Raw genomic sequence first — 230166 nt, forward strand, 5'->3', positions numbered from 1 at the left:
TTTGCCCATCGCCCGGTGCGGGTGCTGGTGGTCGGCGCCGGGGCGCGCGGTGAGATCTACTCGCGCTATGCGCTGGCGCATCCCGATTTGATGCAGGTGGTGGCGGTAGCGGAACCGCGCGACGCCTACCGCGAGCCGTTCGTGGCGCAGCATGCCATCGCGCCGGAAAACGTCTTCACCGACTGGCGTCAGGCCGCCGACGCCGGCAAGCTGGCCGACGCGGTGCTGATCTGCACCCAGGATCAGATGCACCTCGAACCGGCGCTGGCCTTCGCCCGCCAGGGCTACGCCATGCTGCTGGAAAAACCGCTGTCGCCGGACGCCGACGAGTGCCGCGCCATCGTCGCCGAGGTGACGCGCCAAAAGCTGATCTTCTCGGTCGGCCACGTGCTGCGTTACACCCGCTATACCCAAAAGCTCAAGCAGCTGCTGCGCGACGGCGCGATCGGCGATATCGTCAGCCTGCAACATTTGGAACCGGTCGGCTACTGGCATCAGGCCCACTCCTTCGTGCGCGGCAACTGGCGCAACGATCGGCAGGCTGCCTTTATGCTGCTGCAGAAATCCTGCCACGACATCGACTGGATCCGCTACGTGATGGAGCAGCCCTGCGAGCAGATCAGCTCCTTCGGCAACCTGCGCCACTTCCGCCAGGAAAACCAACCGGCCGGCGCGGCGGACAACTGCCTGGATTGCGCAGTAGAGGCAAATTGCCCCTATTCCGCCAAACGCATCTATCTGGGCGACAATCACAAGGCCACGCCCGGTTTTCTGCGGGTGCTGACGCCAGAGCCCGACCAGACGACGCTGCGGGCGGCGCTGCGCGACGGGCCTTACGGCCGCTGCGTCTACCGCTGCGACAATAACGTGGTCGACCATCAGGTGGTCAATATGCAGTTCGCCGGCGGCCGCACCGCGTCGTTCACCATGACAGCCTTTACCCGCCACGAAGATCGGCACACCCGCATCTTCGGCAGCCGCGGCTGCCTGGAAGGCGACGGCCGCCATATCCGCATCACCTCGTTCCTCGACGACGGTGAAACGCATTACGACACCGATGCCGGCCAGGATCTGCACGCCATGGCCGGCCACGGCGGCGGCGACTACTACCTGATGCAGCACTTTATCGCGGCCATTCGCGCCAACGATCCGAGCCAGGTGCTGGCCGGCCCGGCGGAAGCGCTGGAGAGCCACCTGATGGTGTTCGCCGCCGAACGCGCACGCCGCGAGGCGGCGGTGATCGCCCTGAGCGGAGCCTAAAGCATGGCGATGAGAGAGATGCGTTACGGCTTCGACATCGGCGGCACCAAAATTGAAATGGCCGCTTACGATCGCCGGCTCAATCAGGTGCTGCTCCAGCGGGTGCGCACCCCAACCGGCGATTACGGCGAGTTCGTGGCCTGCATCGCCGGGCTGGCCGAGCAGGCGGATCGCGAACTGCACACGCGCGGCAGCATCGGCATCGGTTTACCGGGGATCACCGATCCCGTCAGCCGCCGCCAGTTAGCGGTCAACGTGCCCTGCCTGACCGGCCATTGCCTGGCGGATGATCTGACGCAGGCGTTGGCGCGACCTATCGCCATCGAGAACGACTGCCGCTGCTTCGCGCTGTCGGAAGCCAGCACGCCGCAAACCGCGCACCTGCCGCTGGTGTTCGGCGCCATCATCGGCACCGGGGCCGGCGGCGGCCTGGTGGTGAACCGGCAACTGCACAAAGGGCGCAGCGGCGTGGCGGGCGAATGGGGCCATATGCCGATATCGGCCCAGCTGGCGCAGCGTTACGATCTGCCGCTGTTCAGCTGCAACTGCGGGCTGACCGGCTGCTTTGAACGCTACGTCTCCGGCAGCGGGCTGCTGGCGCTGAGCCGCCATTTCTCCCATCCGGCCGCCGACGTGCCGGCGCTGGTCGCCTGCTATCGTGCCGGTGATGCGCTCGCACAACGGCTGATGACCATGTACGTCGACATCCTGGCCAGCGCGCTGGCCGGCTTACAGCTGCTGTTGGACGTCGATGCTTTCGTGCTGGGCGGCGGGTTGTCGAACGTCGGCGAGCTGTACCGGCTGTTGCCGCCGGCGATGCGGCGCTGGCTGCTGCCGGGCGTGGAACCGGCGGCGGTGTTCCCGCCGGTGCACGGTGACAGCAGCGGCGTGCGCGGCGCAGCGCTTTTAAGCGCGCCGGCATAAAAAAAACAGTGAAAGCCCGGCGGTTGTCGAGCGATCGCTGCGGCTTTCGGCATCGATGGACTGAATGAATAAGCGCTGGAAATTGGCGACTGAAAAATAACGAATTTGCCGTTTTCACTTTGCGTTAACACCGCTTTCGGTTGCTGCTCAACCGAAAGCAAAATCAAATATAACCAACTGATAGATATAGATATTTTAAAATTAATCGATTGCATTTCAGTGTTTCGTTTGCTGTAATTCGCCACGAACAACTGAAAGCGCTCCGGTCGGTATCGCTGCGGCTTATTAAGCCGCGGTCGGGCACGGCTACAGGTAAATCAGGAGTCTGCATTAATGATCAATACCGCAAAACGCCGGGAATTAATTATCGACCAGCTGTGCCGCGAGGGCACGGTGCGCGTGGAGCAGCTTAGCCAGCAGTTTTCGGTGTCCAGCGTCACCATCCGCAGCGATCTGCGCCAGCTGGAAAAACACGGCTGCGCGGTGCGTGCCTACGGCGGCGCCATGTTGAACAAACAGTTCGCCTTCGACCGCCCGCTGCAGGACAAGGGCCGCATCAATCGCGACGTAAAACACGCCATCGCCTGCGCGGCGGCGGCGCTGATTGAAGACGGCGACGCCGTCATCCTCGACTCCGGCTCCACCACCAGCCAAATGGCGCCGCAGCTGGCGGGGAAAAAGGATCTGGTGGTGATGACCAACGCGCTCAACATCGCTTTCGAACTGGCCAACAACGAGCAGATCGACCTGATGGTGGTCGGCGGCAGCGTGCGCCGCAAAGCCTGGTCGCTGTACGGCCCCGCCGCCGAACAACAGCTGCGCCAGTATCGGTTCGACAAACTGTTTCTCGGCGTCGACGGCTTCGATCTCGCGAGCGGCATCACCACGCCGGATCCGGGCGAAGCGCAGCTGAACCGGGTGATGTGCGAGGTGGCGCGCGAAGTGATCGCCATCGCCGACGCCAGCAAATTCGGCCGCACCAGCTTTTGCATGATCCGCGACATCGGCCAGATCCACCGCCTGGTCACCGACAGCCGCATTCCTGAACACTATCTGCAGGCGCTGCACCATTTAGGGATCGACGTGATTATCGCCGACCGTTAACCGAGGCTTTTTAAGGAGCTGTCATCATGAACGCGTATTTCTCTTACGAGACGAATTGGCTGAAGCAGCGCAACGCCTGGCATACCGCTGCAGAAATTTGGCAACAGCCGGATTTGTGGGCGACGCTGCATCGCCAACTGCAGGATCAACAGGCGCAGTGGCAGCCGTTCCTGGCGCCGCTGCTGGCCAATCCGCGCCTGCAGATCGTGCTGTGCGGCGCCGGCAGCTCGGCGTTCGCCGGCCGCGCCCTGGCCCCCTGGCTGCGCGAACGCACCGGCCGCGACGTGGTGGCCTACGGCACTACCGATATCGTCGCCAACCCGCTGCAGTATCTCGACCCTGACCGGCCGACGCTGCTGGTCTCCTTCGCCCGCTCGGGCAACAGCCCGGAAAGCGTGGCGACGGTGGAGCTGGCCGATCAATTGCTGCCGGAAAGCTATCATCTGATGCTGGTGTGCAACCCGGACAGCCGGCTGGCGCAGTACGCGCATCAGCGTGGCAACGTCTGCTCGCTGGTAATGCCGCAGGGCGCCAACGATCAGAGCTTCGCCATGACCTCCAGCTTCAGCTGCATGATGCTGAGCGCCGCGCTGCTGCTTGGCCCGGCTTCACTCGAGGCCGCCCAGGCACCGTTGAACGCCATGGTGCAGCGCTGCCGCACACTGCGCGAAACGCTGCAGCCGCAGGTGAAGGCGCTGGCCGCCAGCGGTTTCCGCCGTTATATCACCCTCGGCGGCAGCTGCTTTACCGGCCTCGCCGAAGAGGCTTCGCTCAAGATGCTGGAGCTGACCGCCGGCCGCATCGTTACGCGCTACGACTCGCCGCTCGGCCTGCGCCATGGCCCGAAATTTATGGTCGACGGCCAGACATTGGTGGTGCTGATGTTCTCCCACCACGACTACGCCCGTCAGTATGACCGCGACCTGTGGAACGAACTGCAGCGCGACGGACTGGCAATGCAGCTGGTCGGATTGACCGGCGAACGCCAACCTCTCGCCGATGCCCTGCTGCATATGCACGATGCCGCTGACGATATCTGGCTGCTGTTCCCGTACCTGCTGTTCAGCCAAATGCTGGCCTTCGAGAGTTCGCTGGCGCTGGGGCTGCCCCCGGACAACCCTTGCCCGACCGGCGAGGTTAACCGGGTGGTGAAAGGCGTGACGATTTACCGTTTTCCTTCCCTCGAGCTGTAAGGAGATCCCATGTATCTGATAGCCAACCGAGACATGCTGCTCAAGGCGCAGCGCCAGGGTTACGCCGTGCCGGCGTTTAACGTCCACAATCTGGAAACCGTGCAGGTGGTGGCGGAGACCGCCGCCGAGCTGCGCTCGCCGGTGATCATGGCCGGCACGCCCGGCACCTTCAGCTATGCCGGCACCGACTACCTGATCGGCATCTGCCAGGCGGCCGCGCACCGCTACGATCTGCCGCTGGCGCTGCATCTCGATCATCACGAAGAGCTCGATGACATCGAGCACAAGGTAAAAAGCGGCATCCGCTCGGTGATGATCGACGGCTCCCATTTGCCGTTCGAGCAGAATATCGCCAAGGTGGCCGCCGCAGTGGCCCTGTGCCACCGCTACGGCGCCAGCGTGGAGGCGGAGCTGGGCCGCCTGGGCGGGCAGGAAGACGATTTGATCGTCGATACGGCGGACAGCTTCTATACCGACCCGGTGGCGGCACGCGAGTTCGTCGCCGCCACCGGCATCGATTCGCTGGCGGTGGCGATCGGTTCCGCCCACGGCCTGTACCACGGCGAACCGAAGCTGGACTTCGAGCGCCTGGCGCTGATCCGCGAGCAGGTGGACGTCCCCCTGGTACTGCACGGCGCTTCCGGCATTCCGGAAGCGATGGTCAAGCGCGCGATCTCGCTCGGCGTTTGCAAGGTCAACGTCGCCACCGAATTGAAAATCGCCTTCGCCGATGCGGTAAAAAGCTACTTTTCACAGCACCCGGATGCCAACGATCCGCGCAAATACATCGTCCCCGGCAAGCTGGCGATGAAAGAAGTGGTGGCGGAAAAGATCCGCATCTGCGGCAGCAGCGGCATGCTGTAACCCCGCTCTCGCCCCCGTTGCTGCCGCCGCGCAACGGGGACGAAACAGCCCGCCCTTGTCCGACTTTCCTGAGAGAACGATCACAGCCTGTTATCCCGCCTGCGCCTGAAATCATTAACCGGTCTTCACTATGATCCAAATCATGGTTTTACTCATCCTACCTCCCTATTATCAAATTCATTGAATGCGGGCAGTAGGATTTTTGCCCATTCGTTTTTATTTCTCCAAGCGAAATAGCTTATTTGATGAAAACAAGCGCGCTTGTTTTTTAATTGGCAGTGTTTTTACTCTGAAAGGAACAGCATATGAACCATTACTTAGCCGTATTAAGCGCATTGGTCATTCTGCCCTTCGCTCTGCAAGCAAAACCGCTTTCCGGCAGCCAGGTCGCCTCCGGCGTCGTGCGCTTCACCGGCGCCATTACCATGCCGGCCTGCACCGTCAAACATCAGGATGAAAAGCTTATCTCCAGCTGCTTCGGTAAAGTGACGGAATATCAGAACGGGTATATATCCTCTTCGTTAAAAGAGATGCCAAAAGAATTAGTTTCTGCCGTCAGCAGTGAGTTGGTGAATAACGATCCCCATTTAAAGCGCGTGACTATCAGCTATAAGTAAGCACAAAGCGTTACTGCCTGCTTAAATAATAAACAAGACACAACTTGTCTTGATGACTTATAAATTTATTTTATAAATTTATCGCACAATAACTCCCCGCCTTACCGTAAGCCGGCTATTCGGGCAACCCTGCGGTTGCCCATCAGCATGTCCGAAATCCGCCATCGCACCCTCCCATTTCATGCGATAATCGCCACACTAAACTGAGGAGTGAGCCAGATGCAGACTTTTTTGATTGATCGTACCGCCACGCCGGTGGGAGAACTGGTGCTGATTGCCGATGAACAGGGGCGCCTGCGGGCGATCGACTGGACCGATCACGAAGCGCGCCTGATGAAGCTGCTGAACACCCACTACCGCGCCGATCGGTTCACCCTGCGCGAGCAGCGCGATCCCAGCGGGCTGACCGACGCCATGCAGCGCTATTTCGCCGGGGAACTGAGCATTATCGATCGGTTGCCGGTGATGACCGCCGGCACCGAGTTCCAGCGCACCGTCTGGCAACAGCTGCGCCAAATCCCCTGTGGCGAGATCCTGACCTACGGCCAGCTGGCGCAACGCATCGGCCGTCCGACCGCCTCGCGCGCCGTCGGCATGGCCAACGGTTCAAATCCGATCAGCATCGTGGTGCCCTGCCATCGAGTGATCGGTTCGCAGGGCGCGCTGACCGGCTATGCCGGCGGCGTACAGCGCAAGCAGTGGCTGCTGCAGCATGAAGGCTACCTGCCGAAAAGTTTGCTGTAGCCGCTGCGATCGGCTTATCCAGCGCCATTGTTTGGCGCTGCTTAATAAAGCACAGTGCCCAACGCCGCGCTCGTGCCCGCAGGGCACTATTAATAACTTGTGTGAATAGAACACATAAGTCACAAATAATACTCATAACTTCAGTCCGATACAGAATAATCGGCGGCATGTGTGCGCAAAATTCGCACACAATACCCCTATTCATGCTAATGCCACCCTTATCAGCTGCAGCAAAAGATGTTAAAATTGACTCATATCAATTATTGAATGAGCGTAATCTATGATCCCGGAAAAACGCGTGATTCGTCGTATCCAGTCTGGTGGTTGTGCGATCCATTGCCAGGACTGCAGCATCAGCCAACTGTGCATTCCTTTCACCCTCAATGCTCACGAGCTGGACCAGCTCGACAACATTATCGAGAGGAAGAAGCCCATCCAGAAAGGCCAGACCTTGTTCAAGGCCGGCGACGAGCTGAAATCGCTGTACGCGATCCGTTCCGGGACCATCAAAAGCTACACCATCACCGAGCAAGGTGATGAGCAGATCACCGGCTTCCACCTGGCGGGCGACCTGGTAGGCTTCGACGCCATCGGCGGCCTGAAGCACCCGAGCTTCGCTCAGGCGCTGGAAACTTCGATGGTGTGCGAGATCCCGTTCGAGACCCTCGACGATCTGTCCGGCAAAATGCCGAACCTGCGTCAGCAAATCATGCGGTTGATGAGCGGCGAGATCAAAGGCGACCAGGACATGATCCTGCTGCTGTCGAAGAAAAACGCCGAAGAGCGCCTGGCGGCGTTCGTTTACAACCTGTCGCGCCGCTTTGCGGAGCGCGGCTTCTCACCGCGTGAGTTCCGGTTGACCATGACCCGCGGCGACATCGGCAACTACCTTGGGCTGACGGTGGAAACCATCAGCCGCCTGCTGGGGCGCTTCCAGAAAAGCGAAATCCTCAGCGTGAAAGGCAAATACATCACCATCGAAAACGCCGACGCGCTGTCGGTGCTGGCCGGTACGCCGCGCATCAACGTGACCGTCAACGCCTGATCCCCCCGCCGGATCAACATTTCACCGAAATTGTTGATCCGGCACGCTTCCGTTGTTGTTCTGTTTTTCAATGTTGGGTTACTCTGTAAATTAACAGACTGTTGATTTCAGCTGTAAGGAGGCCCTATGGCGAAGTATCAGAATCTTCTGGTGGCTATTGACCCCAATCAGGACGATCAGCCGGCATTGCGCCGCGCCGTGTACCTGGTAAAACGGAACGGCGGGCGCATCAAGGCCTTCCTGCCCATCTATGACTTCTCTTACGAAATGACGACCCTGCTCTCCCCGGATGAAAGAACGGCGATGCGGCAAGGTGTGATCAGCCAACGCGCCGCCTGGATCAACGAGCAGTGCCGCTTCTATCTCAACGACGGCGTGCCGATCGAAATCAAAGTGGTTTGGCATAACCGCCCCTTCGAAGCCATCATTCAGGAAGTGCTTTCCGGTCAACATGACCTGCTGTTGAAAATGGCACACCAGCACGACCGGTTGGAGTCGGTGATCTTTACCCCCACCGACTGGCACCTGCTGCGCAAATGCCCTTGCCCGGTGTGGATGGTGAAAGACCAGCCCTGGCCGGAAGGCGGCAAGGCGCTGGTGGCGGTCAATCTGGCCAGCGAAGAACCCTATCACGACCCGCTCAATATCAAACTGGTGCAAGAAACCGTCGAACTGGCGCAAAACGTCAACCAGACCGAGGTTCATCTGGTCGGCGCCTATCCCGTAACCCCGATCAACATCGCCATCGAATTGCCCGACTTCGACCCGAGCGTCTACAACGACGCCATTCGCGGCCAGCATCTGATCGCCATGAAGGCGCTGCGGCAGAAATTCTGCATTAAGGAAGAGTTCACCCACGTGGAAAAAGGCCTGCCGGAAGAGGTCATCCCCGATCTGGCCGAACATCTGCAGGCCGGCGTGGTGGTGCTGGGCACCCTGGGCCGCACAGGCATTTCAGCCGCCTTTATCGGCAACACCGCGGAACATGTGATCGATCATCTGAAATGCGACCTGCTGGTGATTAAACCGGAAGACTTCAACTGCCCGATCGAGGCGGATGAAGATGACGAGCATGACGACGAAGATTAACCTTCGTGCATAAAAAACGGGCCGCTAAGCGGCCCGTTTTTTTGGTTGCCCAATTCTACTTCTGCAGCGCCCGCAGAATCGCTTCCACGCTGTCTTTGGCGTCGCCGAACAGCATCTGGGTGTTCTCCTTGAAGAACAGCGGGTTCTGCACGCCGGCGTAGCCGGTGTTCATCGAGCGTTTGAACGCGATCACGTTCTGCGCTTTCCACACTTCCAATACCGGCATGCCGGCGATCGGGCTGCGCGGATCCTCCAGCGCCGCCGGGTTCACCGTGTCGTTGGCGCCAATTACCAGCACGGTATCGGTATCCGGGAAATCGTCGTTGATTTCATCCATCTCCAGCACCACGTCGTACGGCACCTTCGCTTCCGCCAGCAGCACGTTCATGTGGCCCGGCAAGCGCCCCGCGACCGGGTGAATGCCGAAACGCACCTTCACGCCGCGCGCCCGCAGTTTTTCGGTGATTTCCGCCACCGGATACTGCGCCTGCGCCACCGCCATGCCGTAGCCCGGGGTGATGATCACCGAGGTGGAGTTCTTCAGCTGCTCGGCCACCTCTTCCGCCGTGGTTTCACGGTATTCGCCCATCTCTTCGGCGTCGCCGGTGGATGAACCGTCACTGCCGAAACCGCCGGCGATCACGCTGATAAACGAACGGTTCATCGCCTTGCACATGATGTAAGACAGGATGGCCCCCGAAGAGCCCACCAGCGCGCCGGTGACGATCAGCAGATCGTTACTCAGCATGAAGCCCGCAGCGGCCGCCGCCCACCCCGAGTAAGAGTTGAGCATCGACACCACCACCGGCATGTCGGCGCCGCCGATCGAGGCGACCAGATGCCAGCCGAACGCCAGCGCGATCGCCGTCATCAGCAGCAGCGCTATCACCTGCCAGCCCACGCTGTCGGTGCGCACGAACGCCACCAGCAACAGGAACGAGATCACCAGCGCCGCCAGGTTCAGCTTGTGGCGATTCGGCAGCATCAGCGGTTTGGAAGAAATGATGCCGCGCAGCTTGCCGAAAGCGACGATCGACCCGGTGAAGGTCACTGCACCGATAAAGATGCCGAGGAACACTTCGGTCAGATGGATATTCGCCATCACCGGCTCCATCGGCGCGCCGTGATCCAGGTAGCTGTTGAAGCCAACCAGCACCGCCGCCAGGCCAACGAAGCTGTGCAGCACCGCCACCAGCTCCGGCATTTCGGTCATCTCGACCTTCTTGGCCAGATAGACGCCGATCGAGCCGCCGATGATCATGGCGATGATGATCCAGCCGACGTTGCCGGAATCCGGCCCCAAGATGGTGGCAATCAGCGCGATCGCCATGCCGGCGACGCCGAACAGGTTGCCCTGCTTCGACGTTTCATGACGCGACAGGCCCGCCAGGCTGAAAATAAACAAAATAGCGGCAACAATGTATGCAGCTGTAACCAATCCTCCAGACATTTGTTACCCCTTAGTTCTTGCGGAACATCTTCAGCATGCGCTGAGTGACGGTGAACCCACCGAAAATATTGATGCTGGCGATCAGCACGGCGATAAAGGAGAGGAAACTCACCCAGCCGCCGTGGCCAATTTGCAGCAGCGCACCGACCACGATAATCCCTGAGATCGCGTTGGTAACCGACATCAGCGGGGTATGCAGCGCGTGGCTGACGTTCCAGACCACGTAGTAACCGACCACGCAGGCCAGCGCGAACACGGTAAAGTGCGACAGGAACTCTTTCGGCGCCGCGTCCGCCAGCCAGCCGAACAGCAGGATCGCCAGGGCCATCAGGCCATACTTCAGCCACGGCGAGGTCGGTTTGGCTTCGGGTTTGGCGGCCGGTGCGGCGGCGGGCGCCGCTTTCGGTTGGGCCGAGACCTGGATCGGCGGCGCCGGCCAGGTGATTTCACCGCTGCGTACCACGGTAACGCCGCGGATCACCGTATCGTCGAAATCGATATCGATCTCACCGTTTTTCTCTTTCGACAGCAGCTTCAGCAGGTTGACCAGGTTGGTGCCGTACAGCTGCGAAGATTGGGTCGGCAAGCGGCTCGGCAGATCGGTATAGCCGATGATTTTCACGCCGTTGTCGGTCACGGTAATGGTGTCGGCCACGGTCAGTTCGCAGTTGCCGCCGGTTTGCGCCGCCAAATCGACGATCACGCTGCCCGGCTTCATCGACGCCACCATCTCTTTGGTGATCAGCTTCGGCGCCGGTTTACCCGGGATCAGCGCGGTGGTGACGATGATGTCAACCTCCGCCGCCTGCGCGGCGAACAGCGCCATCTCGGCCTTGATAAAGGCTTCGGACATCACTTTGGCGTAGCCGTCGCCGCTGCCCGCTTCCTCTTCAAAATCCAGCTCGAGGAACTCCGCCCCCATGCTCTGCACCTGCTCTTTCACTTCCGGGCGGGTGTCGAAGGCGCGCACGATGGCGCCGAGGCTGCCCGCAGCGCCGATCGCCGCCAGGCCGGCCACGCCGGCGCCGATGATCATCACCTTGGCCGGCGGCACTTTGCCGGCGGCGGTGATCTGGCCGGTGAAGAAACGGCCGAACTCATGCGCCGCTTCGACGATCGCGCGGTAGCCGGCGATGTTGGCCATCGAGCTCAGCGCGTCCATCGACTGGGCGCGCGAGATGCGCGGCACCGAGTCCATCGCCAGCGCGGTGACGTTGCGCGCCGCCAGCTTGGCCATCAATTCGGGGTTTTGCGCCGGCCAGATAAAGCTGACCAGCGTGCTGCCTTCGCGCATCAAGGCGATCTCGTCGTCTTGCGGCGCGTTGACTTTCAGGATCAGATCCGACTGCCACACTTCGCTTTCGTCCACCAGCGCCGCGCCGGCGGCTTCGTAAGCGACGTCTTCAAAACTGGCCAGTTTGCCCGCCCCGCGTTCAATCGCGACGGTAAAACCCAGCTTCAGCAGTTGTTCCACCGTTTTCGGCGTGGCTGCGACCCGGGCTTCATTGGCCAACCGCTCTCTTGGTACACCAATACGCATAATGTTCCCTTCTCACCTGTCTTGGATGATGTTTATTATTTTCCTGCCCATAGCACGGCGCCGTCGGCGAGCGTTGCGTTAACTTGCCCGCACTGATTTCAGGCGCCAACTATAACCTACTGAAAATAAGGTCGATGATCCATAATTGCTTACGCATTCATCCCTGTTTTTACATAAAAACGCCGCGCGCGATATGACAAATCGCAATTTACAGTGAAAAAATCCATACAGAACAGCATATTCTGCGTGACAAGAGGTTTACGCCTGGCGTAACGATTTATGGCCGCGCGCGACGTAAAAGCATAAAAGTTATCATTTTGTGAATAATTAACATTAATGACACCAAAGCCGTTATTATGGAAACTTATGACGGCGGTGCCATCCGTGCGCCCCGCGTCGCCATCGGCGATTTGTCGCACGGGATAACATAAAATGCTGAGACAGTTTTCAGAATTACATGTAATAATCGACGGCTGAATTACACTTAAACAGTTCAGTACGTTATAAACGTTAATGCGCTAGGCGAAAGGATTTTTTATGAAGCTGAAGACCACGATCATCGCGTCAGCCTTGTTATCACTCACCGCGCTGTCTGCTCATGCGGCGCAAGAGTTAACTCCTGAGAAAGCAGCGGCGCTGAAGCCGTTTGATCGCATCACGATTACCGGCCGCTTCAATGCCATCAATGAAGCCGTCGACGCCGTATCCCGCCGTGCAGACAAACTGGGTGCCGATTCCTTCTATATCCAGGACAGCAACAACAGCAACAACGGCGGCAACTGGCGCGTCACCGCAGACCTTTATCATAAAGATGCGCCAGAAGTGAGCAAAACACCAAAATACCGCGTATTTAACGGCGTGAACGAACTGCCTAAAGAGGAAGCCTACCTGCTGGAGCCTTACGATACCGTGAGCGTCAGCGGCTTCTACCGCAGCCAGCCGGACATCAACGACGCCATCTCCAAAGAAGCGAAGAAAAAAGGCGCCGCTTCGTTCTTCATCGTACGCCAGGTTGACGCCAACTCCGGCGGCAACCAGTTCGTCACCGCCTACATCTATAAGGCCGATGCGCCGAAACGCCGCGTGCAGAGCCCGGACGCCATTCCGGCCGATTCTGACGCCGGCCGCGCCGCCCTGGCCGCCGGCGGCGCCGCAGCCGCGAAAGTCGAAATTCCTGGCGTCGCGTCTTCCGGTTCGCCAAGCCGCGAAGTGGGCCGTTTCTTCGAAACCCAGTCCTCTACCGGCCAACGCTATACCGTCACGCTGCCTAACGGCACCAAGATCCAGGAAGTGAACAACGTGACCGCTGCGCAGATGGTGCCGTTCGATTCCGTCACCTTCACCGGCCACTTCAACAGCATGACCGATGTCTCCACCGAAGTGGCGAAACGCGCGGCCGAGAAAGGCGCCAAGTACTACCACGTCACCCGCCAGTGGCAGAACAAGAGCGGCGGCAACCTGACCGTCAGCGCCGATCTGTTCAAATAAAACCCGTTTTTAGGTTTACCATCGGGCAGCCCTTGAGCTGCCCGTTTTTATTGCCGCTTTTTCCATCGCGTGTTGAATAGTTTTTTGTAAATTCCGCATATTCAATCATTGCATCTCTAATCATCCCTCCGTAGAATTTGCGCCAATTTTTAGGGCTATTGTCTATTCGCGCAGTGGTTGTTAATACATTGTTGCCGCCAAGCAGTTCCCTTCCAGTTGTTTATTCTGCGTTCAGGATCCGTCATTGGAAAAAAAACTCGGTCTTACCGCGCTAACCGCTTTGGTGCTCAGCTCGATGCTGGGCGCCGGCGTGTTCAGTCTGCCGCAAAACATGGCGCAGGTCGCCAGCCCCGCCGCGCTGTTGCTGGGTTGGGGGATCACCGGCGTCGGCATTCTGTTTTTGGCATTCGCCATGCTGTTGCTTACGCGTTTGCGTCCGGATCTGGACGGCGGCATCTTCACCTACGCCAAAGAAGGATTCGGCGAACTGGTGGGCTTCTGCTCCGCCTGGGGTTACTGGCTGTGCGCCGTGATCGCCAACGTCTCGTATCTGGTGATCGTGTTCGCGGCGCTGAGCATTTTTACCGATCGCGGTGGCAACGTTATCCTCGGTGACGGCAATACCTGGCAGGCGCTGATCGCCGAATCCGCCCTGCTGTGGATCGTGCACGCGCTGGTGCTGCGCGGCGTGCAAACCGCCGCCAGCATCAATCTGGCGGCCACCCTCGCCAAGCTGTTGCCGCTGGGGATGTTCGCCGTTCTGGCGGCGATCGCCTTTAAAATGGACGTGTTCACACTGGATTTCAACGGCATCGCCCTCGGCAAACCGGTGTGGGAACAGGTCAAGGACACCATGCTGATCACCCTGTGGGTGTTTATCGGCGTGGAGGGCGCGGTGGTGGTTTCCGCCCGCGCCCGCAATAAGAAAGACGTGGGCCGCGCCACTATGCTGGCGGTGCTGTCGGCGCTGGCGGTGTATCTGATGGTCACGCTGCTGTCGCTGGGCGTGGTGCCGCGCAGCGAATTGGCAGAGATGCGCAATCCGTCGATGGCAGTGCTGATGGTAGAACTGATCGGCCCGTGGGGAGACGTGCTCATCGCCGCCGGCCTGATCGTTTCCGTGTGCGGCGCCTACCTGAGCTGGACCATCATGGCGGCGGAAGTGCCGCTGCTGGCCGCGCAGCACGGCGCGTTTCCGCGCGTGTTCGGCAAGCAGAACCGCCATCACGCCCCGTCCTCTTCGCTGTGGCTGACCAACATCGCGGTGCAACTGGCGCTGGTGCTGATTTGGCTGACCGGCAGCAACTACAACTCGCTGTTGACCATCGCGTCAGAGATGATCCTGGTGCCTTACTTCCTGGTTGGCGCGTTTCTGTTCAAGGTGGCTTACCGCCGCCGCGACAAACGCCTGATCTTCGCCGCCACCGGCGCCTGCGTCTATGGCCTGTGGCTGCTGTATGCTTCCGGGCTGATGCACTTGCTGATGTCGGTGCTGCTGTATGCGCCTGGGCTGTTGGTGTTCATGTATGCCCGCCGCGGCCATCGAGATATCAATCTGCTCAATCGCCTGGAAAAAAGCAGCATCTTCTTGCTGCTGGTGGCCACGCTGCCTGCCGGCTGGTTTATGTTGCACTAAAATCGCCTGCCCATGCGGCTGCCCGTCAGCCGCATTTCATTTGCTCGTCCTTCCTCTTACCCCGCTCCCCGTGATTAAGCCGTCAGTGGCTCCTCTTGCGATCTCAAATGCAATTAATTATCATTATCAATTGTGATTGACGGTATGGCTCGAGCGCCCCCTGCCGAGAGGCGTCAGGCGGCGGGTTTAGACAGGCTGAAAATGGAAGGCATTTCATGGCTGAGAAACTGCTGCACGCATTACCTTTGTTTACCGCCTGGGAGGCGCTGATCGCTGAGGGCAACACGGCATTCAATCAGCGGCGCGATCGCCTGGCGATGGCGCGCTATCAACAGGCGCTGGAGGGGGCTCAGGCGATCATCGCCGAGAAGCCCTGGCTGAATGCGGAATATACCGCCAGATTTGAAGCGCTGAATATTTTCGAGTCTGCCCTGGCCGCGCTGATCGTCACGTTCAACAACATTACCCATCTGCGCCTGCGGCAGAAGCCTCTTCGCGGCGTCGAGCTGCATGTTCATCAGGCCCGAGTCGCTATCGAGCAACTGTTGGACGATACGTCGCTGTGCGAACAGATGCAGCAGATCGCCGAACGGCACCTGCTGCGTTTCAGGATTGAAACCCTGCACTTGCTGCGCGAACACCGGCTGCCGGAAACCAGCGTCGGCGCGCCGGCGGCCAACGCTTCCGCTACCTTGCATTAAAAGTGACACACCAATCTGAGGGTCATCTGTAATGAATGAATTGAATAACGAGATGAAGAAGATGCTGGCTAAACAGCTGCCTGTGCAGGCGACCAGCAGCCCGAACGGCGTTCCCGATATCGGCCCCAAGCGCTCTTTGCGCCTCTATGATGACCGTACGCTGATTTACAACGAAAATACCGGTGGCCAAACGCTGAAAAACATCAAGGCCGGCTCGAAAATGGCCGTGGTGATCATCGATCGCGAGGCGCTGGACGGTTACCGCTTCGTTGGCACGCCCGAACTGTTTCTGGCGGGCAAGCCGTTTGACGATGCGTTGACGTTTGCGGAAAAAAATGGGATGAAGCCGCCGAAGTACGCGGTGTTAATTCATATAGACAGTATTTATACCCTGCGCTCCGGCCCGAATGCCGGGACCCAGCTCTAGACGCCGGCCGTCATGCGGCTTGAGGCATCACGTTCATGGTTAGGCCATCGCGGTAAGTCAATTGCCTAACCATGAACGGGCGGCCGGGTCGGTACACCCGGTCAGCTTTTAGGGGGAATGGTGATGGTCATACGCTCACCTACCAGGGCGATCGCAATGCCTTCCTCGCACTCTTTTTGAATGGCCGCCAGCTGTTGCGCTTCCAGCGCATAGGGCAACTGAATATCAAACACCGTCAGGCCCTGCTGCTGCGCCAGGTCAATCAGGCGCACGATATTGGTTTCATCGCTGACCTGTGTCGACACCACTTGCAGCGCCAGCTCTTTCAACTGCTCTTTGCGCGTTTGTGACGTGGTCACGCGCGATTTCAACACCATGCCGAAGATCGGCATCACACCATAAATAGCATCAACAAAGCGCCAGTGCTTCCTGCACGATGCGGACAGAAAATCCATATAGTCGAAACAGATTTTCTCACTGCGCGCGATGGATGCAAGGTGATTGCTGTTCATCCCCTCATTCCTCTCATGGCCAGTGTTAACCCGTGGTCTTTCAAGCCGCCGCCGGGCGGCAACCTGAAACGCATTGGGGATCTTACATCCAGAAATGGATAATCATGCGAAGCTTTAACGACTTTCCGCCGTATGATGGCATAATTCCCCTATTGTTTGCCAGTCTGTCCAGGAGCTTTAATCAATGGAACACCCCAACTCTGCCCCGGTGCTGATTACCGGCGGTGCGCGGCGCATCGGGCTGGCGCTCGCCAGAGCGTTTCTCCAGCGCGGCGTTCCGGTCATCATCGCCTATCGCAGCGAATATCCGGCGATGACCGAGTTGAAAGCCTTGGGCGCCAGTTGTATTCAAGGCGATTTTTCCACGCACGAAGGTATCTACCGTTTCGCCGACCAGGTGCGGCAGGTGGCGCCCAAATTGCGCGCGGTGATCCACAACGCCAGCGCCTGGCAGGCCGAGTCGGCAGAAGTGCCGCCGGAGCAAGTGATGGCGGCGATGCTGCAAATTCACGTCTATACGCCCTATTTGCTCAACCAACTGCTCGAATCTTGCCTGACCGGCCAGGGCCAGGCAGGCGCTGACATTATCCATCTGACCGACTACGTGGTGGAAAAAGGCAGCGACAAACATATCGCCTACGCCGCCAGCAAGGCCGCGCTGGACAATATGACCCGATCGTTCGCCCGCAAGCTGGCGCCGGAGGTGAAAGTCAACGCCATCGCGCCGGCGCTGATCATCTTCAATCCGGGCGACGATGAAGCCTACCGCCAACAAGCGCTGGCGAAATCGCTGATGAAGGTCGCGCCGGGCGAGAGCGAAGTGGTCAATCTGGTGAACTACCTGCTGGAGAGCCGTTACGTGACCGGCCGCACCCACGGCGTCGACGGCGGGCGGCCGCTGCGCTGAGGCAAAGATCCGCATGGCGCATCGCTGTAGGCCGCGCTATGCTGAAATCCGCTTTTCTTATTAAAACACGGGCATATGCATAAAATTGTTTTTGTGGAAGACGATCCTGAAGTCGGCAAGCTGATCGCCGCCTATCTGGGCAAACACGACATCGAGGTGCTGATCGAACCGCGCGGCGACAGCGCGCAGGCGCGCATTGAGCGCGAGCAACCCGATTTGGTGCTGCTGGACATCATGCTGCCCGGCAAAGACGGCATGACGCTGTGCCGCGATCTGCGCCCTACCTTCCCCGGCCCGATCGTGCTGCTCACCTCGCTCGACAGCGACATGAACCATATTCTGTCGCTGGAGATGGGCGCCAACGACTATATCCTGAAAACCACGCCGCCGGCGGTGTTGCTGGCCCGCCTGCGTTTGCACCTGCGCCAACACAGCCAGCAGCCGAAAGAAGAGTCGGTTCAGCCGCTCACCCAGCACAACGCGCTGCATTTCGGGCTGTTGTGCATCGATCCGGTCAACCGGCAGGTCACGCTGGGCGAAGAAACGATCACCCTGTCCACCTCGGATTTCGATTTGTTGTGGGAATTGGCGACCCACGCCGGGCAGATCATGGATCGTGAGGCGTTGCTGCAAAACCTGCGCGGCGTAAGCTATGACGGCATGGATCGCAGCATCGACGTGGCGATCTCCCGCCTGCGCCGCAAGCTGTACGATAACGCGCTGGAACCGTTCCGCATCAAGACCGTGCGCAATAAAGGCTATCTGTTCGCCCCTAACGCCTGGGCATCGGTGCAACAATGAGAAAACTTTTCGTCCAGTTCTTCCTGTTGCTGTTCGTCTGTTTTCTGGTGATGGCGATGCTGGTTGGCCTGGTGTACAAGGTGACCGCCGAGCGCGCCGGCCGCCAGTCGATGGACGATCTGATGAAAAGTTCGCTGTACCTGATGCGCAGCGAGCTGCGTGAAATCCCGTTGAAGGACTGGAACAAGACCATCGCCACGCTGGATCTCAATCTGTCGTTCAAACTGCATATCGAACCGCTCGGCAAACAGGCGCTGAGCGAGGATCTGAAAAAACGGCTGCGGCTGGGGGAAATCATCGCCCTCGACGATCAGTACACCTTTATGCAGCGCATTCCGCGCAGCCACTACGTGTTAGTGGTCGGCCCCATTCCTTATCTGTTCTACCTGCACCAGATGCGCCTGCTGGATCTGGTATTGCTGGTGTTTATCGGCATGTCGCTGGCGCTGCCGGTGTTTCTGTGGATGCGGCCGCACTGGCAAGACCTGCTCAAATTGGAAAACGCCGCCCAGCGGCTCGGCGCCGGGCATCTGGATGAGCGCACCCACTTCGATCCCACCTCCAGCCTGAGCCGGCTCGGCGTGGCGTTCAACCAGATGGCCGACAGCGTCAACACCCTGATCGCCAGCAAGAAACAGCTGATCGACGGCATCGCGCACGAGCTGCGAACGCCGCTGGTGCGCCTGCGTTACCGGCTTGAAATGAGCGATAATCTGTCCGAAAGCGAGCAGCAGGCGCTGAACCGCGATATCGGCCAGCTGGAGTCGCTGATCGACGAGCTGCTGACCTATGCCCGTTTGGACCGCCCGCAGGTTGCGTTAAACATTGAACCCATCGATCTGCCAAAATGGCTTGAGGACAAGGTCGATGATATCCGTCTTATTCATCAGGAACGTGACATCCAGCTCGATATCCCACACGTCGGCGACTTCGGCGGCGTCGATCTGCGCCTGATGGAGCGCGTTCTCGACAACCTGGTCAACAACGCGCTGCGCTATTCCGAACAGCGTCTGCGCGTCGGCCTGTGGTTTGACGGCGACCTCGCCTGCTTGCAGGTCGAGGATGACGGGCCGGGTATACCGCCGGAAGAGCGTGAACGGGTGTTTGAACCTTTCGTCCGTCTCGACCCCAGCCGCGATCGCGCTACCGGCGGCTGCGGGTTGGGACTGGCCATCGTCCATTCCATCGCCGTCGCCTACCAGGGGCAGGTGTTCGTCGAAGGCAGTTCGCTCGGCGGCGCCAGTTTCCGTTTCTGCTGGCCGGTAAAGCCGACATTCAGTTTAAAAGCCGATCTGGCATAATGCCGCCAGACCTTCTCATTGGAGCCGAATAATAATGACATCTGCACATTCCAACACGTCTGCTTACGATCACCTGCGCGCCCTGTTCAGCCGGTTGTCGCGTTTCGGCCACCTGTCCGCCATCGCCGGTTGGGACATGCAAACCATGATGCCACCAGGCGGCAGCAAGGCGCGCTCCGAAGCGCTGGCCGAGCTGAGCGTACTGCAGCACCAGATTTTAACCGCACAAAGCACCGGCGCGCTGTTGGATCGCGCGCAGCAAGAGACGCTGGACGAACTCGACCGCGCCAACCTGCGCGAAATGCGCCGCCAATATGAGGACGCCGTGCTGCTGCCGGCGTCGCTGGTCGAGGCCAAGTCGCTCGCGGGTGCGCGCTGCGAACACGCCTGGCGCGCCCAGCGCCCGGCCAACGATTGGGACGGCTTCGCCGACAACCTGCGCGAGGTGGTCAAGCTCAGCCGGGAAGAGGCGCAGATCCGCGCGCAGGCGGCAGGCACAAGCCGTTATGATGCCCTGCTCAACCTGTATGAGCCGGGCATGCGCAGCAGCGATCTCGACCGCATCTTCGGCGATCTGAAAACCTGGCTGCCGGATCTGCTGCAACGCGTGGTGGCCAAACAAGCTAATGAGCCCTGCCAGGCGCCACAAGGCCCGTTCAATGTGGACACCCAACGCCAGCTGAGCCTGAGCGTGATGAAACTGCTCGGTTTCAACTTCGACAATGGCCGCGTCGACGTCAGCGCCCACCCGTTCTGCGGCGGCGTGCCGGAAGATGTACGCATCACCACGCGTTACAACGAGAAAGAGTTTCTGACCGCGCTGCTCGGCATCGTGCACGAGACCGGTCACGCCCGTTACGAGCAAAACCTGCCGCGCGATCTGCTTGGCCAGCCGGTCGCCCTGGCCCGTTCTACCGCTATCCACGAATCGCAGAGCCTGCTGTTCGAAATGCAGCTGGCGCGCGGCAATGAATTCCTGAAAATCTTGCGTCCGTTGGTCACCGCGCAGTTTGGCGAGCAGCCGGCGCTGGAAGAGGCCAACTTCATTCGCCTCAATCAGCGCGTTAAACCGGGCCTGATCCGCGTCGACGCCGACGAGGTGAGCTATCCCGCTCACGTCATCCTGCGCTACGAAATTGAAAAGGCGCTGATCGAAGGCGACATTGAAGTGGAAGACATTCCGGCGCTGTGGAATGAGAAGATGAGTGCTTACCTCGGCCTCGACACCATCGGCAACTACCGCAACGGCTGCATGCAGGATATTCACTGGACCGACGGTGCCTTCGGCTACTTCCCGACTTACACCCTCGGCGCGATGTACGCCGCGCAGCTGTTCCACAGCGTGCGTCAGGCCCTGCCTTCGCTGAACGAAGATATCGCCGCCGGCAACCTGCAGCCGCTGTTCCACTGGTTGCAGCACAACATCTGGCGCCACGGCAGCCGTTTCCCGACCGAGACGCTGATCGCCAACGCAACCGGCGAAGCGCTCAACCCACGCTATTTCCGTCAGCATTTGGAAAACCGCTACCTGTAATCTCCCCTGGCGCGGCCCTGCCGCGCCCTTTTCCCGCCTGCAAGACCGGATAATGCTTCATAACGCACGTTCTGTGCCGACATCGCCTTGGCTACAGAGTGGCGGGTGGCCACCCACCATTAGTATGTTGTAACTAAAATAGCAAGAAACGCCGACATTCCGGCCTCTCATCCCAGTGCATGACGGGCGATCATCGCCGCCAGCTGCGGCCTCAACGAGGCCGGCAGGTCATGCCCCATGCCTGGCATGATATGCAATTTGGCGTTGACGACGGCCCGAGCGATCGCCACCCCACCCGCCTTGCGTACCAGCCGATCGCGATCGCCGTGAATGACCAGCGTCGGCGCGGCTATGCGCCGGCTGTAGCGACGCAGATCGCCGCTGCCGAGCAACGCGGAAAGTTGCCGCTGCACGCCTTCGGGATCCACGCCCCGCTTCAACAACCGATTCACCAATGCATCCAGCTCCGCCTCCTCCGGCGGATAAAACCGGGTACCGAGCGCGCGCAGGAAGGCCTTCATTCCCTCGTGGCGCTGCTGCAGCGTCAAATCGGCCGCCGGCCGGCGCACCAACAGCCACAGCAGCGAAGGCGCCGGCGGTGGCAACAGCGGCTGATTGGTGCTGGAGAACAAGATGCATAACGAGGCGACGCGCTGCGGGTATTCGGCGGCCAGCACCTGGGCGATCATCCCCCCCATCGAAGCGCCCAGTACGTGAGCCTGCGGGATGCGTAAATGATCGAGCAGATGCGCCGCGTCCGTCGCCATGTCCGCCAGGGTATAAGGCACCGGCGTTTGCCAACCGAGCTGGGCGCGCAGCATCAGCAGCCACAACGGCTGCGTGCGTTGCGCCTGCGTTTTGCCGGAAAGGCCGACGTCGCGGTTGTCATAACGGATCACCCGAAACCCCTGAGCCACCAGGGCGCGGCAGAAGTCGTCAGGCCACAGCAACAGCTGCGCGCCGATGCCCATGATGAGCAGCAGCGGCGGATGCGCCTCATCGCCCCAGTCCTCATAGGCCAGCGGCACCTCGCCCTGTTCGGTTACGCCACAACGAATCACTATCTCGTTCATTTTAAATCCCTTTTATCGCGCCTGGCGGTCATTATAGCAGCAATCCCCTCGCCGCCGTCGCCCTGTACATTAGGTTACATGCCGAAACCAATCACTCACGGAAAGCCGGGCGCCGTTTGCCTACTATCATTTCAACGGCCCCGCAGTGGGGTTGATACCCAAAAGTCATGTTGAGGATTCTACGATGAAAAAAGTATTAGCTCTGGTTGTTGCCGCTGCAATGGGTCTGTCTTCCGTGGCTTTCGCTGCTGAGGCTGCCACCACCGCACCTGCGGCTACCGCAACCACCGCCACCGCTGCGCCGGCTAAAGCTCAGGTGAAACACCACGGCAAGAAAGCGCCGGTACAGAAAGCGCAGGCGGCCAAGAAGCATCACAAAAAAGCCGTGAAGAAAGCCCCGGCGCAAAAAGCCCAGGCGGCTAAAAAGCACCACAAGAAAACCAGCCACAAAAAAGCGTAATGACGTGAGGGTCCCCTCACCGCTTCAGGCTTGACGTGTACGACACCCGGTTCGCCGGGTGTTTTTTCATCGGGGGGTTCTCATTGATGCTGCGCCGCTACCTGTTCGAGATCGTTCTGACCGCCCTGATCCTTTGCGGACTGATCGCCGTCTTTTTTTACCTGTAGCCTGCCGCGTTGCCGGCGGGAAATTATTGAAAAATCAATTATTGCCCATCCACATGGCTGCTAAATCAGTCTATAGTTAGCATTCAGTGTGTTTATGGATGATCCGTATTTGTCAGGCAAGAGATCTATGCGCATATCCGTTTTACTGTTGCTGTGCTCACTCCCGCTCATCGCTGCTCAGGCGGCACGCGCCGACGGCCCGTCCAAGGCCGAGCAAACGCGTCTGTTTTTCGGCAAAGATGAACGAATCAAGGTCACGGATACCGCCGCCCAGCCGTGGCAAGCCATCGGCCAGGTCGAAACCGCCAGCGGCAATCTGTGTACCGCCACGCTGATCTCCCCGCACCTGGCGCTGACCGCCGGCCACTGCGTGCTGGCGCCGCCCGGGCAACTGGATAAAGCCATCGCTCTGCGCTTTGTGGCGGGCGATAAATCCTGGCAGTATCAAACCGGCAATATCGAGACCCTGGTCGACAGCAAGCTGGGCAAAAAGCTGAAGCCGGACGGCGATGGCTGGATCGTCCCGCCCGCTGCGGCCGCTTATGATTTTGCGCTGATCCGTCTGAAAGACAAAAAGCCGCTGCCGATCGCACCGTTGCCGCTGTGGCAAGGCGACAGCAAGGCGCTGACCCAGGCCCTGAAACAGGCCAAACGGCTGATCACTCAGGCGGGTTACCCGGAGGATCATCTGGATGACCTCTACAGCCACCAAAACTGCAAGGTCACCGGCTGGGCCCAGCAAGGCGTACTGTCGCACCAGTGTGATACCCTGCCCGGCGACAGCGGCTCACCGTTGCTGTTGAAAACCGCCGACGGCTGGCAGCTGATCGCCATCCAAAGCTCGGCACCGGCGGCGAAAGATCGCTATCGCGCCGATAACCGCGCCCTGGCGGTGCCCGGCATCCGCGACGCGCTGGACGCCCTGGCGGCGGGCAACTAACCCTCTCACAACGGCGCATAATGCGCCGTTGTGCTTTTTCAGCCCCCTTGCATATAGCGCCGCGGCGTGGTGCCGGTGAACTGGCGGAAAAAAGCGATAAACGCGCTGTCGCTGGAAAACCCCAACCGCTGTGCCACCGCGCTGACCGACGGCAACGACGCCAGCAGTTCGATCGCGCGCATCAGCCGCCACTGCTGGCACCACTGCTGATAGCTCAGACCGGTTTCCCGCTGAAACAGCCGCGTCAGCGTTTTGGCGTGCAGATGCAAACGCTGCGCCAACGCCGCCAACGCCGGCAACTCGTCGCTCTCCGGCAGCGTCGCCAGCCAGGCGGCAAGACGCTTATCCTGCGGCAGCCGCAACTGGGTATTCTCGCGCTGCGCCTCGCCCAACTCATTGATCAGCACCGCCAGCAAATCGCGCGCCTGGGGCTGCGCCAACGCATAGTCCAGCGGCCAGTGCGCGATGCGCTCAACGATCGCCGCCAACAGCGGGTTTACCGCCAGCACCGCTGCCTGTGGCGGCATGGCGGTCGTCAGCGCCGGATCGAAATACAGCGAGCGATACGCGACACGGCCACGCAACTGCACCCGATGCGCAATGCCGCCCGGTATCCAGACGCTGCGCGTCGGCGGCAGAATCAGCCACTGCTGCGCCAACGTGACCGTCATGCACCCCTGCGGCGCATACAGCAGCTGCGAACGCTGATGCCAATGCAGCCCGGAGTCGTGCTCCACCAGTTCCGCCGCGATGCCGAGAGCCGGTGCCGGCAGCCGATCCGGGTCGAACGGATGATGCTGTTGAATCAGCGCCATCAGATTGTCCTATACCTGTTGTTTTTTGTCCGGATGATTGTAATCGAACAAAACGCGACTCCCTATACTGACGCCTTAACATTTAGGGAGCCCCTGCATCATGCAACGCTTATCTTTACCGCTGCTCGTCACCGTCATCATGACGCCGCAGATCCTGGAAACGCTGTACAGCCCGGCGCTCACCGCCATCCGCAGCGACTTCGGCATCAGCGCCGCGCAGGCCGGGCAGACGTTATCCATCTATTTCTTCGCCTTCGCCCTCGGCGTCGCCTTTTGGGGAGCCTTCTGCGATCGGTTCGGCCGCCGTCCGGCGATGCTGGCCGGCCTGGCGCTCTATCTGGTCGGCGCCGGCCTCGCCCTGCTGAGCGGCAGTTTCACGCTGTTGCTGGCCGCCCGTGCGCTGATCGCCTTCGGCGCCGCGGTCGGCTCAATCGTCACGCAAACCATGCTGCGTGATGTCTATCAAGGCCCGGCGCTGGGGCGCATGTTCGCGCTGGTCGGCATCGCGCTCTCCATCAGCCCGCTGCTGGGAATGTTTGCCGGCGGCGCGCTGGTCGCCTGGGGCGGCAGCGCGGCGATTTTCACCGCGCAGGCGGCCTGGGCGCTGGTGCTGCTGCTGTGGAGTTACGGCACATTGCCGGAAACGCGGCCGTGGCAAACCGCAACGGCCGCCGCGCCGGGCATTACGCTGGCGACGATGTTGCGCGATCGGCACATCTGGTGTTCGGCGCTGCTGGTCGCCAGCTTCAATATTATGGTGTTCAGCTACTTCAGCCTGGCGCCGTTCATGTTCGAAAGGCTGGGGTTGAACAGCCAACAGTTTGGCTACTCGGGTGTGATGCTGGCGCTCGGCAGCCTGGCGGGGGCGCTGTTGAACCGCCACCTGCTGGCGCGCGGCGTCAGCGCCAAACGTCAGATCCTGCTGGGCGGTTTGCTGGCGGTGGCCAGCGGTGTGGCACTGTTCGGGTGGCAACACAGCCTGTGGATGCTGCTTCCCTGTGCGCTGGTGATGCTGGCGTTCGGGTTGGCTATCCCGAATGTGCTGAGCCAGGCGCTGAGCCGCTACCGACAGCAACTCGGCACCGCCGGCGCGTTATTCGGGCTGCTGTACTATCTGTTGATCGGCCTGGGGCTGACGATTGCGGCGCGCGGGCAGGATTTGGCCGCCACGCTGCTGCTGTGCGGCCTGTTGAGCCTGTGGTGCGCCGGCCGCTTGCCGGCCGGTGCGCCCGAGCTTAACCCGAAAGCTGCTCGATAGTTTGCAAAATGCGCTTGTCGGAGATCGGGTAAGGCGTGCCCAACTGCTGCGCGAACAGGCTGACGCGCAGCTCTTCGATCATCCAGCGCACCGCCTTCACCTCTTCCTCCTGCTGTCGCTTCGACGGCAGCTTGTTCAACCACTGCTGCCACGCCTGCTGTACCTGCTCCACCCGCAGCATCTGCGCCCGATCCCGGTGCGGATCGATAGCCAGTTTTTCCAACCGCCGCTCGATCGCCTGCAGGTAGCGCAGCGTGTCCGGCAGGCGTTTCCATCCGTTGCCGGTGACGAAACCGCGGTAGACCAGGCCGCTGAGCTGGGTCTTGATATCCGACAGCGCCAGCGCCAACGACATGTCCACCCGCCCCTTCAGCCGTTTGTTGATGTTGAAGACTGCCGTCAGGATCTGCTCAACCTGTTTGGCCACCTCGACCACCGTGTCGTTCAACTCGGCGCGGATCTGCTCCTGCAGGCGCGCAAAGCCTTCCTCTTGCCAGACCGGGCCGCCGTGTTCGGCGATCAGCTTGTCGATGCCGCACGAAATGCAGTCGTCGATCAGCTCCAGCACCTTGCCGTACGGGTTGAAATAGAGCCCCAGTTTGGCCTTGTTCGGCAGCTTTTCATGCAGATATTTGATCGGCGAAGGAATATTCAGCAACAGCAGGCGGCGCGTGCCCTGCCACATCGCCTGTTGCTGCTCGATTTCGCTGTCGAACAGGCGGATCGCCACGCTGTCCTTTTCATCTACCAGCGCCGGGTAAGCCTTCATCGAATAGCCGCCGCGCTTCTGCTCGTAAAAGGCAGGCAGTTGACCAAAGCTCCAGACATGCAGATTGCTCTGCTCCAGCCCATCGTCGGCCACCGCCGACAGCGTCTCCTGCACCTTCTCTTTCAGCTGCAGGCGCAACGCGGCCAGGTCTTTGCCTTCGCGCAGCGTCTGGTTTTTCTCGCCCACCACGCGGAAAGTCATCTTCAGGTGATCGGGCACCTGATCCCACTGCCAATCATCACGTGACACGGTCACGCCAGTCATGCGCCGCAGTTCACGCTCCAGCGCGTCCAGCAGCGGCAACTCCAGCGCCGTTACGCGGCCGAGGAACGCTTCGGCGTAGTTCGGCGCCGGCACAAAGTTGCGACGCACCGGTTTCGGCAGCGACTTGATCAGCGCGATCACCAGCTCACGGCGAATACCGGGGATCTGCCACTCGAAGCCCTGCTCCTCCACCTGATTGAGGATCGGCAGCGGGATGTGCACCGTCACGCCATCGGCGTCGGTGCCCGGTTCAAACTGGTAGCTCAGCCGCAGCTTGAGATTGCCCTGATGCCAGAAGTTCGGGTAGTCCAGCGCGCTGATCTTGTTGGCGCCGTCTTTGATCAGCATCTCTTTTTCGAAGTTCAGCAGATCCGGCTGCTGCTTGGCGGCATTCTTCCACCAGCTGTCGAAATGACGGCCGGAAACCACGTCGTTGGGAATGCGGCGATCGTAGAAGCCGAACAGCGTTTCGTCGTCCACCAGAATGTCGCGGCGGCGCGATTTATGCTCCAGCTCTTCCACTTCGGCGCGCAGCTTCTGGTTGTCGCGGAAGAAGGCGTGGCGCGTCTGCCAGTCCCCCTCCACCAGCGCATGGCGGATAAACAGCTCACGGCACAGCAATGGATCGATGGCGCCGTAATTGACCTGGCGCGCCGCGACGATCGGCAAACCGAACAGCGTGACCTTTTCGCTGGCCATCACCGCCCCTTGCGACTTCGACCAGTGCGGCTCGCTGTAGCTGTGTTTCACCAGATGCTGAGCCAGCGGCTCGATCCATTCCGGTTCGATGCGCGCGGCGATGCGCCCCCACAGGCGGCTGGTTTCCACCAGTTCGGCCACCATGGTCCACTTCGGCGGCTTCTTGAACAGGCCGGAGCCGGGGAAGATCGAGAAGCGGGCATTGCGCGCGCCGGTGTATTCCTGCTTGTCCGCATCCTTCTGGCCAATGTGCGACAGCAAGCCGGTCAGCAGCGCGGTGTGCACGCTGCGGTAGTCGGAAGGCGTGCTGTTGATCGGCAGCCCCAGCTCTTTCACCACCTGGCGCAGCTGGGTATAGATATCCTGCCACTCGCGCACCCGCAGGTAGTTGAGGAAATCGTTGCGGCACAGCCGGCGGAACTGGCTGGAAGAATTCGCCTTTTGCTGCTCCTGCAGATAATCCCACAGGTTGACGAACGCCAGGAAATCGGAGTCTTTGTCGGCGAAGCGGCGGTGTTTTTCGTCCGAGGCCTGCTGCTTGTCCATCGGGCGCTCACGCGGATCCTGAATCGACAGCGCGGCGGTGATGATCATCACCTCGCGCACGCTGCCGCTCTTCTGCGCTTCCAGCACCATGCGCGCCAGACGCGGGTCAATCGGCAACTGCGCCAGCTGACGGCCCTGCGGCGTCAGCTGATAGTGGCCGTTGTCGGCGGTGGCGATCGCCCCCAGCTCTTCCAGCAGGCGCACGCCATCTTGAATGTTGCGCTTGTCCGGCGCTTCGACGAACGGAAACGCGGCGATGTCGCCCAGCCCCAGCGAGGTCATCTGCAGAATGACCGACGCCAGGTTGGTGCGCAGGATCTCTGGATCGGTAAACGCCGGCCGCGACAGGAAGTCCTGTTCGGAATATAAACGGATGCACACCCCTTCCGACACGCGGCCGCAGCGCCCTTTACGCTGGTTGGCGGAAGCCTGGGACACCGGCTCGATCGGCAGGCGCTGCACCTTGGTGCGGAAGCTGTAGCGGCTGATGCGCGCGGTGCCCGGATCGATGACGTATTTGATGCCCGGCACCGTCAGCGAGGTTTCCGCCACGTTGGTGGCCAGCACGATGCGGCGACCGTGGTGCGACTGGAACACCCGGTTCTGCTCGCTGTTCGACAGGCGCGCATACAGCGGCAGCACTTCAGTGTGCGGCAAATTGAGGCGGTTCAGAGCGTCGGCGGTGTCGCGGATCTCGCGCTCGCCGCTCATGAAGATCAGAATGTCGCCCGGCCCTTCGTGCCCAAGCTCGTCCACCGCATCGAAAATCGCCTGCAGCTGGTCGCGGTCGGTATCGTCGCCGTCGTCGACCACCGGGCGGTAACGCACCTCCACCGGGTAAGTGCGGCCGGAAACCTCGATGATCGGCGCATTGTTGAAATGGCGCGAGAAGCGCTGCGGATCGATGGTCGCCGAGGTGATGATCACCTTGAGATCCGGGCGCTTCGGCAACAGTTCGCGCAGGTAGCCGAGAATAAAGTCGATGTTGAGGCTGCGCTCGTGCGCTTCATCGATGATCAGCGTGTCGTACTGCATCAGCAGGCGATCCTGCTGAATTTCCGCCAGCAAGATGCCGTCGGTCATCAGCTTGACCAGGGTGTTTTCCCCGACCTGATCGTTGAAGCGCACCTTGTAGCCCACGCTGCCGCCGAGCGGGGTTTCCAGCTCGTCGGCGATGCGGTTGGCGACGGTGCGCGCCGCCAGGCGGCGCGGCTGGGTGTGGCCGATCAGCCCTTTCACCCCACGCCCCAGCTCCAGACAGATCTTAGGCAACTGGGTGGTTTTCCCCGAACCGGTCTCCCCGGCAACGATCACCACCTGGTGATCGCGGACAGCGTTTAAAATGTCCTGCTTTTTCTGACTGACCGGCAGGCTTTCCGGATAGGTAATGCGCGGGCAAGACGCGGCCCGCGCCAGCACTTTTTGCCGCGCCGCCGCAATGTCGCTTTCCACTTCGGCGGCAACCGCCAGCTGGGCATCGGGATTTTTGATTTTTCGTGCGCCCTGCAGGCGACGACGCAGGCGTTGTTGATCGCGGAGCATCAGCTCGCCCAGTTGGGCCGGCAGTGCCTCGAGCGGAGATTTCACGTTCGGTGTTCCTTGTTTCTTCGGCGCCAAGACCAGGCTTAGCAACGGTTTAATGTTTTTTTAGCGATTTTTTTGCTTTAGCCGCACAGCCTATCACAAACGGCTTTTTCGCCCTACTTCCGCGAGCAAAACCTCGGCATGTCATTCAATAAAATCGAACGAAGATCTCGAAATATTGCGCTATCACTGTTGGAGGAATGTGAATAGCATGTACTTCATGCAAGGGACGCTGAGTCCTGATGTCACTGTCACAACGTAAGGAATTATCGATGAGCAACGTATTGGTTCTGAAATCAAGCATCCTGGCGACCTACTCTCAGTCTAACCAACTGGCCGATTTCTTCGTAGAGCAATGGAGCAACGCCCATAGCGGCGACACCATCACCGTACGCGATCTGGCCGCACAGCCAATCCCGGTGCTGGACGGCGAACTGGTTGGCGCGCTGCGTCCTTCCGATGCGCCGTTGACCCCGCGTCAACAAGAAGCGCTGGCGCTGTCGGACGAGCTGATCGCCGAGCTGCAGGCCAATGACGTCATCGTGATTGCCGCACCGATGTACAACTTCAACATCCCGACCCAGCTGAAAAACTATTTCGATCTGGTTGCTCGCGCCGGCGTGACCTTCCGCTACACCGAAAACGGTCCGGAAGGCCTGGTGAAAAACAAACGCGCCGTGATCCTGACCAGCCGCGGCGGCATCCATAAAGGCACCCCAACCGACCTGGTAGAACCTTACCTGCGTCTGTTCCTGGGCTTCATCGGCATTACCGACGTGGAGTTCGTCTTCGCGGAAGGCATCGCCTACGGCCCGGAAGTGGCCACCAAAGCACAGGAAGACGCCAAAGCGGCCCTGTCTCAGGTGGTTGCTGCCTAAGACCCTGCGCAGGGGCGCCGTGCCCCTGCCGAACAAAAGGCAAGTCCTGTCAAACCTGCACTACCCTCATAATAATCATCTATCCGTATCATTTAGCGCGCCAGACGGCGCGCTTTTTTTTATTTCTTCAGCCACTGGCCGTTGATGCCGCGCACATACTCGCCGCTCTGCGCACGCGTCACCAGCTTCTGCCCCGCCATGCGCGCCACTTCGTCGACGGCGATATGGTTGCCGTCCGCCACTTCCTGATACTTCTCGGCGCGGCCGGCGTTGATGCGCTTCACCAGCGCCAGCGTTTCCGCATCCTGTTTCACCGGCGCAATATAGCCGCTCAGGGTTTCGCCCACCCGCCCTTGCTGCTTCGCCTCATCCAGCGTCAGCGCCATCGCCACGCCGCTGAACAGCCAGACGGCGCCGGCCAGCCACACATAACGTTTTTTCATGTCGGCTCCTAGAACAGACCGCTTTGGGTTTTCAGCAGGTTTTCGACGTCCTTATCCACCTTGATATGAATCTCATGCTCGATCTTGACGTTCATATTGATGGTGATCGGATCCTTCGGCGTCGCCACCTCGATGCGCGGCACGCAGCCGCTCAGCAGCGAAACGCACAGCACCGCTGCCAGCGCCGACACACTCATGATTTTCATTGTTGCTCCCCAGGTTGTGAGAGGGCCTGCTCCAGCCACTCCTGTAAATTGTCGCCGAAGCGCAAACTGCGCCACAGCTGAAACACGTTTTCCTGATGGCGATAGTTCAGGATCACCTCGCGCTTGGCGCTCTTCTGCGGGTTGATGCCGTCGATGCGCGCGCTCAGCGTCAGCTCGCCCAGGTTGTCGAGATCGACCCGGGCGTGCGAACGGTTGATTTCCATGTAGCGCAGCCAGTCGATCGCCGCGCCGGTCGCCAGGTTATTGCTGCCGATGGCGTCGGCCATGTCTTTGTCCAGCCGCAGCGTCAACGTGCCGGCGTTGGCGATCCAGCCGTTTTGCACCAGCCATTTCGGGTGATTCAGGAACAGCGGCAGTTCGCCGTCGACCCGGCCGGACATGGCGAACTGCTTCGGTTTCAGAGCGGTGAACAGCGCGCTGAGATCGACCTTGTCCAGCTTCAGCACCGCGGCGTCATGCTGCGGCAACCGCAGCGCCGACAGGCTGATATGCCCGTTGAGCATGTCCACGCCGACGTTGCTCAACGTCAGCGGCTGCCTTTCGCTATAAGGATAGGTGCCCTGCAGATCGGCGGAAATATTCTGCATCTCGAACAGGTTGGTGAAAGACTTAATGCGCAGCGACACTGGCTGTTTGGCCCCCAATTGCCACTGATGCTGCTTGAACCGGTACGACAGGATGAAATCCAGGCCGCTCATCTCGCCGTCCTTCAGCCACATGCCGCCGTTTTTCACCACCCAGTGGCCCCCGGCCTCGAACCCCTGTTCGCGAGCGGCGGAAAACGCCGACTGCGCGTAAAACTCGCCGTCGCGCAGCGTGAGATTGAGATCCGGCGCCAGCAGCGGTTGGAACACCTTCAGCGACTGTTTCGGCCACCAGGCTTCGCCGCGCAGACGTTCGCCGTCCCAACGGCCGCGCAGCGCGATCGGCCCAATCTGTTGCGCCTGCAGTTTGCCCTGCAGCTGGAAACTGTCCGGTGAACGGCCGTTTACCTGCAGCGCCAGCACCGGCGCCGGCAGATAGCCGCCGTCGCTGAAGCTGACCTTATCCGCCGCCAGCTGCAACTCGCCGTTGAACTGCGGACTTTGTTCATCACGCCGCCAGCGCAGCGGCTGATTGAGGCTCAGGCGCGGCGCGGCGACCGTCACCAGACCGTACTTCAACTTATCGAAGCCGGTGGAAAGTTTGTCGAGCACCAACTCACTGTCGCGCCAACGGCCGCTGCCGGCGACGTCCCAGGCGGCCTGCAGCGGCGGCAAGCGGCCATTGCCCCAGTAACGCCATTGCCAGTTGCCCTTGTCCGGCCAGAAATCCTGTGCCTGGCCGTCCAGGTGCAGCTTGAAGCGGCCCCAGTAACTGTCGCTGGCGCTCAAAATCGCCTGCAGGCGGCCGGTGATCCCGGCTGCGGTCACCTTCACGCCCGCCAGCGGCAAACGCGCCTCTTCCAGCGTCATTTCCGGCGTCACCTTGCCCCACAGGCGCAGCAGCGAACCGGGCTGTAGCACCAGCGTCGGGTTGAGAATACTGCCGCCGATCACACCCGGGATCGACGCGGTAGTGGAAAAGTCGGCCAGATTGGCCTGGCCGGTCAGTTGGAAGCGCAGATCGCTGTCGGTCAACCCCACCTTGCCCGGCCCGAGGGTGAGCACCGCATTGCCCTTGCCGTTGTGACCCGCGGTGATCACGTTCAGCCGCGCGCTGATCTCCGTTTCATCCAGCCCTTTGCTCCAATCGTGCAACGCGATGCTGAGCCCGCCGTTCAACGGCTGCTCGCTGTACGGCCAACGCCACTCGCCCTGCTTGATGCTGACCCGCTGCGGCGAGACTTCCCACGGCAACACCGCCAGCGGGCGATCGTCGCCTTTCTCGCTCACCGTCAATACGCCCTGCTGCTGTTGCCAGCGCATGTCCAGCAATACCGGTTTTTCCAGATAGGCGGTCTGCATTTCCCCCTGCAACGCGCCCTGCGTCGGCAGGCTGGCCAGATCCAACGGAATGGTTATCTTGCCGGCGAGGTGCAGCGGTTGTGCGCTGTTGGGCGGAACCACGGTCAGGCTCTGCAACGTCAGCTGCTGTTTTTCATCCAGCTGCGCCTCGGCGCTGAGATTCGGGCCCCGATAATGCAGACGTTGCCCGTCGGGGCCGGAGGAAAGCTGCAGCTTGCCGGCATAGCGCTGCCAGGGAATGAGCGTCAGGTCATTAATGGTGAAATCCAGCGGCGGCAGCTGTTGCTGCAGCTGATCGAGCGCCAGCGGCGCGCTGTTGGCGTCGCCGCTCGGCAGTTTTGACAAACAGGCGCTATCGATGCTGACCTTATCGCTCGACAGCTGCCAGCGGCCCTGGCGGTAAGCCAGCCGCGTCGGCCCGACGTTGGCCAACAGGCAATCTTGCGCAGTGAAACGCGCCCCCGCCAACGCCAGACCGCCTTGGCGCCAGTGCAATTTGCCCTGCAATTCCAGGCGGCTCCCCGCCGGCAACCAATGCGATAACACCCCCGGCAGCCAGCGCGGCAAGGTTTGCCACAACGTCAGCACCAGGATTGCGCAGCCCGCCACCGTCCCTATGAATACTTTCAATCGCCTGGTCATTAAATGATTGCTTCGTTCCTGAGTTAGGCATTGGTTAAGTCTATGCCTGAATTGACAATAATGATGGCACGAATTTGACATAGGGTGAAGCCGAGCGGGCTCGCAGAAGCGATTTGCACCTTTTTGGCGCAAACGTGTGCGGGGTTGTAGATTTTCGTTACATATACATCACATAAACAGGACAGTTTTCAGACTTTTGTTATTGTTGTTACCATTGATGATTAATAGTCTTGCAACCATTCTAATAAAAGTTTAGCTGCTAGCTAACTGTGTACTAGAGAAGCCATTCCCCACACCCCCGTGGGGATTTTTTTGCCGCCTGTCGCCACCGTCGCCTTCCCTTCACCGTACCAAGCCCCCAGCGCAGCCCGATAGCGGCGATTTTGACCATGTCGGAAATGGCTAACCAATTGTCGAATTTACTAAAATCTGTTAAATTGATCACAAAATCACGGTGGAGAAACCACGATGAAATTGGCGATATACAGTACCAAACAGTATGACCGTAAATACCTCGAATTGGTGAATCAGCAGTTTGGCTATGAGCTGGAATTCTTCGACTTTTTACTCAGTAAAAAAACCGCCAAAACGGCCGCCGGTTGCAAGGCGGTGTGTATCTTCGTCAACGACGACGGCAGCCGTGAAGTGCTCGAAGAACTGGCGGCGCTGGGCGTCGAAATTCTCGCCCTGCGCTGCGCCGGTTTCAATAACGTCGATCTGGACGCCGCCAAAGAACTGGGCATCAAGGTGGTGCGCGTGCCGGCCTACTCGCCGGAGGCCGTGGCAGAACACGCGGTCGGCATGATGATGTGCCTGAACCGCCGTATTCACCGCGCTTATCAGCGTACCCGCGACGCCAACTTCTCGCTGGAAGGGCTGATCGGTTTTAACATGCACAATCGCACCGCCGGCGTGATCGGCACCGGTAAAATCGGCGTGGCGACGATGCGCATTCTGAAAGGCTTCGGCATGAAACTGCTGGCCTACGATCCGTTCCCGAGCGAACAGGCGCTGGAACTGGGCGCGGAGTATGTCGATCTGAAGACGCTGTACGCGCAATCCGACGTGATCACCCTGCACTGCCCGCTGACGCCGGAGAACCACCACCTGCTGAATGCCGACGCCTTCACGATGATGAAAAACGGCGTAATGGTGATCAACACCAGCCGCGGCGCGCTGATCGATTCCACCGCCGCCATCGATGCGCTGAAGCAGCAAAAAATCGGCGCCCTCGGGATGGACGTCTACGAGAACGAACGCGATCTGTTCTTTGAGGACAAGTCTAACGATGTGATTCAGGACGACGTGTTCCGCCGCCTCTCGGCCTGCCACAACGTGCTGTTTACCGGCCATCAGGCTTTCCTGACCGAAGAGGCGCTGACCAGCATTTCGCAAACCACGCTGCAGAACATCAGCCAGTTGGATCGCGGCGAAACCTGCCCGAACCAGTTGAACGCCTGAGCGTAACCTCGGGGCACCCTTGCGGCGCCCTGTTTATTTGAGAGAACGCGATGAGAAAAACCACGGTAGCCGCCCTTGCGGCGCTGGCCTTAGCGGGGTGCAGCATGAAACCACACACGGCCGTCACGCCAGGCGATCTGTTGCATCACAACTTCGTGTTGCAAAGCGTGGATGGCGAGACGGCAAAATCACCGGCGGGCGGCGGCCTGCTCAATCTGGAGTTCGGCGAGAACCTGCATGTCTCCGGCACGATGTGCAACCGCTTTTTCGGCCAGGGGCAATTACGCGACGGCGTGCTGACGGTGAAATCGCTGGCCACCACGCGCAAGCTGTGCCCTGATGAGCCGCGCAACCGCTGGGATCGGGTGATTGGCACCGTGCTGGAAAACGGCGCCGAAGTGACGCTAAACGCACAGCAGCTGACGCTCACCGGCAGCGGCCACACGCTTATTTATACCCTGCGCGATTGGGTGTATTGATCCTGCAGGCCAGGCACCGCGGGCTTATCCGGCGCAGCTGCCCAGGGCCAGCGTACGTTCTTCGCACTGTTTGCCGTTCGGCATCTGGCACATGCGCAGCGCTTCACCGTTCAAGTTGTGCGCGATGGTGGTAACGCCGCCGACCGCCGCGCAACCGGCGCTGGTCTGCAACGTATTGATTCTGGCACTGTTGCCCTGCTGTACTGGCTCTTCGTTATTGCTGCTGCAGGCGGCTAAAAGCAGCACGGCGCTGGCAAGCAGCCATTTTGATGTCGTCATTATCCCACTCCTGAACCCGGAACTGCGCTGTGTAAAATCGCCATTGCTGATAACGCGCGTCACTTGGCGGACACGTTTCGCTATCTTTGATGCAAACTTGTTTAATCTAGCTCGATATATAAATAATGAAAATATATTCCAGCCATTATTTGTCGTTTTTTTGCGCCGGCCGAACATTTATTTTGTTTGCAGAATATTTCCGTGACGGCGCCACTCGCTGTCAGGCGCTGGCCGCACGCAAAAAAGTGATAACGTCACCGCGGCCATCGAGGAAGTTTTTCCCGCGACAGCGGTATTAATTATCTTCGTGTGCTTTCATTGCAGCGGCGCATTTTTTGCTACCGGAGAGAACGATATTTGTGTCTATGCTGGCGGCGCTAAGTAATTAGCATTCCACTATTTTCAGTGAATGATGACTGAATTCTTCAACCGGCGCGACTTGCTGTCACGCCGGCTTTTTTTACATCAAAATAACATTCAGTGCACCGAGGCTTTCGACAGTAAATTAATCACCAGCACGCCGGCAATAATTAACCCCATGCCGACGATCGCCGGCCAATCCAATTTTTGCTGATAAACGAACACCGCGGCGACCGACACCAGCACAATTCCCATGCCCGACCAAATCGCATACACGATGCCCAGCGGCATGCTCTTGACCACCATCGACAGCCCCCAAAACGCCACGCCGTAGCCCAGCACCACCAGCAGCGACGGCCACAGGCGGGTAAAGCCCTCAGAGGCTTTCAACATGGTGGTGGCGATCACTTCCGCGACTATCGCCATCGTCAAATACATAAATGCGCTCATGGTTTTCTTCTGTCAATTTGCCGATGCGCAATTATGACGCGCCGGAAATAAATTGTCTTTAAACGGTGAAAACAATTTATTGCCGCCGGCCGCTAATCGGCGAGGAAATATGCCTTTGACGATTTATCACCCGCCACACAAACGCGATAAAGCCACGTTCGCCCCCTCTGTTAGACTTTTTTCCATTACTGCGAAAGTGCGCTTTCGCGGCTTTGTGAGCAATGAAAAGGTAACGCCGATGATAACTACAGATGGTAATAATGCAGTCGCTTCCGTGGCCTATCGCACCAACGAAGTGATTGCCATCTACCCTATCACGCCAAGCTCCACCATGGCGGAGCAGGCTGATGCCTGGTCCGGCGATGGCCGGCAAAACATCTGGGGCGATATTCCGCGGGTGGTGGAAATGCAGTCGGAAGGCGGCGCGATCGCCACCGTACACGGCGCCTTGCAAACCGGCGCGCTGTCGACCTCGTTCACTTCATCGCAGGGTCTGCTGCTGATGATCCCCACGCTGTACAAACTGGCCGGCGAGCTGACGCCGTTCGTGCTGCACGTCGCCGCGCGCACCGTGGCCACGCACGCGCTGTCCATCTTCGGCGACCATTCGGACGTGATGGCGGTGCGCCAAACCGGCTGCGCCATGCTGTGTGCCGGCAACGTGCAGGAGGCGCAGGACTTCGCGCTGATCTCGCAGACCGCCACCCTCAACGCGCGCGTGCCGTTTATCCATTTCTTCGACGGTTTCCGCACCTCGCACGAGATCAACAAGATTGTGCCGCTGAGCGACGATACGCTGCGGCAGATGCTGCCGCAGGCGGCGATCGACGCGCACCGCAGCCGGGCGCTGTCGCCGGATCATCCGGTGGTGCGCGGCACTTCCGCCAACCCGGACACCTATTTCCAGTCGCGCGAAGCCACCAACCCGTGGTATGACGCCACCGGCCAACACGTGATCGACGCCATGGAAGCCTTCGCCGCCCTCACCGGCCGCCGCTATCGGCCGTTCGACTATTACGGCCACCCGCAGGCCGAACGCGTGGTGGTGGTGATGGGTTCCGCCGCCGGCACCTGCGAAGAAGTGATCGACACCCTGCTGACCCGCAGCGAGAAAGTCGGCGTGCTGAAGGTGCGGCTGTTCCGGCCGTTCTCCGCCCAGCATCTGCTCGGCGCGCTGCCGGACAGCGTGCGCAGCGTCGCGGTGCTCGATCGCACCAAAGAGCCGGGCGCGCTGGCCGAGCCGCTGTATCTGGACGTGATGACCGCGCTGGCGGAAGCCTACAGCCGGGGGGAGCGCGCCACGCTGCCGCGGGTGATCGGCGGCCGCTACGGCCTGTCGTCGAAAGAGTTCGGCCCGGACTGCGCGCTGGCGGTATTCCGCGAGCTGGCCCTGCCGCAGCCGCGACCACGCTTTACCGTCGGCATCTTCGATGACGTCACCGGCCTTTCGCTGCCGCTGAGCGACGAAATCCTGCCGCAGCGCGCCTCGCTGGAAGCGCTGTTCTACGGTTTGGGCAGCGACGGCTCGGTCTCGGCCACCAAGAACAACATCAAAATCATCGGCAACGCCACGCCGCTGTATGCCCAGGGCTATTTCGTCTATGACTCCAAAAAGGCCGGCGGCCTGACGGTGTCGCACCTGCGCGTCAGCGAACAGCCGATCAATTCGGCCTACCTGGTCAGCCACGCGGACTTCGTCGGCTGCCACCAACTGCAGTTTATCGATAAGTACCAGATGGTCGAACGCCTGAAGCCCGGCGGCACCTTCCTGCTCAATACCCCTTACGGCGCCGATGAGGTCTGGTCGCGCCTGCCGCAGGAGGTTCAGGCGCTGTTGCACCAACGCCAGGCGCGTTTCTATATCATCAACGCCGCCAAGCTGGCGCGTGAATGCCGGCTCGGCGCGCGCATCAACACCGTAATGCAGATGGCGTTCTTCCACCTGACGCAGATCCTGCCGAGCGACGTGGCGCTGCAACAGCTGCAGGACGCCATCGCGCGCAGCTACAGCAGCAAGGGCCAGGAGATCGTCGAGCGCAACTGGCAGGCGCTGGGCGCCACCCGCGCCGCGCTGACCGAGATCCCGCTGCAGCCGGTCGACGCCAGCAGCCCGATGCGCCCGCCGGTGGTGTCGGACGCCGCGCCGGACTTCGTCAAAACCGTTACCGCCGCGATGCTGGCCGGGCTGGGCGATGCGCTGCCGGTTTCCGCCTTCCCGCCGGACGGCACCTGGCCGGTGGGCACCACCCAGTGGGAAAAGCGCAACATCGCCGAAGCGATCCCGATCTGGCAGCCCGACCTGTGCACCCAGTGCAACCACTGCGTCGCCGCCTGCCCGCACTCCGCCATTCGCGCCAAGGTGGTGCAGCCGGCGGAGATGGAACACGCCCCCGCCTCTCTGCAGTCTCTGGATGTGAAAGCGCGCGATATGCGCGGCCAGAAATACGTGCTGCAGGTAGCGCCGGAAGATTGCACCGGCTGTAACCTGTGCGTCGAGGTCTGCCCGGCGAAAGATCGCCAGAACCCGGAAATCAAGGCCATCAACATGGCGTCACGCCTCGATAATCTGGTGGCGGAGAAAGACAACTATGACTTCTTCCTGCAGCTGCCGGAAATCGATCCGGCGCAGCTGGAGCGCATCGACATTCGCACCTCGCAGCTGATCACGCCGCTGTTCGAGTACTCCGGCGCCTGTTCCGGCTGCGGCGAAACGCCGTACATCAAGCTGTTGACCCAGCTCTATGGTGACCGCTTGCTGATCGCCAACGCCACCGGCTGTTCGTCGATCTATGGCGGCAACCTGCCGACCACGCCGTACACTACCAACGCCGAAGGGCGCGGGCCGGCGTGGGCCAACTCGCTGTTCGAAGACAACGCCGAATTCGGCCTGGGCTTCCGCCTGACGGTCGATCAACATCGCGCGCGAGTGCTGCGTCTGCTGAACGCACTGGCGCCGCAGCTACCGGAGCAATTGGTCAACGCCCTGCAGATGGCCGACGTGGCGCCGGAGCCGCGCCGTAAGCAAATCGCCGAACTGCGCACGCAACTTGCGAGTATTGAAGGCGCAGACGCGCGCCAGCTGGCGGCGGACGCCGACTACCTGGTGGATAAATCGATCTGGCTGATCGGCGGTGACGGCTGGGCCTACGACATCGGCTTTGGCGGTTTGGATCACGTGCTCAGCCTGACGGAGAACGTCAACGTGCTGGTGCTCGACACCCAGTGCTACTCCAACACCGGCGGCCAGCAGTCGAAAGCCACGCCGCTGGGCGCGGTGACCAAGTTCGGCGAGCACGGTAAGCGCAAGGCGCGCAAGGATTTAGGCGTCAGCATGATGATGTACGGCCATGTCTACGTCGCGCAGATCTCGCTGGGAGCGCAGCTTAACCAGACGGTGAAAGCGATTCAGGAGGCCGAGGCCTATCCGGGGCCGTCGCTGATCATCGCCTACAGCCCGTGCGAAGAGCACGGCTACGATCTGGCGCTCAGCCACGATCAGATGAAACAGCTGACCGCCACCGGTTTCTGGCCGCTGTACCGCTTCGATCCGCGCCGCAGCGCCGAGGGCAAGGCCGCATTGGCGCTGGACTCACGGCCGCCGAACAGCAGCCTGGCTGAAACACTGCTGAACGAGCAGCGTTTCCGCCGCCTGAACGCGCAGCAGCCGGAGGTGGCCAGCGCGCTGTATCAGGCCGCCGAGAAAGAGCTGAAGGAGAAGTACGATTTCCTCAGCCTGCTGGCCGGCAAGGCGGAAAAGTCCGCCGCTGAGTAACCTCCCTCAGGGCGCGAGCGATTCGCGCCCTGTTCTTTTACCGCCGACGTAAATCGCAGCAACAAAACCTGCTGGCATTCCGGCGCGCAATCCGTACCATACAGGCCTCGCGTCGGGTGCGTGGCGGCTGGATGATGAATAATGATCAAAATCGGCCGGTTGAATGGTAAACTCGCGGTCTATAACGCCATGCCCCTAGTGCCCCCCATTGAGAATGAGCACGATTTAAATGTCAGAAAAGCAATCCGTTAGCCAAAAAGAGCAGTACAACCTGAACAAATTGCAAAAGCGCCTGCGCCGCAACGTGGGCGAAGCGATCGCCGATTTCAATATGATTGAAGAAGGCGACCGCATCATGGTCTGCCTGTCCGGCGGCAAAGACAGCTACACCATGCTGGAGATCCTGCGCAATCTGCAGCAAAGCGCGCCGGTCAACTTCTCGCTGGTGGCGGTGAACCTCGATCAGAAACAGCCCGGCTTCCCGGAGCACATTCTGCCCGCCTATCTGGAAAGCCTGGGGGTGGAGTACAAGATCGTCGAAGAAAACACCTACAGCATCGTTAAAGACAAGATCCCGGAAGGGAAAACCACGTGTTCGCTGTGTTCGCGCCTGCGCCGTGGCATTCTGTACCGCACTGCCACCGAACTGGGCGCCACCAAGATCGCTCTGGGCCACCACCGCGACGACATTCTGCAGACGCTGTTCCTCAACATGTTCTACGGCGGCAAGATGAAAGGCATGCCGCCCAAGCTGATGAGCGACGACGGCAAACACGTGGTCATCCGCCCGCTGGCCTATTGCCGCGAGAAAGACATCGAGCGTTTCTCGATCGCCAAAGCGTTCCCGATCATTCCATGCAATCTGTGTGGCTCGCAGCCTAATCTGCAGCGCCAGGTGATCGGCGACATGCTGCGCGACTGGGACAAGCGTTACCCAGGCCGGTTGGAAACCATGTTCAGCGCCATGCAGAACGTGGTGCCTTCGCACCTGAGCGATATCAACCTGTTCGATTTCAAAGGCATTCACCACGGCAGCGCCGTGGTGGACGGTGGCGATTTGGCCTTCGATCGCGAAGACATCCCGATGCAGCCGGTCGGCTGGCAGCCGGAAGACTCGGACGACGCGGCGCCTGCGCCAGAGCGTTTGAACGTGCTGGAAATCAAATAAGCCCCCTCGCCGCTTGCCATCCTGCGAGCGGCGACATTTCCCTTTCCCGACGATCTCGATCCTGTTCACAGTTTGCGCAAAATTTACTGGGCAGTGCCGTTTTTACCCTATACTGTTTATCCATACAGTCATATGGAGATCGCGCAATGAATATCACCCCCTGCCTGTCCCACGTCTCGCTGGGCTCCAACGATTTCGAGGCCGCCGCCGCCTTTTACGATCGTGCGCTGGCCGCTTTGGGTTGCCGACGCGTGCTGGAGCATCCCGGCGCCATTGGCTACGGCCGCGACTACCCGGAGTTTTGGCTGCAGGTGCCGATCGACGGCCGGCCGGCCTCGCCCGGCAACGGCACGCACGTCGGTTTTTTCGCGACCAGCAAGCAACAGGTGGATGAATTCCATCGCCAGGCGCTGCTGGCCGGCGCCGTCGATGAAGGCGCGCCCGGTTCGCGGCCGCATTACGGTGAGGCTTACTACGGCTGCTTTGTCCGTGATTTGGATGGGCATAAGATTGAAGCCAGCTTCTGGGATGAAAGCGCGGCCTGAGGAAGAGAGAAATCGAATAAAAAAATGCCGGTGATTAAACCGGCATTGTACGAATCAAATGTGCTATGCAGTAATTCAAAAATAAGAAAGTAAGACAATTATGGAGCGCAACGCCCATCGCTTGACGTTGCATTCACCTGCGAGAGAGATCATGCCCCATTTACCCCGGCTAAATGTTGATATTGCTCAATGTTAACCGGGTTTTCGTCATTTTTGCCTACAGCCAGCGGCTGCGCTTCAGCCACCAGGCGACGCCAAGCACCAATCCGACCAGCATCAGGCAAAATGCCGCGAAACCGAAAGGATTACCGCCGCCCGGAATACCGCCAAGGTTGACCCCGAACAACCCGGTCAGGAAAGTGGTGGGCAGAAATACCATCGCCAACAATGACATGGTGTAAGTGCGGCGGTTCATCGCGTCGGCCATCACCGTGGTGATTTCGTCGGACAAGATGGCGGTGCGCGCGATGCTGCCGTCCAGATCGTCCAATCCCCGTCCCAGGCGATCGGCGATATCCTGCATGCGCCGACGATCGTCATCGCTCATCCACGGCAGGCGGTCGCTGGCCAGCCGCGCGAAGACGTCGCGCTGCGGCGCCATGTAACGGCGCAGCACGATCAGCTGTTTACGGATCAGCGCCAGCTGGCCGCGCTCCGGCACCTGCTGCTCCAGCAACGCGTCCTCCAGATCGATAATCTTGTCGTGCAGATCCTCGATAAATTCGCTGGTGTGATCGGTCAACGCATCGGAAATTTCCACCAGCCAGCTGCCGCTGTTGGTCGGCCCGGCGCCGCTTTGCAGATCGTTCACCACCTGATCGATGGAATACACCTTGCGGTGCCGGGTGGAGATAATCAGCTTATCGGTGATATATACGCGGATGGTGACCAGCTGATCCGGCCGGGAATTAGCGTTAAAGTTGATGCTGCGCAGGGTGATCATGGTGCCTTCGCCCTGGCGGCTGACGCGCGGCCGCGAGCTTTCGCCGGAGAGCGCTTCACGCACCGAGTCCGGCAGCAGCGGCGTTGTGCTCAGCCATTCGGCGCTGGCCGGGTGCGCGTAATCAAGATGCAGCCAGCACGGCGCATCGCAGGTGATCTTGTCATCCCGCTCGATCGGCGTGACGCCCCCCTTGCCGTCGAGCTGGTAGGCGTAAACCGCATCGGCGACCTGCAGCTCACTCCCCTCAATCACATCCATTCATTTATCCCCTCAGTCTTGCTTATGTTGCTGAGTCTAGCGTTAACGCCTTGGAGATCAAAGGCCAAGCTGTAACGCCAGTTTTCATGTTGTCCCATAAGCGTGGTCTATACTTCTGCTGCCAGGAACGCAAGACAGCCCGAGAGGAAACTCGCATGTTACAAATCAGCACCGCAGATATCTTGAAAATCGTCCTACCGACCGTCATTACGCTGTTTATCGCCGTGGTCAAAACGCCCTTCCGCATTCGGCGGGAAAACCACGATAAGCTGTTAAACCTGCTCGAATCCGTCGAGAAGCCCCAAAGCGCCCCCATACGCCTGTTGCGCTTTCGCGACTATATCGGCAACAGCAGCGCCAGCCTCACTACGCTGCAGTTGCTGTTGGCGTTACCGGACAGCGTAGCGGCGCTTGAACGCTATCGTTTCACCGGTGGCCGCCAGCAAATCTTGCGCGCCACGCCCGCAGGCTTCGTGTTGCGGCCAAGCGCCAATAACGCTTTCAAACGTTTCTTGCTTTCCTGCCGCTATTTTTTGCTGTATTTGGTGTTCGTTACGCTGCTGGTGCTGTTCCCCGCTTTGACTCAATGGGGACTGCAGCAGTTAGGGGTATTGATTACGCCCTATTCACTCCGCTATCTGCCTAATGCGCGCATCACCGACGGCTGGCAGCTGCTGTTCCCCGGCCTATTATTTATTATGATTATGTTCAGCCTGGCCTTCCTGACCTTCAGGCAGCTGGCACGCGCGGGTAACCTCAGTTCGGAACGTGCCTTTTATCGCTACTATCAACGCGCGCGTGAGGAACAACGATGCCGGGAAGTCCTGAGACAAATGCGCACGGTGCTGCGCCGAACCTGACGAGGCTGCGCCGCCTGCGCGGCATCGCCATGGCCACCCTGCTGCTGTTCGGCCAATCGGTTCGCGCAGAACCGGTGTTAGAACGTCTCGCCACGCCCTACCACGCGCCGACGGCGGCGGGTTCCCTGCCTTATTTTGTCGCTCGCGCTCGATCCCCCCAGCCGCGTACCGCGCTGGTGGTGATGCACGGGCATCCACGCGACGCCGCCAAGACATTGCAAGCGGCGATCGATGCCGCGCAGGGAGCGGGAGACAACAGCTTGCTGGTCGCCCCGTTGTTCCAGGTGCCGGAGACGCTCGCCGCACGCTGCCGTTCCGCCGGTCAGCCCCAGCCGCAAGACGGTGACGCTCTCTGGCGCTGCGGCTCGTGGATCGCAGGCGGTTTGGATAATGGCGGGAAAACCGGCTCGTTCAACGCCATGGATAACCTGCTGGCCGATCTGAAACGGCGTTGGCCTTCGCTGCAGTCGATCACCGTGGCCGGTTTTTCCGCCGGCGCCCAATTCGTGCAGCATTATGTCGGCTTTGCTCATCCGCCGAGCGGAGTGCGTCTGCGCTATGTGGTGGCCGATCCCGGCAGCTGGCTCTATTTTGATCGCCTGCGCCCTCTGCCCACAAGCTGGGGAAGCTGCGGCAGTGAAACAACCTGCCGCTTCCGCTGGCAAACGCTGGACGCCGGCCAGTGCCCACAGGCTAACCAGTGGAAATACGGTCCGGAAGCGCTTCCCGCTCACCTGCAACGCACCGCCGACGCAGCCCGCCAGCGCTATACGGCGGCCGATATCACCTATCTGGCCGCCGCCGATGATACCGGCACCGCGCCGGGCGCCTACTATCGGATACTCGACAAATCCTGCGCCGCCCAGCTACAGGGTCCCTATCGGCTGCAGCGCGCCCTGGCCTATGCCGACTATGACCGGCGCTATCTGGCGCCGGATAAGCCGCATCGGTTAACGATCGTACCCGGCTGTGGGCACAACGTCGCCTGCGTCTTTCCGGCTCCGGCGGCCAGGCACGCGCTGTTTCCCATTAATGCAGACTAATAATAACGGCAATGAAATAAACCCTTGCCGATAAATCAGACAATATCACCGATAAAGCGCTGGTAATGCCGTTATTATTATGACTTAACATATTGCTATCAATTTTAATTCAAAATGATAATAATAAATCAACACAAAGCTGTTTCAGCGCAAATTTTAGGGGCATATACTTTTCTCACTACGAGGAGGTAGTTATGTTACGCGACCATTTAAAAATAAACGCCAGCGATACGCTGGAAAAAATCAGCAATATTCATTTGCAAAACCAGGGCCAGGAAGAGATCAGTGAGTTCGTGGTGAAAAACGCCGCCGGCCTGCAGATTGGCAAGGTCTCCGTCCACGATCGTTTCAGTACCCGCCGTTCTTATCCCACCAGCTACCGCATTACTCAGACCGATATGAGCGGCCGCGTAGTGGTGGACGCCATGCGGGACTGTCTGTAAGCGTAACCGCGCTCTGAAATAGACAATATTAATGTGATGATGGCAACCCTGTTTATTATTAAACGGGGTTTATCGCGTGGGAAAATTAATTATCCTCGCGATTTAGCCGCCGAAAAAAAATAACGCCCCCGCATTGCGCGGGGGCGGTAAATAAACCCACTCAGTGTTTGATGATATACATCGTTTGGCTATAGGCCACGTCTTCCGGATTGGTGATCGGGTAGCCTTTTACCCACGGTTTGATCAGGCGGCCATTGGTGTATTGGTATATCGGCGCGATTGGCGCCTGATCGGCAATGATCTGTTCCATCTTGTTGTAATCGGCGGTCACCGCCGCCGGGTTGGTTTCCCGCCCCGCCTGCGCCAGCAGCTTGTCGTAGTCCGCATTCTTGAACTTGGCGATATTGCCGCTGTGGGTGGAGGTCAGCAGCGACAGGAAGGTCGACGCCTCGTTATAGTCACCCACCCAGGAGGCGCGGATCACATCGAAATTGCCGGTATTGCGGCTGTCGATGTAAGTTTTCCACTCCTGATTCTGCAGCTTGACGTCAATACCGAGCTTTTTCTTCCACATCGAGGCCACGGCGATGGCGATCTTCTGGTGGCTTTCCGAGGTGTTATACAGCAGCGTCAGCTTCAGCGGGTTGTTCGGACCGTAACCGGCCGCCTGCAGCAACGCCTTGGCCTGCGCGTCCAGCTCCGCCTGCGATTGCTGTTGCAGCAAGCTCGCTTCCGGTTTGAACCCGGCGGTCACGTCCGGCGTAAAGTGGTAGGCCGGTTTTTCGCCGGTGCCCAACACTTTTTCCGCGATAATCTTGCGATCGATGGCGTAGGACAAGGCCTGACGCACCCGCACGTCGTTGGTTGGCGCGCGCTGGGTGTTGAACGCGTAGTAATAGGTGCCAAGCTGATCCGGGGTGTACACCTGCCCCGGAATGTCTTTTAGCAGCTTCTGATACATGTTTTTCGGGAAGGATTCGGTGATGTCGATGTCACCCGCCAGGTAACGCTTGGTGGCGTTAGATTCCTGGTTGATCGGCACGAAGGTCACTTTGGTCAGCACGGTGCGCGCATGATCCCAGTAATGGTCGTTAGGCGTCAGCACCAGCTTCTCATTCACCACCCGTTCCTGCAGTTTGAACGCGCCGTTGCCCACCAAATTGCCGACCTTGGTCCAGTCGTTGCCGTATTTTTCCACCACCGCCTTGTTCACCGGGAACAGGCTGAAGTTGGCCGTCAGGCTGACGAAGTACGGCACCGGCTTGTCCAGCTGCACCTTGAGCGTGTAGTCATCCGGCGCCGATACGCCCAAGCGATCGGCAGGCAGTTTGCCGCTGATGATCTGCTCGGCGTTCTGGATCCCCGCCAGCTGCGCGAACCAGGCGAACGGCGACAAATTTTTCGGTTCTACCAGCCGCTGCCAGCTGTAGACGAAGTCTTTTGCCGTGACAGGGTCACCGTTTGACCAGCGCGCGTCTTTACGCAGATGGAAGATATAAGTCTGGTTGTCGCTGGTCTGCCAGCGGGTGGCGACGCCGGGGATCACTTTGCCGCTGGCGTCCTGATTGACCAGCCCTTCGAACAGATCGCGCGCCAGCTGAGCCTCCGGCAAGCCCACCGCTTTGATCGGATCGAGCGAGGCCGGTTCGTCTTTAATGTGGCGCACGATTTCCTGTTTGTCCGCCAGCGCGGTGCCCGGGGGAACCTGCGCCGCCATGGCGCTGCTCATACAGGCGCCGATCGCCGCCGCGCAAAGCGCCAAACGAAAACCCCGTTGCATTTTTTTTCCCGTCATTATGATTTGTCCCCCGTTAACCATCTGAATTTTTTATCATATAGCACAAGATCCATCCGGCCTAGCGCTCACGGGCGAGAAGTTGCAAAAAGTGCGATTCAGGCGATAAAAAACCCGTGCGGCGCAGGGCGGCACGGGTGGGATTGCAGCGGCGACCGTCAGTCGTACAGGTGGATGCTGTTGATGCGGTAGCTGAACTCTTCGCCCTCTTCTTCATCGAACACGGTGAAAAAGCCTTTCTCAGCCAGCGGACGTGCCGAGATATCGGTTTTTTGCAGCTGGCGCGCATCCGCGTCGTCGTAACCGTAGTCGAGGTAGAAGGCATCTTTCTGGTAATCGATATGCAGGGTGAACGGATAGTTCGATTCGTCCCCGCGCCCGTCGTCATTTTTCACCACGCCGAACCATTCCCCCTGGCGGATCTGGTTTTCAGCGTCTACGCCGCACAGCAGCGTGATGGTGTCATTTTCATTTTCGCTATAGCTGGCGATGATTCTGGCTACTGGCATGTTAAATCCTCTTGCGGGTGATTGGCTTAGCTCTGCCGTTAGTATAACAACAGCCTCAGGTCAGGTGCGGTTTAATTGGCGTTTTCGCCGCTACCGCATCACAGATCGCGCAAACGCCGCACAATTGCGATGGGAAAGATGTCTCAAAGCGTAATACACTGAATAAAATGACAATGACTCTCGGCCTTTAACTCAGGGACAACACCATGACCGAACATCGACCACGCAGTGAACGTGGCCAGTTGGCCATCGCAGGAGAGAACTACGGCAGCTCGCTGCTGGGCGCACCGCTGCTCTATTTCCCGGCGGCGGTCAGCGGCCCGCAGACCGGGCTGATCATCGCCGGCACCCACGGCGATGAGAGCGCCGCCATCGTAACCCTGTCCTGCGCGCTGCGCAGCATCGCCCCCGAACAGTTGCGACACCACGTGGTGCTGGCGGTCAACCCCGACGGCTGCCAGCTGGGGCTGCGCGCCAATGCCAACGGCGTCGATCTGAACCGCAATTTCCCGGCCGCCAACTGGCGCTCCGGCGACACCGTCTACCGCTGGAACAGCGCGGCGCCAGTGCGCGACGTCAGGCTCTCCACCGGCGGGCGTCCCGGCTCCGAACCGGAAACCCAGGCGCTGTGTCATCTGATCCATCGCCTGAAGCCGCATTGGGTGGTGTCGTTCCATGAGCCGCTGGCCTGCATCGAAGATCCCGCCAGCTCGCGGCTCGGCGTTTGGCTGTCGCACAAGTTCGAACTCCCGCTGGTGACCAGCGTCGGCTATGAAACGCCCGGTTCGTTCGGCAGTTGGTGCGCGGATCTGTCGCTGCCCTGCATCACCGCCGAATTCCCGCCGATCTCCGCCGATGCCGCCAGCGAGCGTTACATCGACGCGATGACCGAGCTGTTGACCTACCCGGATTAATCCCTACGGGGCGATATCGACGATCGCCCCGCATTCGAACGCCAGACCCGGTTCGACGTCTCGCGCCAGCCAGGTCGGGCCGTCCAGATCGACGAAGCGCGCCGCCGGCGCCAGCGGCAAGGCGGCGGATATCGCCCGCGACGTACACAACATGCAGCCGAGCATGATGGCGAACCCTTGTTCGCGCGCGGCCTGCGCCAGCGCCAACGCCTCGGTCAAGCCGCCGGTTTTGTCCAGTTTGATGTTGACCATCTGATAGCGCTGCGCCAGCTGCGGCAGATCGGCACGGGTGTGGCAGCTCTCATCGGCGCAGATCGGCAGCGGATGGATAAAGTGCTCCAGCGCGGCGTCGTCACCGGCCGGCAGCGGCTGCTCCAGCATCGCCACGCCAAGATCGGCCAGCAGCTGGCAGCGCGCCGCCAGCCCTTCCGCCTGCCAGGATTCATTGGCGTCGACGATCAGCGTCGCCTGCGGCACCGCGGCGCGGATCGCCACCAGCCGCTCGCTGATATAGTGATCGTCGAGTTTGATCTTCAGCAGCGTGGCGCCCTGCCGCTCCAGCTCACGCGCGGCGAAGGCCATCGCTTCCGGCGTGCCGATGCTGACGGTCTGCGCCATGCGGATCTGCGCCGGCGCCGTCACGCCGCTGCGCTGCCACAGGCTCTGCCCGTGCAGACGACACTCCAGATCCCACAGCGCCGAGTCCAACGCGTTGCGGGCCGCGCCCGCCGGCATCTGCGTCAGCAGCTGCTCGCGGGTGATGCCCTGCGCGATCGCCGGCGCCATCTCAGCCAGCTGCGCCATCACCGATTCCTCGCTCTCGCCATAGCGCGGATACGGCGTGCATTCGCCGACGCCGCGCATGCCCTGCTGTTCGATTTCGACCACCACCACCTTGGCTTCGGTGCGGCTGCCGCGCGCGATCACGAAGGCGGTGTGCAGCGGCCAGGCTTCCGGGTAAAAACGCATGTCTCTCATAACGGCTCCTGAGCGAAAACTGCGCATCCAGGCAGGCTGATGCGCCGGTGATGTTTTATAGAACAGCCTAATATATACAACTATTTAGCAAACTTTGATATCCAATCCGCCCCGCTTGTCATAAACTGGCGCCAGGGTGTGAACCTGATGTTAACAGCCGTCGCCGGCGCGCCGTTCCATCAGGTTCATACCCTTTGTATAAACACCTGTAAAAGGAATCTAGCAATGACTCAGACAGTACATTTTCAAGGCAATCCGGTCAGCGTAGCGGGCAAACTGCCACAGCAGGGCGAACAGGCCAAGGCCTTCTCGCTGGTTGCCAAAGACCTGTCAGACGTAGCGCTGAGCAGCTTCGCGGGTAAACGCAAAGTCCTGAACATCTTCCCAAGCATCGATACCGGCGTCTGCGCGACGTCGGTGCGTAAATTCAACCAGTTGGCCAGCGGCCTGGATAACACCGTGGTGCTGTGCATCTCCGCCGATCTGCCGTTCGCGCAGTCGCGTTTCTGCGGCGCGGAAGGCCTGAGCAACGTGGTTACCCTGTCTACCCTGCGCGGCGCCGAGTTCAAGCAGGCGTACGGCGTTGAAATCGCCGAAGGTCCATTGGCAGGCCTGACCGCGCGTGCGGTCGTGGTGCTGGATGGCCAGGACAACGTGCTGTACAGCGAGCTGGTGAACGAAATCACCACCGAGCCGGATTACGACGCGGCGCTGGCAGCGCTGAAATAACAAAGCCGGCGTTCGCCGGCTTTGGAAACACGCTAAAGGCGCCGCAAGGCGCCTTTCTTATTCTTCGCCCTCGGCGCCGCCTTTGCGGCTGCTCAGGCCATACTCGCGCAGCTTGTTGGCGATGGCGGTATGGGAAACGCCCAGGCGCTTCGCCAGCTTGCGGGTGCTGGGATAGGTGCGATACAGGCGCGTCAGCACCGAGCGCTCGAAACGCTTGCTGATGTCGTCCAGCGAGCCGTCCAGCACCTCGTCGCCCAACGACATTTCCACCTCGAACTCCGGCAACACGATATCCTGCGGCCGCAGCTCGTAGCCTTCGGTTTGCGTCAGCGCGCGGTAGATGGCGTTTTTCAGCTGGCGCACGTTGCCCGGCCAGCCGTATTTGCTGAGGAAGCCGCCCAGATCGTTCGCTAGCTTAGGCCGCGCCACGCCCTGCTCATCGGCGAAACGCGCCACGAACAGTTCGGTCAGCGGCATGATGTCCTGCGGACGTTCGCGCAGCGGCGGGATGGTGATGGTCAGCACGTTGAGGCGATAATAGAGGTCTTCACGGAATTCGCCGCGCTGCACCAGCTCGGTGAGGTTTTTCTGGGTGGCGCAGATCACGCGCACGTCGACGTGCACCTCATGCTCCTCGCCGACGCGGCGGAACGTGCCGTCGTTGAGGAAACGCAGCAGTTTGGTCTGCATGCGCGGCGACATTTCGCCAATCTCGTCCAGCAGCACCGAACCGCCGTTGGCCTGCTCGAAGAAGCCTTTTTTGCCTTCCAGCGCGTTGGGATAAGCGCCCGGCGCATGGCCGAACAGCTCGCTCTCCACCACGTCATCCGGCAGCGCGGCGCAGTTCAGCGCCAGGAACGGCTGCTTGCCGCGCGGGCTGCGCAGGTGGCAGGCGCGGGCCAGAATATCCTTGCCGGTGCCGGTATCGCCGACGATCAGCAGCGGCGCATCGAGCATCGCCAGCTTGCGCGCCTGCTCCAGCACGTGACGCATCTTGGCGCTCGCCGCGACGATGTGGTCGAATTCGGTATCGTCGTTCACCGACAGATTTTGCAGTTGGCGGCCCATGCGCGCGGTGGACTTCAACATCACCACCGCGCCGACCGCAGCCGGCTGTTGCTGTTCGTCCTCCAGATAGATAGGCGTAATGTCCATCAGGAAGTCCTGGCTGCGGATCACCACCCGTTCTGAGTGCGGCGCCGTATGCTCGCTCTCCAGCCAGCGGCTGAAGTTATAGCCGCCGATCAGCGCCCCGGCGGTCTGGTTGCGGATCTTGTCTTCGCTCAGGCTGAACAGCGCCTGCGCCGCCGGGTTGGCCAGCTCGACCTTGCCCTTCATATCGATAGAGAACACCGGCTCCGGCATCGACTCCAGCAGCGCACGCAGCGCGCGATGCTCGCGTTCAGAAGGCATAAAGCTGACGGTGCGCACGTCGGTTACGCCGGCGATGCGGCGGATCTCCGCCATCAGCGCGCGGAAAGTATCGAAGTCCAGCTGGGAGAAATTGAGGTAAATGCGGCCGATGGGATCGATCTCGATGCCACGTAAGTCAATGCTGCGCGATACCAAAAGATCGAGTAATTCTCGAGTGAGACCGAGGCGGTCTTCGCAAAATACTTCCAAACGCATCAGTGTTGGCCTTATCTCTGCAAGTGCGGGGATCGTTGACGATGATGATACTCCCTCGCACCGGGCGGTAGAAGCGATCTGTCAGCAAAAGTTGACAGAACTCTGATTTATTGCCGTGGTTGCTGATTTTAAACGCAAGTGAATAACAGCATCGGCGTCATTTTAGCCTACAAACAGAGAGTTATCACAATCATAATTAATTTCGCAGAGATTTATCACGCAAGCACAGGGGGATCGACTGTCGTCAAGTCTCGATTACGTCCGACGTTGGCGCCGGTGAAATAACGGCGCTGCCAGGAGCGCCGTCGCGGGGTTATTTGGCCTTGCCGTCGCTCTTTTTCAGCGTATCTTTCAACTGGCCGATCAGCTGGCTGCGGAAATCGCCAAGCTTCGGTTTTTCCCCTTCCAGCCACGGCAGCGGGCGGCACAGTTCCATCGCCTTGATGCCCAGCCGCGCGGTCAACAGCCCGGCGCCAATGCCCTGCGCCGCGCGCGCCGACAGCCGCGCCGCCAGATCCTGCGACATCCAGTCCATCCCCACTTCGCGCACCAGCTCGGAAGCGCCGGCGAAGGCGATATTGAGCAGTACCAGCCGGAACAGACGAATGCGGCTGAAGTAGCCCAGTTCGATGCCGTACAGCGCGGCGATGCGGTTAATCAAACGGATGTTGCGCCAGGCGATAAACGCCATATCCACCAGCGCCAACGGGCTGACGGCAATCATCAGCGTCGATTCGGCGGCGGAGCGGCTGATTTCGCGCCGCGCCTGATTGTCGAGCACCGGCTGCACCAGTTTGGCGTACAGCTCCACCACTTCACGATCGTTTTGCGTTTCATGCAGCGAGGCCTGCCAGCGCTGCAGCGCCGGATGCCCCTGATCCAGCCCGGCCTGGCGCGCCAGCTTCTCGCAGAATTCGCGCCCTTGCCCCAGCCCGTGGCTGTGCAACAGCTCGCGCGCCACGTCACGCTCTTCTGCGCGCTGGCGCAGCCGATACAAACGCCGCCACTCGGTGACCACCGAACCGACGCCAGCAAACACGATCAGGCCGCCGGCCACGCCGCCGCCCATGGCGATCCAGTCCTGCTGCACCCAGGCGGTATGCACCCACTGCACGCCCTGCGCCACCACGCTGACGCCGAACAGCGCCAGCCCGGCGGTCACCATTTTGCGCCACAGGCTGCGTTTAGGTTTCAGCGCGGCGTTAATGATGCCTTCGGCGCGCCCTTCTTCCTCCTCCTGCTGCAGCTCCGGCGCCGCCGGAAAGAAGCTTTCCGCCTGCTCGGCGTCGAAAGCGACGCCGGCGCGCAACGCCGGTTCCTGCGGCGGCTGCAGCGGCTCGTCAAAATCGATACGCGGTTTGATCGGCTCGCTCATCGCAATTTGTCTCCCAGTAAAAATTCCATCACCGCATCCAGACGGATATGCGGCAACGGGCTGTCCACGCTCATGGCGCGCGGGCGAAACTCATCGAAGTGGAATCCCTGGCTCTGCCAGAACGCCGGCCCCGGCAGGCGGGCGGGCACTTCGCCGGGGAACACCGTCAGCGGCGCGCCGTCGCTGAGGCGGTTGCCCTTCAGCGCCGGGATACGCTGCCCCTGATGATCGACGATGCCGCTCTCGGTCGCCTGCACCGAGGCCAGGCCGACGCAATCCATGCTGATGCCTTCGAACGCCGCATTCTGCCACGCCTCTTGCACCAGCTGTTGCAGCAAGGACACCAGATTGGCGTGCTGATCGGCGGTGATATGGTCCGCTTTGGTGGCGGCGAACATCAGTTTGTCGATGGTCGGCGAGAACAAGCGGCGAAACAGCGTGCGCTTGCCGTAATGGAAGCTCTGCATCAGTTGGGTCAACGCCAGACGCATGTCGTTGAACGCCTGCGGGCCGCTGTTGAGCGGCTGCAGGCAGTCGACCAGCACGATTTGCCGATCGAAACGGACGAAATGTTCTTTGTAGAAGTTTTTGACGATCGACTGGCAGTAGTAATTGAAGCGAGCGCGCAACATGCCGATGTTGGTGTGTTTGTCGGCCTGCGCCAGCTTCGACTCGCCGATCGCGGCCACGTCAGGCCACGGGAAAAACTGCAGCGCCGGCGCGCCGGCCATGTCGCCCGGCAGTACGAAACGCCCCGGCTGAATGAAGTGCAGCCCTTCGCTTTTGCAGCGCAGCAGATAATCGGTGTAGGCCTGGGCGATCGCCGCCAGCCGGTTTTCGTCGGCCGGCGCCAGCGGATCGCAGGTTTTGCATAGCTCAAGCCAGGGCTTAGCCCATTCGGCGCGTTCGCCCTGCAGCAGCCCGGTCATCTGGCGCGACCAGGCCAGGTAATCCTGTTCGAGCATCGGCAGATCCAGCAACCATTCGCCGGGATAATCGACGATCTCCAGGTACAGCGTGGAAGTGTCTTTGAAATGGCGCAGCAGCGAGTCGTTGGAGCGGTAGCGCAACGCCAGACGAATTTCGCTGACGCCGCGCGTCGGCGTCGGCCAGGCCGGCGGCGCACCGTACAGCTGCGCCAGCCCTTCGTCATAGGTGAAACGCTGGATGCCGAGATCGCGCTGCGGGATGCGTTTGACGCCCAGCAGGCGCTCTTCGCGCACCGGTGAAAACAGCGGCATGCGCGCGCCGCTGTGCACATGCAGCAGTTGGTTGACGAAGGCGGTGATAAAGGCGGTTTTGCCGCTGCGGCTCAGGCCGGTCACCGCCAGGCGCAGATGGCGATCCATTCCGCGGTTGACCAGCGAGGTTAACTCATTTTGCAGTCGTTTCATTGCTCTCCTTGACGTAACGCCCGAATGCCTTGTTCAGGCCTTTACGGAACAGCGGTTCCAGCACCAGCGCCAGCACGAAGCGCACCGGTTTGCGGCCAACGGTCTTCAACAGCCAGCCGGCGGCGCCCGCCGGGCCATAGTTCAATAACGCTATGATGATGACTTTAGCCAATGTCTTCAACATTGCCGCCGCTCCTCGTTTAAATCCACCCGTTCTGGCGGTGTTTGCGACATCGATTTTATTCATGACAATGCCCTCCGGCACTAGATGATTAAGGTTACATTCACGGGATAACGGCGGCGAAGATACCCGGCCTGTGCAGGCCGGGTATCGCAAGAAGGGTTACAGCTTGCGGAAACGGCTCTGTACGCCGAAGGTATCGGACGTCACGTAGCGCTCGACCTGACGCAGCTGCTGCTCGCCGCTGCCCAGCTCATACTCCAGCTGATCGAGCAGCTGGCGCGGCGTCTTCTGATGCTCGCCTTCGAAACGGCTGGCCGGCGCTTCGTCCAACACGAACACCAGCGCGATATAGGCCACCAGCGTGAAGAAGAACAGCCCGAAGAACAGCGACAGCACCACCATCACGCGGATCAGGCGAACCGGCACGTCGAAATAGTGGGCCAAACCGGCGCAGACGCCTTTCACCATGCCTTCTTCGGGAACGCGATAAAGCTTTTTACTGCCCAGCGTTGTGCTCATCAGGACTGTCTCCAGTTCGGGTGTTCCGCATCAAGGATCTCTTCCAGCGCCTGAATGCGTTCACGCATGCGTTTGGCGTCTTCCGCCAGCTGCGCCAGGCGCTGCATTTCTTGCTGACTCAGCTGGATGCCGGTCTGTTGCCGATTGCTGTAATGCAGCCAAAGCCAAATCGGCGCGACAAACAGCACGAAAATTGTCAGCGGAATGGCAAGTAATAAAGCACTCATTGTTATTCCTTCTTATCGGGTCCTGGATGGGCGGCCACCTCCGGCGTGTGGCCGCGGTTCGCCTTACTCTGAGCGGTTCATCTTGGCTTTCAGCGCCGCCAGTTGCTCACTGATGGCGTCGTCGGCTTTCAGCTCGGCAAACTCTTGGTCCAGCGACTTCTTTTTACCGATGCTGATGCTTTCCGCTTCGGCTTCCATGTGGTCGATGCGGCGCTCGAACTGTTCGAAACGCGCCATCGCCTCATCCAGCTTGCCGCTGTCGAGCTGACGGCGTACCTCGCGCGAGGAAGAGGCGGCCTGATGGCGCAGCGCCAGCGCCTGCTGCCGCGCGCGGGTTTCGGTCAGCTTGTTTTCCAGCTCACCGATTTCGCTCTTCATGCGCGCCAGCGTTTCTTCTACGGTCGCCACTTCCTGCGTCAGCGTGGCGATCAGGTCGGCAACCTTTTGTTTTTCGATCAGCGCCGCGCGGGCCAAGTCTTCTTTATCTTTGCGCAGCGCCAGTTCGGCTTTTTCCTGCCAGTCGCTGACCTGGTTTTCACCCTGCTCGATGCGACGCAGCAGCTGCTTTTTCTCCGCCAGCGCGCGCGCCGACGTAGAGCGGACTTCAACCAGCGTGTCTTCCATCTCTTGGATCATCAACCGCACCAGCTTCTGCGGATCTTCCGCCTTGTCCAGCAGGGTGTTGATGTTGGCGTTCACGATGTCGGCAAAACGAGAAAAAATACCCATAATTCACTTCCTCTTGGTTCTGATGGCGTCTGAAGCGCCGCGTTAAGTCGTACAGCTTGCCCAAAGATATAATCAAAACCCGTGCCAACTTTTATATCATTGAAAAACAACAACTCTTTATTTTTGACTCTCCGAGCACTTGCTGTAGAGTGATTATTTTCACCAAACATTGGCGAATTTCATCATGAACGAACAGCCAGAGAATTTGTTGGGCGAAGCAAACGCCTTCGTCGAAGTCTTGGAGCAAGTCTCCCAGGTGGCAAAGCTGAACAAACCGGTGCTGGTGATCGGCGAGCGCGGCACCGGCAAGGAGCTGATCGCCCACCGTCTGCACTACCTCTCCAACCGTTGGCAAGGGCCGTTCATCTCGCTCAACTGCGCGGCGCTGAATGAAAACCTGCTGGACTCCGAGCTGTTCGGCCACGAGGCCGGCGCCTTTACCGGCGCGCAGAAACGCCATCTGGGCCGCTTCGAGCGCGCCGACGGCGGCACGCTGTTCCTCGATGAGCTGGCGACTGCGCCGATGCTGGTGCAGGAGAAATTGCTGCGGGTGATCGAATACGGTCAGCTGGAACGCGTGGGCGGCAGCCAGCCGCTGCGGGTGGATGTGCGGTTGGTGTGCGCCACCAACGACGATCTGCCGGCGCTGGCAGCCGCGGGCAAGTTTCGCGCCGATCTGCTGGACCGGCTGGCGTTTGACGTGGTGCAGCTGCCGCCGCTGCGCCAACGCCGGCCCGATATCATGTTGCTGGCCGAGCACTTCGCCATTCAAATGTGCCGCGAGCTAGGGCTGCCGCTGTTTCCCGGCTTTACCGAACGCGCCAGGCAGACGTTGCTCGAGTATGGCTGGCCAGGCAACGTGCGCGAACTGAAAAACGTGGTGGAACGTTCGGTCTATCGTCACGGCGACAGCGACAGCCCGCTTGACAACATCGTCATCAACCCGTTTGCGCCGCGCGAGGCCACGCCGCTTGCGCCCGCACCTGAAAGCGCCGGCGCGTTGCCGGCGCTGCCGCTGGAGCTAAAACAATGGCAGATCGAGCAGGAGAAGGCGCTGATCGAGGCGGCGCTGCAGCAAGGCCGGTTCAATCAGCGCAAGGCGGCGCAGCTGCTGGGGCTCACTTACCATCAGCTACGCGGCATGCTGAAGAAACATGCGCTGCTGCAAAACGGCGAAACGGACGAGGAATAGCGGGCAAAAAAAAGCCAGCACCCGAGCTGGCTTAAAAAACACTGGAAGCAATGTGAGCAATGTCGTGCCTTCCACATCAGAGCCGCAAACTGTGGCCTTCCGTGAACTGCCAGGCGATGATAATAGTTATCAGTATCGTCTGTAAAGCACTTTGTTGAGAATTTTTCTCATTACCACACGAAGATTGCGCAATTACCACTCAGGGAACGGGTCCGCCATGTCCAGCCAATAGTCCACGCCGGCGGCCATTTCGTCGTCGTTCAGCAGGCAGTCGTCCAGCAGACGCACGATCGCCGCCTGTTGCAAGTGCTGGCCGATAAACACCAACTCCTGGCGCATGTCGCCGAACGGCTCCACCCATTTCTCCTGAATATGCGCCCGCGTTTGCGGATCCTGCGGCCAATTATCTTGCGGGATCGCGCGCCAAAAGGTGCCCGCCAGGCCGTAATGGGCGATGCCGCCGGCCTGACTCCACTGCCCGGCCTGCCGCGGCCGCGTCGCCAGCCAAAAGAAGCCTTTCGAGCGCAGCAGCTTGCCGCCGCCCCAATCGCCGTTGATCACGCGGTAGAACTTGTCCGGCGCAAACGGCCGCCGCGCCTGATAGACAAAGCTGCTGATGCCGTAGCTTTCCGTTTCCGGCACGTGTTCGCCGCGCAGCTCTTTCAGCCAGCCGGGCGCCTGCTGCGCCTTTTCAAAGCTGAAGCTGCCGGTATTCAGCACCGCTTCCAGCGGCAGTTTGCCCGGCGCGATCGGCACGATGCGGGCGTCGGGATTCAGGCTGGCCAGCAGCGCCATCACTTCGCCCTGCTGCGTTGGCGTCAACAGATCGGTCTTGCTGACCAGGATCACGTCGCAAAATTCAATTTGCTCAATCAACAGGTCCGCCACGCTGCGCAGATCGTCCTCACCCAGGCTTTGGCCGGCCTCCTGCAGGCTTTGCGCCTGCTGGTATTGCTGAATGAAATTCACCCCGTCGACCACCGTCACCAGCGTATCCAGCCGGGCGAATTGGGACAGGCTTTCGCCCGTTTCATCCTCAAAGGTAAAAGTTTCCGCCACCGGCAGCGGCTCCGAGATGCCGCTCGATTCGATCAACAGGTAATCGAAACGCCCCTCCTGCGCCAGTTCGCGCACCGACACCAGCAGGTCTTCGCGCAGCGTGCAGCAGATGCACCCGTTGCTCATCTCCACCAGCTTCTCTTCCTGGCGATCGAGATGCACTTCATTCTCCACCAGCGCGGCGTCAATGTTCACTTCGCTCATGTCGTTGACAATCACCGCCACGCGCATGCCCTGCCGGTTGTTCAGGATATGGTTCAGCACCGTGGTCTTGCCAGCGCCGAGAAAGCCGGAAAGCACGGTCACGGGAAGTTGTTTCATGGAAACCTCATTAAAATTCATTGCGTAATGCCTGATAACCGCGCACCAGTTCGACGTTGGTGGCGGCCACTTCTTCCGAAAACTGCAGCGCGCCGCGATCGACCTGGCGATAGCGCGACAGATCGCTGTCCGGCCCCACGCGTTCGGTCGAGGGGATATAGCGGTTTTCCGGCAGCGTCACGCCGTCCACCACCGCGTTGTAGCGCACCACGCAGCCGGACTGAACGTGGCAGTTGAACAGCACGCTGTTGAACCCGATAAACACCCGATCGCCGATGCGACACGGGCCATGGACGATGGCGCGGTGGGCGATAGAGCTGTAACGGCCGATGGTGACCGCCGCCCCGCTTTTGGAGTGGATCACCACGCCATCCTGAATATTGGAGTGCGAGCCGATGACGATCGGCTCCATGTCGCCGGCGGCGTTCAACTCGTCGGCGCGGATCACCGCATACGGGCCGACGTAAACGAAATCTTCAACGATCACCCGGCCGCAAATAATGGCGGTGGGATCGATGTAGGCCAGCGGCGAGACCTGCGGCAGATGGCCGCTGGGATTTTTACGCAGCATGGTGTTCTCCCCGCCAGCTCAGCTCCGCCACCGCATTGTGGGCATGCAGGCTCTCCTGATGTTCGACGCGCAGCGAGAAGGCGCGGTAGTCGCACTGGCTGCGCAGCATGCGATACAGGCGCCGCGCCGCATCCTCGCAAAACATCAGGTTCTGACCGTTGGCCAATGCGAAGGCCTGTTCGTCGCGGCGTTTCACCAGCGTTTGTACCGGCGTGCCCAGCGCGTGTTCGATGCGGTCAACCAGTTTCACCGGCTCAAACGCCCGTTCATTCTCGGGCGTTACGGTGATCCAGGCCCAGCTGCGCTGGCTGTGTGGCGTGGCCGGCATGCCCTGCTCCAGCAGCCACTCGCTCACCTGCCGTTGGCTGACCCGCTCCGCCGCCTGTTCAAAATCAAACTGGAACTGTTGCTGCGCCAGCTGGCGGCTGAGCGCCGCCGAACTCGGGCAGGTGGAGGAATAAGGCACGCCGACGGTCAGCGCCAGCGTCAGCGTATCCGTCAGAGTGGCCTCGATACGCAGCGGATAGGCTTTCCAGCCGCGCTGCGGCGACAGCAGCGCCGGGCGTGACAGCAACAGCTCGCCACTGATCGACAAGCTGGCGCGATCGCTGTGTTCCGGCTGCGAAGCCAAAAAGGCCTGCAGCGTTCGGCCGATGCGCTGCGGCGTCAGCTCGCCCTGCGTCAACTCGTCCAGCGCCAGATACAGCCGCGACATGTGAATGCCGCGCTCGCCCGCCGCTTCGGCGCGCAGGTTGATACCGGCGTCGACCTTCGCCATCAATGGCTTGCCGGCCAGCTCCAGCGGCAGCGCGATCCCTTGCATCCCGACCCAATCGAGCCCGACATCACTCATTTCGCCGCGCCATGCCTGAGCATCCGGCAGCGAACGGCGTGGTGGAAGTGCAACTTCGTTCATACATCCCCTTGCGTTATTGTGACTTTGCCGGGGAACGGTAACATGATTTTGTTATATTATAACATAACACAAAAAACTTTTTTCTTGCCGCTGAACGGGCTGATTAATCAAGTCGCAGAAAACTCAGCGATTTTGCTCAATGGATTGGGCTGCTGGTCAGAGTGCGATACACTAACGCTATTGCTGATTAACCCATGAGCCTCTATGCGTGGTTTACCCTTTTGGATACTGTCGTTGTGCCTGACGGGCTCTGCCCTGGCCGCGACAACACCGCCCGCGCCCGCCGCGGCGCCGCTGCCGGACATTCGCCAAAGCGGCTTTGTTTATTGCGTCAGCGGCATACTGAATACCTTCAACCCGCAAATGGCCAGCAGCGGCCTGACGGTGGATACCCTGGCCGCCCAGCTGTACGATCGCCTGCTGGACGTCGACCCGTACACCTATCGTCTGATCCCCGAGCTGGCGCAAAGCTGGGAAGTGCTGGACAACGGCGCCACCTACCGCTTCCATCTGCGTAAAGACGTGCCGTTTCAGACCACCGCCTGGTTCACGCCCACTCGCAAGATGAACGCCGACGACGTGGTGTTCAGCTTCGCGCGCGTATTTGACCAGAAACACCCGTATCACGACGTGAACGGCGGCGAATACCCCTATTTCGACAGCCTGCAGTTCGGCGATTCGGTACAGAGCGTGAGAAAGCTCGACGACTATACGGTGGAAATTCGCCTGCAGTCGCCCGACGCCTCGTTCCTGTGGCACCTGGCCACCCACTACGCGCCTGTGTTGTCCGCCGAATACGCCGACACGCTGACGCGCGAAGGCCATCAGGAGCTGATCGATCGCGAGCCGGTCGGCAGCGGCCCGTTCCTGCTCAACGAATACCGCTCTGGGCAATATATTCGCCTGGCGCGCAACGCCGCCTACTGGAAAGGCCTGCCGCGCATGCCGCAGGTGGTGATCGACCTGGGCGCCGGCGGCACCGGCCGCCTCTCCAAGCTGCTGACCGGCGAGTGCGACGTACTGGCCTATCCGGCGGCCAGCCAGCTGTCGATTCTGCGCGACGATCCGCGCCTGCGCCTGACGCTGCGCCCGGGGATGAACATCGCCTATCTGGCGTTCAACACCCGTAAACCGCCGCTCGACAACCTCAACGTGCGCCAGGCGATCTCCCTGGCGATCAACAACCAGCGGTTGATGCAGTCGATCTATTACGGCACGGCGGAAACCGCCGCCTCGATCCTGCCGCGCGCCTCCTGGGCCTACGACAACGATGCGCACGTCACCGAATACGATCCGGCCAAATCGCGCGAGATGCTGCGGCAGGCCGGCGTCAGCCAGCTGAACCTGAAGCTGTGGGTGCCGACCGCCTCGCAGTCTTACAACCCGAGCCCGCTGAAAACCGCCGAACTGATCCAGGCCGATCTCGGCCAGGTGGGCATCAACGTCACCATCGTGCCGGTGGAGGGCCGCTTCCAGGAAGCGCGCCTGATGGAGATGAACCACGATCTGACCTTGACCGGCTGGGCCACCGACAGCAACGATCCGGACAGCTTCTTCCGGCCGCTGCTGAGCTGCGCGGCAATCCGGTCGCAAACCAACTATGCTCACTGGTGTGATCCGGGCTTTGACGAAGTGCTGCAGAACGCGCTGCTGTCGCAGCAGCTGTCTCAGCGCATCGACAACTACCGCAAGGCGCAGAAAATCCTCGAGCAGCAACTGCCGGTGCTGCCGCTGGCGTCTTCCCTGCGCCTGCAGGCCTATCGTTACGACATCAAGGGATTGGTGCTGAGCCCGTTCGGCAACGCCTCGTTCGCCGGGGTGTACCGTGAATCCGCGCCGGAGGTGAAAAAGTGATTATCTTTACCCTGCGCCGCATTCTGCTGCTGCTGATCACGCTGTTCTTCCTGACGCTGGTCAGCTTCAGCCTGAGCTATTTCACGCCGCGCGCGCCGCTGAACGGCGCCGCCCTGCTGGACGCCTATCAGTTCTACTTCGTCAGCCTGCTGCACTGGGACTTCGGCGTCTCCAGCATCAACGGCCAGGCGATCAGCGAACAGCTGCGCGAAGTGTTCCCGGCCACCATGGAACTGTGCCTGCTGGCCTTCGCTCTGGCGCTGTTTATCGGCATTCCGCTGGGCATCATCGCCGGCGTGCTGCGCGGCAAGTGGCAGGACACCGCCATCAGCACCTTCGCGCTGCTGGGCTTTTCGATGCCGGTGTTCTGGCTGGCGCTGCTGCTGATGCTGTTCTTCTCGCTGCATCTCGGCTGGCTGCCGGTTTCCGGCCGTTTCGATCTGCTGTATCAGGTGAAGCCCATCACCGGTTTCGCGCTGATCGACGCCTGGCTGTCGGACTCGCCGTATCGCGCCGAGATGATTGGCAGCGCGCTGCGCCACATGATCCTGCCGATCGCCGCGCTGGCGGTGGCGCCCACCACCGAAGTGGTGCGGCTGATGCGCATCAGCACCGACGACGTGCTGAGCCAAAACTACATCAAGGCCGCCGCCACCCGCGGCCTGTCGCGCTTCACCATCATTCGTCGCCACGTGTTGCACAACGCGCTGCCGCCGATCGTGCCCAAGCTGGGGCTGCAGTTCTCCACCATGCTTACGCTGGCGATGATCACCGAAGTGGTCTTCAGCTGGCCGGGCCTCGGCCGGTGGCTGATCAACGCCATTCGCCAGCAGGACTATGCGGCGATCTCCGCCGGCGTGATGGTGGTCGGCACGCTGGTGATCACCATTAACGTTCTGGCCGACATTCTGGGTGCGGCAACCAACCCGCTGAAACATAAGGAATGGTATGCCCTTCGATAACGTATACCGCGAAAAAAAGATGCCGAGCCCGCTGCGCTACACCTGGCGGATTTTCTACGGCGACGCGCTGGCGATGATCGGTTTTTACGGCGTGATCGCCCTGCTGCTGCTGTCGCTGTTCGGCAGCCTGTTGGCGCCCTACGCGCTGGATCAGCAGTTCCTCGGCTATCAACTGCTGCCGCCGTCCTGGTCGCGCTACGGCAACGTGTCGTTCTTTCTCGGCACCGACGATCTCGGGCGCGACATCCTCAGCCGCCTGTTGACCGGCACTGCCGCTACCTTCGGTTCCGCGCTGGTGGTGACGCTGGCCGCGGCGTTCTGCGGGGTGATCCTCGGCGTGTTCGCCGGCGTCACCCACGGGCTGCGCTCGGCGGTGCTCAACCATATCCTCGATACCCTGCTGTCGATTCCGTCGCTGCTGCTGGCGATCGTGGTGGTGGCGTTTATCGGCCCCAAACTTGAACACGCCATGCTGGCAGTGTGGCTGGCTCTGCTGCCGCGCATGGTGCGCACCATCTACAGCGCGGTGCACGACGAACTGGAGAAAGAGTACGTGGTGGCGGCGCGGCTTGACGGCGCTTCCACGCTGCAGATCCTGTGGTATGCAGTCATGCCGAACATCGCGGCGGTGCTGGTGACCGAGTTCACCCGCGCGCTGTCGATGGCTATTTTGGATATCGCCGCACTCGGCTTCCTCGATCTCGGCGCGCAGTTGCCTTCGCCTGAATGGGGAGCGATGCTCGGCGATTCGCTCGAGCTGGTGTACGTCGCGCCCTGGACGGTGATGCTGCCCGGCGCGGCCATCCTCGTCAGCGTGCTGCTGGTTAACCTGTTGGGCGACGGTATGCGCCGCGCAATCAATGCCGGGGTGGAATAATGCCGTTACTCGATATCCGCAATCTGACGATTGAATTTATGACCGCCGAAGGGCCGGTCAAGGCGGTCGATCGCGTCAGCATGACGCTGACCGAAGGCGAGGTGCGCGGCCTGGTGGGCGAATCGGGCTCCGGCAAGAGCCTGATCGCCAAAGCCATCTGCGGCGTGACCAAAGACAACTGGCGCGTCACCGCCGATCGCTTTCGTTTCGACGACATCGATCTGCTGCAGCTGAGCCCGCGCGAGCGGCGCAAGCTGGTGGGCCACAACGTCTCAATGATCTTCCAGGAGCCGCAGTCCTGTCTCGACCCTTCCGAGAGCATCGGCCGTCAGCTGGCGCAGGCCATCCCGGGCTGGACCTACAAGGGCCACTGGTGGCAGCGCTTCAACTGGCGCAAACGCCGCGCCATCGAATTGCTGCACCGCGTCGGTATCAAGGATCATGACGACATCATGGGCAGCTTCCCGTACGAGCTGACGGAAGGCGAGTGCCAGAAAGTAATGATCGCCATCGCGCTGGCCAACCAACCGCGCCTGCTGATCGCCGATGAGCCGACCAACGCCATGGAACCGACCACGCAGGCGCAGATTTTCCGCCTGTTGGCGCGTCTCAACCAGAACAACAACACCACCATTCTGCTGATCAGTCACGACCTGCAGATGATGAGCAAGTGGGCCGATCGGGTGAACGTCTTGTACTGCGGGCAAACGGTGGAAAGCGCCCAGTGCGAAGAGTTGCTGGCGGCACCGCACCACCCTTACACCCAGGCGCTGATCCGCGCCATGCCGGACTTCGGCCGCTCGCTGCCGCACAAAAGCCGGTTGAATACGCTGCCGGGTGCCATTCCTTCGCTGGAACACCTGCCGATCGGCTGCCGCCTGGGGCCGCGTTGCCCTTACGCGCAGAAGAAGTGCATCGAAACGCCGCGCCTGCGCCCAGTCAAAAACCACTTCTTCGCCTGCCACTTCCCGCTGAACATGGAGGAGCAATAACATGGAAACGCTGTTGGAAGTGCGCAACCTGAGCAAAACCTACCGCTATCGCACCGGGCTGTTCCGCCGCCAGCACGTCGAGGCGGTGAAATCGGTCAGCTTTACCCTGCGCGAAGGCCAGACGCTGGCGGTAATCGGCGAGAACGGCTCCGGCAAATCCACGCTGGCGAAGATGCTCTCCGGCATGGTAGAGCCGACCGCCGGCGAACTGTTGATCGACGATCATCCGCTGGCGTTCGGCGACTATCGCTACCGCAGCCAGCGCATTCGCATGATTTTTCAGGATCCGAGCACCTCGCTCAACCCGCGCCAGCGCATCGGCCAGCTGCTGGACGCGCCGCTGCGGCTGAACACCGATCTTGAGCCTGCCGAGCGCGAGCAGCGTATCAACCAGACGCTGCGCCAGGTCGGCATGCTGCCGGATCACGCCTACTACTATCCGCACATGCTGGCCTCCGGGCAAAAACAGCGCGTCGCGCTGGCCCGTGCGCTGATCCTGCAACCGAAGGTGATCGTCGCCGATGAGGCGCTGGCCTCGCTGGACATGTCGATGCGCTCGCAAATCATCAACCTGATGCTGGAGCTGCAGGAAAAACACGGTATTTCCTATATCTACGTCACCCAGCACCTCGGCATGATGAAGCATATCAGCGACCAGGTGCTGGTGATGCACGAAGGGGAAATCGTCGAACGCGGCAGCACCGCGGAGGTGTTGGCGGCGCCGCTGCACGAATTGACCAAGCGCCTTATCGCCAGCCACTTCGGCGAGGCGCTGACCGCCGATGCCTGGCGGCGCGACGGCGGCCGCTTCTGAGTCACACCTTCACCTACAAACCCGCTGCGGCGGGTTTTTTATCACCTTGCGCGCCTGCCGCTTAGCGAGAAAGCGCACATGCAAATTACATTCTTGTTATATATCCTTATATTTTATTCCTTTCAGTTATTGATTAGTCCGTAACATTATTTTATCTCGCCAGGGCGATCGGTGAGGATATCCCCTACGTTGCACTTCTCATACGACAGGATATCGCACTGATGAACAGCATTCGCCATCGCCGCCTTACGCAGTTTCTGCTCACGCTGGCAGCCGGTTTTTCTGTTTACGGCCACGCCCTCTGCTGTGATGAGCTGCGCTAAAACCGCCTTTCGCCCCGCCTGCGGGCATGTTGCCTCTTTGTCCAGCCGACGCTGCCGCGCGCAGCGGCGGCTGTTGATCATGATTAAGGATTGACCCTATGGAACGACTCCGTCGACAACATAATGCCCAGTGGTATCACGAAACCCAAAGCAGCGTGCGGGGCGATGCGCCGCTGGAACCGCAGGCGGCCACCCTTCGCGATCGCTTTCTGCTGGGGCTGGGCGCCTTCGCCGATGAAGCCTTAAACAATGCGCTCAGCGCTCGCGCCGGCGTGTTCCGCGCCTCGTTGGCCGGCTACCACGCGCTGTTTCCCGACCAGGTTTCGCTGTCACGATACGTGACATTGTCACCCTATGATCGCCTCAGCACCGCGCTGACCGTCGCTCAGGTGACGGGCGTGCAGTCGCTTTGTAGCCACTATGCCGCCCGCCTCGCCCCGCTGCACAGCCCGGACGCCTCCCGGGAAAGCAATATCCGCCTTGCTCAGATCACCCAATATGCCCGCCAGCTTGCCAGCCAGCCCACGCTGATTTGCCGCAAGGCGCTGCAACAGCTCGCCGACGTCGGGCTGAGCCCGGCGGATATCGTCACCTTTTCGCAGGTGATCGGTTTTGTCAGCTATCAGGCGCGCGTGGTCGCGGGTGTCGCGGCGTTGGCCGGCCGGCCGGCGGTGGTGGTGCCCGGCTTCCCTAACGTCGAAGACGCCGATGGCGTCGCGTTCAGTGCCGAAGAGTTAAGCTGGACCGCGCGTCTGCCGCCAATCGACACGGAAGCCGCCGCCGCCGAACAGCTTGATGTGCTGGATCAGAGCCACCCGCAGGCGCGCGCCGAATCTTATTATCTGCTGTTGGCGCACGATGCCGCCGCACTGCGCGAGCGTAACGGGGTGTTCAACGGCATCAATGCCGAAGGATATGGGTTATCGAGCCGCCTGAAGGCGCTGGCGACGCTGGCGGTCTCGCGCATCAACGGCAGCCATTACTGCGCGGCCACCGTCGCGCAAGAATTGCAGGATGAGGGATTGGTTCAGGCGCTGTTCGCCGGGCTGCCTCAGGGACTGGCGTATACCGAAGACTCGGTAAAACTCGCGGTGATGCGCACTGCCGCCGAGCTGACGCGCGCACCGGAGAAGTTCACCCCGCAGAGCGTGCAGCCGTTGTTCAACAGCGGCCTGAATCAGGCGCAGGCGCTGGAAGTGATCCTCACCGCCGCGCTCTACGCCTGGGAAAATCGCCTGCGCCAAACGCTGGGCGATGCGGAACCGGCACAACCGGCGCCGTGATCTGTCATCACTGAGTTGACGGCTAGCGTCCTTCGCCGTTAACTCACCCTTCTCTGTTTCGGCGAAAAACTTCACCAAAATATAAATTGATAAAGCAAAAATCCAAACACACTTCATTTATCAGGATTATGATTCGTTTTGTTCTAGCATCGGCGAAAAACAGGGTTCGTCAAAATTATGTCTGCAAACAAAGCAATAGGCAGATTGCGCCATCGCTCAATTCTGTAACCGTTCTCATCGCATAAGCAGTAAAACAAGGTTTTAACCCTGCTAATTAATAGATGAACTCATTAACACTCCTAACCTTTCAGCAGTGGTCGTCTTGCTATTTCGTTTCTATGATTAAGCCGATAGCGGCGTTGTGATGCCCCCTTTTAAATATTCAACAAAGATAAACGCTCGCCGTTATTCCCATTATTTTAATTTTCTATCACAGCAAAAAAATATTGTGAGGTAACCCTATGTCTGAACAAGAACTTAAATCCAGCAACAGTATCGTTAACGTGATTGTCGTCATCGATACCGATGCCCTGATAGAAGCATTCGAGAATAACAACCCCAGCCAGGACGCCGGCAACCCGACGGGCATTGGCCATCAATACGCCTATATGGTCGTCACCTCCGAACAGGTGATCGGCGGCTCCGGTACGGCGGACCTGAATTTTAAAGCCAATGTCGGCGACGTCATTCGCTGGACCGGCACCTCGGAATCCGCCAATTTCGACGCCAGCGTGTTGATCTACGGGCTGCCGCAGTTCGGCAGCGGCACCCAGGTTTTCTCCAACCCGACCTTCAAAATGTATACCCGCAGCTCGATGATGCCGGCGCAAAATACCGTATTCCCCGTCAGCTTCACCAACCAAACCTATTGGTTTATACAGGCGGACATTACCAATACCGGCACGGAAAACTATTGCATCCAATTTGGCCTTTATTATCGGCCAAACGGCGGCGATCAGAAATTACTGGGTTATTTCTATTGGGATCCGACCATTACCATCAGTAATTAACATGATTTCATCGGCCGTTAGAGAAAACATGATTATGGCCCCGTGGGGCCATAATCATGGGGGAACATCGGATAAACTTAAACGTCTCTATTCCTTTTGCCGACGCAGCCACTCGCTGGCGGCATCGAAGAATTTTTGCGCCAACGGCGTGGCGCGCTCCGCCATATCAACCACCACCGCCGCATGGCGCGGCATGGCGGCGATGGCCACCGGCCGCCGCTGCAGTTCCGGCATCAGCGGCGATTGCAACTGGCCGCGCGGGAACAACCCGCAACCCAGGCCGACGAAAATCCCTTCCAGCAGTTGGAAGATCGAAGCGGTTTCCAGCCGCGGGTGCAGCGTCAACCCGGCGTCGCGGAAATGCTGATCGAGATAGCGGCGAAAATACCGCGTCGGCTCGGCCAGGCACAGCGGCAAGGCGGCCACCGCCTCCAGCGGCAACGGTGTGTCGCCCACCAGCTTAGGGAAGTGTTGCGGATGAAATACCAGCTCAACGCCGGTTTCCACCAGCGGTTGTGATTGAAAATGCAGTTCCTTCAGCGTCGACAGCTCGAAAAAGCCGATGCCGATGTCGACGGTATGCGCCGTCAACGCCTCCAGCAGTTGATCGGCGCTCAGCACCGCCAGCCGGTAATCAAGATGCGGATAACGCTCGCTGACCGCCTTGAGCATTTCCGCCACCGAGATGCTGCACTGCGGCACCACGCCAAGGCGTAACGTACCGTGCAAACCGTGCTTGAGCGACTCCACCTCCAGCTTCAGCCCTTGGTAAACCGAGACGATCTCACGCGCCCACGCCAGCACCCGCTCGCCTTCGGCGGTAAAACCGCCGAAATGGTTGCCGCGGTTAATCAGCGAAACGCCCAGCTCTTTTTCCAGGTTTTTCAATCGCATGGACAACGTCGGCTGGCTGACGAAGCTGGCCTCCGCCGCCCGGCCGAAGTGGCGTTCCCGTTCTAAATTACACAAATAAATCAGTTGTTTAATATCCATAGCGCGGCTCAATGATCGGCATTCGCGCTCAGTATACCACCGGGCGTCGTCGCTCGCCCGGTGAGTCAGAGCTTCAGCTTCATGTAATCCATCAGGCGTGAGAACACGCCGCCCTGCGGCACCGCCTGCAGCGCCACCAGCGGCAGGGTTTTCACCACCTGGCCATTATCGCTGATGCGGATCTCGCCAACGGTTTGTCCTTTGTTGACCGGCGCTTCCAGCCGCGCAGCATTGATCACGTACTGCGCCTTCAGTTTGTCCGCCTCGCTTTTCGGCAGGCTGAGCGACTGGTCCTGCGCACTGCCGACCGGCAAGCGGTGGCTTTCGCCGTACCAGACCGGTTCTTCCCCCAGGCTCTGGCCGGCGCTGAACAGGTGCACCGTGGTAAAGTCGCGCAGCCCCCACGTCAACAGCTTACGCGCCTGTTCCTCGCGGCCTTTGGAACTTTTGCCGCCCATCACCACGGCGATCAGGCGGCGATCTCCTTCGGTGGCGGAGGCGATGATGTTGAAGCCGGCCGAGGCGGTGTGCCCGGTTTTCAGGCCGTCGACGTGCAGAGTCTTATCCCACAGCAGGCCGTTGCGGTTCTGCTGCGTGATGCCGTTCCAGGTCAGCGATTTCTCGCTGTACATGTGGTATTCCGCCGGCTCGCTCATGATGATGGCGCGCGCGATCACCGCCAGATCGCCGGCGGTGGTGAACTGCCCTGGCGCATCCAGCCCGTGCACCGTCTCAAAATGGGTGTTCTGCAATCCCAGCTGGGCGCTCTTTTCGTTCATCAGCTTGACGAAGTTGGCCTGGCTGCCCGCCACATAGTCCGCCATCGCCACGCAGGCGTCGTTGCCGGAATCAATGATGATGCCGCGGCTGAGATCGCGAACCGTGACCCTGTCACCGGGTTTCAGAAACATCAGCGAGGATCCTTTGAACACCGGGTTGCCCTGCGCCCAGGCGTCTTTCCCCACGGTGACGACATCGTCGAGGCCAATCTTATGCTGGTCGAGCGCGTGGTCGATCACCAACCCGGTCATCAGTTTGGTCAGGCTGGCCGGATTGCGCCGCTCGTCGGCATTGCCGGCGGCCAACACCTGGCCAGTGGTGTAATCCATCAAAACGTAAGAGGCGGCGTCTATCGCCGGCGGAGTCATGGCGGGAAAATGGGACGCCGTTTCCGCCGCCTGCGCCGCCAAAGGCAGTAACATACCGCCAATCACTACTGATACTGAACGCTTCACGCTGTGTTCCTCAGGCCCGCAGGCTAAATAAAATGCCAATATAATCCGCGAGATAGACTGCATGAATTCACTTTCAGGCGAAACCATTACTCTTTTGCAGCGGGTGTCTTTATGCAACCATTTGTTTAGGTCAACATCCATCTGCGATAGATATGCTCTATGCCGCCATTGCACCATTCGATTAGACGCCCGCCTGCCACGCTCCTAAACTTGTGACATAAATACGCAAAACGCATAAAAAAGCGTTTACTTTTTAGCTACAACCACCTGCGAAGTGTCACCATGAAATTCAAACCGTCAATCAAGCCTTATACCGGCCCGGCGGGCGGCTGGGGTTCGCTTGAAGCCACCACCCGCTTTGTCCTCGACAGTAAACAAACGCTAAAAAACATGCGCAACCTGATGCGCGTCAACAAGGCGCGCGGCTTCGACTGCCCCGGTTGCGCCTGGGGCGACGACAACCACAGCACCTTCAGCTTTTGCGAAAACGGCGCCAAAGCGGTCAGTTGGGAAGCGACGCGCAGCGCCGTGGAGCCCGAATTCTTCGCCGCCCACAGCGTCAGCACCCTGCAGCAGCAGAGCGACTATTTCCTCGAGTATCAGGGGCGCCTCACCCATCCGATGCGCTACAACGCCGAAACCGACCACTATGAGCCTATCCATTGGCCGGACGCGCTGGCGCTGATCGCCAAACACATCAACGGCATGGACAACCCGAACCAAATCGAGCTGTATACCTCGGGCCGCGCCAGCAACGAAGCGTCGTACCTTTATCAGCTGTTTGGCCGCATGCTCGGCACCAGCAACTTCCCCGACTGTTCCAATATGTGCCACGAGGCGAGCGGCGTTGGGCTGAAGCAGAGCATCGGCGTCGGCAAAGGCACCATCCGCATCGATGACTTCGAAAAGGCCGATGCCATCTTCGTGTTCGGTCAAAACCCCGGCACCAACCACCCGCGCATGCTGCACAGCCTGAAAAACGCTGCCCGACGCGGCGCGCGCATCGTCAGCTTTAACACTCTGCGCGAACGTGGGCTGGAAAGGTTCGCCGATCCGCAGGATCCGGTGCAGATGCTGACGCCAAAATCCTCGCCGATCAGCTCCTCCTATTACCAGCCGAATCTGGGCGGCGATATGGCGGCGGTGCGCGGCATGGTGAAAGCGCTGCTGGAAACCCACCGTCAGCGCCTCGCCGCCGGTGAGCCCCCCCTGTTTGACCTGGCGTTTATCGAACGGCACAGCGTCGGCGTAGAGGCTTATCTGGCGCAGGTGGACGCCACCGAGTGGCAGACCATCACCGCGCAATCGGGCCTGAGCGAAGCGCAATTGCGCCAGGCGGCGGCCACCTACCAGGGTGCTGAACGGGTGATCTGCACCTGGGCGATGGGCGTGACTCAGCATAAGCACTCTATTGCAACGGTGCGTGAAATCACCAACCTGCAGCTGCTGTTCGGGCAACTGGGCAAACCGGGCGCCGGTCTGTGCCCGGTACGCGGCCACAGCAACGTCCAGGGCAACCGCACCATGGGGATCGATGAGAAGTCGCCGAAGGCGCTGCTCGACAGCCTGGAACGCCACTTTAACTTCACCGCCAATCGCGCGCTGGGCCACAACACGGTGGAAGCGATCGAAGCGATGCTGCGCGGCGAAGTGAAAGTGCTGATCGCGCTGGGCGGCAATCTGGCCGCCGCGGCGCCGGACACCGAGCGCACCGCCCGCGCCCTGCGCAACTGCGATTTGACGGTGCACATCAGCACCAAACTTAACCGCAGCCACCTGGTGACCGGCAAAGACGCGTTGATCCTGCCGACGCTCGGCCGCACCGAACTGGACATGCAGGCCAGCGGCTCACAGTACATCACGGTCGAGGATTCGTTCAGCATGGTGCACGCCTCGGAAGGCATCGGCAAACCGCTGGCGGATACTCAACGTTCGGAGACGGCGATCGTCTGCGGCATCGCCGACGCCGTGCTGGGTACGCAGCAGCTGGACTGGCTGGAACTGGCCGATGACTACTCGCTGATCCGCGATCACATCGCCGCCACCATTCCCGGCTTCGAGGATTTCAACCGGCGCTGCGAGCAGCCCGGCGGTTTCTACCTGGGCAATGCCGCCGCCGAACTGCGTTTCGCCACGCCGAGCGGCAAGGCGGAATTCAGCGACGCCGCGCTGCCGACCACCCTGTTCCCGCAGCTGGGCGGCGAGCAAGCGCCGTTTACCCTGCAGACGCTGCGCTCGCACGATCAGTACAACACCACCATCTATGGTCTGGATGACCGCTACCGCGGCGTTTACGGTCAGCGCGAAGTGCTGTTCATCCATCCGGAAGATCTGGCGGCGCTGGGCCTGCAGGATGGCGAACGGGTAGAGATAGAAACCCTGTGGAACGACGGCGTGGTGCGTAAGGTAGATGGATTCAAGCTGGTGAGTTACGACATCCCGCGTGGCAATCTGGCGGCCTACTACCCGGAAACCAACCCGCTGGTGCCGCTGGCGAGCTTCGGCGACGGTACCGGCACCCCGACCTCGAAGTCGATTCCGGTGGCAATTCGCCGCAGCGAGCAGCAACCGTCGCTGCGCATCGCCTGAAAACGCGCGCCCGGTTCACGCCGGGCGCGCCAATATTTCCAGGATAGTCTGCAATTCCTCGGACAGCTGATGCCGCCGCCAGACGAAATAGAGATCGCTCACGCCCTCCTCGCCCATTTCCACCACCTTCAGCCCCGGCGCCGGCAAGATCAGCGGCAGCAACGAACCCGGCACGCAGGCGACACCGCAACCGGCCTGCACGCAGGCTGCCATCGCGGCATAAGATTCCATTTCCAGCGTCATGCGCGGTTTCAGCCCGCGCGATGCCAGCCAGTGATCGACCTTCAGCCGGAACGAGCACTCGCGGCTGAACGTGTAAAACTCCAGCGGCGCCAGCGTGGCGGCGTCGGGCTGCCCGACATCCGCCGGCATCAGCAGCACCAGCCGTTCGTCAAACGCCTTTTGGCTGGCCAGCAGCGGATGTTCAATTGGGCCGTCGGTGATCGCCAGATCGAGATCGCTGTCGATCAGCATGCGTTCCAGCACCAGCGAGTCGCGGCTCAGCACGTTGATGTGCAAATGAGGCTGTAAACGGCGCAGCCGGGCAATGCGCGCCGGCAAGTGACTGACCAGCGAAAAATCCAGCGCGCCGAGGTTTAACAGCCCATGCTGTTGCTCGCCGGCGAACAGCTGCTTGCTGCGCTCGGCCTGCGCCACGATGTCGCGCGCCTGCTGATAGAACAGTCGTCCTTTGGGATTCACGTACAGCCGGTTCTTGTCGCGGAAAAACAGCTCGCCGCCCAGCGACTCCTCCAGCTCGCGCAGCCGCAGCGTGACGTTGGAAGGCACGCAGTGCAGCTCGCGGGCGGCGGCGGCAATGGTTTTGTGTTCCACCACGGTGCAGAAAAACTTCAGCTGACTCAGCTTCATTAATCATTCACTTTTAGTTAGTGTTTTAGTTAAAAACAATCACTTTAGATTAGCATCGATTTCATCTACAGTCTGCCGACACCCTGAGGAGGATCTCTGATGCCACTGAATGACCTACTGACGCTGCCCGGCGTGGCGGCCCAACCGGACGCGGTAACCGACGGTTACGTGTTCAACCACACCATGATCCGCGTGAAAGACCTGACCAAGGCGCTGGATTTCTATACCCGCGTACTGGGCTTTACCCCGGTCTATCTGGAAACGTTCGAAGAAGCCGCTTTCACCATCTGCTACCTGACGCGCAGCCCGCGCGAGCAGATCCCGCAGGATGACGACGAACGCAAACGCTGGGCGCTGAGCCAACCGGGCATTCTCGAACTGACCCATAACCACGGCACCGAAAATCAGGCGGATTTCCACTACCACAACGGCAACGGCGAGCCGCGCGGCTTTGGCCACCTGTGCGTCACGGTGCCGGACGTACGCGCCGCCTGTGAGCGTTTTGAGCGCCTGGGCGTCACCTTCCAGAAACGCCTGCACGAAGGCCGCATGAACTACGTGGCGTTCATTCGCGATCCGGACGATTACTGGATAGAAATTCTGCAGCCGACGCCGCTGCAGGACTGATTGCCCCCCTCCTTCACCCCGGCCCTCACGCCGGGGTTTTTCATCTATCGCACTTCGATTGACCATTCTTGCGCAAAATCGCGCGGCAACGCGGGGTTCCGTGACGTTAGGCTTGCTCGCAGCGGGTGATTCGCGTAAAACTGTCAGCCGCAAATCTTGCCACTCACAACCCATTCACTGGACGATATGTTTCAAGATAACCCGCTGCTGGCGCAGCTTAAACAGCAACTTCACTCTCAGACCCCGCGCGTTGAAGGCGTCGTGAAAGGGACTGAGAAAGGCTTTGGCTTTCTTGAAGTAGACGGTCAAAAAAGTTACTTCATTCCACCGCCGTACATGAAGAAAGTCATGCACGGGGATCGCATTATCGCCACCCTGCACACCGAGAAAGAGCGCGAAATCGCCGAGCCGGAAACCCTGGTCGAGCCATTCCTGTCGCGCTTTGTCGGCCGCGTGCAAAAGCGCGACGATCGTCTGTCCATCGTTCCCGATCATCCGTTGCTGAAAGAGGCGATTCCGTGCCGCCCGGTGCGTGAATTGACCCACAACTTCCAGGCAGGCGACTGGGCGGTGGCGGAAATGCGCCGCCATCCGCTGAAAGGCGATCGCGGCTTCAACGCCGATCTGACCCAGTTTATCACCAACGGTGAAGACCATTTCGCCCCGTGGTGGGTGACGCTGGCACGCCACAATCTGGAAAAAGAGGCGCCGGAGATGCAGGCCCTCAGCGAGCCGGACGCCGCGCTGACGCGTGAAGACCTGACCGCGCTTGAATTCGTCACCATCGACAGCGCCAGCACCGAAGACATGGACGATGCGCTGTATGTGACCGACAACGCTGACGGTTCGCTGCAGTTGACCATCGCCATCGCCGATCCGACCGCCTACGTCGAACAAGGCAGCAAGCTGGACGATATCGCCCGCGTGCGCGCCTTCACCAACTACCTGCCGGGCTTCAATATCCCGATGCTGCCGCGCGATCTGTCGGACAACCTGTGCTCGCTGCGCCCTAACGAGCGCCGCCAGGTGCTGGCCTGCCGCGTGACCATCGCCGCCGACGGCGCGCTGGGCGACGATATTCAGTTCTTCGCCGCCGAGATCGAATCCAAAGCCAAACTGGTGTACGACGAAGTTTCCGACTGGCTGGAAGGCATTGCCGGCTGGCAGCCGCCGCGCGACGCCATCGCACAACAGATCACCCTGTTGAAACGCGTTTGCGACGCGCGCAACGCCTGGCGCCACCAGCATGCGCTGGTATTCAAAGATCGCCCGGACTACCGCTTCGTGCTGGGTGAAAAAGGCGACGTGCTGGAGATCGTCACCGAGCAGCGCCGCAGCGCCAACCGCATCGTTGAAGAGTGCATGATCGCCGCCAACGTCTGCGCCGCCATCGTGCTGCGCGATCGCCTGGGCTTCGGCGTGTACAACGTGCACACCGGTTTCGATCCTGCGCTGGTTGAGCAAGCGGTCACCGTATTGCAGGCTAACGGCGTGGAAGCCGAAGCCGAAAAACTGCTGACCCTTGACGGTTTCTGCGAACTGCGCCGCCATCTGGATGCGCAGCCGACTCAGTTCCTTGACAGTCGCATCCGCCGCTTCCAGACCTTCGCGGAGATCAGCACCACGCCGGGGCCGCACTTCGGTCTGGGGCTGGAGGCTTACGCCACCTGGACATCGCCGATCCGTAAATACGGCGACATGGTCAACCATCGCCTGCTGAAGGCAATCATCAACCAGCAATCGGCGGAAAAACCGCAGGATGACGTGACGGTGCAGCTGGCGGAGCGCCGCCGCCTGAACCGCATGGCGGAACGCGACGTCGGCGACTGGCTGTACGCCCGCTTCCTGCAGGACAAGGCCGGTACCGATACCCGCTTCAACGCCGAGATTATCGACGTGACACGCGGCGGCCTGCGCGTGCGCCTGCTGGACAACGGCGCGGTTGCCTTCATCCCGGCACCGTTCATTCACGCGGTGCGTGACGAGATGCAGTGCAGCCAGGAAACCGGCACCGTGCAGATCAAAGGTGAAGTGGTTTACCGCCAGAGCGACACCTTGCAGGTCACCATCGCTGAAGTGCGCATGGAAACCCGCAGCGTGATCGCCCGCCCTGTGGCCTGAACGCCAACCTGAAACGGTCGTAACGCAAAACGCCGGCGGTGAGAACCGCCGGCGTTTTTTTCGCCCCGCGTCTGCTAGCGCAGCGGATCGCCGCCGGTTTCACGCAACAGCGGCAGCGCGGCCAGCGAGATCAGCGTCGCCAACATCAGATAGCCGGCGGGCGCCAGCAGCGAACCGCTGAGTGCGATCGACTGTGAAGCGATGTATTGGGCAAAGCCGCCGAAGATTGCGACGCCAAGGCTATAAACCAACGCAAACCCCAGCGCGCGCACCCGCTGCGGAAACAGCTCGGAAATCACCAACAGCGTAGGAACAGACCCCAACGTCGTTAGCCCAACCATCAGCGCAACCACGCTCAGCAACACCGCCGGATACGGCGCCACCGTCAGCAGCCAGAAAACCGGCAACGCCAGCAACAAAATGGCGATCCGCGCCCAGCGGATCAGCGGCAGACGGCCATAGCGATCGCACCAGCTCCCAACCAGCAAACTGCCGCCGAAAGTGATGATCCCGGCCAGCAGCATCGCGGCATAGCCGTAAGTCTGCGCCATGCCCAGATACTTCACCGCAAAGGTACCGAAATAATACATAGAGATGTAAGTGGCGACCGTGGCGCCGATGGTCAACATCACGCCGAGTACCACCGCACGCGAGTGCCGGCGCAGCTGCACAGGCGGCTCCTGAGTGCGCGGCATCGGCGGACGGTCGCTTTCCAGCCCGAGGCGCAGCCAGCAACCGAGCGGAGCAAGCGCCACGCCGATAAAGAAAGGAATGCGCCAGCCCCATTCAGCCATCGCGTTCGGCTCGCCGGAGATCGCCGGCAACGCTGCGCTGAGCGCCAGCGCGGTGACGCCGCCAACCACGGTGGCGATGCCCTGCGTCGCCAGCGACCAGCTGGAATAGAAGCCGCGCCGGTTAGGTGGCGCCGACTCCACCAGCAACGACATCGATGCGCCCACCTCGCCGCCCGCCGCCACGCCCTGGATCAAACGCGCCACCACCAGCGTGATGGTTCCCCAATAGCCGGCGCTGGCGTAGGTCGGCGCAAAACCGATCATCGCCGTACCCAGGCTCATCAGTGAAATCGTCAGGATCATCGCCGGTTTGCGCCCGCGGCGATCGGCATAGGCGCCGATCAAAATACCGCCCAGAGGCCGCATAATAAAACTGACGCCGAACGTGGCGAACGCCAGCAGCAACGCCAGATTGGAATCGCTCGACGGCGGAAAGAACAGCACACTAATATAAATGACGAAGAAGTTATAAATGCCGAAGTCGAAAAATTCCAACGCATTACCGAAGGAGGCGGCAAATATCACTTTCTTGCCGCCCGTCTTCGACGGCGCGTTTATTTCTGATTGCGTCACCGCCGTATTTTCACTCATTATTATCTTCCCTGTTATTATTTTTCTGACTTATTTTAAATACGCTTCCGCCAGCGCGCCCCAATAATGGCTGCCCGCCGCCAGGCATTCATCGTTAAAGTCATATCCCGGGTTATGCACCATACAGCTGCCTTCACCGTCGCCATTGCCGATCAGCAGATAGCAGCCCCGCGGCTGCGCCTCAAGCATGAAGGTGAAATCTTCGCTGCCCATCAGCGGCTTAGCGCCGTAGTGCGCGCGCGCGGCACCAAACTGCTGTTCCGCCACCTGATGCGCGAAACGCGTCATGGCTTCGTCGTTGACCAATACCGGAGCACTGTTGACATGAGTCACGACCGCGCTGGCACCGAAACTTTGCGCCTGCGCCTGAATCAGCGCGGGAATGCGCGATAACAGCGTTGTTCGCCATTCGCGCCCCAGCGATCGCACGCTGAGCTTCATTTCCGCACTATCAGGGATCACATTGGCCGCCTCACCGGCTTTAATGCTGCCGACGGTGATCACCGCCGCTTCAAGCGGATTGGTATTGCGCGATACGATGCTCTGCAGCGCAATGACAATGTGCGACGCCACCAGCACCGGATCGACCGTCAAATGCGGCATGGCGCCGTGGCCGCCACGCCCCTGTATCGTGACCACAATCTGATCCGAAGAGGCCATAAAGGGACCGTGCTGGAAAAAGAACTCGCCGGCGGGTAACCCAGGCATATTGTGCATGGCGAAAATGGCGTCGCAGGGGAAGCGTTCGAACAGCCCCTGTTCCACCATGCGCGCACCGCCGTCCAGCGTCTCTTCCGCCGGCTGGAAAATCACATGCAACGTGCCGTTGAAATTGTGCGTTTGCGCCAGATAGCGTGCGGCGCCAAGCAACATGGTGGTATGCCCGTCGTGGCCGCAGCCATGCATACGGTTGGCTACGCTGCTGCTCCAGGGTTTGCCGTTGTTTTCCTCGAGCGGCAAGGCGTCCATATCGGCGCGCAGCCCGAGGCTTTTCACGCCGTCACCCACCCGCAGCGTCCCCACCACGCCGGTGCCGGCCAAACCGCGGTGCACCTCATAGCCCCACGAACTCAAATAGTCCGCCACCAAATCGCTGGTGCGGAACTCTTCAAATCCCAGCTCCGGGTGCTGGTGAATATCGTGCCGAATCGCCGTGAGCTGCGGTAAATACCCTGCAATAACTTTATTTATCATAATTAAATCCCTTTCCTTTCCATATTATTTATTTAATGAATGAATAAACGGGCGGATGAAAATAAAGGTATAACACGACGCGTGCCATTTTATTCCGGCACACCTCTACAGGTGAAATAATAAGCCGGCAAACGCCGCGCCCAGATAAAAAACGGCGATGATTCGCTGCATGCGCAGTAAAAGTGCAGAATGAAAGTCTGTTCGGAAATGCGTAGGCGGCAGCCTGCGCCAACGGCGTTTCATCGCCTTGTTTTTACACTAAAACCCCACCTGCTTCACATTTCTCATCCGACCTGCCGCGGTTCAGCGGCAAAACTTCTACTGTTAAAACGTCACCCCTAATAACAACGTCAATTTCTACCTCTGTACGCCAAGGAGTTATTTCATGAGAAACATCAGGTCCGGACTTATCTGGCTGCTGGTGGCGTTGGTCGGCGCTTTCGCCTTCGCCATGCTGGCGCTCAGCCGCGGCGAACACGTCAACGCCGTCTGGCTGGTGGTCGCCGCCGTCGCCTGCTACAGCATCGCCTACCGCTTCTACAGCCGGTTCATCGCCGACAAGGTTTTTGAACTGGATGACCGCCGTCTGACCCCGGCCGAACGCCATAACGACGGCCTGGATTACGTGCCCACCAACAAATGGGTGCTGTTCGGCCACCACTTCGCCGCCATCGCCGGCGCCGGGCCGCTGGTGGGGCCGATCCTGGCCGCACAAATGGGATTCCTGCCGGGGACCATCTGGATCCTGGTCGGCGTCATGCTGGCCGGCGCGGTGCAGGACTTCCTGGTGTTGTTCATTTCCACCCGCCGCGACGGGCGTTCGCTGGGGGAGATGGCCAAACAGGAACTGGGGGCGTTTGCCGGGGTGATCACCATGCTCGGCGCGCTGGGGGTGATGATCATCATCCTGTCGGCACTGGCGCTGGTGGTGGTGAAGGCGCTGGCCGACAGCCCGTGGGGGCTGTTCACTATCGCCGCCACCATCCCGATCGCGCTGTTAATGGGCATCTACATGCGCTTTATCCGGCCGGGCAAAATCGCTGAAATCTCAGTGATCGGCTTCGTGCTGATGCTGCTGGCGATCGTTTACGGCGGCAACGTGGCGCAAGATCCCTACTGGGGGCCGTTCTTCACGCTACACGGCACCACCCTGACCTGGGTGCTGGTGATCTACGGCTTCGTCGCCTCGGTGCTGCCGGTGTGGCTGCTGCTGGCGCCGCGCGACTACCTTTCGACCTTTATGAAGATCGGCGTCATCATCGGCCTGGCCATCGGCATCGTTTTCGCCATGCCGGAGATGAAAATGCCGGCGGTTTCGCGCTTTATCGACGGCAGCGGCCCAGTGTTCGCCGGCGCCCTGTTCCCGTTCCTGTTCATCACCATCGCCTGCGGCGCCATTTCCGGCTTCCACGCGCTGGTCTCCAGCGGCACCACGCCCAAACTGGTGGAGCGCGAAAGCCACATTCGCTTTATCGGTTACGGCGCCATGCTGATGGAGTCTTTCGTCGCCATCATGGCGTTGATCTGTGCCTCGGTGCTGGATCCGGGCGTTTACTTCGCCATGAACTCACCGGCGGCGCTGATCGGCACCACGGTGGAAAATGCTTCGCAGGTGATTAACAGCTGGGGCTTTATCGTCACGCCGGAGACGCTGGCGCTGATCGCCAAAGAGGTGGGCGAGAACTCCATCCTGTCGCGCGCCGGCGGCGCCCCGACCTTCGCCGTGGGCATGGCGCACATCATCAGCGAGGTGTTCAACAGCCGGGCGATGATGGCGTTCTGGTATCACTTCGCCATTCTGTTCGAAGCGCTGTTCATCCTGACCGCCGTCGACGCCGGTACCCGCGCCTGCCGCTTTATGGTGCAGGATCTGGTGGGCGTGGCGGTGCCGCAGCTGGCCAACAACCGCTCCTGGTTCGGCAACCTGGCGGGCACCACGGTGGCGGTGGCCGGCTGGGGCTTCTTCGTGTATCAGGGGGTGGTCGATCCGCTCGGCGGCATCAATACCCTGTGGCCGCTGTTCGGCATCGGCAACCAGATGCTGGCGTCGATGGCGCTGATCCTCGGCACCGTGGTGCTGTTCAAGATGAAAAAGCAGCGCTATGCCTGGGTCACCATTCTGCCGACCGCCTGGCTGTTCGTGACCTCCATGACCGCCGGCTGGCAGAAGATCTTCCATGAGAAACCGAGTATCGGTTTCCTGGCGCAGGCGAAGAAGTTCTCCACCGGCATCGAGCAAGGCACGATCATTGCGCCGGCCAAGTCGCTGAAGGACATGGAGACCATCGTGTTCAGCAACCAGATCAACGCCGCGCTGTGCGGGTTCTTTATGCTGGTGGCGGTGACCATGCTGATCGCCGCCTTCTTCGCGATCCGCCGGGCGCTGCGTTCCGAACAACCGACGGCGCACGAGGTCAGCGCCGCGCTTAGGGAAGAGGCCGGCCGCAGCTAAACGAACCGAGCATCAAGCAAGGGCGCCGCGGCGCCCTTTTTACTGGCTTTAGCCTAACAGCGTCGAGCCGAACGCACCCTGCCAATCCTGTTCGAATTTCTCGACCGCGGCCTGCACTGCCGGCGCGTTCAGGAACTGCTCCGCGACGTCCACCGGCAGCGTGATGGCCTGACAGCCCGCGAGCAGACACTCCAGCGCCTGGCGCGGCGTTTTGAAGCTGGCGGCCAGCACCTGCGCCGACGGCGCATGCAGGCTCAACAGCTGCTGCAGCTCGTGCACCATTTCGATGCCGTCGCCGCCCTGCGCGTCCACCCGGTTGACGTAAGGCGCCACATATTCCGCCCCGGCCAAGGCCGCCAACAGCCCTTGCCCGGCGCCGTACACTGCGGTGCCCAGTGTCGGGATGGACATCGTTTTAAGCTTCTTGATCGCCGCCAACCCTTCGGCGGTCGCCGGGATCTTCACTACCAGCCCCGGTACCCGCTGGCTGAGCAGCGCCGCCTCCGCCACCATACGTTCCGCATCGGTCGCCATCACCTGCGCAAACAGCTTGCCGGTGCCGCCGAGGGCGTCGCGCAGCGCGGGCAGCACTTCCCAGATCGGCTTGCCTTCCTTCGCCACGATGCTCGGGTTGGTGGTGACGCCGTGCAGCGGCAGAATGCGCGCCAGGCGTTTTACCGCGGTCACATCGGCGGTATCGAGATAAAGCTCCATCACGGACTCCTGTGTCATGCTCTGTGGGCGGATTCAAACTCTGATCATGATAGGGCAAAAAAACCGCCAACCTTTGATCAAAATCAACTCAACTTTCATTCGAAACACCTTTAATGGCGAAAGATTCAGCAACGCCAAACGGGTGACTCATGTTCTTCAATCTGCAGCGCTACTCGACCCATGACGGCCCCGGCATCCGCAGCGTGGTCTTTTTAAAAGGCTGCCCGCTGAGCTGCCGCTGGTGTCAGAACCCGGAAAGCCGTTCGCGCCACGCAGACCTGCTGTTTGACGAGCGCCTGTGCCTGAGCGGCTGCACGCTGTGCGCCGAGCGTTGTCCACAAGGGCTGCAGCGCACCGACGGGCCGCTGACGCTGCAACGCGAGCTGATTAGCGCAGACGATTATGCCGCCCTCGCCGCCACCTGCCCGACCGGCGCGCTCAGCCTGTGCGGCAGCCCGGTCAACCCCGACGATATCATGGCCGAGGTGATGCGGGATAAGCCTTTCTACCTGCGCAGCGGCGGCGGTTTAACGCTGTCCGGCGGCGAGCCCTTTATGCAGCCGGAGGTCGCAGCGGAACTGCTGCGGCGCGGCCGCGAGGCCGGTATCCACACCGCCGTCGAATCCTGCCTGCACGTTCCCTGGCGTTACATCGCGCCTTCATTGCCGTGGCTGGATCTGCTGTTGGCCGATCTCAAGCACACCGACGAAGCGCGCTTCAGAGCCTGGACCGGCGGCTCCGCACGCCGGGTGATGAACAATTTCCGCCGGCTGGCGGCGCATAGCGTGCCAATGACCGTGCGCGTGCCGCTGATCCCCGATTTCAACGCCGATCGCCGCTCTGTCCGCGCGATCGTCGACTTCGCCGCCGACGAGATCGGCGTATCGGAGATCCACTTTCTGCCTTACCACACGCTGGGCATCAACAAGTATCACCTGCTCGGCGAGCCCTACCGCGCCGCCCGCACGCCGCTGGACGCGCCGGATTTACTGGCCTTCGCCGAAGCCTATGCCGGCGCCAAAGGCCTGACCGCCATTTTGCGAGGATAACGCCATGACCACATTGGATTTGACCACCCTAAGCGCCCGCATCCAGGCGCACAAGAACGCGCTGATCCACATCGTCAAACCGCCGGTGTGCACCGAACGCGCACAGCACTATACCGAAGCCTATCAACAGCATCAGGACAAGCCGCTGCCGGTGCGCCGCGCGCTGGCGCTGGCTAACCACCTGGCGAAACGCAGCATCTGGATCGCCAACGACGAGCTGATCGTCGGCAACCAGGCCAGCGAACTGCGCGCCGCGCCGATCTTCCCCGAATACACCGTCGGCTGGATAGAAAACGAAATAGACCAGCTAGCCGACCGGCCGGGCGCCGGTTTTTCGGTCAGCGAAGAGAACAAGGCGATTTTGCATCGCCTGTGCCCCTGGTGGCGTGGCCAAACGGTGCAGGATCGCTGCTACGGCATGTTCACCGACGAGCAAAAAGCGCTGCTGGCCACCGGCATCATCAAGGCCGAGGGCAACATGACCTCCGGCGATGCTCACCTGGCGGTCAACTTCCCGCTGTTGCTGGAGCTAGGTCTCGACGGCCTGCGTGAAAAAGTGAACGCGCGCCGCAGTCGCCTGCGCCTGACCGAGTGGGAAGACCTGCACAAAGCGCAGTTTCTCAACGCTATCGACATCGTGCTGGCGGCGCTGAGCGAACACATCCTGCGCTTCGCCCGCCTGGCGCGCGACATGGCGCAAAACGTAGCCCGCGACTGGCGGCGCGCCGAGCTGCTGGCCATCGCGGACAACTGCGACCGGATCGCCCATCGCCCGCCGCAAACCTTCTGGCAGGCGCTGCAGCTGTGCTATTTCATCCAGCTGACGTTACAGATCGAATCCAACGGCCATTCGGTTTCCTTTGGCCGCCTCGATCAATACCTCTATCCTTGGTATCGGCGTGACGTGGAGCTGGAGCAAAAGCTGGCGCGGGAAGACGCCATCGAGCTGTTGCACAGTTGCTGGCTGAAGCTGCTGGAGGTCAACAAGATCCGCTCCGGCTCGCATTCCAAGGCTTCCGCCGGCAGCCCGCTGTACCAGAACGTCACCATCGGCGGACAGAAGCTGATCGACGGCCAGCCGGTCGATGCGGTCAACCCGCTGTCCTACGCCATTCTTGAGTCCTGCGGCCGCCTGCGCTCCACTCAGCCCAACCTCAGCGTGCGTTACCATGCCGGGATGAGCGCCGACTTCCTCGACGCCTGCGTGCAGGTGATCCGCTGCGGTTTCGGCATGCCGGCATTCAACAACGACGAAATCGTCATTCCCGAGTTCATCAAGCTGGGGGTTGAGCCGCAAGACGCCTACGACTACGCCGCCATCGGCTGCATCGAGACCGCCGTCGGCGGCAAATGGGGCTATCGCTGCACCGGCATGAGCTTCATCAACTTCGCCCGCGTGCTGCTGGCAGCGCTGGAACAGGGCCGCGACGCGACCTCCGGGCAGATCTTCCTGCCGCAGGAACAGGCGCTATCCAAAGGAAACTTCGCCGATTTCGAGCAGGTCTTAGCCGCCTGGGATCGGCAAATCCGCTACTACACGCGCAAGTCGATCGAGATCGAATGCGTGGTGGACAGCGTGCTGGAAGAGAATGCCCACGATATCCTTTGTTCCGCGCTGGTGGATGACTGCATCGAACGCGGTAAAAGCATCAAGCAAGGCGGCGCCAAATACGATTGGGTTTCCGGCCTGCAGGTCGGCATCGCCAACCTGGGCAACAGCCTCGCGGCGGTACGCAAACTGGTGTTTGACCAGGGGGCGATCGGCCAGCAGCAGTTGGCGACGGCGCTGGCCGAAGACTTCGCCGGACTGGATGGCGAGCAGCTGCGCCAGCGGCTGCTCAACGCCGCGCCCAAATACGGCAACGACGTGGACGAGGTCGATCGGCTACTGGTGCGCGCCTACCAAACCTATATCGAAGAACTGAAGCAGTATCGCAACACCCGCTTCGGCCGCGGGCCGATCGGCGGCGGTTACTACGCCGGCACCTCATCGATTTCGGCCAACGTGCCCTTCGGCGCCGCCACTCTGGCCACGCCCGATGGTCGTAAGGCGCACGTCCCCCTTGCGGAAGGCGCCAGCCCGGCGTCCGGCACCGACCATCTGGGGCCGACGGCGGTGTTCAATTCGCTCGCCAAGTTGCCGACCGAGGCGATCCTCGGCGGCGTGCTGCTCAACCAAAAGCTGAACCCGGCGACGCTGGACAACCCGCGCGATCGGGAAAAGCTGATGCTGATGTTGCGCACCTTCTTCGAGAGCTACCGCGGCTGGCATGTGCAGTACAACATCGTGTCGCGCGAAACGCTGCTGGCGGCGAAGCAACACCCTGACCAATATCGTGATTTAGTGGTTCGCGTAGCTGGCTATTCCGCCTTCTTTACCGCATTATCCCCTGAGGCGCAGGATGATATTATTGCGCGCACAGAACATACTCTTTAAACCTTTGACTCTTAGCGGCCGCGCCTTGGCGGCCGCATCATCAGGCCGATATGAATTTACGACAACAGACCATATTGCAGTTGGTTAACGATCGCCGGCGGATCAGCGTCAATGAGCTGGCGCGCGCCTCGGGCGTCTCGGAAGTCACTATCCGGCAGGATCTCAACCTGCTGGAAAAGCGCAGTTATCTGAAGCGGGTGCACGGTTCCGCCGTGGCGTTGGAGAGCGACGACGTCGACGCCCGCATGATGTCCAATTTCACCCTCAAGCAGCGGCTGGCGCAATACGCCGCCGCGCAGGTCAACGACGGCGAGACGATCTTTATCGAGAGCGGCAGCGCCAACGCCCTGCTGGCGCGCTACATCGCCGAACGCAAGCGCATTACGCTGATCACCGTCAGCCACTACATCGCCAACCTGCTGAAAGAAACCGACTGCGACGTGATTGTGCTGGGTGGCATGTACCAGAAGAAAAGCGAGACCGTGGTCGGCCCGCTGACGCGGCTGTGCATTCAGCAGGTGCATTTCAATAAGGCGTTTATCGGCATTGACGGCTTTCAGGCCGAAACCGGCTTTACCGGCCGCGACATGATGCGCGCCGATGTGGTCAGCGCGGTACTGGCCAAGGGCGTGGAGAATATCGTGCTGACGGACTCCAGCAAATTCGGCCAGATCCAGCCCAATCCGCTGGCGCAGCCGGGGCAAATCAGCCGGGTGATCACCGATTCGCGTTTGGCGCTGGAGTATCAGCATCAGCTGAAACGCCAGGGCGTACAGGTGGAATTGGTCAACGAATAACGCAGACCACCGCCGCACCGCGCGGGCCACGCCGCGCGTCTTTCCCCTTGCACCGCAGGATTTTAAGACTATTTACCTGTTTATCCTTCCCGAGAAACCTATACTCAGTTTCGGCGACTTTTGGGCCGTAACCTGCTAATTATTCGGCCGTTAACAAAAAATGCCATTTTTTATATCGATATCGCATGGGAATCAACAGCAGGCCTGATTTATGGTTAACGCCTATACTTATAGGGCACTTCCATATAGCCAATGCTAAGGAGAAGTCATTATGATGATTATCAATAAACGTTTCGCCACCGCCGCTCTGGCTCTAACTCTGGCGTTTTCACTGAGCGCCTGTTCCAACATGTCCAAACGCGATCGCAACACCGCTATCGGCGCCGGCGCCGGTGCAGTCGGCGGCGCAGTGCTGACCAACGGCAGCGCTTTGGGCACGCTGGGTGGGGCTGCGGTGGGCGGCATTATCGGTCACCAGGTAGGTAAATAATCTGACCGAGAGCCCTCCGCCGACAGGCGGGCAAAAGCGCCTTGGCGCTTTGACGTATTAACCAATAACGATGATTTCAGGTCTGTTTTACGTTAAGTCTATAGTTCTTTCGCCGTTAACGGGTTAACCCCCGGCAGCAACAACCTCTAGCCATGCCGCAGCATTGCACCGCGGCATGGCGATTCACCTCAACCGCCCGCCAGTTTGACCTTCATGCCTTTGGCTTCCAGCAGCTGTTTGAGCAGATCGCGTTTATCGCCCTGGATCTCGATGACCCCGTCTTTCACCGAGCCGCCGCAGCCGCATTTCTTTTTCAGCTCGGCCGCCAGTTTGTCGAGCGCGGCATCATCCAGATCGACGCCGGTAATCAGGCACACGCCCTTCCCCTTACGGCCGCTGGTCTGGCGCTGGATGCGCACGACGCCATCGCCCTTGGCGCGTTGCGGTTTAACCTCTTCCTGCTTGATGCGACCGGTGTCCGTGGAATACACCAGACGGCTGTTATCGTCATTCATCATCGCTTCCTCAGGCCAAAGAGGCGCGGATCGCGCGCAGCGTCGCGGCCGGATCGGCAGATTGGGTGATCGGACGCCCAATCACCATATAGTCCACGCCGGCGGCCTGCGCTTGCACCGGCGTCATGATACGACGCTGATCGCCCGCCGCGCTGCCTTCAGGGCGGATCCCCGGCGTCACCAGTTGGAAAGCCTGCCCGCAGGCCGCCTTCAGCCGCTGCGCTTCGTGTGCCGAACACACCACACCGTCCAGCCCGCAGTCGCGGGTCAGGCGCGCCAGGCGCTCGGCGTGTTCCGCCGGGCTGGCCTCGATGCCGATGCCGCGCAGGTCTTCCGCTTCCATGCTGGTCAGCACGGTTACGGCGATCAACAGCGGCGCATCCGTCCCGAATGACGCCAGCGCTTCTTTAGCGGCAGTCATCATGCGCGCGCCGCCGCTGGCGTGGACGTTAACCATCCAAACGCCCAGTTCGGCCGCCGCCGCTACCGCATGCGCAGTGGTATTGGGAATATCGTGGAATTTCAGGTCGAGAAACACGTCGAAACCGCGCCCATGCAGATCGCGCACCAGTTGCGGCCCAAACAGCGTGAACATTTCTTTGCCCACTTTCAGCCGGCAGTCTTGCGGATCGATACGGTCGGCGAACGCCAGCGCAGCGTTCTTATCGGCGTAATCTAACGCCACAACGATTGGAGATGATTTTAAGTCATTGTTATTAGCGTTATTTTCAGACTTCATTTCTTCTACCTTTTGTAAAATGGAGATAATCAGGGACTCACCCGCGAAACTGACCGCCGCATTCTACATGTCGGGGGCCCGAAATCCCAGCCGCAGCGCGCACCTACGCTCTGTCATGTTACCTCCCGCCTTTGTCATGGCGCGTCAATGAACGCCCGTCAGCAATAAACCACGCAGCGTAAAACGCCGTAAAGATGCGTAAATTGTTAATCAGATATTTTGAATTACTTGCTCAGCATTATCAGATTTTCAATCGGCACGGATGCTTTATTATTCACCCCATCGGAAGCGAATGGCTTCCTTCCTAAATAAACAGACTGGAGTCACCCATGAAAACCATCAAATATTTTGCAGCCGCAGCCGCTATCGCACTGACCTCTTTCGCCACCTTCGCCGCTGAACCGATCAGCAGCCAGCAGGCCGATAACCTGACCGCCGCCGGCATCGTTTCCGCAGGCCACGCGACCACCCTCAGCAGCCTGGAGAAAAAGCTGGCCGCTAAAGCGGATGCCCAGGGCGCCAGCAGCTACCGCATCATCTCCGCCGGCGGTAACAACATGCTGAGCGGCACCGCGATCATCTACAAATAATGTTTCCGGTACAGGGCCCGAACGTTCGGGCCCTGCCTCTGTTTGCCGCCTGAAAAAACCGCATTTGCCCCGCCCTGCTTTGTTACAAAAATATTAAATTTTTATTACACACTAGACACCCGATCGCCAGTGGCTTAGCTTGAAGGCATCTTCCTGCAGAAAGGCTTTCAAAATGAGCGAGATATCGACACTTACCATTAAAATTCCTCTGGAACTGAAGGAAAAAATCCGCGCCGCCGCCGCTGAAAACGAATTTTCGTTGAGCGTAGAAGTGTGCCAACGCCTGGAAAGCAGCTTCAGCGCGCCCGCCGCCAAGGCTGAAAAACCCATCAAGAAAGCGGATGAGCTGCACCACGGCGAAATCGACAATCAAAGCACCGAAGAAGAAATTGAACAGCCGCTGAGCCAGAAAGAGCTGAAGAAACTCCGCCAGCTGTTAAAAACCGGCGCCAAAGGCGGCAAGAAAAAGTAAGTATGAACATAAAAAAACGGGGCGATAAATCGCCCCGTTTTATTTTGTCGCTCCGCCGCGTTATTGCCCGTCCAGACCGCGGATCGGTTTGACCGATGACCAGGCGCGGCACGACGGGCAATGCCAATAGAGCGAGTGCGCGGTGAAGCCACATTTGTGGCAGCGGTATCGCGGCTTGGTGCGAATTTGCTCGCCGACCATATCGCGCAACAGCAGCAGACTCTCTTTCGCCCGGCCGTCTTCAGCGTCCGCCAGGTGATAATCCATCAGCCGATAAAACACCCGCATGGTGGGATGACGCTGCAGCTGACGGTTGATATAGACCTGCACCACGTCGCGCCCTTCGTGCTGCTCGATGATCTCGGCCAGCATCAGATCGGCGGTAGCGCCGGTGTTCTCTTCCACGCAGCGCTTAAGAAAATCGACCCAGTTGTGCTGTTGTTCCGGCAGATGCGTGTAGCATTCCTGCAGCATCGGCAGCGTTTCGCTGACCAACTCTTTATCCTGGCTCAGTACGCGTTGCAGCGACTCTGCCGCTTTGGCGTAGTCGTTTTGCGCCATGTAGATGCGCCCGAACATGATGGACACGCGCGCACACTGTTTATCGGCGGCGTCCGCCCGCTTGAGCAGGTTCATCGCCCGATCGAGATCGTCGCTGCCCATTGCCTGCAGCGCCAACTCACAGTAAAAGTGCGCGATCTCGACGCGTTGCTTCTCTTTGCCCAGCTTGACCAGCTTTTCCGCCACGTCGATCGCTTTCTGCCAGTCGCTGGTCGCCTGATGGATCACCAGCAGCTGCTGCAGCGCCGAGACGCGAAAATCCGCTTCGTCAGTCAACTGGCTGAACATGTCTTCCGCGCGGTCATACAGCCCGGCCGCCATATAGTCGCGGCCCAGCTGCTGCACCGCCAGCAGGCGCTGTTCGAAGGTCAGGGAGGCGCTTTCCATCAAGGCCTGATGGATGCGGATGGCGCGGTCGACTTCACCGCGCGAACGGAACAGGTTACCCAGCGTCAGGTGGGCTTCAACGGTGTTACTGTCCTCTTTCAACATGTCGAGGAACAGATCGACCGCCTTGTCCTGCTGGTTGGAGAGCAGAAAGTTCACCCCTGCCACGTATTCGCGCGACAGGCGGTTGGCTTCTTGCTGTTTATCCTGCTGAGCGCTTCTGCGCCCCATGTACCAACCGTACGCGGCAGCCACGGGCAGCAACAGAAACAGCAGTTCTAACATAGAGGATTATTCCTTGCTGACAACAGGCTGAGCCGCCGGTTCAGCGGGCTGCTCAAGCTGCAGCTCCAGCCTTTTGATCTTGCGCTCGGCGCGGCCCAGCGCAATACGCGTGCGCAGGTAGAACAGGCCGCAAATGATCCAGCCGAGAACGAAACCGGCACCAAACAGCGTGGCCAACAGGGTCGATACGCGATAGTCGCCCTGCGCAACCAGATAGTTAAAATTGACCACCTGATCGTTATGCGCACCCAAGGTGACGGAAATCACGAAGATCACCAGAACCAACAAAAAAATCAGCAAATATTTCACATTCTTTCCCGCGATGCCGAGTGAATCGGATGAACGATGCCAAAATGTGGCGTCCCTAACCCTTAAGTTAGCATTTCCCGCTGCGGCAGGGAAACCCTGCCGCACGATAAAACCACATATCTGCTGGCATATTCGGCAGTAAACGGTCTTAGCGAACAAATTGATGAGAAAGCTTCTCAAAACGTCGAATTTATAAGGATATGGGGGCAACCGGGCGAATTGCAATGGCGGGAAAATGTAAGCGGTTAATGCGGCACCGATCCGATGCCGCCTATTTTGTGACATAGTCACGTCAGGACATGATTAACCCACCATCCACATTGATGGTTTGGCCGGTGATATAGTCGGCATCGTCTGAGGCAAGGAAGGTCACCAGACCCGCCACATCTTCGGGTTGACCGGCACGCTTGAGCGGAATGCCCGCCACCCACTCGGCCATCAACTCCCCTTTGCCGTAAGTTTTTTTCGGGCCGCTGAGAATTTCTCCCCAAACGCGGTCGTTATATTCCCACATCTCGCTTTCAATGATGCCGGGGCAGAATGCATTGACGGTGATGCCATGTGGCGCCAGCTCAAGCGCTAAACTCTGCGTAATGCCGATCACCCCCATTTTGCTGGCGGCGTAATGCGGTGTGTAAATGAACCCGTTACGTCCTTGGCCAGAAGACGTGTTGATCAACCTCCCTCGGCGTTGGCCAACCATATATTTGGCCGCCTCCCGGCAGCAGAGCCAGACCGCCGTGGTATTTACCGCCAACACTTTCTCAAAATCGCTTTTGGGCATCTGGTCAAAACGATCGATAGTGATCACCCCGGCGTTCTGAATGGAAACGTCGATCGCACCAAATCGCTCCCAGACCTGACGATAAAAATCAACCACCTGTGTTTCATCGGTGACGTCGAGGATGACCGACAGCACCTCCGCCCGATAACGCTGGCGCAGCGTTTCCGCCGTGGTCAGGATGCGATCCGCATTCGACGCGATCACTAAATTGGCGCCCAAACTGGCGAAACGTTCGGCGATACCGGCCCCAATGCCGCGGCATGCGCCGGTAATCACCACGGTTTTCCCCGTGAAGTCACGATTCATGATTGTTCTCCTGTCATCAATGAGGCCGTCTGCGGCCGCCACAAGGTGCGCTGTACCGCCTGCCGCCACGCGCTGTAGTTTTCCTGCAACTGCCGGTGGCGCTGCATATCGGGTTTAAACTCATCATGTTGAGGCAACAGTGCCGCCAGTTGCCGATCGGTAGCTCCCCACAGGCTGCGCATCGCCATCAAAGCCGTCCCCAGGGCCGACAGTTCCGCCGTGTTGCTGCGCCACACCGGGCAACCCAGCAGATCGGCCTGAAACTGCATCAGCCAGTCATTGCGGCTGGGGCCGCCGTCAGCCATCAGCCCCTGCAGCGCAAAACCCGGTTGTTGCCGCAGTACGCCGATCACATCGGCGATTTGATAAGCCACCGATTCAAAAGCGGCCCGCACCAAATGTTCTCGCCGCGTGCCGCGGCTGAGCCCGCAAATCACGCCGCGCGCCTGCTCATCCCACCAGGGTGCGCCGGCACCGGTCAGCGCCGGTACAAAATAGACGCCACCGCTGTCGGGCACGCGAACGGGCAGTTCACTCAACGGCGCTTCACCCTCCGACGGCATGGCGGCGATATCCAGCATCCAGGCAATAGCGTCGCCGGTGTGGGGAATATTGCCCTCCAGTGCGTACTGCATGCGTCCACCGTCATGCCAGGCGATGGTCGTTGCCAGAGCGCTCGTGTCGCATTGCGCTTTGACGATTGGCGCCATTACCGATGAGCCGGTGCCATAGGTGGCTTTAACCTGCCCAGCCTGACCCAGCGCATGGCCATAAAGCGCCGCATGTGAATCCCCCACCATCGCAGCAATTGGAATGCCGTCGGCAATGCCTTCCAATCCCAACGTTGTGCCGAACAGATGGCTGGAAGGATGGATCGTCGGCAGCGCCTGACGGGGAATATTGAACAGCGCCAGCATCTGCTCGTCCCACTCCCCGGATGCGAGATTCAGCAGTTGAGTTCGGGCGGCATTGGAAACATCACAGCCGAATGCCCGCCCCCCGCTCAACTGCCACAGCAGCCAGGCATCGATGGTGCCCAGGCACAGCTCGCCGTTCTCCGCCAACCGTTGTCCCTCTTCGCAGTGATCGAGCAACCAGCGCATTTTCGACGCCGAGAACAACGGTGAAAGCGGCAAGCCGGTAGCGCGGCGCACCGCTTCCTCCTGCCGATCGCGCCTCAGCCGTTCGCAGAAATCGGCGGAACGCGCGCATTGCCAAGTTAAGGCTGGCCCGATAGGCTGGCCGTTGGAACGCCGCCAGCCGATGGCGGTTTCACGCTGGTTGCTGATGGCGATACCGGCAATGCGGGATGATCCGGCCAGCGCAATAGCCTCCCGCAATACCGCCAGAGAGGCGGCCAGCAAGGCCTCGCCCCGTTGCTCCACCCAACCGGGCTTTGGCGTCTGCAGCGTCAGTGGTCTGCTGGCTTTGGCGACGATCGTACCCCGCGCATCCACCACCACGGCCTTGGCGTTGCTGGTGCCCTCGTCCAACGCGACAATGCAATCCGCTTTAACCATGGCTCACCTCTGCCAGCGGCTGCACCGCTTTTTTTTCCAGGCGCTGCATCAGAATGACCTTGCTCTGCAAACGCTGCTGAAACTGGTCAATCACCACGGCGGTGACGATCACCAGCCCTTTAATCACCATTTGCCAGAACTCGCTGACGCCCAACATCACCAAGCCGTCCGCCAGAAAAACGATCACAAAGGCGCCGATGATCGAACCGAATACCCTGCCGCGGCCACCGCTGAGCGCCGTACCGCCCAGCACCGTCGCGCCGATGGCGTCCATCTCGAACATATTGCCGGTCATCGGGTGCGCAGTTTGCAATTGAGAAGCGATGACCAGCCCCACCAGCGCCGCACACAGCCCGGAAAACGCATAGACGAACATTTTTACGCTGGCAATCGGCACCCCCGACAGCCGCGCCGCCGGCTCATTGCCGCCAATCGCATAGATATAACGACCCAGCGGCGTTTTCTTGGTGAGATAGATCCCTAACAACACGATGGCCAACATCAGCCAAATCGGGTTGTAAATCCCCAGAAAGGTGCCGGATCCCAGGGCCGCGAAACCGGTGTTGCCCAGCGCTTCCAGGCCCACCAGATTGGGATAGGTTTTGCCGTCCGCCGTCAGCAACGCCGCCCCACGCGCCACGTACATTGCACCCAGGGTGCAAATGAACGGCGCAACGCCGAGCCGTGTAATCAGCGTGCCGTTGATCAAACCCAACAGCACGCCCAACAACGCCACCGCGCCGATCACTTCAAAGACGTTGAGAAACAGCCGATTGCCATCCCACAGCGGGATACCGACGGTCAACAGCGCACCGGCAACCATCCCGCACAACCCCGCCACCGCGCCGACCGACAAGTCGATGCCGCCGGTAAGGATCACCAGCGTCATGCCAACCGCCAGCAGCCCGGTGATCGCTACGTGCTGCGTCATGATCAGCAAATTGGAGACGGTCAGAAAATTCGGCACCATGCTGCTGAAGAACAGCACCACCAGCAACAGGGCGATAAAGGTACGCGCCTGCAGCAAATACATATACAACCGATACTTGGTTTGCATTGCCTTATCCTTATGCGTGAGGGGTGGAGGCGCGGATCAGCGTTTCACGATCGGCCCGTTCGCGTGGCAGATCGGCCGTCAACTGCCCGTCCGCCATCACCATCACCCGGTCGGCCAGCGAGACCACCTCATCCAGCTCCGACGAAGAGAACATCACCGCCAACCCCTGACGCGCCAGCGCGCCGATCAGGTGGTAAACGTCCGTTTTGGCACCGACGTCGATTCCGCGCGTCGGCTCATCGAGAAACACCACCTGCGGCCCGGTCAGCAGCGCCTTGCCCAACACCACTTTCTGCTGATTGCCGCCGCTCAGGCTGGTGATTGGCAGCTCCCGGTCACTCACCTTGATCGCCAGTTTTTCGATCATGCCATCGACCAACGCGCACTCCCCGGCCGACGCCAACGGCCGTAGCGCATTACGCCCCAGGCTGGCCAGGGTCATGTTGGCCTTAATCGACATCATCTGCACCAGCCCCTCCGCCTGCCTGTCTTCCGGCACCAGCGCCATGCCCAACGCCATGCGTTGACGGAATCCCAGCCGCTCCACGCTTTTGCCGTTGAGCAAAATGCGGCCTGCAGTCTGGCGCATCACGCCGTTGAGCACTTTGAACAGTTCGGTACGGCCGGCACCCAACAGGCCATAAATGCCGATCACTTCCCCTTTGCGCAGTGAAAAACTGACGTCGTTAAGGCAATAGCCGCCGTTTTCACGCGGCAGCGTCAGCTGTTCGACCTTCAGCACTTCATCCCCTTGCTCTGCCGCGCAATAATCAAAGTGCTTGCTCTTTTCCCCCACCATCTTTTCGATGATCCACGGAATGCTGACGTTACTGACCGGCTCGGCGGCGACAAAACGCCCGTCGCGAAACACCGTGATGCGATCGCCAATCTCCATCAGCTCTTCCAGTCGGTGAGAAATGTAGATGAGTGTGACGCCGCGTTTCTTCAGATCGGCGATCACCCGAAACAGCGTGCGCACTTCGGCCTGACTCAGCGCCGACGTCGGCTCATCCATGATCAGCACCCGGGTGTCCTTCGCCAGGGCACGGGCAATTTCAACCAGTTGCTGATGACCGATACCGAGGCTGCCCAACGGCGTATGCGGATCGATATCCAACTCCAGCCGCTGCAGCAAGGACTTGGCCAGCTGATACTGATAGTCCACATTGATACGGCCGCGCTGGAAGAACTCGTTGGCCATAAAAATGTTGTCCATGACCGACATGTTGGGGAACAGATTGAGCTCCTGAAAAATAATGCTGATCCCGAGCCGCTCCGCCTGCTGCGTGGAGGTTAACGTCACCGCTTTCCCCTCCAGCTCGATGGTGCCCGAAGACGGGGTTTCCACCCCCGCCAACAGCTTCATCATGGTCGACTTGCCGGCGCCGTTTTCGCCGATCAGCACGTTGACCTGATTGCGAAACACTTGATAACTCACGCTATCCAACGCGGTGACGCCAGGATAGAGACGCGAAACGTTGCGCGTTTGAATAATGATCGAATCGCTCATCACGCCCCCTTAAGGTTGAATGCGCACCGGCGTGATCAACAGCGGCTCGGCAGGCGCCTGCCAGCTGCTGAATACGCCATACACGGTAATGTGGTCACCCACCTTGGGTTGGAAGCCGGTCAGTTCGTCGATCGAAGCCTGGTTAATTGCCCTGGCAAAATCGCCGAACAGCGCCTGGTCATTGAAATCGCTGTAACTCAGGCCGCGATAGCTGTCGCGCAACGCCGTGCCGCGATAAACCGGCCCGATCTGCACCTCTACGCTGCTGAGCGGCTCATCGGTCAGTTTGAGCGTTACTTTTCCGCTGCGTGAACGGGTGTTGACCGCCGCAATTTCACCGCTGACCTTAACGTTGAAATAACAAGGAAACTCCGGTTGAGCGCGGTACCCCAGCTGGCCGCAGGCGCTGTCAAAATCCTTGGCCTGGGCGATCCGGGCGATCAGCTCGCCCAGCGGCTGCGCCGTTTTGACCACTTGCGGGGCGATTTGGCTGCGGTAAATCTCCGCCGCCTGCGCCACATGGGGATTCACCGGGGAGTGAAGCTCCGCCAGCTTTTTCTCCGAGACGATACGACAACCGCTCAACGCCAGGACGACGATGACGGTCAACGCAATGCGCATCGACATAACAACACCTCCGATCGCACCCCGCCGCCAAGACGGGGTGGTGAAAGACGCCGCTCAGCACGGGTTACGGTTTGAAGTTGAAGTCACTGACTCGTTGTGCATTGTCTTTGCCGATCAGGATGCCGCGGAACATCACGCGCTCCTTGCCGGTATAGTTGCCGGATTGGAAATAGCCGTCCAGGATCTCAACACCCTGCGCGGCGATCGCCTGCGCCTGCAGCATCACGCTGGCGTAGAGGTTGCCGTTGAGAATGGCGTCGCGTTCATCGTTGCTGCCGTCGATGCCCACCACGGTGACATCCTGCCGGCCGGCGGCCTTCAGCGCCGCCACTGCGCCCAGCGCCACCGGGCCGTTGCCGCAAATCACGCCTTTGATGTCCGGATGCGCCTGCAAGATGCTGTCCATAATGCGTTTCCCCTCCAGCAGATTGCCCTTGGCATCCTGACGCGCCACGCTGACCATCTCGGGATATTGGTCGATCACGTTGTGGAACGACTGCGAACGCGTAACGCAGTTATTGTCCGCCAGATTGCAGGTCAGCTCGGCGTACTTGCCGGTTTCCCCCATTTTTTCCACAAACTGGTTGGCGACGTCCGAGCCGGCCTGGAAATTGTTATGGGTGATCTGTGCCAACGCCACGCCATCGACCGGGATCTCGCGGTTGATCAGCACCACCGGAATACCGGCGTTTTTCGCCTGCTGCACGGCGGCGACGCTGGCTTGGGAATCGGCGTTATCCAAAATGATGCCCTGAACCTTGCGGCCGATAACCAGGCTGATGAGCTCCCCCTGGCGCTTGACGTCTTCACCGTGCGACAGCACCAGCGTCTGGTAGCCGAGAGACTTGGCTTTGGCCTCGGCCCCCTTGGCTTCCGCGGAGTAATAAGGATTGTCCAACGAGTTGACGAGGATGGCGATCGTGCCCTTTTCCGCCGCCATGGCAGAGGTGCAGGCAAAACCGGTGAGCAGGGTAAGGTAAGTGGCTATTTTTCTCATGATGGTGTTCTCTTATCGTTGTGTTGAACATCGTCTGGTGTTGGCGATCGCTGCGGTTGCCGCTTACCAAATGGTAAAACCGCCGTCGATCATCAGATCCGCGCCGGTGATCATGTCGCTGCCGTTGCTGGCAAAAAACAGGATCGCCGCTGCGATTTCATCGGTATAGGCAAAGCGCCCCAGCGGGATCAGCTTTTTCATCGCCTCGCCCTTCTCGCCGCGCCAGGCTTTCTCTCCCATAGGCGTCAGCACTACGGTGGGCGATAAGGTGTTGACGGTGATGCCGTGTGGCGCCCACTCTTTGGCCATCACCTTGGTCATGCCCAGCAGCCCCGCCTTGGCAGAGGTATAGGCACAGTGATCGTCAATGGCGATAGAGGCCGCCTGCGACGCGATGTTGATGATTTTCCCGCCGTGGCCGGCGGTTATCGCGCGGCGCGCCAATTCTTGCGAGCACAGGAAAGGCCCGGTGAGGTTGACCGCCAGATGGCGCTGCCACTCCTCGAGCGTGACCTCCGTCGCTGGCTGCAAATTAACGTAGCCGGCGCAGTTGACCAGGATATCGAGCCGGCCAAAGCGCCGCTCAGCCGCGTTGAAGGCGGCAACTACCGAGTCGGGGTCGGTCACGTCACACACCTGACAGAACACCTGTTCTTCGCCCAACTCTCGTAGCGCCGCCGCGGCCTTGTCCTGTTCAAAGGGCGGATACATCAACACCAGGCGCGCGCCCTTTTCCAACAGCAGGCGATTGGCGGCCATCGCGATGCCGCCCAAACCGCCGGTGATGACCGCAACCTTCCCTGCCAGCGACATCCGGCTATCGACACCGTAGCGTAAATTAACGTCGTATTCGTTCCGCTCCATCGCATTCCCCCTATTGCGTTAACTGAGCGTGCAATCCTGCCGCATCGATGGCGTATTGCCGCCGCAGCGCCGCCCGGCTGCTGCTGTGGGTAAACTCGTAAGCCGGCATGCCCAGTGCAGTAAACGGCTGCGGCAGCTGGTGCCGCAGCAACAATTCACCGATGATGGTGCCTAAACCACCGCTGAGCGCATGTTCCTCCATGGTCAACACCCGGCGGTGCGAGCGTATCAACGCCACTACCGCCGCTTCATTGAGTGGCCAGAGCGAAGGGAGAGAAACGATGGTCGGGTTGTCGCCCAATGCCAGTACCTTCATCGCCTCATGCGCCACCGTCCCCAGACAAAACACCAGGCTGTCGCCCCCCTGATGCAACACCTCCGGTTCTCCGGGACGGAAGTGATAGTCCGCGTTCAATACCGGCAACTTGTCGCTGTCCATGCGGATATAGGCTGGGCCAGGTTGTGCGATAACATAACGGACAATCTCTGCCGCTTGCCGCGCATCCGCCGGCGCATAGATGCAGAGATTGCCCAGCGTGCGGGCGATGGCGATATCGTTCATGCAGTGGTGCGTCGCCCCCAGCGGCCCATAGCCGAATCCGGCATTCAGGCCGAGCATTTTCACGTTGGTCCCCGTGTAGCAAACATCATTTTTCATCTGTTCGTTAGAGCGAGCGAACAGGAAGGGTGCCGCGTTGGCGGTAAAGACCGTGCGGCCACTGAGCGCCATGCCGGCGGCCATGCCCACCATATTTTGTTCGGCAATACCGACGTTCACCACCCGCTCCGGATAAGCCTGTTCAAAAGGCGCGATTTTCGACGTGGACGTGGAATCCGCCACCATCACGCTCAGATCTGCCCCCGCTCGTTGCTGTTCGATCAACGCCGTCACCACGGCATCGCGTAAATCCTGCATATTTACCCCTCCAGTTCCGCCAGCGCCTGCGCCAACTGTTGCTCGTCCGGTACCGCGTGATGCCAGGCGGCAACGTTAGCCATAAACGACACACCGTGCCCCTTTTCCGTATTGGCCAAGATCACTCGCGGCTTGTCCTGGCTCGGACGTTGGATCGCCGCCACCAGCGCCGCCGGATCGTGGCCGTCGCACTCCAGAGTTTCAAAACCGAAAGCGCGCCATTTTTCCGCCAGCGGTTCCAGCGGCATGATGGCCTCCGTCTTGCCAGCCAGCTGCAGCCGGTTGCGATCGACGATGGCGATCAGGTTGTCCAGTTTGAATTTACTGGCCGCCATCGCCGCCTCCCAATTGGACCCCTCCGCCAGTTCGCCGTCGCCCAGCAACACAAAAGCGCGGCGATGCGCACGCCCCGCCAGCTTGTTGCCCAGCGCCAGCCCCACGGCGATCGGCAGCCCATGCCCCAAACCGCCGGAGTTAATCTCCACCAGCTCCGGCAGCTTTTGCCGCACCGGATGCCCGGCCAACAGGGTGTCGTCGCCCATGAACTGATCGAGCACCGCCGGATCGAGCAAGCCCATTGCCGCACAACTGCAGTAAAAACCGCCGGCGCCATGCCCTTTAGACAAAATGAACCGATCCTGATCGGGCCGGGCATTGCTGCGATCCATCACCGCCATATACAAGGTGCAGATGATGTCGATTTCCGACAGATCGGCGCCGGTATGGCCCTTGCCTGCCTTATGGTTCATGGTCACCACATATCGGCGCGCCTGGCGTGCCGTGTTTTTAATCGCCTGAAAGTCCATCGTCACCTCTGCATAAACGCCTTGATTATCGTTATCGCATCGAAAGCGATCCGTTAACTCGCTGTTGGTTTTCGAATGGAAATCATATGCAGCAAAAACGATAATTAATGTGGGCAAGATCAAATTTCAAACAAAAGCGCTTAACAGACAACACCAAAACTCACATAAATCCATATATAACAATAAAATAAAAACAACCAAGCTGCTTTTTCTTAGTTTTTATCGTTGAGAATCGCCGACGAAAAAGACTTTCGAATAAAAATTAATAGGGATTGGCCGGGTTTATCCATAGCTTTATCAATAATCGCAAGCTAAAATTCAGCGCATCAATAAGGAGTTGCCGTGGCAAGCCGCGCGGCGGAAACTGACAGGTGCAGGAGTCTTTCGATTGAAAAGCAAAAGCGAACAGCTGGCGGAAATGCAGCAACGGCGCGAAAAGATCCTCGACATGATCCGCGAAGACGGCTCGGCGACGGTCAAAATGCTTACCGATACCTTCAAGCTAACCGAGGCGACCATTCGTACCGACCTGCGGATCCTGCAGCAACAAGGCTATGTGCAGCGTTTCCACGGTGGCGCCACCCTGGTTGATGGCAAGCAAAATACCCACGCCATGCTGCTGGAACGCCAGGTTAACCTGACCGCCAAAGATCGCATCGGCAAGCTCGCCGCCGGTTTTATCGAACCGGGCGACACCATCATTCTTGATTCGGGCACCACCACCACGGCTATCGCCAATCACCTGAATCACATAAAGAAATTGTCCGTTATCACCACCGGCGTCAATATTGCGCTGCAGCTGGGTGGCGAACCGGGCGTGAATATTTTGCTGACCGGGGGCTCATTCAAATTTCCCACGCTCTCCACTTCCGGGGACAAGGCCGCCAGCTTCTTCGAAAACGTGCTGGCGCAGAAACTGTTCCTCGCGACGGCCTGCATCTCGCCCCGTCACGGCCTCAGTTTCCCAAGCGAAACCGACATCAAACTGAAAATGGCGATGATCAATGCGGCCAACACGGTGTATGTGGTGGCCGACTCCAGCAAGATCGATAAGGTTTCAATGTTTGCGCTGCCTTGTGACTGGCAACATATCGACTATTTGATTACCGATAACGGAATTGGCGATGCCGCCAGGCAGGCATTTGAACAAGTAGGCGTTAAGGTGTTGGTGGCAGACGCCTGACTGGCGCCTGCGAGAAGAATGCTTATTCCGGCTTGCGCGCCGCGATTTCCTGCTGCTCTTGTGGCGGCGGCGTCAGCGGGCCGAGCCAGCGCTGCGCCAGCCAGCAGGTGACCACCACCAGCAGCCAACTGATCAGCGTAGCCATCGCCAGATCGCGCGGCCAGTGCATGCCCAGCAGCAGACGGCTGCCCATCACCCCCGTTGCCCACACCATCAGCAGCGCAACGGTTTTATAATGGCGGCGCGGCCATAGCAGCCCTACGCCCAACAGTGCCCAGGTGGCGGCGAACATCGTATGCCCCGACGGGAAAGCGAAGCCGGTTTCAAACTGCCAGTGCTTGCGCAGCCAGTTCGGCACCAGCGTCTGGTCTTGCAGTTGCTCGCGCACCAGCGCGCTGCGCTCTTTGCGATGCAGCGAATAGAAATATTTTCCGTCCACGCCGTGGGTTTGCTCGAGCCATACCACAAACGGCCGCGGTTCTTGCACCCGATCCTTGATCAACGACTTGACCCCCTGCCCAATCACCAACGCGGCGGAAAGCAGGATCGCCAGACCGATGGCCGCCTTCAGCCGAAAGCGCAGGCACCACAAAAACCAACCGCAAAGGACAGCGCTGGTCAGAATGCCCCACGGCGAGGTAACGGTTTCGGTCACCCAGAACAGCGCTTTGAGCAGCCGATCATTGCCGCCGGGCTGCCAATGCCAGCCGGATGCCCATACGACCAGCGGCATCAACAGCAGCAGCAGCGCGCCGCCCGCCGTACGTTTTGCTATCTCATACATTCCCGTTTTCCTCTGCGTGAATCAGGCTGCAGTGTAACAAGAGTGCAATATTGATAACACGCGAAAAATTAAACAGATAGAAAACCTATCGCAATAATAGGTGGCCAGAAAACGCCATCTGCTGGTTTGCTGAGCACCGCCCGGCAAGAAGTTGTGGCAAAATAGCCGATAATTAACGAAATAGAGATCGGCGTAGCACGTTTTAGTCTTGGTCAATTTACTGAACCGGACTTAGGATGCGCGACAATGATTGAATCGTAGGTTTTTGTGGAGAGTGACATGCAGCTGAAACGGGTGGCAGAGGCTAAACTGCCGACACCTTGGGGCGATTTCCTGATGGTAGGATTCGAAGAACTGGCGACCGGACATGACCATCTGGCACTGGTATTCGGTGATATTTCCGGCGAAGCGCCGGTGCTCGCACGCGTGCATTCCGAATGCCTGACCGGCGACGCGTTGTTCAGCCTGCGCTGCGACTGTGGTTTTCAACTGGAAGCCGCACTGGAGCAGATTGCGGAAGAAGGCCGCGGCATCCTGCTTTATCATCGCCAGGAGGGCCGCAATATCGGCCTGTTGAACAAGATCCGCGCCTACGCCCTGCAGGATAAGGGCGCAGACACCGTGGAAGCCAATCACCAGCTCGGCTTCGCCGCCGACGAGCGCGACTTCACCCTGTGTGCCGACATGTTCAAACTGCTGGGCGTCGACGCGGTGCGTTTGCTGACCAACAACCCGAAAAAGGTCGAGATCCTGACCGAAGCCGGTATCAACATCAGCGAACGCGTGCCGTTGATCGTCGGCCGCAACCCGAAGAACGAACGCTATCTGGCCACCAAGGCCGCCAAAATGGGCCATTTGCTCGACCAGAAGTGATCGCCACCGCCGCGGAAACAATCAGGGCGCCTTACGGCGCCCTTTTTATTGATTAATTACAGCATTTTCCTGATCACATAGTGCAGGATGCCGTCGTTTTCGTAGTAAGTCAGCTCATTGCCGGTATCGATGCGGCAACGGGTGTCGACCACTTCCTTGCGCCCGTCGGCATAGGTGATGTGCACCGGCACCGTCTGGCCCGGCTGCAGCTGTTGCAGGCCGCCAACGCTGATTTGCTCATCCCCGGTCAGCCCCAGCGTTTTACGCGTCACCCCTTGCGGGAACTCCAGCGGCAAAATCCCCATGCCGATCAGGTTAGAGCGGTGAATACGCTCGAAGGATTCGGCAATCACCACCCGCACGCCCAGCAGGCGCGGCCCCTTCGCCGCCCAGTCGCGGCTGGAGCCGGAACCGTACTCTTTACCGGCGATCACCGCCAGCGGCACCTTCTCCTGCTGATACTGCATGGCGGCGTCGTAGATAGACAGCTGCTGTTGCGAAGGAATATGGCGGGTATAGCCGCCTTCCACGCCCGGCACCATTTCGTTGCGGATGCGAATGTTGGCGAAGGTGCCGCGCATCATCACTTCGTGGTTGCCACGGCGTGAACCGTAGGAGTTGAAATCCTGCGGCGCTACGCCATGCTCGCTCAGGTAACGCCCCGCCGGGCTGTCGCGCTTGATGTTACCCGCCGGCGAGATGTGATCGGTGGTCACCGAGTCGGCCAGAATCGCCAGAATGCGCGCCTCTTTGATGTCCTGCACCGGATCCGGCTTCACCTTCATGGTGCTGAAGAACGGCGGATGGCGGATATAGGTAGAATCCTCCTGCCACTGATAGGTCGCCGAACCGGTCACCTGGATCGCCTGCCAGTTGGCATCACCGTCGAACACTTCGCCGTACTCCTTGTGGAACATCTCGGTGCGCACTTCTTCCACCGCCTGAGCGATGTCCCGGCTGCTCGGCCAGATGTCCTTCAGGTAGACCGGCTGGCCATCGTTGCCCTCGCCCAGCGGCTCTTTGGTCAGATCGATCTTCATGCTGCCCGCCAGCGCATAAGCCACCACCAGCGGCGGCGAGGCCAGCCAGTTGGTTTTCACCAGCGGGTGGATGCGCCCTTCGAAGTTACGGTTGCCCGACAGCACCGCGCCCACGGTCAGATCGCCCTCTTTGATCGCCTGCTCGATCGGATCCGGCAGCGGGCCGGAGTTACCGATGCAGGTGGTACAGCCATACCCCACCAGGTTGAACCCCAACTCTTCCAGATAAGCGGTGAGTTTGGCGCTGTCGAAGTAGTCGGTCACCACTTTGGAACCCGGCGCCAGCGAGGTTTTTACCCAGGGTTTGCTGCGCAGCCCTTTCTTGACGGCGTTTTTCGCCAGCAGGCCGGCCGCCATCATCACGCTCGGGTTGGAGGTGTTGGTGCAGGAGGTGATCGCCGCGATCACCACTGCGCCGTCGCGCAGTTCGTGCTGCTGCCCGTCCAGCGTAAAGGTTTTGCTGTCTGTTTTGGCCTTGTGACCGCCGATATCCAGCTCGGTAGCAGCCTTGAATGCCTGCGGCACATTCGGCAGCGCCACGCGATCCTGCGGGCGTTTCGGCCCGGCGAGGCTCGCCTCCACCGTCGACATATCCAGCGCCAGCGAGCTGGTGAATACCGGCTCATCCCCCGGGTTGCGCCACATGCCCTGCGCCTTGGCGTAGGCTTCCACCAGCGCGATTTGTTCGGCGCTGCGGCCGCTGAGTTTCATGTAGCCGAGCGTAACGTCATCCACCGGGAAGAAGCCGCAGGTGGCGCCGAACTCCGGCGACATGTTGGCGATGGTCGCCCGATCGGCCAGCGGCAGATCGGCCAGGCCGTCGCCGTAAAACTCGACGAACTTGCCGACAACGCCGTGTTTGCGCAGCATTTGGGTGACGGTCAGCACCAGATCGGTGGCGGTAATGCCCTCGCGGAGCTTGCCGGTCAGCTTGAAGCCGACCACGTCCGGGATCAGCATCGACACCGGCTGGCCCAGCATCGCGGCTTCCGCTTCGATGCCGCCCACGCCCCAGCCCAGGATGCCCAGGCCGTTAATCATGGTGGTGTGGGAATCGGTGCCCACCAGCGTATCCGGATAGGCCACGCGGCGGCCGCTTTCGTCGCTGTGCCACACCGTTTGGCCAAGGTATTCGAGGTTAACCTGGTGACAAATGCCGGTGCCCGGCGGCACCACGCGGAAACGGTTGAAGGCTTTCTGCCCCCAGCGCAGGAAGGTGTAGCGCTCGTGGTTGCGCTGCATTTCGATACGCACGTTGTCTTCGAAGGCGTTGTCATCGCCAAATTCATCGACGGTGACCGAGTGGTCAATCACCAGATCCACCGGCGACAGCGGGTTCACCTGGTCGACATTGCCGCCCAGTCGCCGTACCGCTTCGCGCATCGCCGCCAGATCCACCACCGCCGGCACGCCGGTAAAGTCCTGCATCAGCACGCGCGCCGGACGGTAGGCGATCTCACGGTCAGCATGGCCGGTTTGCAACCAGGCGACGATGGCCTTGAGGTCGTCAACCTGCACGGTATCGCCATCCACATGGCGCAGCAGGTTCTCCAACAGCACTTTCATTGATTTCGGCAACCGGTCGATATCACCCAGTTGCTTCGCCGCCAGCGGCAGACTGTAGTAGTAATATTCGCTATTCAGCGCAACCAGCTTATCCAGACTTGTTTCACGAAGATCGGACGACATAGCTCCTCCATTTCTTATTGTGATTAAAACAGGGTAATCAGTGAGGTCTTGTTTAAAGATACCACAAAGATAAGTTAACGTTTTGATAACAACACGATTTGATCACAACGATAGGCGGGAACAATCAAGAGGAAGGAAGTGCGAGCGCAGCCAAGGGGTTAGGCCACACGTCAACGAAAACGCCGCAACGAGGCGGCGTTTTTGCAGGGAAAATCTCGCGGCTTTAGCGGGATTTGCGCACCAGGCGGCGACAGACTGTGAGCACAACTGCAGCAATGATGGCAGAGACACCCAATTTAATGGCAATGACAGCCGAGTCGAAATTATTCATCCCTATTTCACCATCACCGCTAATTTCTATGTTGTTGGAAACGAAGCTGTCGAAAATGCCGTCTGGCAGGTAGCGCAACAACAAAAGGGTTAGCAACAAGAACAGAACAATCCAGAGGCTTTTTTTCATTGTGATACCACGCATTTACTGTAATCAGGCTTGCCTTGAACATCTATACGACCGTACGCCATCAGCCCTCGACCTCCAGGCACTCTCACCTTTCTACGCCTTTGCAGCGCATCCCGAAGGATCTGAAAGTCAGATGCCTGATAAAGAGTAATGCATCCCCAAGAAACACCAGTACCATCTGTGTTGAGTGGATGCAGTCTAAAACTGTTTCGAATGGCGCCATTTACGACGAGGTAGTCACTCATCGTTTCATTGCTGAAGAGACCAAACCACTCAGAGTGGCGATTCTTGTAGAGATGATACAGGTCAACCAACTCAGAGCGAATTTGATTTGCGATACTGCCCTTTGGTCTGTCGACGATCCAGTATGTTCCTGGAGGAATGGCAGCCTTCTCACGATCCGAACAGTTTGGGTTGTTAATGTAATGCTCGATACCCGATAACACGTCGAATGTCCCCACTCCATAGCACCGCAATTTCACTATCTTGCCATCACTTGATAAATCAGCGTAGTTAAGCCTGCATATCTGCATAACGTTGAATTTCCTTATTCAATTATCTGAACGTTTTGCAGTCTACTTAGAGGCTAACGGGTTGAAAAGAGGACGGCGGCTTTTCAGGATGATCCTGAGAAACAAGGAAGGTGCGGGTTTCCGGGCTAAAAAAACCGGTTAGGCAGGCACCTAACCGGGTTTGATTTGATATCGTCAACGATTACTTAATCGGCAGCTTGATGTCCTTGAACATCGCCTCGATCTCTTCGTTGGAGCGCAGCGCCACCGCGCTGTCGACCACGTCGCGCGTCAGGTGCGGCGCGAAGCGCTGAATGAAGTCGTACATGTAGCTGCGCAGGAAAGTGCTGCGGCGGAAGCCGATTTTGGTGGTGCTGTAGGTGAAGATATCGCGCGCATCCACCGTCACCAGATCCGGATCCTGCACCGGATCCACCGCCATGCTGGCGATCACCCCCACCCCCAATCCCAGACGCACATAGGTTTTGATGACGTCAGCGTCGGTGGCGGTGAAGACGATGCGCGGCGTCAGGCCGGCGCGGTTGAAGGCGGTGTCCAGCTCCGACCGGCCGGTAAAGCCGAAGGTGTAAGTGACGATGGGGTAAGCCGCCAGCTCTTCAATGCTGATGCTGCTTTTGCCCGCCAAAGGATGATCGGGCTTCACCACCACCGCACGGTTCCAGTGGTAGCACGGCAACATGATGAGATCGTCGTACAGGTGCAGCGCCTCGGTGGCGATGGCAAAATCGGCGGTGCCCTTGGAGACCGCTTCGGCGATCTGCGTCGGCGAGCCCTGATGCATGTGCAGCGAGACGCGCGGGTAACGCTCGATAAAGCCCTTGATCACGTTTGGCAAGGCGTAGCGAGCCTGGGTATGCGTGGTGGCGACGTACAGCGAGCCTTTGTCCGGGTAGGTGTGTTCACCGGCAACGGCTTTGATGGCGTCTACTTTGGACAACACTTCACGCGCGATGCGAATGATTTCCTGGCCGGCGGGGGTGACCTGGGTCAGGTGCTTGCCGCTGCGGGCGAAAATCTGGATGCCCAGCTCATCTTCGAGCATGCGCACCTGTTTGCTGATGCCGGGTTGAGAGGTATAGAGCCCTTCTGCCGTCGAGGAGACATTCAGGTTGTGGTTAACCACTTCCACAATGTAACGAAGCTGCTGCAATTTCATATCTTATACCATCCTAGGTTAAACACTGCGGCTTACCCGCAGCCAGGTATATCGGTGTCGCCCCGGTATGCTGAAACTCACAAGCCATAAACCCCGTGTTCTACCCTGATGGTGAAGAAAACGCCGTTGTTAATAAGCTTTAATAATAAAAAAACTTTTTATATAACCACTATACCACGATGCAGCTTCAAGTATAGATCCGCGTCACACTATGATAACGATTATTTTGCATGGGTATCAATGTGAAACGGCGATGTCGGAGGGATAAAAACAGCAAAGGATAGATCCGTTTGCCCCTTTTCACCAATAAAAAAACCAGCCGCAGGGGCTGGTTTTTCATCTTGCAGGCAGGGCATCGCCCTTACTTCTTGCCTTCGACCCACTTGCCGTCCACGTAGAACGCAGACCAACCGGTCGCCTTGCCGTCTTTTTCAGAGGAGACGTACTGCTGCTTGGTTTTGCGGCTGAAACGCACCAGCGTTTTGTTGCCTTCGGCATCCGCCACCGGCGCATCGGCCAGATAGCGCAGTTTCTCCGGCAGACGATCCTTGAAGCGAGCCAGCTCTTCCACCAGCGGCGCGCGGGTCTCGCGCGATTTAGGGAAGGTGTTGGCCGCCAGGAACACGCCGGCAGCGCCGTCACGCAGCACGAAATAGGCGTCGGACTTCTCGCACGGCAGCTCCGGCAACGGCACCGGATCTTCCTTCGGCGGCGCGACATCGCCGTTACGCAGGATCTTGCGGGTGTTTTTGCAGTTCTCGTTGGTGCAGCCCATGTACTTGCCGAAACGCCCCATTTTCAGGTGCATTTCCGAACCGCACTTGTCGCACTCCACCACCGGGCCGTCATAGCCTTTCAGGCGGAACTCGCCCTCTTCGATCTCATAGCCGTCACACGCCGGGTTGTTACCGCAGACGTGCAGCTTACGCTGGTTGTCGATCAGATAGCTGTCCATCGCCGTACCGCATTTCTGGCAGCGGCGGCGGGCGCGCAACGCGTTGGTTTCCGCGTCGTCGCCTTCGAGGATGTTGAGCACTTCCGCTTCCGGCACCAGGTTGATGGTGGTTTTGCAACGTTCCTTCGGCGGCAGCGCGTAGCCGGAACAGCCGAGGAACACGCCGGTGCTGGCGGTACGGATGCCCATCTTGCGGCCGCAGGTCGGGCAGTCGATGCTGGTCATCACCATCTGGTTAGGCCGCATGCCGCCTTCTTCCGGATCCTTCTCCGCCGTTTCCAGCTGCTCGCTGAAATCGACAAAGAACTCGTCCAGTACCGCTTTCCACTCGGCCTGGTTGTTGGCGACCTCATCGAGGCCGTCTTCCATGCGCGCGGTGAAATCATAGTTCATCAGCTCGCGGAAATTTTCTTCCAGACGATCGGTGACGATCTCACCCATTTTCTCGGCATAGAAGCGGCGGCTTTCCACCCGCACGTAACCGCGATCCTGAATGGTCGAGATGATGGAGGCGTAGGTGGACGGGCGGCCGATGCCGCGTTTTTCCAGCTCTTTCACCAGCGAGGCTTCGCTGTAGCGCGCCGGCGGCTTTGTGAAGTGCTGGCTCGGGATCAGTTTCTGCAGATCCAGCTCGCTGCCGATTTCGACGTATGGCAGGGTGCGATCTTCATCGCCCTTGCGTAACGCCGGCATCACCTTGGTCCAGCCATCAAAGCGCAGCGTACGGCCCTTGGCGCGCAGCTGATAATCGCCGGCTTTCACCGTCAGCGTAGTGGAATCGTATTGCGCCGGCGTCATCTGACAGGCAACGAACTGACGCCAGATCAACTGATACAGCTTCTGCGCGTCCGCTTCCATGTCTTTGAGCTGCTCGGCGAGCACGTTCACGTCCGAAGGACGGATCGCTTCGTGCGCTTCCTGCGAATTCTCTTTGCTGCTGTACTGATTCGGCGCCTTCGGCAGGTATTTATCGCCGAAGTTGTCGCCGATATAGCCACGCACCATGTTGAGCGCATCCTGGCTCAGGTTGGTGGAATCGGTACGCATATAGGTGATGTGGCCGGCTTCATACAGCCGTTGCGCCATCATCATGGTTTTCTTCACGCCGAAGCTCAGGCGGGTGCTGGCGGCCTGTTGCAGCGTGGAGGTAATGAAAGGCGCGCCCGGCTTGCTGCTGGTCGGTTTGTCTTCGCGATCCAGCACCGTGTAGCGGGCTTTTTCCAGCAACTTGACCGCGGCGTGCGTCTGCTCGCGGTTGACCGGCTTGAACGGTTTATCGTGCGCGTGGGTCACTTCCATCTGCAGCGCGGTTTCACCCTTCGCCAGCAGATCGGCATGCAGCTCCCAGTACTCTTCCGGCACGAACGCCTTGATGTCGCGTTCGCGCTCAACCACCAGACGCACCGCCACCGACTGCACACGGCCGGCGGACAGGCCGCGGGCGATTTTCTTCCACAGCAGCGGCGAGACCATATAACCCACCACGCGGTCCATAAACCGGCGCGCCTGCTGCGCGTTGACGCGATCAATGTTCAGCTCGCCCGGCTGTTTGAACGCCTGTTGGATCGCGTTTTTGGTGATTTCGTTAAACACCACGCGGCTAAAGCGTTTGTCATCGCCACCGATCACTTCCCGCAGGTGCCAGGCGATGGCCTCCCCTTCGCGGTCAAGGTCGGTTGCGAGATAAATGTGGTCGGCGTTTTCCGCCAACGATTTTAACTCGGCGACCACTTTTTCTTTACCCGGCAGGATTTCATAATGCGCTTTCCAGCCGTGGTAAGGGTCGACGCCCATGCGATTTACCAGCGCCGCCTTCTCATCTTTTTTAACTTTTTTCTTGGCTTTGTCTTCGGTTGAGTCAGCGCTCTTTTTGCTGGCTGAGCCACTGGTCGGCAAATCACGGATGTGACCGACGCTGGACTTCACCACGTAGTCACTTCCTAAATATTTATTAATAGTTTTGGCTTTTGCCGGGGACTCAACTATTACGAGAGCTTTACCCATATTTACCTTTACCTAATTTATTTCTTCTAAAAAGAAGTCTTTTATCTCGCCGTGCCGCGGCAATTCGTGTCTCTTTTTTTATATTGCGGCAGTCTGGCAAGAGATCAACAGATTTTTTTCTTTTGGTTGCCCAACTGCTCAACCTGAACGCAAGTTGTTGATCCTGCCTGCTATTCACCCATGCCCCAGAAGTATGGCTGTGTGAGTTTTATTCATGGCGTAAACAAAACCTTCCACCCGACGCCGCAAAATCCCACACTGTACCTGATAAAAAGCGTCACGCAACCTAATTAGCATGGAAAGTCCGATTTCGCCAACCGGCGGCCGCCCATGGCCATCCAGACGGCAAATAAACCTTAGTCGGTTTGCGGATAAAAGCGAACCGGCGTTAGAATATGCGCAGAGTTTTTAGTTTGGAGTCTAATAAATGCGCACGAATACTGCACCTATCGGCCGCGAGGCCCTGCTGGCGGAAGCAAATAACATCATCCGCCAACACGAAGATTATCTGCACGGCATGATCGCCACCGACGTTGAACAAAAAAGCGGCGTTTTAGTTTTTCGCGGCGAATACTTTTTGGATGCCGATGGATTGCCCACCGCCAAAACCACCGCGGTATTTAATATGTTTAAACATTTGGCTCACCTGCTTTCGGAAAAATACCACCTGGTCGATTAAGACAAGAAAACGGGGGCGCCTGGCCCCCGTTGATTCTCGCTCTCGTTGCCGTTACAACAACGGCTTTTCCCCACGCTGCCACCAGCGCAGCAGCAAACGATCGACGCTTTCCGCCGCGCTGCCGGTGAAGCGATCCATCAGGCGTTTGCGGCGCGTATAGCGCACGGCGATCACTTCGTGGTTATCCAGCTCGGCGATCAGCAAATCATCGCTGGTGCCGATGGCGTCGATCAGGCCCTTCTCTTTCGCCTGTGAACCGAACCAGTGCTCACCGGTGGCGACGCTGTCGATGTCGAGCGACGGGCGCTGCTCATGCACAAAGCGCTTGAACAGCTCGTGCGTTTCGTTCAGATCTTCTCGGAACTTCTCGCGCCCTTGTTCGGTGTTTTCGCCAAACAGCGTCAGCGTGCGTTTAAATTGCCCGGCGGTGTGCAACTCCACGTCGATATCGTTCTTTTTCAACAGACGGTGGAAGTTCGGGATCTGCGCCACCACGCCGATGGAACCGATAATGGCGAACGGCGCCGCCACGATGCGATCCGCAACGCAAGCCATCATGTAGCCGCCGCTGGCCGCCACTTTATCCACCGCGACCGTCAGACGAATGCCGCCTTTGCGCAGGCGCTCCAACTGCGAAGCCGCCAGGCCGTAGCCGTGCACCACCCCGCCTGGGCTTTCCAGGCGCAACAGAACTTCATCCTGCGCCGACGCCACCGCCAACACCGCCGAGATCTCTTCGCGCAGCGAGGTGACCTCGTGCGCGTCCATGCTGCCCTTGAAGTCCAGCACATACAGGCACGGCTTGGCCACTTCCACCGCGCCGGACTTGGCGCGCTGTTTCTTCAATTTGTCATCAGATTTGGTCTGCTTTTTGAACTGTTTCAGCCAAACCTTCTGCTCGGCGGCATCCATGCGTGCCAGGCGCATATCGCGCTGCATCTCGCGATACTGTTCGCCGAGATCGGTCAGCTGCAGCTCCCCTTTCTGGCGGCTCTTGCGTTGCCCCAAACTGACCGCCAGGATGGCCAACGCGGCGATGGCGAGCACCACCGTGGCGACCTTGGCCAGAAACAGGCCATAAACAGATATAAACTCCACAGATTCCGCCTTTATTTACAGGTTGTTAGTATGCTTATTTCCATTTTAGCCAACCGCAGCGGCTGCTGTCGCGGCTAAATGAAAATTCATTGCGCACAGAGCATCACTATGGGGACGATTTACGGCCGAACCAAGCCGCCACCGCCGCGCTTTTGTTACAAAAGAATGCCATTTCAGCCTGCTACGCATTGAAAATGCCCGCGGATTAAGGCATATAACACCCATTATTCATCAATATGATGAGACGGATTCGCTGCGCGGCCCGCAGACGGTCGAGCCTTCGCTCCCGCCCCGGCCGCGCGTTTCACCCTTGCTCCCCGATATCTGCGGGAGAACAGCCACCCAGGCGAGGATTTATCGTGCATTACCAACCCAAACAAGATCTGCTCGAACAACGTATCATTTTGGTCACCGGCGCCGGCGACGGCATCGGCCGTGAAGCGGCGCTGACCTACGCGCGCTTCGGCGCCCAGTTGGTGCTGCTGGGGCGCACCGAGAGCAAACTGCTGGCGGTACAACAAGAGATCGCAGCCCAGGGCGGTGCCCCGGCCCTTGTGGTCACGCTCGACTTGCTGCACGCCACTCAGGAGCAATGCCGGCAGATAGCCGACGATCTGGCGCGCCAGATCCCCCGCCTTGACGGCGTGCTGCACAACGCCGGCCTGCTCGGCGACATCGCGCCGATGGCCGACCTGTCGATGACCATGTGGCAAGAAGTGATGCAGGTTAACGTCAACGCCACCTTTATGCTGACTCAGGCGCTGCTGCCGCTGCTGCTGAAATCCCACGCCGGGTCGCTGGTGTTCACCAGCTCCAGCGTCGGGCGGACCGGCCGCGCAGACTGGGGTGCCTATGCGGTGTCGAAGTTCGCCACCGAGGGCATGATGCAGGTGTTGGCCGACGAGTACAAAAACCGCAATCTGCGGGTGAACTGCATCAATCCGGGCGGCACTCGCACCAAAATGCGCGCATCTGCCTTCCCGCACGAAGACAAGAACAAGCTGAAAACCCCGGCCGATATCATGCCGCTGTATCTGTATTTGATGGGCGAAGACAGCCGCCGCAAAACCGGCATGAGCTTCGACGCGCAGCCGAACCGCAAACCCGGCGCAGCCGAATAATCAGGAGCGTTTCATGGCGGAAGATCGTCATCAACAGCGCCAGCAGCGCCTGAAAGAACAGGTCGATGCGCGCATCGCCGCGGCGCAGGACACCCGCGGCTTGCTGCTGGTGTTTACCGGCAACGGCAAAGGCAAGACCACCGCCGCCTTCGGCACCGTCACCCGCGCGGTCGGCCACGGCATGCGCGCCGGGGTGATCCAGTTCATCAAGGGCGAATGGCCCAATGGCGAAAAGAATCTGCTGCAGCAACACGGCGTTGAATTTCAGGTGATGGCCACCGGTTTCACCTGGGAAACGCAGAACAAGGCCGGCGACACCGTCGCCTGCCAGGCGGTGTGGCAGCACGGCAAACGCATGCTGGCCGACAGCAGCCTGGATCTGGTGCTGCTGGACGAAGTGACCTACATGCTGACCTACGGCTATCTGGAACTGGAAGAGCTGAAGGAAGCGCTCCTGCAACGCCCTGCGCATCAAACGGTGATCCTGACCGGGCGCGGCTGCCATCGCGATCTGTTGGAACTGGCGGATACGGTCACGGAGATGCGGCCGGTGAAACACGCGTTCGACGCGGGCGTGAAGGCGCAACAAGGGATCGATTGGTAACAAAACGTTCTGGCCCCGAACGGGGCCAGAACGGCGGGATTAGCTGCGTTTGCTTGGCTTGCCTGGTTTGCTGCCTGGCGCACTGCGGCGGCCGCTGCCGGCCACCTGCGAGTGGCGCTTGACCGCCCGGCGGATCTGGTTGGCCTTCACGCGGCGGCGCTCACGCTCCACCGGCATTTTGCTGACCGTTTCCGGTTTCAACTCCACCAGCTCGCGCAGGTAGTTGATCGCCGGCAGATCCAGTTCGGCCCAACCGCCGCGCGGCAGGCCTTTCGGCAGATCGATGTCGCCGTAACGCACGCGGATCAGTCGGCTCACCTGCACGCCCACCGCTTCCCACAGGCGACGCACTTCACGGTTGCGGCCTTCGGTCAGGGTCACGTTGTACCACTGATTGAGGCCTTCACCGCCCTGGAAGCTGATGGTACGGAAGGCGGCCGGGCCGTCTTCCAATTGCACGCCTTTGCTCAGTTGCTTCACTTTCGCATCGTCGACCTGGCCGAACACGCGCACCGCGTATTCGCGCTCCACTTCACGGCTCGGGTGCATCAGACGGTTGGCCAGTTCACCATCGGTAGTGAACAGCAGCAGACCAGAGGTGTTGACGTCCAGGCGCCCTACCGCCACCCAGCGCGAACCACGCAGCTTCGGCAGGCGATCGAACACCGTCGGGCGGCCTTCAGGATCGCTGCGGGTACACAGCTCGCCTTCCGGTTTGTAGTAAGCCAGTACCCGGCAAACCACCTCTTCGGACTCTTTGATCGACAGGACATGACCGTCCAGACGAATTTTCATCGCCGGGGTCACTTCAACGCGATCGCCCAGCTTGGCGACCTTGCCGTCGACGCTGACGCGCCCGGCTTCAATCATGGTTTCGATTTCACGACGCGAGCCATGCCCGGCGCGCGCTAAAACTTTCTGTAACTTTTCGCTCATTGAGCAACCTCTAATGTCGCCTTCACAGGCGTCGGGGGGATACCGCCGCGGCCAACCGCCGCCACGGTCATAATACGTTTATCAGGATCGAACCGCGTATTATACAGGCTTTCTAAGGTGTTGAAACCCACTTTATCGGCGGTGGCCCCCACAGGCGGCGTTCACGGCGCCAAAAAATCCTCCACCGCCCACAGCACCGCGTCAGGCCGTTCCAGAATACCGAGGTGAGTGCGGGCCTCCCCTAGACGCACCACGGAGAAGAACGGCTGCTCGGCGGCAAATGCCTGCTGTTGCCGCAGGTAGTCGTCGCGGCGATCCAACGAGTAGATGTGCCGGCACGGCGGCGGCGCGCTCATGCCCGCCAGGCGTTGCAGCGGCGAGCCGAATTGCCGGTAGGCCTCTTCGATGGCCACCCCGGCGGCACGCCAAAGCCGGTAATCCTCCTGCGCCATCTCGACCTCCAGATGGCGTTTGACCCGATCGTGGCGGATGCCGCCCTGCCAAAAGTCGAACAAGGCGTCGCGTGCCGCCAGCCACTGCTGCGGCTGCTGCATGCGGCTCACCGCCGTAAAGAACGCCGGCTCCGGCTGCGTCATGATCCAGTCGAGAAACACCATGCCCCGTACCCGTTGCGGCAACGCTTCGGCCAACGCTACCGCCAGCCAGCTGGCGTGCGCCACCGACAGAGTGACCGCGTTATCCAAACGCAGCGCCGTCAGAAATTGGCGCACATCCTCCAGCAAGTCGTCCGCCGTCAGCGACATCTCCGTGGCTTTTGACGACAGGCCATGGCCGCGCCAGTCGATGCTGATCACCCGATAGCGTTCGGCCGCCAGAGCGATGAACGGCTCAAACACGGTTTTCGGTTCGCACCAGCCGGGCAGCAACACCAACGTGAGCGGCCCTGAGCCGACATCCTGATAGTCGAGTATCATGTTGGCACTGTGAAATGCGGTCATATTACCTCCTGCGCGTCTCTCCCCGACCCGTTCGGGGAATACCGACGGGGATAAGGTGACAGCGCAGCAGGTATTGATCTATTGAAGTTCGTGCGGAAAGCCCCCTGGGCGCACCTTATGAAAAAATGCGCACTAATTGGAATGGGAACTTAATGGCGCACGCAGGGATAGGCGGCGCTTAACGCCAGCATGATCACCGAGGGTGCGGAATAATGCAGTTGCTCAGGATGCTCGTTCAAATACTGCATCACCGCGTCGGCGGCTACGCCGATGCTCATCCCGGCTTCCGGGCAGATATTGCGATTGCCCTGCATGGAATAAGTATCGAATACGCCGGCGACGTATCCCATGAACATGCCGCCATTCAGCGCTTCGGCCACGGTGGCTTCACCGCTTTTATTTTTTACGTAACCGCTGGACTCCGCCAGCAGACCACTGCCCGAATAAAACCCCGCATTTGCCATTGAGGAAAATAATAAGGCCGCTAAAAAAGAAACCTGTTTAATCATTGCTGCGCATCCTGCCCATTATCAATTCTGAAGTCTTCAAGAATAGCGGCTTTCACGCGAAATAGCGTCGCTTCAGCCGACTTTCAGACAATGGGCAAGGTGGCAACAATTGACATCAACGGAAAGGCGCCGCGTCGCCCGCCCCCTCACGCACCACTTCCGGCGAGGATTCGGTCAGATCGATCACCGTGGTCGGCTGTTGGCCGAGGAAGCCGCCGTGGATCACCAGATCGACCACCTTGCCCAAATGATCGTTGATCTCTTCCGGATCGGACTCGGCAAAATCATTGCCCGGCAGCATCAGGGTGGTGGACATCATCGGTTCGTTCAGCGCCTCCAGCAGCGCCAATGCGATCGGGTTCGACGGCACGCGCAGGCCGATGGTTTTGCGCTTTTCATTCATCAGGCGGCGCGGCACTTCTTTGGTCGCTTTCAGAATGAAGGTGTAGTTGCCCGGCGTATTGTTTTTAATCAGGCGGAACGCCGTATTATCGACGTGCGCATAAGTCGACAACTCGGACAGATCGCGGCACATCAGGGTGAAATTGTGGTTGCCGTCCAACTGACGGATGCGGCAAATGCGTTCCATCGCCGCCTTTTCTTCCAGCATGCAACCCAGCGCATAGCCGGAATCGGTGGGATAAACGATCACCCCGCCCTTGCGCAGCACCTCAACCGCCTGGTTAATCAAACGCGGCTGTGGGTTGTCCGGGTGAATATAAAAAAGCTGACTCATGACTTGCTCCTAAAATGATGCCCGCGCGCGTTGCCACGCGCGAAAAATCAGACCGCCTCGCCAGGCTGCGGCCAATCGCGCCACACCGGCTCGACCCCGCCCGGCAGCCACAGTTTGCGGCCCAGTTCGATCCACGAACAAGGCTGATGAAAATCAGATCCTTGCGAGGCCAACAGGCGGTAGTCCTGGGCGTATTTCGCCAACTGCGAGCGCTCATGCGGCGCCTGCTGACACTGCGCCACTTCCATGGCGTCGCCGCCGTGTTCGGCGAAATGCGCCAGCAAACGTTTCAACCACTTCGCGGTCAGATCGTAACGGCCGGGATGCGCTATCACCGCCTGGCCGCCCGATTGATGAATCGCATCAATGGCTTGTTCTATTGTACACCACTGCGGCGGCACGTAGCCGGTTTTGCCTTTGGCCAGATATTTCTTGAACACCTGCGCAATGTTGTCCGCCACGCCAATCTCCACCAGGTAACGGGCGAAATGGCCGCGGGTCACCGCACCGGCCCCCGCCAACCGCTGGGCGCCGGCATAGGCGTCGGGAATGCGCGCTTTACCCAGACGCGCGCCGATCTCCTGTGCCCGCCGGTTGCGACGTTCGGTTTGTTCCGCCAATAGCGCCACCAGCGCCGGGTGCGCGACGTCCATGCCCAACCCAACGATATGAATTTCATGGTTTTCCCACAGCGTCGAGATTTCCACCCCGTTGACCAGCCGCAGCGGCAACGCCTGCTCCGCAATGGCGGCGGCGGCCTCGGCCAGCCCGGCGGTGGTATCGTGATCGGTGATAGCCAGCACGCCCACGCGCATCTCTACCGCCCGCAGCACCAGCTGCGTCGGCGTCAGGTAGCCATCGGAGGCGGTCGTGTGGCTGTGGAGATCGTACAGAGTAAAAGCGGTGGATGGGGGGTTACTGTCTGTCAAAACGGCTATCCGGCAATGGCTTGGCTTTCTATCATACCCGCGATCGGCGGCCGGACGGAAATCTATTCTGCGCCAGGCAGACGATGAATAGAATTCACGCTGATCGCTAAAACATTGTGCAAAAAGAGGGTTGACTTTGCCTTCGCGAACCAGTTAACTAGTACACAAGTTCACGGCAACAGCCGTGTCGGATGAGAGTTAACAAAGAGAGTCTGCAAATGAACACATACATTTCTCTTCACGGTTGGTGGCGTACCTCCCTCTTGCGGGCGGTGTAATCGCGCATAGCTGTCATCTGACAATGCAGATTTCCTGAGCCCGCACCTGATGCGGGCTTTTTTATGGACAGAATTCACTGGAACCACCGATGATGAACACCAAACCACAATTGACACTACTGAAGGCGCAAGCCAGCTACCGGGGCGATCCCACCACCCTTTTCCACCAGCTGTGCGGCACCCGTCCGGCCACCCTGCTGCTGGAGTCGGCGGAAATCAACAGCAAACAGAATCTGCAGAGCCTGCTGGTGATCGACAGCGCGCTGCGCATTACCGCACTGGGCCACACCGTCAGCGTGCAGGCGCTGACCGCCAACGGCGCGGCGCTGCTGCCGCTGCTGGACGAAGCGCTGCCGCCCGAGGTGCGCAATCAGGCACGCCCTAACGGCCGCGAACTGACCTTCCCGGCGATCGACGCGGTGCAGGACGAAGACGCCCGCCTGCGTTCACTGTCGGTGTTCGACGCGCTGCGCACGCTGCTGACGCTGGTCGACTCTCCGGCGGACGAGCGCGAAGCCGTGATGCTGGGCGGCCTGTTCGCCTATGATTTGGTCGCCGGTTTTGAAAACCTGCCGGCGCTGCGCCAGGATCAACGCTGCCCGGACTTCTGCTTCTATCTGGCGGAAACCCTGCTGGTGCTCGATCACCAACGCGGCTCGGCCCGTCTGCAGGCCAGCGTCTTCAGTGAGCAGGCGAGTGAAGCGCAGCGTTTGCAGCATCGCCTGGAACAGCTGCAGGCTGAGTTGCAACAACCCCCGCAGCCAATCCCGCACCAAAAGCTGGAAAACATGCAGCTGAGCTGTAACCAGAGTGACGAAGAGTACGGCGCGGTGGTCAGCGAGCTGCAGGAAGCGATCCGCCAGGGCGAAATCTTCCAGGTGGTGCCGTCGCGCCGCTTCACCCTGCCGTGCCCGGCGCCGCTGGCGGCCTACCAAACCTTAAAAGACAACAACCCCAGCCCGTACATGTTCTTCATGCAGGATGATGACTTCACCCTGTTCGGCGCTTCGCCGGAGAGCGCGTTGAAATACGACGCGGGCAATCGCCAAATCGAAATCTACCCGATCGCCGGCACCCGCCCGCGCGGCCGCCGTGCCGATGGGTCGCTGGATTTGGATCTCGACAGCCGCATCGAGCTGGAAATGCGCACCGACCACAAAGAGCTGGCCGAGCACCTGATGTTGGTCGATCTGGCGCGCAACGATCTGGCGCGCATCTGCCAGGCCGGCAGCCGCTACGTGGCCGACCTGACCAAAGTAGACCGCTATTCGTTCGTCATGCATCTGGTTTCCCGGGTGGTGGGCACCCTGCGCGCCGATCTCGACGTGCTGCACGCCTACCAGGCCTGCATGAACATGGGCACCCTCAGCGGCGCGCCGAAAGTGCGGGCGATGCAGCTGATCGCCGCCTCCGAAGGCACGCGCCGCGGCAGCTACGGCGGCGCAGTGGGCTACTTCACCGCCACCGGCGATCTGGATACCTGCATCGTCATTCGCTCCGCCTACGTTGAAGACGGCATCGCCACCGTGCAGGCCGGCGCCGGCGTGGTGCTGGACTCCATCCCGCAGGCGGAAGCCGACGAGACCCGTAATAAAGCCCGTGCCGTGCTGCGCGCCATCGCCACTGCGCACCATGCCAAGGAGGTGTTCTGATGGCCGATATCCTGCTGCTCGACAACGTCGACTCCTTTACCTACAACCTGGTCGATCAGCTGCGCGCCAGCGGCCACCAGGTGGTGATTTACCGTAATCAGATCGCCGCCGAGGTGATCATCGAGCGTCTGCAACAGATGGAACAGCCGGTGCTGATGCTGTCGCCCGGCCCTGGCGCCCCTTCCGAAGCGGGCTGTATGCCGGAACTGCTGCAGCGTCTGCGCGGCCAACTGCCGATCATCGGCATCTGCCTCGGCCACCAGGCGATCGTCGAAGCCTATGGCGGCCAGGTCGGCCAGGCGGGCGAGATCCTGCACGGCAAAGCCTCGGCGATCGCTCACGATGGCGAAGGCATGTTCGCCGGCATGGCCAATCCGCTGCCGGTGGCGCGCTACCACTCGCTGGTCGGCAGCAATATCCCGGCCGATCTCACCGTCAACGCCCGTTTCGGCGAAATGGTGATGGCGGTGCGCGACGACCGCCGCCGCGTGTGCGGCTTCCAGTTCCACCCGGAATCGATTCTGACCACCCACGGCGCGCGCCTGCTTGAGCAGACCCTGGCCTGGGCGCTGGCGAAGTAATATAAGGAACACGACGATGCAACCTATTCTTGAGAAACTGTACCGCGCCGAGTCGATGAGCCAGCAGGAAAGCCAACAGCTGTTCAGCGCCATCGTGCGCGGCGAGCTGGAGCCGAGCCAACTGGCGGCGGCGTTGATCAGCATGAAAGTCCGCGGCGAGCGCCCGGAAGAGATCGCCGGCGCCGCCAAAGCGCTGCTGGACGACGCTCAGCCGTTCCCGCGCCCTGACTATCTGTTCGCCGATATCGTTGGCACCGGCGGCGACGGCACCAACAGCATCAATATTTCCACCGCCAGCGCCTTCGTGGCGGCGGCGTGCGGCGCGAAGATCGCCAAACACGGCAACCGCAGCGTCTCCAGCCGTTCCGGCTCTTCGGATCTGCTGGCGGCGTTCGGCATCCGCCTGGATCTGCCGGCGGAAGAAGCGCGCAAGGCGCTGGACGATCTCGGCGTGTGCTTCCTGTTCGCGCCGCAGTACCACACCGGTTTTCGTCACGCCATGCCGGTGCGCCAGCAGCTGAAAACCCGCACGCTGTTCAACGTGCTGGGCCCGCTGATCAACCCGGCGCGCCCGCCGCTGGCGCTGATCGGCGTTTACAGCCCGGAACTGGTGCTGCCGATTGCCGAAACCCTGCGCGTGCTGGGTTATCAGCGTGCGGCGGTGGTTCACGGCGGCGGCATGGACGAGGTGGCGATCCACGCCCCGACGCACGTGGCGGAATTGAACAACGGCGAAATCAGCAGCTACCAGCTCACGCCGCAGTCCTTCGGATTGGAAACCTATCCGCTGGAAGCCTTGCTGGGCGGCACGCCGGAAGAAAACCGTGACATTTTGGCGCGGCTGTTACAAGGTAAAGGCGAGCCGGCGCACGCCGCGGCGGTCGCGGCCAACGTCGCGTTGCTTCTGAAGTTATTCGGACATGAAGACCTGCGCCAAAATGCGCGGCAGGCACTGGATATGATCAACAGCGGGCAGGCTTATGAGCGTGTCATCGCACTGGCGGCAAGAGGATAAATGATGCAGGAAACCGTGCTACACAAGATTGTCCGCGACAAAGCGCAATGGATCGCGGCGCGACAACAGCAACAGCCCCTGGCCGGCTTTCAGAACGACATCGTGCCGAGTGAACGCAGTTTCTATCACGCGCTGCAGGGCACCCGGACGGCTTTCATTCTCGAATGCAAGAAGGCCTCGCCTTCCAAAGGGCTGATTCGCGAGAACTTTGATCCGGTGGAGATCGCCACGGTGTATAAAGATTTCGCCTCGGCGATCTCGGTGCTGACCGACGAGAAATACTTCCAGGGCAGCTTCGATTTCCTGCCGCTGGTCAGTAAAGCCGTCAGCCAACCGGTGTTGTGCAAAGACTTTATCATCGATCCGTATCAGATTTACCTGGCGCGCTACTATCAGGCCGATGCCGTCCTGCTGATGCTGTCGGTGTTGACCGACGACCAGTATCGCCAACTGGCGGCGGTAGCCCACAGCCTGAATATGGGCGTGCTGACCGAAGTGATCAGTGAAGAAGAACTGCAGCGCGCGATCGCGCTGGAAGCGCGCGTGGTCGGCATCAACAACCGCGATCTGCGCGATCTGAGCATCGATCTGAACCGCACCCGCCAGCTGGCGCCGCGCGTGCCGCATGGCGTGACGGTGATCAGCGAGTCAGGCATCAACAACTATGGGCAGATCCGCGAGCTGAGCCATTACGCCAACGGCTTCCTGATCGGCAGCGCGCTGATGTCGGAACCCGATCTGCGCGCCGCCGTGCGCCGCGTGATCCTCGGCGACAACAAAGTGTGCGGCCTGACCCGTCCGCAGGACGCCGCCGCCGCCTATCAGGCCGGCGCCATCTACGGCGGGCTAATCTTCGTCGGCCGTTCACCGCGCTATGTGGACATCACCCGCGCCCGCGAAGTGATCTCCGGCGCGCCGCTGAAGTATGTCGGCGTGTTCTGCGACGCCCAGCTCGATACCGTGGCGTTGACCGTTGAGCGCCTCGGGCTGCACGCGGTGCAACTGCACGGCGCGGAAGACCAGGCCTATATCAGCGCCCTGCGCGCCCGTTTGCCGGCCGATTGCCGCATCTGGAAAGCGCTGAGCGTGAAAGATCGGGTGCCGGCGCGCGATCTGCAGCATGTCGATCGCTACCTGCTCGACAACGGCGCCGGCGGCACCGGCCAACGCTTCGACTGGTCGGTATTGCAAGGCGAAGATCTGACTAACGTGATGCTGGCGGGCGGCCTGCGCGCCGACAACTGCGTCGAAGCGGCCAAGCTCGGCTGCGCCGGGCTGGACTTCAACTCCGGTGTGGAAAGCGAACCGGGCATCAAAGATCCCGCGCGCCTGGCCTCGGTCTTCCAGACCCTGCGCGCCTACTGAATACGGCTCTATATTAATAACGGATAATAACGGGAACTCTCATGACGCTGCTTAACCCCTACTTCGGCGAATTTGGTGGCCAATACGTGCCGCAAATTCTGATGCCGGCCCTGAAACAACTGGAAGAAGCCTTTGTCAGCGCCCAGCGCGATCCGGCGTTTCAGGCGGAATTTATCGATCTGCTGAAGAACTACGCGGGCCGCCCGACGGCGCTGACGCTGTGCAAAAACCTCACCGCCGGCAGCAACACCAAGCTTTATCTGAAGCGTGAAGACCTGCTGCACGGCGGCGCACACAAGACCAACCAGGTGCTGGGTCAGGCCTTGTTGGCCAAGCGCATGGGCAAAACCGAGATCATCGCGGAAACCGGCGCCGGCCAGCACGGCGTCGCGTCGGCGCTGGCCTGCGCGCTGCTCGGCCTGAAATGCCGCATCTATATGGGCGCCAAAGACGTTGAGCGCCAGTCGCCGAACGTCTTCCGCATGCGGCTGATGGGCGCGGAAGTGATCCCGGTGCACAGCGGCTCCGCTACGCTGAAAGACGCCTGCAACGAAGCGCTGCGCGACTGGTCCGGCAGCTATGAAACCGCCCACTATATGCTCGGCACCGCCGCAGGCCCGCACCCGTACCCCACCATCGTGCGTGAATTCCAGCGCATGATCGGCGAAGAAACCAAAGCGCAGGTGCTGGAGCGCGAAGGCCGCCTGCCGGATGCCGTCATCGCCTGCGTCGGCGGCGGCTCCAACGCCATCGGCATGTTCGCCGATTTTATCGATGATGCCGACGTTGGGCTTATCGGCGTGGAACCCGCCGGCCTGGGCATCGAGACCGGCCAGCACGGCGCGCCGCTCAAGCACGGCCACGTCGGCATCTACTTCGGCATGAAAGCGCCGATGATGCAGACCGCCGAAGGCCAGATTGAAGAATCCTATTCGATCTCCGCCGGGTTGGACTTCCCGTCCGTCGGGCCGCAGCACGCCTTCCTGAACAGTATCGGCCGCGCCGAATACGTGTCGATCACCGACGACGAAGCGCTGGAAGCGTTCAAGGCGCTGTCGCGCCATGAAGGCATCATCCCGGCGCTGGAATCCTCTCACGCCCTGGCGCACGCGCTGAAAATGATCCGTGAAACGCCGCAGAAAGAACAGATCCTGGTGGTCAACCTGTCCGGCCGCGGCGACAAAGACATATTTACCGTTCACGACATTTTGAAAGCACGGGGAGAAATCTGATGGAACGTTATCAGCAACTGTTCAAACGCCTGGAAAGCAACAAGGAAGGCGCCTTCGTCCCGTTCGTGACGCTGGGCGATCCTAATCCGACGCTGTCGCTGCAGATTATCGACACCCTGATCGAAGCCGGCGCGGACGCGCTGGAGCTGGGCATCCCCTTCTCCGATCCGCTGGCGGATGGCCCAACCATCCAGAGCGCGACGCTGCGCGCTTTCGCCGCCGGCGTCACGCCAACCCAGTGCTTCGAGATGCTGGCGGCCATCCGCCAGAAGCACCCGACCATTCCCATCGGCCTGCTGATGTACGCTAATCTGGTGTTCCATAAAGGCATCGATGGGTTTTACCAACGCTGCGCCGAAGTGGGCGTGGATTCGGTGCTGGTCGCCGACGTGCCGTTTGAAGAATCTGCGCCGTTCCGCGCCGCCGCCGCTCGTCACGGTATCGCACCAATCTTCATCTGCCCGCCGAACGCCGATGACGATCTGCTGCGCGAAATCGCTTCGCACGGCCGCGGCTATACCTACCTGCTGTCGCGCGCCGGCGTCACCGGCACCGAAAGCCGGGCGCAGCTGCCGCTGCATCACCTGGTGAACAAGCTGCGCGAGTATCACGCCGCGCCGCCGCTGCAGGGCTTCGGCATCTCCGAGCCCGAGCAGGTGAAGGCCGCGCTGCAGGCCGGGGCCGCCGGCGCGATCTCCGGCTCGGCCATCGTCAAAATCATCGAACAGCACCATGCCAACCCGACGGAGATGCTGACCAGGCTGGCGGCCTTCGTCAGCAATATGAAGCGCGCCACCCGGGCGTGATCCTCTCCAGCGAGCGCCCCGCCGGCGCTCGCTTTAACAGCTTGTTTCCCCTCAAAGTTTGTTCCATTTATTTACAGCAAAAATTTGAACAAACGCAGGTCTTGTCTCACAATGAACTTTGTTCGCTATGCATTTCTTCGTTTGATTTGGGGAATGCGCTCGCTGCGGCGAAAAACCGTACGAGTTTCAACCATAACATTGCATGGAGAGTAATTTATGAAGCTTTTTAAAACCCTTTCGGCCTTGTGCATGGCAGCCGTTGTGGCGGTCGCGGTGAGCGCTTGCGCGCCGACGGCGAAATCTGAGGGAACGGGCGGTTATATCGATGACACGGTGATCACCACCAAAGTGAAATCGGCACTGCTGGCGGATAAAAACATCAAGTCACGTGAGATCAGCGTGGAAACCTTTAAAGGGCGCGTTCAGCTGAGCGGTTTCGTGACGTCCAGCGATGACGCCAATCGTGCGGTGCAGGTCACTCGCGGCGTTGCCGGCGTGAAATCCGTTGAAAACGTGATGCAACTTAAATAATACCGACACAGGGAGGCGCAACGCCTCCCTGTTTGTGGCCTTCATCAGAAGCGGTAACCCGCCCCGAACATGAACACCCACGGATCCAGACGCGTATCGAAGCTGTGGTGCCCACCGTTCGCATCGTTGAAGCGAGTTTTGGTTTCGATGTTCATCCACCACACCGACATGTTCAGCATCCAGTGCTCATCCAGGTTGTAATCCAGGCCGGCCTGCGCCGCCACGCCCCAGGAATCTTTCAGATCGAGGTTGCTCAACCCGGCGCTTTTGCCGTAGTCGTTGAACTTCTCGTCAAAGAAAGTGGTGTAGTTAACGCCGACGCCCAGGTAAGGACGCAGCTTATCCTGCTTGTCGCCGAAATAGTATTGCGCCATCAGCGTAGGCGGCAGTTGGTGAACGGTCGCCAAATCAGTGCCGCCCAGCGTAACCTTGTGGCGGAATGGCGTTGCGGCCAACAACTCAACGCCGATGTTGTCCGTCACCATGTAACCGAAGGTCAGACCGAGCTGGGTGTTGTTTTTCGCATCCAGCGAACCCAACCCCAGCACGTTGTCCGAACCTGCATTTGGACGCACCGTCGCGGTGCCCGCGCGGAACAGGAAATCACCGGCCTGATGCGCACTTGCCAACATAGGCGCCATCATCGTCGCCAATACCATCAGAGTTGTCTTTTTCATTATCCATTCCATTTGTGTGGTTAATCGCTCGAGGGGGAATATACCTACTTTCGGGTATTTGTGATCCCATCGAGATCACATCTTATGTGTAAAAATTTAAAATCCTACTAAAAACAAGGTTACCTAACCGTCTAATAAATCAAGGATTGATCTGCATCAAAAAATCGATTTTGTTGCAAATTATCTGCATGTTCAAATTTCTGTTGCGGAGAAAAATGCGGCTGAGGTAATTTCATTTTCCGTGTTGGTTTTGGTTGGTGCCGTGAGGAGTCGGTGGGCAATCAAGATGAGCGAAATCCTTAATCCCTGTGTCAGCTGCGGCGCATGCTGCGGTTATTTTCGAGTGTCATTCTATTGGGCCGAAGCCGAAGACGGCGGCGGCACCGTTCCCCTTTCCTTAACAGAGCCTTTGACCCCGTTCCTGCGCTGCATGCAGGGGACCAACAGCAAGTCCCCCCGCTGCAGCGCGCTGGACGGTGAAATAGGTAAAGCCGTTTCCTGCTCGATCTACCTGAATCGGCCCAGCCCGTGCAGGGAGTTCGATCAGTCCGGTGAAAACGGCCTGCGCAACGAAGCCTGCGATCGCGCCCGGGAACGCTACGGCCTGCCGCCGTTGCCGGTGCCCTTGCCGCTTTCGCTGCCTGAGACGACGATCGTTGAAGAAATAGGCGTAGTGCAATTCGCGGGGTGCCACAGCGGCGTGGAACAGGGTACAATCACCCACTGATTTATCTCTGTTTTCCCGACGCCAAGGAGTCTGCATGCCTATCACGGCCAACGCTTTGTACCGTGACAGTTTTAACTTTTTACGCAACCAACTGGCCAGCATCCTGATGCTGGCGCTGTTGACGGCGTTTATCTCCGTGCTGCTGAATCAGGCCTTCAGCCCTGATGCCGAACAGTTGGCGACGCTCGCTGCCACCACCAGCGATTTCGCCTCGTCTACCGGCATGGGCATTCAGGAAGTGATCCAGCAGATGACGCCGGAACAGCAGATGGTGTTGCTGAAAGTGTCGGCGGCCGCCACCTTCTCTGCGCTGGTCGGCAACGTGCTGCTGGTCGGCGGGATGCTGACGCTGATCCGTCTGGTGTCGCAAGGGCAACGCACCAGCGCCCTGCGCGCGCTTGGCGCCTCGGCGCCCGACTTGCCGCGCCTGCTGCTGCTGCTGTTTATCTGCACCCTGCTGATCCAGCTCGGCCTGACGCTGTTTGTGGTGCCGGGCGTGCTGATGGCTATCGCCTTCGCGCTGGCGCCGGTGATCGCCTCCGTCGATAAAAAAGGCGTGTTCGCTTCGCTCAAGCTGAGCAGCAAATTGGCCTTCGCCAATGCGCGCGTGATTGTGCCGGCGATGATGCTGTGGCTGGCGGCCAAGCTGCTGGTGCTGTTCCTGGTGAGCCATCTGTCGGTGCTGACGCCGAACGTCGCCAGCGTGGTGCTGACCGCGTTGAGCAACCTGGTCTCCGCCCTGCTGCTGATCTACCTGTTCCGGCTGTATATGCTGCTGCGCGGCTAACGCCGGCGTAAGCAAAAACCAAGGGGCACGCTTCGGCGCGCCCCTTTTTTGTTTACTCCACCACGGCGGCTTCCGCCTGCTCTTTACTCTGAATCAGCTTCAGCGCCAGGTACAGATCCGGCACCAAAATCAACTCTTTATCGCGTCCTAAGCGGTTGATGCGGAACCAACGCGTCAGTTCGGTGCGACGCCCCGCCAGCACCAGCCTTACGTTACGCTGTAACAGATCGCGTTTCAGTTCATCGATGGCCGCCAGCACGCTGATATCGGCATGGGTAAAACTGGCCACCGCATCCACCACCACCCAACGCGGCTGGAACGGCGTGCCGTCGACCAAATTGAGGATACGGCGTTTGAAATACGCCACGTTGAAATAGGTCAGCGGCGAATTGAAGCGATACATCATGACGCCAGGTACCGCCTTCACCCCATTGTTATTGCCCATGGAATGGATCATACCTTCATCGTTGACGCCCAGCAGTTGTTCCGTCGGCCGGAAGACGGTGCGCAGAAACTGCATCAGCCCCAGCAACACCGCCAGCCCGATGCCGCTGATCACGCCCACCAGCAGCACGCTGAGGAAGGTAAACAGCGCCAGGCGAAACGCCTGTGCGTTGCGACGGCGCAAGATCCAGATGCCGCGGATGTCCAGCAGCGACCAGGCCGCATACATCAGCACCACACCCAATCCCGCCACAGGAATAAACTGCAGCGGCGCCATCAGGAACAGCAAGACAAAGGCGATGACAGCGGCGGCGATGATCGACACCAACTGGCTCTTGCCGCCGTTGGCGTCATTCACCGCGGTGCGAGAATCTGCGCCGCTGATGGCGAAACCTTGCGACAGCGCAGAGACGATATTCACCAGTCCCAGCGCGCGAAACTCAGCGTCGGCGTTCACCTCATAACCGTTTTTGGCGGCGAAGCTGCGGGCGGTGAGCATCATGCTGACAAAACTCACGACCGCCAGGTTAAGCGCCGGGATCACCATATCGCGCAGCAAACCGGGCTGGAAGTCCGGCCACTGGACGATCGGCAGCACGCCACTGAAACCGCCCACCGTCACCACGCCATGCTGCTGCAGGCCGCCCGCCCAGGTCACGAACGCCGCCAGCACGATAGCAAACAGCGGCGCCGGCCAATTAGGCCGCCATTTTTTAAATCCAAGCAGCGTCACCAGCGTCAGCAACGACACCGCCATCGTCAGCCAGTCGCTGTGCAGCAGGTTACCGGGCAGCGCGTAGATGCGCTCGATCAACTGTGCCGGGCGCATCGTAAACCCCAACACCTTGCCGATCTGATCGACGATAATGGTGATCGCCACCCCGTTCAGCAGCCCGCTGAGGATCGGCCGCGACAGCAGATCCGCCAGCGCCCCCAGCTTGAACCGGCTGGCCAGCAGGCACCAACCGCCCATCATGGCGGTCATCATGATGGTCAATTGCCAATGGCGTTCCATATTGCCCGCCGCCAGCGGCGTCACCACCGCGGCGATCACCGCACAGGTGGCGGCATCGGGCCCGACGATCAGCTGGCGTGACGAGCCGAACAGCGCATAGGCCACCATCGGCAAGACGCAGGAATAGAGCCCCACCACCGGGCTGACCCCGGCCAACTCTGCGTAGGCGATAGCCACCGGCAACGCCACGGCGGCGACGGAAAGACCGGCGCGAATATCCGGCTTGAGCCAGCTGCGTTGATAGCCCAATAAATGCGTCAAACCAGGCGTCAGGGCCTGGAGAGATTTCCACTGCATGCTGTTTTCCGCGGTAAATTATCTGGTTATTATGATGCTTACTATGCGGCCTGCGGCCCGCGCTGGCAATGCGCCCGCGCTTTCTTGCGTAAGTTTATGCAAATTCCTGCTTTCGCGGCAGAAATCCGCCGGCCAAACGCCGATAATCGGCAACGCCCGGCGGTACACAGAGCTCGCCGAATCCGGTATAGTCGGCCGATGAACAGATGATGGATTGATTTATGAAGCAGTTTCTTGATTTCCTCCCGCTAATTGTCTTTTTCGCTTTTTACAAGCTGTACGACATTTACGTCGCTTCCGGCGCGTTGATTGTCGCCACCGCGCTGGCGCTGGTGTTCACCTGGGTGAAATACCGCAAGGTCGAGAAGATGACGCTGATCACCTTCCTGATGGTGCTGGTGTTCGGCACCCTGACGCTGGTGTTCCACAACGATTTGTTCATCAAATGGAAGGTCACGGTGATTTACGCGCTGTTCGCGCTGGCGCTGCTGATCAGCCAATGGGTGCTCAAAAAACCGCTGGTTCAGCGCATGCTGGGTAAAGAGCTGACGCTGCCGGACAAAGTGTGGAGCAACCTTAACCTGGCCTGGGCGGTCTTCTTCCTGGCCTGCGGCCTGGCGAATATCTATGTCGCCTTCTGGCTGCCGCAAAGCGTCTGGGTCAATTTCAAAGTCTTTGGCCTGACGGTGCTGACATTGGTCTTCACCCTCCTCAGCGGTATCTATATTTACCGGCACATGCCGGAAGAACAGAAAAAATAGTTACAAAATTGTTAATGCCTGCGGCACTTGCCGCGGGCAGTATGATGTTATTCCCTCCTTTTAAAAGCAGACTGCTATGACACAACAACGACCTTTACCCAGCGGCGAGCTGGTGCTGCGCACGCTGGCGATGCCGGCCGATACCAATGCCAACGGTGATATCTTCGGCGGCTGGCTGATGTCGCAAATGGACATCGGCGGCGCCATCCAGGCAAAAGAGATCGCCGAAGGGCGCGTAGTTACGGTACGCGTAGACGGCATGACCTTCCTGAAACCGGTGGCGGTAGGCGACGTGGTTTGCTGCTATGCGCACTGCATCCGCACCGGACGCAGCTCGATCACCATCAATATCGAAGTGTGGGTCAAAAAAGTCTCTTCCGCCCCGATCGGCCAGCGCTACCGGGCGACCGAAGCGGTGTTCACCTATGTAGCGGTCGATGCGGAAGGCAACTCGCGCGCGCTGCCTGAGGGCAAAATGAATTTCCGCGTCGGCTTCGAAGAATAAACTGACGCTACACTGCAAATGCAAATGCAAAAAGGGTCGCCGAGGCGACCCTTTCTTTTTGGTATGACCGAACTCAGTTCAATTCGGTGGTGCCGTTCAGCTTGAAGCGGATAGTGACGGTGCGATCTTTGGCTTCTTTGGCTTCATAGCGCCATTTGCGCATCGCCTGCTTCACTTCACGCTCAAACATGTTGCGCGGTTCGGCCGACAAGATACGCACGTTGCTGACGCGCCCGTCGCTGTCGATATCAAACTGCACCCGCACGCTGCCTTCGATCTGTAAAGCCTGGGCCCGCGGCGGATAGAGCGGATTGGCGCGGCTGATCGGCCTTGGCCCAACCTCGCGCGAGTTGCCCTGCACCGGCGCGGCAGGCGCCTGTTTCACCGGCGCTTTGTCGATCGGCTTGGCCGGCGAGTCGTTGTTGAACGGCGACGGTTCGCGCGGCTCGACCTTTTTCGGCTCCGGTTTCACCTGTTTTTCGACCTTCGGCTTCGGCTTGGGTTTCGGTTTCGGCTTGACCGGCTCCGGCTTCACAATCGCCTTCGGCGGCGGCTCCACAATAGGTTCCGGTTCTGGCTCCGGCTCAGGTTCGACCTGCGGCGGCTCCGGTTCGGCCGGTGCCGGCGGCGGCGGCGGCGGTTCGGCCATCGCGGCGGTATTGACCATCATGACGCTGATCGGCGCGTCCTCTGGCTTCGGCAGCTCCACCACTTCTTTTACCGAAGCGTAAAGCAAACCCGCCACCAGGGCGCTGTGCAGGCCTACGGACAAGACGAAAGGCACGGATATACGGCGATTAAGGAACATCTTTTTTAGCGGCATAATGATTCTGTTTCCTCTGGTTCGCCAAGTTTAAATGCAAATAGCAATCATATTCAATAACGAAAGGCAAACTATCGCTTTAATCGTCAGGATGCGCCGTTAAAACCAGCAAACTCATAAGGATATTAACCTGGCCGTTGCTTTTTTACCGCCGGGGCGACACGCTTTATTAACGTTTGGCCAGGCGTCAAAAAGTAAAAAACCCGCCGGAGCGGGTTAATTGTGGTGAGTCAGCGTTATTCTTCATCGCCATAGTAAAGCACGCCCAGCTTGATCAGCGGCCGCCCTTGCGCCTTACGGTGCAGGTTGGTGTCGCGCAGCGAATAGACGCAGCCGCAGTATTCCTGCTGATAGAAGCGTTCGCGCTTGCTGATCTCTATCATGCGCGACGAACCGCCCTTCTTGCGCCAGTTGTAATCCCAGTACACCAGATCGGGGTACTTTTCCGCCGCGCGGATGCCGCAGTCGGTGATCTGCTGCATGTTCTTCCAGCGCGAGATGCCCAGCGAGCTGGAGATAGTGTCGTAACCATGCTCATGCGCATACAGCGCCGTGCGCTCGAAACGCATATCAAAACACATGGTGCAACGAATGCCGCGCTCCGGCTCATTCTCCATCCCCTTGGCGCGGGCGAACCAGTTGTCGGTGTCGTAATCGACATCGATAATCGGCACCCCGTGCTGCTCAGCGAAACGGATATTCTCTTCTTTACGCAGCAGATACTCTTTTTGCGGGTGAATGTTGGGGTTATAGAAGAAAATGGCATACTCGATCCCGGACGCCTGAATCGCTTCCATCACCTCGCCGGAACAGGGCGCGCAGCACGAATGCAGCAGCAGTTTGTTTTTGCCCGCCGGCAAATCGAGTTTTTCCCTTACCAGTTCCGTCATATCCTCACCTCAATGGCATATCAGTTTAAGCGCGCCGCACTATACGAATAAAAAGTAGCGGCTTCAAGGCATAAGCGCCAATCCGCCGGGAAATTCGCCCTATGCCGTTCCCCTGCCGCGCCTTTTGCGCTACCTTGGTAGCACCGTTTTATAGCCATGATTTTAAAGGTGAAACATGCTTTATCTGATCTACGCGCAAGACGTCCCCAATTCGCTGGAAAACCGTCTGGCGGTGCGCCCGGCACACCTGGCGCGCCTGCAGGCGCTGCGCGACGCCGGCCGTCTGGTGGTCGCCGGCCCTAACCCGGCCATCGACAGCAACGATCCCGGCGCCGCCGGCTTTACCGGTTCGACGGTGATCGCCGAATTCGCCTCGTTGGCGGAAGCCCAGGCCTGGGCGCAGCAGGATCCCTATATCGCCGCCGGCGTCTACGCCGACGTGACGGTGAAACCGTTCAAACAGGTGTTCTGATATCCAGACCGCCCAATACCGGGAACGCCCCGCGATACAGCGTTCCCGGATCCAGCCACCTCTCTCCGTCACCTTCGTGCTCGATTCGTCTTGCCGATATTCATGTTCCCCACCGTAAATACTCACCGATGACGCTTTCCAGCATCGCCACCGCCGGTTGGCTGGCGGCCGTGGCAGAACGGAGCAGTTGCACTTCATGTGGTGTGACCGACGGCAATTCGTCGAGTATCCGCATCGCCGCCGAAATCCGTGCGCGATCGAGCAGCGTGACGGCCAATCCTGCCTCAACGGCAGCCGCCACCACGCTGGCCGAAGGGCTGCTCACAACCACACGCCAATGCCTTCCCGCCCTGGTCAATGCATCGATCATAGCCTCACGATAAGGGCAATCGGCGGCATGCAACGCCAGCGGCAGTGGCCGGTTAGCCTGCAGCGCCAGCGAACGGCCTCCGGCCCACACCGGCGCAGTCACCGCGAGCGGTGTCTGGCACGGTTTCCCCGAGGGTTGAACCACCAGCGCGAGATGCAGCCGATTACGGCCAACTTGTTCCGCCAGCGCCTGACTGGCAGCGGTAGAGACCTCCAGTTCCACCGCGGGAAAACTGTCGGCAAACCGCGGCAAAATATGGCGTATCACATGGGAAGCGTACTCATCAGGCAACCCCAATTTGATATGGCCGCTTAGCGGCGCGCCCTGCAGTTCCCGCAGAATATCGTCATGGGCGCTCAGCAGCCCGAGCGTCGAAGCCAGCAGCTTGTGGCCCAGCGGCGTCAACGCCACGGACTGATTGTCACGCTCCAGCAAGCGGCCGCCCGCCACCTGTTCCAGGCGCCGGATATGCACGCTCACGGCGGCGGGGCTGCGATTGACAAATGCCGCCGCCGCGCGAAATTGCCCCAAACGCGCAATAGCGTGAAAAGTGCGCAAGAGATCGATATCCAATGTCGGCCGCATGATTTAACCCCATTAAACAACTGAACGAAAATTATTCGATTTATTAAATTATAGCCACTCACTACCATCGGGCAGAAAGGAGGTGACCATCATGTCCCTGCCACCATTTCGCCCCTCTTCTCACCGCGGCAAAGCCGCCCTCTGGCTGGCTGCGGCCGAGGTCCTGCTGATCGTGGCCTGGAGCTCCGGCTTCGTCGGCATCCGCTTCGCCGCCGATTACGCGCCGGTGTTGCTGGTGGCGTTCTGGCGCTGCGTGGTGGTCGCGTTCGCGTTGCTGCCGCTTAGTGTGCGCGCCATCAGGCGCGCATCTCCGCTGACGATAGCTGTTCACGCCGGGATTGGGTTGCTCGCCATGACCGGTTACCTGACCGGCGTCAGCAAAGGCATCGAATATGGCGTGCCGGCCGGGTTGGCCGCGCTCATTGCCGATTTGCTCCCGCTCGGCACCGCGCTGCTGAGCATGCTGTTGCAACGCCGCTTGGCCGATGGCCGCGTTTGGTCCGGGTTAGCCTTGGGGGTTAGCGGGGTAACGCTGGCGACCGGCAGCGCCATCTCATGGGGAGACGCCCCATTGTGGAGTTACCTGTTGCCGCTGGCGGGGATGTTGGCGCTGGCGCTGGCAACGCTGTGGCAGGAACGGCTGCCGCAGACGAAAGCAATGAGTTTGCCAGCCTCGCTGGGGATACAAAGCGCGGTTTCCTCGCTGGCTTTCGCCGCCATGGCCGGCGCGGAAGGCCCGCTGCTGCCAACGGTAACGACGGGGTTTGTGATCGGCGTGCTTTGGACCGCGCTACTGGCGACGCTGGCCGGCTACGGTCTGTACTGGTTTTGTCTAAGGCTCACTTCTGCGCTGCGCGTGACGAGCCTGCTGTTTCTCAGCCCCTTCGTCACCTTCTGCTGGGCAGGGTTAATGTTCAATGAACCCCTTTCCTGGCCCATGCTGCTAGGCGCGGCGGTGGCAGGGAGCGGTTTATGGCTGCTAATCCGTCCCGCCGGGCGGGATGAGCCCAAAACAGCGCAACGCGCTGAAAAATGACGGATAAGGCGAAAGGCGGCGCCGTTATGCGACGAGTTTTCCCCGCACCACCACCTTGCCCGGCTTGATCTCGGGGTCGGCAATACGACGGATCGCCAGATTCAACGCTTGCCAGGCGATCTCTTGCAAGTCGTGTGACACGCACGGGAAATGAAAACCGTAGATCTCGGCATGTGAAACCTCATCGATGCTGAACAGCGACACCTCCTGCATCAACGGCAGCCGGTGTTCAATGCAGGCTTTGATAATGCCCAGGGAGATCTGGTTATTGCAGCCAACGAAAAAGTCCGGGGCGCAGTGATTGGCCAGCCAACGGCTCGTCTCTTGCCAGGCGACATCCATAAAGAAATCGGCGTACAGCACTTCAAACGACGCCACTTTCCCTTGCAGCGCCGCCTGCAGCCCTGTGACCCTGTCCCGTGCAACGTTGGAGTTCTCCGGCCCGGACACCACCACCACCCGCTGCGCTTTCTGTTCCAGCAGCCAGCGCCCCGCCTGAAGGCCGCAGTCCAGGTTATCGATATACACCCCGCTGCAGTGGCGATTGTCCAGCTCACGGTCGATCAATACCACCGGGATATTCAATGTTTCCAACCGCTTTAGATAGGAAGGCTGGTACAGATGATCGTTGGAAATGACCGAGAGAATGATCGCATCGACGTTGTAACCAATCAGTTTGTCGATGATTCTGTCTTCGCTTTCCTGTGACTCATAGGAATCGAACACCAGGGTGTCATATCCCATTTTTTGCGCTTCAAGCGTCATCAACCGCGTCAGGCCGCCAAAGAACGGGTTGGCCATATCAGGGTTGACGATGCCGATGGTTCTGCTGCTTTTCGCCCGCAGGTTGCGCGCCGCAGCATTGACCACATAACCGAGTTCGGCAGCGGTCTCCCGAATGCGGCGCAGCGTTTCCGGATGAACCTTGTCCGGCTGTGAAAATGCCCGCGACGCGGTGATTTTACTGACGTTTGCCTGTGCGGCCACGCTAGCCAGCGTCGCTTTCCGTCCTCGCCCCACCGCCAAATGCAGCTCCTTAGCTTAAAGTTATCATTTTGTACCATTAACAACATCATGACAGAACTTTCATCGTGGCGCTAATGGTTTACGCCTGCCAGCCGGTTAATCCGGGGATCGGTAAAGATATCCAGCTCGTCACGGCTCTCGGAAGAGAACTCGGACACCACCGCCCCCCGCTTTCCAGCCTGAAACCAGTGCCGGGTATTGGGCGCGATGGTGTATTGTTCGCCAGGCCGCAAGAGGATATAGCGATTGCAGGTATACCAATGCTCCGCGCCTTCCGGCACCCGGCATACCGGTTCACCGCCGGCGTCATTAAGCGTCAGGTTTTCATCGTCGACAAACAGAAACACCTCGCCCCAACGGCAGCGAAACGTCTCTTGCTTGCCGGGCGTGCCGGCAAAAGGAGGATGCAAATGCTCTGGGCAAGTCTGCTCAGGAAACAGCACCAACTCTTTCGCACAATACCGAGGCGAGTTGACATAGGTCAGCAGCTGCAGCCCTGAGACAGGATAGTCGGCCAAGCCAAACGTCGCAATTTCAATACGTTGCTGCTCTTCTTCGGTCAGAACGATGTCCGCCTCGCGCAAATATTCCAGCGTAGCGGCTATGGCACGTTGTTGTTTGTTCATCATTTCCCCTGCAAAGTAACGGTATCGATATCAGAATGCTGATATTAAAACCGTCATTACATCGCCGATTTTGTGATCTTCATCCCCATATTGAATAACAACCCACCAGCAAAATTAACTCCCATCGAGTAATTCCAACATCGATCACAGTTTAACCACCCGCTTTAGCCCACTATCGCCGCATTGAAATGATATCGTTACCATAAAAATGATTCACCAGGAGGCAATATGAAAGCATTAGTGTTGGCCAAGGCGGGGGAAATCGCTATCGAGGACGTCCAGCTTGCCGAAACGCTGGGGCCCGATGATGTGCAGATAAAAATTCATTCCGTGGGCATCTGCGGCAGTGATGTGCACTATTACCAACATGGCCGCATTGGCCCGTTCGTGGTTAACGCCCCGATGGTGCTCGGCCATGAAGCTTCTGGCGTGGTGCTCGCGACAGGTAAAAACGTCACTCACCTCAGTATCGGCGATCGCGTTTGCATGGAACCCGGTATTCCGGATCTCAACTCGGCGCAGACGCGCGCCGGCATTTACAACCTTGATCCGGCCGTGCGCTTCTGGGCGACGCCGCCGGTGCACGGCTGCCTGCGCGAAACCGTCATCCACCCCGCCGCCTTCACGTTCAAATTGCCGGACAACGTCAGTTTCGCCGAAGGCGCCATGGTGGAACCCTTAGCCATCGGCATGCAAGCAGCCACCAAAGCCGGTATCAAACCCGGCGATATCGCGCTGGTGATCGGCGCCGGGCCGATCGGCGTGGTCACCGCTCTCGCGGCGCTGGCGGGCGGCTGCTCGGACGTCATTATTTGCGACCTGTTTGACGAAAAGCTCGCCGTTGCGGCCAGTTATGAGGGGCTGCACGCCGTCAATATCAAAACCGGCGACCTGGCGGGGAAAGTGGCCGCGCTCACCAGCGGCAATGGCGCCGATGTCGTGTTTGAATGCAGCGGCGCAAAACCGGCCATCGCTACGCTGGCCGAACATGCGGCGCCAGGAGCGACCGCCGTGCTGGTCGGCATGCCGATCGATGCCGCGCCGATGGATATCGTCGCCGCGCAGGCCAAGGAAATCACCTTCAAGACCATTTTCCGCTACGCCAACATGTACCCGCGCACGCTGCGGCTGTTGAGCAGCGGCAAATTGCGCGTCCAGCCGTTGATAAGCCAAACCTACAAGTTCTCCGACAGCGTGGCCGCCTTCGAGCGCGCGGCGGCGGGACATTCCTCGGACATCAAAATCATGCTGGAAATGGAGTGATCCTATGGCGCTCTATGCTGGCATAGACTGCGGTACGCAAGGCACGAAAGTCGTGATTGTCGACAGCACACAGGGCGTGATCCTCGGTGAGGGCAACGCCCCTCACCGTCTCATCAGCCAAGCCAATGGCCGGCGCGAACAGGAGGCCGACTGGTGGATCGAGGCGCTGGTCATCGCTTTTCGCCAAGCCGTGACTAACGCCGGTATTGATGCCGGGGAAATTCATGCTCTGGGGGTCTCGGGCCAACAACATGGGTTTGTACCGCTGGACGCAGACGGCAACGTGCTGCACAGCGTCAAGCTGTGGTGCGATACCGAAACCGCAGAGGAAAACGAACGGCTCCTGCAGCAGCTCGGCGGTGCCAACGGCTCGCTGGAAACACTCGGCCTGCGGATCGCCACCGGTTATACCGCGTCAAAAATCCTTTGGTTCAAGACACACCATCCGGCGTTGTGGGCAAAACTGCACACCGTATTGTTGCCTCATGATTATTTGAACTTCTGGCTGACCGGAGAGCGCGTAGCGGAATACGGTGACGCTTCCGGCACCGGGTTGTTCGATGTGCGCACCCGTAGCTGGAGCAAGGCCGCCGTCGATCTCATCGACGACAGCGGTCGTCTGTGGCAAGCCCTGCCGCCGCTCAAAAACGCGGAGTGCTGCATCGGCACGGTGCGCCCCGCCGCGGCGGAAAAACTCGGCCTCGGCCCAACGGTGCGGGTATCGACCGGCGGCGGCGACAACATGATGGCGGCCATCGGTTCCGGCAACATCGAGGCCGGCACCCTCACCCTGAGCCTGGGCACCTCCGGCACGCTATTCGCCTGGTCTGCCGCCCCCGTCGCGGCGGAATCAGACATGATTGCCGGCTTCTGCTCCAGCACCAACGGGTGGCTGCCATTGATTTGCACCATGAATGTCACCTCGGCCACCACCGCGGTACAAACGCTGCTGGACGAAGACCTTGCCGGCTTTAACAGTTTATTGGCGCAGGCCTCACCCGGCGCAGGCGGTGTCGAGATGCTGCCGTTCTTCAATGGCGAGCGCGTTCCGCCGTTGCCTCACGCGCGCGCCAGTCTGCATAACCTCGATAGCGACAATTTTACCCGCGCCAATCTCTGCCTGGCGGTGGTCGAAAGCGCCACCTATGGCCTGCGCTATGGCATCGAACTGTTTCGCCGTCAGGGCATTGAAGCGCGCGAGATCCGCCTCACCGGCGGCGGCGCTCGCAGCGCCGCCTGGCGACAAATCGTCGCGGACGTGATGGGGTGCCCGGTGGTCTGTCTGAAAGCCAAAGAGACCGCTGCGCTAGGCGGCGCCATTCAGGCGATGTGGGCGACGACGTTGGCCGACGATCCGCTGCGGAATGCCGGCGCGTTGCTGTCCGAGCTGTGCCAACGTTTCGTTGCGCTGGATGAGGCCACACGCGCACGGCCACATGCCGGCAGACGGGCGCAATACGAGACGCTTTATCAACGGTACCTGCAACGCTTGCAGCAGACCTACCCGGAGGTGCAACTGTGACGCGAGATCCCCATACGCAAGCGCCCGCCTACCTGCTGGAGGTCAGCGGCGTCAGAAAAGCCTTTGGCCCGGTCGTGGCGCTCAAGAATGCGGAGTTTTGCCTGCGGCGTGGTTCCATCCATGCCCTGTGCGGCGGCAACGGCGCGGGTAAATCCACCTTTCTCAGCATTCTGATGGGCTTTATTCAACCCGATGGCGGCGACATTTTTATCAATGGCCAACGCTGTGAATTTCATCATCCCCGGGAAGCCCTCAACGCCGGCATCGCCATCGTGCAGCAGGAACTGAGCGCGATCCCGGATCTGACGGTGGCCGAAAACATTTGGCTGGGCCGTGAGCCGAGACGCCTGGGGTTCGTCGATTTCGCCACGCTCAATCAACGCACCACCAGCCTGCTCAAGGAACTCGATTTCAAGATCGACGCCCGAGAGAAAATGCGCAACCTGAGCGTCGCCGAGCAGCAGCTGGTCGAGATCGCCAAAGCGCTGTCGCATGCCAATGCCGACATCATCATCATGGATGAACCCACCTCGGCGATTGGCGAGGAGGATGCGCAAAAAATCTTTCAGACGCTTCAGCAATTGGCGGCGAAAGGTAAAGGCATTATTTACGTCTCTCACCGTTTGTCAGAGATATTTCAAATTGCGGACAGCTACACCATTTTCCGCGACGGCGCCTATATCCATGAAGGCTATATCGCCGACATTACCCGTGAGCAGTTGATCGAACACATTATCGGCGGCGAGTACGACAGCGAGTTCGCCAAATTCAATCAGCCCGGCGAAGAAGTCTTGCTGGAGGTCAACGGCCTGTGTTGGCGCAGCAAGATAAAGGATATCAGCCTGCAGCTTAAGCACGGTGAAATCCTGGGCATCTACGGGCTGGTGGGATCGGGCCGCAGCGAATTTCTCGATCTTATCTTCGGCATTCAGCATGCCGACAGCGGCACGATCCGTTTGGGCGACAAGACGCTGAACCGCCATTCCCCGCGAGAGGCCATCGACAGCGGCATTGCCTACGTGACGGAAGATCGCAAGGAAACCGGCCTGGTGCTGTGCCGTTCCGTCAGTGAAAACATCAATATCGCCTCTTTTGCCGGCATCAGCCGAATGGGGTTCGTCAGCGAGAAACGGGAGCAAGCGCGAACCCGCGACATGATCCAGCGCTTCAACGTTAAAACCCACGATGGCGAGCAGCCCGTGGGCAACCTGAGCGGCGGCAACCAGCAAAAAGTGGTGCTGGGCCGCTGGGCGCTGCTGGATCCGGAGGTGTTGTTGCTCGACGAGCCGACGCGCGGCATCGACGTCGGCGCCAAGAAAGAGATCTATCGATTTATGTCGGAGTTCGCCTTGCAAAACAAGGGGATCATCATGGTTTCCTCCGAGCTTTCGGAAATTATCGGCATGAGCGATCGCATATTGGTGTTTCGTGACGGGCAGTTGGCCGGTGAGCTTTCGGCAGCCGATGCGACCCAGGCAGCACTGATGAAACTTGCGGTTTAACAGAGAGAGAAAAAAAATGAGCAGCGCCCACTCCTTATCACCAGGAATTTCATTTTTCACCCGCAATAAGCGCCGTATGCACAAATACGGCATTATCATCGCCTTCTTCGCGCTGTGCCTGATCGTGGCGCTGATTGGCGAATATCAGGTCGCCCAGGGGGCCTGGAGCAGCAATTATTTTCTCAGCAATGAAAACACCCTGATCGTCCTGCGCCAGGTCTCGATCAACGGCATTCTGGCGATCGGCATGACCTTCGTCATCATTACGGCCGGCGTCGATCTCTCCGTGGGCTCGGTGCTGGCGCTAAGCGGGATCGTCGCCGCCCGCTTCGCCACCAACAACAGCGGATTGGCTATCGGCGACACCGCGACCGCCGTCATGGCGCCGCTGATCGTGGCGCTGGGCATCGGGATCGTCTGCGGCCTGGTGAACGGCACCGTGTTGGCTCGCTACCGGCTGCAACCCTTTATCGTCACCATGGGCATGCTCTCTGCGGCGCGCGGTTTAACCATGTTGACCACCAACGGCAATCCGGTTTCGCAATTGAACAGCGATTTCCGCTGGTTGGGCAATGGTTATGTCGGCGGCGTTCCGGTGCCGGTCATCATCTTCATCGTGCTGTTCGCCCTCGCCTGGCTGGTGCTGAATAAAACCCTCTTCGGGCGCTACATCTACGCCGTCGGCGGCAACCCGAAAAGCGCGCGCACCTCGGGGATTAGCGTCACGCGCATCAAAATACTGGTGTATACGCTGTGCGGCGCGCTGGCCGGCATCGCCGGCCTGATCCTCACCGCACGCACCGGTTCGGCGCAGACCAACGCCGGCGCAGGGTATGAGCTGGACGCCATCGCAGCGGTGGTGATCGGTGGCACCAGCATGGCCGGCGGCGTCGGTACGCTGGTCGGCACCTTCTTCGGCGTGCTGATTATCGGGGTGATGAATAACGGCCTCGATCTGCTCGGCGTGCAATCGTATTACCAACAAATTATCAAAGGCGCATTGATCGTTCTTGCCGTATTGCTCGACCCATCGCGTAAGCAACAGCGCGATTAATAACATCAGACCCAACTCTACCAGGAGAAAACCATGAATAAGACCAAGATAGCGTTGTTTGCCTCTGCCATGATGCTCGGTAGCCTGTCGGCTGCTCAGGCCGCCCCGGTTAAAATCGCGGTATTGATGTACGGCAACAAGGCCGAGTTCGTGCAATTGATGGAAAGGTTCGGCAAGGAGCACCCGGCGGTGAAAAGCGGCGAAGCCGTGCTGACCTTCTACGATGGGCGTTATGATGCCTCGGTGCAAAACGATCAGGCCGCCACCGCTATCCAGACGCGCGCCGATGCCATTATCGTCAACCCGATGGATTTTGAGGCCAATATCGATATCGTCACTAATGCCAACGAAGCCAAAATCCCGATGGTGGTCACCAACGCGCGCCTGAACACGGACGCGATGACGTCTGAAGTGGTGTCTAATGACGAGTTGGGCGGGTATCTGGAAGCCAAAGCCGTCCTGGACAAACTCGACTGCAAGAACCGAAAGGTGAACGTGGTGATTATCGAAGGCCCGAAAGGCGGCAGCGGCGAGATCCAGCGCGGCAAGGGCAATGATAAAGCGATTGCCGAGTGCGGCGTCGGCCAGGTGACCGTGCTTGAACGTAAAACGGCCAACTGGTCACGCGCGGAAGCGCAGCCGCTGATGGAAAACTGGCTGCAGAAACACCGGGGCAAAATCAACGGCGTGATTGGCCAAAACGACGAGATGGCGCTGGGCGCTATCGAGGCGATCAAAGGCGCCGGCCTGAATGTGAAGGACTTCGCGATTGCCGGCGTTGACGGCGTCTCCGACGCGATTCATGCGGTGCAGGCCGGTGAAATGGTCTCTATTCTGCAAGATGCCAAAGGCCAGATGCAGGGTTCCATCGACGTCGCGCTGCGCGCCGTGAAAGGGGAAAGCTATCAACCGCAGTCGGAGATCTGGAAGCAATACGCCAAGGATCTGAAATGGGAGGGCGGCACGCAAAAGCATTACTACATTCCGTGGACCGTCGTTACCGCAGAGAACGCCCAGTCGCTGTTGGACGCCCGTAAATAATTTCCCCCGCCCCCTGCCTTCAGGGGGCCCCGCTGGGGCGCTTGCCTGCAAACAAAAAAAAAGCCAGCACGGAGTGGCTGGCTAAAAAGTTCTTCGAGGGAATATCTTGTGCGATAAACATACGCCTTTCACTGCGGGCTTTACTAGCTATCAGTGCGATAGGCACCCTCAGTTAAAATCAACGCCTGCATATCGGTGAACATCGCTTCCCATTCCGCCTGATCGATATCCATCAAACCAAAGTAACGCAGCATAAAGGCGCCTTCCGTGGCGAGAAACGCCAGGCGCGCGCGCTTGCCTTCTTCCGTCGTCAAATCCAAACCGGCGATGCGGCTGCGATACCATTCGCGCGTGCTCGCCAGATGCTCCGGCGTTTGAATCAGCGTCGCCATCAGCCCGGCGGCCTTGGCGCTGGCGGTCTGATCCGAGCTTTGCGTCGCCAGCATATGCGCCCGCACGCCGGTCTGCGGTGAAGGATCGTCACCGGCGATAGCGGCGAACAGCGTCTCGTAGGCACTGCCCCAGCGATCGAACATGGCGTCAATCAGGGCGTCTTTGCTGCCGAAACAGTACTGCACCCCGCCCTTGGAGATCCCCATCGCTTTGGCGACGGCGTCGATGGTCAAACCGGCGGCCCCCTGAGTGGCGACGATCTCTTCGGCGATGTCCAAAACCTTGTCGCGATCGATGCTGCGTTGACGTCCCATTAAGAAACCCTTCTTTTCAATACGAACGTATGGATATATATTATTACCAGTATATCACCCGGCATCGCCGGAGGGTTACCCGAATGGCGGCGCCTTCGCGCCGCCCACTTTAACTGGATTATGACTTATGTACGCCAAGAACCGCTGGTTGATCCTGACGATGGTCGCCAGCGCCCTGTTCCTGATCGTCATCGATATGACGGTGTTATATACCGCTCTGCCGCGTTTAACCCAGGCGCTGGACGCCAGCGCCTCGCAAAAACTCTGGATCGTCAACGCCTACCCGTTGGTGGTGGCCGGTCTGTTGCCTGGCGCCGGCATGCTGAGCGATCGCATCGGCCATAAACGGCTGTTTCTCGCCGGGCTGCCGGTGTTTGCCGTCGCGTCGCTGTGCGCCGCTTTCTCGCCTACCGCCGAGTGGCTGATCGCCGCGCGGGTATTCCTCGCCGTTGGCGCGGCAATGATGATGCCCGCCACGCTGTCCATCGTACGCCACGTCTTTACCGATGAACGCGAACGGGCGCTGGCGATCGGCATCTGGGCGTCGGTGGCCTCCGGCGGCGCGGCCATCGGCCCGGTGGTCGGCGGCCTGCTGTTGGAGTATTTCTGGTGGGGCTCGGTGTTCCTGATCAATGTGCCGGTGGTGTTGCTGGTCTGGCCGTTGGCATGGAAACTGATCCCGCGCTGCGGCGGCGATAACCCGCGCCCCGCCGACATCGTCGGCTCGATACAGATCATGATAGGCCTGGTCGGCGCTATCTATGCGCTGAAAGAATTGAGCAAGCCGGCGCCTGACGTCAGCGCCTTGCTCGCGGCGGCTGCGATCGGCGTGTTGTTCCTGGTGCTGTTCGTGCGTCGTCAGCAGCGCAGCGCCCACCCGATGATCGATTTCTCTCTGTTCCGCAACCGGCTGTTCGCCGGCGGCATCGGCGTGGCATTGCTGTCGATGGTGGCGCTGATCGGCGTCGAGCTGGTGCTCAGCCAACGCTTGCAACTGGTGCTTGGCCTCAGTCCGCTGCAGGCGGCGCTGTTCATCTTGCCGATCCCGCTGGCCTCGGCGTTGGCGGGGCCGATGGCCGGTTTGCTGCTGCCGCGCTACGGCGAACGCAGCATCATCCTCGGCGGTTTCGCCCTGACCGCCTTCGGCATTGCCGCCCTCGCCCTGCTGTCTCAGAGCGGCATAGCGCCGCAGCTGGTGAGCCTGGCGCTGGTGGGCTTTGGCCTCGGCGGCGTGATCACCGCCGCTTCCACCGCCATCATGCTGAACGCGCCGGAGGAGAAATCCGGCATGGCGGCGTCCATCGAAGACGTCTCCTACGAGCTGGGCGGCGTGCTGGGCGTGACGTTGCTCGGCGGGCTGATGACGGCGGTTTACAGCCACACTCTGGCGCTGCCGGCGGAGCTGCCGGTCAGCGATTTAGCCTACGACAGCATCGACGAAGCGTTGCGCCTGGCGGCCGGAATGGCGGCCGATCGCGCGCAGCAGTTGACGCTGCTGGCGCGTCTGGCCTTTGATCGCGCCTTTATTTCGGTATTGATCGCCGCCGCGCTGTTAATGGCGCTGGGCGCAGGTGTGGTAAAACTGGCGCTGCGCAAGTAACCGAGAAAAGCGGCTTTTTTCGCCTGCGGAACCTGCGTAAACTGATTCGGCAATTTGCTCGACGGATTTATCGTCATCGGTTTGAGCGATGGCAATAATGCCTGTTATCGTATTTAACCCTGCGATAAATCCGGTTACTGTAACAGCTATGGAAATTGATTCTGTCTACTATCGGAACAAATAATCAGGAGAAGATTATTATGGCAACGGCAAAGAAAGCAGCGAAAACCCATATCGGCCTTGACAGTAAACAATCGGCAAAACTCGCCGAAGCGCTCAATGCGCTGTTGGCAAACTATCAGGTGCTGTATATGAACGTGCGCGGCTATCATTGGAACATTACCGGCCCGCAGTTCTTTGAACTGCACGCGAAATTCGAAGAGACATATAACGATCTGCTGACCAAGGTGGATGAGCTGGCGGAACGTATTCTGACGTTAGGCTCGCAACCGCGTCACGCTTTCAGCGATTATCTGAAAACCGCCGACATCAAGGAACACACCAACGTGACCGATGATAAGGGTACGCTGCGCGGCCTGTTGGAAGGGTATTCAATCTTGCTGCAACAGCAGCGTGAGCTGCTGACGGTGGCGGCAGACGCCGGCGACGAAGGCACCGCGTCGCTGATGAGCGATTACATCAAAGAGCAGGAAAAACAGGTCTGGATGCTCAACGCCTATTTGGGCAAATAACTCAGACGCCATAACAAAACAGTCCCTTACGGGACTGTTTTCGTTTTACCACTCGCAGGATACCGCAAACAGCAGCGCGCGCCGATGCTGATCGTCCAGGCGGCGCCGCACTCGGATAATATGGCGATTGCTGCACGACTGGCGTTCCAGCCAGCGATGCCGCCGACGTTGGCTCTGCCGCAACATGCGCCAGCGGCCCACTTCATTTCTACTGCGTCTCATAATTCCGTCACTCGTTCGTCTAATGCCAACCGCGGGCATTATAGCCCTTTCCGCCCGCGATCCAAGCCGCCGTTATCGGCGGCACAGCGGACGCCACGCGGGCAAAAGCCGCTCTTTCAATTTCGGCAAGTGCCTTAACTTCATCATATTTATGTAACATAAGCGCCGATAAAAGGTTTCGCCTTGCCCGATCTGTGCGTACACTCATCATTGGTGGTTTGCGAACGGGATTTTTCGCCTTTATGACAACATTTTATACCGTAATCAGTTGGCTCATGGTGTTCGGCTACTGGCTGCTGATCGCCGGCGTGACAATGCGCATTTTGATGAAACGCCGTGCGGTTCCCTCTGCCATGGCCTGGCTGCTGGTTATCTATATTCTGCCGCTGTTCGGCATCGTCGCCTATTTATCGTTCGGCGAACTGCACCTGGGCAAGCGCCGTGCCGAGCGCGCCAAGGCCATGTGGCCGTCGACCGCGCGCTGGCTGAAAGAATTGAAAGAGAGCCGCCGCATCTTCGCCACCGAATACAGTGAAGTCGCCGAACCGCTGTTCCAGCTGTGCAACCGCCGCCAGGGCATCGACGGCGTCAAGGGCAACCAGCTGCAGCTGCTCACCACTACCGACGACACGTTGAAAGCGCTGATCCGCGACATCGAGCTGGCGCGCCACAACATCGAAATGGTGTTCTATATCTGGCAGCCCGGCGGCCTGGTCGATCAGGTGGCCGAATCGCTGATGGCCGCCGCGCGGCGCGGCGTACACTGCCGCCTGATGCTGGACTCCGCCGGCAGCCTGCCATTTTTCCGCAGCCCCTACCCGGCGATGATGCGCAACGCAGGCATCGAAGTGGTCGAAGCGCTGAAGGTCAACCTGCTGCGCGTATTCCTGCGCCGCATGGATCTGCGCCAGCACCGCAAGGTGGTGCTGATCGACAACTACATCGCCTATACCGGCAGCATGAACATGGTCGACCCGCGCTATTTCAAGCAGGATGCGGGCGTCGGCCAATGGATCGATCTGATGGCGCGCATGGAAGGCCCGGTGGCCACTACGATGGGCATCGTCTATGCCTGCGACTGGGAGATTGAAACCGGCAAGCGCATTCTGCCGCCGCCGCCGGACGTCAACATCATGCCGTTCGAGCAGGAAAGCGGCCATACCATTCAGGTGATCGCCTCCGGCCCCGGCTTCCCCGAGGAGATGATCCACCAGGCGCTGCTGACCGCGGTTTATTCCGCGCGCGAACAGCTGATCATGACCACGCCGTACTTCGTGCCGAGCGACGATCTGCTGCACGCCATCTGCACCGCCGCTCTGCGCGGCGTTGAGGTCAGCATCATCGTGCCGCGCGACAACGATTCGATGATGGTGCGCTGGGCCAGCCGGGCGTTCTTCTCCGAGCTGCTGGAAGCCGGCGTGAAAATCTATCAGTTCGAAGGCGGTCTGTTGCACACCAAGAGCGTGCTGGTCGACGGCCAGCTCAGCCTGGTCGGCACCGTCAATCTCGATATGCGCAGCCTGTGGCTCAACTTCGAGATCACCCTGGTGATCGATGACGACGGCTTCGGCAGCGATCTGGCCTGCGTGCAGGAAGATTACATCGCCCGCTCCAAGCTGCTGAACGCCAAAGAGTGGTTGAAGCGGCCATTCTGGCATCGCCTGGTCGAGCGCCTGTTCTACTTTTTCAGCCCGTTGCTGTAAAAGCCGCGGCGAGCGTGCTTTAATAGCGCCAAATCATTTGTTATCAGGATTTTTTTATGGATTTGAATAACCGCCTTACCGAAGACGAAACGCTGGAACAGGCCTACGACATCTTCCTCGAATTGGCCGGCGACAATCTGGATCCGGCGGATATTCTGCTGTTCAATCTGCAGTTTGAAGAGCGCGGCGGCGCAGAACTGTACGACCCCTCCGAAGACTGGAGCGAGCACGTGGATTACGACCTGAATCCGGACTTCTTCGCCGAAGTGGTGATCGGTCTGGCGGACAGCGACGGCGAGCCGATCAACGACGTGTTCGCCCGCGTGCTGATCTGCCGCGAGAAAGACCACAAGCTGTGCCACATCCTGTGGAAAGAGTGATTCGCCGCTCATATTTCGGATAAAAAAAGCCCCGCTGAGTCAGCGGGGCTTTTTGTTGCCGGCTAGCGGCGCATTACAGCGGATCGACCTTCAGACATGAAACCGCATGACGGAAACTGCCCTCCAGCAGCGGACGCGTCTTGGCGCACTCCGGCCCGGCGATCGGGCAGCGGGTGCGGAACACGCAGCCGGACGGCGGGTTGATCGGCGAAGGCAGCTCCCCTTCCAACAGCTGGATCTGCTTTTCCTTCTCCTTGTCCGGATCCGGAATAGGCACCGCCGACATCAGCGCCTTGGTGTAAGGGTGCTGCGGATTGTGGTACACCTCGTCATAGGTGCCCAGCTCCACCGCATGGCCCAGATACATCACCAGCACGCGATCGGAAATGTGCTTCACCACCGCCAAATCGTGGGCGATAAAGATCAATGACAGCCCCATTTCGCGCTGCAGCTGCTGCAACAGGTTTACCACCTGCGCCTGAATCGACACGTCCAACGCGGAAACCGGCTCGTCGCAGATCACCAGCTTCGGTTCGAGGATCAGCGCGCGCGCGATGCCGATGCGCTGGCATTGGCCGCCGGAGAACTCGTGCGGATAACGGTTGATCAGGTTAGGCAGCAGGCCGACCTTCAGCATCATCGCCTTGACCTTGTCCTTCACTTCCTGACGCGGCATTTTCGGGTAGTAAGTGCGCAGCGGCTCGGCGATGATTTCGCCGATGGTCATGCGCGGATTGAGCGAAGCCAGCGGATCCTGGAAGATCATCTGGATATCGCTGCGGGTTTTGCGCCAGTCGGCGTCGTTCATGCCCAGCAGATCTTTACCCAGCCAGGCGACGCGCCCGCTGGTGGCCTTCACCAGGCCGATGATGGCGCGCGCGAAGGTGGATTTGCCGCAGCCGGATTCGCCGACCACGCCCAGGGTTTCCCCCTCGAACAGCCGCAGCGTAACGCCATCGACCGCCTTCAGGGTTTTCGGCGGCTGCCAGAACCACTGCTTGTCGTCATGAATGTCGAAGTGCACTTTCAGATCGGCCACTTCGAGCAGCACTTTCTTGTCGGTTACCGCTGTCATACCAACGCCTCCACCGGTTTAAAGCAGGCGCGCAGGCGCCCTTCCCCAAATTGCTCCAATGGCGGAGCGCTCGCGCACTGTTCCATGGCGTACGGGCAGCGCGGCTGGAACGGGCAACCTTTCGGCAGCCGCAGCAGGTTCGGCGGGTTGCCGGGAATGGTCAGCAACGCTTCGCCTTCGGCGTCGAGGCGCGGCACCGCGTTCAACAACCCGATGGAGTACGGGTGGCTCGGCTGGTAGAACACCTCGCGCGCGCTGCCGTATTCCATGGTGCGGCCGGCGTACATCACCAGCACCTTGTTGCAGATGCCGGCCACCACGCCCAGATCGTGGGTGATCATGATGATGGCGGTGTTGAACTCGCGCTTGAGCTCGTTGAGCAGCGTCATGATCTGCGCCTGGACGGTCACGTCCAGCGCGGTAGTCGGCTCGTCGGCGATCAGCAGCTTCGGCCGGCACAGCAGCGCCATGGCGATCATCACGCGCTGGCGCATGCCGCCGGAAAACTCATGCGGATACATGCGCATGCGCTTGCGCGCTTCCGGCATTTTCACCGCGTCGAGCATGCGCACCGACTCTTCGAAGGCTTCGCTTTTGCTCATTTTCTTATGCAGCATCAGCACTTCCATCAGCTGTTCGCCAACGCGCATATACGGGTTGAGCGAGGTCATCGGGTCCTGGAAGATCATCGAGATCTCTTCGGCCCGCAGCTTGTTGAGCTGGTTTTCCGGCAGGTTGAGGATTTCGCGGCCGTTGAATTTGGCCGAGCCGCCGATGCGGCCATTGCTGGCCAGCAACCCCATCAGGGCGAACGCGGTCTGCGATTTGCCGGAGCCGGATTCGCCGACGATGCCCAGCGTTTCACCGGCGCGCAGATCGAAGTTCAGATCGTTCACCGCCGTCACGTCGCCGTCCGGGGTGGAAAACGTGACGCGCAGGTCTTTCACGTCCAGCAGCGGCGACGCTTTAACGCCGACGGCGGTTTGCAGCTCAGGATGTTCAATGGTGCTCATGGTGGCACTCCTTAACGATCTTTCGGGTCGAGGGCGTCACGCAGGCCATCGCCGATGAAGTTGAAACAGAACAGAGTGACAACCAGGAAACCCGCCGGGAACAGCAGCAACCACGGTGAAACTTCCATTGAGTTGGCGCCGTCGCTGAGCAATGCGCCCCAGCTGCTCAGCGGCTCCTGCGTACCCAGCCCCAGGAAGCTGAGGAAGGATTCGAACAGGATCATGCTCGGCACCAGCAACGAGGCATACACCACCACCACGCCGAGCACGTTCGGCACGATATGCCGTAGCACGATGTTGCGCGTGGAGACGCCGCACACCAGCGCCGCTTCGATGAACTCCTTGCGCTTCAGACCGAGGGTTTGGCCGCGCACGATACGCGCCATGTCCAACCACGACACCATGCCGATCGCCACGAAGATCAGCAGGATATTCTGGCCGAAGAAGGTCACCAGCAGGATCACGAAGAACATGAACGGGAAGGAGTTGAGGATCTCCAGCAGGCGCATCATCACCGAGTCGATCTTGCCGCCCAGATAGCCGGACATCGCGCCGTACAGGGTGCCGACGATCACCGCCACCAGCGCCGCCGCCACGCCGACCATCAGCGAGATGCGCCCGCCGATCGCCACGCGCACCAGCAGATCGCGCCCGGAGGAGTCGGTGCCGAAATAGTGCCCCGATTCAACGCTGGGTGCGGCGGACATCATCGCCCAATCGGTATCGTCGTAGGCGAATTGCGACAGCATCGGCGCCAGCACCACAAACAGTGTGATCAGCGCCAGTATGAACAGGCTGCTGACCGCCGCGCGGTTATGCATAAAACGCCGACGCGCGTCTTGCCACAGGCTGCGCCCTTCCACTTCCAGCTTCTCGCTGAAGTGTTCCAGAGCTTCGCTGTTCTTTTTAGTCAACATCATTCGCGTGCTCCAGATTAATAACGGATTTTCGGATCGATGACCGCATACAGCACATCGACGATCGCGTTGAACAGAATGGTCAGAGCGCCCACCAGAATGGTCAGGCTCAACACCAGGGAGTAGTCGCGGTTCAGCGCGCCGTTAACGAACAGCTGGCCGATCCCCGGCAGACCGTAGATGGTTTCGATCACCATTGAACCGGTGATGATCCCGACGAACGCCGGGCCCATGTAGGACAGCACCGGCAACAGCGCCGGCTTCAGCGCGTGGCGGAAAATGATGCGACGCATCGGCAAGCCTTTGGCGCGCGCGGTGCGGATGAAGTTGGAGTGCAACACTTCAATCATCGAGCCGCGCGTGATACGGGCGATGCTGGCGATATAGGCCAGCGACAACGCCACCATCGGCAAGATGATGAACTTAGGCGCACCGCCGTTCCAGCCGCCGCCCGGCAGCCATTTCAACGTGATGGCGAAGATCAGCACCAACAGCGGCGCCACCACGAAACTGGGTATCACCACCCCGGTCATGGCGAACCCCATCACCGTATAGTCCCATTTGGTGTTCTGGTTCAGCGCGGCGATCACACCGGCGCTCACGCCCAGCACCACCGCCAGCAGAAACGCGGCCAGACCGAGTTTGGCGGAGACCGGGAAAGAGCTGGCCACCAAATCGTTGACCGAATAATCCTTGTATTTAAAGGACGGGCCGAAGTCTCCCTGCGCAAGCTGCGCCAGATAATGACCGTACTGTTTCCAGATCGGGTCGTTCAAATGATATTTGGCTTCGATATTCGCCATGACTTCCGGCGGCAATGCGCGTTCCCCGGTAAATGGACTGCCGGGCGCCAGGCGCATCATGAAGAATGAGATGGTGATAAGGATAAATAGTGTCGGGATCGCTTCCAACAAGCGACGAAGTATAAATTTAAGCATTGCCCTAACCCTGTGCGACAGCCTGATAACGGCTTATTATTCTCAACATGGGCCGGCGGCCAGGCCGCCGGCTCTTACCGTATCAATGCTTGATGATGTACAGGTTTTTGTCGTACACGTTATCAAGCGGGTCTTTGCCGGTGTAGCCACCAACGTAAGGTTTCACCAGACGGGCGTTCACGTAGTAATACAGCGGAACGATGGCGGAATCTTTATCCAGCTGAACTTCCGCTTTCTGATACAGATCGGCGCGCTCGTCTTTGCTCTTCGCGGTCAACACGTTGGCCATCAGCTTATCGAACTCGGCGCTTTTGTAGTGCGGGGTGTTACTGCTGCTGTCGGACAGCATCATGTTCAGGAACGAACTCGGTTCGTTGTAGTCGGCGCACCAGCCGGCGCGCGCCACGTCATAGGTGCCCTGATGGCGGGTATCCAGGAAGGTTTTCCACTCCTGGTTCACCAGCTTCACGTCCACGCCCAGATTTTTCTTCCAGATGGAGGCGGCGGCGATCGCCAGCTTCTTGTGCAGGTCTGACGTGTTGTACAACAGGGAGAAGGTCAGCGGTTTACCCGGGCCGTAGCCGGCTTCCGCCAGCAGTTTCTTCGCCACTTCGTTGCGTTTTTCCTGCGTCCAGCCGAACCACTCCGGCGGGGTCAGCTTGGCGCCGTCGGTGTATGGCGGCGTAAAGCTGTAGGCCGGCAGATCGCCCTGGTTTTTCACCTTGTTGACGATGATGTCGCGATCCATACCCAGCTTCAGCGCTTCACGCACGCGCGCATCGGTGAACGGCGCCTTCTGGTTGTTGATTTCGTAGTAATAGGTGCACAGATAAGGATCGACGTGCACCTCTTTCGGGATCTCTTTCTTCAGCTTCTGGAACAGTTCGATCGGCATGTTGTTATAAGTCATGTCGATTTCGCCGGTGCGGTAGCGGTTAACGTCGGTCACTTCCGACGAAATAGGCAGGAACGTCACTTTATTGATGATGGTTTTGGCGTTATCCCAATATTCCGGGTTGCGTTCCAGTACGATGCGTTCGTTGACAATCCAGTCTTTCAGTTTGTAGGCGCCGTTGCTGACGTAGTTGGCCGGCAGCGTCCACTTCTCGCCGAATTTCTCCACCGCCTCTTTATAAACCGGCTTCATGGCGTAGTGCGGGGTCATTTCAACCAGATAAGGCACCGGCTCGCTCAGGGTCACCTGGAAAGTGTGGTCGTCGATGGCCTTCACGCCCAGCGTCGACTTGTCTTTTTTACCGGCGATGATGTCATCGACGTTTTCCACATGGGCGTACTGCAGGTAGCTGGCGTAAGGCGACGCGGTTTTCGGATCCACTACGCGCTGCCAGCTGTAGACGAAATCTTGCGCCGTCACCGGCTTGCCGTTGGACCATTTGGCGTCTTTGCGCAGGTGGAAGGTCCAGACTTTGAAATCCTTGTTATCCCAGCTTTCCGCGACGCCCGGCACGATGGAACCGTCCGGGCTGTTGTTCGCCAGGCCTTCCATCAGATCGCGGGTCACGTTGTTTTCCGGCACGCCCTCGATTTTATGCGGATCCAGCGACTGCACTTCGGAACCGTTGTTTTTGACGATTTCTTGCTTATCCGCCAGCTGCACCCCCGCAGGAACGTCGGCGGCGAACGCGCCGGTGGTTGCTGTGATGCCGAGCGCGGCGATGACGCCGGCGGCAATGAGGGTTTTCTTCGTGATGTTGGTCATACTTATCGACTCCAGTTTTTATTATCACAGGCTCTTCGTGGAACCTGCGTTGCCCGTAAGCGGACTCTGTTTTCCCGCCGCCGCGGAACGAATGCGGCGGCCGGCCTTCCCTATATTCCCCAGCGCCTCGGCGTGAGGAATACCCCTTTACTGCTTGATAATGTAAAGATTTTTAACGTCGGTATAGTCCAGCGGATCTTTGCCGGTGAACCCGCCTACCGTCGGCTTAATCAACCGCGCGCTGACGCGGTAATACACCGGGATCAACGCGGAGTCTTTGTCCAGCTGCGCTTCTGCCTGCTGATAGAGCGCGGCGCGCGCGGCCTCATCCGGCGCCTTCAGGGTGGCGGCCATGATGGCGTCGAACGCCGGGCTCTTATAAAACACGGTATTGATGCTGCTGTTGGACAGCACCAGGTTCAGGAACGCGCTGGGCTCGTTGTAATCCCCGCACCAGGTGGCGCGCGCCACGTCGTATTGCCCCTGATGGCGGCTTTCCAGCGAGGTCTTCCACTCCTGATTGCGCAGCGTGACGTCGGCGCCGAGATTCTTTTTCCACATCGACGCGGCGGCGATCGCCTGCTGTTTGTTTTGATCGGAGGTGTTGTACAGCAGCGAGAATTTCAGCGGCTTGGCGTCGCTGTAACCCGCTTCCGCCAGCAGTTTCTTGGCTTCGGCGTTGCGCTGTTCCTGGCTCCAGCCGGCCCAGGCGGGCTGCGTGAAGTTGGCGCCTTCGGTGAAGGTTGGCGTGAAACTGTAGGCCGGGATCTGCCCCTGGCCCATGATCTTGTTGGCGATGATGTCGCGATCCAGCGTCATCTTCACCGCCGCACGCACCCGCGGATCGGTGAACGGCGCCCGCTGGTTATTGAGTTCGTAATAGAAAGTGCACAGATAAGGGTTAACGTGCAGTTGCTCGGGCACTTCACGCTTCATTTTGACGTACAGGTACGGCGGAATGGCGCTGTTGGTGATGTCGATCTCGCCGCTGCGGAAACGGTTGACGTCGCTGACTTCGGAAGCGATCGGCAGGAAGGTCGCCTGATTGATCACCGTCTGCTTGTTGTTCCAGTAGCTCGGGCTGCGCTCCAGCACAATGCGCTCGTTCACCACCCACTCTTTCAGACGGTAAGCGCCGTTGCCGACATAGTTGGCGGGCAGCGTCCATTTGTCGCCGAATTTCTCCACTACCGCGCGCTTCACCGGTTTGAGCGACGTGTGGCTCAGCATGCTGATGAAATACGGCACCGGTTCGCTCAGCGTCACCTGCAGCGTCTGGTCGTCCAGCGCCTTGACGCCGAGGGCCTGTGGAGGCTTCTTACCGGTCAGGATATCGTCGATATTGTCGACTTTGGTGTACTGCAGGTAGCTGGCATAGGGCGAGGCGATTTTCGGATCGGCCAGGCGCTGCCAGCTGTAGACGAAGTCTTGCGCGGTCACCGGGCTGCCGTCGCTCCACACCGCGCCGGGGCGCAGGTGGAAGGTCCATTGCTGATAATTCTGGTTTTCCCAGCTCGCCGCCGCCGCCGGTACCACATGCCCGTTGGCGTCGGTGCTCACCAGCCCTTCCAGCAGGTTAAGAATGATATTGCTTTCCGGTACGCCCTCGACCTTATGCGGATCCAATGAAGCCACTTCGCTGCCGTTGTTGATCACAATATTCTGCTGCTGCGCCAACTGAACGCCGGCCGGCACTTCCGCCGCCAAACTGCTATTTATGGCGCCGACGCTCAGCGCGCCGCTAATCAACAAGGTCAAAGAAGTGCACTTCAGGGTTTGCTGCATAATCGAGGCTCCTTTTCACCGACAAGCATCGCTTATCGAAGTTTGTGAAGTGTTTATAAGAATTCTAAATAAACGGATACCAGCAAAAATCATTCCCGTTTTTATGGCGCATTTCAGTTAATTGACCACGGGAAAGTTGCTCGGAAATTAGCAGAAGCCAAATTCCATAGCCAATAAATTTTACGAAAATGTTAAGCAATTCTCTTTTATCGCACGAAGCCCGATCCGGCCCCCAAGATCGAGGACGCGGAGAAACAAAATCATCGCTATGATTTTAAAGAAAAAAAAGACGAAATCATTTCATTTGAAACCATCAACGCAATCTCATTACCGCACAAAGAAACATTCAGTTAACAATCCGGGCATTCAAAGAACAAACACCTGCCTATGGTCGGTTAATCACTAATAACACCTGGATGAAAGTGAGACAAGCCCCACAGAATGATGTGATTAATTTAACAACAGCTTTACCGTTGAGCGGGGGCAAAACGCGCGGAAATGGGGGAAGAAAAGTGTCTGAAATAACGCTTAGCGTTTTTTTTGCACAGCAACATGAGATTTATGCAACATAAGAGTGCAACCGCATAAATTTTATTCATCCTGTGCACTATAATAATGCGAACCAATAAATAATTTAAACTTTAAAATTAATTTTAGCCGCGCCAAGGCGAAAGGTGCGCGGCTAAACAAAGGGTATTACAACAGGCCGGGGAATATCGCCTTAATGCCGGTAACGATAAACTCGATCCCGAGCGCCATCAGCAACAGACCCATGATACGGGTGATCACGTTGATGCCGGTCTGCCCAAGCAAACGCACCAACAGCGGCGCGGCGCGGAACAACAACCAACAGCAAAAGGCGAACAAGGCGATCGCGACCGTAAAGCCGAGCAGGCTTTGCCAGTTGTGATAACGGGAACTCCACACGATGGTGGAACTGATCGCCCCCGGCCCCGCCATCAGCGGCAGTGCTAACGGCACCACGCCGATGCTCTCGCGGATCGCGCTCTCCGATTTTTCCTGTTTGTTCTGTTTGTCTTCTCCCAGCTTGCCGCTGATCATCGACATGGCGATGGTCACCACCAGAATACCGCCGGCGATGCGGAACGAATCGATGGAGATGCCGAACATCCGCAAGATCCCTTCGCCCAGGAACAGCGATGTCCACAGAATAATGGCGACCGACAGGTTGGCGGTCAGGTTGGTTTTATTGCGCCCTGCTTCCGCCTGGTAGCTGGTCATGCTGATAAACACCGGCAAGATGCCCACCGGGTTGACCAGTGCAAACAGACCGACAAAGAACTTGATAAAGCCGGAAAGATCCAACAGAGATTGGCCCACAGATGGCTCCGCGTTAAGTGCTATAAAAAGGTGTGCTGCCTATGTGCGCTAATGTAATGGAATTGCCGCGGGTAATCCATCCGGCCAGAGCAGCATTTTTGACTGCCAGCAAGTTAGGCAACAAAACAAATGCCCTTTGTTAAAGTGATGTATGGCCTTTTGATTTTTTATGTTGAAAAAAGAGTCATCGATCACAGTTATTGATAACCACTCTCAACACCGTCAAGCTGAAAGGTGTCAGCTTGCACTTTTCATGATTTAGATCACAAATCAACTACCCAACAGTGGGTAAGCTCTTAGTCGTAGTCAGGGAGTAGAACAAAGTCGGTGGCAATCCAGCCGGTTCCGTTCTCTTCACTGCCTGCCCCTCCGGTTGGCGCAGGGTAAAGCTCTTTAAGCAAATCAGCAGCATGCGAAGAAATAACGCGGGAAACCCCCGGTATTCGAATCACCGTTTATTCCCGTTATGACTATACTAGTGGCTCGCACGGCTTATTTACTGAAAGAGTTTAACATTATCAGGAGAGCATTATGGCTGTAACGAATGTCGCTGAACTGAACGAGCTTGTCGCACGTGTCAAAAAAGCCCAGCGCGAATATGCCAACTTCACTCAAGAGCAAGTGGATAAAATCTTCCGCGCTGCCGCCCTCGCCGCTGCTGATGCCCGTATCCCGTTGGCCAAAATGGCCGTGGAAGAATCCGGAATGGGTATCGTCGAAGACAAAGTGATCAAAAACCACTTCGCTTCCGAGTACATCTACAACGCCTATAAAGATGAAAAAACCTGTGGCATCCTGTCTGAAGATGACACTTTCGGTACCATCACCATCGCCGAACCTATCGGCCTGATTTGCGGTATCGTCCCTACCACCAACCCAACTTCTACCGCGATCTTCAAAGCGCTGATCAGCCTGAAAACCCGTAACGGCATCATCTTCTCGCCGCACCCGCGTGCGAAGAATGCCACCAATAAAGCCGCCGATATCGTGCTGCAAGCCGCTATCGCCGCCGGCGCGCCAAAAGACATCATCGGTTGGATCGACCAACCTACCGTCGAGCTGTCCAACCAGCTGATGCACCACCCTGACATCAACCTGATCCTGGCCACCGGTGGCCCGGGTATGGTGAAAGCCGCCTACAGCTCCGGCAAACCGGCCATCGGCGTCGGCGCCGGTAATACGCCGGTCGTGGTAGACGAAACCGCAGACATCAAGCGCGTGGTCGCCTCAATCCTGATGTCCAAAACCTTCGACAGCGGCGTTATCTGCGCTTCCGAACAGTCGGTCATCGTCGTTGACGCTATCTATGATGCGGTACGCGAACGCTTCGCTTCCCACGGCGGCTATCTGCTGCAGGGTAAAGAACTGAAAGCGGTGCAGGACATCATCCTGAAAAACGGCGGTCTGAATGCGGCCATCGTCGGGCAGTCAGCACCGAAAATCGCCGAAATGGCAGGCATCAAAGTGCCGGCCAACACCAAAGTGCTGATCGGTGAAGTGAAGCTGGTCGACGAGTCCGAACCTTTCGCACATGAAAAACTGTCGCCTACCCTGGCGATGTACCGTGCCAAAGACTTCGAAGACGCCGTCGCCAAAGCCGAAAAACTGGTCGCCATGGGTGGTATCGGCCACACCTCCTGCCTGTACACCGACCAGGATAACCAAACGGCTCGCATCGCCTACTTCGGCGATAAAATGAAAACGGCTCGCATCCTGATCAACACCCCGGCTTCTCAGGGCGGTATCGGCGACCTGTATAACTTCAAACTCGCGCCTTCGCTGACGCTGGGTTGCGGTTCCTGGGGTGGCAACTCCATCTCTGAAAACGTCGGACCTAAACACCTGATCAACAAGAAAACTGTAGCGAAGCGAGCAGAAAACATGTTGTGGCACAAACTTCCGAAATCGATCTACTTCCGCCGTGGCTCGCTGCCTATCGCGCTGGAAGAAGTGGCGACCGACGGGGCGAAACGCGCCTTCATCGTGACCGACCGTTTCCTGTTCAACAACGGCTATGCTGACCAGATCACCAAGGTTCTGAAGTCTCACGGCATCGAAACCGAAGTGTTCTTCGAAGTGGAAGCCGATCCGACGCTGAGCATCGTGCGCAAAGGCGCCGAGCAGATGAACTCCTTCAAACCGGACGTCATCATCGCGCTGGGCGGCGGTTCGCCGATGGACGCCGCGAAAATCATGTGGGTGCTGTACGAACATCCTGAAACCCACTTCGAGGATCTGGCGCTGCGCTTCATGGACATCCGCAAGCGTATCTACAAATTCCCGAAAATGGGCGTGAAAGCGAAAATGATCGCCATCACCACAACCTCAGGCACCGGTTCAGAAGTCACGCCGTTCGCGGTCGTGACCGACGACGCCACCGGGCAGAAATACCCGCTGGCCGACTATGCGCTGACCCCGGACATGGCGATTGTCGACGCCAACCTGGTGATGAACATGCCGAAATCCCTGTGCGCCTTCGGTGGCCTGGATGCGGTGACCCACGCGCTGGAAGCCTACGTCTCGGTGCTGGCGAACGAATACTCCGACGGCCAGGCGCTGCAGGCGCTGAAACTGTTGAAAGAGTATCTGCCGGCCAGCTACAAAGAAGGCGCGAAAAACCCGGTTGCCCGTGAACGCGTGCACAACGCCGCCACCATCGCCGGTATCGCTTTCGCCAACGCCTTCCTCGGGGTTTGTCACTCCATGGCGCACAAACTGGGTTCGGAGTTCCACATTCCGCACGGCCTGGCCAACGCGATGCTGATTTCCAACGTCATTCGCTACAACGCGAACGACAACCCGACCAAGCAGACGGCCTTCAGCCAGTACGACCGCCCTCAGGCGCGCCGCCGCTACGCTGAAATCGCCGACCACCTCGGCCTGAGCGCACCGGGCGACCGCACCGCGCAGAAGATTGAGAAACTGCTGGCCTGGCTGGACGAGCTGAAAACCGAGCTGGGCATCCCAACCTCCATCCGTGAGGCGGGTGTGCAGGAGGCGGACTTCCTGGCGAAAGTCGACAAGCTGTCGGAAGACGCGTTCGACGACCAATGCACCGGCGCCAACCCGCGCTATCCGCTGATTGCCGAACTGAAGCAAATCATGCTGGATACCTTCTACGGCCGCGAATTCAACGAAGCAGTCGAAGAGGAAGCGGCAGCTCCGGCTGCAGCCAAAGCCGCGGTAAAGAAGCCCAAGAAATAACGGTTTCGTGAACCGATAAAAAAACCCGCCAAACGGCGGGTTTTTTATTGCGCCGGAGGCGCTGCATTTCGACTCACGCCGCCAAAACGCCTCAGCGGGCTTTGGCGGCGTTTTCTCCCCTACTCCTGGGAGTGAATCGCCTCTTTATAATGCTTGCGGCAGACGGAGACATAGCTCTCGTTACCGCCAATCACCACCTGCTCACCGGCGTGCATCGCCTGGCCGTTTTCATCCAACCGCAACACCATATTGGCTTTGCGCCCACAGTGACAGATGGTTTTCAATTCCACCAGCTTATCGGCCCAGGCCAGCAAATATTGGCTGCCGGTAAACAGCTCACCGAGAAAATCGGTACGCAGGCCGTAGCACAATACGGGAATGTCCAGTTGGTCCACCACATCGCACAATTGCTCAACCTGCGCCTTGGTCAGGAACTGGCTTTCATCCAGCAGTACACAATGCACCGGCTGCTGTTGATGCTCTTGCTGAATCATGGCGTACAGCATCGAGTCGTTGTTATAGAGTTGGGCCTGCGAGGATAAACCGATGCGCGAGCTGACCTTACCTACGCCAAAGCGGTGATCGATCTCCGCAGTGAACACCAGCGTGCGCATACCACGTTCTTGATAGTTATATGAAGACTGTAGCAGCGCGGTGGACTTGCCGGCATTCATCGCAGAGTAATAAAAATAAAGTTGAGCCATGGCCCCGCAACTCCGATGGTATAAGAAATATTCAAATGTCGATTAGGACGGTAAGTGTACCATAAGCCGCCCCCAGGCTCAGCCCAAAGCGAACGAATATTGCGTTCGCCGTAATAATGCGCTTTCAAGCGAAACATATCGTTCTGTCGGCCCGTTCTTTTTACAGCTATTTACAGGATAATGTATGCCTGTCATCACTATTAATTCTTGCTAATGGTTAACCGCGATCATTTGCCCATTAATGCATAATCACCCTTTCGCCGCGGCGGGTGCCGCAACCGCAACGGCGCGCCAGTCTATTATACACGGGGCCAATACAGGGCATTTAATCACCTCCGCTGTCCCCGAGGTTTCCTGACGCAATCTTTACCTATATACCCCTATTGTTTACAATGTCTGCCTTGCCATGACGTGATTAAGCCCACAGAACCCATTGTAATATTGATATAAATTACGGCGATAACTTATCGATGAAAGCCTTGCGACACGCGCCTTTTAAAGCATGCCTGCTGAAATTTTGACTTAAGTGCGACAAGGGTAATAGTTAACAGCCCTTCCTATATTAGTCGGACAGATCCGATTAACGGTTTTTTAAAAGGTAAATTTGAGTATTCAAGTCAATTTGGCTATTGCAGAAAAGAAAATAGCGCTCTATTATTATCGAGACGCCCCCCACCAATATAATTTGAGACTAGGACAATGAGCGAAGCATTAAAGATTTTGAACAACATCCGCACTCTGCGCGCCCAGGCAAGAGAATGCACACTGGAAACGCTGGAAGAAATGCTCGAGAAACTGGAAGTTGTTGTGAACGAACGTCGCGAAGAAGACAGCCAGGCTCAAGCAGAAATCGAAGAACGCACCCGTAAACTGCAGCAATACCGCGAAATGCTGATTGCTGACGGTATCGATCCGAATGAACTGCTGCAAACCATGGCCGCCAACAAGGCTGCCGGTAAAGCAAAACGCGCAGCACGTCCTGCTAAATACCAATATAAAGACGAAAACGGCGAATTGAAAACCTGGACCGGCCAAGGCCGTACTCCAGCGGTGATTAAGAAAGCTATCGAAGAGCAAGGTAAATCTCTGGACGATTTCCTGCTGTAATAGCGATTCAGCCCGTATCTGAAAGGCTCCCTGCGGGGGGCCTTTTCATTTTAAAGCTTATCGCCGCGATCCTGCCTCATCCCTTTCCTTTTAGTAAATATCCTAATTCGCATTTTGTTCCTTGCATGAGGTTCCAGCGATAAAAAAGGGCCCTAAGGCCCCTTTGTCGCATATACCCTCGTTCAATTATTGAACCTGGTAGAATGCCTTATACCAATCAACAAAGCGCTTCACACCCTCTTCAACGCTGGTTTCCGGCTTAAAACCAATGTCACGATAAAGCTCCGCGGTATCCGCGCTGGTATCCATCACGTCGCCAGGCTGCATTGGCAGCATATTCTTGCGGGCAGTTAGCCCCAAAGCCTGCTCCAACGCCGTGATATATTCCATCAGTTTAACGGGGGTGTTATTGCCGATATTATAAACATGATACGGCGCGGAACTGGTCGCCGGCGATCCCTGTTCAACGGTCCATGACGGATCTGCCTGCGGAATAACCGCCTGCAGCCGCACAATCGCCTCGGTGATATCATCAATGTAAGTAAAGTCACGGTGCATTTCACCGTGGTTATATACATCGATACTCTCCCCCGCCAATATGGCCTTGGTAAACTTGAACAGCGCCATATCCGGACGCCCCCAGGGACCATATACGGTAAAGAAGCGTAGCCCCGTCGTCGGGAGACCGTATAAATGAGCGTAACTGTGTGACATCAGCTCATTGGCTTTTTTGGTTGCCGCATACAGTGACACAGGGTGGTCGACCGAATCTTCGGTAGCAAACGGCAACTTGCGATTGAGGCCATAAACAGAGCTGGAGGAGGCGTAAAGTAAATGCTCGACCTTATTATGACGGCAGCCTTCCAGAACGTTCAAATGACCGATCAGGTTAGCGTCCGCATAAGCCAACGGGTTGACCAGCGAATAACGCACGCCGGCTTGGGCACCCAAATGAATGACTCGTTGGAACTGATGCTCGGCGAACAATGTCGCCATGCCTTCACGATCGGCCAAATCCAACTTGATGAAGCGGAATCCCGGCTTATCCGCCAGTCTGTCCAGACGGGCCATTTTCAGGCCCACGTCATAATAGTCATTCAGGTTATCGATGCCGACAACCTGATGCCCGGCGGTCAACAAACGCTCTGCAACGTGATAACCAATAAACCCTGCGGCGCCTGTAACCAGGAATTTCATGCCCACTCCTTAAATAACCGGTTTAATCGAGGCACCGCGGCCAATCGCATAGTAGGTAAAGCCGCGATTCGCCAAACGCTCAGGATCGTACAGGTTACGTCCATCGAAGATCACCGGCTGCTTCAACGCGCCCTTGATCACATCAAAGTCCGGCGCGCGGAAATTCTGCCATTCGGTGCAGATCACCAGAGCATCGGCGCCGTGCAACGCAGCCTCTTTGGTACCCATCAGCTTCAAGTCGTCGCGCTGGCCATAGATGCGCTGAACTTCGTTCATCGCTTCCGGATCGTAGGCCTGAACGGTGGCGCCGGCAGCCCACAGCTGCTCCATCAGCACACGGCTGGACGCTTCACGCATGTCATCGGTATTCGGCTTGAACGCCAGACCCCACAGTGCGAAGGTTTTGCCCTTCAAATCGCTGCCGAAATAGTCTTTGATAAAGCTGTTCAGCTTGTCTTTTTGTTGGTAGTTGACCTGCTCTACCGCCTGCAACAGCTTCGGTTGGTAACCGATCTGCTCCGCCGTGCGGATCAGCGCCTGAACATCTTTCGGGAAGCAAGAACCACCGTAGCCACAGCCAGGATAGATGAAGTGATAACCGATGCGTGAATCGGAACCGATGCCCTGACGCACTTTCTCGATGTCCGCGCCCAACATTTCCGCCAGGTTGGACATTTCGTTCATAAAGCTGATTTTGGTCGCCAGCATGCAGTTGGCGGCATATTTGGTCAGCTCCGCGCTGCGGATATCCATCATGATCATACGATCGTGATTGCGGTTAAACGGCTCGTACAGCTCGCGAATAGGTTCGATCACCTCTTTATTATCGGTGCCGATCACGATGCGCTCAGGGCGCATGCAGTCAGCCACCGCAGCGCCTTCCTTCAGGAATTCAGGGTTGGACACCACGTCGAACGGCACGTTGCTGCCGCGTTTTGCCAGCGTTTCCGCCATCACCTGACGCACTTTGTCCGCCGTACCGACCGGCACGGTAGATTTGTCGATCACCACTTTGCGATCGGTCATGTGCTCGGCGATGGTGCGCGCCACTGCGGTGACATATTTCAGATCGGCGGAACCGTCCTCATCCGGCGGCGTACCGACGGCGATAAACTGGATATTCCCGTGCGCCACGCCCGCTTTGGCATCGGTGGTGAAATGCAGACGGCCGGCCTCATAGTTTTGCTGTACCAGCGGCGTCAGGCCCGGTTCAAAAATCGGGATATTCCCTTTTTTCAGGTTCTCGACTTTTCGTTCGTCAACATCGATGCACATAACGTCATGGCCAACTTCAGCCAGCACGGCGGCCTGTACCAGCCCCACATAACCAATACCAAAAACTGTTACTTTCATGTGAAAATCCTAGTTTTTCAAATTAAGACGAAAGATCAAATTACTTCTTGTCAGCGGCAACAACCTGTTGCAGCCACTGAGAAAACTCTTTGCCCAGGCTGGCATGACGCATGCCGTACTCCACAAAGGCCTGCATGTAACCCAGTTTGTTACCGCAGTCATGGCTCACGCCTTTCAGGTGATACGCTTCCACCGTTTCCTGCTGCATCAGCATTTCGATGCTGTCAGTCAGCTGAATTTCATCGCCGGCGCCTGGAGGCGTTTTCGCCAACAGCGGCCAAATATCGGCGGACAACACATAACGACCGACAATCGCCAGGTTGGAAGGGGCTTTATCCGGTGACGGTTTCTCAACCACGCTGACCATCGGCGCGCTCTCGCCCGGTTGCAAATCAACGCCCTTACAGTCGGCTACGCCGTAGTTTCCGACATCCTTATGCGGCACGGGTTCAACCATGATCTGGCTGACGCCGGTGGTTTCGAAGCGCTGCAGCATTTCGTGCAGGTTGTCTTTTTGCGGATCGGCGCTGTATTCGTCGAGGATCACGTCCGGAAGCACCACCGCGACCGGTTCATCGCCCACCATCGGGTAGGCACACATAATCGCGTGCCCCAGGCCTTTGGCATTACCCTGACGAACCTGCATCACGGTAACGCCTTTCGGGCAGATCGACTGCACTTCGTCCAGCAATTGGCGCTTGACGCGTTTTTCCAGCATCGCTTCGAGTTCGAAACTGGTATCAAAATGGTTTTCGATCGAGTTCTTGGAGGAGTGGGTGACCAGCACAATCTCGTTAATCCCCGCCGCAATGCACTCATTGACGACGTATTGGATCAGAGGTTTATCAACCAGCGGCAGCATTTCTTTCGGAATGGCTTTGGTGGCCGGCAACATCCGCGTACCCAAGCCTGCAACCGGGATCACGGCTTTTCTGACTTTGCGATTTACAGCAGGCATTATTTCCTCTCTTAAAGCTAAAGCGCTCATTTTATGAGCTTGGGCTCGATATAAAAAAACCTTCGGAGTATACCAGCTTATGCGCGCCGAGCATTAACCAGAACACAAATAGAAAACATTTAGGACTATTACCCGTTCGGATAATCCGGAGAATAAATAAACGGTTTAATTACAGATAAGTAAATAGCTTAAGATCGCGCCGATCGCTGCCTGCTATTCAGCGCTGAGCATCAGTCGCAATCGGCCACCGCTGCCCCATACCTGACATTGCCAGGCGGTACAACGCTGGCTGATCTGATTCATGTAGGTTGCCCCCAGCGTCCCCAGTGGCACGCCGTTGCTCAGCTGGATTTGATTGTCACCGGTATTGACGTTGGCATGCAGCCCGGCGGAAACCAGAATCAGGTTTTTATTTTCGGCGTGATAATATCCCAACAACAGAGGGAATTGACCGTCTAATTTCCCCTGCCGCAATAATTGATTAACCTGCTTTAACAATGCCGACATTTGCGGCAAACGATGCTGTTGATTAGCCAGATGGTCCTGCAGCAGCCCATTAAATAATGCGCGCAACAGCAGTGCAGCCAATACGCCATTATCGCCGGCGCGCGTGACGTCCAGACAATAGAATGCCAGATCCTTTTCTGACAAGGCGGCGATATCCAGCACCAGGCCAGGATTTTCGCCGGTGGTTAACTGCCGATAGTTGATCCGGCAATGCGCAATGGTCTGCTGTACCGGCGGCTGCAGTTGCTTAAGCAGTTTGACGGCTTCGGAAGGATTTTTGCTCAACGCATCCCAATCCTGAAACAGTTCAACCTCTTCAATCGCCTGGGAGGTGAACATATTGGGGTATAAGCACGCCAGCACCGCTTCACGCAGGCGATTGAGATCGGTCAGCGGCTTGAGCAGCACATCCTGCACGCCCAACCGCAGCACCTTGGCGATGTCCGCCATCTTGTCGGTGGCCGAGATCACCAGCACCGGGATCTGCAGCCCCTGCAAACGCAGGTGTTCAACGAATTCGATACCGCCCATTTCCGGCATCGCGAGATCGCACAGAATCAGATCCGGCTTGAAGTCATCGACGGCACTCAGCGCCTGTAAACCGTTGGTCGCCTCGCCGGTTTCAGCGCCCAGCGAGGTCAGATAACCGACCAGCACGGAACGAAAAACCTGTTCGTCCTCAACGATCAAGATGCGCTTGTGAGTGAGTGGTAATGCCATCAGCCGAGCCTCGTCCCTTTCCATAGTGTAATAGTGGCTCAAAAAGGTCACTTATGCTCGTCTGAAACAGACCAACTGCGCATTGCCAACCAAGAACCGAGAATTATCTATTTTTTATCAACGGCAACAACCGATCCAGTTGTTTTTCAACCGCCAGCAACCCCGCCTCGATCGCTTCATCGGCGCGATGGAAATCCAGCGTTGAGATTTGCGGGCAAAAAGGCTGGATCAAGACATCCGGCGGATCGCTCGCCATCCGGTTGCGCTTCAGGCGATTCTCCAGCATTTGAATCGATGTGCTCATAATCTCCATCGCCGTCGGCGCCGTCGCCGGTTTGCGCTTGCGCATTCTGCCGACGCGTTCCCGCAGACGCCCGCGCCAGGTAGCCGCAGGCGCATCGTCCGGGCTTTCTTCCTCGATACGTATCGAGAACAGATCCTGCTGCATCAGGTGCGCGTCATGCTGCAGATCGACCGCAATGACGATATCGGCACCCATGGCGCGGCAAAGCGACACCGGCACCGGATTGACCACCGCGCCATCCACCAGCCAATAGCCGTCGGCCCATACCGGCGCCAACAGGCCGGGCATGCTGCAGGAGGCGCGTATCGCCTGATGAATATCGCCTTCGGTCAGCCACAGCTCACGCCCGGTGCTGAGATTGGTCGTCACGGCACCGAACTTCAACGCACAATCGGCGATATCATTGATCTTCAGCAGCTGTCCAACGGCGTTAAACACCCGCTCGCCGCGCAACAGGCCGCCGCGCTGCCAGGAAAAATCCATCAGGCGAATCACGTCCCAATAGCTGAACGATCGCACCCACTGCTCCATCGCCGGCAGGCGATGGCTGGCGAACGCGGCGCCCACCAACGCGCCGACAGAGCAGCCGGCAACGATATCGACCTCAATCCCCAGCTTCTTTAACGCATTGATCACGCCGATGTGCGCCCAGCCTTTAGCCGAGCCCGCTCCCAACGCCAGTCCGATCTTGATTTGCCGCATCGCGTCATCCTCTCGGTAAACGGTGTTCTCTGCTTTCAGGGTAGATTGTCACTGACGAATATTGTTAGGTAACATATGCGCTAAATTCATTTTCAGCCTCGTTTTCTCAGGAGTCATTTTGCCCGAATCATGCCCATGCGGCAGCGGACTGGCGTATAACACGTGCTGCGCCCCTTTTATCAGCGGCAGTCAGCTGGCGCCAACGCCCGGCCAACTGATGCGTTCACGCTTCACCGCCTACGTGAATCATAACGTCGACTATCTGATCGCCACCTGGCACCCCGACTGCGGCGCCGAAGCGTGGCGCAATGCCATCGTCGACAGTTTTAAGAATACCGAATGGCTGGGCCTGACGATCGTGGAAGAGAAAGCCGGTCATGAGCCGGATGAAGGCTTCGTCGAATTCATCGCCCGTTTCACCGATGGCGAAAGCGGCGAGCCGCAGGCGATGCATGAGCGCTCGCGCTTCCTTCGTCGCGATCAACGTTGGTATTATATCGATGGCACCAAACCCCAGCCCGGCCGAAATGCGATGTGTCCCTGTGGCTCAGGGAAAAAATACAAGAAGTGCTGCGGGCGCTAACCGGCCGGCGCTTCACGTTTACGCCTGCGCAGACAGGCCGTTCAGTATCAGACAGGATCCTCAAACCCATGCCACACCAAAATGTACAACGGAAAGTGTTACGCACCATCTGCCCGGACGCCAAAGGGCTGATCGCCAAGATCACCAACATCTGTTACAAGCACGAACTCAATATCGTCCAGAACAATGAGTTCGTCGATCACCGCACCGGGCGTTTCTTCATGCGCACCGAGCTGGAAGGCATTTTCAACGACAACACGCTGCTGGCCGATCTGGACAGCGCCCTGCCGGAAGGTTCGCTGCGTGAACTGCACAGCACCGGGCGCCGACGCATCGTGGTGCTGGTCACCAAAGAGGCGCACTGCCTGGGCGATCTGTTGATGAAAAGCGCCTATGGCGGCCTCGACGTTGAGATCGCCGCCGTAATCGGCAACCACGACACGCTGCAATCGCTGGTGGAGCGTTTCGATATTCCTTTCCATCTGGTGAGCCACGAAGGCTTGACGCGCGAACAGCACGACCGCGAAATGACGGCCAAGATCGATCAATATCAGCCGGATTACGTGGTGCTGGCCAAATATATGCGCGTGCTGACCCCGGCCTTCGTGCAACATTATCCGAATCAGATAATCAACATTCACCATTCGTTCCTGCCGGCGTTTATCGGCGCACGGCCTTATCACCAGGCCTACGAGCGCGGGGTAAAAATCATCGGCGCCACCGCCCATTACGTTAACGACAATCTCGACGAAGGCCCGATCATCATGCAGGACGTGATCCATGTCGATCACACCTATTCCGCCGAGGATATGATGCGCGCCGGCCGCGACGTGGAGAAAAACGTGCTCAGCCGGGCCCTGTATCAGGTGCTGGCGCAGCGCGTCTTCGTCTACGGCAACCGCACCGTTATTCTGTAATCGTTCAATAAATCGGTGCATTTCGTTCAGGGATGCACCGCCAAGAATAAAAAAACGGCAAACGATTCATTTTCTGCATTTCAATACTTTACACATCCGCTTCATTTGATATGATGCGCCCCGCTTACCGAGACAGCGCTCTCGCAAGCAAGGCCAGTTAAATAGCCATGTATATGGTGGGGTTCCCGAGCGGCCAAAGGGAGCAGACTGTAAATCTGCCGTCACTGACTTCGAAGGTTCGAATCCTTCCCCCACCACCATCTTCTCTTTGTTGATGAACTTGAAGCGAAAGCTGAAATATCATTAAACATCGAAGGGGAGGATGAGAAGCTTCGACAAGGTTCGAGCCGAGCGCAGCGAGACAACGCGCTTTAGCGCGGTAATCCTTAGAAGTGCACAATAGGAATTTAGCCGATTCCTTAAAAAATCAGCAAATCCATGAATACCATGGTGGGGTTCCCGAGCGGCCAAAGGGAGCAGACTGTAAATCTGCCGTCACTGACTTCGAAGGTTCGAATCCTTCCCCCACCACCATCTCTTGCAGAAAATCCCAAAACCCACTTAAAGCACATCGCACCCAACACGTGCATCCAATGTTCTCGTATCAATAAATCAAGTTATCTCCCCTTATTAACCGCTTTCATCCAGCCGTTTTGTTCCTCACTCCCAGCCGTAACTTGAACTCCGGCCGACAATTCGCTATACCACTGGCTTCTTTAGTGCAGTAAGGAACAGGTGGATGCGAAACAATATTTGCGTTTTTTGTGGCGCCAGCGAAGGTGTCAATCCCGCTTATGCCGAGCAGGCTCGTCAACTGGGGCAACTGCTGGCCGCACAGGGGCGCCGTTTAATCTACGGCGGCGGCAAAAAAGGATTGATGGGGATCGTGGCGGACGCGGTGTTGGCCGCAGGCGGTGAAGCGGTCGGCATTATCCCCGAGCGCCTGGTTGAAGCGGAAACGGCGCATCGCGGCCTGACTGAATTGGAAGTGGTGCCAGACATGCATACGCGCAAAGCCCGTATGGCAGCGCTGGCGGACAGTTTTATCGCCCTGCCCGGCGGCATCGGCACGCTGGAAGAGCTGTTTGAAATCTGGACCTGGGGGCAAATCGGCTATCACAACAAGCCGGTCGGCCTGCTGAACGTCAACGGATTCTACCGCCCGCTGAGCCAGTTCCTCGAGCACGTCGCCGATCAGGGCTTTATGCGTCACGACTATCTCGGCACCCTTCACATCAGCGAATCGGCACAGACGCTGCTGCAACAGTTTGACGACTATCAACCTAAAAATTACGACCGCTGGGCGAAATAAACCCGCTGCGCAGTCAGCGGTCCTGCCGCTGTCTGCGTTACATTTCCCGCCAAACTCTGCTACTATCACAGCACATTTTTCTCGTGAAAACGGCACCGCTCATGAAGTTTGTCTCTTTTAATATCAATGGACTGCGCGCGCGTCCGCATCAGCTGGCGGCAATTATCGAACAGCACCAGCCCGACGTGATCGGTCTGCAGGAAACCAAAGTTCACGATGACATGTTCCCATTGGAAGAAGTCAGCCAGCACGGCTATCACGTGTTCTATCACGGGCAAAAAGGCCATTACGGCGTGGCGCTGCTGACCAAAGCGGAGCCCCTGGCCGTGCGCCGCGGTTTCCCAACCGATGAAGAAGACGCGCAGCGTCGCATCATCATGGCCGATCTGGCTACGCCGCAGGGCACACTGACGGTGATCAACGGCTACTTCCCGCAAGGTGAAAGCCGCGACCATCCGATCAAATTCCCGGCTAAAACACGCTTTTATCAGGATCTGCAAAACTACCTGGAGCAGCACCTGTCGGCGGAATCCCCGGTGCTGATCATGGGCGACATGAATATCAGCCCGAGTGATTACGATATCGGCATCGGCGAAGACAACCGCAAACGCTGGCTGCGCACCGGCAAGTGCTCCTTCCTGCCGGAAGAGCGCGAATGGATGGATCGCCTGCTGAACTGGGGCCTGGTGGATACCTATCGCCACGCCAACCCGGGGCGCAACGACGAGTTTTCATGGTTCGACTACCGCTCCAAAGGGTTCGACGACAACCGCGGCCTGCGTATCGATCTGCTGCTGGCCAGCACCCCGCTGGCTTCTCGCTGCATCGCCACCGGCATTGATTACCAAACCCGCGGCATGGAGAAACCTTCCGACCATGCGCCGGTCTGGGCGGAATTCACGCTGTAACCCCATCCCCCGGCGCTCGCCGGGGTTTTATTCTGTGAAGCCAATGAAAATTATCGACGTAGTAGCCGCCATTCTGGAACAAAATGGGCGTATTTTGCTGGCCCAGCGCAGCGCAGGCAGCGATCAAGCCGGCCTGTGGGAGTTTCCCGGCGGCAAGGTTGAAACCGGCGAAAGCCAGCCGGAGGCGCTGACGCGCGAGCTGGATGAAGAATTGGGGATTAGCGCCCGTATCGGCAACTATGTGGGCAGCAATCAGTGGCGGCAAGGCGAACGCATCATCCGACTGCATGCCTGGCGAGTCGCGGAGTTCTCCGGTGAACTGCAACAGCGCTGCCATTCGGCGCTGGTCTGGGTCACGCCGCAACAGGCGCAGGAATACCCCCTGGCGCCCGCTGACGTTCCACTGCTGGCGGATTATCTCGCCGCGCAAGGCGAGGCGCGCTGAGCGCGGTGACAGGTTACATCGTCACTTCTTTAATCGTACCCAAATCAAGGGGTTGGTGCCGATAGTATTAGGCTCACGTACGCACTGCAGCACTTCCCCTTCGACTTTGAGCACCGCCCCCTCGGAATAGTTCTGATTCTGGTAGACGCAACAACGGCTGCAGGGCTGCGCCGGCGGCGGATTATCGCCGCTTTTGGCCGCGCCCCAGATCTCCGGCGAAACCGGTAGCACCACGTCCACATCGCCGCGATTGGCGGCGGCCAGGCCGGAAAACATCAGGGCCGCGGCAGCCAATACACCAGTGAGTCCACGCTTCATTCACTCTTCTCCTGCGCCTTGCCGGCGCTTTTCCTGCGTTTTTTGCCTCCGCTGGAGGGCGGCGGCGGCAATCCACGAAACGCCATGCTCGCCCGGCTCTGCTTGGCCTGATAAATCAGCTCTTGCAGCGTGCCGACCAACGGCTGCATAAAGTCCTGATAGCGGCAGGATTTCTCGCTGATTTGCGTCAGCGTGGCTTCCCAGTTGGCCGTCATATCAGGGCGTGCAGCAAGATCCGGCAGCGAGTGAATCAATGCGCGCCCGGTTTCGCTGGAGTGAATATAGCGTCCCTTCTTGTACAGAAACGCCCGCTTGAACAGCAATTCGATGATCCCCGCTCGCGTCGCTTCCGTACCTAAACCATCGGTCGCCCGCAGGATTTTCTTTAGCGCTTTATCTTGTACGAACCGCGCGATGCCGGTCATGGCCGACAACAGGCTGGCGTCAGTAAACGGCCGCGGCGGCTGAGTCTGGCGCTCCACCACTTCACCGCGCTCGCACAACAGCTCATCATCTTTAGCCACCACCGGCAGCGGCGCACCTTCGTTCTCCTCGTCGCGCTCCTTGCTGCCCAGCAGCGTACGCCAGCCGGCTTCCGCCAGGAATCGCGCCTTGGCGATAAATTTGCCGCCGGCGATATCCAGCTCGATCACGCATTTGCGGAATACCGCATCCGGACAGAACTGCATCAGATACTGGCGCGCCACCAGCCCATACACGTTCCGCTCATCCTGCGTCAGATTAATCTTGCCGGCGCGGGCGGTGGGAATGATGGCGTGGTGCGCGTCGACCTTTTTATCGTCCCAGCAACGGTTGCGGCGATCGCTGTCGATCACCGGCTGCGGATACAGCTCGGGCTGGTGCACGCTGATGGCGTTCAGCACCGCGTGGCGGCCGGCGAAATGCTCTTCCGGCAGGTAGCGACAGTCGGAACGCGGATAGGTAATCAACTTGTGGGTTTCGTACAGCCGCTGGCAAACGTCCAGCACCTGTTGCGCGCTGAGGTTATAACGCCGGGCCGCTTCGATTTGCAGCGTGGAGAGCGAAAACGGCAGCGGCGCGGTATCCGATTCCCGTTTATCGTTATAAGACGTGACCAGAGCCGGCTGGCCTTCAATGCGCTTGACCACATGCTCCGCCAACGGCCGGTGCAGCAAACGCCCCTCTTCGTCCTGATAAGGCTCACAGGACTCACTGGGCTGCCACAGCGCCACGAAGCGTTCTTCTTTCGGCGTGACGATGTGCGCCTTGACCTCAAAGAAGTCTTTTGGCACGAAGTTTTCGATCTCTTCATCACGCCGTACCACCAATCCGAGCACCGGCGTCTGCACCCTGCCTACCGACAGCACGCCGTCGTAACCGGCGTTGCGGCCCAGCAGCGTGTAGGCGCGGGTCATATTGATGCCGTACAGCCAGTCGGCGCGCGAACGCGCCAGCGCAGACACGCACAGCGGGATGAAGTCACGGTTGTCGCGCAGGCGTTCAACCGCGCGCTCCACCGCCTGCGGGTTGAGATCGTTGATCAGACAGCGGCGCACGTTCTGGCGCTTTTCCGCCGTCAAATCCAGGTAGTCCAGCACCTCATCCACCAGCAGTTGCCCTTCGCGATCCGGGTCGCCGGCGTGAACCACTTCATCGGCTTCGAGCAGCAACTTTTTAATGGCGTTGAGCTGTTTGCTGACCGAAGGCCGCGGCTGCAACCGCCATTTTTCGGGAATGATCGGCAGGTCTGCCAACGACCAGCGCGCATAGCGGCTGTCATAGGCGTCAGGCTGGGCCTGCTCCAACAGGTGGCCGACGCACCAGGTCACCACGTCGTTGTTGCCACAGGCGATATAACCGTCGCCGCGGCGATGCGGCTTGGGCAAGACGTCGGCAATGGCGCGCGCCAAACTCGGTTTCTCGGCTATGAACAGTCGCATTAATCACCGTTTTTCTGGCTGAACGTCATCAAGAATTCTCTTACTTCTGCATAGTTCCCACGGAAGACGATCCGCTGGGCTTTCTTTTCCAACTGATAGCAATACATCGGATCGTAGTACTGCTGCAACAAGGGCGCCAACCACTCGCGGTGCGCGTCACCCTGGCCGCTGAGACGCTGTGCCCGCAACGCTGCTTCCAGCCGCTGCGTCAGCTGCTGGAAGCGCTCCAGGCCCAACCGGCGGCGAATGGCGAACAGGCCGTGATGCAGATAGTCGTCGTACTGCCGCCAGCCTTCTTCCACACCATAGGCCTGTTCGAACTGTTCGCGCATCCCGTCGATATATTCGGCCTGCAGGCGTGCCAGGCGAATATCAAACGGATCGTCGATCACCGCCACCGGCGCCTGCTGCATGCCGTTGAACAACGGCAACGGCAGATTGTTGCTGCCGATGATCCGCCCTTCGTCTTCCAGCACCCAACGGCGGCTGCCACCATGCTGTTTTTTCAGCAATAACACAGCCAGACGATTCTCAAAATCGATCTGTGAGCTTTGCCCCGCCAGCGTTCGGCCAAAAGATGAACCGCGATGGCGTGCCGCGCCTTCCAGATCGACGCCGTCGGCCAGTTCGTTGACCAGCAACGTCTTGCCGCTGCCGGTATTGCCGCCCACCAGGGCCATCGGCAATGCCGCGCTTTGCGCCAACACGCCGAGCAGATAATTGCGCAGCGCCTTATAACCGCCAGTGATACGCGGGTACTCGACGCCGGCCTCATGCAGCCATTGCTGCACCAGCTGTGAGCGCAGCCCGCCACGGAAGCAGTAAATATAACCTTCGGGTCGCTGCGCACAGGCCGCCAGCCAGGCGGCGGTGCGCTGTTCGCGCAGTTTGCCGTTCACCAGGCTGTGGCCGAGCGCAATCGCCGCTTGCTGACCATGCTGCTTATAGCAAGTGCCCACCGCCTGCCGCTCGCTGTCGACCATCAGCGGCAGGTTCACCGCCTGAGCGAAGGCGCCTTGCTGAAACTCGATCGGCGCACGCACGTCAATCAGCGGCACGTCCTGCAGAAAAATGCGTTGATAATCGGCGCTGTCCGGCCTGCCTTGCATCTTGGACACTACACAACCTCGATCAGCGGTTTACCTGCCTGTGCGGCATGCAGCTCACCGATAGGATTGAGCGTGATGCCGTGCTGCTCGGCAATCGCCAGCACCTGCGCCTGCGCCTCCGGCAATACCGCCAACAGCAAACCGCCGGAGGTTTGCGGATCGCACAGCAGCTGACGCTGCAAATCGCTCATCTCGCCCACCAGATGGCCGTAACTGTCGAAGTTGCGCCCGGTGCCGCCCGGCACGCAGCCCTCGGCGATGTACGCCTCGACATCCGGCAGTTTCGGCACCCGATCGAACCAGACCGTCGCCTGCAGACCGGAGCCCTGACAAACCTCGCTCAGGTGGCCCAACAGGCCAAAGCCGGTGATGTCGGTCATCGCCGTGACGCCAGCCACTTCGGCAAAGTCGGCGCCCGGCTTGTTAAGACGGCACATCACGTCCGTCGCCAGCCCTTGATGTTCAGAGCGCAGCTTGCTTTGCTTCTCGGCGGTCGTCAGCACGCCAATGCCCAGCGGCTTGGTCAGATAGAGTTGCGCCCCGGCCTGTGCGGCGCTGTTCTTTTTCACTCGCTCGGTATTGACCACGCCAGTGACCGCCAGGCCGAAGATAGGTTCCGGTGCATCGATGGAATGGCCGCCGGCCAGCGCGATCCCCGCCTGCTGGCAGGCGAAACGTCCGCCGTCGATCACCTGCTGCGCCACCTCCGGCGGCAGTTTGGCGATTGGCCAGCCGAGAATGGCGATCGCCATGATCGGTTTGCCGCCCATGGCGTACACGTCGCTGATGGCGTTAGCGGCGGCGATACGACCGAAATCGAACGGATCGTCGACGATCGGCATGAAGAAGTCGGTAGTGCTGATGATGCCGACGCCGTTGCCGATGTCATACACCGCCGCGTCGTCGCGGGTTTCATTGCCGACCAACAGACGCGGATCGACAAATTTCTCCCGCTCGCTGTGCAGGATGGTTTCGAGAACTTTCGGTGAGATTTTGCAGCCGCAGCCAGCGCCATGGCTGTACTGGGTTAAACGGATCGCTGGCGATGTCATAGTCCACTCCCTTCGGTAACGGCACTCAAGATAACATAGGGTAGCGCTTGCCGAGGGGATTGATAAGAGCGCGCCGCGGATAAGCGAGCGGCCTGCTCAGAAACCATGCAACTTTGCGGGGTTTGGCGCATTTTCGCCGCGCCCCGTTGGAAAAAACCTAGAAATAGCTGACGAAAGGCGTGCTGTCCGGCGGCGTCACTTTGGTGGCGGCCTTCAGCTGCGGCGTGCCCAGGTAGAGGAAACCGACGATCTCATCCTGCTCGCGGCAGCCGAAGGCTTCGCGCACCAGCGCATGCTCGGTCCAGGCGCCGGTGCGCCAGATGCCGTTAAAGCCCTGCGCCAGCGCCGCCATCTGCATCGCCTGCACGGCGCAACCGGCGGAAACCACCTGCTCCCAGCGCGGCACCTTGGTTTCCTCAGTGCAATGCGCGATGACGGTGATGATCAGCGGCGCGCGGAACGGCGCCTTGGTGGCTTTTTCAATCGCCGCTTCGTCCAGCTGATCCTGCTTCGCCGCCGCCTGAAGCAGCTGGCTGAAGCGCTCCAGACCCTGATTCTCGATCATCACGAAACGCCACGGTTGCAGCGCGCCGTGATCGGGCGCACGCAGGCCCGCGTTGATGATATTTTGGCGCACTTCCCCCGCCGGCGCCGGTTCCGCCAGACGCGAAGCCGAGCGGCGATTCAATAAAAGATCCAGAGCATCCATCGTAAACTCCTGATAACAATTTTCATTCCGGCCACGTTAACATAGCTAAACGACGAGTTACAGCCTCGACGATAGCGTGTGTGAGTCGCGATTTAAAGCTGACATTTACCCGGCCGCTCATTAGGATAGCGGAACATTCTCGACTCTTGTTGGAGAGCACATGCGCACATTGTGGCAAATTTTTGCCGGCATTTTCCGGTGGACATGGCGTCTGCTGAATTTTATCAGGGAACTGATCCTTAACCTGTTCCTGGTCTTGCTGATCCTGGTTGGGGTTGGCATCTATCTGTCCTTCCAAAGTTCCTCCACCTCGACGGCCCCGGCGCGCGGTGCGCTGCTGGTCGATTTAAGCGGCGTGGTGGTCGATCAGCCTTCGGTAAACAACCGGGTGCGGCAATGGGGCCGCGAACTGTTGGGCGCCTCCAGTAGCCGCCTGCAGGAAAACTCGCTGTTCGATGTAGTCGACAGCATCCGCAAGGCCAAAGACGACAAAAACATTACCGGCATGGTGTTGCAGTTGAATGACTTCGCCGGCGCCGATCAGCCGTCGCTGCGCTATATCGGCAAAGCGCTGCGCGAGTTCCGCGACAGCGGCAAACCGATCTTCGCCATCGGCGACAGCTACAACCAAACGCAATACTACCTGGCCAGCTACGCCAACAAGGTCTTCCTGTCGCCGCAGGGCGCGGTCGATCTGCACGGTTTCGCCACCAACAACCTGTACTACAAATCGTTGCTGGACATGCTCAAGGTCACCACCAATATCTTCCGCGTCGGCACCTATAAATCGGCGGTCGAACCGCTGATCCGCGACGATATGTCCCCGGCGGCGCGCGAAGCGGACAGCCGTTGGATCGGCGGCCTGTGGCAGAACTACCTGGAGACCGTGGCCGCCAACCGCCAACTGACGCCGCAGCAGCTGTTCCCGGGCGCAGCCGGCGTGCTGAGCGGCCTGCAGGCGGCCGGTGGCGACACCGCCCGCTACGCGCTGGACAATAAGCTGGTGGATGAGCTGGCGTCGCGCACCGCGATCGAAAATCAGTTGGTCAAGACCTTCGGCTGGGACAAACAGGCGAACGATTTCAACGCCATCAGCATCTACGACTATCAGCCGAAGCCGGACGCCAACCAGGGCGGCAAGATCGCCGTGGTGTTCGCCAACGGCGCCATCATGGACGGCCAGCAGACGCCGGGCAACGTCGGGGGGGACACCACCGCCGCCGAGCTGCGCCAGGCGCGTCTGGATCCGGCCGTCAAGGCCGTGGTGTTCCGCGTCAACAGCCCAGGCGGCAGCGTCAGCGCGTCCGAAGTGATCCGCTCCGAGCTGGCCGCCGTGCGCGCCGCCGGCAAACCGGTGGTGGTGTCGATGGGCGGCATGGCCGCGTCGGGCGGCTACTGGGTCTCGACGCCGGCCGACTATATCATCGCCAGCCCGAGCACCCTGACCGGTTCTATCGGCATTTTCGGCATCATCAATACCTACGAGAAAACCCTGGATACGCTGGGTGTGCACACCGACGGCGTGGCGACCTCGCCGCTGGCCGATATCGCGGTCACCAAGGCGCTGCCGCAGGAGTTCTCGCAGATGATGCAGCTGAATATCGAAAACGGGTATAAGAACTTCCTCGATCTGGTCGCCAAATCACGCAAGATGACCCCGCAGCAGGTTGACCAAATCGCACAGGGCCACGTCTGGCTCGGCAGCGACGCCAAGGCCAACGGCCTGGTCGATCAGTTGGGCGATTTCGACGACGCGGTGAAGAAAGCCGCCGAGCTGGCAAAGCTGCAGCAGTGGCAGCTCGACTGGTTCGTCGATACCCCAAGCCTGAGCGATATGGTGCTCAGCCAGTTTGGCGTTTCCATTCACGCCATGCTGCCGGCCGCGATTCAGGCCATGCTGCCCGCCCCGCTGGCTTCGGTCGCCAACGCGGTGAAAGAACAACCGGGCTTGTTCAATAACCTGAACGATCCGCAAAACCGTTATGCGATCTGTCTCACCTGCGGAGAAGTCCGCTAACAAATAATTCTGCAGCCCGGCCACCGCCGGGCTTTTTTTCTGCCGCCATGTCCCTATAATTCAGCCCATCTTATCTTTGTTAAAATCATAACCATGCAAAAGAAATCCATTTACGTCGCCTACACCGGCGGCACCATCGGCATGCAGCGTTCCGATCACGGCTACATCCCGGTTTCCGGCCACCTGCAGCGCCAGCTGGCGCTGATGCCCGAATTCCATCGGCCGGAGATGCCGGATTTCACCATTCATGAATACGCGCCATTGATTGACTCTTCAGACATGACGCCGGAAGACTGGCAGCACATCGCCGACGACATCAAGCAGAACTACGATCGCTACGACGGCTTCGTGATCCTGCACGGCACTGACACCATGGCGTTCACCGCCTCTGCGCTTTCCTTCATGCTGGAAAACCTGGCCAAACCGGTGATCGTCACCGGCTCGCAGATCCCGCTGGCGGAGCTGCGCTCCGATGGCCAAACCAACCTGCTCAACGCGCTGTATCTGGCGGCCAACCATCCGGTGAACGAAGTCAGCCTGTTCTTCAACAACAAGCTGTTCCGCGGCAACCGCACCACCAAAGCGCACGCCGACGGCTTCGACGCCTTCGCCTCCCCGAATTTGCCGCCGCTGCTGGAAGCCGGCATCCACATTCGCCGCCAGCAAGGCATCGACAGTCCGGCTTGCAACGGCGCGTTGCAGGTGCATGACATCACGCCGCAGCCGATCGGCGTGGTCACCATCTATCCGGGCATTTCCGGCGCGGTGGTGCGCAACTTCCTGCTGCAGCCGGTCAAAGCGCTGATCCTGCGCTCCTACGGCGTCGGCAACGCGCCACAGAAGGCCGAGCTGATCGACGAGTTGCGTGCGGCCTCTGAACGCGGCATCGTGGTGGTCAACCTGACGCAGTGCATCTCCGGGCGCGTCAATATGGAAGGCTACGCCACCGGCAACGCGCTGGCGCATGCCGGGGTGATCAGCGGTTTCGACATGACGGTGGAAGCCGCCCTGACCAAGCTGCACTATCTGTTGAGCCAGCCGCTGACGCCGGAACAAATCCGCACGCTGATGCAGCAAGATCTGCGCGGCGAGCTGAGCATCAACGGTTAACCTACTGAACTCTGGAGCGGCGATGAAAACGGCCCTGTTGTTGATCGATCTGCAAAACGATTTCTGCCCCGGCGGCGCGCTGGGGGTCACGGAGGGCGACGCCGTCATCCCGGTAGCCAATCAGGCGATCGCCGCCTGCCTGGCGCGGGGCGAGCCGGTGGTGGCCAGCCAGGACTGGCATCCCGCCAATCACCGCAGCTTTGCGATGAACTCCCATGCGCAGGTCGGTACCCTCGGCGAGCTGGAAGGCCTGCCGCAGGTGTGGTGGCCGGTGCACTGCGTGCAAGGCAGCCACGGCGCCGATTTTCATCCTCAATTGCAGCGGCAACACATCCATGCCGTTTTTCGCAAAGGGCAGGATACGAGCATCGACAGCTACAGCGCGTTCTTCGATAACGGCCACCGGGCGCAGACCGAACTGCACGATTGGCTGCAATCGCAGGGCGTCCGGCGGCTGGCGATCATGGGCCTGGCGACCGACTACTGCGTGAAGTTCAGCGTGCTGGATGCACTGGCTGCCGGCTATCCGACGCAGGTGATCGTCGACGGCTGCCGCGGCGTGAATCTGCAGCCGGGCGACAGTGAGCAAGCGCTGCAGGACATGGCGCGCGCCGGCGCACAGCTAGTTACCCTGTCACAGTTCCTCGCCAACTAAATCCTCTCGGGCGCCACCGGCGCCCTCTCTACGCAGCGGCGAAATTATCGACGCCGCTCACAATACCACCTTTCTTCTTCCCCAACGGCTTGTGACCGGCAGGCGCTTTTGCTGTTATGGCTGCGACGCGTTTGGCGTCAATCGGTTATACGCATCCGGGGCCCACTGAGCCCGGCTTTATTGTGCCCGCCCCTGGCGGTACGGTCGGCCTTGCCGACCACGAGGAGACAGACATGAAAATAACCCGAAAACTGCTGCCTTTGCTGGCGGCGGTGCAATTGGCTACGGCCGGCGTAAGCACGGCCCAGGCGGCCTATCTCTCCGTCGGCTACTTCAACGGCGGCGGCGATGTCACCGCCGGCCCCGGTGGTGACATCGACAAGCTGGACGTGACGCAAATCACCCATCTCAACTATTCGTTTGGCCTGATCTACAACGACGAGAAAGACGAAACCAATGCGGCGCTGAAAGACCCCGCTCGCCGCCACCAGATCTACCTGTCGCCGAAAGTCACGGCCGATCTGCAACGTCTGCCGGTGCTGCGCAAACAGAACCCCGAGCTGAAAGTGCTGTTGTCGGTCGGCGGCTGGGGTGCACGCGGTTTCTCCGGCACCGCCGCCACCGCGGAAAACCGGGCAATTTTCATTCGCTCCGCGCTGCAGGTGATCGCACAGTACCGGCTGGATGGGATCGATCTGGACTGGGAATACCCGGTAAACGGCGCCTGGGGTTTGGTGGAAAGCCAACCGGCAGACCGCGACAACTTCACCCTGCTGCTGAGAGAGCTTCATCAGGCGCTGGGTAAAGGCAAGCTGTTAACCATCGCCGTCGGGGCCAACGTCAAAAGCCCGCAGGAATGGGTCGATGTGAAAAGCATTGCCCCTTACCTCAACTACATCAATCTGATGACCTACGATATGGCTTACGGCACACAGTACTTCAATGCCAACCTGTACGATTCAAAGCGCTGGCCAACCGTAGCCGCCGCCGACCGCTACAGCGCCGATTCCGTGGTAAAACATTATCTTGCCGCCGGATTAAAACCGGCGCAGATGAACCTGGGTCTCGGTTTCTACGGCCGGGTGCCGAAACGAGCGACCGAAGCGGGCATCGACTGGGACAAGCCGGACGCCGCCAAACATCCGGTGACGCAACCTTATTTCAGTGCGCGAGAAACCGCTCTGTTCCGCACGCTGGGGTTGGATCTCAGCAAAGACACTTACTTTAAATACCACGATATCGTCAGCAAATTGCTCAACGATCCGCAGCAGCGTTTCCGCGAGCACTGGGATGACGACGCCAAAGTGCCATACCTGACGCTGCAATCCGCCGAAGGCAAACCGCTGTTCGCCATCTCCTACGAGAACCCGCGTTCGGTGGCTATCAAAGCCGAGTACATCAAAAGCCAGGGATTGGGGGGAGCGATGTTCTGGGAGTACGGCGCGGACGACAATAACCGGCTGGCGCAACAGCTGGCGGAGTCGCTGGGAATAAAAGGCGAGAAACGGTAAATCGACGGGGCGATGGCGACATCGCCCCGCTTTAGGGACAGCTTACTGCGGTTTAAGTTTGACCAGCGGCTCGGCAACAAACTGCTGCTTCAGTTCTTGCTTGCTCTTCATCACGATCTGCCCGTCGGTGCCGATGCTCATGTGCTGCGGATCGACGTTGTTCATCGACTGCCACAGCATCACCGCCTGCAGGCTGTTTTCCTTCTGCTCAGGCGTCAGCGCCACGCCGTCCGGCCACTTGCCCAGCTCAACCGCCTGCACCAGGCGCTGGTATATCTCGGGCGTCATCGCCGCAATCAGATCTTTCACGTCCATCAGAGCCCTTCTCGCTTACAGATGAATAATTAGCTGAATCGATTTTGTTGATTAAATTACCACTTAACCGGCCGTTTGGTCGCCATTTTCGCCATCGGTGAAACTCAGCGAGGCGGAGTTGACGCAGTAGCGGTCGCCAGTCGGCTGCGGGCCATCAGGGAAAACGTGCCCCAGATGCGCGTCGCAGTGGCCGCAGCGGATTTCAACACGATGCATATTATGTGAATTATCATCAAGATAACGGATTGCATCGGCGGAAACCGGCTCATAAAAGCTCGGCCAGCCGCAGCCGGAATCGTATTTGGTTTCGGAATAGAACAGCGGCTGGTTACAGCACAGGCAATGGTACACGCCCTCGCGCTTGTTGTGCAGCAATTTGCCACTGAACGGCGCTTCGGTGCCACGCTGTTGCGTCACATAACGTTGGATTTCATTCAGTTCCGTGAACGGATGACCGGGGGTTGTCTCTTTAGCCATTTGTGCTTATCTCTGAATGTGGATAATGTCAACGAAAACAATGATTAATAATAACAAAAAATTAACACCACTGCAGGGGTTTTTGGCCTAAACTGTAGCCCATAAAGGCCACGTCACGATGATATGTGATAACGATCACACATCTTGCGTATGCTGACTTTATACTTGGCGGCTTGTCCCCATATAACGGATGAGGCCGAGCGCAAATGGACTGTGCAATAAGCGTGCAAAACCACCCTTCCGGTTTGACTTGCCGCAAGTATTGACACGATTCCGCTTGACGCTGGGTAAGGTTTTTGTAATTTTACAACCAACCTTTTATTCACTAACAAATAGCTGGTGGAATATATGACTATCAAAGTAGGTATCAACGGTTTTGGCCGTATCGGTCGCATTGTTTTCCGTGCTGCTCAAGAGCGTTCTGACATCGAGATCGTTGCAATCAACGACCTGTTGGACGCAGAGTACATGGCTTACATGCTGAAGTATGACTCTACTCACGGCCGTTTCAACGGTACGGTAGAAGTTAAAGACGGCCACCTGGTTGTTAATGGCAAAACCATCCGTGTTACCGCAGAGAAAGACCCGGCTAACCTGAAGTGGAACGAAGTGGGTGTTGATGTGGTTGCTGAAGCGACCGGTATCTTCCTGACCGACGAAACCGCGCGTAAACACATCACCGCCGGCGCTAAAAAAGTGGTTCTGACTGGCCCATCCAAAGATGCGACCCCAATGTTCGTTCGCGGCGCCAACTTTGACAAATATGCCGGCCAGGACATCGTGTCCAACGCCTCTTGCACCACCAACTGCCTGGCGCCACTGGCTAAAGTCATCAACGACAACTTCGGTATCGTTGAAGGCCTGATGACCACCGTTCACGCCACCACCGCTACTCAAAAAACCGTTGATGGCCCGTCTCACAAAGACTGGCGCGGCGGCCGCGGCGCATCCCAGAACATCATCCCTTCTTCTACCGGCGCAGCGAAAGCGGTTGGCGTGGTTCTGCCAGAGCTGAAAGGCAAACTGACCGGCATGGCGTTCCGCGTACCGACCCCTAACGTGTCCGTTGTTGACCTGACCGTGCGTCTGGAAAAAGCGGCTACCTACGAAGAAATCAAGAAAGCCATCAAAGACGCCGCTGAAGGCTCTATGAAAGGCGTTCTGGGCTATGTTGAAGACGACGTGGTTTCCACCGATTTCAACGGCGAAGTGCTGACCTCCGTGTTCGATGCCAAAGCCGGTATCGCACTGAACGACAACTTCGTGAAACTGGTTTCCTGGTACGACAACGAAACCGGCTACTCCAACAAGGTTCTGGATCTGATCGCTCACATCTCCAAGTAATGGCATGATGTTAAGCTGATAATGAGGGCGACATTTTTTTGTCGCCCTTTTTTTACCCGTCATCTTTCGAGTCACAGCGTTGTTCGCTGCACACACTCACCTCAGTCACTGTCTAAGCATGCGCCTGAGGGCCTGGTTGTGACCCGAAAGCTAATAGGGTCCATTTCTATCTCCGGCAAACAATAGGTCATGAAATGAACGAGAAAATTTTCACCCTGCCCGTTTCCGAACAAATTTCTCCTTATATCAGCCAGCGGCAACTCGATGAGCTGGGCGTGGTTGTGGTGTCGCACCCGAAAGTGCGCGCGGCCGTCGCGCTGCAAGGCGCGCATTTGCTGGCCTGGCAGCCCAGCGGTGAGCAGCCGGTGATTTGGCTCAGCAACAACACGCCTTTCGCCACAGGCAAGGCCATCCGCGGTGGCGTGCCGATCTGCTGGCCGTGGTTCGGCCCGGTGGCGCAACCCTCCCACGGCTTTGCCCGCAACCAGCCCTGGAGTCTGACGGCGCACGATGAAGATGAGAACGGCGTCATCCTGACCTTTACGCTGAAAGACAATGAGCAGACCCGCAAACTGTGGCAGCACGCCTTCACGCTGATTGCTCGCTTCAAGCTGGGTGAAGAGTGCGAGATCGAGCTGGAATCGCACGGCGATTATCAAGCCACGGCGGCGCTGCACAGTTACTTCCAGGTCGGCGACATCGATCGGGTCAGCGTGGCGGGCCTGGGCGAGCCTTATATCGACAAGGTGGCGGGCGGCGCAGAGGCGCATCAGACGGGCGAAGTGACATTCATCGGCCAAACCGACCGCGTCTATACCCGCCCGGAAGCTTTCAGCCAGATCCGCGATCCGGCACTCGCTCGCACCATCGAGGTTCACCACCATCATATGAGCGACGTCATCGCCTGGAACCCCGGCGTGGAACTCTCCTGCAGCATGGGGGATATGCCGAACGACGGTTACAAGACCATGGTCTGCATCGAGACCGGGCGCGTCAGCAAACCGCTGGTCGCTGCCGGCGAGCAACCCGCCCGTTTGGGTGTCACCTTCCGCAGTCGTAAGAAGGCCTGAGGAACCGTGCGCGGAAGCGCACCACAGATGTGCAAAAGGGGCGCCAGCGCCCCTTTTTGATGCACGACATGCACGATAGTTGTGCAATGCGTGATTAGAAGGTGTAGCTCACACCCGTCATCAACAAACCGGTGTAAGATTTATCCACCATCGGGCTGTCTTTCACTTCATCCGACAATTTCACATAGCGGCCGACGAAGAAGGCGTTCCAGCTTTTGTTGATCTGATAATTGGCGCTCAGCTCGAGATACGGAGCCCAGCTATCGCCAGGGGTGTAGCTGTCCAGGCCGCTGCGGCGTGATTCATTGGCGCTGACGCCGTAGTAATATTTGTTCTGGTTCTTGCTGTTCCACATCACGCCCACGCCCGGGACCAGCGTCAGCGCGTCCAGATCAAACTTGTACAGATAAGCGACATCGCCCACCAGCCCGTTGCTGTTGTTCAGCGTGTCGCCGGTGAACGTGGTACGAAGGGTGCCCCATTCCGCGTTGTGCGAATAGGCCAGGCCGGCCATCAGCGTGCCGCGACGCTTGTCGAGGCGCTTCATGCGATCGTCGTCGCTGTCGCCCGGACGGTAGCCCCATGGCGTGTAGTAACCCATGATGCTCAGCTGGTTTTCTTGATCTTTCCACAGGTAGTAACCGGCGGTCAGAGTACGGAAGTAGAAGTCGTCACCTTCATAGTCGATGACGGGCACCGGATAAACGCGGTCCTGATAACCGCGATACGCGTCCGGACTAACCAGCGCGGCAGCACCGAGTGACCAGGTCCCCGCCTGAGCACTTTGCGCACAAACCATTGCGGAAGCGATAATTGCTAGCGTTTTGAGTTTTGAAATCTTCACTGGTTCTTTTTCCATAAATTACAGGGTTAATAGCCGCGATAGTTTATGTGAAAATTTAGTTGCGCGCCTAATCTTTACAAAGGAAAACGACCAAGATCGAATAACTTATAGCGGAATTATGAATTAATCATGGCGGAACGATGACGTTTTATCCCGCAGGCCGCGCCAGACAAGGCATTTGGTTATCCCGGCAATAACTGAGTCATTGATATGACTTAAAAAAAGCTTTTTCTGCGGCAGGAAATTTTCCGGCAAGCAAACTAAGCTTAAATCAGAAGGTGAATTTATCCTGGGCCCAGTGGCATACAGCGCAACTCGCGATAATAAGCGCACCAAGTTGGCATACGGGTTGCTGTACTCAGGCGTATTCTCATCTTTCGGGAGCCAGAACACTATCACACGCTCTCTTTAACCTGTGCTAATAACGAAAGGACGGGCATCATGAACATATTTGACCACTATCGCCAGCGCTACGAAGCTGCCAAGGACGAAGAGTTCACACTGCAGGAATTTCTTACCATTTGCCGGCAAGATCGCAGTGCCTATGCCAACGCGGCCGAACGTCTGCTGATGGCTATCGGTGAACCTGTGATGGTCGACACTGCGCTAGAATCACGCCTGTCGCGCCTGTTCTCCAACCGCGTGATCGCACGCTATCCGGCCTTCGAAGAATTCTACGGTATGGAAGAGGCCATCGAACAGATCGTCTCTTACCTGAAGCACGCCGCGCAGGGCCTGGAAGAGAAGAAACAGATCCTTTACCTGCTGGGCCCGGTGGGCGGCGGTAAATCCTCGCTGGCAGAACGCCTTAAAGCGTTGATGCAGCGCGTGCCCATCTACACCCTCAGCGCCAACGGCGAACGCAGCCCGGTCAACGATCATCCGCTGTGCTTGTTCAACCCTCAGGAAGATGCCTCAATCCTGGAAAAAGAGTTCAACATCCCAAGTCGCTATCTCGGCACCATCATGTCGCCGTGGGCGGCGAAGCGCCTGCACGAGTTCGGCGGCGATATCACCAAGTTTAAAGTCGTGAAGGTGCGCCCTTCCATCCTGGAGCAGATCGCCATCGCCAAAACCGAACCGGGCGATGAGAACAACCAGGACATCTCGGCGCTGGTCGGTAAAGTGGACATCCGTAAGCTGGAGAACCACGCGCAGAACGATCCGGACGCCTACGGCTATTCCGGCGCACTGTGCCGCGCAAACCAGGGGATTATGGAATTCGTCGAGATGTTCAAAGCGCCGATCAAAGTGCTGCATCCGCTGCTGACGGCGACTCAGGAAGGTAACTACAACGGCACCGAGGGCATCTCCGCCCTGCCGTTCAACGGCATTATTCTGGCGCACTCCAACGAATCCGAGTGGGTGACCTTCCGTAACAACAAGAACAACGAAGCGTTCCTCGACCGCGTGTACATCGTCAAGGTGCCTTACTGCCTGCGCGTGTCGGAAGAGATCAAGATTTACGACAAGCTGCTGGACCACAGCGAGCTGACTCACGCGCCCTGCGCGCCGGGCACCCTCGAAACGCTGGCGCGCTTTAGCGTGCTGTCGCGGCTGAAAGAGCCGGAAAACTCGAGCATTTACTCGAAAATGCGCGTGTATGACGGCGAAAGCCTCAAGGATACCGATCCGAAAGCCAAGTCCTATCAGGAGTACCGCGACTACGCCGGGGTTGACGAAGGCATGAACGGCCTCTCCACCCGTTTCGCCTTTAAAATCCTCTCGCGGGTATTCAACTTCGATCACGCCGAGGTGGCAGCCAACCCGGTGCACCTGTTCTATGTGCTGGAGCAGCAGATCGAACGCGAACAGTTCCCGCAGGATTTGGCCGAGAAATACCTCGAACACCTGAAAGGCTATCTGATCCCGAAATACGCCGAGTTTATCGGCAAAGAGATCCAGACCGCCTATCTGGAATCCTACTCGGAATACGGACAGAACATTTTTGACCGTTACGTGACCTACGCGGACTTCTGGATCCAGGATCAGGAGTATCGCGACCCCGACACCGGTCAGCTGTTCGACCGCGAGTCTTTGAACGCCGAACTGGAAAAAATTGAAAAACCGGCCGGCATCAGCAACCCGAAAGATTTCCGCAACGAAATCGTGAACTTCGTGCTGCGCGCCCGCGCCAACAACAACGGCCGCAATCCGAACTGGACCAGCTACGAGAAGCTGCGCACCGTGATCGAGAAGAAAATGTTCTCCAATACCGAAGAGCTGTTGCCGGTGATTTCGTTTAACGCCAAAACCTCGACGGACGAGCAGAAAAAACACGACGACTTCGTCGACCGCATGATGGAGAAAGGCTATACCCGCAAGCAGGTGCGCCTGTTGTGTGAATGGTATCTGCGGGTCAGAAAATCCTCATAACGCCTCAGGTAAGCGGCATTATCAGGGCCATGTCCACAGTCATGGACGTTGCAGCGCAGCCCAAGGAGGGGCTTACACATTGCGCTGTCGCGACCGGGACATGAAGAGTTGGCAACGTCGTTTGGGGGAAGTATGGCCTATTTCATTGACCGACGGCTGAACGGCAAAAACAAGAGCATGGTGAACCGCCAGCGCTTCTTGCGCCGTTACAAGTCGCAAATCAAACAGTCGATTGCCGAAGCCATCAACAAGCGTTCGGTCACCGACGTAGACAGCGGGGAGTCGGTCTCCATCCCCACTGACGATATCAACGAACCGATGTTTCATCAGGGGCGCGGCGGCACACGCCATCGCGTTCACCCAGGCAATGACCACTTCGTGCAGAACGATCGCGTTGAGCGGCCTCAGGGCGGCGCAGGCGGTGGCGGCGGCCAGGGCAACGCCAGCCAGGACGGTGAAGGCCAGGATGAATTCGTCTTCCAGATCTCCAAAGACGAGTACCTCGATCTTTTGTTCGAGGATCTCGCCCTGCCCAATCTGAAAAAGAATCAGTACAAGCAGTTGACCGAGTTCAAAACCCATCGTGCCGGCTATACCGCCAATGGCGTGCCGGCCAACATCAGCGTCGTGCGTTCGCTGCAGAACTCGCTGGCGCGACGAACCGCCATGACCGCCGGTAAAAGACGCGCGTTGCACGAGCTGGAAGATGCGCTGACCCAGTTGGAAAATACCGAGCCGGTGCAATTGCTGGAAGAGGAGCGGCTGCGCAAGGAAATTGCCGAACTGCGCAAGAAAATCGAAAGCGTGCCGTTTATCGATACCTTCGACCTGCGCTACAAAAACTATGAGCGCCGGCCGGAGCCCTCCAGCCAGGCGGTGATGTTCTGCCTGATGGACGTGTCCGGCTCGATGGACCAGGCGACCAAAGACATGGCCAAGCGTTTTTACATTCTGCTCTATTTGTTCCTGAGCCGAACCTATAAAAACGTCGAGGTGGTCTATATTCGCCATCACACCCAGGCGAAAGAGGTGGACGAACAGGAGTTCTTCTATTCGCAGGAAACCGGTGGCACCATCGTTTCCAGCGCGCTGAAGTTAATGAATGACGTAGTCGAAGAGCGTTATGACCCGGCGCAATGGAATATCTATGCCGCGCAAGCGTCGGACGGCGACAACTGGGCCGACGATTCACCGCTGTGTCATGAGCTGTTGGCGAAAAAGATCCTGCCGATGGTGCGTTATTACAGCTACATAGAAATCACTCGCCGCGCTCACCAAACGCTGTGGCGCGAATACGAGGATCTGCAGGCGAAATTCGACAACTTCGCCATGCAGCATATCCGCGAACCGGACGATATCTATCCGGTATTCCGCGAACTGTTCCGTAAGCAGACCGTGTGAATAACGCCGCGTGAATGTCACCACAGCCGGAAAGCACCGTTTTCCGGCTGTTTCTTTTCGCATTATATATTTGCAAAACCCATGTTTATTTTTTAAACAATGACAACAACAATAATAAGTCAGATTCCCCAGAACGGTCCTCTCTATTATTTGTTCTTCTGAGGTTATTCCTAAACATCCGCCGCTCCCCTCCGCACGGCTTGATAGGAATATTCCCATTCAGTTATCGTTACCCCATCGCTTAAGTCTCTTCCTAAGCGAAATTTGCCTCATTTTATTTTTCTATGGCTTCTCAGCCCGCTGCGGCGGGCATTTACCTGTCAGCAGGTTAGACATCATGATCGACTACACCCTCTATGGCCTCAACAAGCACGATGTTGATGAATACCATAAGCAAATATGTTGCCTGCTCGGCAAAAACGTGCTGCTGGTGTTGACCGCCAACAAGCCGATAACCAAACAGAACCTGCTCGCCAGCCTTATCCAGGAGATAGAAAAGCAGCCCGATGATTATTTTCAGCGGCTGCATCGCGCGGCAATAGAAATGATCGGCGTTAACGGGCGCTAAGGCGATATGCGTAAGGCAGACCTCTACGCCATTATTGCCGTCGCCGTCGTGTTGATGATGCTGTTATAGCGATATCAGCGAAGGAATAATCTGCCGCAGAATGTCGAGCCTTCCTGCCCCTGCATTATTTCAAACCGGCCGCTTCGTCAATCAAACCCGCCACCTCATCGGCATGGGAAACCAGCGAGGCATGGCTGGCATTCAGCACCATCACTTTCTTGGCCTGCAGCCGCTGCGCCATGCGCCGCTGATTCTCCGGCGCTATCATGCGATCGTCGCTGGAAAGTTGATACCATGACGGCTTATGTTTCCAGGCGGGCTCGCCGATGGTGTTGCCAAAGGTATCGGCCAGCGGGGCCTTCTGCGCCACCGCCATCACCAATGCCTCGTCGGCGGTCAGATCCTGGCAAAAGCTTTCGTGAAACTTGTCGGTTTTAATCCACAGATAACCGTCGCTGTCCGGGGCCAGATTCTCGACTGCCGCAGGAGGATGCGCTTGCGTAATACCGCCGGCACTTTCACCGGCATCAGGCGCAAACGCGGCGATGTAGACCAGGCCAACCACGTTAGGCTGGTTGCCCATTTCCGTGATCACGGCACCGCCGTAAGAGTGCCCGACCAACAATACCGGTCCCGCTTGCTGCGCGACCATCTTACGCGTACGTTCCGCATCCTCAGCCAGCGACGTCAACGGCATTTCCACCGCATGAATCGCCGTATATCCCCTGCGCGACAACTCGATGATGACCTTACTCCAGTGCGCGGCGCCGCCCCAGAATCCGTGTACCAGCACGATAGTTGGTTTTGTGCTCATTGCCGACTCCTTCATCTCATAGGAAAGCGCCGCAGGCAGATGAACGCCCCCGCAAGGGGCGAGCCTGGCTGCCTTCGACGCCACGCAGTCCCCCTTTTATATAGTCAGCCTCATGGCGTTCAGCAATAGCTACGACGAGTTAACGTCTCCGATTTTCCACCGCCGCCACGGCTTATCGAAGCGGCTTACGCCGCAAGGCCGGGAAAAAAAAGGATTAAAACTAGGATTTTTACCCATACCGATCTAAAATTTCGCGCAAAAACAAAGAGAAGTAAATTTGGCTCACCGGGAAAAGGAATGAAGTTGTGAAGGAAATGATCTCCATCGTTTTTATGGCATGCCTGCTGGCGCTGCTGTTTTCGTGGCTGTTCGTCTACGGTCTTAACATTCATTAAACCCGTAACGACAACCATCCCCCTCCCTGGCGGGCAAGCGGCGCATCGCGACTGATGCGCTAAAACCGGCGCCTGAAGGATTCACGTACCGCTAAACCCGACGCCACCTCACCTTAGCCTTGCCGTCCGCAAATACATCATTAATTTTTATGAGTCATAACCCCACCGCGTTTCCCCCTTCACCGACTCTTTAACTGCTCAGCGGAGTTCACTCCAGAAGGATGGCTTGCCTGACGCAAAATGTTACCGGTAACTATGCTGTTGATTTCTTTTGGCAATAAACATAAAGCCGCTAATAACCCTACGTTCTTTATAGAAATAAATTATGCATACTTATGGATAAAGGTTTGAATAAAGGGCCTTTGGTCATTGATTATCACCCGCCAAGCTCCTAGAATTCGCGCGTAAAAATACAACTGGGATCGGGTTTCATGTCACCGCTGTGGGTTGCAACGCAATACTGTTATTTTATTGGTCTGTTAGTTTCTATGGTTTTCACCTACCTGGTTAGCCGGGACACCGTCAAAATTCGCTGTATCAGCGCACTGACCATCGGGTTAACCTGGCCGTTGAGCCTGCCGGTGGTGTTGCTGTTTTCGCTGTTCTAACGCCCCAATGCCGCGTGCTGGCTTTTAAACAGGCATATTAATGAAAAGAGGCTGACCACCGGCGTCATGGTTTTTGGCGTGGGATAAAAAAGTGCCAGCGCAAGGCTGGCATGAAAACGGGAAGCAATGTGAGCAATGTCGTGCCGGATCGGGGGGCACAGAAGGAGACAACCCTTTTCCCCTCACCGGCGAATAAAATGATAATACGTCTCATTATTGAATACAAAGTCATTTCCCCAGGCAACTTTACCCTTTGAGAAACTATCAGCCGCGCGGCGATCGCCAGCGCTGATACAATCGCCCCGCTCCCCATACCAGCAGCCAGAGCAAAGCATTCAACCCCAACCATAGCATCAGCAAGTAGAAGAAAGTCTGATAACCGGGTATGCCCCGATCGGCCAAAAACGGGTTGAAGTGAAAAAATTTGACGATCGCGAACGGATTAAGATTGAAACGGTTGAACACGACCGCCGTCAGCAACGGTGGCAACAGCGTATAAAACGCCAGGCTGAACAGCAGCAGGATTTTTGTGCCCGAAGTGTTTTTATAATCTTTCATATCAATAAATTATATCTGTCATCATAGTGCAAAAACCGCCAGGCATTCGTACGCCAATCGACCCCGCGGGCGCAAAAGAGTTCCAGGCCAACGCGGAAATAAAGCCGATCCCGCGTTTAATTGTCATTTAGCGCTCGGGTGATATATACCCTGTGGATTTTAAATTACGATGTCGCCGCGCCGTCTTCAAGCACAGCGTTTACATGGCATCATCAGGAGGCATTAATGAAACCGGACGCACTCTCCCTGCCGCCGACCCCGAAAAAGCTCAAGGTCATCTACGGCTGGTATATTTATGTGATCTATATCCTGCTGGTTTTCAACATTTATATGGCGGTCTACAACGTCTGCGTTCGGCACCCGATCGAGGCCCCGCTGTTGTCGCTGTTTCACAGCCTGTTTCTCGCGTTGATGCTGCAGCAGGTGCTCAAGAAGAACGTCGTTTTCGCCTGGATCTTGCTGAGCTATTTTATTCTGATGCGCCTGTATTACGCCAATGTGCTGCATGTTGAGTTCACGCTGGTGAGCCGTTGCCTGGTGCTGCTGATTCTGACGCTGCTGCTGACCGGCGCCGTAGCCGTCGGGCAACTGTCCACACCGCCGCAGCGGCATGACTGGCTGGCGCGGCTGGGCTGGCGGCAATGGGGGGCACTCACGGCGCTGGCGGCCATCCTGACGCCGCTGATTACCACCGACTATCTGGGATAAACTGGGGGCTATTTGGGAATATGAGGTTCGGAAATGTCTACGACGCGGCATATTTTGGTGTAGTTACCCGCCTTCTCACAGATCTTGTCCGTGACGAACATGCTAAGGTAGCCCAGCAACAGCAAGTAGCCGGCCATGCACAGAATAAAGATAAGCGTTCTCACCGATAGCGACCAACCTGACAAGAGTATCACGAGCATCATAACCTGAACGAGGCGCTTTAAAAGGATTTCATGTGCGTACCGGCCGCATCGGCGCACGTTCTGTAGTAACATTAAGCCACCACGCCCACCACCGGAAACGCCGATGCACCATCTGATGTTAGACATTGAAACCCTGGATATAAAACCCAGCGCCGTCATTCTGGTGGTTGCGGCGGTGTTTTTCGATCCCCGGACCGGGGAACTCGGCGCCGAATTCGAGGCCGCCGTCAGCAGCCAGAAAGATCAGCCGGGGCGAACCATCAGTCTGGACACGGTCGCCTGGTGGGCGAAACAGTCCGATGAAGCGCGCAAGCTGGCCTTCGGCGGCACCGAGAGCCTCAAGCGCGTGCTGAGCAGCCTCAGCCGTTTTATCCATATGAACAGCACCGATACGGTAAAGGTCTGGGGGAACGGTAAAGAGTTCGACTGCGCGATCCTCGAACACGCCTTCCAGCAGTTGGAAATGCCCTGCCCGTGGAAGTTTTGGGATACTCAGGACGTGCGCACGGTGATCACGCTGGCGGAACTGCATGGCTTTAACCCGAAAAAGGCTCGCCCGTTCGAAGGTATGCCGCATCGTGCGCTGGATGATGCTCGCCACCAGGCCCGTTATGTGGCCGATACCGTCTCGGCGCTCTATTATCGTCAGGGGGCGCAGCGCTGACCCGCTTTGCCCCTTTTCATTTGCCGCCAGAGTCTCTACTCTAGCCCTCTTTGTCACTCGGACGTGCCTTTTCTGTTATGCAAAAGTTTCTGTTTATGCTTCTCAGCCTGGTGCTGCTCGGCCCATTAGGCATCGATCTTTATCTGCCGACTATTCCCGCTATTGCCGTCGGTCTGGGCAGCAGCGAAGCGTTGATCCAATCCACCATATCGCTATTTATTCTGGTGCTTGGCCTCGGCCAGGTCATCGCCGGCCCGCTGGTGGATAACTATGGCCGCAAACCGGTGGCGCTGGCCGGCATTATCCTCTACATGATCGGCGCCGCGATGGCGGCGCTGGCCACCAGCCCGACGATTTTCATCGCTTCGCGTCTGCTGCAAGGGGTGGCGGTTTGCTGCACCGCCGTCGTCGCCTTCAGCGGCGTGCGCGATCGCCTGAATGGCGACGACGCCGCCCGCGCTTTCGGCTTTCTTAACGGCACGCTGAACATCATCCCGGCGCTGGCGCCGCTGCTCGGCGGCCTGCTCGCCGAAGCCTTCGGCTGGCGCGCGCCCTTCTGGTTCCTGGTCGGCTACGCGCTGCTGGTGTTGGCGCTCATCGCGCTGCGCCTGCCGGAAACTCGCCCCGCCGACACCGTGCCGGTCAAGGGGTTGCCGGTGCGTCAATACGCGCGCATCCTCAGCGAACGGCGTTTCCTCTCTTTTGCGGTGGTGAACTCCGGGGCGATGGGCATGGCGCTGACCTACGTTTCTCTGGCACCGAACGTGCTGATGGGCACCGCCGGCCTGACCCCGCTGCAATTCTCGCTGGTGTTCGGCGCCAACGGTTTCTGGATCATGCTGGTCAGCTTCTTCGCCAACCGCATCATCCACAAGGTCGGCCGCCCGGTTTGTCTGGCGACCGGCGGCATGTTGATGGGGCTGGGCTGTCTGGGCCTGCTGCTGGGCGTCATGCTGCTGCCCGCAACGGCGCAAACGCACTGGCTGGCATATATGCTGCCAGTCGCCAGCGCCTGCGCCGGGTTGGCATTCGTGATGGGCCCGGCCACCAGCTACGCGTTGGAACCCTACTCCAATGAGGCCGGCGTCGCGTCCGCGCTGGTCGGTTTCGTGCAGATGGCGGGCGGCGCCGCGCTGGGTCTGGTGGCGATGGCGTTGCCGCTGCAACCCAAGCTGTCGCTGGCGCTGGTGATGCTGGCGGGCTGCCTGCTGGCGCTGCACGCGCGGCGGCTCAGCAAGCAGATTAAAGGGCAGATCAGAAAAGTCGCCTGAGCCCCGGCTCAGGCTTCGATGGCGACCGGCACTCGCGCCGCTAACGCCGACAGCAGTTCATAGCCTAACGTCCCTGCCGCCGTGGCCACCTCATCCACCGGCAGACGTTTCCCCCACAGCTCGACTTCGGCGCCCAGTTCGACTTGCGGACAGGGCGTCAGATCCACCGCCAGCATATCCATCGATACCGTTCCCAGGGTGCGCGTCAGCACGCCGCCAACCCATACCGGCGTACCGGTCGGCGCATGACGCGGATAGCCGTCGGCGTAACCGCAGGCCACCACGCCGATACGCTGTGCGCCTGCGGCGCTGTAACGACCACCGTAACCCACACGATCGCCAGACTTCAGCTGCTGAATACCGATGATTTCACTGCTCAGCGTCATCGCCGGCTGCAGCCCCGTCGCCGCAACGTCATTCCAGCAACCGCTCGGCGAAGCGCCATAGAGAACGATCCCAGGACGGATCCAACTGCCGTGGGTCGAAGGGTGCCACAGCGTGGCGGCCGAGTTGGCCAGGCAGCGCGGCAGCGGTATATCGGTTGCCGCCGCCTCGATGGTGGCCATCTGCTGCGTCACGCCTTCGGGGCCGTCGGCGGTGGCGAAATGGCTCATCAGCGTAAGCTCGGCAATGTTGGCTACCGCCTGCGCCCTGCGCCACACCTCATGCAGCCGCTCGGGTGCGAACCCCAGCCGATTCATGCCACTGTTCACCTTCAGATAGACATTGAGCGGCGCGTTCAGCGTGGCGTCGGCGATCGCCGCCAGTTGCCAGTCGCTGTGCACCGCCGTCGTCAGGCGATAACGGTCAAGCAACGCCAGATCCTGCGGCTGGAAGAAGCCTTCCAACAACAGGATAGGCCCTTGCCAACCCGACTCGCGCAGCAGCACCGCTTCGGCCAGATCCAGCATGGCGAAGCCGTCGGTTTGCGCCATGCTGCGCCAAACGTGTTTGATGCCGTGGCCATAGGCGTTAGCCTTGACCACCGCCCAGACTTTGGCGCCGGGGGCGAAACGGCGCACCACCTGCAGGTTATTTTCAATCGCGCCGAGATGCATCGTGGCGGTTATGGGACGGGGCATCGCTTCTCCTTGGGGCAACGTACGGCGGCCACGCGCGCCTGCGCATGGCCGGGAAAGTCTATGACAGAGTCAACGATTAACGTGCGGGATGCACGTCGTTCAGCGGAACCGCATGTTGCTGACGAAACCCGGCGCTGTAACGCGCCACCGCCAGGTCATCGGAAGGGATAGCCGGCGTAATGCCGGACATCAGATCGGACAACAACTGCCCGGAGCCACAGGCCATCGTCCAGCCCAACGTGCCATGCCCGGTATTGAGATACAGGTTCTTCAGCGAGGTGCGGCCGACAATTGGCGTGCCGTCCGGCGTCATCGGCCGCAGGCCGGTCCAGAACGTTGCCTCTTCCACTCGGCCGCCGTTCGGGTAGAGATCGCGCACCACCATTTCCAGCGTTTCGCGCCGTTTTTGCTCCAGCTGCGTATTGAAACCGACGATCTCCGCCATGCCGCCAACGCGAATGCGCTGGTCGAAGCGTGTGATGGCGATTTTATACGTCTCATCCAATACTGTAGAGAACGGCGCCGCCGCTTCGTCGGTGATAGGAATGGTCAACGAATAGCCCTTCAGCGGGTAAACCGGAATGGACACCAGGCCGCGCAGCAGTGCCGTGGAGTACGAGCCGAACGCCACCACATAGCTGTCGGCCTTGAACACTTCCTCGCCGCACTGCACGCCGGCGATCTTGTCGCCCTCCACCAGCAGACGATCGACGCTGCGGTTGAACAGGAAGGTGACGCCCGCCTGCTCTGCCATCTTCGCCAACTGTTGCGTAAACAGCTGGCAATCGCCGGTTTCGTCGTTCGGCAACTGCAGGCCACCGGTCAGCTTGTGCGCCACCTGTGCCAGCGCCGGCTCGACGCTGCCGAGCTGGCCGGCTTCCAGCAATCTGTAAGGCACGCCGGCATCTTCCAATACCGCAATGTCTTTCGCGGCGTTTTCGAACTGTTGTTGAGTGCGAAACAGCTGCAGCGTGCCGCCCTGGCGACCTTCGTACTGAATGCCGGTTTCCTGACGCAGCGCCTTGATACAATCGCGGCTGTATTCCGCCAGGCGCACCATGCGGCCTTTGTTGGTCATGTAGTGTTCGGTGTTGCAGTTTTTCAACATCTGCCACATCCAGCTCAGCTGGAAGCTGCTGCCGTCGAGGCGGATGGCCAACGGCGCATGGCGCTGGAACATCCACTTGATGGCCTTCAGCGGCACGCCCGGCGCCGCCCAGGGGGCAGCATAACCCGGTGAAATCTGCCCGGCGTTCGCCGCGCTGGTTTCCAGTGCGGGGCCTGGCTGACGATCGATCACCGTCACCTCATGCCCCGCCTTCGCCAAATACCAGGCACTGGCTACGCCCACCACTCCACTACCTAAAATTACCACTCGCATCGCTGACTCCAGCCCAAGGCTTCACAAAGCATAATCTTCTGCTTACAGGAAATTAACTCAGTGAAAAAATCCGTCCAACAACTTCGTCATCAAACGTGACAATATTCACAATTAATTTATCGTCGATGGGCCATGTATTTGCAATAGCCGTCTGCAAATAGCGATAAGATGCGGTTTAGAGGGGATTATGGCGTCATACCGCCACTGAATTGATATCAACGCTATCAATGATAGCACTCAAAAAAGGCGTAATAAGCAACATTGATTTAACAGAATATAAAAATACCAGCCAACATTTAAACAGAATAAAAACCCAATAAAATAAAAAAATACCAACATAACAAACAAAGAGAACCCCCTCCCTCCGCAGCAGAAAAATCGCGCAAAATTTCAGCTGCCGTTAACCTTGCTTTCAGTGCCGGAATAAAACGCTCGAGCCCTTGGCCCGCCCGTTTATGTTGAACGCTGCAGCACGATATGAACGTTAAAGCCAGAAGCAGCGCCTAAAGTTCACACCGTCGCTATTGTGGAGAACGTCTTATGTTCATCGCCATCTACCAGTTTTCAGTCAAACCCGGACACGAACACGCCTTTCGCCAGGCTTGGCTAGCGTTGACCCAAGGTATCTATCTGCAGCGCGGCAGCCTTGGCTCGCGCCTGCATCGGGATGTGGGCGGGCAGTTTATCGGCTATGCGCAATGGCCAAGCCGAGTCGCATGGGAAAGCGCCGGTGATATTCAGTTGGATGAACGCTACCGGCAAGCCCGGGAACGAATGCGTGCGACCTTGTTGGCAGATAAAACGCTATTTGAAATGGAAGTGACGGACGATTACCTGCAAATCAGACCGTTTGACTGAGCACAAGCCCACACAGGCGGGCTTGTGGTTGCGGGAACGAGCAGCATCAATGATGCAGCATCTCGTCCACGACTTCTTTGGTTTGCAGTTGGAATGGGTAGTAAGTCGGCCAGTTATCCATCTCTTTCAGCAACGCTTCCTGCGACGTGTTGCCCATAAAGATATGGAAATGCGCCGATTTGCGCGGGCCGATAATGTGATCGCTGAACTGCACGAATTTCGGCGCCAGGCTGCCGGCATCCTGGCATTCAAACAGATAACGCACGCCCTTTTTACCGGAAACATACGTCAGGATCTTATGCCCGGCGTACTTATACTGACAGGCGCTGGATTGGTCACCGCGGTGAAATTCCATGACGCCGTTTTCAATGCCGATGGTATCCACATCGGTGGCATACCCTTTGCGGTAATACGCCTTCACTTCGGCGAAGGTCTTGCGCTTGTCCTGTGCCGCTTTCTTCTTGAATACCGGGTCAAGATCCCCATTGAGCAGATAGGGATACACGGATTGCCACACGCCCTCCCAGTCGGCCAGGTCGCGATCTTTGACGTCCTTATCGTCGAACACCCCCGCCTCCGCCTTTTTTTCCGCCTCCGTCAGCGGCTTGCCATGTGAATGATGCCCGTGGGCGCATGCCTGCCCGCTGATAAACAACGCGGCCAGCGCCACCGCCAGTTTGCCAAAATGCCTCGCCAAAATGCGCTCCTTGTCCGTTATCGGGAAAAATTAAAAGTTACAATATAACATAACAATTTTCAATCCTTGTCGTGCAACAGGCATTGTGTTGCGCCCCCCTGCCGCAGGGTTATACTCGAAGAGGAAGTGCGGTGCCGCACCGCCTTCTGCCGGGACGGGCGCCGGATTGACCGCCGTTCGCTCCTTTGCGTACCGGCATTTTTATTTCACTGATTTGCAATGGTTAATTATGACTTGAACTATGCTTGTTACAGGGTCTGCCGTTTGAGCAAGACCCGTGAATAATGAGGGTGCGCTGATGACTACTTCAACACATGAAAAGGTTAAGGATGATAAACGTCTGAGCGATGGACCGGACTGGACGTTCGAACTGCTGCAGGTGTATTTGGAGCAGATCGACCGCGTCGCCAAGCATTACCGGCTCGATACCTACCCACATCAGATCGAGGTGATCACCTCAGAACAGATGATGGACGCCTATTCGAGCGTCGGCATGCCGATCAACTATACCCATTGGTCCTTCGGCAAGAAGTTCATCGAAACCGAACAGCGCTACAAACAGGGCCAGCAAGGGCTGGCGTATGAAATCGTCATCAACTCCAATCCCTGCATCGCCTACCTGATGGAGGAGAACACCATCACCATGCAGGCGCTGGTGATGGCGCACGCCTGCTATGGCCACAACTCGTTCTTCAAGAATAACTATCTGTTCCGCAGCTGGACCGACGCCAGCTCCATCGTCGATTATCTGCTGTTCGCCCGCCACTACATCAGCCAGTGCGAAGAGCGCTACGGCGTCGATGAAGTGGAGCGACTGCTGGACTCTTGCCATGCGCTGATGAACTACGGGGTCGACAGGTACAAGCGCCCGCAGAAAATCTCCCTGGTGGAAGAGAAAGCGCGCCAGAAAAGCCGCGAAGAGTATCTGCAAAGCCAGGTGAATACGTTATGGAAGACCTTGCCACGCGTTGAACGCGAAGAGTCGCCGGAGCAGGCGCGCCGGTATCCGAGCGAACCGCAGGAAAATATCCTCTATTTTATTGAAAAGAATGCGCCGCTGCTGGAACCGTGGCAGCGTGAGGTGTTGCGCATCGTGCGCAAAGTCAGCCAATATTTCTACCCGCAAAAACAGACCCAGGTAATGAACGAGGGGTGGGCGACCTTCTGGCACTACACCATCCTCAACCATCTGTACGATGAGGGCCGAGTGACCGAGCGGTTTATGCTGGAGTTTTTGCACAGCCACACCAACGTGGTGTATCAGCCGCCGTACAACAGCCCGTACTATAACGGCATCAACCCTTATGCGCTGGGCTTCGCCATGTTCCAGGACATCAAGCGCATCTGCCAATCGCCGACCGAAGAAGACCGCTACTGGTTCCCGGACATCGCCGGAAAAGACTGGTTGGACACATTGCACTTCGCCATGCGCGACTTTAAGGATGAGAGCTTTATCAGCCAGTTCCTGTCGCCCAAAGTGATGCGCGACTTCCGCCTGTTTACCGTGCTGGACGACGATCGCAACAACTATCTGGAGATTGCCGCGATCCATAACGAAGCCGGTTACCGGGCGATCCGCCAGGAGCTGTCAGCGCAATACAACTTGAGCAACCATGAGCCGAACATTCAGATCTGGAACGTGGATCTGCGCGGTGACCGCTCGCTGACATTGCGCTACATCCCGCAGGAACGCGCACCACTGGATAAGAGCCGCCGCGACGTGTTGAAGCACCTGCATCGCCTGTGGGGCTTCGACGTGATCCTCGAGCAGCAAAATGAAGACGGCAGTGTAGAGCTGCTCGATCGCTGCCCACCGCGGCCTACGCCGCTGTAACCGCCACAACGACAAAGGGCGCCGCATGGCGCCCTTTCTTATTTCATTGACTCGCGATTAACGACGCGCTTCGGTCAGATCGCTCGGCATGGTGCCCTGCATGCTCTGCCAAATCGCTCCGCTGTCTTTACCGTAACTGCGCACGGTATCCATCACCTGGTCGTACAATTTCTCATGGCACAGCGTGGACAGCTTGCTGTAGAAGGCCAGCGCCAGCTTGCGCGCTTCCGGATTGGAGAAGTAGTAACGGCCCACGCGGGTGTACAGCCCTTTCAGACCGTTGAAGATCAGGCCGTAGATCGGGTTGCCGGAAGCGAACGCCAGACCGCGGAAGATCTCGTAATCGAGCAGATTGAAAGCGTCCGCCTGATCTTCGACCTCGGCGGCCTTCGCCAACACTTCCTGGGCTTGCTCCGGATGATTGCGCACCGCGGCGCGAATAAAGATCGACGCGATATTGGTGCGCACGGACAGCAGGTTATCGATCAGTTGAGGGACGCTTTTGTGATCGAGACGGGCCACCGTCTCAAGGATATTGAGGCCGGACGTTTCCCAAAAATTGTTCACTTTGGTCGGTTTGCCATGCTGAATGGTCAACCAGCCATCGCGGGCCAGACGTTGCAACACTTCACGTAACGTGGTGCGCGTGACGCCAATCAACTCCGAAAGCTCACGCTCCGCGGGCAAAATAGAGCCAGGGGGGAAGCGATTATTCCAAATACTCTCAATAATGTACTCTTCCGCGAAACCGGCAGGACTCTGCGCCTTTATGACCATGTGTTTGACGTTCCGTTGCGACGATAAAATCAGTAAAAGTAATCAGCTCATCATACCAGATCGTGCTGACATGACATAGCGTGAGCGAAAAACAATAAACGAAAGTGTGCATAACGTGGCAAAAAACGAGCAAAAATACCGGTCGTAGGAATTTTCTCATCGTAAAACAAGCTCAGGTTGCGCACGCCCCCGCCGCATTGTTAGGGTACGTGCTACGACTGATTGAAGGATGCATAGAGCACAATGGAAACAACCCTGCGCAGCGCCCTGCTCAAAAATTTTCTGGGGCAATCTCCCGACTGGTACAAACTGACCATTCTCATTTTTCTGGCGATCAACCCCCTGGTGTTCTTTTTCGCCAGCCCGTTTATCGCGGGTTGGCTGCTGGTGGTCGAGTTCATCTTTACCCTGGCGATGGCGCTGAAATGCTACCCGCTGCTGCCGGGCGGCCTGCTGGCGCTCGAGGCCGTGGCCATCGGTATGACCAGCCCGGCGCAGGTCTCGCAGGAAATCGAACATAATCTGGACGTGTTGCTGCTGCTGATCTTTATGGTGGCCGGCATCTACTTTATGAAGCAACTGCTGCTGTTCGTGTTCACCAAGCTGCTGCTCAACATCCGCTCGAAAACGCTGCTGTCGCTGGCGTTCTGCCTGGCCGCTGCCTTTCTTTCCGCCTTCCTCGACGCGCTGACGGTCGTGGCGGTGGTGATCAGCGTGGCCACCGGCTTCTATTCCATCTATCACAACGTGACGTCGAATCGCCCCGACGGCGACATCGGCGATGACAGCGATTTTACCGGCGAAGAGCGCAAACAGACGCTGGAGCAATTCCGCGCCTTTCTGCGCAGCCTGCTGATGCACGCCGGCGTCGGTACCGCGCTCGGCGGGGTCATGACCATGGTAGGCGAGCCGCAAAACCTGATCATCGCCAAAAACGCGGGCTGGGGTTTTATCGATTTCTTCCTGCGAATGGCGCCGGTCACGCTGCCGGTGTTGGTGTGCGGCCTGCTGGTTTGTTGGCTGGTAGAACGTTTTCGCCTGTTTGGTTACGGCGCGCAGCTACCGGAAGCGGTACGCGACGTGCTGAAAGAGTATGACCGCAAGGCCACTGCGGGCCGTAGCAAACAAGAACGGCTCAAACTGGTGATGCAAGCGCTGATCGGCGTTTGGCTGGTGCTGGCGCTGGCCTTCCACCTGGCTGAAGTGGGGCTGATTGGCCTGTCGGTCATCGTTCTCGCCACCTCCCTGTGCGGCGTGAACGACGAGCACGCCATCGGCAAAGCGTTCCAGGAAGCGCTGCCGTTCACCGCGCTGCTGACGGTGTTTTTCACCGTGGTCGCGGTCATCATCGAGCAGCACCTGTTCAGCCCGGTGATCCAGTTTGTGCTGCGCGCCGAGCCCGCCTCTCAGCTTTCGCTGTTCTACCTGTTCAACGGCCTGCTGTCGTCGGTTTCCGACAACGTGTTCGTCGGCACGGTTTACATCAACGAGGCGCGCACCGCGCTGGAAACCGGCGCTATCGGGCTGAAGCAGTTCGAGCTGCTGGCGGTCGCCATCAATACCGGCACCAACCTGCCCTCGGTCGCCACCCCTAACGGGCAGGCGGCGTTTCTGTTTCTGCTGACGTCTGCGCTGGCGCCGCTGGTGCGTTTGTCGTATGGCCGCATGGTATGGATGGCCCTGCCTTATACGGTGGTGCTGACGGTGGTTGGCCTGCTATGCGTCCAGTTCACCTTGGAACCGGCGACCGAGCTGTTGACGCAGTGGCATTGGCTGACGTTGCCGTCCATCGACGCCGTCGGCCACTGAGACGGCGCCGGCAGGGTGAACCGACTATTTTTACGCTGAATCCGGCCCAGGTGGCTGGCAGCGAAGAGGAATTGGTTTACACTGCCGGTTCAATTGCTTACTGCATGGAAGAATCTAGATATGTTGCAATTCTTTAACCGCTGTTCACAAGGACGCGGCGCCTGGCTGCTGATGGCCCTGACAGCGTTGGTGTTGGAACTGGTCGCGCTCTATTTCCAGCACGTTATGCTGCTGCAGCCGTGCGTGATGTGCATTTACGAGCGTTGCGCGCTGTTCGGTATCCTCGGCGCCTCGCTGGTGGGCGCCATCGCGCCGAAAACGCCGCTGCGCTACGCGGCGATCTTGCTGTGGATCTACAGCGCCTGGGAAGGCGTACAGCTGGCGTGGAAGCACACCATGATCCAGTTGCATCCTTCGCCATTCAATACCTGCGATTTCTTCGTCAGCTTCCCGTCCTGGCTGCCGCTGGACAAATGGCTGCCGGCGGTGTTCCACGCTTCCGGTGACTGCTCCGTGCGTCAATGGCAATTCCTGACGTTGGAAATGCCGCAATGGTTGGTCGGCATCTTCGGCGCCTATCTGCTGGTGGCGCTGATTGTGCTGATCGCGCAATTTGTTCGCCCACGCCGCCGCGACCTGTTCGGCCGCTGATCGGCAGACAAACAAAAAACGGCGCCGGAAGGCGCCGTTTTTTTTAGGTATTGCTGCCACATTCCGAGATAAAGCTACCTCAGGTATGTGTAAGGAAGTAAACGAGCACGATCAGCGCTCCAGCTACGGCAAACAGGCGGATCATTTTCATTGTTATACTCTCGAACTTGCGGGAGAGCGGCCAAATTACCCAACTTATCGTTTAAAAAGAAGCATCCCGGCACAATTAAGCGCGTAATTTACATAACATTAAACTTCTGCGATATCGGCGACTAAAAACTGGCCGCTCTGGCTCATTCCTTTCAGCCTTCGAGCATCAATAAATTACCGTTACTTATGAACGACTGCACCTTTGTCACATTCAGAGCACAATATTTTGGTGAAGTTTACCCATAAAATCCTTATAGTATCGGCAAAGTGAGTACTACCGATTTCCCTGGTGTTGTTGTGTGTCTTGCCCCTCATCTTTGCAGGGGCTTTTTTCCCCCTCCTCCCCCGCACAAGCCCTTACCATCCTTAAATAAATTGTTGGAATTTGCCTCTATCCGGCAGCAAGCATCAACGCCATTCGCGCACTAAAGATTAAAATCGTTCGCGATGCTTTCCCTATGCTAAATGACGTGTTGACTTTCACCCTTTCTTCCTGTGAGCCAGGTTTTGGCTGACTACAGCACATCATATGACATCAAGGACACGATACTATGCCGGATACCACATTGCCCCCTTCGTCTCAGCGCCCCTTCCTGCGGCGCATGCTGCTCAAAGCCGGGAAAAAATTCCTGCGCTGGAACGGCGAATTTCAGACTCGCCATTCGCTCATCTCCACCACACCGCGGATCGGTAATCATGAATTTCATTGGGTGACGGCGCTGGAAGCCCGTTGGCCGGCCATTCGCCAGGAGTTGGATCGGTTGCTGGAGCACCCGGAGGATATCCCAGCATTCCACCAAATATCGCCGGATCAGAAACGCATCTCTAAAGGAGATAACTGGAAAACCTTCGGGCTGTTTGTCTACGGGCAACGGGTTGATGAAAACTGCGCCATCTGCCCGCGCACAGCAGAGGCGGTCAGCGAGATCCCGGGCATGCGCACCGCCATGTTTTCAATCCTCAAACCGCACTATCACATCGTGCCCCACAAGGGCCCGACGCGAGCCGTCGTGCGCGCGCATCTGGGATTGATCGTGCCAAAGGATCGGGACAAGCTCTGGATCCGCGTTGACGACCAAATCCTGCACTGGGATGAAGGCAAGGTGATTTTGTTTGATGATTCTTATGAACACGAGGTCCGCAATGATACCGACGAGCTGCGTGCGGTGCTGTTTCTCGATATCGACCGGCCAATGGACAAAGTGGGCACGGCGGTGAATAAACTGCTGTTCAGCCTGATCAAAGCCAGCCCGTATGTGAAGCAGCCGCTGAAAAATCTGGCCAACTGGCATCGCCGAGATAAAAAAGCGTGAAGCAAGAGTCTCACGCGCGCAAGCTCAATAGCCAAGAGGGCGGAATGTCTTAACACGCCGCCCTCTGGCATTAAAACTCGTGTTGCCGAGCAACATCTGTCAAGGTATCCGCGTTATCTGGCCCAGTCCGGCTTGTTGAGGATATGATCCTGCCAGTCCACCACTTCACTCTCGCGCACCGCGATATGCCGCACCGTGATGCGCTCGCCGTGCATCGCCGCCTTGGAGCCGCTCAGCAACGGGTGCCAGGGGAACAGCGGCTTGCCTTCGCCAATCAGACGATAGGCGCAGGTAGGCGGCAGCCAATCGAAGGTGGTGAGATTTTCGCGCGTCAGTTTGATGCAGTCTTCTTCCAGCTCGAAGCGCCGCTCGTAGTTGCGGCATTGGCAGGATTTGATGTTGAGCTGGTTGCAGGCTACGTTGGTAAAATAAATCTCGTCGGTATCTTCGTCGATCAGCTTATTCAAACAGCATTGCCCGCACCCGTCGCATAGCGATTCCCACTCTTGTTCTGACATTTCCGCCAGCGTTTTCTGTTGCCAAAAAGCGAGTTGTGACATGTTAGCGTCCGGTTTCGGTAAATGGATAAGTCACCTGCGCGCAGGTTCGAGGGGGGACTATATAGACATTTTAGCCACAAGATGCAAGCTTTGCCGCCGACGATGCCGGCGGCAAGGAGAAATCAGATCACCCGGGTGCTGAGCGTTTTGCCGTTCAGGCTGATTTTCAGCATGTCGCCGGAAGCCATCGGGCCCACGCCCTGCGGCGTGCCGGTCAGGATGATGTCACCGGCGCGCAGCGTGAAGAAGCGGCTCATGTAGCTGATAAGCGGCAGGATTGGCGTGATCATGTCGCGCGTATTGCCCTGCTGGCGCAATTGATCGTTGACGGTCAACGACAGCTCGGCGTTTTGCGGATCGCCGAATTCCGCCACCGGGATAAATCCCGACATCGGGCAGGAACCGTCGAAGGCCTTGGCCTTTTCCCACGGCTGACCGGCCTTTTTAAAGCCCGCTTGCAGATCGCGCAGCGTCAGATCGAGCGCCACACCGTAACCGGCGATCGCCCGCGCAACGCGATCTTCGTTGGCCTGTTTCAGCGGCGTGCCGATCAATACCGCCAGCTCCACCTCATGATGCACCGCACCGAACTCTTTGGGAATGGCCACCGGTTGGCGAATATCACACAACGCCGTTTCCGGTTTGATAAACACCACCGGTTCGACGGATACCGCGCTGCCCATTTCCTTGATGTGATCGGCGTAGTTGCTGCCGACGCAGACCACCTTGTTCACCGGGAAATCGAGCAACGAACCCTGCCAGTCTCTATGTTGATACATACCGCTTCTCCCAAACTGTAGAGGCTTGGCGCGCCAAGCCGATTATTGGTGTGCCGGATCAATGCCCGATCGCGTCTGCCATCATACCCACGGCGAGAGCGAAATAGTAAGAGCGATTCCAGTGCATGAGGGTGCGGAAATTATCATAGACCAGGAACGTCCGCCCCTGCAGATCATCCGGCGCGATAATCCAACCGCGCTGCACGGCATGCGGCAACGCACTGCCATCCGCGCGGCGCACGCCGCGTTTTTGCCAGTCGTTGACGCTGCGCGCCTGCGCGTCTTTCAGGCCCAGTTCGGCCCGGTTGAAACCGGCGGGCAATTTGACCTCGCGCCCCCAACCGATGCCGGGCTGCCAACCCTCTTTGGACAAATAGCTGGCTGTAGACGCGAAAACGTCGTCAATGTTATTCCAGATATCGATGCGCCCATCGCCGTCGCCATCCGCAGCGTAGCGCAAGAAGGAGCTCGGCATAAACTGGCATTGCCCCATCGCGCCGGCCCAGGAGCCTTTCAGCGGCGTATCGCCGACGTGCCCCTGCTCGACTATCTGCAGCGCCGCCATCAGTTCCTGGCTGAAAAAAGCTTCACGGCGCCCTTCAAACGCCAAGGTCGCCAGCGCAGACACCACGTCTTCCCGCCCCTGAATCTTGCCGTAGGCGCTCTCCATCCCCCACAGCGCGATGATATAACGCCCTGGCACCCGATAGCGCTCGCTGGCCCGCAACCATTGCGCATGGCGCAGCCGATACAGTTCGCGCCCCTGGCGCACCTTGGCGGGCGACATCACCCGCCGTAGATAGTCGTCCAGGGTTACCTTCTGCTCCGGCTGATTGCGATCGGCCTTGATCACCCGATCGACGAAATGGATTTGCGCAAACGCGCGATCAAGGGTGGCCTGACTGATGCCCTGTTCCCGCGCCCGGCGCTTAAGTTGATCGACATACGCCGGGAACTGCGCCGGATCGCGGCCGCTCGCCGCCAGCGTCGTCTCCTGCGCCGCCTGCGATGCGCCGGGCATCAGCACCGCGCCCAGCGTCAACCAGGCGGCCAATACGGTCTTTCTCGCCGAACGTGTCATCGCGCCTCCCCTGGCCGTGGCGACTGTCTCAGGCCTTATCGCCCGCCAGATGCTGATTGAGCAGGTTTTCAACCGGCGGCGGGAACTGCAGATAATAGCCTTCGTCTTTCAACGCCTGCTTCACCTTTTCGATATCCGCCGAGGCCAATTTCTTGCGCTCATCGAGCGACAGCATCATGGCGAATTGCGGCACGCCGAAACTTTTCATCAGCTCTTCCGGCACACGAGAGAAATCGTCTTTTTTTTCGACATAAAGATAAGTTTGATCGCGTTTCGGGCTTCTATAGATCACACAAAGCATTTTTTTAACTCTATTTAATTGAGGGAGCGTCTTGCCTGGATATAACTCTGACTATAACATGCTTATAGTACATCGGAATATCGCACCCCGAGTGGTATTCCGGGGATTTAAAGTTGCTGAGACTGAGTCAGGATAGATGTCACAATCGCCAATTGAGCTAAAAGGCAGCAGTTTTACCCTATCGGTTGTTCATTTGCATAATTCGCAGCCCGAGGTAATACGCCAGGCGTTACAGGAAAAAGTTGAGCAAGCGCCCGCTTTTCTGAAAAACGCCCCTGTTGTTATCAACGTCGCAACGCTGGAAGGCGATGCGAACTGGAAAGAACTTCAACAGGCTGTCGCGGCGGCAGGTCTGCGCGTTGTGGGTATCAGCGGTTGCAGAGATGAGCGGCAAAAGCGCGCGATAGCCCGCGCCGGGCTGCCGCTGCTGAGCGAAGGCAAAGGCCAGAAAATGGCGGCGCCGGAGCCTGCACCAGCGCCCGTGGTGGCGGATAACGCCCCCGCCAAAACGCGCATCATCAGTACGCCTGTCCGCTCCGGCCAACAGATTTACGCCCGCAACAGCGATCTTATCGTGACCAGCAGCGTCAGCGCCGGCGCCGAATTGATTGCCGACGGCAATATTCATGTCTACGGCATGATGCGCGGTCGCGCACTGGCAGGCGCGTCAGGCGACACGCAATGTCAGATTTTTTGCACCCACCTGGCGGCTGAGCTAGTCTCTATCGCAGGGCAGTACTGGTTGAGCGACCAAATCCCGTCCGATTACGTCGGGCAGGCCGTACGACTCAGCCTGTTGGATAACGCTTTAACCATACAACCTTTAAATTAAGCCCTTTTGACAAGGAATCCATTTCATGGCACGCATTATTGTTGTTACATCGGGTAAAGGGGGCGTTGGCAAGACCACTTCGAGCGCGGCCATCGCTACCGGCCTGGCCCAGAAAGGCAAGAAAACCGTCGTGATCGATTTCGATATCGGTCTGCGTAATCTTGACCTGATCATGGGCTGCGAACGTCGGGTAGTTTATGATTTCGTGAACGTGATTCAGGGCGATGCCACGCTGAATCAGGCGTTGATCAAAGACAAACGCACTGAAAACCTCTATATCCTGCCGGCTTCGCAGACGCGCGACAAAGACGCGTTAACCCGTGAAGGCGTTGAAAAAGTCCTCAACGATCTCGGCGAGATGGATTTTGACTTCGTGGTCTGCGACTCACCGGCCGGTATCGAAACCGGTGCGCTGATGGCGCTGTATTTCGCCGACGAAGCTATCATCACCACCAACCCGGAAGTCTCTTCGGTACGCGACTCCGACCGTATCCTGGGCATTCTCTCTTCTAAATCACGCCGCGCTGAGAAAGGCGAATCGCCTATCAAGGAACACCTGCTGCTGACCCGTTATAACCCAGGCCGCGTCAGCCGTGGCGACATGCTGAGCATGGAAGACGTACTGGAAATCCTGCGCATTCCGCTGGTGGGCGTAATCCCGGAAGACCAGTCCGTACTGCGTGCTTCCAACCAGGGTGAGCCTGTCATTCTGGATGCCGAGTCAGACGCCGGTAAGGCATATGACGATACCGTTTGCCGCTTGTTGGGGGAAGAACGCCCATTCCGCTTCATTGAAGAAGAGAAGAAGGGTTTCCTGAAACGCCTTTTTGGGGGATAAACCATGGCCTTATTAGACTTCTTTCTGTCCCGCAAAAAACAGACAGCCAATATAGCCAAGGAACGGCTGCAGATTATCGTCGCAGAGCGTCGCCGCGGGGACAGTGAGCCCCCGTATCTGCCTGATTTGAAACGCGATATTCTGGCGGTTATTTGCAAATACATTCAGATCGATCCTGAAATGCTGCATGTGCAGTTCGAGCAGAAAGGGGACGATATTTCGGTACTTGAACTTAACGTGACATTACCGGAATCGGAAGAAGCAGCTAAATGATTGCGACGCATTAATTACCCCCTGTATATTTTATGCAGGGGGTAACTGTATGTGCATCCAGTCATTAAGCATTGTCGGCAGCAAAAAATCGATTTTTCCCTTTGGGACAATTCCCAATTAACTTTGCCGCCACCTCGTTTAAAGTAAATTCTGGCCAGATTTACCTTCAACGCATTATTTCCTGCCTATATTCACCCGAGCAGAGTTTCCCTACCCTGCCCTGGTGATAACCAGCGATTAATAATCTTTCAGGATGTCCTGCAACGGTGCCATTAATAAATCGCCGCGCCAGCCGCTGATTAATTCAGGGCGACTTTCGCCGTCCTTCAGTTTCCAATGCCAGTTCAGCAATTGGTTAATTTGGCGACGGGATGCCAGCAGCTCGCTGCTCAACCCGCTTTGCTCGCTGACGGTAGCGATCGCCGCCTTGATGTCTTTGAACACCTTCTTGTAGCCCGGCTGATCGATAAGGTTGGCCAACGGCGCCGGCAACTCGGACTCGTCCAGCGCTTCGGCCTCCGCCACCAGCGCCAGCAGCGTTTTACCGTGATAACGGATCTCCGGCCCGCTCAGACCCAGCGAATCCAGTTCTCCCAGCGAAGACGGCATATAGCGCGCCACCTGCCACAGGTTCTCCTCACGCACCACAAAGTTCACCGCCAGATCGCGCTCACGCGCCTGGCACAGCCGCCATTCCGCCAACTTCTGCAGACAACCGAGCTGACGCGGGCGCAGCTGCCAGGCGTTGCTGATTTCGCGGTAGGCCAATGCCGGCGCCAGCGTCTCGCTACGACGCTGGCACAGCAGCAGGCACTCGTTATTGGCCGCTGCGGTCCAACCGGCCTCTTCGGTCTCCTGCACCAACTGTTTAGCCATCGGCAGCAGATAGAACACGTCGGCGGCCGCGTACACGCATTGCCTTTCGGTCAGCGGGCGCGCCAGCCAGTCGGTGCGCGACTCGCTCTTGTCCAGCTCAACCTTCATGTACTCCGCCACCAGCGTCGCGAAGCCACAGGAGAGCGGCCGGCCGGTAAAGGCAGCCAGGATCTGAGTGTCGACCATCGGCGTCGGCAGCGTTTTAAAGGCGTTGAGAAACACTTCGAGATCTTCACTGCCGGCATGCAGGAACTTCACCACGGCGGTGTCGGCCAGCAGCTCGACAAACGGCTGCCATTGCTTGATCGGCAGAGGATCGATAAGGGAGAGTTGTTCACCGTCGTAGAGCTGGATCAGGCCCAGCTGCGGATAGTAGGTGCGCGTTCTGACAAACTCGGTGTCCAGCGCAATCTGGGCATGCTTTCTCGCCTGCTCGCAGACCTGCTGCAATCCGGCATCGGTAGTGATCAACTGATAATTCAAAACATCATTCTCTTGTAGGATTCAAACACAACAACGCCGGCATTCACCGGCGTTGTTGATAGTCAGGCGCGAGAGCGACACCTAGGCGGCATCGGCCGGCTTCGGCGTTTTTAGCTCATCGCGCAGTTCTCGCCGCAAAATCTTGCCGACGTTAGACTTCGGCAGTTCATCGCGGAACTCAACAATTTTAGGCACTTTATACCCGGTCAGGTGCCGACGGCAATGGGTCAACAGCTCTTCCTTGGTCAGCGAGGCGTCTTTCTTCACCACGCAGATCTTCACCGTTTCGCCGGAGACCTCGCTCGGCACACCGATCGCCGCACATTCCAGCACTTTCGGATGCTGGCTGACCACGTCCTCGATCTCGTTCGGGTAAACGTTGAAACCGGAGACCAGGATCATGTCTTTCTTGCGGTCGACGATGCGCACGAACCCCTGCTCGTCTACGGTCACCACATCGCCGGTCGCCAACCAGCCATCTTTCAGCACTTCGTCGGTGGCGTCCGGGCGCTGCCAATAGCCTAACATAACTTGCGGCCCTTTGACCCACAGTTCGCCCGGTTCGCCCGGCGGTACATCCTGGCCATTGTCGTCCACCAGACGAATGTCCGTCGACGGCACCGGCAGGCCGATGCTGCCGCTGTAGTGTTTCAGATCGTAAGGGTTACCGGCCACCAACGGCGCGCACTCCGTCAGGCCATAACCTTCCAGCAGGTGTTTACCGGTGGTTTTCTCCCACTTCTCGGCCACCGCTTTTTGCACCGACATGCCGCCGCCGACCGAGAAACGCAGCGTAGAGAAATCGAGCTTGTGGAACTCTTCGTTGTTCAGCAACGCGTTGAACAGCGTATTCACCCCGCTCATGGCGGTGAACGGATATTTGCCCAGTTCTTTCACCAGCCCTGGAATGTCGCGTGGGTTGGTGATCAGCAAATTGCGCCCGCCCAGATCGATAAACAGCAGGCAGTTCACCGTCAGCGCGAAAATGTGATACAGCGGCAACGCCGTCACCACCAGTTCCTGCCCTTCGCGGAACAGCGGCGAATAGGCGGCCTTGGCCTGCTCGAGGTTGGCCTGCATGTTGCGGTGCGTCAGCATCGCGCCCTTCGCCACCCCGGTGGTGCCGCCCGTATATTGCAGGAAGGCCAGATCGGCATTAATGATGTCCGGTTTTACATACTGCAGGCGGCGGCCGCGCTGCAGCGCGCTGCGGAATGAAATGGCATCCGGCAGGTTGTATTTCGGCACCAGACGCTTGACGTACTTGACCACGAAGTTGACCAGCGTACCTTTGGCGGCCGACAACTGATCGCCCATGCGCGTCAGGATCACGTGCTTGACCTGAGTGTTGAACACCACTTTTTCCAGCGTATGGGCGAAGTTGGACACGATGACGATGGCGCTGGTGCCGCTGTCGTTCAACTGGTGCTCCAGCTCACGCGGGGTATACAGCGGGTTGACGTTGACCACCACCATGCCGGCGCGCAGAATGCCGAACAGGGCGATGGGGTATTGCAACAGGTTAGGCATCATCAGTGCGACGCGGTCGCCCTTCTTCAGGCCCAGTTCATTTTGCAGGTAAGCCGCGAAAGCCCGGCTGCGTTCTTCCAGTTTGCGGAAGGTCATCACCTCGCCCATATTGATAAAGGCGGGCTGATCGGCATAGCGCTGCACGGCATGCTCAAACATTTCGATCAACGACGAATAGCGATCGGCATCAATCTCTGCGGGCACATCTGCCGGATACCGTTTTAACCAGACCTTATCCAAGGTATTACTCCTGAAATCATTACTAATTATCATCGCAGCCCTCAAACTCGCAGCCTAACCATAACAATATTTTAACTCAGCAGACCAGTTCGGGTTTTAAACATTATTCAGGTTGCGATGTACGTCACTAATTGTCGGATATTCCTTATCCCAAAAAACAAAAGGGCGGCCTGAGCCGCCCTGTCAAATGTGTTCACATCAAGCGTATGCTACTCGGTTACGATGGTTTGCACCTGTGCCGGGCCAGGGTTGTACCAGCCATAGCCTGCGCCCCAACCGGGTCCCCACGGACCTCCGCGCCAGCCCCAAGGGCCCATCGGCGCCGGCGGCATCACCACCTGCTGCACCAGATGCCAGCGTTTGAAACCGGTCACGTTCATCGTCACGAAGCGATACGGCGTCATGCCGATTCGCCCCTCTTTCAGACCGGTAATGGCGCCGACGACGGTCACCAGCTGGCCTTTGAAATCGACCGGTTCGAGGAAGCCGTTTACCGTGGCCAGCAAGCGGCCGCGCGACGGTTCGCCCAGTATCGGCCGCGCACCGCTGTCGAGCGGCACCGCCGCAATCTCCAGCACCGTGCGCCCTTGTTCGTTGGCGACGTTTACCACGGTGCCGCCGAAACGGGCTTCCGCGCCGGTAAACAGGTTGGGTGCATTTTGTACCGAGGAAAGCTGAGTCACCGGCGTAGGGCTGGAGCCTTTGATCGCATCCGGTACGGTGACGCACCCGGATAAAACCAGCGCGCCGCAGGCGACGGCCAGCAGCGACAGCTTTTTACTTGCAGTGCGGATTAACATGGTCGCAATCTCCTGAAATGGCTGTAACTTTGACCGCGTTTCATCGTTCAAGTTGCAACCCCTCATCGCCCGGCATCAACATCAGCACAATACGCCGCAATCAGTCGCGGCCCGGCAGTTTTTTCCAGGTGACTTCATTGCGCAGATAGGTCGGCTCGGCGTTTTCCACCGCTACCGCCAGCCCTTCTTGCCAGGCCTGCAGCGCCAGCGGCAGCATGTCTTCCGCCTGCGGCAACAGCATCTGGCCGTCGCGCACGCTCAGCGTGGAACCGTTGACCAGATCGGGATAGGTTTGCCACCCGGTGCCAACATGGGCCCATTCGCCCTGCAGGCGCTGCGCACGCTCCAGCGCCTGCGCCGGCGACAGCACCGCCTCGCCTTCGCTTTCCAACCAGCGGCCGTCCGCCTGGCGTTCGAACTGCCCCCAGTAAACTTCACCCATGCGCGCATCGATCGCCGCCAGCACACGCTCCGCGCCGCTGACGCGCCAGGCGCCCTGCGCCATGGTTTGCAGCGTGGAAACGCCGATCATCGGCAGATCGGCGCCCAGCGCCAGGCCTTGAGCGATGCCGATACCGATGCGCACCCCGGTAAAGCTGCCGGGGCCACGGCCGAAGGCCAGCGCATCGAGCTGGTTGAGCGCCAGACCGGATTCCGCCAGCACCTGCTGCACCATAGGTAAAATTCGTTGCGTATGCTCGCGTGGGCACAGCTCAAACAGGGCGTGGATTTCGCCTTGATTCCAGACGGCGACGGAACAGGCTTCCGTCGCGGTATCGATCGCTAAAATTCGCGTGGACATGCCAACCTCTGGCGGGAATAAAACTGGGTTTTTCATACAGGGCGCGCATTGTAGCACAGCCCCGTAAGCCCTTCATCTTTCACGTGGCCGACGTGTCGGCGGCCTGCAGGAAGGCGATTGCCTGCTTCAGATCGCGGGTGCGCGGCGTGGGCGGCAGGCTATTGAGGAACACCTCGCCGTAAGGGCGCATCACCAGACGGTTATCGCAAATCACCAGCACGCCGCGATCGTCGGTGTCGCGGATCAAACGGCCGACGCCCTGTTTCAGGGTGATGACCGCATCCGGCAACTGCACATCATTGAACGGATCGCCGCCACGCAGGCGGCAATCTTCAATACGCGCCTTCAGCAACGGATCGTCCGGTGAGGTAAACGGCAGTTTATCGATGATCACGCAGGACAGCGCATCGCCGCGCACGTCCACCCCTTCCCAGAAGCTGCTGGTCGCCACCAACAGCGCGTTACCGGCGGCGACGAACTGCGCCAACAGCTGCCCTTTGCTGGTTTCCCCCTGCAACAGCACCGGCAGCGTCATCGTGGCGCGAAACTCTTCCGCCAGCTCACGCATCATCTGGTGCGAGGTGCATAAGAAGAAGCAGCGGCCGTTGTTGGCTTCGATTAATGGCCGCAGCATGCGCGCCAGCTGGCGCGCCCCGCCGGGCTGATTCGGCGAAGGCAAAAAGCGCGGCACGCACAGCAACGCCTGTTTGGCATAGTCGAACGGGCTCGGCAGCAGCAGCGTTTTGGCCTTGGTCAGTCCCAAGCGTTCGGTGAAGTGGCCCAGTTGATCGTTGACCGACAGCGTGGCCGAGGTAAAGATCCAGCTGCCCGGCTTCTCGTCCAGCATTTCGCGGAACCGGTCGGCCACCGTCAACGGCGTCAGCGCCAACACGAAGTGGCGCGAATTGCACTCATACCAATAGCTGTAGCCCGGCTCCGTCACCGCCTTGAGGCGTTTGAGACGCGCGCGGTACAGCGTGGCGCGCTCAAAGGCGGCGTCCAGCAGCGCCGAACGCCCCAGAGACAGCTTCATCACGTCGTAACACAGCTCCAGCGCGTCATCGAGCAGCAATAAAGCGCGCTGCACGTTCGGTTCCCCGAGCACATCGCGCAGATTGCCGCGAAAACCCGGCTCTCCCAGATTAAGGCGAAAATCTTGCGTGCTCAGGCTGAGACGGTCGGCGCTTTTTTGCAGTTGGGCGGCATCGCGCACCTCGGTGCGGTAGGCGATGGTGATGTCCTTCGCCAGATCCAACAATTGGCGGCTGGTGAGCTGCTGGCCGAAATACTGGCTGGCGATGTCGGGGATTTGGTGCGCCTCATCAAAAATCATCACCTCGGCTTCCGGGATCAGCTCGGCGAAACCGCCCTCTTTCACCACCATATCCGCCAGGAACAGGTGATGGTTCACCACCACCACATCCGCATCCATCGCGCGGCGGCGCGCTTTGACCACGAAGCAATCCTGATACAGCGGGCAGTCGCTGCCGAGACAGTTATCATTGGTGCTGGTCACCAATGGCCAGACGAAACTGTCTTCCGCCACTTCGCTGCAGGTGCTGATGTCGCCTTCTTTGGTCTGCGACGACCACTTGCGCAGCTGCACCAAATCGATCAGCGTCTGCCCCGCCAGCTCCCCGCCGGCCATCGACTGTTGCTCCAGCCGCTCCAGACACAGGTAGTTGGAGCGTCCCTTCAGCAGCGCCAGCTTGCCTTTGTACTTCAGCGCCTTGGCGACGGTGGGCAGATCGCGCGCATACAGCTGATCCTGCAACGCTTTCGAACCGGTCGAGATGATCACTTTGCGATCGGCGCGCAACGCCGGCGCCAGATAAGCGAAGGTTTTGCCGGTGCCGGTGCCGGCTTCCACCACCAGCTCCTGCTTGAAATTGATCGCTTCGGTAACGGCTTGCGCCATCTGCCGCTGCGGCTCACGCGGTTTGAATCCCTTGATAGCCTGCGCCAATGCGCCGTCTGTTGCAAAATCGTCTGTCACGCTGTCTCTCTGCCGGTGTCATTCAGCGGTGATTATGCCAAGCCTGTCGCCCGGCTACCACCCACTTTATCGCCGCGCTTTTTCATCACCGGCTGTGCTACCCTTAGCGGGACTATGATATGGAGATAAGCAAATGAATATCGAAAGAATTGATCCCGATCAGCGCTGGTCCGAAGCCGTGGTGCACAACGAGACCGTTTACTACACCAGCGTGCCAGAGAATCTGGACGATGACGCAACCGCGCAGACCGCCAACGCTCTTGCCGCCATCGACGTGCTGCTGGCGCGCGTAGGCTCGGATAAAAGCCGCATTTTGGACGCCACCATCTTCCTGGCCAATACCGCCGACTTCGCCGCGATGAACGCCGCCTGGGACGCCTGGGTGGTTGCCGGCAGCGCGCCGGTGCGCTGCACCGTGCAGGCGCAGCTGATGAATCCGAAATATAAAGTGGAAATCAAAATCATCGCCGCGCTGTAAGCCTGAGCGCAGACGAAAAAAAACCGCAGACGGCAACGCCTGCGGTTTTTTATTGCCCGCTATCAGGACAGTTTAAGGATCACCATCCCCGCCAGCAACAACGCCAGGCCAATCCAACCTTTGGCGTTCAACCGCTGGCCGAACATGATCCAGCCTGCGGCGATGGTGGCGGCGATACCGAAACCGCCCCACAACGCGTAAGCGATCGACAGATCGATGCCCTTCACCGCCTGCGCCAGGGCGCTGAACGCGCCGAGCACCGACAGCAGCGACAACAGCCCCAGCCAAATTTTACGGAAGCCGTCCGACATCTTCAGGAAGATGTTGGCGATGATTTCCAGCACGATGGCCAGCCCCAGGAACCCAATGTGGTACAACTCAAACTGTTGCATGGTTGTCACCTCGCGGGCTGACCTGTTTTCGCTCTTTGCGGGTACCGGATTTCACCAGCATGATGCCGGCGATCAGCGTAGCCAGACCCAGTACCTTCAGCGCCGAAATGGGCTCGTCGAACCACAGCACGCTGAACAGGGTAATGAACAGAATGCCGATACCTTCCCACAGCGCATAGGCCACGCCCAACGCCACGCGTTTTACCGCCACCGACAGCAACACATAAGACGCGGTGATCATCACGTACATCACGATATGTCCGATCATGCCGCCATTGACGCTGGCGTATTTCATCGACAAGGTGCCGATGATTTCGGTCATGATGGCCAAACCTAAAAAGATCCAATAAATCATAATTTTTCTCCCAAACGGCGAATAACGCGCGCCAAGGCATATTTATCCCGATTTATCTCGTCGAACGGCCGCAGTACGGCGCGCAAGACGCAGAGATCCCTGGGGATAAACTGACCCAAACGCAAAAAGAATGTTTGCCCGGCTGAACGGTAGAATGAAGGCCTAAGCCCGCTACCCGCACCGGTTAAGGGAGAAAGACGCTATAGCTCGCTGCACCAGTGATGCTCACTGGCAAGGATCGCAGACAGGAAGAGTTGGCACGTAGAGGTTCTGAGGGTAGTTCCGTTAATAGTCATCATAATAGTTCTCTATTATCAGCCGCACACCGTGCGATTTGCCCAATATCCTCATAAAAGTAAAATTTTCAACTGAGATATTTTTACCACAGCCAAAATAAGAAAGCAAACTGCCGTTTTCATCAAAAAGCAGAAAAAAACGGGTTAAAAATAAGAAAGTTAATCGCGATAAAAATTAAAAAAGGCTCAACGGAGCGTTGAGCCTTGCGATATCCGCGGGTGAGCAAATAAGCGCCAACCCCAGGCCTGGCGCGGGTTACAACGCGGCGCCGCTGACGGCGCTGCGCGCCAGTTCAGTGATGCGCGCATAGTCGCCTTTTTCGAGCGCGTCCGCCGGCACCAGCCAGGAACCGCCGATGCAAAGCACGCTTTTCAGCGCCAGATAATCGCGGTAATTGTTTGGCGTAATGCCGCCGGTCGGGCAAAAACGCACCTGCGGGAACGGGCCGCCGATCGCCTGCAGCGCCTTCACGCCGCCGTTGGCTTCCGCCGGGAAGAATTTGAATTCCCGCAGACCGTGATCCATGCCCTGCATCAGTTCAGACACGGTGCTGATGCCCGGGATCAGCGGGATGGGTCCCGCCGTCGCCGCCTGCAGCAAGGCCTCGGTCAGCCCTGGGCTGATGGCGAACTGCGCCCCGGCTTCGGTCACCTGCCGCAACTGCTGCGGGTTGATCACCGTACCGGCGCCGATGATCGCCTCCGGCACCTCTTCGGCGATAGCGCGGATAGACTCCAGCCCGCAGGCGGTGCGCAGCGTCACCTCCAATACCCGCACGCCGCCGGCAACCAGCGCTTTCGCCAGCGGCACCGCCTGCTCCAGCTTGTTGATCACGATAACAGGCACCACCGGCCCCGCCGTCAGGATCTGCTCGGCGCTGGTTTTCCAGTTTTTCATCGTTATTTCTCCATTACTCGCGGTTAACAATGGCACGCCCCTGCCACAGGGCTCCGCACAAATGCGCGGACGTCCGGCCGTACCGTAAGTTATGAGGCCCACGCGCAGATCGCAGGCAAAAAAAAGCCGGCAGACAGGCTGCCGGCATTACGCATTATTCGAACTCGTTCCAGGAGCGGCCGTCACGGGTGATCATCGCCACCGAGGCCACCGGCCCCCAGGTGCCCGCCTGGTAAGGCTTAGGCGCCTCGTTGTCGGCTTTCCATGCGTCCATGATGGAGTCGACCCACTTCCAGGCTTCTTCCACTTCATCGCGGCGCACGAACAGCGCCTGAATGCCGCGCATGGTCTCCAGCAGCAGGCGCTCATAGGCGTCCGCCACGTGCTCCTGGTTGAAGGTTTCCGAGAAGCTCAGGTCCAGCTTGGTGGTCTGCAGACGGTGCTTGTGATCCAGCCCCGGCACCTTGTTCAGCACCTGAATTTCGATACCTTCGTCCGGCTGCAGGCGGATGGTCAGCTTGTTCTGCGGCAACTGCTGGTAAGAATCGCTGAACAGGTTAAGCGGCGGGTTTTTGAAGTACACCACCACTTCCGAACATTTGGTCGGCAGACGTTTACCGGTACGCAGGTAGAACGGCACGCCGGCCCACTGCCAGTTGTCGATATCCACGCGGATAGAGACGAAGGTTTCGGTGCTGCTGCTCTTGTTCGCCCCTTCCTCTTCCAGATAACCCGGCACTTTCTTGCCCTGGACGAAGCCGGCGGTGTACTGACCACGCACGGTGGTTTCCCGGACATTGGTCTGATCGATGCGGCGCAGCGAGCGCAGCACCTTCACCTTCTCGTCGCGGATGCGGTCGGTGGTCAGATCCGCCGGCGGCGACATGGCGATCATGGTCAGGATCTGCAGCAGGTGGTTCTGGATCATGTCGCGCATCTGGCCGGCCTGGTCGAAGTAACCCCAACGCCCTTCGATGCCCACCTCTTCCGCTACGGTGATCTGCACCGAATCGATGGTACGGTTATCCCAGTTGGAGGCGAACAGCGAGTTGGCGAAACGCAGCGCCAACAGGTTCAGCACTGTCTCTTTGCCGAGATAGTGGTCGATACGGTAAACCTGGGATTCGTTGAAGTACTCCGCCACCTGATCGTTGATCACGCGTGAGGACGCCAAATCGGTACCCAGCGGTTTCTCCATCACCACGCGAGCCGGCTCATGGTTCAGCTTGGCTTCGCCCAGCCCTTTGCAGATGGCGCCGAAGGTGCTTGGCGGCATGGCAAAGTAGTTGATGGTGGTGCGGTGCTTCTGATCCAGCATTTTACCCAGTTTGGTAAAGTTCTTGCTGTCGTTGACGTCCAGGTTGCAGAAGTCCAGGCGCGCGCTCAGCGTAGCCCAGAGTTCGTCATCCAGTTTTTCCTTCATGAAGGTGCCAAGCGCTTCCTTGACCACTTCGGTATAGGCTTGTTTATCCCACTCCGCGCGGCCGACGCCGATGATCCGCGTATCCGGGTGGATGTGTCCGGCTTTCTCTAACTGGTACAGGGAAGGCAGCAGCTTACGGCGCGCCAAATCACCTTTCGCGCCGAAAATAACCAGGTCACACGCCTGGGCTGTAGAGGTTACCGCCATGTTCATCTCCTCGTTGCAGGATATTTGTAATTTTCTTACATTACTAATGTACTCTGTTTGACTACGGCCAGCAAACCCGGAGCAAAGCAGAAAAAAAGGCCTCAAGATTCCAGTGGAAAGCGCCAATGTACGCCAACGCCCTCACCACGGGCAAAACTGTAATTTTTCGTCTTTTTTGACGCTCTGTTACCATTATGAAAGTTAGACACAGGTCATATTCTGGTGAAAAAACCCTGCATACGCCGTGTCGAGACTGCCAACGGTTACCAGCACGTAGTATATTTTCACTAAACCGGCATTGATTTCTCCTTTGTTTGAAATCGACATACCCTATCGATTCCAGGTTACAGCCGCTCGTTTGGCGTCTGCTTGCACGGCGAACACGGGCGAAATTCGACGCTGTTGCTTGAAAGCCACAGGGATAAAACCATGAGTGACTCTCGTTATATGAATACGCTGGACAAAATCCAGAGCCATCTGGAGCTCCTGAGCAAATCTGAAAGGAAAGTCGCCGAGGTGATCCTGGCCTCCCCGCAGACCGCCATTCACTCCAGCATCGCCACGCTGGCGCGCATGGCCGACGTCAGCGAACCTACCGTCAACCGTTTTTGCCGCCGCCTTGATACCAAAGGCTTTCCCGATTTCAAACTGCATCTCGCCCAAAGCCTGGCTAACGGCACGCCCTACGTAAACCGTAACGTTGAGGAAGATGACAGCGTCGATTCCTATACCAGCAAGATCTTCGAATCGGTGATGGCCAGCCTGGATACAGTAAAGGCAAATTTGGATATTGCCGCAATCAATCGTGCGGTTGACCTGCTCACCCAGGCAAAAAAGATCTCTTTCTTCGGGCTGGGCGCCTCCGCGGCGGTGGCGCACGATGCGATGAACAAATTTTTCCGCTTCAACATTCCGGTGGTCTACTTTGATGACATCGTCATGCAGCGCATGAGCTGCATGAACTCCAGCGAAGGCGACGTGGTGGTGCTGATCTCACACACCGGCCGCACCAAGAATCTGGTGGAGATGGCCCACCTGGCGCGGGAGAACGACGCCACGGTACTGGCTATCACCTCGCGCGACACCCCGCTCGCCCAGGCGGCGACCCTGGCCCTGCTGCTCGACGTGCCCGAAGACACCGACGTTTACATGCCGATGGTGTCGCGGATCGCGCAATTAACGCTCATTGACGTGCTCGCCACCGGATTTACCTTGCGCCGAGGGGCTAAATTCAGAGATAACTTGAAGCGGGTCAAAGAAGCGCTCAAAGAATCGCGCTTTGATAAAGGCGTGGTCATTCCCAACAGTTTTGATTCGTGACCCGACGAAGAAAAAATCGCCGTTCAACAGACATTTGAATGACGGCATCAGAGGCGGTACCCTGTTAACATGCTCATACGGGTAACCCGGGTGAAATATCAGTGTTGTAAAATTACATTTCACGCCTGGTTTCGTTATCCGACGTTATCGCAACACCAATATTTGCTTCACCAGTCAACGGAGTAATACATGTCCAGACGGCTCAGAAGAACCAAAATCGTTACCACCCTGGGTCCGGCTACAGACCGCGACAATAATCTGGAAAAGATCATTGCCGCCGGCGCCAACGTAGTTCGGCTTAACTTCTCCCACGGCAGCCCGGAAGATCACCAGGCTCGCGCTGACAAAGTACGCGAAATTGCTGCCAAGCTGGGGCGTCACGTCGCTATCCTCGGCGATCTGCAAGGGCCGAAAATTCGCGTATCCACCTTCAAGGAAGGCAAAATCTTCCTCAACGTGGGCGATAAATTCCTGCTGGACGCCAACCTGTCAAAAGGCGAAGGCGATAAAGAAAAAGTCGGTATCGACTATAAAGGCCTGCCAGCCGATGTGGTGCCGGGCGACGTCCTGCTGCTCGATGACGGCCGCGTTCAGCTGAAAGTGCTCGAAGTTCAGGGCATGAAAGTGTTTACCGAAGTGACCGTCGGCGGCCCGCTGTCCAACAACAAGGGCATCAACAAACTCGGCGGCGGCCTGTCGGCCGAAGCGCTGACCGAAAAAGACAAGGCGGACATCGTGACCGCCGCCAAGATTGGCGTCGACTACCTGGCGGTCTCCTTCCCGCGTACCGGTGAAGACCTGAATTATGCCCGCCGCCTGGCGCGCGATGCCGGCTGCAACGCCAAGATCGTGTCCAAGGTTGAGCGCGCCGAAGCGGTTTGCACCGACGAAGCGATGGACGACATTATTCTGGCCTCCGACGTGGTGATGGTGGCCCGTGGCGACCTGGGCGTCGAAATCGGCGATCCGGAACTGGTCGGCATTCAGAAGAAACTGATCCGCCGCGCCCGCACCCTGAACCGCGCGGTGATCACCGCGACCCAGATGATGGAGTCGATGATCACCAACCCGATGCCGACCCGCGCCGAAGTCATGGACGTGGCCAACGCCGTGCTGGACGGCACCGACGCCGTCATGCTGTCGGCGGAAACCGCCGCTGGCCAATACCCGGCGGAAACCGTGGCGGCGATGGCGCGCGTTTGTCTGGGTGCCGAGAAGATCCCGAGCATCAACGTTTCCAAACACCGCCTGGACGTACAGTTCGACAACATCGAAGAGGCGATCGCCATGTCTTCGATGTATGCCGCCAACCACCTGAAAGGCGTCACCGCGCTGATCGCCATGACCGAATCCGGCCGCACTGCGCTGATGATGTCGCGCATCAGCTCCGGCCTGCCGATCTTCGCCATGTCGCGTCATGAGCACACGCTGAACCTGACCGCACTGTATCGCGGCGTGACGCCGGTGTATTTCGACAGCCACAAAGACGGCGTGATCGCCGCTAATGAAGCCGTCAATCGCCTGCGTGATAAAGGCTTCCTGGTCTCCGGCGATCTGGTGATCGTCACCCAGGGCGACGTGATGGAAACCGTCGGCACCACCAATACCAGCCGTATCCTGCGCGTCGAGTAATCCACGCCGCAGACGACATGCCGGCCGGCTCACGTTGGCCGGCATTTTTTTTGCTCTGACACTGCCATAAACGACGGAGAACGCCATGCTCCACCAACGCAATCCAGCCTCGACCGGTGATGCGCTCGATCTCGATGGGCGCGGTCTGACGCAGCTCGACGAATCGCAGCTAACCGGCCACGCGCTGCGCAAAATCAGCCTGTACGACAATCAGCTGACGGCCTTCCCCGCCTCCATCTTGCAACACCGCAACCTGCAGGTGCTGAACATCTCCTGCAATCAGCTCGACCGCCTGCCGCCGGAGATTGGCCTGTTGCAACAGCTTGAGATGTTCGACTTCGGTCACAATCGCGCCAGCGAACTGCCTGAAACATTGGGGCAACTGCACCGGCTGAAATACCTCTACCTGAGCGATAACGGCTTTAGCGACCTGCCGCGTGCGCTGGCGCAACTGCAGCTGTTGGTTTACCTCAACGCGACCGATAACCAACTGACCGCCTTGCCGCAGGCAATACCGAATCTGGCGGCGTTGCAGGAGCTGCGTTTATACAACAACCGCATCGGCAGCCTGCCCGCCGAAATCGGGCAGCTGCGCGCGCTGCGCGAGTTGCATATCATGAAAAATGCCCTGACCACGCTGCCGGCGGAAATGGCTCTGCTCGGCGAGCTTGAGATACTCGACGCGGCCAGCAACGCCATCGCCGAACTGCCGGCAGCCTTCTGCCGGCTGCCGCGGTTGAGCGAGTTGAACCTGCGTTTCAACCAGCTGACGCGCCTGCCGGAAAATATCGGTGAGCTGACGGCGCTGAGAAGCCTGGATCTGCGCGCCAACCGCCTGAGCGACCTGCCGGAAAGCCTCGGTGAACTGAGCCGGCTGCGCAAGCTGGATCTGCGCTGGAATGATTTCACCCACATACCTAAAATCGTCGACATCCTGCGGGCTCGCGGCTGTAGGGTGCACATCTGAAGAGACGCCGGCCAGGTTGTGGCCCTGCCGGCGTTAGCGGTAGAAAGGATTAACGATACAGATCGTCGCGCGAGTAGGGTTCAATCTCCCCTTCTTTGCGCGTCTTCAACAGTTTGAGGATCCAGGTGTACTGCTCCGGGTTCGGGCCCACCAGATTCTCAACCTCTTCGTTCATGCGGCGGGCAATGCGCGGATCGTCCGCTTCGGCCAGATCGTCCATCGGCTCGCGAATATAAATATCCAGCATGCTGGTTTTGCCGTCGTACACCGGGAACAACGGCACGATCGCCGCACGACACACTTTCATCAACCGCCCGACCGCCGGCAACGTCGCCTTATAGGTGGCAAAGAAGTCGACAAACTCACTGTGCTCAGCGCCGTGGTCCTGATCGGGCAGATAGTAACCCCAATATCCCTGGCGAACCGAACTGATAAACGGTTTGATGCCGTCATTGCGTGCGTGCATGCGGCCGCCGAATTTACGACGCACGGCGTTCCACAGGTAGTCGATCAGCTGATTGCGCTGGTTGTGGAACATCGCCGCCATCGGTTGGCCGCGCGCGGCCATCAACATCGCCGGCACATCCACCGCCCAGCCGTGAGGCACCAGGAAAATCACGTTGCGCCCTTCCGCACGGATCTTGTCCAACACCTCTTCACCGTGCCAACGCACGCGCTTGAGCACTTTCTCGGGCTTGGTGCAGGCCAGCTCCGCCATCAGCACCATCGACTGTGGCGCGCAGGCGAACATCTGGTCGATAATGTGCTCACGGTCGCTTTCCGGCAATTCCGGCAAGCAATACAGCAGGTTGATGCGGGCACGACGGCGCGCGCCCTTCGCCAGCTTGCCGGCCAGTTTGCCAACCGCACCCAGCACCGGATCGCGCAGGCGCGCAGGCACCAGCGAAATGCCGGCCATCAGACCGGTTCCCAACCACACGCCCCAGTAGCGCGGATATAAAAAGGCTTTTTGAAACTGCGGAATGAACTCTACGTTCGATTTCTTCTCGTTTTGCATGCACATGCTCTTGGCTTAGCGATTCGGCTAATCATAATTGCCAGCACCGATTTTGCAATTAACAACCGCGAACCGCCCAGATAAAACAGCATCGGCCCGCAATCAGGCCGATGAAATTAACGGCGCCGAAGCGCCGGAAAAAGGGGGCGTTAATCCAACTGCAGCTGAGGAACCACTTCCTTCACCTGCGCCAGATAATCGCTGCGGTCTTTGCCGCCCAGCCCTTCGGAACGCGGCAGTTTGGCCGTCAGCGGGTTCACCGCCTGTTGGCCGGTCCACAGTTCAAAGTGCAGATGCGGCCCGGTGGAACGGCCGGTGTTGCCGGAGAGCGCAATGCGATCGCCGCGTTTCACCTTCTGGCCTGGTTTCACCAGCAGTTTTTTCAGGTGCATATAGCGCGTGGTGTACTGACGACCGTGGCGGATCGCCACATAGTTACCCGCTGCGCCGCTGCGTTTGGCGATCACCACCTCACCGTCACCGACCGCCAGCACAGGCGTGCCGACCGGCATGGCGAAATCAACGCCCTTGTGCGGCGCCACGCGGCCGGTCACCGGGTTCACGCGGCGCGGGTTGAAGTTGGAGGAGATGCGGAACTGTTTCATGGTCGGGAAACGCATGAAGCCGCGCGCCAGGCCAGAGCCCTGGCGATCGTAGAATTTGCCGTCTTCGGCGCGGATCGCATAGTAATCCTTGCCGCCGGTGCGCAAACGCACGCCCAACAGCTGGCTTTGCGATCTCTTACCGTCGAAATGCTCACGCGACATCAGCACGGAGAACTGATCGCCTTTGCGCAGCTTGCGGAAATCGAGCTGCCACTGCAACGCCTTGATCACCGAGTTGATTTCGTTACGGCTCAGCCCGGCGTCGCCGGCGCTGCTGACGAAGCTGCCGTTGACCCGGCCGCTGATCACGTTGTTGCGCCATTCGCCCTGCTGCGCCTCTTTTGACTCCTTGAAGCTGTTGCCGACGCGATCATAGGTGCGAGTTTCGCGGCGGGAAACCTCCCAGGTCAACTGCTGCAAATCGCCTGCGTCGTTCACGGTCCACGACAGCTGTTGGCCGATCTTCAGGTTACGCAGATCGCGGTTTTGCGAAGCCAGCAAGGTGACATCCGACATATCGATGCCGTACTGCGTCAGAATGCTGCCAAGGGTGTCACCGGTGGAAACCACATATTCATGCACGCCATCATCGCCGGCATCCTTCTGGTCCAGCTCATCCTGCGGGATTTCGTCATCGGGGGTGGGTTGGTCGACATCTATCGGTTCACTGGCTTCAGGGAGCAATGACCGCATCTGGCTGGATTCTAACTCGACGCTCTTGGCGATGGGGTTGTGTTCTGGGTGGTAAACAAAAGGCCGCCAAACAGCGACGGCCAATGTGACGACTGTCAGCGACCCCAGCATGACGCGGTGGGGCCGTGGCAGGTTGTTATACGCCAGAGCGATAGTTCGGACTATCTGCTGCACTCGATATTATCCTCATAAGCTTTACTTCAGGCAGCTCACGTACTGGTTTGACAGCTGAGTCAGGAATTTCCCGTAGCTGTCCTTCTCCAGCGCGATGCCGGTGCCCAGCGGGTCCAGCGTTCCGGAACGCACTTTGGTACCCTTGGCGACGGCATTGATTACGGCCGGCCTGAATTGTGGCTCAGCAAAAACGCATACCGCTTTCTGCTCAACCAACTGTGTTCGAATTTGGTGTAGGCGCTGTGCTCCAGGCTGAATTTCGGGATTGACGGTGAAATGGCCCAGCGGACTCAAACCGTAGTGTTTTTCAAAGTAGCCGTAAGCATCATGAAAAACAA

Annotated in this window: 215 protein-coding genes, 2 tRNA genes, 1 pseudogene and 1 other annotated feature (2 of these 219 only partly in view); of the genes and pseudogenes, 109 read left to right on the forward strand and 109 right to left on the reverse strand. The window is 58.8% G+C overall.

What is annotated here, in order from left to right; all coding sequences use genetic code 11:
• The 9 genes from ACJ8IJ_RS00755 to uspE form a co-directional block, all read left to right on the forward strand.
• Positions 1-1260 carry the 3' portion of a Gfo/Idh/MocA family protein gene (locus ACJ8IJ_RS00755; RefSeq protein WP_131164727.1) on the forward strand. It extends 24 nt beyond the left edge of the window, so 1260 of the gene's 1284 nt are visible here — the last part of the coding sequence; the start codon falls outside the window, past its left edge; it ends in the stop codon at positions 1258-1260.
• A gap of 18 nt (positions 1261-1278) precedes the next feature.
• Positions 1279-2184, forward strand: a complete 906-nt coding sequence (locus ACJ8IJ_RS00760) for an ROK family protein (RefSeq protein ID WP_131165118.1) — start codon at positions 1279-1281, stop codon at positions 2182-2184.
• A 333-nt stretch (positions 2185-2517) separates the two neighbouring features.
• Positions 2518-3288: a transcriptional repressor AgaR gene (agaR, locus tag ACJ8IJ_RS00765; protein WP_004938263.1), complete on the forward strand. Its 771-nt coding sequence runs from the start codon at positions 2518-2520 to the stop codon at positions 3286-3288.
• A 26-nt stretch (positions 3289-3314) separates the two neighbouring features.
• A complete protein-coding gene (locus ACJ8IJ_RS00770) occupies positions 3315-4481 on the forward strand; it encodes an SIS domain-containing protein (RefSeq protein ID WP_442518182.1) in 1167 nt (388 codons plus the stop codon).
• 9 nt (positions 4482-4490) lie between these two features.
• Positions 4491-5345, forward strand: coding sequence for a tagatose bisphosphate family class II aldolase (locus ACJ8IJ_RS00775; RefSeq protein WP_033650298.1), 855 nt, complete (start codon positions 4491-4493; stop codon positions 5343-5345).
• A 305-nt stretch (positions 5346-5650) separates the two neighbouring features.
• Positions 5651-5962: a hypothetical protein gene (locus ACJ8IJ_RS00780; protein ID WP_442518183.1), complete on the forward strand. Its 312-nt coding sequence runs from the start codon at positions 5651-5653 to the stop codon at positions 5960-5962.
• 219 nt (positions 5963-6181) lie between these two features.
• Complete coding sequence (gene ogt, locus ACJ8IJ_RS00785; RefSeq protein ID WP_004938274.1) at positions 6182-6706, forward strand: methylated-DNA--[protein]-cysteine S-methyltransferase; 525 nt, start codon at positions 6182-6184, stop codon at positions 6704-6706.
• A gap of 280 nt (positions 6707-6986) precedes the next feature.
• Positions 6987-7751, forward strand: coding sequence for an FNR family transcription factor (locus ACJ8IJ_RS00790; RefSeq protein ID WP_004938278.1), 765 nt, complete (start codon positions 6987-6989; stop codon positions 7749-7751).
• A 126-nt stretch (positions 7752-7877) separates the two neighbouring features.
• The gene (uspE, locus tag ACJ8IJ_RS00795) at positions 7878-8840 is read left to right on the forward strand and encodes a universal stress protein UspE (protein WP_442518184.1); all 963 of its coding nucleotides are present in this window, start codon (positions 7878-7880) and stop codon (positions 8838-8840) included.
• A gap of 55 nt (positions 8841-8895) precedes the next feature.
• Here uspE and pntB read toward each other — a convergent pair whose 3' ends face one another.
• Together pntB and pntA are read right to left on the reverse strand one after the other, a co-directional pair.
• Positions 8896-10290: a Re/Si-specific NAD(P)(+) transhydrogenase subunit beta gene (gene pntB, locus ACJ8IJ_RS00800; protein WP_004938285.1), complete on the reverse strand. Its 1395-nt coding sequence runs from the start codon at positions 10288-10290 to the stop codon at positions 8896-8898.
• Positions 10291-10300: 10 nt separating this feature from the next.
• Positions 10301-11830 carry a Re/Si-specific NAD(P)(+) transhydrogenase subunit alpha gene (pntA, locus tag ACJ8IJ_RS00805; protein ID WP_004938288.1) on the reverse strand — a complete coding sequence of 510 codons (1530 nt, stop codon included), beginning with the start codon at positions 11828-11830 and terminating at the stop codon, positions 10301-10303.
• A 537-nt stretch (positions 11831-12367) separates the two neighbouring features.
• Here pntA and ydgH point away from each other — a divergent pair.
• The 4 genes from ydgH to ACJ8IJ_RS00825 all read left to right on the forward strand — a co-directional run bounded on the left by ydgH (position 12368) and on the right by ACJ8IJ_RS00825 (position 16082).
• Entirely contained in the window at positions 12368-13318 is a 951-nt protein-coding gene (ydgH, locus tag ACJ8IJ_RS00810; RefSeq protein ID WP_004938291.1) for a DUF1471 family protein YdgH, read from the forward strand.
• 244 nt (positions 13319-13562) lie between these two features.
• Positions 13563-14954 (forward strand): amino acid permease, encoded by a 1392-nt coding sequence (locus tag ACJ8IJ_RS00815; protein ID WP_033632944.1) that lies wholly within the window; start codon positions 13563-13565, stop codon positions 14952-14954.
• Positions 14955-15169: 215 nt separating this feature from the next.
• Positions 15170-15655, forward strand: coding sequence for a hypothetical protein (locus ACJ8IJ_RS00820; RefSeq protein WP_131164730.1), 486 nt, complete (start codon positions 15170-15172; stop codon positions 15653-15655).
• 31 nt (positions 15656-15686) lie between these two features.
• Positions 15687-16082: a pyridoxamine 5'-phosphate oxidase family protein gene (locus ACJ8IJ_RS00825; protein WP_154870315.1), complete on the forward strand. Its 396-nt coding sequence runs from the start codon at positions 15687-15689 to the stop codon at positions 16080-16082.
• A gap of 101 nt (positions 16083-16183) precedes the next feature.
• Here ACJ8IJ_RS00825 and ACJ8IJ_RS00830 read toward each other — a convergent pair whose 3' ends face one another.
• Positions 16184-16594, reverse strand: coding sequence for a hypothetical protein (locus tag ACJ8IJ_RS00830; RefSeq protein WP_004938301.1), 411 nt, complete (start codon positions 16592-16594; stop codon positions 16184-16186).
• 184 nt (positions 16595-16778) lie between these two features.
• On the opposite strand from ACJ8IJ_RS00830, the gene folM reads away from it, so the two are divergent.
• From folM to ACJ8IJ_RS00850, 4 genes are all read left to right on the forward strand, one after another.
• Positions 16779-17501, forward strand: a complete 723-nt coding sequence (gene folM, locus ACJ8IJ_RS00835) for a dihydromonapterin reductase (protein WP_016927586.1) — start codon at positions 16779-16781, stop codon at positions 17499-17501.
• A 75-nt stretch (positions 17502-17576) separates the two neighbouring features.
• Entirely contained in the window at positions 17577-18302 is a 726-nt protein-coding gene (gene rstA / locus ACJ8IJ_RS00840; RefSeq protein ID WP_004938307.1) for a two-component system response regulator RstA, read from the forward strand.
• Entirely contained in the window at positions 18299-19603 is a 1305-nt protein-coding gene (gene rstB, locus ACJ8IJ_RS00845; RefSeq protein WP_031299665.1) for a two-component system sensor histidine kinase RstB, read from the forward strand. The genes rstA and rstB overlap by 4 nt, the downstream gene beginning before the upstream one ends.
• Before the next feature lie 34 nt (positions 19604-19637).
• On the forward strand, positions 19638-21137 hold the full coding sequence (locus ACJ8IJ_RS00850) for a carboxypeptidase M32 (RefSeq protein WP_004938314.1): 1500 nt from the start codon (positions 19638-19640) through the stop codon (positions 21135-21137).
• 167 nt (positions 21138-21304) lie between these two features.
• Here the strand turns inward: ACJ8IJ_RS00850 and ACJ8IJ_RS00855 are convergent, their stop codons facing one another.
• Positions 21305-22210, reverse strand: coding sequence for an alpha/beta fold hydrolase (locus ACJ8IJ_RS00855; RefSeq protein ID WP_004930448.1), 906 nt, complete (start codon positions 22208-22210; stop codon positions 21305-21307).
• Positions 22211-22394: 184 nt separating this feature from the next.
• Here ACJ8IJ_RS00855 and asr point away from each other — a divergent pair, with 184 nt between their 5' ends.
• Positions 22395-22670, forward strand: coding sequence for an acid resistance repetitive basic protein Asr (gene asr / locus ACJ8IJ_RS00860; protein WP_004930450.1), 276 nt, complete (start codon positions 22395-22397; stop codon positions 22668-22670).
• Positions 22671-22964: 294 nt separating this feature from the next.
• Positions 22965-23777: a trypsin-like serine peptidase gene (locus ACJ8IJ_RS00865; protein ID WP_131164734.1), complete on the forward strand. Its 813-nt coding sequence runs from the start codon at positions 22965-22967 to the stop codon at positions 23775-23777.
• 38 nt (positions 23778-23815) lie between these two features.
• Here the strand turns inward: ACJ8IJ_RS00865 and ACJ8IJ_RS00870 are convergent, their stop codons facing one another.
• Positions 23816-24592, reverse strand: coding sequence for an AraC family transcriptional regulator (locus tag ACJ8IJ_RS00870; RefSeq protein WP_004930456.1), 777 nt, complete (start codon positions 24590-24592; stop codon positions 23816-23818).
• A gap of 100 nt (positions 24593-24692) precedes the next feature.
• On the opposite strand from ACJ8IJ_RS00870, the gene ACJ8IJ_RS00875 reads away from it, so the two are divergent.
• On the forward strand, positions 24693-25850 hold the full coding sequence (locus tag ACJ8IJ_RS00875; RefSeq protein WP_442518185.1) for an MFS transporter: 1158 nt from the start codon (positions 24693-24695) through the stop codon (positions 25848-25850).
• Here ACJ8IJ_RS00875 and hrpA read toward each other — a convergent pair.
• Positions 25828-29715, reverse strand: a complete 3888-nt coding sequence (gene hrpA, locus ACJ8IJ_RS00880) for an ATP-dependent RNA helicase HrpA (protein WP_442518186.1) — start codon at positions 29713-29715, stop codon at positions 25828-25830. The two genes, ACJ8IJ_RS00875 and hrpA, sit on opposite strands and share 23 nt — an antisense overlap.
• A gap of 269 nt (positions 29716-29984) precedes the next feature.
• Here hrpA and azoR point away from each other — a divergent pair, with 269 nt between their 5' ends.
• The gene (gene azoR / locus ACJ8IJ_RS00885) at positions 29985-30590 is read left to right on the forward strand and encodes an FMN-dependent NADH-azoreductase (RefSeq protein WP_015377994.1); all 606 of its coding nucleotides are present in this window, start codon (positions 29985-29987) and stop codon (positions 30588-30590) included.
• 119 nt (positions 30591-30709) lie between these two features.
• On the opposite strand, the gene ACJ8IJ_RS00890 is transcribed toward azoR, so the two are convergent.
• From ACJ8IJ_RS00890 to ACJ8IJ_RS00900, 3 genes are read right to left on the reverse strand one after another with little or no spacing between them, the layout of a single operon-like run.
• Complete coding sequence (locus ACJ8IJ_RS00890; protein WP_004930469.1) at positions 30710-31033, reverse strand: YdbL family protein; 324 nt, start codon at positions 31031-31033, stop codon at positions 30710-30712.
• Between the two features lie 8 nt (positions 31034-31041).
• The gene (locus tag ACJ8IJ_RS00895; RefSeq protein ID WP_004930472.1) at positions 31042-31239 is read right to left on the reverse strand and encodes a YnbE family lipoprotein; all 198 of its coding nucleotides are present in this window, start codon (positions 31237-31239) and stop codon (positions 31042-31044) included.
• A complete protein-coding gene (locus tag ACJ8IJ_RS00900) occupies positions 31236-33848 on the reverse strand; it encodes a YdbH family protein (RefSeq protein ID WP_442518187.1) in 2613 nt (870 codons plus the stop codon). Before ACJ8IJ_RS00900 ends, ACJ8IJ_RS00895 begins: the two co-directional genes overlap by 4 nt.
• A gap of 468 nt (positions 33849-34316) precedes the next feature.
• Between ACJ8IJ_RS00900 and ACJ8IJ_RS00905 the strand changes: the two genes are divergently transcribed.
• The gene (locus tag ACJ8IJ_RS00905; RefSeq protein WP_131164737.1) at positions 34317-35309 is read left to right on the forward strand and encodes a 2-hydroxyacid dehydrogenase; all 993 of its coding nucleotides are present in this window, start codon (positions 34317-34319) and stop codon (positions 35307-35309) included.
• A gap of 50 nt (positions 35310-35359) precedes the next feature.
• Positions 35360-35788: a heat shock protein HslJ gene (hslJ, locus tag ACJ8IJ_RS00910; RefSeq protein ID WP_004930479.1), complete on the forward strand. Its 429-nt coding sequence runs from the start codon at positions 35360-35362 to the stop codon at positions 35786-35788.
• Between the two features lie 24 nt (positions 35789-35812).
• On the opposite strand, the gene ACJ8IJ_RS00915 is transcribed toward hslJ, so the two are convergent.
• Positions 35813-36067, reverse strand: coding sequence for a DUF333 domain-containing protein (locus tag ACJ8IJ_RS00915; protein WP_004930482.1), 255 nt, complete (start codon positions 36065-36067; stop codon positions 35813-35815).
• 477 nt (positions 36068-36544) lie between these two features.
• Complete coding sequence (ssmE, locus tag ACJ8IJ_RS00920; RefSeq protein ID WP_004930487.1) at positions 36545-36877, reverse strand: multidrug efflux SMR transporter SsmE; 333 nt, start codon at positions 36875-36877, stop codon at positions 36545-36547.
• Between the two features lie 238 nt (positions 36878-37115).
• Here ssmE and nifJ point away from each other — a divergent pair, with 238 nt between their 5' ends.
• The 3 genes from nifJ (at position 37116) to ACJ8IJ_RS00935 (ending at position 42362) form a co-directional block, all read left to right on the forward strand.
• Positions 37116-40649 carry a pyruvate:ferredoxin (flavodoxin) oxidoreductase gene (nifJ, locus tag ACJ8IJ_RS00925; RefSeq protein ID WP_442518188.1) on the forward strand — a complete coding sequence of 1178 codons (3534 nt, stop codon included), beginning with the start codon at positions 37116-37118 and terminating at the stop codon, positions 40647-40649.
• Positions 40650-40878: 229 nt separating this feature from the next.
• Positions 40879-41817, forward strand: coding sequence for a tRNA 2-thiocytidine(32) synthetase TtcA (ttcA, locus tag ACJ8IJ_RS00930; RefSeq protein ID WP_004930494.1), 939 nt, complete (start codon positions 40879-40881; stop codon positions 41815-41817).
• Positions 41818-41963: 146 nt separating this feature from the next.
• Positions 41964-42362, forward strand: coding sequence for a VOC family protein (locus ACJ8IJ_RS00935; RefSeq protein ID WP_004930496.1), 399 nt, complete (start codon positions 41964-41966; stop codon positions 42360-42362).
• Positions 42363-42579: 217 nt separating this feature from the next.
• Here the strand turns inward: ACJ8IJ_RS00935 and zntB are convergent, their stop codons facing one another.
• On the reverse strand, positions 42580-43563 hold the full coding sequence (gene zntB / locus ACJ8IJ_RS00940) for a zinc transporter ZntB (RefSeq protein ID WP_004930499.1): 984 nt from the start codon (positions 43561-43563) through the stop codon (positions 42580-42582).
• Positions 43564-43718: 155 nt separating this feature from the next.
• Between zntB and ACJ8IJ_RS00945 the strand changes: the two genes are divergently transcribed.
• The 3 genes from ACJ8IJ_RS00945 to ACJ8IJ_RS00955 all read left to right on the forward strand — a co-directional run bounded on the left by ACJ8IJ_RS00945 (position 43719) and on the right by ACJ8IJ_RS00955 (position 45909).
• The gene (locus tag ACJ8IJ_RS00945) at positions 43719-44423 is read left to right on the forward strand and encodes a hypothetical protein (RefSeq protein WP_275094824.1); all 705 of its coding nucleotides are present in this window, start codon (positions 43719-43721) and stop codon (positions 44421-44423) included.
• Positions 44375-45466, forward strand: a complete 1092-nt coding sequence (locus ACJ8IJ_RS00950; protein WP_325961793.1) for a hypothetical protein — start codon at positions 44375-44377, stop codon at positions 45464-45466. Before ACJ8IJ_RS00945 ends, ACJ8IJ_RS00950 begins: the two co-directional genes overlap by 49 nt.
• Positions 45467-45660: 194 nt before the next feature.
• Positions 45661-45909, forward strand: a complete 249-nt coding sequence (locus ACJ8IJ_RS00955) for a hypothetical protein (protein ID WP_004930507.1) — start codon at positions 45661-45663, stop codon at positions 45907-45909.
• 160 nt (positions 45910-46069) lie between these two features.
• On the opposite strand, the gene ACJ8IJ_RS00960 is transcribed toward ACJ8IJ_RS00955, so the two are convergent.
• Together ACJ8IJ_RS00960 and ACJ8IJ_RS00965 are read right to left on the reverse strand one after the other, a co-directional pair.
• A complete protein-coding gene (locus tag ACJ8IJ_RS00960; RefSeq protein WP_325961792.1) occupies positions 46070-47704 on the reverse strand; it encodes a peptide ABC transporter substrate-binding protein in 1635 nt (544 codons plus the stop codon).
• Positions 47705-47862: 158 nt separating this feature from the next.
• Complete coding sequence (locus tag ACJ8IJ_RS00965; RefSeq protein ID WP_015378006.1) at positions 47863-48213, reverse strand: hypothetical protein; 351 nt, start codon at positions 48211-48213, stop codon at positions 47863-47865.
• A 206-nt stretch (positions 48214-48419) separates the two neighbouring features.
• Between ACJ8IJ_RS00965 and mpaA the strand changes: the two genes are divergently transcribed.
• The gene (mpaA, locus tag ACJ8IJ_RS00970) at positions 48420-49127 is read left to right on the forward strand and encodes a murein tripeptide amidase MpaA (protein ID WP_004930517.1); all 708 of its coding nucleotides are present in this window, start codon (positions 48420-48422) and stop codon (positions 49125-49127) included.
• 3 nt (positions 49128-49130) lie between these two features.
• On the opposite strand, the gene ycjG is transcribed toward mpaA, so the two are convergent.
• The gene (gene ycjG / locus ACJ8IJ_RS00975; RefSeq protein WP_280631547.1) at positions 49131-50105 is read right to left on the reverse strand and encodes an L-Ala-D/L-Glu epimerase; all 975 of its coding nucleotides are present in this window, start codon (positions 50103-50105) and stop codon (positions 49131-49133) included.
• A gap of 225 nt (positions 50106-50330) precedes the next feature.
• Here ycjG and tpx point away from each other — a divergent pair, with 225 nt between their 5' ends.
• Complete coding sequence (gene tpx / locus ACJ8IJ_RS00980; RefSeq protein WP_004930536.1) at positions 50331-50834, forward strand: thiol peroxidase; 504 nt, start codon at positions 50331-50333, stop codon at positions 50832-50834.
• A gap of 57 nt (positions 50835-50891) precedes the next feature.
• Here tpx and tyrR read toward each other — a convergent pair whose 3' ends face one another.
• The 7 genes from tyrR to pspA form a co-directional block, all read right to left on the reverse strand.
• Positions 50892-52463 carry a transcriptional regulator TyrR gene (gene tyrR, locus ACJ8IJ_RS00985; RefSeq protein ID WP_280631546.1) on the reverse strand — a complete coding sequence of 524 codons (1572 nt, stop codon included), beginning with the start codon at positions 52461-52463 and terminating at the stop codon, positions 50892-50894.
• A gap of 313 nt (positions 52464-52776) precedes the next feature.
• Complete coding sequence (locus ACJ8IJ_RS00990; RefSeq protein ID WP_004930545.1) at positions 52777-53838, reverse strand: YcjF family protein; 1062 nt, start codon at positions 53836-53838, stop codon at positions 52777-52779.
• Positions 53835-55232: a YcjX family protein gene (locus tag ACJ8IJ_RS00995; RefSeq protein ID WP_440484231.1), complete on the reverse strand. Its 1398-nt coding sequence runs from the start codon at positions 55230-55232 to the stop codon at positions 53835-53837. Before ACJ8IJ_RS00995 ends, ACJ8IJ_RS00990 begins: the two co-directional genes overlap by 4 nt.
• Complete coding sequence (gene pspD, locus ACJ8IJ_RS01000; protein WP_031299672.1) at positions 55213-55479, reverse strand: phage shock protein PspD; 267 nt, start codon at positions 55477-55479, stop codon at positions 55213-55215. Before pspD ends, ACJ8IJ_RS00995 begins: the two co-directional genes overlap by 20 nt.
• Before the next feature lie 96 nt (positions 55480-55575).
• On the reverse strand, positions 55576-55935 hold the full coding sequence (gene pspC, locus ACJ8IJ_RS01005) for an envelope stress response membrane protein PspC (RefSeq protein WP_004930552.1): 360 nt from the start codon (positions 55933-55935) through the stop codon (positions 55576-55578).
• Entirely contained in the window at positions 55935-56162 is a 228-nt protein-coding gene (gene pspB, locus ACJ8IJ_RS01010; RefSeq protein ID WP_004930553.1) for an envelope stress response membrane protein PspB, read from the reverse strand. Before pspB ends, pspC begins: the two co-directional genes overlap by 1 nt.
• Before the next feature lie 63 nt (positions 56163-56225).
• A complete protein-coding gene (gene pspA, locus ACJ8IJ_RS01015; RefSeq protein WP_131164745.1) occupies positions 56226-56891 on the reverse strand; it encodes a phage shock protein PspA in 666 nt (221 codons plus the stop codon).
• Positions 56892-57075: 184 nt separating this feature from the next.
• Between pspA and pspF the strand changes: the two genes are divergently transcribed.
• Positions 57076-58083 carry a phage shock protein operon transcriptional activator gene (gene pspF / locus ACJ8IJ_RS01020; protein WP_131164746.1) on the forward strand — a complete coding sequence of 336 codons (1008 nt, stop codon included), beginning with the start codon at positions 57076-57078 and terminating at the stop codon, positions 58081-58083.
• 192 nt (positions 58084-58275) lie between these two features.
• Here pspF and zigA read toward each other — a convergent pair whose 3' ends face one another.
• From zigA to folE2, 3 genes are read right to left on the reverse strand one after another with little or no spacing between them, the layout of a single operon-like run.
• Complete coding sequence (gene zigA / locus ACJ8IJ_RS01025; RefSeq protein WP_015378013.1) at positions 58276-59463, reverse strand: zinc metallochaperone GTPase ZigA; 1188 nt, start codon at positions 59461-59463, stop codon at positions 58276-58278.
• A gap of 10 nt (positions 59464-59473) precedes the next feature.
• Positions 59474-60034 carry a carbonate dehydratase gene (locus ACJ8IJ_RS01030; RefSeq protein WP_049239781.1) on the reverse strand — a complete coding sequence of 187 codons (561 nt, stop codon included), beginning with the start codon at positions 60032-60034 and terminating at the stop codon, positions 59474-59476.
• Positions 60024-60950, reverse strand: a complete 927-nt coding sequence (gene folE2 / locus ACJ8IJ_RS01035; protein ID WP_131164748.1) for a GTP cyclohydrolase FolE2 — start codon at positions 60948-60950, stop codon at positions 60024-60026. Before folE2 ends, ACJ8IJ_RS01030 begins: the two co-directional genes overlap by 11 nt.
• A 204-nt stretch (positions 60951-61154) precedes the next feature.
• Between folE2 and sapA the strand changes: the two genes are divergently transcribed.
• From sapA to sapF, 5 genes are read left to right on the forward strand one after another with little or no spacing between them, the layout of a single operon-like run.
• A complete protein-coding gene (gene sapA, locus ACJ8IJ_RS01040) occupies positions 61155-62804 on the forward strand; it encodes an ABC transporter substrate-binding protein SapA (RefSeq protein ID WP_033632925.1) in 1650 nt (549 codons plus the stop codon).
• On the forward strand, positions 62801-63766 hold the full coding sequence (gene sapB / locus ACJ8IJ_RS01045; RefSeq protein WP_004930575.1) for a putrescine export ABC transporter permease SapB: 966 nt from the start codon (positions 62801-62803) through the stop codon (positions 63764-63766). Before sapA ends, sapB begins: the two co-directional genes overlap by 4 nt.
• Positions 63753-64643, forward strand: coding sequence for a putrescine export ABC transporter permease SapC (sapC, locus tag ACJ8IJ_RS01050; protein ID WP_033632923.1), 891 nt, complete (start codon positions 63753-63755; stop codon positions 64641-64643). The genes sapB and sapC overlap by 14 nt, the downstream gene beginning before the upstream one ends.
• A complete protein-coding gene (gene sapD / locus ACJ8IJ_RS01055) occupies positions 64643-65635 on the forward strand; it encodes a putrescine export ABC transporter ATP-binding protein SapD (protein WP_016927551.1) in 993 nt (330 codons plus the stop codon). Before sapC ends, sapD begins: the two co-directional genes overlap by 1 nt.
• A 1-nt stretch (position 65636) precedes the next feature.
• Positions 65637-66449 (forward strand): putrescine export ABC transporter ATP-binding protein SapF, encoded by an 813-nt coding sequence (gene sapF / locus ACJ8IJ_RS01060; protein ID WP_016927550.1) that lies wholly within the window; start codon positions 65637-65639, stop codon positions 66447-66449.
• A 146-nt stretch (positions 66450-66595) separates the two neighbouring features.
• Here the strand turns inward: sapF and ACJ8IJ_RS01065 are convergent, their stop codons facing one another.
• A complete protein-coding gene (locus ACJ8IJ_RS01065) occupies positions 66596-66853 on the reverse strand; it encodes a hypothetical protein (protein ID WP_004930590.1) in 258 nt (85 codons plus the stop codon).
• 17 nt (positions 66854-66870) lie between these two features.
• Here ACJ8IJ_RS01065 and ACJ8IJ_RS01070 point away from each other — a divergent pair, with 17 nt between their 5' ends.
• Together ACJ8IJ_RS01070 and ACJ8IJ_RS01075 are read left to right on the forward strand one after the other, a co-directional pair.
• A complete protein-coding gene (locus ACJ8IJ_RS01070; protein WP_131164749.1) occupies positions 66871-68055 on the forward strand; it encodes a CMD domain-containing protein in 1185 nt (394 codons plus the stop codon).
• 461 nt (positions 68056-68516) lie between these two features.
• Positions 68517-69065: an inclusion body family protein gene (locus ACJ8IJ_RS01075; RefSeq protein ID WP_015378018.1), complete on the forward strand. Its 549-nt coding sequence runs from the start codon at positions 68517-68519 to the stop codon at positions 69063-69065.
• Between the two features lie 87 nt (positions 69066-69152).
• Here the strand turns inward: ACJ8IJ_RS01075 and ACJ8IJ_RS01080 are convergent, their stop codons facing one another.
• Both ACJ8IJ_RS01080 and dacD read right to left on the reverse strand, forming a co-directional pair.
• Positions 69153-70058 (reverse strand): LysR family transcriptional regulator, encoded by a 906-nt coding sequence (locus ACJ8IJ_RS01080; RefSeq protein WP_004930593.1) that lies wholly within the window; start codon positions 70056-70058, stop codon positions 69153-69155.
• A gap of 65 nt (positions 70059-70123) precedes the next feature.
• Positions 70124-71293, reverse strand: coding sequence for a serine-type D-Ala-D-Ala carboxypeptidase DacD (gene dacD / locus ACJ8IJ_RS01085; RefSeq protein ID WP_049188995.1), 1170 nt, complete (start codon positions 71291-71293; stop codon positions 70124-70126).
• A gap of 282 nt (positions 71294-71575) precedes the next feature.
• Here dacD and ACJ8IJ_RS01090 point away from each other — a divergent pair, with 282 nt between their 5' ends.
• Positions 71576-73882, forward strand: coding sequence for an FdhF/YdeP family oxidoreductase (locus tag ACJ8IJ_RS01090; protein WP_004930601.1), 2307 nt, complete (start codon positions 71576-71578; stop codon positions 73880-73882).
• Positions 73883-73897: 15 nt separating this feature from the next.
• Here the strand turns inward: ACJ8IJ_RS01090 and ACJ8IJ_RS01095 are convergent, their stop codons facing one another.
• Complete coding sequence (locus ACJ8IJ_RS01095) at positions 73898-74752, reverse strand: LysR family transcriptional regulator (RefSeq protein ID WP_015378022.1); 855 nt, start codon at positions 74750-74752, stop codon at positions 73898-73900.
• 99 nt (positions 74753-74851) lie between these two features.
• Between ACJ8IJ_RS01095 and gloA the strand changes: the two genes are divergently transcribed.
• Together gloA and ACJ8IJ_RS01105 are read left to right on the forward strand one after the other, a co-directional pair.
• Positions 74852-75379, forward strand: a complete 528-nt coding sequence (gloA, locus tag ACJ8IJ_RS01100; protein ID WP_004930603.1) for a lactoylglutathione lyase — start codon at positions 74852-74854, stop codon at positions 75377-75379.
• A gap of 186 nt (positions 75380-75565) precedes the next feature.
• The gene (locus ACJ8IJ_RS01105; RefSeq protein WP_442518189.1) at positions 75566-77500 is read left to right on the forward strand and encodes an exoribonuclease II; all 1935 of its coding nucleotides are present in this window, start codon (positions 75566-75568) and stop codon (positions 77498-77500) included.
• Positions 77501-77574: 74 nt separating this feature from the next.
• Here the strand turns inward: ACJ8IJ_RS01105 and ACJ8IJ_RS01110 are convergent, their stop codons facing one another.
• Both ACJ8IJ_RS01110 and ACJ8IJ_RS01115 read right to left on the reverse strand, forming a co-directional pair.
• Positions 77575-78885, reverse strand: a complete 1311-nt coding sequence (locus tag ACJ8IJ_RS01110) for an MFS transporter (protein WP_442518190.1) — start codon at positions 78883-78885, stop codon at positions 77575-77577.
• A 30-nt stretch (positions 78886-78915) separates the two neighbouring features.
• Complete coding sequence (locus ACJ8IJ_RS01115) at positions 78916-80079, reverse strand: M20 aminoacylase family protein (protein ID WP_049188999.1); 1164 nt, start codon at positions 80077-80079, stop codon at positions 78916-78918.
• Positions 80080-80464: 385 nt separating this feature from the next.
• Here ACJ8IJ_RS01115 and ACJ8IJ_RS01120 point away from each other — a divergent pair, with 385 nt between their 5' ends.
• Positions 80465-82531 carry a carbon starvation CstA family protein gene (locus ACJ8IJ_RS01120; protein ID WP_049217193.1) on the forward strand — a complete coding sequence of 689 codons (2067 nt, stop codon included), beginning with the start codon at positions 80465-80467 and terminating at the stop codon, positions 82529-82531.
• Positions 82532-82579: 48 nt separating this feature from the next.
• Here ACJ8IJ_RS01120 and fsa read toward each other — a convergent pair whose 3' ends face one another.
• Entirely contained in the window at positions 82580-83245 is a 666-nt protein-coding gene (gene fsa / locus ACJ8IJ_RS01125) for a fructose-6-phosphate aldolase (RefSeq protein WP_004930615.1), read from the reverse strand.
• 149 nt (positions 83246-83394) lie between these two features.
• Here fsa and ACJ8IJ_RS01130 point away from each other — a divergent pair, with 149 nt between their 5' ends.
• The 4 genes from ACJ8IJ_RS01130 (at position 83395) to osmB (ending at position 88018) form a co-directional block, all read left to right on the forward strand.
• Positions 83395-84294 carry a glycyl-radical enzyme activating protein gene (locus ACJ8IJ_RS01130; RefSeq protein WP_442518191.1) on the forward strand — a complete coding sequence of 300 codons (900 nt, stop codon included), beginning with the start codon at positions 83395-83397 and terminating at the stop codon, positions 84292-84294.
• 4 nt (positions 84295-84298) lie between these two features.
• Entirely contained in the window at positions 84299-86731 is a 2433-nt protein-coding gene (locus ACJ8IJ_RS01135; protein WP_442518192.1) for a formate C-acetyltransferase/glycerol dehydratase family glycyl radical enzyme, read from the forward strand.
• Positions 86732-86781: 50 nt separating this feature from the next.
• Entirely contained in the window at positions 86782-87528 is a 747-nt protein-coding gene (locus ACJ8IJ_RS01140) for a DeoR/GlpR family DNA-binding transcription regulator (RefSeq protein WP_004930631.1), read from the forward strand.
• A gap of 271 nt (positions 87529-87799) precedes the next feature.
• Entirely contained in the window at positions 87800-88018 is a 219-nt protein-coding gene (osmB, locus tag ACJ8IJ_RS01145) for an osmotically-inducible lipoprotein OsmB (protein WP_004930634.1), read from the forward strand.
• Positions 88019-88206: 188 nt separating this feature from the next.
• Here osmB and yciH read toward each other — a convergent pair whose 3' ends face one another.
• A complete protein-coding gene (yciH, locus tag ACJ8IJ_RS01150) occupies positions 88207-88533 on the reverse strand; it encodes a stress response translation initiation inhibitor YciH (protein WP_021503812.1) in 327 nt (108 codons plus the stop codon).
• A 10-nt stretch (positions 88534-88543) separates the two neighbouring features.
• Complete coding sequence (gene pyrF / locus ACJ8IJ_RS01155) at positions 88544-89272, reverse strand: orotidine-5'-phosphate decarboxylase (RefSeq protein WP_004930640.1); 729 nt, start codon at positions 89270-89272, stop codon at positions 88544-88546.
• A gap of 329 nt (positions 89273-89601) precedes the next feature.
• Here pyrF and bhsA point away from each other — a divergent pair, with 329 nt between their 5' ends.
• Entirely contained in the window at positions 89602-89862 is a 261-nt protein-coding gene (bhsA, locus tag ACJ8IJ_RS01160; protein WP_004930642.1) for a multiple stress resistance protein BhsA, read from the forward strand.
• Between the two features lie 172 nt (positions 89863-90034).
• On the forward strand, positions 90035-90334 hold the full coding sequence (locus tag ACJ8IJ_RS01165; protein WP_442518193.1) for an Arc family DNA-binding protein: 300 nt from the start codon (positions 90035-90037) through the stop codon (positions 90332-90334).
• A 60-nt stretch (positions 90335-90394) separates the two neighbouring features.
• Here the strand turns inward: ACJ8IJ_RS01165 and lapB are convergent, their stop codons facing one another.
• The 11 genes from lapB to ACJ8IJ_RS01220 form a co-directional block, all read right to left on the reverse strand.
• The gene (gene lapB / locus ACJ8IJ_RS01170; RefSeq protein WP_049187862.1) at positions 90395-91567 is read right to left on the reverse strand and encodes a lipopolysaccharide assembly protein LapB; all 1173 of its coding nucleotides are present in this window, start codon (positions 91565-91567) and stop codon (positions 90395-90397) included.
• Positions 91568-91573: 6 nt separating this feature from the next.
• Positions 91574-91876 carry a LapA family protein gene (locus ACJ8IJ_RS01175; protein ID WP_004930650.1) on the reverse strand — a complete coding sequence of 101 codons (303 nt, stop codon included), beginning with the start codon at positions 91874-91876 and terminating at the stop codon, positions 91574-91576.
• A 292-nt stretch (positions 91877-92168) separates the two neighbouring features.
• The gene (locus tag ACJ8IJ_RS01180; protein ID WP_154870301.1) at positions 92169-92966 is read right to left on the reverse strand and encodes an SDR family oxidoreductase; all 798 of its coding nucleotides are present in this window, start codon (positions 92964-92966) and stop codon (positions 92169-92171) included.
• Positions 92963-94486 (reverse strand): FGGY family carbohydrate kinase, encoded by a 1524-nt coding sequence (locus ACJ8IJ_RS01185; protein ID WP_442518194.1) that lies wholly within the window; start codon positions 94484-94486, stop codon positions 92963-92965. The genes ACJ8IJ_RS01180 and ACJ8IJ_RS01185 overlap by 4 nt, the downstream gene beginning before the upstream one ends.
• On the reverse strand, positions 94479-95543 hold the full coding sequence (locus ACJ8IJ_RS01190; protein ID WP_004930657.1) for an ABC transporter permease: 1065 nt from the start codon (positions 95541-95543) through the stop codon (positions 94479-94481). The genes ACJ8IJ_RS01185 and ACJ8IJ_RS01190 overlap by 8 nt, the downstream gene beginning before the upstream one ends.
• 10 nt (positions 95544-95553) lie before the next feature.
• On the reverse strand, positions 95554-97053 hold the full coding sequence (locus ACJ8IJ_RS01195) for a sugar ABC transporter ATP-binding protein (protein ID WP_004930659.1): 1500 nt from the start codon (positions 97051-97053) through the stop codon (positions 95554-95556).
• 9 nt (positions 97054-97062) lie between these two features.
• Complete coding sequence (locus tag ACJ8IJ_RS01200; RefSeq protein ID WP_004930663.1) at positions 97063-97680, reverse strand: DUF2291 family protein; 618 nt, start codon at positions 97678-97680, stop codon at positions 97063-97065.
• A 64-nt stretch (positions 97681-97744) separates the two neighbouring features.
• Entirely contained in the window at positions 97745-98677 is a 933-nt protein-coding gene (locus ACJ8IJ_RS01205; protein ID WP_004930664.1) for a D-ribose ABC transporter substrate-binding protein, read from the reverse strand.
• Positions 98678-98740: 63 nt separating this feature from the next.
• Entirely contained in the window at positions 98741-99541 is an 801-nt protein-coding gene (locus ACJ8IJ_RS01210) for a GolD/DthD family dehydrogenase (protein WP_033645621.1), read from the reverse strand.
• 10 nt (positions 99542-99551) lie between these two features.
• Positions 99552-100457, reverse strand: a complete 906-nt coding sequence (locus ACJ8IJ_RS01215; RefSeq protein ID WP_004930670.1) for a transketolase family protein — start codon at positions 100455-100457, stop codon at positions 99552-99554.
• Between the two features lie 2 nt (positions 100458-100459).
• Positions 100460-101263, reverse strand: coding sequence for a transketolase (locus tag ACJ8IJ_RS01220; protein ID WP_004930671.1), 804 nt, complete (start codon positions 101261-101263; stop codon positions 100460-100462).
• A gap of 388 nt (positions 101264-101651) precedes the next feature.
• Here ACJ8IJ_RS01220 and ACJ8IJ_RS01225 point away from each other — a divergent pair, with 388 nt between their 5' ends.
• Entirely contained in the window at positions 101652-102446 is a 795-nt protein-coding gene (locus tag ACJ8IJ_RS01225; protein WP_004930674.1) for a DeoR/GlpR family DNA-binding transcription regulator, read from the forward strand.
• A gap of 22 nt (positions 102447-102468) precedes the next feature.
• Here ACJ8IJ_RS01225 and pgpB read toward each other — a convergent pair whose 3' ends face one another.
• A complete protein-coding gene (pgpB, locus tag ACJ8IJ_RS01230) occupies positions 102469-103230 on the reverse strand; it encodes a phosphatidylglycerophosphatase B (RefSeq protein ID WP_442518195.1) in 762 nt (253 codons plus the stop codon).
• 279 nt (positions 103231-103509) lie between these two features.
• Between pgpB and ribA the strand changes: the two genes are divergently transcribed.
• On the forward strand, positions 103510-104103 hold the full coding sequence (ribA, locus tag ACJ8IJ_RS01235; RefSeq protein WP_004930678.1) for a GTP cyclohydrolase II: 594 nt from the start codon (positions 103510-103512) through the stop codon (positions 104101-104103).
• Positions 104104-104159: 56 nt separating this feature from the next.
• Here the strand turns inward: ribA and acnA are convergent, their stop codons facing one another.
• From acnA to topA, 5 genes are all read right to left on the reverse strand, one after another.
• Complete coding sequence (gene acnA / locus ACJ8IJ_RS01240; RefSeq protein WP_004930681.1) at positions 104160-106832, reverse strand: aconitate hydratase AcnA; 2673 nt, start codon at positions 106830-106832, stop codon at positions 104160-104162.
• Between the two features lie 223 nt (positions 106833-107055).
• Positions 107056-107292 (reverse strand): hypothetical protein, encoded by a 237-nt coding sequence (locus ACJ8IJ_RS01245; RefSeq protein WP_004930684.1) that lies wholly within the window; start codon positions 107290-107292, stop codon positions 107056-107058.
• Positions 107289-107825, reverse strand: a complete 537-nt coding sequence (locus ACJ8IJ_RS01250) for a DUF2778 domain-containing protein (RefSeq protein ID WP_004930687.1) — start codon at positions 107823-107825, stop codon at positions 107289-107291. Before ACJ8IJ_RS01250 ends, ACJ8IJ_RS01245 begins: the two co-directional genes overlap by 4 nt.
• 181 nt (positions 107826-108006) lie before the next feature.
• Positions 108007-108981 carry an HTH-type transcriptional regulator CysB gene (gene cysB / locus ACJ8IJ_RS01255; RefSeq protein WP_004930690.1) on the reverse strand — a complete coding sequence of 325 codons (975 nt, stop codon included), beginning with the start codon at positions 108979-108981 and terminating at the stop codon, positions 108007-108009.
• Between the two features lie 361 nt (positions 108982-109342).
• Positions 109343-111940, reverse strand: a complete 2598-nt coding sequence (gene topA, locus ACJ8IJ_RS01260) for a type I DNA topoisomerase (RefSeq protein WP_004930691.1) — start codon at positions 111938-111940, stop codon at positions 109343-109345.
• A gap of 427 nt (positions 111941-112367) precedes the next feature.
• On the opposite strand from topA, the gene ACJ8IJ_RS01265 reads away from it, so the two are divergent.
• Entirely contained in the window at positions 112368-112619 is a 252-nt protein-coding gene (locus tag ACJ8IJ_RS01265) for a YciN family protein (RefSeq protein WP_004930700.1), read from the forward strand.
• A 51-nt stretch (positions 112620-112670) separates the two neighbouring features.
• On the opposite strand, the gene sohB is transcribed toward ACJ8IJ_RS01265, so the two are convergent.
• Entirely contained in the window at positions 112671-113717 is a 1047-nt protein-coding gene (gene sohB / locus ACJ8IJ_RS01270) for a protease SohB (RefSeq protein WP_004930703.1), read from the reverse strand.
• Between the two features lie 359 nt (positions 113718-114076).
• On the opposite strand from sohB, the gene ACJ8IJ_RS01275 reads away from it, so the two are divergent.
• Positions 114077-114838 carry a YciK family oxidoreductase gene (locus ACJ8IJ_RS01275; RefSeq protein ID WP_004930705.1) on the forward strand — a complete coding sequence of 254 codons (762 nt, stop codon included), beginning with the start codon at positions 114077-114079 and terminating at the stop codon, positions 114836-114838.
• 13 nt (positions 114839-114851) lie between these two features.
• Entirely contained in the window at positions 114852-115442 is a 591-nt protein-coding gene (cobO, locus tag ACJ8IJ_RS01280; RefSeq protein ID WP_280631533.1) for a cob(I)yrinic acid a,c-diamide adenosyltransferase, read from the forward strand.
• Between the two features lie 39 nt (positions 115443-115481).
• Here cobO and rluB read toward each other — a convergent pair whose 3' ends face one another.
• The 5 genes from rluB to rnm form a co-directional block, all read right to left on the reverse strand.
• A complete protein-coding gene (gene rluB / locus ACJ8IJ_RS01285; RefSeq protein WP_015378049.1) occupies positions 115482-116378 on the reverse strand; it encodes a 23S rRNA pseudouridine(2605) synthase RluB in 897 nt (298 codons plus the stop codon).
• Positions 116379-116539: 161 nt separating this feature from the next.
• Positions 116540-117337 carry an alpha/beta fold hydrolase gene (locus ACJ8IJ_RS01290; protein WP_442518196.1) on the reverse strand — a complete coding sequence of 266 codons (798 nt, stop codon included), beginning with the start codon at positions 117335-117337 and terminating at the stop codon, positions 116540-116542.
• A gap of 149 nt (positions 117338-117486) precedes the next feature.
• Positions 117487-117846 (reverse strand): Rap1a/Tai family immunity protein, encoded by a 360-nt coding sequence (locus ACJ8IJ_RS01295; protein ID WP_004932057.1) that lies wholly within the window; start codon positions 117844-117846, stop codon positions 117487-117489.
• Between the two features lie 115 nt (positions 117847-117961).
• Positions 117962-118582: an L-threonylcarbamoyladenylate synthase gene (locus ACJ8IJ_RS01300; protein WP_004932058.1), complete on the reverse strand. Its 621-nt coding sequence runs from the start codon at positions 118580-118582 to the stop codon at positions 117962-117964.
• A 47-nt stretch (positions 118583-118629) separates the two neighbouring features.
• Complete coding sequence (gene rnm / locus ACJ8IJ_RS01305) at positions 118630-119511, reverse strand: RNase RNM (protein ID WP_442518197.1); 882 nt, start codon at positions 119509-119511, stop codon at positions 118630-118632.
• 239 nt (positions 119512-119750) lie between these two features.
• Positions 119751-119854 (forward strand) — a sequence feature (Trp leader region).
• A gap of 24 nt (positions 119855-119878) precedes the next feature.
• On the opposite strand from rnm, the gene ACJ8IJ_RS01310 reads away from it, so the two are divergent.
• The 6 genes and pseudogenes from ACJ8IJ_RS01310 (at position 119879) to ACJ8IJ_RS01335 (ending at position 126971) form a co-directional block, all read left to right on the forward strand.
• Complete coding sequence (locus ACJ8IJ_RS01310; protein ID WP_442518198.1) at positions 119879-121441, forward strand: anthranilate synthase component 1; 1563 nt, start codon at positions 119879-119881, stop codon at positions 121439-121441.
• Positions 121441-123037: pseudogene (gene trpD, locus ACJ8IJ_RS01315) on the forward strand (bifunctional anthranilate synthase glutamate amidotransferase component TrpG/anthranilate phosphoribosyltransferase TrpD). Before ACJ8IJ_RS01310 ends, trpD begins: the two are co-directional and overlap by 1 nt.
• 3 nt (positions 123038-123040) lie before the next feature.
• Complete coding sequence (gene trpCF, locus ACJ8IJ_RS01320; protein ID WP_322192969.1) at positions 123041-124402, forward strand: bifunctional indole-3-glycerol-phosphate synthase TrpC/phosphoribosylanthranilate isomerase TrpF; 1362 nt, start codon at positions 123041-123043, stop codon at positions 124400-124402.
• Positions 124403-124443: 41 nt separating this feature from the next.
• Positions 124444-125634 (forward strand): tryptophan synthase subunit beta, encoded by a 1191-nt coding sequence (gene trpB / locus ACJ8IJ_RS01325; RefSeq protein WP_016927517.1) that lies wholly within the window; start codon positions 124444-124446, stop codon positions 125632-125634.
• Positions 125634-126440: a tryptophan synthase subunit alpha gene (gene trpA, locus ACJ8IJ_RS01330; RefSeq protein WP_021503826.1), complete on the forward strand. Its 807-nt coding sequence runs from the start codon at positions 125634-125636 to the stop codon at positions 126438-126440. Before trpB ends, trpA begins: the two co-directional genes overlap by 1 nt.
• A 216-nt stretch (positions 126441-126656) precedes the next feature.
• Positions 126657-126971 carry a BON domain-containing protein gene (locus ACJ8IJ_RS01335; protein WP_004932073.1) on the forward strand — a complete coding sequence of 105 codons (315 nt, stop codon included), beginning with the start codon at positions 126657-126659 and terminating at the stop codon, positions 126969-126971.
• 44 nt (positions 126972-127015) lie between these two features.
• On the opposite strand, the gene ompW is transcribed toward ACJ8IJ_RS01335, so the two are convergent.
• Positions 127016-127648: an outer membrane protein OmpW gene (gene ompW, locus ACJ8IJ_RS01340; protein WP_004932076.1), complete on the reverse strand. Its 633-nt coding sequence runs from the start codon at positions 127646-127648 to the stop codon at positions 127016-127018.
• 286 nt (positions 127649-127934) lie between these two features.
• Between ompW and ACJ8IJ_RS01345 the strand changes: the two genes are divergently transcribed.
• Together ACJ8IJ_RS01345 and ACJ8IJ_RS01350 are read left to right on the forward strand one after the other, a co-directional pair.
• Positions 127935-128375, forward strand: a complete 441-nt coding sequence (locus tag ACJ8IJ_RS01345; RefSeq protein WP_031299680.1) for a YkgJ family cysteine cluster protein — start codon at positions 127935-127937, stop codon at positions 128373-128375.
• 34 nt (positions 128376-128409) lie between these two features.
• Positions 128410-129162, forward strand: coding sequence for a YciC family protein (locus ACJ8IJ_RS01350; protein ID WP_004932079.1), 753 nt, complete (start codon positions 128410-128412; stop codon positions 129160-129162).
• Between the two features lie 52 nt (positions 129163-129214).
• On the opposite strand, the gene ACJ8IJ_RS01355 is transcribed toward ACJ8IJ_RS01350, so the two are convergent.
• Positions 129215-130918, reverse strand: coding sequence for a SulP family inorganic anion transporter (locus ACJ8IJ_RS01355; protein ID WP_049187837.1), 1704 nt, complete (start codon positions 130916-130918; stop codon positions 129215-129217).
• Positions 130919-131139: 221 nt separating this feature from the next.
• On the opposite strand from ACJ8IJ_RS01355, the gene ACJ8IJ_RS01360 reads away from it, so the two are divergent.
• Both ACJ8IJ_RS01360 and yciA read left to right on the forward strand, forming a co-directional pair.
• On the forward strand, positions 131140-131679 hold the full coding sequence (locus tag ACJ8IJ_RS01360; RefSeq protein WP_004932082.1) for a septation protein A: 540 nt from the start codon (positions 131140-131142) through the stop codon (positions 131677-131679).
• Positions 131680-131755: 76 nt separating this feature from the next.
• Entirely contained in the window at positions 131756-132184 is a 429-nt protein-coding gene (yciA, locus tag ACJ8IJ_RS01365) for an acyl-CoA thioester hydrolase YciA (RefSeq protein ID WP_004932085.1), read from the forward strand.
• 73 nt (positions 132185-132257) lie between these two features.
• On the opposite strand, the gene tonB is transcribed toward yciA, so the two are convergent.
• Both tonB and ACJ8IJ_RS01375 read right to left on the reverse strand, forming a co-directional pair.
• Positions 132258-133007, reverse strand: a complete 750-nt coding sequence (tonB, locus tag ACJ8IJ_RS01370; RefSeq protein ID WP_440484244.1) for a TonB system transport protein TonB — start codon at positions 133005-133007, stop codon at positions 132258-132260.
• 236 nt (positions 133008-133243) lie between these two features.
• Positions 133244-133897 (reverse strand): epoxyqueuosine reductase QueH, encoded by a 654-nt coding sequence (locus tag ACJ8IJ_RS01375; RefSeq protein ID WP_442518199.1) that lies wholly within the window; start codon positions 133895-133897, stop codon positions 133244-133246.
• Positions 133898-134072: 175 nt separating this feature from the next.
• On the opposite strand from ACJ8IJ_RS01375, the gene ACJ8IJ_RS01380 reads away from it, so the two are divergent.
• On the forward strand, positions 134073-134369 hold the full coding sequence (locus ACJ8IJ_RS01380; protein ID WP_004932096.1) for a YciI family protein: 297 nt from the start codon (positions 134073-134075) through the stop codon (positions 134367-134369).
• A 100-nt stretch (positions 134370-134469) separates the two neighbouring features.
• Here ACJ8IJ_RS01380 and ACJ8IJ_RS01385 read toward each other — a convergent pair whose 3' ends face one another.
• Entirely contained in the window at positions 134470-135324 is an 855-nt protein-coding gene (locus ACJ8IJ_RS01385; protein ID WP_172574760.1) for a LysR substrate-binding domain-containing protein, read from the reverse strand.
• Between the two features lie 91 nt (positions 135325-135415).
• On the opposite strand from ACJ8IJ_RS01385, the gene ACJ8IJ_RS01390 reads away from it, so the two are divergent.
• Positions 135416-136360 (forward strand): DMT family transporter, encoded by a 945-nt coding sequence (locus tag ACJ8IJ_RS01390; RefSeq protein ID WP_442518200.1) that lies wholly within the window; start codon positions 135416-135418, stop codon positions 136358-136360.
• A gap of 24 nt (positions 136361-136384) precedes the next feature.
• On the opposite strand, the gene ACJ8IJ_RS01395 is transcribed toward ACJ8IJ_RS01390, so the two are convergent.
• On the reverse strand, positions 136385-137386 hold the full coding sequence (locus ACJ8IJ_RS01395; RefSeq protein WP_033645660.1) for a LacI family DNA-binding transcriptional regulator: 1002 nt from the start codon (positions 137384-137386) through the stop codon (positions 136385-136387).
• Between the two features lie 71 nt (positions 137387-137457).
• Positions 137458-138012, reverse strand: coding sequence for a D-lyxose/D-mannose family sugar isomerase (locus tag ACJ8IJ_RS01400; RefSeq protein WP_004932108.1), 555 nt, complete (start codon positions 138010-138012; stop codon positions 137458-137460).
• Between the two features lie 228 nt (positions 138013-138240).
• Here ACJ8IJ_RS01400 and ACJ8IJ_RS01405 point away from each other — a divergent pair, with 228 nt between their 5' ends.
• The 5 genes from ACJ8IJ_RS01405 (at position 138241) to ACJ8IJ_RS01425 (ending at position 144394) form a co-directional block, all read left to right on the forward strand.
• Positions 138241-139275, forward strand: a complete 1035-nt coding sequence (locus ACJ8IJ_RS01405; protein WP_442518201.1) for an NAD(P)-dependent alcohol dehydrogenase — start codon at positions 138241-138243, stop codon at positions 139273-139275.
• A 4-nt stretch (positions 139276-139279) separates the two neighbouring features.
• Positions 139280-140797, forward strand: coding sequence for a xylulokinase (gene xylB / locus ACJ8IJ_RS01410; RefSeq protein ID WP_442518202.1), 1518 nt, complete (start codon positions 139280-139282; stop codon positions 140795-140797).
• Complete coding sequence (locus ACJ8IJ_RS01415) at positions 140794-142299, forward strand: sugar ABC transporter ATP-binding protein (RefSeq protein ID WP_004932117.1); 1506 nt, start codon at positions 140794-140796, stop codon at positions 142297-142299. Before xylB ends, ACJ8IJ_RS01415 begins: the two co-directional genes overlap by 4 nt.
• A 76-nt stretch (positions 142300-142375) precedes the next feature.
• A complete protein-coding gene (locus tag ACJ8IJ_RS01420; protein ID WP_442518203.1) occupies positions 142376-143353 on the forward strand; it encodes an ABC transporter permease in 978 nt (325 codons plus the stop codon).
• Positions 143354-143386: 33 nt separating this feature from the next.
• Positions 143387-144394 (forward strand): substrate-binding domain-containing protein, encoded by a 1008-nt coding sequence (locus ACJ8IJ_RS01425; protein ID WP_442518204.1) that lies wholly within the window; start codon positions 143387-143389, stop codon positions 144392-144394.
• A 143-nt stretch (positions 144395-144537) separates the two neighbouring features.
• Here ACJ8IJ_RS01425 and ACJ8IJ_RS01430 read toward each other — a convergent pair whose 3' ends face one another.
• The gene (locus tag ACJ8IJ_RS01430; RefSeq protein WP_265260782.1) at positions 144538-145101 is read right to left on the reverse strand and encodes a TetR/AcrR family transcriptional regulator; all 564 of its coding nucleotides are present in this window, start codon (positions 145099-145101) and stop codon (positions 144538-144540) included.
• Between the two features lie 127 nt (positions 145102-145228).
• Between ACJ8IJ_RS01430 and smfY the strand changes: the two genes are divergently transcribed.
• Together smfY and ACJ8IJ_RS01440 are read left to right on the forward strand one after the other, a co-directional pair.
• Positions 145229-146701, forward strand: a complete 1473-nt coding sequence (gene smfY / locus ACJ8IJ_RS01435) for a multidrug efflux MFS transporter SmfY (RefSeq protein WP_442518205.1) — start codon at positions 145229-145231, stop codon at positions 146699-146701.
• 200 nt (positions 146702-146901) lie between these two features.
• A complete protein-coding gene (locus tag ACJ8IJ_RS01440) occupies positions 146902-147393 on the forward strand; it encodes a Dps family protein (protein WP_004932132.1) in 492 nt (163 codons plus the stop codon).
• A gap of 45 nt (positions 147394-147438) precedes the next feature.
• Here the strand turns inward: ACJ8IJ_RS01440 and ACJ8IJ_RS01445 are convergent, their stop codons facing one another.
• Positions 147439-147615: a YciY family protein gene (locus tag ACJ8IJ_RS01445; RefSeq protein WP_025159792.1), complete on the reverse strand. Its 177-nt coding sequence runs from the start codon at positions 147613-147615 to the stop codon at positions 147439-147441.
• Between the two features lie 242 nt (positions 147616-147857).
• Here ACJ8IJ_RS01445 and cls point away from each other — a divergent pair, with 242 nt between their 5' ends.
• Both cls and ACJ8IJ_RS01455 read left to right on the forward strand, forming a co-directional pair.
• Positions 147858-149318 (forward strand): cardiolipin synthase, encoded by a 1461-nt coding sequence (gene cls / locus ACJ8IJ_RS01450; protein ID WP_004932137.1) that lies wholly within the window; start codon positions 147858-147860, stop codon positions 149316-149318.
• A 56-nt stretch (positions 149319-149374) separates the two neighbouring features.
• The gene (locus tag ACJ8IJ_RS01455; RefSeq protein WP_004932139.1) at positions 149375-149698 is read left to right on the forward strand and encodes an HI1450 family dsDNA-mimic protein; all 324 of its coding nucleotides are present in this window, start codon (positions 149375-149377) and stop codon (positions 149696-149698) included.
• A 73-nt stretch (positions 149699-149771) separates the two neighbouring features.
• On the opposite strand, the gene oppF is transcribed toward ACJ8IJ_RS01455, so the two are convergent.
• From oppF to ACJ8IJ_RS01490, 7 genes are all read right to left on the reverse strand, one after another.
• Entirely contained in the window at positions 149772-150773 is a 1002-nt protein-coding gene (gene oppF, locus ACJ8IJ_RS01460) for a murein tripeptide/oligopeptide ABC transporter ATP binding protein OppF (protein ID WP_004932143.1), read from the reverse strand.
• On the reverse strand, positions 150770-151786 hold the full coding sequence (locus ACJ8IJ_RS01465) for an ABC transporter ATP-binding protein (protein WP_044031106.1): 1017 nt from the start codon (positions 151784-151786) through the stop codon (positions 150770-150772). Before ACJ8IJ_RS01465 ends, oppF begins: the two co-directional genes overlap by 4 nt.
• An 11-nt stretch (positions 151787-151797) precedes the next feature.
• Entirely contained in the window at positions 151798-152706 is a 909-nt protein-coding gene (oppC, locus tag ACJ8IJ_RS01470; RefSeq protein ID WP_004932149.1) for an oligopeptide ABC transporter permease OppC, read from the reverse strand.
• A 14-nt stretch (positions 152707-152720) separates the two neighbouring features.
• Complete coding sequence (gene oppB / locus ACJ8IJ_RS01475) at positions 152721-153641, reverse strand: oligopeptide ABC transporter permease OppB (protein WP_004932150.1); 921 nt, start codon at positions 153639-153641, stop codon at positions 152721-152723.
• 82 nt (positions 153642-153723) lie between these two features.
• Positions 153724-155361, reverse strand: coding sequence for an oligopeptide ABC transporter substrate-binding protein OppA (gene oppA / locus ACJ8IJ_RS01480; RefSeq protein WP_004932153.1), 1638 nt, complete (start codon positions 155359-155361; stop codon positions 153724-153726).
• 147 nt (positions 155362-155508) lie between these two features.
• Complete coding sequence (locus tag ACJ8IJ_RS01485) at positions 155509-157146, reverse strand: ABC transporter substrate-binding protein (protein ID WP_049187818.1); 1638 nt, start codon at positions 157144-157146, stop codon at positions 155509-155511.
• Positions 157147-157842: 696 nt separating this feature from the next.
• Positions 157843-158487, reverse strand: a complete 645-nt coding sequence (locus tag ACJ8IJ_RS01490) for a YchE family NAAT transporter (protein ID WP_015378089.1) — start codon at positions 158485-158487, stop codon at positions 157843-157845.
• 531 nt (positions 158488-159018) lie between these two features.
• Between ACJ8IJ_RS01490 and adhE the strand changes: the two genes are divergently transcribed.
• The gene (gene adhE / locus ACJ8IJ_RS01495; RefSeq protein WP_342578917.1) at positions 159019-161691 is read left to right on the forward strand and encodes a bifunctional acetaldehyde-CoA/alcohol dehydrogenase; all 2673 of its coding nucleotides are present in this window, start codon (positions 159019-159021) and stop codon (positions 161689-161691) included.
• Positions 161692-161810: 119 nt separating this feature from the next.
• Here adhE and ACJ8IJ_RS01500 read toward each other — a convergent pair whose 3' ends face one another.
• A complete protein-coding gene (locus tag ACJ8IJ_RS01500) occupies positions 161811-162395 on the reverse strand; it encodes a thymidine kinase (protein WP_154870282.1) in 585 nt (194 codons plus the stop codon).
• Between the two features lie 699 nt (positions 162396-163094).
• On the opposite strand from ACJ8IJ_RS01500, the gene hns reads away from it, so the two are divergent.
• The gene (gene hns / locus ACJ8IJ_RS01505; protein WP_004932170.1) at positions 163095-163502 is read left to right on the forward strand and encodes a histone-like nucleoid-structuring protein H-NS; all 408 of its coding nucleotides are present in this window, start codon (positions 163095-163097) and stop codon (positions 163500-163502) included.
• A gap of 186 nt (positions 163503-163688) precedes the next feature.
• Here hns and ACJ8IJ_RS01510 read toward each other — a convergent pair whose 3' ends face one another.
• From ACJ8IJ_RS01510 to rssA, 5 genes are all read right to left on the reverse strand, one after another.
• Positions 163689-164699: an NAD-dependent epimerase gene (locus ACJ8IJ_RS01510; protein WP_015378092.1), complete on the reverse strand. Its 1011-nt coding sequence runs from the start codon at positions 164697-164699 to the stop codon at positions 163689-163691.
• A 9-nt stretch (positions 164700-164708) separates the two neighbouring features.
• A complete protein-coding gene (locus tag ACJ8IJ_RS01515) occupies positions 164709-166052 on the reverse strand; it encodes a UDP-glucose dehydrogenase family protein (RefSeq protein WP_004932175.1) in 1344 nt (447 codons plus the stop codon).
• A 40-nt stretch (positions 166053-166092) separates the two neighbouring features.
• Positions 166093-167010 carry a UTP--glucose-1-phosphate uridylyltransferase GalU gene (galU, locus tag ACJ8IJ_RS01520; RefSeq protein WP_234722273.1) on the reverse strand — a complete coding sequence of 306 codons (918 nt, stop codon included), beginning with the start codon at positions 167008-167010 and terminating at the stop codon, positions 166093-166095.
• Positions 167011-167223: 213 nt separating this feature from the next.
• On the reverse strand, positions 167224-168237 hold the full coding sequence (rssB, locus tag ACJ8IJ_RS01525; RefSeq protein ID WP_004932178.1) for a two-component system response regulator RssB: 1014 nt from the start codon (positions 168235-168237) through the stop codon (positions 167224-167226).
• A 103-nt stretch (positions 168238-168340) separates the two neighbouring features.
• Complete coding sequence (rssA, locus tag ACJ8IJ_RS01530) at positions 168341-169243, reverse strand: patatin-like phospholipase RssA (protein WP_015378095.1); 903 nt, start codon at positions 169241-169243, stop codon at positions 168341-168343.
• Positions 169244-169361: 118 nt separating this feature from the next.
• Here rssA and ACJ8IJ_RS01535 point away from each other — a divergent pair, with 118 nt between their 5' ends.
• The 7 genes from ACJ8IJ_RS01535 (at position 169362) to ACJ8IJ_RS01565 (ending at position 173408) form a co-directional block, all read left to right on the forward strand.
• Positions 169362-169826, forward strand: a complete 465-nt coding sequence (locus ACJ8IJ_RS01535; protein WP_265260785.1) for a YchJ family protein — start codon at positions 169362-169364, stop codon at positions 169824-169826.
• 68 nt (positions 169827-169894) lie between these two features.
• On the forward strand, positions 169895-170743 hold the full coding sequence (purU, locus tag ACJ8IJ_RS01540) for a formyltetrahydrofolate deformylase (protein WP_325961767.1): 849 nt from the start codon (positions 169895-169897) through the stop codon (positions 170741-170743).
• 175 nt (positions 170744-170918) lie between these two features.
• Positions 170919-171003 (forward strand) — tRNA-Tyr (locus tag ACJ8IJ_RS01545).
• A 189-nt stretch (positions 171004-171192) separates the two neighbouring features.
• Positions 171193-171277 (forward strand) — tRNA-Tyr (locus ACJ8IJ_RS01550).
• A gap of 205 nt (positions 171278-171482) precedes the next feature.
• Positions 171483-172055, forward strand: coding sequence for a TIGR00730 family Rossman fold protein (locus ACJ8IJ_RS01555; protein WP_004932190.1), 573 nt, complete (start codon positions 171483-171485; stop codon positions 172053-172055).
• A gap of 101 nt (positions 172056-172156) precedes the next feature.
• Positions 172157-172963, forward strand: a complete 807-nt coding sequence (xthA, locus tag ACJ8IJ_RS01560) for an exodeoxyribonuclease III (RefSeq protein ID WP_442518206.1) — start codon at positions 172157-172159, stop codon at positions 172961-172963.
• A 43-nt stretch (positions 172964-173006) separates the two neighbouring features.
• Positions 173007-173408: a pyrimidine (deoxy)nucleoside triphosphate diphosphatase gene (locus ACJ8IJ_RS01565; protein ID WP_154871220.1), complete on the forward strand. Its 402-nt coding sequence runs from the start codon at positions 173007-173009 to the stop codon at positions 173406-173408.
• A gap of 21 nt (positions 173409-173429) precedes the next feature.
• Here ACJ8IJ_RS01565 and ACJ8IJ_RS01570 read toward each other — a convergent pair whose 3' ends face one another.
• The 5 genes from ACJ8IJ_RS01570 to ACJ8IJ_RS01590 all read right to left on the reverse strand — a co-directional run bounded on the left by ACJ8IJ_RS01570 (position 173430) and on the right by ACJ8IJ_RS01590 (position 178518).
• Complete coding sequence (locus ACJ8IJ_RS01570; RefSeq protein WP_033632870.1) at positions 173430-173726, reverse strand: YnjH family protein; 297 nt, start codon at positions 173724-173726, stop codon at positions 173430-173432.
• Positions 173723-175648 carry a DNA topoisomerase III gene (locus ACJ8IJ_RS01575; protein WP_004932196.1) on the reverse strand — a complete coding sequence of 642 codons (1926 nt, stop codon included), beginning with the start codon at positions 175646-175648 and terminating at the stop codon, positions 173723-173725. Before ACJ8IJ_RS01575 ends, ACJ8IJ_RS01570 begins: the two co-directional genes overlap by 4 nt.
• Complete coding sequence (mnmH, locus tag ACJ8IJ_RS01580) at positions 175648-176757, reverse strand: tRNA 2-selenouridine(34) synthase MnmH (protein ID WP_048325023.1); 1110 nt, start codon at positions 176755-176757, stop codon at positions 175648-175650. Before mnmH ends, ACJ8IJ_RS01575 begins: the two co-directional genes overlap by 1 nt.
• 8 nt (positions 176758-176765) lie before the next feature.
• The gene (selD, locus tag ACJ8IJ_RS01585) at positions 176766-177809 is read right to left on the reverse strand and encodes a selenide, water dikinase SelD (RefSeq protein WP_286093353.1); all 1044 of its coding nucleotides are present in this window, start codon (positions 177807-177809) and stop codon (positions 176766-176768) included.
• Positions 177810-177966: 157 nt separating this feature from the next.
• A complete protein-coding gene (locus ACJ8IJ_RS01590) occupies positions 177967-178518 on the reverse strand; it encodes an NAD(P)H nitroreductase (RefSeq protein WP_004932204.1) in 552 nt (183 codons plus the stop codon).
• 160 nt (positions 178519-178678) lie between these two features.
• Between ACJ8IJ_RS01590 and sppA the strand changes: the two genes are divergently transcribed.
• The 4 genes from sppA (at position 178679) to ACJ8IJ_RS01610 (ending at position 183811) form a co-directional block, all read left to right on the forward strand.
• Complete coding sequence (gene sppA / locus ACJ8IJ_RS01595; protein ID WP_049186407.1) at positions 178679-180535, forward strand: signal peptide peptidase SppA; 1857 nt, start codon at positions 178679-178681, stop codon at positions 180533-180535.
• 93 nt (positions 180536-180628) lie between these two features.
• Entirely contained in the window at positions 180629-181645 is a 1017-nt protein-coding gene (ansA, locus tag ACJ8IJ_RS01600; RefSeq protein WP_049186406.1) for an asparaginase, read from the forward strand.
• 22 nt (positions 181646-181667) lie between these two features.
• A complete protein-coding gene (gene pncA / locus ACJ8IJ_RS01605) occupies positions 181668-182300 on the forward strand; it encodes a bifunctional nicotinamidase/pyrazinamidase (RefSeq protein ID WP_442518207.1) in 633 nt (210 codons plus the stop codon).
• Between the two features lie 233 nt (positions 182301-182533).
• Positions 182534-183811, forward strand: a complete 1278-nt coding sequence (locus tag ACJ8IJ_RS01610; protein ID WP_325961765.1) for a glycoside hydrolase family 18 protein — start codon at positions 182534-182536, stop codon at positions 183809-183811.
• 42 nt (positions 183812-183853) lie between these two features.
• On the opposite strand, the gene ACJ8IJ_RS01615 is transcribed toward ACJ8IJ_RS01610, so the two are convergent.
• Positions 183854-184126: a YeaC family protein gene (locus ACJ8IJ_RS01615; RefSeq protein ID WP_004932218.1), complete on the reverse strand. Its 273-nt coding sequence runs from the start codon at positions 184124-184126 to the stop codon at positions 183854-183856.
• A gap of 63 nt (positions 184127-184189) precedes the next feature.
• Positions 184190-184603 (reverse strand): peptide-methionine (R)-S-oxide reductase MsrB, encoded by a 414-nt coding sequence (gene msrB, locus ACJ8IJ_RS01620; RefSeq protein WP_154871194.1) that lies wholly within the window; start codon positions 184601-184603, stop codon positions 184190-184192.
• Positions 184604-184951: 348 nt separating this feature from the next.
• Between msrB and gapA the strand changes: the two genes are divergently transcribed.
• A complete protein-coding gene (gene gapA, locus ACJ8IJ_RS01625; protein ID WP_004932222.1) occupies positions 184952-185947 on the forward strand; it encodes a glyceraldehyde-3-phosphate dehydrogenase in 996 nt (331 codons plus the stop codon).
• Between the two features lie 194 nt (positions 185948-186141).
• A complete protein-coding gene (locus ACJ8IJ_RS01630; RefSeq protein ID WP_442518208.1) occupies positions 186142-187017 on the forward strand; it encodes a D-hexose-6-phosphate mutarotase in 876 nt (291 codons plus the stop codon).
• Positions 187018-187111: 94 nt separating this feature from the next.
• Here ACJ8IJ_RS01630 and ACJ8IJ_RS01635 read toward each other — a convergent pair whose 3' ends face one another.
• A complete protein-coding gene (locus ACJ8IJ_RS01635) occupies positions 187112-187876 on the reverse strand; it encodes a MipA/OmpV family protein (RefSeq protein WP_015378103.1) in 765 nt (254 codons plus the stop codon).
• 426 nt (positions 187877-188302) lie between these two features.
• Here ACJ8IJ_RS01635 and yeaG point away from each other — a divergent pair, with 426 nt between their 5' ends.
• The 3 genes from yeaG to ACJ8IJ_RS01650 all read left to right on the forward strand — a co-directional run bounded on the left by yeaG (position 188303) and on the right by ACJ8IJ_RS01650 (position 192206).
• The gene (gene yeaG, locus ACJ8IJ_RS01640) at positions 188303-190237 is read left to right on the forward strand and encodes a protein kinase YeaG (RefSeq protein ID WP_004932230.1); all 1935 of its coding nucleotides are present in this window, start codon (positions 188303-188305) and stop codon (positions 190235-190237) included.
• A gap of 132 nt (positions 190238-190369) precedes the next feature.
• Entirely contained in the window at positions 190370-191638 is a 1269-nt protein-coding gene (locus tag ACJ8IJ_RS01645; protein WP_004932234.1) for a YeaH/YhbH family protein, read from the forward strand.
• A gap of 337 nt (positions 191639-191975) precedes the next feature.
• The gene (locus ACJ8IJ_RS01650; RefSeq protein WP_004932237.1) at positions 191976-192206 is read left to right on the forward strand and encodes a hypothetical protein; all 231 of its coding nucleotides are present in this window, start codon (positions 191976-191978) and stop codon (positions 192204-192206) included.
• Positions 192207-192330: 124 nt separating this feature from the next.
• Here ACJ8IJ_RS01650 and ACJ8IJ_RS01655 read toward each other — a convergent pair whose 3' ends face one another.
• Entirely contained in the window at positions 192331-193020 is a 690-nt protein-coding gene (locus ACJ8IJ_RS01655; protein ID WP_004932239.1) for an alpha/beta hydrolase, read from the reverse strand.
• An 826-nt stretch (positions 193021-193846) separates the two neighbouring features.
• Between ACJ8IJ_RS01655 and ACJ8IJ_RS01660 the strand changes: the two genes are divergently transcribed.
• Positions 193847-194023: a GhoT/OrtT family toxin gene (locus ACJ8IJ_RS01660; RefSeq protein WP_015378105.1), complete on the forward strand. Its 177-nt coding sequence runs from the start codon at positions 193847-193849 to the stop codon at positions 194021-194023.
• 264 nt (positions 194024-194287) lie between these two features.
• Here ACJ8IJ_RS01660 and ACJ8IJ_RS01665 read toward each other — a convergent pair whose 3' ends face one another.
• Entirely contained in the window at positions 194288-194581 is a 294-nt protein-coding gene (locus ACJ8IJ_RS01665; RefSeq protein ID WP_015378107.1) for a hypothetical protein, read from the reverse strand.
• 225 nt (positions 194582-194806) lie between these two features.
• Here ACJ8IJ_RS01665 and ACJ8IJ_RS01670 point away from each other — a divergent pair, with 225 nt between their 5' ends.
• From ACJ8IJ_RS01670 to ACJ8IJ_RS01680, 3 genes are all read left to right on the forward strand, one after another.
• On the forward strand, positions 194807-195289 hold the full coding sequence (locus ACJ8IJ_RS01670) for a hypothetical protein (protein ID WP_004932246.1): 483 nt from the start codon (positions 194807-194809) through the stop codon (positions 195287-195289).
• Positions 195290-195595: 306 nt separating this feature from the next.
• Positions 195596-196156 carry a 3'-5' exonuclease gene (locus ACJ8IJ_RS01675; RefSeq protein ID WP_049186401.1) on the forward strand — a complete coding sequence of 187 codons (561 nt, stop codon included), beginning with the start codon at positions 195596-195598 and terminating at the stop codon, positions 196154-196156.
• A gap of 77 nt (positions 196157-196233) precedes the next feature.
• Complete coding sequence (locus ACJ8IJ_RS01680) at positions 196234-197427, forward strand: multidrug effflux MFS transporter (protein WP_075686091.1); 1194 nt, start codon at positions 196234-196236, stop codon at positions 197425-197427.
• An 8-nt stretch (positions 197428-197435) separates the two neighbouring features.
• Here the strand turns inward: ACJ8IJ_RS01680 and dadX are convergent, their stop codons facing one another.
• Both dadX and ACJ8IJ_RS01690 read right to left on the reverse strand, forming a co-directional pair.
• Positions 197436-198509 (reverse strand): catabolic alanine racemase DadX, encoded by a 1074-nt coding sequence (gene dadX, locus ACJ8IJ_RS01685; RefSeq protein ID WP_004932256.1) that lies wholly within the window; start codon positions 198507-198509, stop codon positions 197436-197438.
• Positions 198510-198585: 76 nt separating this feature from the next.
• Positions 198586-199890, reverse strand: coding sequence for a D-amino acid dehydrogenase (locus ACJ8IJ_RS01690; RefSeq protein ID WP_028127472.1), 1305 nt, complete (start codon positions 199888-199890; stop codon positions 198586-198588).
• Positions 199891-200430: 540 nt separating this feature from the next.
• On the opposite strand from ACJ8IJ_RS01690, the gene ACJ8IJ_RS01695 reads away from it, so the two are divergent.
• The gene (locus tag ACJ8IJ_RS01695; RefSeq protein ID WP_033632861.1) at positions 200431-200748 is read left to right on the forward strand and encodes an antibiotic biosynthesis monooxygenase family protein; all 318 of its coding nucleotides are present in this window, start codon (positions 200431-200433) and stop codon (positions 200746-200748) included.
• 46 nt (positions 200749-200794) lie between these two features.
• Here ACJ8IJ_RS01695 and zinT read toward each other — a convergent pair whose 3' ends face one another.
• Positions 200795-201445 carry a metal-binding protein ZinT gene (gene zinT / locus ACJ8IJ_RS01700; protein WP_004932265.1) on the reverse strand — a complete coding sequence of 217 codons (651 nt, stop codon included), beginning with the start codon at positions 201443-201445 and terminating at the stop codon, positions 200795-200797.
• 298 nt (positions 201446-201743) lie between these two features.
• On the opposite strand from zinT, the gene ACJ8IJ_RS01705 reads away from it, so the two are divergent.
• Positions 201744-203279 carry a SpoVR family protein gene (locus ACJ8IJ_RS01705; RefSeq protein ID WP_004932268.1) on the forward strand — a complete coding sequence of 512 codons (1536 nt, stop codon included), beginning with the start codon at positions 201744-201746 and terminating at the stop codon, positions 203277-203279.
• A gap of 57 nt (positions 203280-203336) precedes the next feature.
• Here ACJ8IJ_RS01705 and fadR read toward each other — a convergent pair whose 3' ends face one another.
• On the reverse strand, positions 203337-204056 hold the full coding sequence (fadR, locus tag ACJ8IJ_RS01710; protein ID WP_004932271.1) for a fatty acid metabolism transcriptional regulator FadR: 720 nt from the start codon (positions 204054-204056) through the stop codon (positions 203337-203339).
• Between the two features lie 243 nt (positions 204057-204299).
• On the opposite strand from fadR, the gene nhaB reads away from it, so the two are divergent.
• The 3 genes from nhaB to ACJ8IJ_RS01725 all read left to right on the forward strand — a co-directional run bounded on the left by nhaB (position 204300) and on the right by ACJ8IJ_RS01725 (position 207979).
• Positions 204300-205865, forward strand: coding sequence for a sodium/proton antiporter NhaB (nhaB, locus tag ACJ8IJ_RS01715; protein ID WP_033632859.1), 1566 nt, complete (start codon positions 204300-204302; stop codon positions 205863-205865).
• Between the two features lie 120 nt (positions 205866-205985).
• Positions 205986-206516: a disulfide bond formation protein DsbB gene (dsbB, locus tag ACJ8IJ_RS01720; protein ID WP_004932277.1), complete on the forward strand. Its 531-nt coding sequence runs from the start codon at positions 205986-205988 to the stop codon at positions 206514-206516.
• A 701-nt stretch (positions 206517-207217) separates the two neighbouring features.
• Positions 207218-207979 carry an aspartyl/asparaginyl beta-hydroxylase domain-containing protein gene (locus ACJ8IJ_RS01725; RefSeq protein ID WP_076740761.1) on the forward strand — a complete coding sequence of 254 codons (762 nt, stop codon included), beginning with the start codon at positions 207218-207220 and terminating at the stop codon, positions 207977-207979.
• Positions 207980-208092: 113 nt separating this feature from the next.
• Here ACJ8IJ_RS01725 and ACJ8IJ_RS01730 read toward each other — a convergent pair whose 3' ends face one another.
• From ACJ8IJ_RS01730 to ACJ8IJ_RS01745, 4 genes are all read right to left on the reverse strand, one after another.
• Complete coding sequence (locus ACJ8IJ_RS01730; protein WP_025159803.1) at positions 208093-208539, reverse strand: YcgN family cysteine cluster protein; 447 nt, start codon at positions 208537-208539, stop codon at positions 208093-208095.
• Between the two features lie 122 nt (positions 208540-208661).
• Positions 208662-209318, reverse strand: coding sequence for a fumarylacetoacetate hydrolase family protein (locus ACJ8IJ_RS01735; RefSeq protein WP_004932286.1), 657 nt, complete (start codon positions 209316-209318; stop codon positions 208662-208664).
• A gap of 58 nt (positions 209319-209376) precedes the next feature.
• Complete coding sequence (locus tag ACJ8IJ_RS01740; protein WP_425326762.1) at positions 209377-210399, reverse strand: lytic murein transglycosylase; 1023 nt, start codon at positions 210397-210399, stop codon at positions 209377-209379.
• A gap of 28 nt (positions 210400-210427) precedes the next feature.
• The gene (locus tag ACJ8IJ_RS01745) at positions 210428-210700 is read right to left on the reverse strand and encodes a YcgL domain-containing protein (protein ID WP_004932294.1); all 273 of its coding nucleotides are present in this window, start codon (positions 210698-210700) and stop codon (positions 210428-210430) included.
• A 136-nt stretch (positions 210701-210836) separates the two neighbouring features.
• Between ACJ8IJ_RS01745 and minC the strand changes: the two genes are divergently transcribed.
• Genes minC through minE form a run of 3 tightly spaced genes read left to right on the forward strand, consistent with a single transcriptional unit; the run spans position 210837 to position 212643 of the window.
• Positions 210837-211532 (forward strand): septum site-determining protein MinC, encoded by a 696-nt coding sequence (gene minC / locus ACJ8IJ_RS01750; RefSeq protein WP_004932297.1) that lies wholly within the window; start codon positions 210837-210839, stop codon positions 211530-211532.
• Positions 211533-211557: 25 nt separating this feature from the next.
• Positions 211558-212370 (forward strand): septum site-determining protein MinD, encoded by an 813-nt coding sequence (minD, locus tag ACJ8IJ_RS01755; RefSeq protein WP_004932300.1) that lies wholly within the window; start codon positions 211558-211560, stop codon positions 212368-212370.
• 3 nt (positions 212371-212373) lie between these two features.
• Positions 212374-212643 (forward strand): cell division topological specificity factor MinE, encoded by a 270-nt coding sequence (minE, locus tag ACJ8IJ_RS01760; RefSeq protein WP_004932303.1) that lies wholly within the window; start codon positions 212374-212376, stop codon positions 212641-212643.
• A 237-nt stretch (positions 212644-212880) separates the two neighbouring features.
• On the opposite strand, the gene rnd is transcribed toward minE, so the two are convergent.
• The 5 genes from rnd to ACJ8IJ_RS01785 all read right to left on the reverse strand — a co-directional run bounded on the left by rnd (position 212881) and on the right by ACJ8IJ_RS01785 (position 219370).
• Positions 212881-214002, reverse strand: coding sequence for a ribonuclease D (gene rnd, locus ACJ8IJ_RS01765; protein ID WP_442518209.1), 1122 nt, complete (start codon positions 214000-214002; stop codon positions 212881-212883).
• A gap of 81 nt (positions 214003-214083) precedes the next feature.
• A complete protein-coding gene (gene fadD, locus ACJ8IJ_RS01770; protein ID WP_438807716.1) occupies positions 214084-215772 on the reverse strand; it encodes a long-chain-fatty-acid--CoA ligase FadD in 1689 nt (562 codons plus the stop codon).
• 209 nt (positions 215773-215981) lie between these two features.
• Positions 215982-216572, reverse strand: a complete 591-nt coding sequence (locus ACJ8IJ_RS01775) for a Slp family lipoprotein (RefSeq protein WP_004932312.1) — start codon at positions 216570-216572, stop codon at positions 215982-215984.
• Between the two features lie 100 nt (positions 216573-216672).
• Entirely contained in the window at positions 216673-217374 is a 702-nt protein-coding gene (gene tsaB, locus ACJ8IJ_RS01780) for a tRNA (adenosine(37)-N6)-threonylcarbamoyltransferase complex dimerization subunit type 1 TsaB (RefSeq protein WP_346594479.1), read from the reverse strand.
• A gap of 79 nt (positions 217375-217453) precedes the next feature.
• Entirely contained in the window at positions 217454-219370 is a 1917-nt protein-coding gene (locus ACJ8IJ_RS01785) for an ATP-dependent DNA helicase (protein WP_004932318.1), read from the reverse strand.
• A gap of 133 nt (positions 219371-219503) precedes the next feature.
• On the opposite strand from ACJ8IJ_RS01785, the gene ACJ8IJ_RS01790 reads away from it, so the two are divergent.
• Positions 219504-219848 (forward strand): RidA family protein, encoded by a 345-nt coding sequence (locus tag ACJ8IJ_RS01790; protein ID WP_015378124.1) that lies wholly within the window; start codon positions 219504-219506, stop codon positions 219846-219848.
• A 62-nt stretch (positions 219849-219910) separates the two neighbouring features.
• Here ACJ8IJ_RS01790 and mdtI read toward each other — a convergent pair whose 3' ends face one another.
• The 4 genes from mdtI to zwf form a co-directional block, all read right to left on the reverse strand.
• Positions 219911-220240 carry a multidrug/spermidine efflux SMR transporter subunit MdtI gene (mdtI, locus tag ACJ8IJ_RS01795; RefSeq protein WP_004932324.1) on the reverse strand — a complete coding sequence of 110 codons (330 nt, stop codon included), beginning with the start codon at positions 220238-220240 and terminating at the stop codon, positions 219911-219913.
• Positions 220227-220595, reverse strand: coding sequence for a multidrug/spermidine efflux SMR transporter subunit MdtJ (mdtJ, locus tag ACJ8IJ_RS01800; RefSeq protein ID WP_004932327.1), 369 nt, complete (start codon positions 220593-220595; stop codon positions 220227-220229). Before mdtJ ends, mdtI begins: the two co-directional genes overlap by 14 nt.
• A gap of 552 nt (positions 220596-221147) precedes the next feature.
• A complete protein-coding gene (locus tag ACJ8IJ_RS01805; protein ID WP_004932329.1) occupies positions 221148-221789 on the reverse strand; it encodes a bifunctional 4-hydroxy-2-oxoglutarate aldolase/2-dehydro-3-deoxy-phosphogluconate aldolase in 642 nt (213 codons plus the stop codon).
• A gap of 154 nt (positions 221790-221943) precedes the next feature.
• Complete coding sequence (gene zwf / locus ACJ8IJ_RS01810; RefSeq protein ID WP_004932333.1) at positions 221944-223419, reverse strand: glucose-6-phosphate dehydrogenase; 1476 nt, start codon at positions 223417-223419, stop codon at positions 221944-221946.
• A 447-nt stretch (positions 223420-223866) separates the two neighbouring features.
• Here zwf and ACJ8IJ_RS01815 point away from each other — a divergent pair, with 447 nt between their 5' ends.
• The 3 genes from ACJ8IJ_RS01815 (at position 223867) to ACJ8IJ_RS01825 (ending at position 227338) form a co-directional block, all read left to right on the forward strand.
• Complete coding sequence (locus ACJ8IJ_RS01815; RefSeq protein WP_004932335.1) at positions 223867-224739, forward strand: MurR/RpiR family transcriptional regulator; 873 nt, start codon at positions 223867-223869, stop codon at positions 224737-224739.
• A gap of 189 nt (positions 224740-224928) precedes the next feature.
• Positions 224929-226371, forward strand: a complete 1443-nt coding sequence (gene pyk, locus ACJ8IJ_RS01820; protein ID WP_004932339.1) for a pyruvate kinase — start codon at positions 224929-224931, stop codon at positions 226369-226371.
• A gap of 85 nt (positions 226372-226456) precedes the next feature.
• Entirely contained in the window at positions 226457-227338 is an 882-nt protein-coding gene (locus tag ACJ8IJ_RS01825; RefSeq protein ID WP_049186199.1) for a leucine-rich repeat domain-containing protein, read from the forward strand.
• 49 nt (positions 227339-227387) lie between these two features.
• Here ACJ8IJ_RS01825 and lpxM read toward each other — a convergent pair whose 3' ends face one another.
• The 3 genes from lpxM to znuA form a co-directional block, all read right to left on the reverse strand.
• Positions 227388-228356, reverse strand: coding sequence for a lauroyl-Kdo(2)-lipid IV(A) myristoyltransferase (lpxM, locus tag ACJ8IJ_RS01830; protein WP_004932345.1), 969 nt, complete (start codon positions 228354-228356; stop codon positions 227388-227390).
• Positions 228357-228505: 149 nt separating this feature from the next.
• Positions 228506-229828 (reverse strand): murein DD-endopeptidase MepM, encoded by a 1323-nt coding sequence (mepM, locus tag ACJ8IJ_RS01835; RefSeq protein WP_442518210.1) that lies wholly within the window; start codon positions 229826-229828, stop codon positions 228506-228508.
• 21 nt (positions 229829-229849) lie between these two features.
• Positions 229850-230166, reverse strand: partial view of a zinc ABC transporter substrate-binding protein ZnuA gene (gene znuA / locus ACJ8IJ_RS01840; protein WP_041922343.1) — the 3' portion only. Its footprint extends 628 nt past the window's final position; 317 of the gene's 945 nt are visible here — the last part of the coding sequence; its start codon lies off the right edge, out of view; its stop codon occupies positions 229850-229852.

It is taken from the genome of Serratia sp. CY40230 (genome assembly GCF_052168835.1).
Lineage (GTDB): Bacteria > Pseudomonadota > Gammaproteobacteria > Enterobacterales > Enterobacteriaceae > Serratia > Serratia nematodiphila.

Coding starts and splice junctions, on each gene's coding strand:
- ACJ8IJ_RS01790 (WP_015378124.1), top strand. CDS start 219,504: ATGAATATCGAAAGAATTGATCCCGATCAGCGCTGGTCCGAAGCCGTG.
- ACJ8IJ_RS00950 (WP_325961793.1), top strand. CDS start 44,375: ATGCCGGGAAGTCCTGAGACAAATGCGCACGGTGCTGCGCCGAACCTG.
- ACJ8IJ_RS01405 (WP_442518201.1), top strand. CDS start 138,241: ATGAAAGCATTAGTGTTGGCCAAGGCGGGGGAAATCGCTATCGAGGAC.
- ACJ8IJ_RS00960 (WP_325961792.1), bottom strand. CDS start 47,704: ATGACGGGAAAAAAAATGCAACGGGGTTTTCGTTTGGCGCTTTGCGCG.
- ACJ8IJ_RS01465 (WP_044031106.1), bottom strand. CDS start 151,786: ATGAGCACCATTGAACATCCTGAGCTGCAAACCGCCGTCGGCGTTAAA.
- tyrR (WP_280631546.1), bottom strand. CDS start 52,463: ATGCGTTTGGAAGTATTTTGCGAAGACCGCCTCGGTCTCACTCGAGAA.
- trpB (WP_016927517.1), top strand. CDS start 124,444: ATGACGCTGCTTAACCCCTACTTCGGCGAATTTGGTGGCCAATACGTG.
- dadX (WP_004932256.1), bottom strand. CDS start 198,509: ATGCCCCGTCCCATAACCGCCACGATGCATCTCGGCGCGATTGAAAAT.
- ACJ8IJ_RS01555 (WP_004932190.1), top strand. CDS start 171,483: ATGCGAAACAATATTTGCGTTTTTTGTGGCGCCAGCGAAGGTGTCAAT.
- ACJ8IJ_RS01075 (WP_015378018.1), top strand. CDS start 68,517: ATGTCTGAACAAGAACTTAAATCCAGCAACAGTATCGTTAACGTGATT.
- ACJ8IJ_RS01140 (WP_004930631.1), top strand. CDS start 86,782: ATGAATTTACGACAACAGACCATATTGCAGTTGGTTAACGATCGCCGG.
- ACJ8IJ_RS01165 (WP_442518193.1), top strand. CDS start 90,035: ATGAGCGAGATATCGACACTTACCATTAAAATTCCTCTGGAACTGAAG.
- zigA (WP_015378013.1), bottom strand. CDS start 59,463: ATGAAACAACTTCCCGTGACCGTGCTTTCCGGCTTTCTCGGCGCTGGC.
- ACJ8IJ_RS01200 (WP_004930663.1), bottom strand. CDS start 97,680: ATGTCGATGCGCATTGCGTTGACCGTCATCGTCGTCCTGGCGTTGAGC.
- ACJ8IJ_RS00855 (WP_004930448.1), bottom strand. CDS start 22,210: ATGAACGAGATAGTGATTCGTTGTGGCGTAACCGAACAGGGCGAGGTG.
- pspA (WP_131164745.1), bottom strand. CDS start 56,891: ATGGGTATTTTTTCTCGTTTTGCCGACATCGTGAACGCCAACATCAAC.
- ACJ8IJ_RS01425 (WP_442518204.1), top strand. CDS start 143,387: ATGAATAAGACCAAGATAGCGTTGTTTGCCTCTGCCATGATGCTCGGT.
- rstA (WP_004938307.1), top strand. CDS start 17,577: ATGCATAAAATTGTTTTTGTGGAAGACGATCCTGAAGTCGGCAAGCTG.
- ACJ8IJ_RS01070 (WP_131164749.1), top strand. CDS start 66,871: ATGGAACGACTCCGTCGACAACATAATGCCCAGTGGTATCACGAAACC.
- ACJ8IJ_RS01675 (WP_049186401.1), top strand. CDS start 195,596: ATGCACCATCTGATGTTAGACATTGAAACCCTGGATATAAAACCCAGC.
- folE2 (WP_131164748.1), bottom strand. CDS start 60,950: ATGAACGAAGTTGCACTTCCACCACGCCGTTCGCTGCCGGATGCTCAG.
- tpx (WP_004930536.1), top strand. CDS start 50,331: ATGACTCAGACAGTACATTTTCAAGGCAATCCGGTCAGCGTAGCGGGC.
- zntB (WP_004930499.1), bottom strand. CDS start 43,563: ATGGATGTGATTGAGGGGAGTGAGCTGCAGGTCGCCGATGCGGTTTAC.
- ACJ8IJ_RS01630 (WP_442518208.1), top strand. CDS start 186,142: ATGAACGAGAAAATTTTCACCCTGCCCGTTTCCGAACAAATTTCTCCT.
- trpA (WP_021503826.1), top strand. CDS start 125,634: ATGGAACGTTATCAGCAACTGTTCAAACGCCTGGAAAGCAACAAGGAA.
- ACJ8IJ_RS00780 (WP_442518183.1), top strand. CDS start 5,651: ATGAACCATTACTTAGCCGTATTAAGCGCATTGGTCATTCTGCCCTTC.
- ACJ8IJ_RS00820 (WP_131164730.1), top strand. CDS start 15,170: ATGGCTGAGAAACTGCTGCACGCATTACCTTTGTTTACCGCCTGGGAG.
- ACJ8IJ_RS01345 (WP_031299680.1), top strand. CDS start 127,935: ATGAGCGAAATCCTTAATCCCTGTGTCAGCTGCGGCGCATGCTGCGGT.
- yeaG (WP_004932230.1), top strand. CDS start 188,303: ATGAACATATTTGACCACTATCGCCAGCGCTACGAAGCTGCCAAGGAC.
- ompW (WP_004932076.1), bottom strand. CDS start 127,648: ATGAAAAAGACAACTCTGATGGTATTGGCGACGATGATGGCGCCTATG.
- xylB (WP_442518202.1), top strand. CDS start 139,280: ATGGCGCTCTATGCTGGCATAGACTGCGGTACGCAAGGCACGAAAGTC.
- ACJ8IJ_RS01210 (WP_033645621.1), bottom strand. CDS start 99,541: ATGGAGCGGAACGAATACGACGTTAATTTACGCTACGGTGTCGATAGC.
- ansA (WP_049186406.1), top strand. CDS start 180,629: ATGCAAAAGAAATCCATTTACGTCGCCTACACCGGCGGCACCATCGGC.
- ACJ8IJ_RS01670 (WP_004932246.1), top strand. CDS start 194,807: ATGAAACCGGACGCACTCTCCCTGCCGCCGACCCCGAAAAAGCTCAAG.
- ACJ8IJ_RS00955 (WP_004930507.1), top strand. CDS start 45,661: ATGTTACGCGACCATTTAAAAATAAACGCCAGCGATACGCTGGAAAAA.
- ACJ8IJ_RS01130 (WP_442518191.1), top strand. CDS start 83,395: ATGTTCTTCAATCTGCAGCGCTACTCGACCCATGACGGCCCCGGCATC.
- minC (WP_004932297.1), top strand. CDS start 210,837: ATGTCACAATCGCCAATTGAGCTAAAAGGCAGCAGTTTTACCCTATCG.
- purU (WP_325961767.1), top strand. CDS start 169,895: ATGCCACACCAAAATGTACAACGGAAAGTGTTACGCACCATCTGCCCG.
- azoR (WP_015377994.1), top strand. CDS start 29,985: ATGAGCAACGTATTGGTTCTGAAATCAAGCATCCTGGCGACCTACTCT.
- rluB (WP_015378049.1), bottom strand. CDS start 116,378: ATGAGCGAAAAGTTACAGAAAGTTTTAGCGCGCGCCGGGCATGGCTCG.
- ACJ8IJ_RS01250 (WP_004930687.1), bottom strand. CDS start 107,825: ATGCAGATATGCAGGCTTAACTACGCTGATTTATCAAGTGATGGCAAG.
- sapD (WP_016927551.1), top strand. CDS start 64,643: ATGCCGTTACTCGATATCCGCAATCTGACGATTGAATTTATGACCGCC.
- ycjG (WP_280631547.1), bottom strand. CDS start 50,105: ATGAGAGACATGCGTTTTTACCCGGAAGCCTGGCCGCTGCACACCGCC.
- ACJ8IJ_RS01360 (WP_004932082.1), top strand. CDS start 131,140: ATGAAGCAGTTTCTTGATTTCCTCCCGCTAATTGTCTTTTTCGCTTTT.
- osmB (WP_004930634.1), top strand. CDS start 87,800: ATGATGATTATCAATAAACGTTTCGCCACCGCCGCTCTGGCTCTAACT.
- ACJ8IJ_RS01355 (WP_049187837.1), bottom strand. CDS start 130,918: ATGCAGTGGAAATCTCTCCAGGCCCTGACGCCTGGTTTGACGCATTTA.
- ACJ8IJ_RS01400 (WP_004932108.1), bottom strand. CDS start 138,012: ATGAACAAACAACAACGTGCCATAGCCGCTACGCTGGAATATTTGCGC.
- ACJ8IJ_RS01680 (WP_075686091.1), top strand. CDS start 196,234: ATGCAAAAGTTTCTGTTTATGCTTCTCAGCCTGGTGCTGCTCGGCCCA.
- zwf (WP_004932333.1), bottom strand. CDS start 223,419: ATGGCGGTAACCTCTACAGCCCAGGCGTGTGACCTGGTTATTTTCGGC.
- ACJ8IJ_RS01565 (WP_154871220.1), top strand. CDS start 173,007: ATGAAAATTATCGACGTAGTAGCCGCCATTCTGGAACAAAATGGGCGT.
- ACJ8IJ_RS00760 (WP_131165118.1), top strand. CDS start 1,279: ATGCGTTACGGCTTCGACATCGGCGGCACCAAAATTGAAATGGCCGCT.
- ogt (WP_004938274.1), top strand. CDS start 6,182: ATGCAGACTTTTTTGATTGATCGTACCGCCACGCCGGTGGGAGAACTG.
- oppC (WP_004932149.1), bottom strand. CDS start 152,706: ATGATGTTGACTAAAAAGAACAGCGAAGCTCTGGAACACTTCAGCGAG.
- pspD (WP_031299672.1), bottom strand. CDS start 55,479: ATGAATAAAATCGATGTCGCAAACACCGCCAGAACGGGTGGATTTAAA.
- nhaB (WP_033632859.1), top strand. CDS start 204,300: ATGGAAACAACCCTGCGCAGCGCCCTGCTCAAAAATTTTCTGGGGCAA.
- lpxM (WP_004932345.1), bottom strand. CDS start 228,356: ATGCAAAACGAGAAGAAATCGAACGTAGAGTTCATTCCGCAGTTTCAA.
- ACJ8IJ_RS01090 (WP_004930601.1), top strand. CDS start 71,576: ATGAAATTCAAACCGTCAATCAAGCCTTATACCGGCCCGGCGGGCGGC.
- pyrF (WP_004930640.1), bottom strand. CDS start 89,272: ATGAAGTCTGAAAATAACGCTAATAACAATGACTTAAAATCATCTCCA.
- ACJ8IJ_RS00850 (WP_004938314.1), top strand. CDS start 19,638: ATGACATCTGCACATTCCAACACGTCTGCTTACGATCACCTGCGCGCC.
- galU (WP_234722273.1), bottom strand. CDS start 167,010: ATGCCTGCTGTAAATCGCAAAGTCAGAAAAGCCGTGATCCCGGTTGCA.
- ACJ8IJ_RS01245 (WP_004930684.1), bottom strand. CDS start 107,292: ATGAAAAAAAGCCTCTGGATTGTTCTGTTCTTGTTGCTAACCCTTTTG.
- ACJ8IJ_RS01485 (WP_049187818.1), bottom strand. CDS start 157,146: ATGCAGCAAACCCTGAAGTGCACTTCTTTGACCTTGTTGATTAGCGGC.
- ACJ8IJ_RS01665 (WP_015378107.1), bottom strand. CDS start 194,581: ATGAAAGATTATAAAAACACTTCGGGCACAAAAATCCTGCTGCTGTTC.
- cysB (WP_004930690.1), bottom strand. CDS start 108,981: ATGAAATTGCAGCAGCTTCGTTACATTGTGGAAGTGGTTAACCACAAC.
- ACJ8IJ_RS01730 (WP_025159803.1), bottom strand. CDS start 208,539: ATGTCACAACTCGCTTTTTGGCAACAGAAAACGCTGGCGGAAATGTCA.
- ACJ8IJ_RS01775 (WP_004932312.1), bottom strand. CDS start 216,572: ATGTTAATCCGCACTGCAAGTAAAAAGCTGTCGCTGCTGGCCGTCGCC.
- ACJ8IJ_RS01610 (WP_325961765.1), top strand. CDS start 182,534: ATGAAAATAACCCGAAAACTGCTGCCTTTGCTGGCGGCGGTGCAATTG.
- mdtJ (WP_004932327.1), bottom strand. CDS start 220,595: ATGATTTATTGGATCTTTTTAGGTTTGGCCATCATGACCGAAATCATC.
- ACJ8IJ_RS01420 (WP_442518203.1), top strand. CDS start 142,376: ATGCACAAATACGGCATTATCATCGCCTTCTTCGCGCTGTGCCTGATC.
- ACJ8IJ_RS01695 (WP_033632861.1), top strand. CDS start 200,431: ATGTTCATCGCCATCTACCAGTTTTCAGTCAAACCCGGACACGAACAC.
- ACJ8IJ_RS01030 (WP_049239781.1), bottom strand. CDS start 60,034: ATGCTGCGTAAAAATCCCAGCGGCCATCTGCCGCAGGTCTCGCCGCTG.
- pspB (WP_004930553.1), bottom strand. CDS start 56,162: ATGAGTGCTTTATTACTTGCCATTCCGCTGACAATTTTCGTGCTGTTT.
- acnA (WP_004930681.1), bottom strand. CDS start 106,832: ATGTCGTCCGATCTTCGTGAAACAAGTCTGGATAAGCTGGTTGCGCTG.
- ACJ8IJ_RS00900 (WP_442518187.1), bottom strand. CDS start 33,848: ATGACCAGGCGATTGAAAGTATTCATAGGGACGGTGGCGGGCTGCGCA.
- gapA (WP_004932222.1), top strand. CDS start 184,952: ATGACTATCAAAGTAGGTATCAACGGTTTTGGCCGTATCGGTCGCATT.
- ACJ8IJ_RS01500 (WP_154870282.1), bottom strand. CDS start 162,395: ATGGCTCAACTTTATTTTTATTACTCTGCGATGAATGCCGGCAAGTCC.
- gloA (WP_004930603.1), top strand. CDS start 74,852: ATGCCACTGAATGACCTACTGACGCTGCCCGGCGTGGCGGCCCAACCG.
- ACJ8IJ_RS01135 (WP_442518192.1), top strand. CDS start 84,299: ATGACCACATTGGATTTGACCACCCTAAGCGCCCGCATCCAGGCGCAC.
- ACJ8IJ_RS00995 (WP_440484231.1), bottom strand. CDS start 55,232: ATGAAACGACTGCAAAATGAGTTAACCTCGCTGGTCAACCGCGGAATG.
- ACJ8IJ_RS00875 (WP_442518185.1), top strand. CDS start 24,693: ATGCAACGCTTATCTTTACCGCTGCTCGTCACCGTCATCATGACGCCG.
- cobO (WP_280631533.1), top strand. CDS start 114,852: ATGGCGGAAGATCGTCATCAACAGCGCCAGCAGCGCCTGAAAGAACAG.
- ACJ8IJ_RS01805 (WP_004932329.1), bottom strand. CDS start 221,789: ATGAAAAACTGGAAAACCAGCGCCGAGCAGATCCTGACGGCGGGGCCG.
- ACJ8IJ_RS01115 (WP_049188999.1), bottom strand. CDS start 80,079: ATGATAAATAAAGTTATTGCAGGGTATTTACCGCAGCTCACGGCGATT.
- ACJ8IJ_RS01390 (WP_442518200.1), top strand. CDS start 135,416: ATGTCCCTGCCACCATTTCGCCCCTCTTCTCACCGCGGCAAAGCCGCC.
- ACJ8IJ_RS01645 (WP_004932234.1), top strand. CDS start 190,370: ATGGCCTATTTCATTGACCGACGGCTGAACGGCAAAAACAAGAGCATG.
- pyk (WP_004932339.1), top strand. CDS start 224,929: ATGTCCAGACGGCTCAGAAGAACCAAAATCGTTACCACCCTGGGTCCG.
- asr (WP_004930450.1), top strand. CDS start 22,395: ATGAAAAAAGTATTAGCTCTGGTTGTTGCCGCTGCAATGGGTCTGTCT.
- ACJ8IJ_RS01335 (WP_004932073.1), top strand. CDS start 126,657: ATGAAGCTTTTTAAAACCCTTTCGGCCTTGTGCATGGCAGCCGTTGTG.
- oppF (WP_004932143.1), bottom strand. CDS start 150,773: ATGACAGCGGTAACCGACAAGAAAGTGCTGCTCGAAGTGGCCGATCTG.
- ACJ8IJ_RS01215 (WP_004930670.1), bottom strand. CDS start 100,457: ATGCAGGATTTACGCGATGCCGTGGTGACGGCGTTGATCGAACAGCAA.
- ACJ8IJ_RS01080 (WP_004930593.1), bottom strand. CDS start 70,058: ATGGATATTAAACAACTGATTTATTTGTGTAATTTAGAACGGGAACGC.
- uspE (WP_442518184.1), top strand. CDS start 7,878: ATGGCGAAGTATCAGAATCTTCTGGTGGCTATTGACCCCAATCAGGAC.
- ACJ8IJ_RS01265 (WP_004930700.1), top strand. CDS start 112,368: ATGCGCACGAATACTGCACCTATCGGCCGCGAGGCCCTGCTGGCGGAA.
- ACJ8IJ_RS01190 (WP_004930657.1), bottom strand. CDS start 95,543: ATGCAAACCAAGTATCGGTTGTATATGTATTTGCTGCAGGCGCGTACC.
- mnmH (WP_048325023.1), bottom strand. CDS start 176,757: ATGCAAGGCAGGCCGGACAGCGCCGATTATCAACGCATTTTTCTGCAG.
- topA (WP_004930691.1), bottom strand. CDS start 111,940: ATGGGTAAAGCTCTCGTAATAGTTGAGTCCCCGGCAAAAGCCAAAACT.
- ACJ8IJ_RS01510 (WP_015378092.1), bottom strand. CDS start 164,699: ATGAAATTCCTGGTTACAGGCGCCGCAGGGTTTATTGGTTATCACGTT.
- sapF (WP_016927550.1), top strand. CDS start 65,637: ATGGAAACGCTGTTGGAAGTGCGCAACCTGAGCAAAACCTACCGCTAT.
- hns (WP_004932170.1), top strand. CDS start 163,095: ATGAGCGAAGCATTAAAGATTTTGAACAACATCCGCACTCTGCGCGCC.
- ACJ8IJ_RS01735 (WP_004932286.1), bottom strand. CDS start 209,318: ATGTATCAACATAGAGACTGGCAGGGTTCGTTGCTCGATTTCCCGGTG.
- ACJ8IJ_RS01110 (WP_442518190.1), bottom strand. CDS start 78,885: ATGAGTGAAAATACGGCGGTGACGCAATCAGAAATAAACGCGCCGTCG.
- xthA (WP_442518206.1), top strand. CDS start 172,157: ATGAAGTTTGTCTCTTTTAATATCAATGGACTGCGCGCGCGTCCGCAT.
- yciH (WP_021503812.1), bottom strand. CDS start 88,533: ATGAATGACGATAACAGCCGTCTGGTGTATTCCACGGACACCGGTCGC.
- ACJ8IJ_RS00935 (WP_004930496.1), top strand. CDS start 41,964: ATGAATATCACCCCCTGCCTGTCCCACGTCTCGCTGGGCTCCAACGAT.
- ACJ8IJ_RS01690 (WP_028127472.1), bottom strand. CDS start 199,890: ATGCGAGTGGTAATTTTAGGTAGTGGAGTGGTGGGCGTAGCCAGTGCC.
- ACJ8IJ_RS00945 (WP_275094824.1), top strand. CDS start 43,719: ATGTTACAAATCAGCACCGCAGATATCTTGAAAATCGTCCTACCGACC.
- ACJ8IJ_RS00890 (WP_004930469.1), bottom strand. CDS start 31,033: ATGAAAAAACGTTATGTGTGGCTGGCCGGCGCCGTCTGGCTGTTCAGC.
- ACJ8IJ_RS01515 (WP_004932175.1), bottom strand. CDS start 166,052: ATGAAAGTAACAGTTTTTGGTATTGGTTATGTGGGGCTGGTACAGGCC.
- ACJ8IJ_RS01660 (WP_015378105.1), top strand. CDS start 193,847: ATGTCACCGCTGTGGGTTGCAACGCAATACTGTTATTTTATTGGTCTG.
- agaR (WP_004938263.1), top strand. CDS start 2,518: ATGATCAATACCGCAAAACGCCGGGAATTAATTATCGACCAGCTGTGC.
- ACJ8IJ_RS01295 (WP_004932057.1), bottom strand. CDS start 117,846: ATGATTAAACAGGTTTCTTTTTTAGCGGCCTTATTATTTTCCTCAATG.
- pncA (WP_442518207.1), top strand. CDS start 181,668: ATGAAAACGGCCCTGTTGTTGATCGATCTGCAAAACGATTTCTGCCCC.
- ACJ8IJ_RS00870 (WP_004930456.1), bottom strand. CDS start 24,592: ATGGCGCTGATTCAACAGCATCATCCGTTCGACCCGGATCGGCTGCCG.
- ACJ8IJ_RS01575 (WP_004932196.1), bottom strand. CDS start 175,648: ATGCGACTGTTCATAGCCGAGAAACCGAGTTTGGCGCGCGCCATTGCC.
- dsbB (WP_004932277.1), top strand. CDS start 205,986: ATGTTGCAATTCTTTAACCGCTGTTCACAAGGACGCGGCGCCTGGCTG.
- ACJ8IJ_RS01440 (WP_004932132.1), top strand. CDS start 146,902: ATGGCAACGGCAAAGAAAGCAGCGAAAACCCATATCGGCCTTGACAGT.
- tonB (WP_440484244.1), bottom strand. CDS start 133,007: ATGCCGCTAAAAAAGATGTTCCTTAATCGCCGTATATCCGTGCCTTTC.
- ACJ8IJ_RS01815 (WP_004932335.1), top strand. CDS start 223,867: ATGAATACGCTGGACAAAATCCAGAGCCATCTGGAGCTCCTGAGCAAA.
- rssA (WP_015378095.1), bottom strand. CDS start 169,243: ATGCGGCAAATCAAGATCGGACTGGCGTTGGGAGCGGGCTCGGCTAAA.
- ACJ8IJ_RS01650 (WP_004932237.1), top strand. CDS start 191,976: ATGATCGACTACACCCTCTATGGCCTCAACAAGCACGATGTTGATGAA.
- ACJ8IJ_RS00895 (WP_004930472.1), bottom strand. CDS start 31,239: ATGAAAATCATGAGTGTGTCGGCGCTGGCAGCGGTGCTGTGCGTTTCG.
- ACJ8IJ_RS01615 (WP_004932218.1), bottom strand. CDS start 184,126: ATGGACGTGAAAGATCTGATTGCGGCGATGACGCCCGAGATATACCAG.
- ACJ8IJ_RS01220 (WP_004930671.1), bottom strand. CDS start 101,263: ATGGACTTTCAGGCGATTAAAAACACGGCACGCCAGGCGCGCCGATAT.
- ACJ8IJ_RS00990 (WP_004930545.1), bottom strand. CDS start 53,838: ATGAGCGAGCCGATCAAACCGCGTATCGATTTTGACGAGCCGCTGCAG.
- ACJ8IJ_RS01290 (WP_442518196.1), bottom strand. CDS start 117,337: ATGACCGCATTTCACAGTGCCAACATGATACTCGACTATCAGGATGTC.
- ACJ8IJ_RS00865 (WP_131164734.1), top strand. CDS start 22,965: ATGCGCATATCCGTTTTACTGTTGCTGTGCTCACTCCCGCTCATCGCT.
- ACJ8IJ_RS00830 (WP_004938301.1), bottom strand. CDS start 16,594: ATGAACAGCAATCACCTTGCATCCATCGCGCGCAGTGAGAAAATCTGT.
- ACJ8IJ_RS01590 (WP_004932204.1), bottom strand. CDS start 178,518: ATGGATGCTCTGGATCTTTTATTGAATCGCCGCTCGGCTTCGCGTCTG.
- oppB (WP_004932150.1), bottom strand. CDS start 153,641: ATGCTTAAATTTATACTTCGTCGCTTGTTGGAAGCGATCCCGACACTA.
- adhE (WP_342578917.1), top strand. CDS start 159,019: ATGGCTGTAACGAATGTCGCTGAACTGAACGAGCTTGTCGCACGTGTC.
- ACJ8IJ_RS01705 (WP_004932268.1), top strand. CDS start 201,744: ATGACTACTTCAACACATGAAAAGGTTAAGGATGATAAACGTCTGAGC.
- ACJ8IJ_RS01745 (WP_004932294.1), bottom strand. CDS start 210,700: ATGCTTTGTGTGATCTATAGAAGCCCGAAACGCGATCAAACTTATCTT.
- pntA (WP_004938288.1), bottom strand. CDS start 11,830: ATGCGTATTGGTGTACCAAGAGAGCGGTTGGCCAATGAAGCCCGGGTC.
- pspC (WP_004930552.1), bottom strand. CDS start 55,935: ATGAGCACAACGCTGGGCAGTAAAAAGCTTTATCGCGTTCCCGAAGAA.
- mdtI (WP_004932324.1), bottom strand. CDS start 220,240: ATGCAACAGTTTGAGTTGTACCACATTGGGTTCCTGGGGCTGGCCATC.
- ACJ8IJ_RS01065 (WP_004930590.1), bottom strand. CDS start 66,853: ATGATCAACAGCCGCCGCTGCGCGCGGCAGCGTCGGCTGGACAAAGAG.
- selD (WP_286093353.1), bottom strand. CDS start 177,809: ATGACATCGCCAGCGATCCGTTTAACCCAGTACAGCCATGGCGCTGGC.
- ACJ8IJ_RS00825 (WP_154870315.1), top strand. CDS start 15,687: ATGAATGAATTGAATAACGAGATGAAGAAGATGCTGGCTAAACAGCTG.
- ACJ8IJ_RS01825 (WP_049186199.1), top strand. CDS start 226,457: ATGCTCCACCAACGCAATCCAGCCTCGACCGGTGATGCGCTCGATCTC.
- ACJ8IJ_RS01375 (WP_442518199.1), bottom strand. CDS start 133,897: ATGACGGAACTGGTAAGGGAAAAACTCGATTTGCCGGCGGGCAAAAAC.
- yciA (WP_004932085.1), top strand. CDS start 131,756: ATGACACAACAACGACCTTTACCCAGCGGCGAGCTGGTGCTGCGCACG.
- ACJ8IJ_RS00965 (WP_015378006.1), bottom strand. CDS start 48,213: ATGCCAGTAGCCAGAATCATCGCCAGCTATAGCGAAAATGAAAATGAC.
- ACJ8IJ_RS01095 (WP_015378022.1), bottom strand. CDS start 74,752: ATGAAGCTGAGTCAGCTGAAGTTTTTCTGCACCGTGGTGGAACACAAA.
- pspF (WP_131164746.1), top strand. CDS start 57,076: ATGAACGAACAGCCAGAGAATTTGTTGGGCGAAGCAAACGCCTTCGTC.
- rssB (WP_004932178.1), bottom strand. CDS start 168,237: ATGGCATTACCACTCACTCACAAGCGCATCTTGATCGTTGAGGACGAA.
- folM (WP_016927586.1), top strand. CDS start 16,779: ATGGAACACCCCAACTCTGCCCCGGTGCTGATTACCGGCGGTGCGCGG.
- rstB (WP_031299665.1), top strand. CDS start 18,299: ATGAGAAAACTTTTCGTCCAGTTCTTCCTGTTGCTGTTCGTCTGTTTT.
- mpaA (WP_004930517.1), top strand. CDS start 48,420: ATGACCGAACATCGACCACGCAGTGAACGTGGCCAGTTGGCCATCGCA.
- sapC (WP_033632923.1), top strand. CDS start 63,753: ATGCCCTTCGATAACGTATACCGCGAAAAAAAGATGCCGAGCCCGCTG.
- msrB (WP_154871194.1), bottom strand. CDS start 184,603: ATGGCTAAAGAGACAACCCCCGGTCATCCGTTCACGGAACTGAATGAA.
- fsa (WP_004930615.1), bottom strand. CDS start 83,245: ATGGAGCTTTATCTCGATACCGCCGATGTGACCGCGGTAAAACGCCTG.
- ACJ8IJ_RS01740 (WP_425326762.1), bottom strand. CDS start 210,399: ATGACACGTTCGGCGAGAAAGACCGTATTGGCCGCCTGGTTGACGCTG.
- oppA (WP_004932153.1), bottom strand. CDS start 155,361: ATGACCAACATCACGAAGAAAACCCTCATTGCCGCCGGCGTCATCGCC.
- fadR (WP_004932271.1), bottom strand. CDS start 204,056: ATGGTCATAAAGGCGCAGAGTCCTGCCGGTTTCGCGGAAGAGTACATT.
- ydgH (WP_004938291.1), top strand. CDS start 12,368: ATGAAGCTGAAGACCACGATCATCGCGTCAGCCTTGTTATCACTCACC.
- ACJ8IJ_RS01445 (WP_025159792.1), bottom strand. CDS start 147,615: ATGAGACGCAGTAGAAATGAAGTGGGCCGCTGGCGCATGTTGCGGCAG.
- minE (WP_004932303.1), top strand. CDS start 212,374: ATGGCCTTATTAGACTTCTTTCTGTCCCGCAAAAAACAGACAGCCAAT.
- sapA (WP_033632925.1), top strand. CDS start 61,155: ATGCGTGGTTTACCCTTTTGGATACTGTCGTTGTGCCTGACGGGCTCT.
- sppA (WP_049186407.1), top strand. CDS start 178,679: ATGCGCACATTGTGGCAAATTTTTGCCGGCATTTTCCGGTGGACATGG.
- cls (WP_004932137.1), top strand. CDS start 147,858: ATGACAACATTTTATACCGTAATCAGTTGGCTCATGGTGTTCGGCTAC.
- ACJ8IJ_RS01205 (WP_004930664.1), bottom strand. CDS start 98,677: ATGAGAAAAATAGCCACTTACCTTACCCTGCTCACCGGTTTTGCCTGC.
- ACJ8IJ_RS01180 (WP_154870301.1), bottom strand. CDS start 92,966: ATGAATCGTGACTTCACGGGGAAAACCGTGGTGATTACCGGCGCATGC.
- ACJ8IJ_RS00790 (WP_004938278.1), top strand. CDS start 6,987: ATGATCCCGGAAAAACGCGTGATTCGTCGTATCCAGTCTGGTGGTTGT.
- minD (WP_004932300.1), top strand. CDS start 211,558: ATGGCACGCATTATTGTTGTTACATCGGGTAAAGGGGGCGTTGGCAAG.
- ssmE (WP_004930487.1), bottom strand. CDS start 36,877: ATGAGCGCATTTATGTATTTGACGATGGCGATAGTCGCGGAAGTGATC.
- ribA (WP_004930678.1), top strand. CDS start 103,510: ATGCAGCTGAAACGGGTGGCAGAGGCTAAACTGCCGACACCTTGGGGC.
- ACJ8IJ_RS01725 (WP_076740761.1), top strand. CDS start 207,218: ATGCCGGATACCACATTGCCCCCTTCGTCTCAGCGCCCCTTCCTGCGG.
- trpCF (WP_322192969.1), top strand. CDS start 123,041: ATGCAGGAAACCGTGCTACACAAGATTGTCCGCGACAAAGCGCAATGG.
- ttcA (WP_004930494.1), top strand. CDS start 40,879: ATGTCAGAAAAGCAATCCGTTAGCCAAAAAGAGCAGTACAACCTGAAC.
- ACJ8IJ_RS00915 (WP_004930482.1), bottom strand. CDS start 36,067: ATGACGACATCAAAATGGCTGCTTGCCAGCGCCGTGCTGCTTTTAGCC.
- ACJ8IJ_RS01105 (WP_442518189.1), top strand. CDS start 75,566: ATGTTTCAAGATAACCCGCTGCTGGCGCAGCTTAAACAGCAACTTCAC.
- ACJ8IJ_RS01570 (WP_033632870.1), bottom strand. CDS start 173,726: ATGAAGCGTGGACTCACTGGTGTATTGGCTGCCGCGGCCCTGATGTTT.
- ACJ8IJ_RS01185 (WP_442518194.1), bottom strand. CDS start 94,486: ATGGTTAAAGCGGATTGCATTGTCGCGTTGGACGAGGGCACCAGCAAC.
- ACJ8IJ_RS01350 (WP_004932079.1), top strand. CDS start 128,410: ATGCCTATCACGGCCAACGCTTTGTACCGTGACAGTTTTAACTTTTTA.
- ACJ8IJ_RS01430 (WP_265260782.1), bottom strand. CDS start 145,101: ATGGGACGTCAACGCAGCATCGATCGCGACAAGGTTTTGGACATCGCC.
- smfY (WP_442518205.1), top strand. CDS start 145,229: ATGTACGCCAAGAACCGCTGGTTGATCCTGACGATGGTCGCCAGCGCC.
- ACJ8IJ_RS01120 (WP_049217193.1), top strand. CDS start 80,465: ATGAGAAACATCAGGTCCGGACTTATCTGGCTGCTGGTGGCGTTGGTC.
- ACJ8IJ_RS00775 (WP_033650298.1), top strand. CDS start 4,491: ATGTATCTGATAGCCAACCGAGACATGCTGCTCAAGGCGCAGCGCCAG.
- nifJ (WP_442518188.1), top strand. CDS start 37,116: ATGATAACTACAGATGGTAATAATGCAGTCGCTTCCGTGGCCTATCGC.
- ACJ8IJ_RS01635 (WP_015378103.1), bottom strand. CDS start 187,876: ATGGAAAAAGAACCAGTGAAGATTTCAAAACTCAAAACGCTAGCAATT.
- ACJ8IJ_RS01310 (WP_442518198.1), top strand. CDS start 119,879: ATGATGAACACCAAACCACAATTGACACTACTGAAGGCGCAAGCCAGC.
- bhsA (WP_004930642.1), top strand. CDS start 89,602: ATGAAAACCATCAAATATTTTGCAGCCGCAGCCGCTATCGCACTGACC.
- ACJ8IJ_RS00905 (WP_131164737.1), top strand. CDS start 34,317: ATGAAATTGGCGATATACAGTACCAAACAGTATGACCGTAAATACCTC.
- tsaB (WP_346594479.1), bottom strand. CDS start 217,374: ATGTCCACGCGAATTTTAGCGATCGATACCGCGACGGAAGCCTGTTCC.
- hslJ (WP_004930479.1), top strand. CDS start 35,360: ATGAGAAAAACCACGGTAGCCGCCCTTGCGGCGCTGGCCTTAGCGGGG.
- ACJ8IJ_RS01455 (WP_004932139.1), top strand. CDS start 149,375: ATGGATTTGAATAACCGCCTTACCGAAGACGAAACGCTGGAACAGGCC.
- lapB (WP_049187862.1), bottom strand. CDS start 91,567: ATGTTAGAACTGCTGTTTCTGTTGCTGCCCGTGGCTGCCGCGTACGGT.
- ACJ8IJ_RS01195 (WP_004930659.1), bottom strand. CDS start 97,053: ATGAGCGATTCGATCATTATTCAAACGCGCAACGTTTCGCGTCTCTAT.
- ACJ8IJ_RS01300 (WP_004932058.1), bottom strand. CDS start 118,582: ATGAGTCAGCTTTTTTATATTCACCCGGACAACCCACAGCCGCGTTTG.
- pntB (WP_004938285.1), bottom strand. CDS start 10,290: ATGTCTGGAGGATTGGTTACAGCTGCATACATTGTTGCCGCTATTTTG.
- ACJ8IJ_RS00770 (WP_442518182.1), top strand. CDS start 3,315: ATGAACGCGTATTTCTCTTACGAGACGAATTGGCTGAAGCAGCGCAAC.
- ACJ8IJ_RS01655 (WP_004932239.1), bottom strand. CDS start 193,020: ATGAGCACAAAACCAACTATCGTGCTGGTACACGGATTCTGGGGCGGC.
- ACJ8IJ_RS01380 (WP_004932096.1), top strand. CDS start 134,073: ATGCTTTATCTGATCTACGCGCAAGACGTCCCCAATTCGCTGGAAAAC.
- pgpB (WP_442518195.1), bottom strand. CDS start 103,230: ATGTATGAGATAGCAAAACGTACGGCGGGCGGCGCGCTGCTGCTGCTG.
- ACJ8IJ_RS01385 (WP_172574760.1), bottom strand. CDS start 135,324: ATGCGGCCGACATTGGATATCGATCTCTTGCGCACTTTTCACGCTATT.